We start from the raw sequence: 230686 nt of genomic DNA, 5'->3' as shown, positions 1-230686 counted from the left end.
GGCATACAGCCACACATCTCTTTTGATGCCTGCCAACCGCCAGAAATCCTGGCATTCTAAATAAGAGCCGATCGAAAAACGATAGACTTCGATGGCAATCACATTTTCTCTTCCCGGTTGTATATAAGAGGTGATATCGAATTCTGCCTGCATTTTCGAATCTTGAGAATAGCCGACCTTTTGTCCGTTCACCCAAACATAAAAGGCAGACTTGACAGCACCCAAATGCAACACCACCCGTTTCCCTTCCCAGGCAACGGGAATATGTACTACACGTCGGAACGCTCCTACAGGATTCCATTCCGTAGGAACCCGATACGGGTAGGGGTCTATATAATTGAACTCGTAAGGATGATTCATATATAGAGGTTTGTCGTATCCTTGTAAGGGCCAACTGCCCGGTACGTCAATATCGTCCCATTGCGATACATCGAATCCTGTCTGGTAAAAATCTACCAGGCGTTCGGCCGGTTTTTCGCAAAAATGAAACTTCCATTTGCCATTCAACAGTATATTATCCGGGGTATTTTCATAACCACCTTTCAGTGCTTCGGTTCTATCCGAATAGTACCAGAATGTTGCACGTCCGCTCTCTCTGTTTACTCCTGTCACGCGAGGATTTTCATACTCTTTCTGTTGTGCAGACAGGGCGGTACATACAATGGATAATGCGATGTATATTAAAATTCTAATGACTTTCATTCTTCTCTGTTTAAACGGTCTGACCCTAAAAAAGACTCCCTGATACATGAATATATAGTTCGCTACTTATGTATCAGGGAGTATTCATACCTATTGATAAAACTTTATACTATTTATTTACAATACTTCTTGCTACAATTTCTCCATTTACCGTTTGTATTTTTACAATGTACATACCCTGAGGCAATGCCATAGAACATTCATTCATGTTTCCTGCCTTTTCTGCAACAAGGGTTCCGGCTGCTGTATACACATCCACCTTGTTCAGGTTGTTTCCTTTGACATAGATGCTTCCGTCGGTGGAGTATACAGCTATGCCGCTCTTGTTATCCTTTAATTCATTGATACCGGTGCTGACCTCTTCGCGTGCATCAAATTCGTCATTTAAAATAATTTCGTCAATGTAGAATTTTCCAGCCGGATTATCCCAGTTATCTTCTCCATTAAAGCCAAACAGGAATTCGATTGCAGAGATTGTTTCACCTTTCAATTCAGAGATATCGAATACAAAGTCCTCCCAACTGGTAGCGTCATAAGGCATATATTCGGATCTGGCCTGATTACCCATATGGTCTTTTACAATTACTCGTACTGTCTGCCCGCCGGTATACATCATTATATGCAGGTTGGTATTCGGATATTCGGCTTTCACCAAGCCGTTGATAGGCAGTTGCAAAGCATGCCACCAAACCGCAGATGCCGGCTTATCATAACACAAAACCTTTTTTGTTAAATTTACAGCCTCAGAAGACGGATTATCGACTACCGTGCAAGAAGCATTCGGATCCATCGAACTCCATTCCATCAGATTTTTTGCAGTCATGTCCGGATCATCAAAATTCGCGATGTCTGTAATCTCAAGTATTTGTGCTCCATCCGGATAGGAAGAATCCATCAACTGAAAATCATCCAATAAATATTTGGTTTCCGGTACGGCGCCCGGACCGTTCCATTGTAATTCGGGTTGTATGACAATTTTGCTGATTCCCTTGCCTGCCTGGACATAAGAGGTAAGATCAAATACAAAATCTTCCCAGCAATTTGCTTTTGTATTATTGAATTGTGCTTGGAAATGTCCGTCCTGTGTGCCTTTTTCGTCATAAACATGCACTTCACTGGCATCTCCGATTCGGGTGCGATACATCTTAAAATGAAGATATACGTGCTTGTCGGAAGCCGGCATAAAGTATTCTCCTTCTGCCGGGGCGATGTGTAGTTTGTGCCACCAGTCATGCTGGTTGGTTGCTGTAAGGGCAAAGCATTTTTCCGATTTATTAATTCCGCTTTTCTGAGGGTTTTCTTCAACACCCATTGTTTCACTTCCGGTTCCTTCATAAGTAATGTTTTCCAATACTAAAGAACTGCCTTCGAAGTTTTCCCACATGGGGGTAGAAATTTGTGCATGAATACCTAATGCAAACAACGCTGTACATAAAGTAATAATTTTCCTTTTCATGATAAGTTATTTAAAGTTATACAATCTGTTTTGAAAACGGCTGCAAGGTAGCGAGGAATAGAAAAACGGAGATTCACACTTGTAACATTCACTCGCTACCTGGTAACAACCTACTTATTTTATGTATTTTATGCCCGTTACAGACATTGGAGCGAGGGTTATGACACTTTTTTTATCAGTGGAAATAATATTCTCACCATTTATTCCTTTTTCGGTATAAGTTACTGTATGCTTCTCGATTCTCGAATGGTCTGAATTGGAAGAAAGGGCCACTTTTATAGGTGTCTGGTGATTGTTTATGAGGACTGTGGAGTATTCTCCTTCAGCATTTATGATTGAAAGTACATTCAAATGCTCTGCTGCTTCTGCATAATCGGTCTGTACAACGCGGTTTTCGCCTTTTCCCAATCCGAGCGTTTTGGAAAGTAGAGTAAATACATATGCTTTGGGCAGTAGTTTTCCTTCTTTGCTTCGAACGTCCCAACTATAAAGCCCGTGTGCATCCGATGAAATTCCCTGTTCTGTTGTTCCGTTTTCGGCAAATGCCTGCAAATAATTCCAATGCATGGCTCCTGTCAGCCCGTCGCGCATCCAGTTGACGAGACAGTTGGCTACAAAGAGGTGTGATTTTGAGCCGGTATAGGTTATGGAATCTGCAGCGTTACTGATAGATGTGCTCCATTCGGTGAAATAAACCGGCAGGTTGGCGTATCCGAATTTCCCTAACAGATTTTTGACTCTTGTTACAGTTTCCTGTTCCGTAGGAATACCATAATCGCCATATACATGATGAGAATAAAAATTAAAGTTATCCTTGTTTATACGTTTATCCGCGAAGAAATCACGATTGGTGCTGCCACCGACTCCACCGTCGGAATGAGTGACAACAGAGGTTCCTCCCATCGGCATATCCGGCGTAATTTCCCGTACCACCTTTACACAGGTCATATAGATATCTGCCAATGCCGCACCGGCCGATGCATAAGGACTTTTATCAATGGTCATGAAATATCCCGGTTCGTTGTATACTTCTACCCAGTCTATATATTTGTGATAACGGCTATATACCTTACGCACAATATCGGCATAAACATCGAGGTCCATAGGAACCCCTTTACTGGTACCGTTGTATGCCAGCCATCCCGGACAATAGGCAATGATCATCATTACTTTCATGCCGCTTTTCTTAGCCCGGACTGCCAGTTCTAAATCCGAAAAATCCCATGTATCGGGGTTTTGTACATCGTTGACGTTATTGATGTAATCTTGATAGGTAATATTTGCCGGTAAGATTTTTTCAAGCCACATATCGCAACGGATACAATTGAAACCGGCATCCGTCAGCTGGGGTAATATTTTATGGGAATGAGGGAGCGACGGATTCTGGCATCCTCCGAAGAGCATATTTCCGCATGTATTATTCACTTGGCCAAAATCGACGGAGACTTTTAACGCATCATCGATCTCGTCGTCGGTAGTGAACAGCACTTCGCTCAATCCGAAGGCATTTCCACCCCAATTACCGTTGTTTATCGTTTTTGAAATAAGAAAACGGACATATTGTGCTTGTACACCGGATAAGTTTATCGGAGAATTTTTCCCATCATTCAAATTAGTTGCTTTCAGTTCGCTCGTACCCGAAGCCTGCGCCAACTGAAACGGATAAGATGCATCCATCGTATAACCGGGCTCTGCCGGAGCCGGTAACTCAGTCCAATTCGTTTTGTCTGTGGAATATTCAATGCGCATATTCTTCACTCCTTTATTCAGATTGTCCGGCTGATTGAAATTCCAGATATACAGATTCTGTAAATGATATGATTTTTTCAGGTCAAATGTCAGTTTCACATCTCCTAAAACTCCTGTTCTGCTACACCACATGGTAGAACCGTTTGAAGCATTGTCGTGAAAAGCGTTGGCCGAATTTTCCGATAACCCCGAATTGTTTACTAAATTCTCTGAGAGCATGATACCGTCCGAATTACTGGCAGATACTCCCACAAAAGGAATTGTGTTTGTGCTGCAAACCGTGTTTAACGGGAGCAGCCCCCAAACAATAAGTAATGCATAACCTATTTTATTCATACTATTCTGATTAAATTCTATTTATAAAATTGAATGGATACAGCTTTACAATACAATCTTCATTGTCTCGTTGTGCCCGTCTTTATTGACAACAATCAGGTAAACTCCCTTTGGGTATTCTTGTAAACTAATAGATTGTGAATAGTCTCCCGAAGTGTTCTGTTCGGTTAATAAATCGATACCCGAAAGGTTTTTGATACTGACATGCTCCCAATCTCCGGAGATCGATAAGTTTTTTGTATCGGGAGCATAGTATAGCTTCAGTTGTTTGGAAGATGTTATTTCTTCCACTGAACTCGGAAGATCGCCCGTAGTGAATGTCAGTGTTTCTCCTTCTATTTTAATGTCGGAGATTGCAATATCCGCCCGGTCGCCATTACTAATAAAAGGATAGGGATTGGAAGCCGCACTAAATATGTTTCTTCCGTTTATATCCGAGAATAATGCTTCATTCAGATCACCGGCCTGGTCGATTTCTCCGTCTTTCCGGAATACATAAAACTCTGGAACCGGCTCTGTGGAACCGTTTTTATCAGTATGTACCCGATAAATTAATAATCCGGACTCGGGTAAATGCCTTTCATAAGCGTTTTGGTTGTTACGGTATTCTAAAACAAAGAATTCTGTCGGATCATCTGTCAGAATCTTATAAGCATTCTTTTCCGGTTTATCGGCAGAATTCAAAGTGTAGGTAGCATGGCTTCTGATAGCCGGGATATCTTCTACCCATGTACCTCCGGAATATTTCCAACGGTTGTATACCAACGGAAGAGTCAGTTCCGGCCCGTCCATCACATCCCACATGCCGACAGGGCGGGGATATTCCGAACGGGAGCGATACAGATAAGGGAAGCCCAGTTCGTTCAGTAAGAAACGGCAATGAGTGGCCAGAGAGCTACGTTCATAAAGAATGGTATATTTCTTTATTTTCTTTCCTCCCAGTTCAATATCTCCGTTGGCATTTATAAAACGTTCGGACAGTTCTCCATTCTGAGGTGAATGTACTCCTTTGTCCGTGCCACGGCTTCCGCCTCGGAAAACCATTACGAAATCATCTATATATCCATCGGCGTCCCGGTCGTATAGATTGCCGTCTACCTGTGAAGTTATTTTTTCTGCAAGTTCTCTTATGATAAAACCGATTGAAACGTCTGCAAGTCCTGCACTGATATCTTTCCCTTTACATTCCGGAAAACTTTTTGACCAGTCACTGTCATAACAGTAAAAACAGTATTTCAATTCATAAGAGTGTTCCGAAGACGTTGGCTCGTTCATTGGGAAAATGGAAGAGTTTATTTTCAATTTCCCATTAGACAGGGCCTTGAAATAAGATTGTACCGACATTTCACCCGGACCGTTAAAGAACTCCTCATAATAACTCTGCGGTTCTTCGAAGTCCGGATCATTTTGGAAACGGGCGAGAACAACAATTCTATTTCTTTCGTCCGTTCGGCTATCGCCGGTATCGGCAGCTACCAGACTGGCAGTATGCCCAAGCAACAAATAACAAATAATAAATCTTATCACTTTCATAATCAATCCTTTCGTATGTTATAAAGGTTCATTACCCATCTCAAGTTCCAATCGTCCGCCATTCACCAATGCGCTAAACGGAATACGGAAATTCTTTAACAGCTTTCCATTTAACCGGGCACTACGGATATAGCGGTTTTCAGGTGAGTTATTCACTGCCTCTATCACAAACTCTTTACCCGGATAATAGCGGGAATCCAGAGCAATGGTAATTTTATTGAATAGAGGAGAGGTTATATCGAGTTCCGAATCAGCAGTTACGCCCCCATCCATTTCGAACAGGCCCATAGCCGACATGACAAACCAGCCGCCCATCTGACCTTCATCTTCATCTCCTTCCCAGCCTTTATAGGGAGAGTCGCCATAGAACCGGTCGAGTATCTCTCTTGTGTAATTCTGGCATAAAGAAGGTTTATCCAGATAGTTGAATATAAATGCAGAGTTCATATTCACTTCATTTCCCTGATTGATATAAAACTCGGCCGATTGCCCCATGGTACGGTCGAATACGTGTGCGGCAAAATTGTGTTTTCTCGACTTTTCAAATCCGTCGGACAATCGTTCCAATGCTTTTTCCTTTCCAATCAGTTTTATCAGTCCTTTGATATCATGAGGTACATACCAGGAGTATTGCCAGGAATTTCCTTCAATGAAACCGGCATTGGAGAATACATCGAACTGATCGTCCCAGTTCCCCAATGAGTCTCTGCGGCATACATACTTGTATTCGGGATGAAATACGTTTTTATAGTTCATGGAACGTTTTTCCAGAAAGGTGGCATCCTTTTTCTTACCGAGTGCTTTTGCCAATTGTGATACACAGAAGTCATCATAAGCATAATCCAGTGTCTTGGATACCACATTTATCTCGCTGGGCATATAGCCGTATCGAGCATAAGCATCCAGATCGATCTGACCGTAGGTTCCTCCGCAGGGATGTTCGCCACCGGGATTCGTTACCATTTTGTGAACGGCTTCGTAAATGGCATCCCCGTCTTTACGTATCTTTTTCTGATAGGCCGCTACCATCAGGGCAACTTCGTGGGAGCCTTCCATGATGCCGGAATACTCAATGCCGGCCGGTCCTTTACTTGTCCAACCGGTATGTCGATACATTTCTAACTGTGTTGTCACCCAATTGTCTATAATCTCCGGAGAGACGATAGACCATAAACCATTCAGGTTCCAATAAGAATTCCAGAAGGCATCTCCTCCGTACATGGCCTGTCCCGGTTTCAACTGCTGTATGTTTTCACAGGCATCCCGGTATTTGCCATCTATGTCATTCCAAGTTTGCTTGCCTGCATAGGCACGATACAGGTTGGTGTAGAATTTACGTTTGTCCTGCTCTTTTCCTCCTTCTACTTTGATCTTTCCCAACAGGCTGTTCCAGGTTTGACGTGCATTGTTTACACATGCTTCGAAATCCCATCCGAAAGGTCGGATCATTTCTTTCTCCAGATTCTGCCTGGCTCCTTCTATGCTGACTAATGACAGCCCCGTCTGTATCAGGATTTCTTCATTCTCTGCTGTCTTGTAAGTCACGTAAGCTCCCATTTCGTCCGAACCGGAAATTTTGTTTATATTCTCTGTTACTTCCGTGCCTTTCCAACCATTGAAAGAGTCGAATGGCTTGCTGAAACGGATAGAGAAATACAATGTCCAATCATTCCAACGGCTCCAAGCACCCGATACGCATTTGGCGTATCCTTCAATCCGGGTGTCGCTTACTTGTTCTATAGTTGCTTCTTTCACCGAGAATCCGTAATCCCATTCGGTAGGGAACAAAAGGTCCATCAGAATCCTGGAATCGGTACATTCCGGGAATATGTATTTCTGGAAGCTGCAACGGGTAGTGGCTGTCATGGCAGCCTTTACCCGATGGTCATACAACTCTACTTCGTAATATCCCGGAGACGCTTTTTCCGTCTCTTTTAATATACGTGAATGATAGCCGGCATTAGCCCCTTTGTAGGGAGCGTCCGGTCCCGGATTTTCGATGGTAAAATCTGCGGTTGCAGGCATCATCGACAGGCCGCCCATTGTCCAGGCATGAATGTGGCTGAATGCCGAAACACTGTTAATGGCATATTCGTATCCGCCCATCCAGCGATTACCTTGGTTATCCGGGCCGATTTGTACCATACCAAACGGCATTTGTGCATAGGGGCCGAGCATCCAGCGTGAATTGGAAGTTCCGATGAAACAATCTACATAATCTACCGGCTCTTTCCCGTTAGCATTCGTTTGAAATGCTGTGAACAAACAGCATAGAAAAACAGTCAATTTATACTTTACCTGCATAATTACTTCACTTTTATATAGAAATAAAAAATATTCTTGTTCTTAACCCCGTCATAGCAGGTCAAAGAGATCTTATGATAACGTTGTTTGATATTGAATTTTGTTCCGTCATGTTTGGTATATACTTCATCCCATTCATACAAGGCATTCAAGGGCACTGTTATCTTATATGTATAGTCGTATCCGGTTGTTCTTGAAACTTCGTCGACGGATATTTCGTCTTTCAAATTCCAGTCGGCATATTCCAGCCCCAGATAGGCAATGCCGCTTTCGTCTTTTATGAATGCTTTTATTTCCACATTTTCTCCCCGTGCCACTTCAAAGGTATCTCTGGCAATATCGGCCTGAGGAGAATAGTAGTCAACTCCTTCATTTAAATCCCGGTCGCAGGAACATATAAGCATGACTGTCAGTAGCATGCTTATGGCGGATGTTATTTTATGAAAACTCATGTTCATCGGTCTATTTAATTTGTTCTGATATTATATTCTTACCATCCCGGATTCTGATCCAGTTTGCTGTTCTTTTGAAGTTCCGACTGGGGAATCGGGTAATAGTTCATTTTCGGTTCAAACACCCGCTCTTCAACAACGAATGTCTCATACGAAGCTTTTTCATTTTCCATCGTAATTCTCATGCCGTGAATAGGTTGATTGAAATAGGTCTGTCCTTCTTCCCAACGGCGTACATCCCAAAAACGATGTTCTTCAAAAGCTAGTTCTACTCGTCTCTCATTCCTGATCCGTGCACGCATTTCTTCTTTGGATAAGTTCATGCGTATGTTCAGTTGGGGGATTTTGGCCCTCTTGCGTATCAGATTGACAGCATCGTATATGGACTGGTCCGGAGCATCCAGATATTCGTTCATCGCTTCGGCGTAGTTTAGCAGAATTTCCGCATATCGGAACAATATCCAGGGACGGCGGCGTTTCTGGTCTTTTGATAAGTCCAGATTCTGGTCGATGAACTTCCGCATATAGTATCCGGTTTTGGTTGCCGTAGGCGTCTTGTTCAGTCCGTCTTTTCCACCGACAAATGTTTCGATCGGAGTGCCGCTAAATTTTAATCCGTTGTAGGCAACTGAATATTCCATACGGGGATCGCGCCCTTTATACGGGTTCTCCGGATCATAACCGGAACGGGGATCATCGATCGGATATCCTTTCGTTGTTTCGTAAGCATCTACCAGTTCTTGAGTCGGGTTGGTATATCCTTTTCCGCCATAGCTAATCGGGTTATTGTATAATTCTACCTCATTAGAGTTGTCCGAACTCGTAGCAAAGAGAATCTCAATATTATAGGGAGTGGTAAAGACGGAGTAATAAGCACTTAGCAAACCGACTTGTGAAGGGTTCTTTACCTGTATATCCATTATCTCTTTGGCTGCGTCTGCCGCATCTTTCCAAAGTTGTTTATCTTCATCCGGATTGTTTAGTTTACTGGCTAAATAGAGTAATGCCCTCGATTTCAGTGCCAATGCAGACAGCTGGGTGGCGCGTCCATAGTCGGCAGATTCTTTTTTGAAATCATCTAAATAAGTGGTTGCATTTTCGCAATCCCGGACGATAAATTCTATAGCTTTTGCAAAGGTAGACTGCTTGATTGTTTTTGCCTCTTCTTCTGTCAGTACCTTATCGACCAGTTGAATGTTTGAGAAACGCTTGGCCAGCTCAAAATGATAAAAGGCTCTTAAAAACAGGGCTTCGCCCTTCATGCGTTTATAAGTGGCTTTGGTCTGTTCGTTTTTATCAATCAACCCTGCCTCTTTGATGGTTGTTTCCAGCTCCTGCAAAAACATATTCGTCTTGCGGATGCCGGCATACATCGTTTTCCAGATTTCTTCTTCCGGATTATAAAAAGGAGTGATGGCTCCATTGTTGTAGCTGTGTACCGCGGAGCCGGAATAAGAACAGATCGCTTCGTCTGAAGCACAGGCGAACATGGCGTGGTCCAGACGGTTGAAACCGTTAATCAGTTCCCGGTAGGTACTATTCAGGAATCCCTGGGCAAACCGTTCGTCAGTGAAGATGTCGTCTTTGTCCAGATTTGTATCTATATCCTTGTCCAGAATATCACATGACCCTAAAAACAAGGTTGATAAGATTAATAATTTAGATATGTATTTCATATGGCCCTAAATTTAAAATTTCATATTTATACCAATGTTGAAAGAACGCATCATAGGATACCCGGTAACGCCTGCATCTACTACTTCCGGGTCGAGGTTGTATTTACCTAATTTATCTATGCTAAGCAGATTTTGCCCATTGACATAAAGGCGGAGTTGCTTAATGTTCACTTTCCTCAAAACGGAAGAAGGTAACTGATACCCCAATTCCACATTGCTTAATCTCAGGAAGTTACCGTTTTTGATCCAAAATGAAGAAGAACGGTAGTTATTCAGATTGTTCTCTGTTGTCAGGCGTGGGAAGGTGGCATCCGATTCACGCACTCCTTTTTCCCAGGCTCCATAGGCCAGTGCTGTCACCTTATTATTATTTTGCAAAGCCCATACTGCCGCATTGTTCAGATAAACCGAACGGTTTGCTACTCCTGAAAGTACTGCAGAGAAATCAAATCCGGCATAATCTACTCCCAATGATAATCCCATGGTCACTTCCGGGACAGTCGGTTTCCCTATAGGTATTTCATCATAAGAGTTTATGTGATTATCCTCATCCGGATTCTGGTTCTTGTATTTTAAATCTCCGGGACGAATTTTATAGAAAGTGGAGATGGGGCTGTTTTTTATATCGTCTTCATTCATGTAAAAACCTAAGGCTTCCAATCCCCATAGCTGGGCTACGGATTTTCCGGTTCTCCTTTGATATTCCTTCAGACCTTCCACTTCATCCATTGCCAGAATCTTGTTTTTTGCCAATGAGACGTTTGCCTGAACAAAATAACCTACTTTGTTGATACGTTTTTGATGCATCAACGATACTTCCATACCCCGGTTGACTACCGTACCGATGTTCACATACGGGAATGGAGCACCGATGATCCAGGAGGAAGTATTCTGTTTCTCCGAAACGATATCCGAACGTTTATGCCAGAAGGCATCGACAGTGACTGATAAGCTCGAAAATAATTCCAGATCGATACCTACATTTAAATTCCGGGTCGTTTCCCATGTCAAATCGGGATTAGGCAAACGGCCCTCCCAAGCTCCGTCACTCCAGGCAAAGCCACTACCGAAGATGTAACCGCCACTGGACTGATCAAAGCCCGACCAATGAGACTGATAGGCATAACGGTCAAAACCGGTTTTACAGTTTCCGGCTTCTCCATAGGAGGCTCTCAGTTTCAAATAATTCACCGCTTTGGTATTGAAGAAGGATTCATTGGATATGATCCACGCTCCGGCGATGCTTGGGAAAAAGCCGAAACGGTGTCCCGGTGCATATTCATCACTGCCGTCATAAGCGAAACTGATTTCACCGACATATCTTTTGTCAAAACAGTAAGTCAGTTTGCCATCGACTCCTTGACGCGCATAAGCGGGATTGTCACCCTGTACAAATAATTGAGACTGATAATAGCGGGCATCGGCATAGACTTCGTGTTTTCCAAAAATACGGTCATAAGAGAAACCTGCATTAAAGGCCAGTTGATATTGATAATAATCGTATAATTTCTCTTGAGCCAATGACAATTGTTTGTCTTCTCCATACACAGAGTATGTGTTATCTCTCTGTAGTTCATAAGTTGCATAATTGCTCGTTTTACCGGTACCATATCCCGATACTCCGTCAAAAGCAACCATGGCACGTACTCCCAATCCTTTTGTCACGATATCCAGTTTTTGTTTTGCCTGTGCTTTCACTTGCAATACTTTGTTTCTGTCTTTCCGGTATCCGGTGTGGGAAATCATTCCATAAGGATTTTGCCTGTATTGCGAAGTACCTGCTATTTTCCCATCCTCGTAAGTGATCGGCATGGCATTGGGAGCAATTGTAGACAATACATTGAAGATATCCGAAGAAGTGCTGTTAGGCATATTCTTGTCTTCTATTCTTCCGGCCAGGTCCAATGATACATCCAGCGACTTTGTGACGGCAGCATCGATATTCGAACGGATATTATACCGGTTGTAATTTACATTCGTATTAAATCCGGAATTTATATCGGTATATTTATAAAGCCCGTCTTTACCTAAGAAACTGAATAATACAAAATATTTGACCTGCTCCGTACCTCCCCGGACAGACACCTTATATTGCTGTTGGGGAGTGCTGTTTTTCAAAAAAGAAGAATACCAGTCTACGTCGGGAAATAAATAGGGGTTCTGAGTCCCGTCATAAATTCCCGGGTTATATTTTTCGTCCGACGGTACCGGTAGTCCGTCGTTCTGTAATGCTTTGTTGTAAAGAGAGACATATTCACGGGAGGGCAAAAAATCCGGTAGCCGTGTAGGTTGTTGAAAGCCGTATTGAGCTGTCAGAGAAATCTCGGGTTTACCGATAATTCCTCTTTTGGTTGTTACAAATACGGTTCCGTTGGCTCCTCTCTGTCCGTATCGGGTATTGGCGGCACCATCTTTGAAAATGGAAATCGATTCTATCTCTTCAATATCCATCTGACTGATGTCCCGTTCTACGTCGTCTACTAAGAAGAGAGGTGAACGGAACTGTCCATATGTTCCGATACCGCGTATATAAATATCCGAGAGGCTGTTTCCCGGTTCGTCTCCCGTCTTGCGTAAGATCGTTAATCCGGAAGCTTTGCCGGTCAATGCATTCTCTAAATTGGAGGCCGATGCCTTATCCAGATCTGAATAACGGATTGTCGATACGGCCGATGTCTGCAAATACTTTTCGTTGCTTGTCTTATTTTTTATGGTATCCTGCACCGCTTTTTCACTCTTTTGCGAAAAAACCGGAAGGGAAAAACAAGCTATCGTAAGGGCCAGACATAAAAGTCTGAAAGATAAATGCCCGATAAAATATTTCATATTCTTACTTATTTTCAATTAATACTATTTACACATTCGAAAATGTATCATTAATAATTATTCCATCCGGGATTTTGCTGGTATAAGGGGTTTTTATCCATGTCACTCTTAGGAATAGGGTACAGATTCATTTTGTCCGTAAATATTCGGTCTTCGAAAACAACTTTGTTGTAGGTATAGCTATTGTCACTGTTTTTCGTGATTTCCATTTCGTACATCGGACCGTTGAAGTAAGTCTCCCCGTCTTTCCATCTGCGTACATCCCACCATCGGTGTTCTTCAAAGGCAAGTTCTATCGCCCGCTCATTCTTGATACGTTGCCGCATGGCGGTTTGAGACAGACCTTGGGGTAAAGCAGGCATGCCGCTTCTTTTACGGACAGCATTCACAGCATTGTACACTTCGGTAGAAGGAACAGGAAGGCTCTCATTCAACGCTTCTGCATAATTTAAATACATCTCGGCCAAGCGGAAGTAAATCCAGTTGTGATAAGCTTTATTGGATGATTTTTCATTCAAACTTTCCGGTAAATATTTGCGTACATAGTATCCGGTGCGGCATCTGTCTTTGGAAAGACGGTGTTTACCACCCATATACAGTTCTGCAGTGATTCCTTGCCATATACTTCCGTTGTAGATAACCGTTTTGTAAAAACGGGGATCTCTGTTCTTGTAGGGATCTTGTGCATCATAGCCCGAATCCTCGTCCGTGATCGGTTTACCGTTATTCATCTCGTATAAGTCTACAAAATTCTGTGTAGGAGCTACGGCACCTACTCCGCCGAATCCTTCGCCGGAAGGCGCCCAAACTTTTATCTCGCTGCTGGTGAAGCCAACAGGAACATTATTATACCAGAATATCACTTCTGAGTTCCCTTCATCGGGGCGCAGCAGGAATACTTTCTCATAGTCGGCTGCTCCGTTGCCACGATCGAACAGGCGATAGGCCGGGTTACCGTCTTCATCTTTCAAATTCAGTACATCTGCAGCCGCTTCATAAGCAAGCTTCCATTTTTCCGGATTCGTATTTTCTTTATCCCACAACGGGCTTGCTGCATATAAGAGTACCCGGGCTTTCAGTGCCATGGCAACTCCACGGGTAATGCGTCCCTGTTCGTTTTCATTTACCGTTACCGGTAATAGCCCGATAGCCTGTTTTAAGTCTTCCAAGATAGCGTTTACGCATTCCATGTAACTGTTTCGCGGTAAGCTGAGATTGTCATTCGGATACAAAAGTTTATCATTTAGAATGGGCATGCCGCCATATCGTTTGATGATTTCGTGGAAGAAGAAAGCACGCAGAAAAAGAGTTTCGCCTAATAATCTTTCTCTCATCTCTTGACTCGGGAAAGGAATGATGTCTTTCTTGGATAAGAAGACATTTGCTTTGCGGATACCTTCATAGTTGCGGGTCAACTGATTATCTACATCATCATACGAACCGACATTGAATGAATTACTGGTATTCCAACCGAAACGTGATTCTGCTTCATCCGTAGCACAGGCTATAGGAGCCGGATCAAAACTTCCGAGCACATTGAAGCCTTTCAGTAGATTGGTGTAAATATCGGCTTGAAATTTATAGGCGGTTTCGTAATTGGTGAATATCTTGTTTTCGTCCAGATTTAAATCCGGTGCCCGGTCCAAATAGTCATCACAGCCGTAAAAGAGAATGGCTAACAGGCAGGAGAATATTTTATATGTTCTCATAATATCCTAAAAATTAATATTTAAACCAAAGTTATATGCTTTCATTGGCGGCATGTTTGCCGCTCTGTTGTCTCTGTTGTCCGGATCAAGATAAGGTTCTTTGGCCCAGGTTGCCAAGTTCAGAGCCGAGAAATAAATGCGGATTGTCTTTATAAAGGCTTTTTCCGTTATTTTTTTAGGAAGGGTATAGCCGATATCGAGATTCTTTAGCCGTATGTAACTTCCATCGGACAAAGTATAATCGGCGCCGGCTTCATTATTTTGGTATTTTCCGTACATTTGGGTGTATTTGGCATTTGCATCTCCCATTTCCGGAGTCCAATAAGACCAATGTTTATCGTACACGTTGTCTCCGTTGGAAAAGGCCCACATCGCTTCCCAATTCTTGTCGAAAGAGACGTGAGTGGAACCTTGAAACAGTACGCCGACATCAAATCCTTTATAGGATAAGGACAAGTTGATACCGTATTGTATCTCGGGTACCAACGGATAACCGGTCCTTATAAAATCGGCACGGTCGATTACTCCGTCACCATTGATATCCTTGTATTTCAGATCTCCCGGATGTACTTCCGTATTTCCTTCCAGAGCTAATTGGGAAGGACTTCTTTCTATATCGTCATAGTCTTGAAAATAACCCAAGGTGATCAGTTTCAAAGGGGTGTCGATGGGATATCCTTCCGGGCGCTGATAAGGTAAAACACCGAGAGGAGTACCCATATCGATCACTTTGTTTCTTGCAAAACTCATGTTTCCTTTGATGGAATATGAGAAATCGGGGCCGATGAAGCGGCTGTGATTTACTTCTAATTCCACTCCCTGATTTTGTACAATACCGATATTGGCCGGAGAGAATACGGTTCCCACGTAAGACGGCATTGTTTGTACCTGTGTCAGGATATCCGATCTCCTTTCATGGAAATAATCAATATTGAAAGTCAGGGCATTGTTGAAAAGGCCGGCCTCCAAACCGATATTCAATTTTCTGGAAGTTTCCCAAGAGACATCTTTGTTGGCTACACGTCCCTGGCGTATACCTTGAACGCGGTTGTCGCCAATACCGAATATATAGGAGTTGTCTGTGTTGCTGGTATCAACATATTCGTATTGTTGAAGATAAATGAACCGTGCTTCTGTGCTGGTATTGGCTACCGGGTCGTATGCCCAGACGCGATCATTACCGACCCAGCCTAAAGAACCTCTGATTTTCAGACTATTCATAATCTTGCTGATATTGGATTTTTTATAGAAAGGTTCATTTGAAATAACCCAGCCTAATGCAAAAGAGGGGAATAATCCGTAACGTTTTCCTTTGGCGAAGTTTTCCGAACCGTTATAGCCGAAGTTGACTTCTGCCAGATAACGGGTGTCGTATCCATAAACAAACCGTCCTACCATACCCTGGCTTGCGTATGGCAAATCGACGTTGTATCCATGAGACAGACGGTTAAATAATATAAGAGCACTTACGTTGTGTTTTCTGAAATCATGTTCATAGGTCAGTCCGCCTTCCAGATAAATTTTCCGGAAATTGTCTACATATTGCCAGTCCCAACGCAATGGACGATTTTCTCCGTGCATGATATAGGTGTCTGTTGGGTAGAGATATTGGTAGGTAGCAACCTCTTTCCGATAAATCTTTCCATGCTTACTGTCATCATCGTATGCCACTTGTCCTCTTATGGCAAGCCCGGGAAGAAGCCAACTCAATTTATAGGTAAGGTTGAGCCCCGCTTCCAGTACGTTCCGGTTTTCTTTGAACTCTCCGGAATCACGAATCAAGGCATGTATATTGGAGTAATCTTTGTCACCGCCATAAGAGCCGTCCATGTTGAAAGCCGGATATTTACGACCGGAGTTGGCTATTGCAGCATGGTATATATCCCAACTGCTATACTGCATGGAAGTGGGATAATGGCGGTCTTCAATGCGGGCGCCTATGTTGATCGAAGCACTCAAATCTTTCGTAATGTCGAAATCCAGATTCGACCGGAAGTTATATCGGTTGAAGTTGGTGATATTGTCTCCTTTGAATGGAGAATTCTGATTAAAAAAACCGCCGGAAACGAAATAACGCATCGATTTGGTACCCCCCCGCACATTCACATTGTATTGCTGTTGTATGGAACCGGATTTCATAATCTCATCCATCCAATCCACGTCCGGGTGGGTATAAGGAGAAACTTTCGTCCGATACTTCATTAAATCTGTTGCACTGTATTCTGCTTGCTGACCGCCATTATTCAGCATTTCATTGCGCAGCAGAGCAGAACGATAGGCATCCAACGGCTTATACAACCGAATAGGAACGTTTACTGCCACTTGTGAAGTAATGGATACTTCCGGTTTACCGACAACTCCTCTCTTGGTCGTTACGATGATAACGCCGTTCGCTCCTTTCACACCATAAACGGCCGTTGCCGAAGCATCTTTTAATATATTGATGCTTTCGATCTCATTAGGATCAATTTGTGCAAAGCTCTCACGGATAATTCCGTCTACTACAATCAAAGGTTTCGTGTTTTCATTGGCGAACGTTGCTTTACCGCGGATGTAGATATCTGCTTCGTCGCGTCCGATTTCACCGGAACTTTGAACGATTGTTACACCTGAAGCTTTACCGGCTAAAGATTGGGTCAGGTTGGACGCCGGGACCGTAGTCAGCGTTTTGCTTTTTACAGTTGAAATGGAACCTACCATTGATTCCTTTTTCTGCGTACCAAAAGCAACTACGACAACTTCATCCAAGGCTACGGCAGCATCTGTTCCTAACTCTATTTTCATCTTCTTTCCGAATACGGGAGTTACGGTCTGAGCTTCGAAACCGATATAGCTGATACTCAGTTGTACATCTTTTGCAGGCACTTTTAAAGAAAAGTTGCCATCCAAATCGGTTACAACACCGATTGTAGTACCTTTTACCAGAACAGTGGCACCGATTAGAGGTTCCCCATTATTTTTATCTAATACTATTCCTTTCACTACCAGGTCTTGTGCCGACACAAAGCATGGGCAAAGGAATAATAGAAGCAATATAGTATATCCTTTCATAATATTATATTTTAATGAATTCGTCTAAACTGATAGGTGTAGGTATGCAGTTCTTTATTTTTCTTGTCTAATTCCATCGCCTCTTCAGGAGTAGCGGGTGTAGGATCTTGTTCCATCTGGGAAAACATAACTGTTTTCTTACGTTCTCCTAAGAATGTTTTTATACGAAGTTCCATTTCATTCCCTTCTAAGTGGGTTATGGTGAAACGAACCAGCACTTGAGTATATCGATAAGAATTGTCGGATGAGTTTTTACCGGCTATTTTATCCATAGACATATTCAACCAGTCTTTGTCGGTTACAAGCCATGTTCCGGCATGTTCCTTTTCAAGGCAGGGATCAAACATCCTGTAAACTCCGTTTGCTTCGAACAGAATGGAGAGGTTTTCTTCTTTATCGGTACTGCACACTTCTCCGTTGTCATAGGCGGCAACTTGTTTCCAATATCCCGACAGTCCGCTTGCCAAATCTTCATCTTTCGAGCAGGAAGAGAAAATGAATAGTAGAAATACTAAACCTAATAGATATTTATTCATGGTATTTGGTGTTTATTGATGTGATTCTTTTAATCTCAGCTTGCCATCTTCAATAATAGTTTCGACCGTTTTATACGTTTTTATATAGATGTCTAATTGCCCTGTTGCCGAATAAGTATAATATTTCAGGGTTAATCTGTTGGCTGTACGATCCTCCACGTAAAAGGTTACAGGCAATAAATCCGAAATATTCAGAATTCGGTTATTGCTTTCATAATTCCAGGCAGTTCTCAAATCTTTCGATTCACAAGGCAGGTAGAGGTAGCAAACATTTTTCTCTGTAAAATACAGTAATTCACCTTTTGCGCATTCATCCAGTTCCTGTTCTTCATCATTTGAGATTTGTGAAATCAGTTGCCATGATCCCGATAAATCGATATCGTTATCGGTCTCTTTATCGCAGGCAGTTCCTAAAAAGGAAATGAGTAATGCGCATAATAATGGGATTTTTTTCATTTTCATAATAATAAGATTTTTTACACGTCACAAAAATATTACAGAATATTATTTATATAGATTTTCCTGATAACAACTCTTCTATTCAGTGTAACATCTGCTGATGATCAGCTAATCTTTCTCTATTTTCTTGTCGCTTTTAATGCGAAAGAACAATATAGCAGATAAGTAATGCAGAGTCCGATGATCATTAGTGAACCGTTAAAACTACCTACCCATTGTGAGAAAGCGGCCATTAATGGCGGGACAACTGCTCCTCCCGATATTCCCATAATCATCAGTCCGGAAAGCTCATTTGCGCTGTCGGGATACAATTGCAATGCCTTTGAGAAAATGATACTGAATACGTTGGCGCAGAAGAAACCGACAATCGCTATGATAGCTAACAGCAACTGGCTCTCGGAAACAAAAAGCATAAAGATAAATACACATAAAGTGATAATCATACTGATCCGTAGAAACTTGATGGAAGAGAAGCGTGCCAGAATGAATGTTCCCATAAATGCACCTACGGTGCGAAAAACGAAATACAGGCTAATGCCATAACCGGCTTCGTTCAGCTCCATGCTGCAACGTTCCATTAAAAAACCGGGTATCATGACATTTAAGCCGACGTCTACTCCTACAATAAAGAGGATCCCCAAGAACAATAATAGAATCGTTTTATCTTTCAATAGGATGAGATAGGGTTTGAATGACCATAACGTATTTTTTGTAGTTTCTTTGGGTATCGGTGTGAACAATAGCCAGCAACCGACAAACAGTGTTATTAGTGCAAAAACAGGAAACATATAAATCCAGTTTCCCAGAAAACCGGCTGCCCAAACTGCAATAATCGGTCCGGCAAAAGAGGATATGGCCTTAATAAACTGACCGGCAGTCAAACTGCTGGCCAATTTGTTTTCATCCATAATATTCATCAGTAACGGATTTAATGAAACCTGTAGAATCGTATTCCCGATGCCGAGCAATGCAAAAGCAATCAGACAAGATACGTAGGAGTAATCCAATAAGGGGAGTATCATAGCCAGAACGGTAAAGCCTAAACTAATAAGCACTGTATTTTTTCTTCCTATCCGGTTCATGAAAGCACCGAACGGAACAGAAAATACAAAGAACCAGATAAAGACCATTGAAGGTAAGAAGTTCTTTTGGGTTTCGGATAAGGAAAAGTCGGATTGCATATAGTTGGATGCTATGCCGACAAGATCACAGAATCCCATAACAAAAAAGCTTGCCAAAACCGGCAATAATGCTATTACTTGAGCGCGTTTCATATAATACGCCTCCTTCCGATGCCTGCTGTAATTGTGTAATTTCCCATGTTTTCAGATTTGTTTTTTGCAAACATAGGGCTTTTGTAGCTATAAAAGATTAACTACTGTAACATACTATATATATACTGTAACATCCCTTTCTGGGTACTCTATGGCGCAATTCTAAGCCTCTGATTCCTTTGCCGGAGTTTCATGGCGTTCTCTGAATTCGGTAGGAGATACCCCGAATTTTTTCACAAAACAAATATAAAAATAAGAAGGAGAGGAAAAGCCTAAGTCGTAGGTAATCTCCGTAATTGTTTTGTTTGTATTCAGCAACTCCTTTTTTGCATTCTCCAACCGGACAGTTCTGATAAAGTCTCCGGAAGAGAGACCGACCAATGCTTTTAGTTTTCGGTGAAGATTCATGCGGCTCATTCCTACATAGTTTGCGATACTTTCTCCCTTGATATCCGGATCGGATATATTTTCATTGATATAATTAATAATCTTTTGTATCAGCATATCGTCACCGGACATTGCAGGCGCTGTTTCTGCGTCTGGTTTCTCACCGGACACAAGCGCTACTTTCTTCATGAATTTCTCTTTGACAACTTCTTGGTATCTGATCAGTTGCTCGATGCGGATTCGAAGATGACGGATATCAAACGGTTTCGGTATGTAAGAGTTGGCACCCACTTCCAGCCCGGCCAAGCGGTCTTCATGAGTTTCTTTTGCCGTCAGCAGGATTATCGGAATATGAGAAGTGTTTATATTCGACTTTATTTTTTCGCAAAGCTCTATACCGTCCATATTGGGCATGATGATATCACTGATAATTAAATCCGGAATAGAGTTTAAGGCACTCTTGAATCCTTCTATGCCGTCGGCAGCCGTATATACTTCGTATTCTTCGTGTAGTTCCATTGCAAGAAAGTCACGAATTTCGGATTCATCATCTACTACCAGAATCTTATATTTCTTAGTTGTTTCATTCTTTTCATCTGTCTTTTCCTCAATCACTTCTGTGTTTTCCTGTAAGGCTTCTTTGACAAATGTAACATAAGAATCGTCTTTCTCTTTAATATCGGCTATTTCTTCTTTGGAATAATTGGCCTTATCGAACGGGACGACAATGGTGAACCTGGAACCGACATTCAATTCACTCTCAACAGAAATATGGCCTTTATGTAATTCAACCAAAGACTTTACCAAGTACAATCCGATGCCTGAACCCGGATATACAATATTTTTGTCATTCAATTCAACTTGATAAAAACAATCAAATATTTTTTTCAAATCTTTTTTGTCGATACCGATACCTGTATCCGAGATCTCAATATGTAATAAGTCTCCTATATCAGTTTGCTCCACAAAGACATTCATTACGATCTCGTCATAATCCTTCACGTATTTAAAGGCGTTAGAGAGGATATTATACACAATTTTATCCATAAATTTGGGAGATACCCATCCAACCAACCGTTCCGCGCTTGTGTTAAAAACGAAATTTATGTTTTTGTCTTCTATTACTCCTTCAAAAGTATCTGCTATTTCCTTAAAGAAAGAAACTACATCCATTTCTTTCACCTTGAGTTTCAATTGGCCATAATCGATTTTCCGAATATCGATCACTTCGTTCACATTTTTGATCACACGCATTGTGTTCCTTTTGATAAGAGACAATAAATATCTCTTTTTGCTATCTGTTTCTCCAAGTAATAGTTTCTCCAACGGTGCCAGAATAAGGGTAAGCGGATTTTTCAATTCATGCGAAGCATTGGTGAAGAATTGTAATTTGGCCTGATACAGTTCTTTTTGCTTCTGCTTCTCCAGACGTTCATAGTTTATTTTATCACGGACTCTGATTTTCATCATAGCAATGTTCCAGCACATGTACAATATGATTAATAACAGGACAAAATAGATGATATAGGCCCACCACGTTTGCCAGAAAGGTGGTTTCACGAGGATATATAATGTACGTACATTGTCTTTGTCGAAATTTCCCGAAGGAGAAGAGGCCATCACCATAAAGCAATAGTTGCCGGGTTTCAAATTCCGGTAGGTGACGGAACGCATGGAGCCCACTTTGTTCCATTCTGTATCTACTCCTTTTAAGAAATAGGCATATTGAATGCGTTCCGGAGAAGAATAATTGATACCTAAATATTCGATTGTAAAGACCGATTCATCGTAATTCAGTTCTATTCTATCGGTAGAATTTATATTTTTGACTAAAGGAGATTTCGGGTTCTGTTCACTTCTGATTGTAACATGCTGATTAAATAACAGGAAATCGGTAAAGACAACAGAAGCCGGGGTTTTGTCTTTTGTGATAATGGAAGGATCGAAAATGTTCATACCTTCCGTACCGCCTAAAGCGATTACACCCGATCTCATGATTAGTCCCGAATTTTTCAGGAAACTGCCGGGTTGAACTCCGTCAGATGCACTATAGGAATCAAGTTCCTTGGTTTCTAAAGACATTTTTACGATATCTTTGTTGGTACCCATCCACAGATCATCGCCTACCAATATCAACTCTCGTACTATGGAACTGTTTAGACCGTTTGCTTGTCCGTATATGGTTAAAGAGTCGTTCTTTATTGTATACTCCCATAAGCCTTGCCCTTCTGTACCGATCCACATGTTTCCTTGTTTATCAAACAAGAATGAATTCACCAATACGTTTTTTAACCTGGAGCTAAACGGTTCCACATTTCCGGTTTTATAATCGTACTTGTACAAGCCGCCAAAAGTACCGATAATCAGGTAATCATTATGTTCTTGCAGTGCGGTGATGTGATTCCATTTGAGGGGTTCAATCACATGGAAAGAGTTCTGCTTCTTATTAAAGTAAGAGAGTCCGGCGCGTTGTCCCACCCAAATGTTTTTTCTGGAATCTTCATACAAACAGCTCAAATCGCTATGCATAAGTGAATGGGGATCATCTTTCTGATGGGTATAGTGAATGAACTGCTTGGTCCCATCTTTCATTCTATTCAGAACGCAATCATAGGTACCGATCCACAGATCATTGTCCGAATCAATCAATGAACATAAAGTTGCATCATCGCTTAAATTATATCCTTGGGTTTTAGACGTAATTTCTTTAAACGTATTATTCCGGATATCCCAATAGTTAATACCGCCGCCGTCGGTAGTAATCCAAAGATTGCCGTACTTGTCTTCGCTGAAAGAGGAAACATGTTTGTAAGACAAACTATTGGTCAAAAGGATATCGCTTGTGATATAATTAAATTTTTGTTTACGCTGATTTACAAAATTTATTCCTCCGCCATAAGTACCGATCCATAGATTGTCATTCTTATCGCTTAGTACCGATCGGATTGTCTTGTAGGATAGTCCGGTTTCCGTCTCCGATTCATAGTAGAATTTGGTGTCTGCTTTTTTTATTTCCTCATCACTCTCCTTTAGCTTAATGGAACATAGAAAATACTCTGTTCCAATCCATAACTGTCCTAACCGATTTTCCTCTATACAATTTACCTTCGCATTTTTCAGTTCATCCAATTCGATTAGTTCCGGCTCTTTTTTCCCTTTTACAAAGCGCATTAATCCTTTCCAGGTCCCTACCCAGGTGTCCCCATAAGAATCCCGAAAAATAGCTTCTATCTGGCTATCCGGGAAATTACGATTCTGTACACTATAATTGGTCACCGAACGTGTGTTTAAATGTACAATATCCAGTCCTCCAAAATGGGTACCTATATATAATAAACCCTCAGGTGATTCATACAGGCTCAGAACACGATCGTCGGATGCTTGATAATAAAGGCGGTTGAAGGATTCTGTCTCCGGGTCGAAAGAGTATACGCCATTTCCATAAGTTCCTATCCATAAACCTCCCTCTTTTCTTTTTATGATTGAATGAACGGAGTATAAATTGTTTTCGGACTGAAGTGCGTTGTTCTTTAAGATTTTATAGGTATCGGTTTCTACATCATACATCAATAGCCCGAAATTTGTACCGATATAGATACGGTTTTCATCACAATATATTTTAAGGGCCTGTTGGTTTGTAAAATCCAAGGAGTTTTCAAAAGCCCACCTGTAATTTTTAAAGGCAATACCGTCAAAGCGGCAGAAACCTTCATCCGTAGCACACCAAATATAGCCGTCCTTATCCTGTTTTATATCAAATACTTTACTACTGGATAATCCATCTTGTATACCAAATTTCTCAAAACGCTCATGAGCAAAGTAAGTTGGATTTGCATTCACAAACAATGAACTGCATAGGAGAAAGAAGTAAAATATAACCCGGTACATCATGTTCTTATTCAGTTTTTTAATAATAGTTTGTTAATCTGTGAGTTAACATATAAAAAGTAAGTCATGTACTGATAGCTTGCTGAATTTAAGGTTTCTATATTTTTAATTCATATGAAATAATACAGAACCTGACTTATCTTTTGAAATAATAAAAAAGCGTTTTGAATAAATTAAGGGCGAAGATAAGCAAATGGTATGAGAAATTTGTATTTTGGGGAGGACTTTTATATTCGAATGCTTCTTAGGAGGTGTTGGTTGTGATAGGAGAATGAAATGTTATTTGTAATCGGTGACCTGTTGCTTCGTCTTTGCAGCTTGCATGATGTGACCCTGTGTTTTGTTCCCGGTTATGAGATCAAGCACGTGCTCGGGCTTCAGCGTGGCAAATCCGATCCTCTCGACACCTGTCGTATCCGTGAATATGGCGAACGTTTTTATGACCGTTTACATCCCTGTTTCTATCATAGTGAGGAAATGTCGGAACTTCAGGAGCTGTATCGTACGCTTTCCTTGTGGAATCGCGTAAACGGCTGTCTACTTTCGACAAGGGCGATAATTGCAAGTCTTCCGTTTCCCAGACAGTTACCCGTTCGCGTAGTTCTATTCTTTCTCAGCTGGACGCTCAGATAGCAAATCTTGAACATGAAATTGAAGCGCTCATACAGTCTTTCCCTGAATTAAGCCGGAATTATCAGATTCTTATCTCTATTGTCGGTGTAGGGCCGGTGACGGGCTGTGAACTGATCATCAAGACGGAAAACTTCCGGAAGCTGGATACAGCCAGGAAATGCGCCTCTTACGCGGGCATTGCCCCTTATCCTAACGAATCGGGCACGAAGAAACATAAGCATAAGATATCCCCGATGGGAGACAAACAGTTGAAGACATTGCTTTTTCTGTGCGCGCGTTCGGCCAAGGATCATAATAAAGAGATGAGGTTGTATTTCCTGAAAAAATATGAAGTTGAGAAGAAACACTTTTTCGTGGTGATGAATAATATTGCCAATAAGCTATTACGTCTGATTTACAACCTGATATGAAAGCAACAATCTTATGACAGGGATTATATACAAAAAGACCCGAGATGTGTTGTGATTTCAGAAGTGAGTAAGTGCTGAAAAAAGAGATAAAGGAATCGTTTAAGAGATGAAAATTCACAACACTTAAACCATACTTCTAAAATGCTGTTTATCAATGAATTAATATGAGTGATTATTTACTCGTAGAGAATCGACTCATTCCTCTACGACAAACGCTTCGATTCTCTACGGGAAACGGAGGGTTTCTCACCGAGAAACAAGCCGGATTTTCATAAGACACGACAATTGGTATGAGTGCAAAAACAGAATCAATTACTAATTGTAATGAAAAAGAAAATGAAACAAGAAAATAAGATGCTTTTGCGATTAACTTTTATTGATGATGTATTTTGCGAAAAGATTTGGTTTTAATAGAGTATACGGCGAATAGGGAATTTATCGTAGGGAAATAAATATATAGTATATAATTTGTAACAAATGATGTGTGAAACTTAAGATTTTCTTTATTGTAATATGTTGTGAAAACTGAAGGATTTATTATTGGTGGTTATCAAATTGTTCATTTTACTACTGAAATGAAGAATGGCAAACGGTTATCGCTAAAGTGAATGGGAAATATTGAATGTATTAGGGGAAATAGTAGGAGAGATTGTATTAAGTTTATTATCAGAGTAGGTAGCTAATCTTGTGCAAAGATTGAAGCTACCTTGATTTTTTGTAATTATTAGTTTCTGATTGACGAACAAAATTCTTTGGGTAATACTCCAAATTGTTTTTGGAAGCATTTAGCAAAGTAAGACGAAGAGTTGAATCCTACAATGTAACATATTTCATTAATTTTATAATTTCCGGATTGTAGGAGTTGCGCTGCTGTTTTCAAACGTTCCAACTGGATATACTCATTAGGTGTGATTTGGGCGATACTTTTGATTTTCCGATGCAGGCTGGAACGACTCATATTCATTTCGCTAGCTAAAATATCTACATTGAACTCCGGTTCGGAGATGTTCTTTTTGATTGTTTCCGTCAACTTATCAAGGAACTTTTCATCTGCATTGCTCAATGCTATTGTTCTCGCTTCTACAAAAGGTGAGGAGGTGAATGCTTTACGTAGTTTTTCCAGGTTTGTCAACAGAGTCGCTATTTTGACTAAAAGATATTCTGTTGAAAAAGGTTTTTCAATATAAGCGTCTGCTCCAAGTTCGATTCCTTCGATTTTGGATTGCAGGGTAGCTCTTGCCGTGAGTAAGATAATAGGGATATGGCTATAATTGATGTTGTTTTTCAGCCTTTTACACAATTCAAAACCGTCTATTTCGGGCATCATAACATCACTAACGATTAAATTAACAGATTCTGTTTCGAGAATATCCAGTGCTTCTTTTCCGTTAGTGGCGGTTATGATTTTATAGGTATTCTGAAGCTGTTTACTTACGAAAGATAAAATTTCCGGATCGTCATCTATGACTAAGATCGTATTTTGATTTTCGGGTGTGGTTGCTAAATGCCTGTCCGGTATATTCGGAGAATCTTCAATGTAGTGCTTGCTTAGCTGGATTACGTTTTCCTGCGTAATAGGCAATTCTACACAAAAGCATATTTGATCCTCGTTTTTTAGGTATAACTTGCCTTTGTGTAATTCTGCTAACGAACGTGCCAAAGGGAGTCCGATCCCCGTTCCGGCTGTTCGTTGTCCGTTGTCCGTGTTTTTTATCTGAACAAAAGGCTTGAATATATCTTCTTCCATGTCTTTAGGAATCAAGGTACCGTCATTACTGACTGTAATCATAAACATATTAGGATTACTTTCCGGTTGAATATCTAATTGCGCGATAATATTAGACTGTGCATATTTGACGGCATTATTAAACAGATTGCTTAGAATTTTAGTAAGAGCTTCTTTATCCACCGGTGCATAGAAATCCTTTTCCGGAAGTTGTAGATTAAACTCCAGATAATTTTGTTTGGCGGTAGGTAAGAACCTGTTATATGTTTCTTTCAGAATCTCCGAAATATTGTAAGTCATGAAATTCAGGCTGAAACCTTTGGTCTCTGTTTTTCTAAAGTCTAACAATTGATTGGTTAGGTTTAATAGCCGAAGCGTATTCTGCTCCATAATATTGAGATTCTCCTTTACCTCTTTTTCATTTAAATCGTTTTTTTTGAGGATATTCTCCAAGGGACCTTTTATCAACGTTAATGGCGTACGTATTTCGTGAGCGATATTCGTAAAGAAATCAATTTTTGCATGATATAGTTCTTTCTCTTTTTCGGATTCAAGCCTTTCGAATTGAAGTTTTTGTTTATCTATCATCCGTTTTCGGAAACGATAAATTGAATAAATGATTAATCCGCTTGTCACTATAATATAGAGAATGTAAGCCCATGTTGATTTCCAGAATGGCGGATGTATTTGTACTCGGATGGATTTGGTCTCTCCGTTCCATTCTCCTTGGTAGTTGGATGATTTGACTGAAAATGTGTAACTTCCAGGCTTTAAATTTGTATAGGTCGCTACCGGATTATTAGAGTCGGTAGTGTACCACTCTTTATCGAATCCTTCGAGTTTGTACTGTAGTTGGTTGGTACCGGAGGTACTATAACCCAATGCTGCGAATTTAAATGCAAACGAGTTTTGATTATATTTTAAATCAAGTCGTTCGGTAAACGAAATGCTTGTTTTGAGAGGAGAGTCTTTGGCGTTAATATCAGCTTTTTTATTGAACAGATAGAATTCCGTCAGGACTACCGGTGGGTAGTATTTGTTTTCTGTGAACTGTCTGGAATTGAACGATATAAAGCCGTTTATACCACCCAAATAGATATCTCCATTTTGAGTCTTTATGCTGGAACAATAGTTAAACTGATTGTTTAATAAACCGTCCTGCGTAGTAAATATCTTGAATGTTTTATTGGGTAAATCAAAAAGAATGAGCCCCTTGTTGGAAGTTAACCAAAAAGTTTCGTTTTTGTCTTCAATAATTTGATAAATAACATCATTTGCCAATCCTTGTGAGATGTCATAATTAGTAAATATTTCTGATTCAGGATTGAATGAGCAAAAACCTCTTCCTTGCATGGTAAACCATAATCTTCCTTTGGAATCCTCCATAATACTGATTACTTTATTGTAAGGCAGGCAATTGCGAGCGGGTGTAGACTGTGCGGAGTAATTTTTCCATGTTTGATTTCTTGGATTATATTTAAAAACGCCCGAATTGTAGGTTGCGAACCATATGATTCCATTATGATCTTCCAATATGTCAAAAATGAAAATGCCGCCCATCTTTTCGATACGGGTGAAATCATCTTTGGCATGATTATACTTATTGAGTCCTGTAGGGGTCCCTATGTATAAATCTCCGGAGGATGTTTTACACATAGAATATATGTTGTTGTCATTCAACGAATTGGTACTATGCCCCATTGCATAATGTTTGATTTTATTTGAGTTTAGATCTAACGCATGCAATCCTTTGGAATAAGTTCCTATCCAAAGTGTATTATTATCCATACAAAGAGCGTGTATATTATGATAAAGTTCTTTGTTTTCAAATTTTCTAAATTGTTTAGTCGTTGGATTAAATTTGTTTAATCCTCCATCTTCAGTACCTATCCATAAATTCCCATTATTATCTTCGCAGAATTCACGGACAATTTTACCACTGAGACTGTTTTTATTACTGAGCGGATAGTATTTATCAAAATTAGTAAACTGTAAAGGATAATAGTCTATTCCTCCGAAATAGCTTCCGATCCAGATTCCTCCTTCATTGTCTTTGTATATGTCATAAATAGCATTATCGGACAAGGAGTAAACATCATCTCTATTATGTTCGATATGTTGTATTACTTTGTTTGCTGTATCATAAATATATATTCCACTTTCTGTTGCAATCCATAATTTACTGTCGGAGTATCTTAGAATATTTCTAACGAAAATATTTTGAAGGTGGTCAGGTGTGTTGGGAAGTATGTTTGTAACTGTTTTTGTAAGAACATTAATTCGTTTTAATCCTCCTTTGGAAGATCCTATATATAAATGATTATGATTGTCTGTCATTATTTTAAAAACATAGTCATCGGCAAATATATTTATATTGTTGCTGTCTGTAAATAGGTTGAATGTTTTGAAATTGTCGTTTGTGTAATACAGTCCTTCGCCTTTATATCCTACCCATATTGTATTTGTGTAGTCAATTTCAAGATAACTAACGTTATTAGGTTTTTTAATAGGATAATGTATTAGTTTATTGCCTTTGTTTTTAAAACAGAATATACCTTGCGATTCGACCACTATCCAAACATTTCCTTTACTATCTGAAGTTATTTTATAAACGGGTTGAGTGATTTTCGTTCCATCTTGACTGCTGGTACTAAAATAGCTGAAACATTCAGATTTTGGATTATAGATGTAAATACCGGCATCTGTACCTATCCATATTTCACCATTTTTCATTTCAAAAAGAGAATTGATAACATTGTTACCGAGTGATGTCGGATCATCATATTTATACTGGAATATTTTGAAAGAGTTTCCGTCGTATCGATTTAACCCATCTTTGGTGCCAAACCACATAAAACCTGTATGATCTTGCATAATACATAAGACAGAACTTTGAGATAACCCTTGTTCCAATCCTAAATGCTTGAAATAATATTTTTCTGTATTTCCGTAAAAATAAGAAATATCAAAGATGAAAAATAGTAGAAAGAACCGTAGATTATACATGGATGTTTATTGTTTAATATTGCTTTGGTAAGCAAAAATAGAGATAAGTTTTATATGTGCAATGCTTTGATAATATATTGTTTTCTTTTGACAGAATATTGCTGTATTTTACGTGTTACCCTCCCTACATTTGCAATATAAACAATCTGATTGGATGTTATGGGTAGTCATTTAAGTCGGGTGATTTTGTTTTAATTCCTCTATTTTGAGGCCCAAAGTGTCTTAAATCGATCTGCTGAAAAGAGAGTTGGCAATGTGTTTATGGATATAATATTGTAGAATGTTCAGAATATAGAATTTGATCGTTTTTCGATAAGAAATTTTTTATTGATTTATTTTTTTTGAGTAATAGTGTAAGAAATAGTATAATAATAACTTGAAGGAATTAGCAAAGAAACTTTTGTTTTTAGGAAGAAAATTATCCTAACGTTTTATTTTTTGCGCGTAACTTTGTAACAGATAATAAATCTATAAATAATTAAATCTTTTATTATGATAAATTATTCTATAATTAAAAAATGTCTATCGGTCCGACTATTCTGTCTGTTGCTTTTGATGTTTTCTGCAACAATCGTTTTTAGTCAGAAACGCACAATTAGTGGAAATGTTGTTGATGAAATCAAAGAACCTTTAATTGGGGTTACGGTTCAGGTTAAAGGAACAACGCAAGGAACGGTAACCGACCTTGATGGTAATTATTCCATTCTGGTGGATAATCCTAATGTTACATTAATCTTTTCTTATGTGGGGTATAAAAAGGAAATTATACCTCTAAAAAATCGTACTGTCGTTAATGTGACTATGCAAATGGACAGTGAAGTACTTGACGACGTGGTAGTGGTTGGTTATGGAACGCAAAAAAGATTATCTGTTACGGGTTCGGTCAGTAGCGTTAAAGCAACGGATTTGGCTCGGACATCAGCAACTACTACGGCAGCTGCACTTGCAGGCAAAGTACCTGGAATCACAAATCGACAAACAAGCGGTGAACCAGGAGTTGCTATGAGAATGGAGATTCGTAATTTAGGTACACCGTTGTATGTTATTGATGGTGTGATGAAAGATGAGGGGCAATTCAACAATTTGGATGTTAATGATATTGAAAGTATCTCTATCTTGAAAGACGGATCTGCAGCTATTTATGGAGTTAAGGCAGCTAATGGGGTTGTTTTGGTTACAACAAAAAGGGGAACGGTGAATGAGAAACCTACGGTTACCATTAATGGATACTATGGATTACAAAAATGGACTCGTTTTCCGGAATTATCAAATGCTTATCAGTATAAACGGGCTGTTGCTGAAGCTGATGTTATAAAGAATGGCGTGACTCCTAATTTGATATCCCGGGAGGATTTAGAAAAATATAGAACAGAGTATTATAATCCTGAAACAGGAGAAGATTACCGGAGTTTTGATTGGTATGATTTTGCCGTGAGAGACAACACTCCTCAAAAATATTTGAGTGTAAGTTCTCAGGGTGGGGGAGAAAAGACAAATTATTATTTGTCTATTAGCCGTATAGATCAGGATGCAGCATTTAAGGATTTTAATTTTAACAGAACAAATATTCAATTAAATTTAGATACTAAAATTGGTAAATATCTGAAAGTAAGTGCGTCAATGAATGGACGTATCGAGACACGGGAAAGCCCCGCAATTACTATGGATGAAAATAATTGTTATAAGAATGATTTCTGGTATCTGAGATGGGGAATTAGTCGTAATCTCCCGACAGAACGTCCTTACGCAAATGATAATCCTAACTACATAAATAAGATTATGAATGTGCAAAACAATCATGCATATGCTGATCGTGATATTGTAGGTTATGGAGATGATGTTTGGCGTGTATTTCAAGGAAACTGGGATATAGAATGGAATACTCCGATAAAAGGACTAAAAGCTCAATTCTTGTATTCATATTATATAGCTAATAATCAAGAAGAACGCTCTCGTAAATCTGTTCCTGTCTATACATATAATAGAAATATGGACAGCTATGAACAAGATGGTACATTGGCTGATGGTTCTGGTTGGTTAGAAAGATATTTACGTAAGAGACAACGTACGATTGAAGAAAACATGTATCGTTTTACCGTAAATTATGATAATAAGTTTGGAGAACATGCTGTTAGCGCTGTATTGGTTGGTGAAGCTACAGAGCGTTTTGATCGTAGTATGTTGATGGTAAATAATGCAATTGCTAGTAATGATCAAACATTGTTTTTTGACAAGGATGAAAATAATGTGATTCGGAATGAAGGATATTCGGTACGTCCTTCTGCGGGTTTTATAGGTAGGATTAACTATAATTATGCAGATCGTTATTTGCTGGAATTGTCTGGTCGATATGATGGGTCTTTTATTTTTCCCAGGAATAAGCGTTGGGGGTTCTTTCCTTCAGTTTCTGCTGGATGGCGTGTTTCTTCCGAACAGTTTTTTGCTAATTCAGTGTTGAGTAATTATATCAGTAATTTAAAATTCAGAGTTTCCTATGGTGAAATGGGAAATGATGATAATTATAGCAGTAATAAAGTTCTTGGTATTGGTGATTGGGATTATATGTATGGTTATAATATGAATGCCGGTACAGGTGTAATTGCTTCTGATCCTTTTATTTCTTCAAGTGGTAGTACTATTGGTTCTGTGTCTCAGCGCGGCATGCCTGTAACGAATCTTTCGTGGGTAAAATCTTCCATGCTGAATATCGGAGTTGATCTGGGCTTTCTTAATAATAGATTGACTCTGGAAGTGGATGGGTTTATGCGTAAAAGAAGCGGTTTGACTGATAGACGTGGTGATGTATATATTCCTTATGAAACCGGATATAGTGAAATGCCATTGGAAAATTTGAATACGGATAAGCATATAGGTATTGACGGTTTGATTAAATGGCAGGATAATGTAGGTAGAGAGTTTTATTATAGCGTCGGTTTTAACGCAACGCTTGCACGAAAGAAAAATGGAAATGTTTATGGCGAAAGGTTTGGGAATTCTTGGGAACAATATCGGAAATCAGGTCAGAATCGTTGGTCTTACGTAAATTGGGGATATGAAGTGATTGGTCGTTTTCAGACTCAGGAAGAAATTGATGCATATCCTGTAATTATGAATATAAGTAATGGGTCAGACCGTAATAAATTGGTTCTTCCGGGTGATCTGATTTATAAAGATCAAAATGGGGATGGAGTTATTAACGATTATGATAGTCGTCCCATCGGATATGCGGAAGGAGGTTTACCATATATGACGTATGGATTGAATTTAGCTTGTAGTTACAAAGGATTCGATATTGCGATTGACTTTGCTGGTGCCGCTTTACAGTCCTTCCAAAGAAATTGGGAAACTAAATGGCCTTTTCAGGCTGGTAATACTTTCAATTATATGGTGGAAGATCGTTGGCATCATGAAGATCCGTTGGATCCGAGCACTCCGTGGGTTTCAGGAAACTATCCTGCTTTACGCCCACAATCGGTAAATGCTTGGCATGTTTACTGTAATAATTCCACTTATTGGTTGACTAATGCTGCATATTTTAGAATGAAAAATCTGGAGATTGGATATACCATACCTCAGAAGATTACACAAAAAATTGCAATGCAAAAATTCAGGGTATTTTTTAACGGAACGAATTTATTTAGTATTGATAATACTTCAAAGTTTGGTTTAGATCCTGAAAACTCTGATACAAATGGGTTGGGGTATCCTATGGTAAGAGTTTTGACATTTGGTGCTACTATAACTTTTTAAAAACGATAAAATATGAAAAGAATGATTTTATATACTTTGTTAGTTTTCGTCGCGATAGGTTTTTCTGCTTGTGATGATTGGTTGGATAGAGAACCTAAAACTTTTATAGATGACGAAAAGGCATATTCCGGGAAAGAAAATATAACTGCTATCATTACTAATTTATATAATCGTTTGCCGGATACGGGTGCAATGTATCAGGGAACCGGTTACTTTACAGAACTTGATGAGGCCATGTCAGGTGTCGGGCAGAATGATTTGAAAGGATATGCAAATGGTTATTTGGAATATTATGACTATACGCTTATGCGTGATATAAATACTCATTTGTCTAAGCTGAAGAATGTTACAGTTTTGTCAGAGGATGAAAAGAGTTATTATATAGCCGAAGCGCGCTTTATACGAGCTTATGTTTATTTTGAGATGGTCAAACGTATGGGAGGGGTTCCATTAATTACTGATGTTATGGTTTATGATCCGAGTAAAGACATTACTACTTATGAGGTGCCTCGTAGCAAAGAATATGAGATTTATGATTTTATAGCTTCAGAATTAGATGAAATTTTGGATGACTTGAATTTACCTGCTATAATTCAATATAATAGAGCTTCTAAAGGTGCTGCTTTAGCGTTAAAATGTCGCGCGATGTTATATGCAGGGTCTTTAGCTAAATATAATTCTTTAATGGAAGAACCTGTTTCATTACCGGGACAAGAAGTTGGAATTCCTGTAAGTATGTCTGTGAAATATTATCAGGCCTCATTACAGGCGGCAAAAGATCTAATGGATATGGGAATTTATGGCCTGTATGATAAGGATGCTGATAAAAAGACGAATTTTTATAAATTATTCACAACATTGCCAAATGCAGGTAATAATGAATCGATTTTTATAAAAGAATATTTAGCACCTACAATTCTTCATTCATGGACTGCTTCAAATCTGCCTCGCAGTTTTACAGGAGGCGGAACATCGGGTACAGCAGTAAATCCTTCTTTAAATTTAGTAGATGCTTTTAAAAACTTGGATGGTACGGATGGAAAACTACAAGCATATGTTGATCCTGATCATGCGGATGAAACTTCCACAACCACTAATAAATTTGATAACAATCCGGAATCTTATTTATATTATGATAATATAGAAGATATTTTTCGGAACAAGGATAATCGTCTGTTTGCGACGGTTATGCTTCCTGGATCTACTTTTATGAATAAAGCTTTGGATATTCGTGCGGGAATAGCTTATTATAATGAAAAAAGCAAAAAACTGGTTTTTTATGAGCAGGGTAATAAATTGGATAATCCGAATGATTTGACAATTGACGGTGTTTTGATAACCGAAGCAAAGACTGGTTATGATGGACCTTCCGAGGCCGATTATATAACAAGAACCGGTTTTTATGTTCGTAAATATATGGATGAGAAAACTGAATCGGATGGTGGAAGCGCAGTTTCATTTATACGATATAGATATGGCGAAGTTTTGTTAAATGCCGCTGAAGCAGCATACGAATTAGGAGGTGCCGAAAACGAAAGTTTTGCATTGGATTGTATTAATCAACTTCGCGAACGAGCAGGTTTTACGAAATTATTGGAATCTCTGACGATTGATGATATACGTGCCGAACGGCAAGTTGAGTTGGCTTTTGAGGGACATCGGTTCTACGATTTGCGTCGTTGGAGAATTGCGGAAGATATTTGGAATGGAAATAATCAGTCAAAAACAGCCATGCTTTATGGTTTGTGGCCCTATAAGGTATATCGACCCGGACATGAAACTCATAATAAATGGATTTTTATAAGACGTTTGCCTGCCAAATTTCCAACTCCACGGAAATTTAATCGTGTGAACTATTATTCAGCTTTTAATGCTGATGTTTTAACTAAAAACTCAAAATTAGTAAAAAATCCTGGACATTAACTTTCATCTAAAAAAAGAAAAATATGAAAACGAAAATATCTATATCACTTTTAGTTCTAACAGTCATTTTGTTGTGTGCATCTTGTGAGTTTGATAATTATGATGAGCCTAATGTGATGTTTACCGGTCGTTTAGTTGATGGAGACCAAGTGTTGAATACAAAACGCGGAATAGTGTTTAAACTATTTCAATATAGAGAAGATGGATTTATTTCCGCGGGTAGCACATGGATTAGTGTATATATGGATCAAGAAGGGAACTTCTCGTCTTTATTATTCCCGGGACGTTATAAAATGGTGGTAAATACTAATAATGGTGATATCGAGGATGCTGACATATATTCGGCTTATACGTGGAAAGATTTTGCTCCTGTAAGTAAAGAAACAGGATTATTGGATACTATTTATGTCATGTTGGATAAGAACAGGACTATGGAGTTCCAGGTATCTCCTTATTATAGATTTGAAAATGCCAAAGCCTTTTTTCGTAATGATTCTATAATAACCAATTTTTCAATTAGAAAGTTAGTTGATGATGAAGCTTCAACCCTTGATCTTAGCATGCGTAATGTTTCACTTTTTGTAAGCCCTACTATGCATATCAACTGGAATACAGAATCGTTTGTAAATATGTCTAAAAAAGTAATAATAGCATATAAGGATTTAAAAACAGGAGAAGCGACAGATGCATTGGAGTTAGGTTATCCACTTTCTAAATATTATTCGAATGATTCTTATGTCAATAACTATCGTAATTATGCTTATCTGCGTTTAGGTATTTCTACCAATGCTTTTGGTGGTGTTTATAATTATTCTTCGATATTGAAAGTAGAAGGAATACCAGAAGATGTAATTAAAAAATACAAATGATATTGTTGTTTTACTTATTAATAATTTAATATTATGATTATGAAAAAAAGTGCATTACTTTTAACTTTAGCCTTATCGGCTTCATCATTGTTGGCTCAGCAACCTGTTAGTGGTGCTATCAGTGATATTTTGGAATTGCAGCCGGCTTTTAGTTTTGATTTAACTTTTGTAGGTGAATCTGGAGTAAGAGGATGTGTTGGAGATTTTAACAATGATGGGATAGACGATTTCATTGTAACGGGTTTGCATAATGTGGGTACTGATACGGAAAGGGTGATGAAAAGTTTCTTCCGCGTTTATTTAGGACAGCGGGAAGACATACCTTTGTTGGCCTATCAGGACGATGATTTTGGTTTGGGAGGAAACGGCTCTGTTGATTGCGAGAAATTTCCTGATGGTTCGTGGATGGTTGCTGTTCAAGGAGGTACCGATGGTAACTGGACTAATCCTTTTAAAGCTTATATTTATCAGCTGACAGCGGATGAAACTACGGCTACATTGAAAGATCTGGCTTATCTGGATCGTGGAACAGGAAGAGGAAGCATCCGTATATTGGATGTCAACAATGATGGGCGATTGGATGTTTTCCAGCATAGTTGGATTGCCAATGCTTCTTGGGATGCCTTTGCAATTATAAATGAAAATCTGGATGACACCAATGAGTTTTTCGAGATGGATGTAGATAAACATGGGATCAGACCGGCAACTAATACATTTGCAGTGAAAGGTGATATTGATGGGGATGGGAAAATTGATATTTTGTTACCTATTCAAGGAGTAGGACTCTTTGCTTATATAAATAATGGTAATGGAACATTTACTGAAATTTTGGTGACTCCGTTTGCTGTAGCCGATCGTGAGGATGGCATTAATATAAGGAAAGAAGAGGATGGAACTCAAGCAGATTTAATGGATGTGGACAATGATGGCAAGCCGGAAATTGTAATGGCGGGAACAGTTGATAATACAGGTGGTGATTGGAAATATATTGTGAAAATCTATAAATACAGCGATGGCGCTTTTACGGAAATTCCTGCAAAGAATAAAAATGGTGAAGCTATTGAATGGTTAGGTGGACAGCGTGGCGATTTTGCAATTGCTGACTTTGATGGTGACGGTAATCAAGATTTTATTTTAGGAGTTGAGAATCAAAATTCTGATAAGGCATGGGGTTGCCGTACTTATTATTTTAGTGGTAATGGCGATGGAGGCTTTAATGAAATAGAGTGTACTATGTCTGAAGATAATACGAGTGAAGGGATTGCACCGATGTGCAGAAGAGCTCAATTTGGGCAATTCTTGGTTGGTGATTTTAATGGTGATGGAAAACCTGATTTAATTCAGGCCGGAACAACTTATTATGCAAAATTAGGGGATGTTAGATTCTATGCAAATGTTTCGAAAGGTGGAGGAAGCTCAATTAAAAAAGAAAGTTTATCTTCTGTTTCTATCAGTGTACAAAACAAAAACCTTTATGTTAATGGTGCTTCTGGCACTATGATAACTGTATTTGATTTATCAGGTATAGTTTATAAAACCTTGAAGGTTGTTGACGATAGTACAATTATTCCATTGGGGTTGAGTACAGGAATTTATTTTGTAAAAGTAGTTGTGGAGAATAATACTGTAACTGAGAAAATAGCTATTAAATAGTTTGTGACAAAAAAGGTGGGTATCTCGATTGCAAAAAAGGTACCTGCCTTTTTTTAATCCATTCGTTGTACTTTAAAGTTTGTTGGACAGACCTAATTTGAGAATAAAATGAAAAGAATTAGCGGCATACTTATATTTGTGGTCGTTTGTGTTATGCAGATGGATGCACAAAACCCGGGTGATGGTCTTTTGTTTAGCCAGTTCCAACGAGGAACGATCAAGTATCGAAATAACACTCAGCAGGAGGCTATCCTGAATTATAATACAATAGAACAAGAATTTTTATTCCTGTCTAATGATAATACTATAATGGCGATAGGTGAACCGCAAAATGTAGATATGATTATTATTGGCCATCGTTCATTTGTGCCTGCTCAAAAAGATATGTTTTATGAGATGTTGAAAGCAGGAGATACAAATTTTTTTGTTCAATGGAAATCTAAGTTTATTTCTCAAGGTAAACGCAGTGCTTATGGTGGGTATTCGGGGGCTTCTGCTATCTCCAATGTCACTTTATCACAAGGGGGAAGCGTAGGGACAGGAAGTGTAGGGTTGCATGGACGCTTAATTTCCGATGAAAAATTTAAGGCTAATACCGATTGTATTTATTATGTGATAGTAGGAGATAGGTATCGCAGTTTTAATTCACTCAAAGGATTAGTGAAGATATTTAAGCAATATAAATATCAGATAAAAGAATTTTCGGGACAACATTCGATCGATTTCGATAATCCGGATGATGTAAGTAAGCTTTTAGGTTATATTTATAGTTTGTAATAAGTTAGTTATGCTTTTAATTGAATAATATGAGAAAAATTATATACATTTTTACATTGCTGTTTTGTAACATATCTTTTGCTCAGGATAAATACGATGCTATTTTTTATCAATTTCCTAATTCGGGAGTTTCTTTTGAAGGATTATATTCAAATCCGACCAATGGAACTGCGTGTATTGGTGATTTTAATGAAGACGGTTATCCTGATATGATTGTAATGGGACCCAACTATGATGATTTTGAGACTTCTTATGTCAACTTATTGCAAAACAATGGCGACGGGACTTTTAAAAGAATCGATTTGGGTATTAGTGCTATGAATAATGGGAGTATTGCCTATACCAAGGTAGCTCCTAAACAATTTATATTGGCTTTGCAAGGTGGAACTGCCAGTCCGGCTGCAACCAATAATGCAAAAGGTTATATAGCAGAATTGAAATATGTAGGAGATGCTGTCAGTTGCCGGAAAAAACAAGATTTAGATTACGGGTTGATTGATGGAGACCTGTTTTTTATTGATGTAGATGGAAATGGACATGTTGATCTGGTGCAACTTGGAGGGGTGAGAAAGGCTTACGTTTATCTGAATGATGGAGCAAACTTATATTCTTTGACAGCAGATGTTACAGGATTGGTTGGTACTTATAGAGGAAAGTCCCTTGTCAGTGATGTAAATAATGATGGGCATTTGGATATTGTTTCAATTTCTCAAAGTGGAGGACTGCAAGTAAGTCTTTATCAGAGTAACAACACATTTATTACTGATGCTATTTCTTCTACTTATAATTTTAAGATTTATCCTCGATTGGGGTTGGGTGATTTTAATGAGGATGGCAATATCGATATTGTGGCATTTGATTATGCTTCTTCAAAGAAAGAGCACTCTGTTGTGTTTTTCTATGGTAATGGAAAGGGACAATTTACACAGGCGGCAGAAAACTCTTTTATGGGAGTTGATGCAGCAGCTGTGGCTGTGGCAGATTTTGATGGCGATGGGCATTTGGATATTTTATATTCCGGAACCAATTATAAAACACTGAAAACGGATGAAGAAGAAGGTGCTTTTACGAAAAAGGCATACATGTTATTAGGAGATGGAAGAGGAAATTTTACGCAGCATGTAAAAGCGACACCTGCCGGTCAGAGTCCGGATATTTTTTGTTTGGCTCCTGTCGGAAATGGGAAATATTATGTTGCGGACTTTGATAAAGACAGTAAACCGGATATTTTTGCTTTAGGTGAGTTGGCGGAATTAAAAGGAGGTAAATTGATGCGTTACGCCGATTTGTTTTTATCTTCTTTGAAGTATGGTTTTGGAGAACCTGTAGGAAAAACTGCTATTAAGCAAGTCTGGGAAGGCTTTCCTTACAGGCAAGTAAGGTTGGGTGAAGGACGTTTAAAGCAGGCAATGGATAAGAATATTACATATTTGAAATCATTTGATGTCAATCGTCTGTTGGCTCAGACATTTAAGTATAATTTAGGTATTGATGACTATAAACTTTATGGTGGAGCTAATGATGCTACCTTTGCTCATTACCTGTCGGCCATTTCAATGGGGTATGCTGCTACCGGAGATGAAGATTTGTTACAACGGGTAAATCATATGGTCGATGTGATGATCCAAGCACAAGATGTAATGGGAGACGGTTTGTATTCAAATAATGATGCTCCTACATGGGGATTCTATAAGATGGCCAAAGAGAAGGTAATTACCCCTTATGGATGGGATGAAAACGGGCATCCTTGGGGGAATAATAATATCGGTTTTCCTTTTTATGCACATCATAAGGCGTTTGCCGCATTCCGGGACGCTTATATTTATGCAGGCAATGAAAATGCCAGAGTGGCTTTTGTGAAATTTTGTGAGTGGTTAGTTATGTGGATGCAAAATTTTACAGATGATAATCTTCAAAAGATGTTGGAGTCCGAGCACGGTGGAATGGTCGAAGTATTGTCTGATGCATATGCGTTAAGTGGTAAAATTAAGTTTCTGGATGCTGCCAGAAGGTTTACACGCGATAATTTTGCAGCAGCTATGAGTGGAAATAGAGATGATTTATCTGGCAGGCATTCTAATTTTCATGTGCCGATGGCGGTAGGTGCAGCCATTCACTATTTGTATAGCGGAGATGAACGAAGCGGGAAAACGGCTCATAACTTTTTTCATATTGTACATGATCATCATACGTTGTGTAATGGCGGTAATGGTAATAATGAACGTTTCGGAACGCCGGATTTGCTTACGTACCGCTTAGGACAGCGAGGTCCGGAGACTTGCAGTAGCTATAATATGTTGAAGTTGGCTAAAGATTTATTTTGTCAGGAAGGTGATACGGAGTATTTAGATTACTATGAGAATACGATGTGGAATCATATTTTGGCTATCCTTTCTCCACGGAGTGATGCAGGTGTTTGCTATCATGTCAATTTGAAACCGGGAACATTTAAGATGTATAGTGACCTGTATAGCAATCTTTGGTGTTGTGTGGGTACTGGTATGGAAAGCCATGCGAAATATGTAGATGCTATTTATTTTAAGGGTGATATAGGGATCTTGGTAAATTTATTTACGCCTTCGACTTTGAATTGGGAAGAAACCGGTTTAAAGTTAACAATGGAAACGGATTTTCCGGTTACGAATAATGTGAAACTGATTATTAATGAAAGCGGTTCATTTAATAAAGATATCTGTATCCGTTATCCGTCTTGGGTGGAAGAAGGTGGTATTGCAATTACTATTAACGGTGCGAAGCAGAAGATATCTGCAAAGCCGGGAGAAATCATAAAACTTTCTTCGTCTTGGGCTGCTGGAGATGAAATATTAATAACAATTCCCTGTAAACTTCGTTTGGTAGATTTGCCCGATGATATAAATGTTTCTGCCATTTTTTATGGACCGGTATTATTGGCAGCGAATATGGGAGAAGTCGGACAATCGGATATTGGTTTTTCCTGGCCTCAGGAAGAAATTAAAGATCCGGCTCCGGATGCATATTTCCCTTCATTAATGGGAAGCCGTAAAGCGTTGGAATCTTGGATTATAAAAAAAGAGGGTACATTGAATTTTACAACCACCGGATTAGGCAAGAACTATGAAATGCAACCATTTTACGATACCCATCATTGCCGTTATAATGTATATTGGAAAATTGGAGATGGCATAGATTTGCAAAAAGAACGTGAGCTGATTCCCGACAGAGTTTTGACCGGGGTACAGGAAAGTGAGAAAGCTCATAACGTTCTTTCCTCTGGCTCTAATACCGGTGCTGCTTCATTTAATTTTTGGGGACCGACTTACAATCGCTTTAGAGATGCATCTATGGTAGGATATGTTCAATATACATTAGAACTTTTACCGGAGGAATTGCCTGCCGATAAACAGTATTATCTACAGTTAACGTATTTTGGTGACGAACCTAACGGTTATGGCGATTTTTGGATCTCTATCGATGGTCAGAATTTGGCTTATCAAAGTAGTATTAGTCGTTTGGCACGTTTGGACTTTGCACAACGTTACTATGCAATACCTCGTATTATGACGGATGGCAAGCAGAAAATTAATGTAAGATTTAGTAAAGGCAGAGTCTCTTTATATGGAGTGAAGCTGACAACAACAGATAATTTAGTTGAAGCTAAAAAAAAGTTGGATGGAGAGATTACCTCCATTCATCAAAACATTCTGCCAGGTAATGCAAATACAAATATATTTGTTGTTGATAATTGTCTACATGTCATTAATCGTAGTGGTGCAAGGATTCAAATCTTTGGCGTGAATGGGGAGCTATTAATGAATAAGGTAGTTGAAAGTGACAATGAATCGATAAAGTTGTCATTATTGAGCGGAATATATATTGTAGAGTGTACTTCATCTGCAAAAATGGAGAATCGGAAAATCTTTCTTTACTAAGAATAGCTTTTGATTTGTTGACATCCATTCTTTCTATTGTAAATTGGTCAGTTTAAGTAGACGGTGAATTGTAGTCATGAGTTGTTTTCATGTAAAGTAACTATTCGTTTCAATTTGCTGGAACGAATAGTTACTCTCTAATGAAACTGTTGGTTTCTCTTATAGGAATGGAATGGTTCCAATCGGTTGAAACTATATGAGTATTATTTCTCCGGAAAGCTTGGATTCTTTTCATTTTTAGTAGAATATTATTCATGTTTGTACTGACTCTTCTTTTTTTTTGCAATATTATTACTTAAATATATTATTATGAGAAAAGAATTATTCTTTCGGTTCATGTTTATTGTTCCTTCATTTATGGTTATTCGGAAGAAATTAAGCTTTTTTGTTTTAGCATTTTTGTGTATGACTGTGCTTGTTGCACAACCCACATTAAAAATTGATTATTCTCGGCCTGGGCCGGAAATTCCTAAGAGCATGTATGGAATCTTTTTTGAAGAGATCAACCATTCCGGCGATGGTGCTTTGTATGCAGAACTTATCCGGAATCGAGGATTTGAAGAACATGTTTTTATTTCCGGTTGTGAATATAAGGCAGGGTTTGTTTATGCACCTCAATCTCCCAATTATATAACTAATAAACTATCTAATTGGAGACACCCCTGGGATATTGAAAAACTGAAGTACACAGCTTGGAAGCTGAATAAAAATGCAGGAGAGGCTTCTTATGCTGTGGTAGATGAAAACCGGCTTCATCCGGCAACACCGCATTCCATGAGAATTGATATAGAGAAAACAGGAAAGGAGGGTACGGTCGATTTAGTCAATGAAGGATATTGGGGCGTTCCCGTAGAAAAAGGTGAAAAATATGATTTACGTTTTTATGTTCGAAAGAGTGAAAAGTATAAAGGAGGAGTGACAGCCCGGATAGTATCGTCTGATGATAAGATTTTAGCAGAGAAAAAATTTCAGATAGAGAAAGAAGGGTGGCAAGAATTCACTTCTGTCCTGAAGACATCCGGTACGGATTCAAAAGCAAGTCTCCAATTGTGTTTTGATGCTCCGGGAACAGTGTGGGTGGATTATGTTTCTCTATTTCCCAAGAAGACTTTTAGAAACAGAGAAAACGGTCTTCGCCGGGATGTTGCCCAGAAGTTGGCTGATTTGAAACCGGCTTTCATCCGTTGGCCCGGGGGATGTATTGTGGAAGGAGCTACTATTGAGAACCGTGTGAAATGGAAAGAGACTTTGGGTGATCCGATGACTCGCCGAGGCGAATGGGACTTGTGGAATTATAGAACTACCATGGGATTTGGTTATCATGAGTTTTTGCAATTTTGTGAAGATATTGAAGCCGAGGCCATGTTCGTTGCGAATGTAGGATTGTCATGCCGGTTCAGGAATGGAGATTATGTGGATGAATCTCAATTACCCGTTTATATTCAGGATATATGCGATGCGATCGATTATGCGATAGGGGATGGCACGACAGAATGGGGGGCTAAAAGAATGAAAGCCGGTCATTCAAAGCCTTTCCCTCTAAAATATGTCGAATTGGGAAATGAGAATTGGGGAGTACGCTATACGGAGATCTATACGAAATTTTATAATGTGCTGAAGCCTAAATATCCTCAAATTGAATTTATTTCGTCGATTGGTTTCGGTGATGATGAAACCCGGTTGGGCGAAGTGGATATGATAGATCCTCATTGGTATGTAAAATCGGATTTCTTTTGGAAAAACACCCACCTGTTTGATAATAAGGAACGGGGAAAATATAAAGTGTATGTAGGTGAATATGCATGCAACCAAGAGGTAGGAAGTGGAAATATGGAAGCTGCGTTGAGCGAAGCGGCTTTTATGACGGGAATGGAAAGAAACTCCGATTTGGTGACTATGTCCTCTTATGCACCTTTGATTGAGAATTCAAATCGTAGGGACTGGTGTACGAATATGATTTGGGTAAATAACGAACAGGTCATTGGACGTTCGTCCTATTATGTGCAGCAGTTGTTTAGCCAGAACAGGCCGGATACAAATTTGAAAGTTTTATCCGTGGGTGAGCCTGTACAGGGAAAAGTGGAGGTCATTGCCGGATATGATTATCAAAAAGGTGAAACGGTGATAAAGGTAGTGAATGGAGAAAGTGAAAAACTGGATTTGATTTTTGAGTTGCTTGCTACTTCTATCAGAGCAAAAGGCCGGATTATTACTTTATCTGCAGCATCCGGAAAGGATGAAAATTCTTTTGAAATTCCTCTGTTAATATCGCCTCAGGAGATCTCGTATGATAAATTTGCCAGAGAATTTACATATAATTTCAAGCCCTATTCGCTAACTGTATTGAGAATAAAAACGAGTTTATAAAGTGGGTATAAAAAGTAGGAATTTATTTTAAGAATTCTCCGATAGGTCGGTACGGGCAATTTATAGAGAAGCGGAAAGAATTTCTTGTTACTTTTCTTTTACTTTGTATCTGAATGATAAAGCAAATCTAAATTATGAAGAATAGGCAATGTGTAGGTATCTTGGTAAGTTTTCTACTGTTTTTTACATCACAGATACAATCTCAATCGGTTCGTCTGGTTGTAACCAAAAAATTTCGCTCATTCGGATTGGATGAGGTTAGATTGAAAGACAGAGAGTTTAAGTTAAGACAAAATCACGATTTTGATTATATCCGGACGCTGGAACCGGATAGATATCTGTCTCCATTCCGAAGGAATGCGGGGATAGAAGTTGATAGTAAGGGCATTCCGGTCGATAACACAAAACATTATGATGGTTGGGAATTCTTGGGTAGCAGTACTTTCGGACACTATTTGTCGGCCATTTCCATGATGTACAAAGTGACGGGGGATACAACACTTTTGCACAAAATAAATTATATAATAGATGAGCTGAATTTTATTCAAAGAAATCCGTCGTATGAAAATGAGAATTTGCGGCATGGCGCCTTGGTTGCTTTTGACCGCGATCGTCATAAGCATGTGAGGGAACCTAATTTCTTGCGGACATATGATGAGCTCAGACAAGGCCAGGTGAATCTGACCTCTGCACCGGATAATCGGGGAGCTACTGTGGAAAATGTTTATTTTAAGACTTTTTATTGGCTGAGCGGAGGGTTGTCCTGGTATACAAATCATAAGATTTATGCAGGTATAAGGGATGCATATCTGTATACGGGCAATCCTAAAGCGAAGAAGGTGTTTCTGTCTTTTTGCGATTGGGCATGTTGGGTGACAGAAAAACTGACTGACCATGCTTTTGCCCGGATGCTTTATTCGGAGCACGGGGCTATGAATGAAATGCTGACAGATGCCTATGCTTTCAGTGGGGAGAGAAAATACTTGGATTGTGCTTTTCGTTTCAACGAACAGGAAACGATGGTGCCTTGTATAGACGGGGATATAAAGAAAATAGCAGAAACGATTTCGCATACACATGCCAATGCCCAGATTCCTCAGTTTTATGGACTTATAAAAGAATTTGAATACACAGGAGACAGCTTATTTAAAGTAGCTGCTGAGAACTTTTTTAAATATGTAACGAACTATCAATCTTTTGTCACAGGGGGAAATAGCGAATGGGAGCAATTTCGTGCTCCGGGTAATATCATGGCCCAGGTAACACGCCGTTCCGGTGAAACGTGTAATACATATAATATGCTGAAAATAGCAAAAGGTTTGTTTGAACTTACCGGAGATACGCTTTACCTGAATTATATGGAGCGTGCATTGTATAACCATATATTGCCATCTATACACACTTCCCAACCGGGAGCTTTCACCTATTTCCTCTCATTGGAGCCGGGATATTTTAAGACTTTTTCCCGGCCGTATGATTCACATTGGTGTTGTGTGGGCACCGGCATGGAGAACCATGCCAAATATGGTGAATTTATCTATTTTCATCATGAGAAGGAGGTCTACGTGAATTTATTTGTTGCTTCCGCTCTGTGTTGGGAGAAGGAAGGTTTTCAGATGGAGACAATAACAGATTTTCCCTATGAGTCTGATGTCCGGTTCAGGATTTTGCAGAACAAAGGGAGGATTGCTACTTTGAAGATCCGCATTCCTCGATGGGCAAAAGAAGTTGGAGTGAAGGTAAATGGTAAAATGATAAAATACAAGAACCGGGACGGATATTTGAAATTGGAGAAACTTTGGAAGATTGGAGATCTTGTAGAATTGACGCTTCCTATGTATCTTAGAAAAGAATATGTGCCGAATTGTTCCGATAAGTTTGCTTTCTTCTACGGGCCTGTTTTGTTAGCCGGAAGATTGGGAAATGAGGGCATGCCGGATCAGGTTTTTGCCCGGGGAGAGAATGATTTTACACGTACGGACCAGTACGATTACAAAGGAAATATTCCTTTCTTCCCAAAAGGTGTTTCTGCGGATGCATGTTTGGAAATTATGGATAAGAGTGAGTTACGGTTTATATCGGGAGAAGGCACGGAGTTCATTCCTTTTTATAAGATTTTAGAGGAACGCTATTCTGTATATTGGAAAGAAGAATAATTTTAAGATAATTATCGATGAAAAAAGTAATTAGTTTATTAGGGATGATACTCCTGTGCTGCGGGATATCATACGCGACAAAAGTATCTATAACGGACAACTGGAAATTTACCCCCTCGGATAGCGAGAATTTTGCTTCATCCGGCTTGGATGATTCAAAATGGCGGACGGTAAGTATACCACATACGTGGAATGATAAAGATATCATTGATGAGCAGCGGGGATATCGACGGGCAGCTTCATGGTATCGGAAGCATCTGAATATTCCTTTGGAAATGAAAGGCCGGAAAATTGTATTATTGTTTGAAGGTGTGGGAAGTAAGGCGGATGTTTATTTGAACGGAGAACATCTGAAGACTCATATGGGGGCATACACTGCATTTACTGTGGACATAACTGGGCATTGTAAATTTGGTGAAAAAAATATTCTTGCAGTAAGAGCTGACAACAGTAGCTCTTTGGGTGAGGTGTTACCACCGGTTTCGGGAGACTTCTCTATGTTGGGAGGAATTTATCGCCGGGTTTTTCTTCAAACATATCATCCGGTTCACTTTGATTTCGAGCCTTATGCGTCGACTCCTGTATTGGTGCAGACACCTGTTGTTTCAGAGGAAAGCGCACAAGTGAAACTTTCCTGTAGAATAAAGAACGATGCGGATAAGAATAGTAAGCTGTCATTGGTTTTTGCATTGCTGGATAAAGAGGGAAAAGTTGTATCCCGGAAGAAAATGAAAGTGAAAGTCGATGTTGGGCAAAGTCTGCCGGTGGATTTAGAAATGGCTTCTGTAAATAACCCGCATTTGTGGTCGCCGGATTCACCTTATCTGTATACGCTGAAAGCCACGATTGTGGATGATAAAGAGGGTACCCTACTTCAAGAAGTGGATTCTCCCTTGGGATTCCGTTGGTTCTCGGTAGATAAAACCGGCTTCTATTTGAATGGTGAATACCTGAAGCTTAGGGGGGCGGCCCGGCATCAGGACTATTGGGGGCTGGGTGCAGCTATTCCTTCTGAAATAAATTATCAGGATATGAAATTGTTGAAAGAGATGGGAGCTAATTTTATACGTATCAGTCATTATCCCCAAGACCCGGAAATATACAGGGCGTGTGATGAGTTGGGATTAGTCGCTTGGTCGGAAATATGCATTGTCAATGAAGTAAAGAAGAATGAAACCTTTGCCTTGAATTCTGCAGAAATGCTGAAAGAGATGATTTATCAGAATTATAATCACCCGTCTGTCGTTATGTGGGGAGCTATGAATGAGTTATGGGACTATCACGATGAGGCTATTCGCTTGGCGAAAGAATTGGAACGAATAAAAAAAGAGCTTGACCCTTATAGGCTATCGTGTGTCGCTTTCCATGCATTTACGTGGGAGAAACCCTACAAACAGAATTCAAAAGAGATGTTTAACATTTCTGATATAAATGCGGTAAATGTATATGAATCCTGGTATCATGGCAATTTCTCCACTATTGCTCCTATGTTCGATAAGTTCAGGAACTATTCTGAAAACAAACCGCGTTTTCTTTCGGAGTTCGGTGCCGGTAGCGATGAACGGGTACATACATATTCTCCACGGACTTTCGACTTTTCTCCGGAGTTCCAGTTGGCTTTTAATCGTGAGTATATCAATCAGATGGAATCCAGACCGGATTATGTAGGCTATTCAATATGGAATCTGATTGATTTTCAGGTGGATGGGAGAGGTGATAGTAAGCCGAACCTGAATCAAAAAGGAATGCTTACCAGCGACCGGAAGAAGAAAGAAATATACTATTATTATCAAGCCCGCTGGAGCAAAGAGCCGATGATACATATTTTCGGAGCCGATTGGACGGAACGGGTTATGGTTTGTGACGGAGAGGTGTCTCGTCTGCCTGTGACTGTTTTCTCGAATCAAAAAGAAGTCGAGCTTTTCCATAATGGGAAATCATTGGGGAGCCATCCAGTGGTGAATGGAGAAGCGGAGTTCGATGTCTTTTTTGTTGATGGAGACAACCGGTTGAAAGCCAGATGCGGGGAGTTAGAGGATATTTTGAATATCAGCATGGTCTTACTTCCTTCCAAATTGGCAGATAATAAGCGGTTGTCCGAAGGGCTCTATATTAATATGGGGCAGGATCATTGTTACTTTACAGATCCTCTGATCCGGAAAACCTGGTTACCCGACCAACCTTATCGTCCCAGAAGTTGGGGCTATGTAGATGGAAAACCTTTTAATTCCTGGCCGGGAAGTTCTCATGACGGTGTACGGAATGGCATCGGAACCGATATAAAAGGAACTGGTCTGGAACCGCTTTATCAGACTTTTCATATGGGAGCAACGGCCTATCGGTTAGATGTTCCGGATGGACATTATGAAGTGACATTTTGCTTTGCCGAGCCGTTTAATGATCGTGAAAGGAAAGATGGGAAACATACCGGGGTATCAGAGAATGGCGAACGGATTTTTGATGTGGAGGTGAATGGCGAAATGGTTGCCCAGAGATTGAATATGGCAGAAGAGTATGGAGTACAAACTGCTTTTACTAAAACGATCTTGATTACAGTATCCGGAGGAGAAGGGTTGGACATCCGATTCCATTCTTATGAAGGCCAGAGTGTGGTGAATGGCTTGAAAGTGTTGAAATTGCGCTGATTGTTTCCTTTATATCCCTTATAAATAGCTGCTTTGATTGTTTTGTAGCCTTTTATGACAGAATAATTTTCTGAAAAAACATGGAGGTGCCCTATTTTTGTATTCGTGAAATAGTTTAAAATACAATATAGTTTTATATGGCGCGAAGATTAAGAAAAATGAGCCGAATGATGGTTTTGGGAACCTTATTATGTTCCGTTATGATATCTTGTGAGAAGGAGAATACAGACTTCTCTGTAAAGGTAATGGAACGTCCGGTGACAACAGAAGTAAGTGTTAATTATACGGGTAACAGGGCACCGTTGAAACCTTTGAATTTCATTAAGCTTCCAGTGGGTGATATTCAGCCCAAAGGATGGCTGAAAAAATATTTATTATTACAAAAGGAAGGGTTGACCGGAAGATTAGGGGAGATCAGTGCCTGGTTGGAAAAGGAAAATAATGCCTGGCTGATGTCGGGGGGCAATCATGGATGGGAGGAAGTTCCGTATTGGTTGAAAGGATATGGAAATCTGGCCTATATATTAAAAGATTCCGCCATGATTGCCGAAACGAGAGTCTGGATTGAAGCCGCTATTGCCAGCCAGCGTGAAGATGGATACTTTGGGCCGGTAAACGAACGGAATGGCAGAAAGGAATTGTGGGCGAATATGGTTATGCTGTGGTGCATGCAGTCCTACTATGAATATTCTCAGGATTCAAGAGTGCTGGATTTGATGACTGCCTATTTTAAGTGGCAATTGACGGTTCCGGACAAGGACTTCTTAAAAGATTATTGGGAAAACAGCCGGGGAGGAGACAATCTGTATAGTGTCTATTGGCTTTATAATATTACGGGTGATAAGTATTTGCTTGATTTGGCAGAAAAGATACATCGTAACACCGCCGACTGGACAAATGAGGCGCATTTGCCGAATTGGCATAATGTGAATATTGCACAATGTTTTCGCGAACCGGCTACTTATTATATGCTTTCGGGAGACTCTGCAGATTTGCAGGCATCGTATAATGTGCATAATCTCGTTCGTCGTATTTATGGGCAGGTGCCCGGTGGAATGTTCGGAGCGGATGAGAATGCACGGCTTGCTTACATCGATCCGAGGCAGGGTACGGAGACTTGTGGCTTTGTAGAGCAGATGGCTTCCGATGAATTATTATTGCGTATGACGGGAGATCCGTTCTGGGCCGAACACTGTGAAGAAGTGGCTTTCAATTCTTATCCGGCGGCCGTTATGCCGGATTTCCGTTCGTTACGCTACATAACATGCCCGAATCATGTGGTAAGTGATTCAAAAGATCATAAGCCGGGTATTGACAACGGAGGTCCTTTCTTGGCAATGAATCCTTTTAGCAGCCGTTGCTGTCAGCATAATCATGCACAAGGCTGGCCTTATTATATTGAGAATCTTGTTTTAGCTTCGGCCGATAATGGATTGGCGGCTATTATTTACGGAGCATGTACTGCAACGGCGAAAGTCGGGACAAACAGTGTACTTGTTACATTGACTGAAGAGACGAATTATCCGTTTGAAGAAGAAATCAGATTTAAATTCGATATGAACGGGAAAGCGGAATTTCCTTTTTATCTGCGTATCCCTTCTTGGTGTCCGAATGCCCGTATAGCAATCAATGGCAATGAGGTCACGTCGGAGCTAATTGCAGGCCAGTATGTGCAAATCCACCGCGAATGGAAGAATGGAGACATCGTGACTTTGCAAATGCCCATGTCTTTGAATGTAAAGAGATGGCAAACCAATAAAAACAGTGCCAGTATTAATTACGGGCCTTTGACTTACTCTTTATTGATAAAGGAGAACTATCAAAAGGTAAACAGTGAAGAGAATGCTATTTGGGATTCCAAATGGCAGAAGGGCGCTGATGTGAACGCATGGCCTACTTATGAAATATATCCGGATAGTCCTTGGAATTATGCTTTGAAGTTGGATGACGCAGCTCCGGAAGAAAATCTGATTGTGGAAAAAAGGGAATGGCCTTCGGATGATTTTCCATTTACAATACAGAATGTCCCGTTTCTTATAAAGGCCAAAGGGCGGAAAGTTCCTTCCTGGAAAATAGATAAATACGGCTTGTGCGGCATGCTTCCGGAAGAGAATTGTAGTAAAAGCGATACTTTGGAGGATATCACCCTTATCCCGATGGGAGCGGCACGTCTACGTATTTCTTCGTTTCCCGTTGCTCAAGATTGAAATTTATAAATAAGATTGTTTATGAAAAAGAGATTATTATCAGCTATCCTTTTTTTGAGTTTTTGTTTAGTCGGCCTTTGGGCAAAGGAGGATATTCGTATTATTAATCCGGTTTTGCCCGGAGACCGACCCGATCCTTCTATTATAAAAATAGACGGTGTGTACTGGGCTGCGGCTACCTCTAATGAGTGGAGTCCTCTATTCCCTATTTTTAAATCGAAAGACATGCAGAATTGGGAATTGGTGAACTATGTTTTTCCCGGGGGAGCTCCTGAATGGGCATTGAACAATTTTTGGGCGCCGGAGTTGTCTTATGATGAAAAACAGAAGAAAGTGTACTTATACTATACGGCAAGAGTAAAGTCATCGAACAGGCTCGCATGTGCGGTAGCAGTTGCAGATAGTCCGATGGGAGAGTTTACGGATTTAGGACCTTTAGTAGCTCAGGAACCCGGTTCTATCGATGCATTCGAGATGAGGGATGAGAATGGAAAACTCTATCTTTTGTGGAAAGAAGACGGAAACAGTATGGGGCTGCCTACTCATATGTGGGCACAGCAGATGACGGAAGACCGTACTCGTCTGACCGGGGAAATGCATTCTCTCTTTTATAATGATACTCCTTGGGAAGAGGGTTTGGTCGAGGGAATCTGTGTCACTAAAAAGAATGGGTATTTTTATGCGCTTTATTCAGCGGCAAGTTGTTGTGATAAGCGATGTAATTATAAAACGGGAGTGGCCCGATCTAAAACACTGTTGGGCAAATGGGAGAAATATGAAAAGAATCCGATATTGGTTGATAATGCCGATTGGCGATGCCCGGGACACGGAACTTTAGTGGAGAAAGACGGAAAACAGTATTATCTTTATCATGCATACAACCGCACGGGATCTGTTTATGTGGGGCGCCAGGGTGTTTTAGAAGAACTCTTCTGGGGAGAGGATGGCTGGCCTTATTTTAAAAATGACGTTAAATACGACCGTCTGAATACATCGTTGGATTTTGAAGACAATTTTAAGGGAAAGACATTGAATGCCCTTTGGCAATGGAGAGTAACACAAACCATTCATTATACGACCGGCAAGAAAGGCTTGGAGTTGGGAGCTTCGACAGATAATCGCGATCTGGGAACTTTGTTGGTTCAACCTATCAAATCATTGAATTTTACATTGGAAGCAACGATCGACACTCGGAGGAGTACTTCGTATGCCGGTATCGGTATCATTGGAGGCGCGCATAACGGCTTCGGGGCTCCTTTGGCTGGGATCGGAGTATCTGTGAAAGGAGGAAGAGTGGAAGTCTGGAAAACGGTAGACGGCAACTCCGCAACGTTAGCTGAAAGCCCGATGGATATTTCGGAGATTGCCCGGATACGTATGATCGTACGCGATGGTTATAAACTTGATTTTGAATATTTGAACGACGGTGGATGGATTTCCTTGGCAAAAAGGGTGGATGCTTCTTCCTATGTGCCCTGGGGCATGGGATTTCGTATAGGATTGTGTGCAAAAGGGGAGGATGGTACTTATGCAAACTTCCGCAAAATAAGTTTGATTCATTGATTGGATAAAAGAGGATAAAAAATGAAATTCAATAGGTGGTTATTTATTATATTAAGTTTGAGCGTAAGCAAGATGTTTGCCTCAGAGTGTGAGCAGGTGAGTAAGGTGCCTTGTACTCATACTCCGGTATGGCAGTCTTTTTCGTTGTCGGATGTGAAACTGACGAGCGGTATCTTTAAGGGGGCGATGGATTTGCACAAAGGTTATCTTTTGTCTCTGGATGTAGATCGCTTGATTCCTCATGTAAGGAGGAATGTGGGGCTTACGGGGAAAAACGAGAATTACGGGGGATGGGAAACACATGGCGGTTGTACTTATGGGCATTATATGTCGGCATGTGCTATGATGTATGCTTCGACGGGTGAAAAAATATTCCGGGATCGGTTGGAATATATGATGGACGAGTTGAAAGAATGCCAGCAGCAGACACAGGACGGTTGGTTTATCAGTGGTGAAAGGGCGAAAGAAGGATATCGGAAGCTGCTGCATGGAGAGGTCTTTTTGAATCGGCCGGATGAGACAAAGCAACCTTGGAATTATAATCAGAATGGTAATTCCTGGTACTGTATTCATAAAGTGTTGGCTGGTTTAAGGGATGTATATCTGTATGCCGGCATACAGAAAGCTAAGGAGATATTGATGCCTTTGGCCGATTTCATTGCCGATATTGCTTTGAATAGCAATAAGGATTTATTTCAGAGTACATTGAGTGTGGAACAAGGAGGAATGAATGAGGTCTTTACGGATATTTATGCTTTTACAGGCGATTATAAGTATCTGGAAACTGCCTGTCGTTTCAATCACATCAATGTGATTTATCCGGTGGCCAATGGCGAAGATGTGTTATTCGGTAGGCATGCCAACGATCAGATTCCGAAGTTTATCGGTGTGGCCAAAGAGTATGCTTATGATACTAAAGAGATTTACCGGAAGGCGGCGGAAAACTTTTGGGACATGGTGGTAAATAACCATACGCTGGCGATTGGCGGAAACAGTTGTTATGAGCGTTTCGGAATGCCGGGAGAAGAGAGCAAACGGTTGGATTATAGTTCGGCAGAGACTTGTAATACCTACAATATGTTGAAATTGTCCCGCCTTTTATTCATGATGAACGGCGATTATAAATATCTGAATTATTACGAGCATGCTTTGTATAATCATATTTTGGCTTCTCAGGATCCGGATATGGCAGGATGTGTCACTTATTATACCTCTTTACTGCCGGGTTCGTTCAAGCAATACAGCACTCCGTACGATTCTTTTTGGTGCTGTGTTGGCACAGGTATGGAAAATCATGCCAAGTATGCCGAATCCATATACTTTAAAAATGGTAATTCTCTATTGATAAACCTGTATATTCCTTCGGAATTGAACTGGAAAGAACAAGGGTTCCGGTTGAGGTTAGATACCGATTTTCCGGAGTCGGATACAATTTCGGTGTGTGTGGTGGATAAAGGTCGGTTTTCCGGTTCTGTCATGTTGAGGTATCCCGAATGGGTAGAGGGAAATCCAGAAATGATGTTGAATGGCAGGCCGGTGAAACTTGAATACGGCAAGAAGGAATATATCCGTCTGCCGGATTCTATAAAGTCGGGCGATACGATAAAAATCGTTTTACCGCGGAAACTGTCTGTCAGATATGCAAAGGATGAACCCCATTTCGGTTCCATCATGTATGGGCCGATACTGTTGGCAGGAGAATTAGGAACAGTCGTTCCCGGTAGTGATCGCGTTTCCGATAATCGCGGGCTTCGTAAAGAACTTCCTGCACAGAACATACCGGCTTTGGTTGGTTCTTTGGCTGATTTGGACGAGTGGATTATTAAAGACTCTGCTTCTCCGTTGCATTTCACTGTGAAAAATGAAGGTAAACAGAAAGATGTCAGTCTGATTCCTTATTTCCGGATGCATCATCAATACCACACGGTTTATTGGAAAATATATTCTCCCGATGAATATGCGTATCGCAGAAAGGTACTGACCGATGTGGTGAAGATAGGTGATGAAGCGAGTGAGAAAGAGCATCAATTACAAGGCCGGAACGATTCTGTATATTGGCATGATTTCTTCTGGGCGCGGAATGCCCGTTACCGGATGGCGGGAGATGGCGGATGGTTTTCTTATTCTCTGGCGATCGACAAGAAAGAACGGAATCCGTATTATCTGATTTGCCGGTATTGGGGTGACGAACCAGATACCCATGTTTTCGATATCTATGTGGATGATAAATATCTGGAAACGGTTCATTTGAATCGTAAGTTATATTTGACCTATGTCGACGATGTCTATAAGATACCGGAAGCATGGACTCACAATAAGAGTCATGTGAATGTTTCCTTCAGAGCAAAAGAGGGAAAACGGGCTGGCGGCTTATATGAATTGAAAATAACAGCCGACCCCGATTACAGATAGATTGGCAGTGTATAAACTATAAAAACATATTCATTAATACTTATGAAAAAGATCTTTTTGGCGATATGGGCGATCGGTTCGCTATGCGCATGTGAAACAATAGAAGAGAAGGTAGATTATACGTATAAGGAAGTACCTTTTACCGATGTTCACTTTACCGACAATTTTTGGCTTCCCCGTATTGAAACGATACGGAATGTGACGGTTCCGTTTGCTTTTCGCAAGTGCGAGGAGACGCATCGCATCGATAATTTTGCAGTGGCTGCCGGTATAAAAGAAGGAAAATTCAACTCTCCTTATCCGTTTGATGATTCGGATGTTTATAAAATAATGGAGGGGGCATCTTATCTTTTAGCGGTGAAAGAAGATAACGGGCTGGATGCGTATATGGACAGTCTTATCTCTCTGATCGGGGCAGCCCAGGAACCGGACGGTTATTTGTATACGACCCGCACGATCGGGGGAAGCTCTATTCACCCTTGGGCCGGTAAGAAAAGGTGGGAAAATGAGCGAGACAACAGCCATGAGTTATATAATGTAGGACATATGTACGAGGCTGCTGTGGCCCATTATCAAGCCACGGGAAAGCGCGATTTCCTTGATATTGCCATTAAAAGTGCGGATCTGTTGTGCAATACTTTTGGGCCGGAAGAGGGAAAACTGACGGTTGCCCCAGGGCATCAGGAGGTTGAGATCGGATTGGTGAAGCTATACCGTGCTACCGGAGACCGGCGCTATCTGGATCTGTCTAAATTCTTTCTGGACGCAAGGGGTAAATATGACAAGTATGACCGTAACAGCAAGGATCAGTTCAGAAGCGGCGCTTACTGGCAGGATCATAAAGCGGTAATCGACCAGGATGAGGCAGTGGGGCATGCTGTTCGTGCTGCTTATATGTATTCCGCGATGACGGATGTGGCTGCATTGAGGAACGAACAAACCTATCGGGTTGCAGTTGATAATTTGTGGGACAATGTAACAGGTAAAAAGATGTATATAACTGGTGGTATAGGTTCCACCCGTCACGGAGAAGCTTTCGGGAAAAACTATGAATTGCCCAACAGTACAGCCTACTGCGAAACTTGTGCTTCCATTGCCAATTGTATGTGGAATCTGAGGATGTTCATGCTACACGGTGATGCCAAGTATATCGATGTGTTGGAGCGTTCTTTGTATAATGCCGTATTGAGTGGCATCAGCCTGGATGGTAAGGAGTTCTTTTATCCGAATGTACTTTCTTGTGATGAAAATGGGGCGGAACGCAGCGAGTGGTTCAATTGTTCCTGCTGTCCTTCCAATCTGTCCCGTTTCGTGCCTTCTATTCCCGGCTACGTTTATGCTACTTCGGATGCAGGAGTATACGTCAATCTGTATGGAGCTAATCAGGCTGGCATCACTTTGGGGAATGGAAAGCGCATCGATATGAGTCAGAAAACATCCTATCCTTGGGAAGGGAATATCGAGTTGACAGTTACGCCGGAAAGCAAACAGGAGTTCAGTATCATGCTTCGTATTCCGGGATGGGTTGACAACCGGCCTGTTCCGTCCGATTTGTACACCTATATGAATGCCGATGAGAAGAAAATCGTAATAAAGATTAATGGTGAAGTGCAGAATGCACCGATAGAAAAAGGGTATGCTGTGCTGGCAAGAAAATGGGAACCGGGTGATGTGATTCAATTGACTCTGCCGATGGAGGTTCACAAGAACAAGGCTAATGATAAAGTGGAAGCTGACATTAATCACCTCTCCGTAGAGCGTGGCCCGATTGTTTACTGTGCGGAATTTGCCGATAATAACGGTGCGGTTCTGAATTATGTACTTAAATCCGGTGATGAATTTGCAGTATCGCCTGCACCTGCCCTGTTCGATGGAGTGAATCTGTTGAAAGGACATGTAGACCGGGTAGTGGCAGATAAAAATTATGAAGTGATAAAATCAGTGAAAGATTCCCTGACTTTGATTCCGTATTATGCCCGTTCGCATAGAGGGAATGGTGAAATGACGGTGTGGTTTCCATCCGATGACAACATTCTGAAGAAGCAACTGGTTGAACGGGGCCGTATAACGGATAAAGTGATTATCGGAAAGAAGAGTTCGGAGGATGAACACCAGATGAAAGGAGTAAGTACAAATACAGGTGGCCCGAATACTTGGCGTGATGCTTCAAACGGTGGCTGGTTCTCTTATACAGTTGCAGTAAATCCGGACAAGCAGATGGAGTTAGTTTTGACCTACAGCAGTACGGACGGTGGAAACCGGGAATTTGAGATACTGGTGGACAATAAGAAGATTGCGGAACAGAAACTGCGTGCCGAAACGTTTAGTGCATGGATAGATAAGGTATATCCCATACCTTTTGAATTGACCAAAGGGAAAAAAACAGTGACGGTTAAAGTACAAGCTTTACCGGGCAAAATTGCCGGTGGTGTATTCGGATTAAGAACTCAAAAGCAAAAGGATTGATGCATATGAAGAGTTATGTAATAAGCATCTTGGTCTGTTTTTATTCTGCTTTTTCGCTGGCTCAGACAATGATGTTCGGCGATACGAGTAGATTGGGCCGTCCGTTTTCAAAAGATCCGCACGTCATTACTTTCAAGGGTAAGTATCTGATGTACTATTCCATTCCTCCGAAGGAGAACTCCACAGAAGTGGCGGGTTGGGGAATAGGGGTAGCCGAAAGCAGGAATCTGAATAAATGGGAGAGGGTTGGAGAAATAACTCCGGCCGCCCCTTACGAGGCAAAAGGATTATGCGCTCCTTGTGCTCTCGTGCGAGAGGATACTGTGCATCTCTTTTATCAGACGTACGGCAATGGTAAAAAAGATGCTGTCTGTCATGCCTGGTCGGTAGATGGGATAAACTTTGTCCGTAATGCGACGAATCCCGTTTATGTTCCTACGGCTACATGGAATTGTGGCCGTGCAATCGATGCCGAGGTTGTGTTCTGCCGGGACAAATACTACTTGTATTATGCAACCCGTACTCCCGATTATAGCACTCAGGTCATTGGTGTGGCTGTGGCCGGCAAAGGAACTTCATTCAACCGGGAAACGTGGAAGGACGCTTGTGACCGAGCCATACTCGTTCCTCAATACCCGTGGGAAGGTAAATGTGTGGAAGGACCTTCCGTTATACCGATGGGTGACTGGATGTTTATGTTCTATGCCGGAGCTTATAATAATGATCCCCAACAGATAGGGGTAGCTCGTAGCAAGGATGGTATCCATTGGGAGAAGATGAGCAACAAGCCTTTTCTTGCTAACGGAGATGCAGGTAGCTGGAATTATTGCGAATCGGGGCATCCCCATATTTTTAAATCACCCCAGGGGAAAACTTATCTGTTTTATCAGGGAAACGATGATTTTGGAAAAACATGGTTTTTATCGAATATCCGGATTTTTTGGAAAGGCGACAAGCCTTATTTGGAAAATTAAATAATATGTCAATGTGCCAATTAGTATTTAGCGGAATAGCACAGCTAATTGGTACATTGACATATTGTTGCATTGAAATAATTATTAATTATAACTTGAAAATAAGAGCTGTAGTATAAGCTATATAGCAAAGTATCATAATCCCTCCCTCAATTCGTGTGATCGTACGTTTGGCGAAGAATAACCCGAATAGCCAGAGCAGTATTCCTGAGCCGACGAGTACCCATAAATCGAAGTTGGTAATTCCGTTCAACCTTAACGGAGTGATAGAGGCACTACATCCAAGCACAAAGAAGATATTGAACAGGTTACTGCCGATCACGTTTCCAATCGCTATTTCCGGGTTCTTCTTCAATGCGGCTACGATCGAAGTGGCCAGTTCGGGCAGAGAAGTTCCCCCGGCCACTAAAGTAAGTCCGATAATCGATTCGCTTACACCCAGGCTGCGGGCAATATTGCTGGCTCCTTCCACAAACCATTGCCCGCCGAAAATCAGTCCGGCAAGGCCACCTATAATATAGAGAATGGAGCGGCACATAGGTAATTGGCGTATTTCTTCATCTTGCCCTTCACCGTTACTGCCCGATGCAATGGCGAACGTGTATCCCATAAAGATGGCGAAAAAACACAGTAACAACAATCCGTCGGTGATGCTGATGACATTTTCTGTGGCATGGTTCAGCAATATATCGTTGGCACAGATCAGCAATGCGATGGATGAAAGTATACAAAGGGGAATTTCTTTCCTTAATGTATTCCGGGTAATAACGATCGGGGCGAATAATGCGGTACAGCCTACTATCATTAATGTATTGAAGATATTGCTTCCCACTACATTTCCGATAGCGATATCTGCGCTTCCTTTCAGGGCGGAAGAGACGCTGACTGCGAGCTCCGGGGCGGATGTACCGAATGCGACAATGGTAAGTCCGATAACGATAGAAGGAATACGGAATCGTTTGGCAACGGATGCGGCACCGTCTGTCAGTCCGTTGGCACCTATCAGGATGAGGAGGAGGCCTCCGACAAGAAGTAATATATCCATATGGCTTTTAGATTTTTGCGCAAATATAATGATTCTACTTTGATGATATATCAAAAACATTGTGTATGTTTGGTGCATCTTTTTAAATTATGCTGTCCGTGAATGGAGGTAACTAAGTCGTGTTGTATGAAAAAGAACCGTTTGTTTTGTCTTTTTATCTTATTAGTATTGGTCGGTGGGGTATCGGCTCAGTTAGTAGAGAAAGTCCGTGAATTCCTTGCCGAAGAAGATACGATGAAGACTGTTCCTGTCATACGAACAGACTCGGATTCATTAAATATAGCCAAGATGCGCGAGGAGTTGGAAGCTGCACGGTTGAATGAAGCCAATATGCGGATGGAGATGGAACAAATGAAATTGCGGGCATATGCTGCCGATTCCGTAAAACTGGCTTTACAGAGGTTGCGTATCGATTCATTGCGTAAATTTACTCCGGGTGTTCCTGTAGTAGTGGAAGGAGACACGCTTTTCTATATATTTGCCAAACGTGGCGGTCATACTCCCCAACAGCGAGCGGAAATGAATGCTGCGGCTATCACCGAGTTAGGTAAACGATTCAATTTGCAGCCGGACTCTTTATATTTGGAAAGCAGTGATATCGTTACCGATCTGATGTATGGAAATAAAGTACTTGCCTCATTTACCGATCAAGATGGTTTGTGGGAAGGGCGTACACGCGACCAGCTCGCTGCCGATAAACGTCAGGTAGTAGTGCACAAACTGAAAGAGATGAAAGAAGAGCACGGGTTGTGGCAATTGGGCAAACGGATTCTCTATTTCATTTTGGTATTGGTCGGGCAATTTTTATTATTTAAGGGAACTACTTGGCTGTTCCGGAAACTGAAAGTGCGTATTCAGAAGCTTAAGGACACGAAATTGAAGCCTATTTCTATTCAGGATTATGAGTTGCTGGATACTCAGAAACAGGTAAATCTGCTTATATTCTTATCAAATCTGCTTCGCTATGTTTTCATGCTGTTGCAGTTGTTGCTTACCGTACCGTTATTATTCTCTATTTTCCCGCAGACAAAGAATCTTGCTTATCAGATATTCTCATATATATGGAATCCTGTAAAAACTATATTCAGCGGTGTAATAGAGTATATTCCGAACCTGTTTACGATCTTTGTCATATGGTATGCAGTGAAATACCTGGTGCGGTTTGTGCATTATCTGGCTACGGAAGTACAATCTGAAAGACTGAAATTGAACGGTTTTTATCCGGATTGGGCTATGCCTACTTATCATATTGTACGCTTTTTACTATATGCCTTTATGATTGCGATGATCTATCCCTATCTTCCGGGGTCTGATTCAGGTGTTTTTCAAGGTATTTCGGTTTTTGTCGGTTTGATTGTTTCTTTGGGATCGAGTACCGTTATCGGAAATATCATTGCAGGATTGGTTATTACTTATATGCGCCCGTTTAAATTGGGTGACCGTATCAAACTGAACGATACTACTGGAAATGTTATTGAAAAGACTCCTCTCGTGACACGTATAAAAACGCCGAAAAACGAACTGGTTACCATTCCGAATGCTTTTATCATGTCGTCACATACCGTGAACTACAGCGCATCGGCGCGTACATACGGATTGATCATCCATGTAGAAGTAAGTATCGGCTATGATGTTCCTTGGCGTAAAGTACATGCGCTGCTGTTGAAAGCAGCCAAAGCAACCTCGGGTGTGATGGCCGATCCGGAACCTTTTGTACTTGAAACAGAGCTACAGGATTGGTATCCGGTGTACCAGATTAATGCCTATATAAAAGAGGCCGATCAGTTGACGCAAATTTATTCTAACCTGTATCAAAGTATTCAGGATGTGTTTACAGAAGCGGATATCGAGATAATGTCTCCACATTATATGGCTGTGCGGGATGGGAATGAGACAACTATACCCAAAGCTGGTGTAAAACCGGAAGATACGAAAGAGGGCATCCCTTGCTGATGCGTTACAAAAGTAAGGGAACGGTATTTCGTGTCTTTTACGAAATGTTTACCGGAAAGTGACAAATGTGATACATTGGAGTTACGAATTAGAAGATACTTTGCTGCATCTTATCAGTACTTTCTGATCATTGGATAAGGTGGTGGCAAACAGATAGGTCTCGCCTCCATCAGACAATTTAGTACGTTTCCGGATTTCTGCTACTGTAGCCGGAAAATTCCGAACGGTAATATTTGCTTTCTTGATATCCCCGATACATTCTTTGATCTCTTTTTTGTTGAAGGAACATTGCCCCGTCACCTGAAAAACTCTTCCGGGAAATTCTTTTATCCATTCGTCGGAGGTATACAGATGGCTATTGGGGTGTAGCTTTCTCGTATGATACGAAGCGGCGATGCTGCGGAAAGCACCTGCTTTAAGAATGGATGCATTGGGCTCGTACAAGTATGTGCCTACTTTCTCTGTATAAGTGCATTCCGCTCTTGCTTCTTCTTCACGGGTGAAAACAAAGCTCTGTTTTTCTTTGGATGTGAGATTGATGCAATGGATCGGTATCTGATGTGTGGGAGGGGTATCTCCGATAATTAGCAAAAGCTCTTTGCAATCATTGTTTGCAGAAATAACATGTGCTTCCTGTGTATGTTTCATTGTTTTTAATGCCAGGCTGAGATCGAGCATCGGGGATAGTTTTATCATGATTCGGTTGGCCTTGGATAACAAAAGTTCTTCCAGTTTTGCTACGTCCGGTTCACAATCTGATATGGCAACAGTTTTTCCTCCGTGTTCGTTTCTTCGTGCCGGGTCGATGAAAATACAATCTTCCCGATTCATTTGCTGTAAGTGGGTTACGGCATCTTCATTGTATATTGTAATGTGATTCAGGCCCAGCAGGGGAAAGTTGTGCGAAGCGATTTCACAGAGTTCTTCCTGGCGTTCTACATACGATATATGTTTGAATTTAGTAGCCAGAAAAGCACAATCGATCCCCAAACCGCCTGTTAGATCGGTGAGCGTATTTCCATTTAACAAAGAGGCTTTGTAGAGTGCTGTTGTTTCGGAAGAGCATTGTTCCATTGAAAGATGACGAGGATATAAAATCCCTTCGATGGCTGCCCACGAAGGAATTTTATTGGCAGCTGCTTGTTTGCCCGCTATTTGCAGAATAGCGGCCGGCATGTCTACATCAGGATATTTCGGGGTTTGTAAAGCTAATGCATGTATATCCTCATGAGCGTGATCGCGGATAAAGTCAAGGGTTTGTCGGGAGAGTGTCATGGGTTGGAATGTTTTCTATTCGTTTATATCTTTGTTTGGCTTCTTCTCTGCTACAACGGTTGAAGTGCCACCATTCGCTGTTTAGTGCCCGGAATCCGGCATCTTTCATTACTTGCCGTAGTAAAAGGCGGTTCTGATAGGCCTCTTTACTGATTCTTCCGCTTTTTACCAGTTCTACCTCATGAGTGATATGTGCTTCGATACCTAAATGGTCGACTTCTGTGCCCATGGGGAGTGCCTCTCCATTTTCATTGACGATACTGACGTCTACTGCCAAACCGTAATTATGCAATCCGCCTCCACGGCCGGGATTGGATACATAAATGCTTTTTGATGTGCCTTTCACTATATTCCACATTTTTTGCTGAACGGACATAGGACGTGCTGCATCATATACGATCAGGGAGTATTCCGGATGTTTTTCTTTCAGAAGTCGTTGTGCACGGATGAGGGATGTCAGAGCATCGGGATGTAAGTAAGCCTCTTTCAGATCATCGTAGAGTAATTGACCGGTAAAGTTATCTGCGGTGGCATACATGAGTTTAACAATTATGCTGCTATCTGCGCTTTGCACGTCTTTTAATCCGAGTGAATCCAGATAAAGGGCGGTCCGGCTCTTGGCTATGGTGGGAGAGGGAATTTTCGTTGCAGTTATCGGGTCTTTAAGAAGGGGGACAATGCTTTCTTCCTGTACCGGTTTCTTTTCGGCACCGCAGGCTGCCATTAACGGGAAAAAGATTATGTATATCCACTTCACATTTCTCATGTTGCTAATAAATATCCATTTATTTCATTGATCCCTTTAATTTACTATTCTTAATCTTATGTTTTTATAGTCCGTACGTTGACACAATGTTCAATCAGTGAAACAATAGTGAAACGAATGTCTTAAGAGTGTATAAAAACAGCAAGAACGACGGATTTTATCAGAAAGGGATATAAAAAAGAAAAAGGCTGACTCCCAACGGGATACAGCCTTTTTCTTTTGTGGACCAGCCTGGGCTTGAACCAGGGACCTCCAGATTATGAGTCTGTTGCTCTAACCAACTGAGCTACAAGTCCGGGATTCAATTTCTTGAATGCGGTGACAAAAGTAGGCCTTTTCTTCGAAATATGCAAGTTTTTAGAATAAAAAACTTCTTATTCTTCTCAATACTTCAAAACTTATAGGTGCGCTTGGGATTCTTGGGAAACCAGCCTTTTTTAACCCGCTCTTCCTGTTCGAAGACCTCTTTGATAGTCCAGAAAGAAGAAAAAGCGAATACACCTAATAGCGAAGAGACAAGAATATTGTCTACACTTAGTGAAGCGGCTATACCACTTATCCCCAATACCAAAAAAATCCACCAGCATTTAGTACCCCAATAATATTCGGCTTTTACCACGATAGGGTGGAAAAGGCCGATTATCAAAAATGTGCAAATACCGATCAATAGTCCTGCCAGATGATATTCATTTAAGAATTCCATTGGCTTACTTTTCTACTCGGATGGGAATTTCTTTCTTGATGCTTTGTTCCAGTGAGATAAGTGTCTCAGTGGCTACAACGCCCGGTATCTCCTGCATTTTGTTGTTCAGCAGATCCATCAGGTGTTCATTGTCGCAAGCATATAGTTTTGTCAACATGGTATACGGACCGGTAGTAAAATGACATTCTACAATTTCGGGAATTTTCTGCAATTCGGCTACCACGGATTTGTACATAGATCCTTTTTCAAGCTTGATACCGACGTATGTGCAAGTTCTGTATCCAAGTGATTTGGGATTCACATGGTAACCTGAGCCGACAATAACTCCCAGATCGATAAGGCGTTGTACGCGTTGGTGGATAGCCGCACGTGAGACACCACATTCTGCTGCCACATCTTTGAAAGGTATACGGGCGTTCTGAGAGATAATCTCGAGAATCTGCCTGTCAAGGTTGTCTATCTTTTCCATAATTTATGAGTATAATTTCCAGTTGTTATCAAATAGTAAGCAAATATAGAGATTTATTTTAATTTCTCTATATAAAAGGGATAAAAAATAGGAAATAGCAAAAAAAGAGGCGCAAATTTCTTTGCACCTCTTTCTGTTTATTAAGGGATTTTGCTTACTTTTCGATACTGAGCAATTCTACTTCGAAAATCAAAGTTGAGAACGGTTTGATCTGTCCCTGGTCTCTTGAACCGTAAGCCAGTTCTTGCGGGATGTAAAGTTCCCATTTAGAACCTACAGGCATCATAGTCAAAGCTTCTGTCCAACCTTTGATTACTTGGTTGGCACGGAAAGTAGTCGGTTCTTTACGTTTGTAAGAGCTGTCGAATTCTGTTCCGTCGATCAAAGTACCTTTATAGTTTACTTTTACTTTGCAAGTGTCAGCAGGAATTGCACCTTTACCTTCAGTGATTACTTTGTATTGCAGTCCGCTCGGAGTTGTCTTTACACCTTCTTTTGTTTTGTTTTCTGCAAGGAATTTTTCACCGGCAGCTTTGTTGTCGGCATATTTTTCTTCCATTGCTTTTGCTTTGATGGCTTCCATTGCAGTCTGAGTATAGGTTTGTGCCTGTTCCATAGTCATCAAACCACCTTTTTCCAATGTACCGGCGATGAAACCAGCGAGGAAGTTTTCTTTGCTGATTGTTTTTACAGAATCGTTGCCGAACAGTTCGTGGTTGATACCTTTCATCATCTGGTTGCTGATCTGCTGACCGATCTGGAGACCTGCCATGTAAGCAGTTTCTTTTTTACCGCTTTTCTTGGCACCTTCGTTTACGCCTTTGATAAATTCAGCTAAATAAGCTGTGTCAACATCCATACGGCCTACCAAGTAACCTTTCAGACCTTGAGTCTGAGCCATACCGATTGAATAAGACAATGAATCGAGTTCTGTTTTCAGATTTGCTTTAGGAGCCTGGGCTGTACATGATGCAAGGCCGGCTACGGCAGCGATGGCTGCCAGCGTTGTAATTTTCTTCATTTCGCTTTAAAAAATTTATTTGTTTAATACTTCAAGTAATTCTACTTCGAATACCAATGTGCTATGCGGGGGAATCATTTCTCCGGCACCTTGTGCGCCATAGGCCAGGTCGGAAGGAATATATAGCTTCCATTTGGAACCTTCGGGCATCAATTGCAGGGCTTCTACCCATCCCGGGATTACCTGATTGACACCGAATACAGCCGGTTGGCCGCGTTTGATGGAACTGTCGAACAGGGTTCCGTCAATCAGTGTACCCTCGTAGTGGCATTTCACTTGGTCGGTAGCTTTGGCAAGTTTGCCTTTGCCTTCGGTGATAACTTCGTATTGCAGTCCGCTCGGAAGAGTGACAATGCCTGCTCTCTTTTTATTTTCTTCCAGGAATGCTTTGCCTTGTTCGATGCTGGCGGCGTTCATTTTCTGTTCCAGTTCTTCGAAATATTTGTTCACTATTTCGCGGGCTTCCTGGTGGCTGATAGCTGTCGGATTACCTTCCAATACATCTTTGATTGCCTGAGCAAAATCTTCTACCGCGATGCCTTTGGCACCCATACCTAACAAGTTTTGGCCAATTCCGAGGCCGATTGCATAACTAAATTTATCCATATATGTTTTTGTTGAAGATTGGAGGAAGAATGTTGAATCTTTCACTCTCAATCAATTGCAAATTTACAATTGGCAAAAATACGTGTTTTATTTGAATGAACGGGCTTTTTGGAATTAAAATTTCTTATTGTCTTATAAGTTATCTACTTTTATTGCGATAATGGGGAGAAATGAATCGATTATTGTTGCCGGGCCACTTAGATTATGCAGACACGGACTTTGATATTCGATTATTCTATTCTATTTTTGCTATTCATATATTAAATGAAGGAGGAGATTATGAAAAACTTGGTTGTTTTATCCGGTGCCGGAATGAGTGCGGAGAGCGGTATCAGTACTTTTCGTGATGCGGGTGGATTATGGGATAAGTATCCGGTGGAGCAGGTGGCCACTCCGGAGGGCTATGCGCGTGACCCGGAATTGGTGATTAATTTTTATAATGAACGCCGGAAACAGTTGCTGGATGTAAAGCCGAATCGCGGTCATGAATTGCTGGCCGGTCTGGAGAAATATTTTAATGTGACGGTGATTACCCAGAATGTGGATAATCTGCATGAACGTGCGGGTAGTACGCACATTGTACACCTGCACGGTGAATTGACAAAAGTTTGTTCCAGCCGTGATCCCAACAATCCTCATTATATAAAAGAACTTCAGCCGGAGGAATATGAAGTCCGGATGGGAGACCGTGCCGGTGACGGTTCGCAGTTTCGTCCGTTCATTGTATGGTTCGGCGAATCGGTACCGGAGATAGAGACGGCTATTGATTTCGTGGAGAAGGCCGACATATTCGTTATCATCGGCACATCGATGAATGTCTATCCGGCTGCCGGTCTGCTGAACTATGTGCCCCGTGGTGCTGAAGTTTACCTGATTGATCCGAAGCCGGTGGATACGCATACTTCCCGCCCGATACATGTGATTCGGAAGGGGGCTTCGGAGGGAGTAGCGGAATTGCAGAAGCTATTGGGCGTATGATTCTTTTGAATTGATTTCTGTCAAGAGCATCTTTATGTATTCTTAACAGGAAAGCGGCTTTTGAAGAAGATAATTCCTGTTGCGTCGGCACATGGTGGGAAGGGGATCGCGACAAGTAATGAAACTCATCGTCACGTGCCGTGTTATTCATCGTCACATGCCGTGTTATTTTCGGTAACTACCGTTGGGAAGATGGTTGACGACCGTGCTTAGACGCCCTTTTTACGTTATTTGAAAAAGAAAGGAGAGGGCTGCTGCTCTCTCCTTGTATCGGGTGGATTAACTGAATCTAATTCATGATTACTTTCGCAAAGATACGATAATAAAACCCGGAAGCCAAGTAAAGGCCGTTTTATTTCTTGATGATTGCACGAAATATAAACCAGATATGATGGAGAACGGTACTGGCTGTTCCATAGTGGTGCGCCATAATACGGAAGCGTTCGCGAAGCGATGCTTTGTGGTTCCGGGTGGTCATTCCCTCGTCCAGATAGTCGATAAGTATCAAGTGGGTATTATGCAAGGTCCGTGCTTTCTTCATTACACGGATACACCAGTCGAAATCGGCGGAAAAGCGGTACTGCAAGTCATAAGGTTCTACCACTGTATGTCGTGCAAGAAAAGCCTGATGACATACGAGCATTCCTTGTTTGAAACTCTTCCATGTCAGTTTTTCCGGAGCGGAAAGGCGGCGCATGTGCAGGAAGTGGCGGTCCTTATCTACAATCGCGGTTTCACCGTACAGCACGTCCGGCAGTTCGCTTCCGTTGATCGAGTGTACCATTTGTTGCAAAGTGTCATCTTCATGGAAACTGTCGCCTGCATTGAGGAAGCAGAGATAATCTCCCGTGGCGAGTGAAATCCCCTTGTTCATTGCATCATACAATCCTTTGTCGGGTTCGCTGATAATCTTATGGATTCGTTCCCGATACCGGTTTGCGATAGCCATTGTATGGTCTCTCGATGCACCGTCCACAAGGATATATTCCACGTGATGGTACGTTTGTGAGATGACACTTTGTATGGTATCCTCTAATACTTCCCCGGCATTGTAGGTTACGGTGATAACCGATATTTTGGGCGTATGGCGGTTGCTATGCATATCTCCCCGTGATTTTATTGTAAACCTCGATGTATCTTTTGGCTATATAGCTTTCCGAATAGCTGGAGACGGCTTTCCGGCAGGCCTGTTCTGACAGAACCGGGTATTCCGATTCTTCCAATGCCCAATAAATGCCATTGGCAAAGTCTGCAGACGATTTGTATTGTGCCACGTACCCATTGTGCAGATGATCTATCATTTCCGGTATCCCCCCTACATTAAAACCTACACACGGAATGCCGCACGCCATTGCTTCCATAATCGTATTCGGCAGGTTTTCTTCCAGAGAAGGGGTCACAAACAAGTCGACGGCATTGTATATATTCACTAAGTCGTGTTCATTGCTGACGTATTCGAGGGCATAAACAGGGAAAGGAAGCAGGTGGGACAGTTGTTGCGACTGGTTGCCAAATGCTACGACTCCTAATGATGCTTTCAGCTCCGGATGTTTCTCGGCGAGCAATTTGCACGATTCGATCAGGTAGTCTATCCCCTTGCGCTTGTCGGTGATCTTGACAGAACCGAACAGGATCAGTTTTCCTTCCTGTGGCAGTTTGCAATGTGCACGGGCTTCTTTCTTGTTGCGTGGTTTGAAGAGGTTGGTGTTGATCGGGTTGGGAATGCTTATGACGGTCTGGTTGCGTAACAAGGCGCTGCTTTTTGCCCTTTCTTCCAACCAATGGCTACAAGTGACAAATGTAATGGGAGCTTGTTGGTAAAGCGCCTTTTTTTTGTTGAATATCCGGGTGGACAGATCTTTCTTGCCGCCTCCGGTGTATAGAAACTGGCAGTGATGGCATTCTTGCTGATAGTGGGTGCATTCACGGGCGTGGTGGCAGATGCCGGTAGAAGGCCACATGTCGTGCATGGTCCATACCACCGGTTTGCCCGATTCCAATATCCGGTGTATGTCTTTCAGTGAGAGCATTCCCTGGTTGATCCAGTGTAAATGGATGATATCTGCCTGTGTAAACTCGGGCAGAGTGGTGATATCCGTTCCGGTATTGGCTATATCTACTGCAAAAAGATTGTTTTTTCGGAAATGGTTGGCTTTCCAGATGACGATACGTTCCCACATAAATTTCCATACTGTCAGCCAGTTGCGTTCAAGGCGAACGACGCTTATTTGATTGGTTTGTTTGTCACGTACCAGCATTTTCGCTTTAATCCCGTTATTCTTCAGGGATTCCATAAGCCGGCTGGCGGCCACGGCTGCCCCGCCGATACGTTCGGATGTATTAATGATCAATACTCTCATGTGCCTGAATGTTTTGGCAAAAGTAGCGGTTTTCTGTGAGAATTCGTATAAAGTCGTGGATTATTTGTACTTTTGCGGCACTATATTAAATAGGTTTTGACATGAAAAAAGTTCTGTTTTTGGGCTTGGGTTATATTGGCCTTCCTACGGCGGCAGTTGCTGCAACCCACGGTTATCAGGTGATTGGAGTAGACGTAAATCCGGTGGTGGTAGATACCATCAATCAAGGGCGGATACATATCGTGGAGCCCGATTTGGCCAAAGTAGTGAAGGAAGCGGTTTGCAACGGCGCCCTCCGGGCAACGACGAAACCCGAGCAGGCGGATGCTTTCTTTGTGGTAGTGCCTACCCCTTTCAAGCAGAACCACCGGGCGGATATCACGTATGTGGAGTCCGCGACGCGTTCGGTAATTCCTTTTCTTAAGGAGGGAGATTTGTTTGTCATCGAGTCTACCTCCCCGGTGTTTACTACCGAACGGATGGCGGAGGTCATCTATAAGGAACGTCCGGAACTGAAAGATAAACTGTACATAGCCTATTGTCCCGAACGGGTGTTGCCCGGAAACACGCTTTACGAGTTGGTGCACAACGACCGGGTGATCGGTGGTATCAATCCGGAATCTACCGGGAAAGCAATCGAATTTTATTCCGCTTTTGTGAAGGGAACACTCCACCGAACCAATGCCCGCACGGCCGAGATGTGCAAGCTGACCGAGAACTCTTCGCGCGACTCCCAGATTGCTTTTGCCAATGAACTTTCCATGATCTGCGACAAGGCGGGCGTAAATGTATGGGAGCTGATAGAACTGGCCAATAAGCATCCACGCGTCAATATCCTGCAACCGGGATGTGGAGTGGGCGGACACTGTATTGCGGTGGACCCTTGGTTCATCGTTTCCGATTATCCGGAACAGGCGCAGCTCATCAAGCGTGCCCGCGAAACAAACGATTACAAGGCGGACTGGTGTGCCAACAAGGTGATGGAGGCCTGCCAGGCCTTTGTGGAAAAGAACGACCGGGAACCGGTGGTGGCTTGCATGGGGTTAGCTTTCAAACCCAACATCGATGACCTGCGGGAATCCCCTGCCAAATATATCGCTTCCCGTATCATCTCCGAATCGAGAGCGGATGTGCTGATTGTGGAGCCGAATATTACTTCGCACCCCAGCTTCCACCTCACCGATTACCGGGAAGCATATGCGAAAGCTGATATTGTGGTGTGGCTTGTTCGCCACGCTCCTTTTGTGGAGATGCCGCGTGCAAAGGATAAATTGGAGTTGGACTTCTGCGGGGTAAGAAAGTAAAGATGAAGAAAATTCTATTAGTGTTCGGTACTCGCCCCGAAGCCATCAAGATGGCACCGTTGGTGAAAGAGTTTCAGAAGGATACAGAGCATTTCGAAACAAAAGTATGTGTAACGGCACAGCATCGGCAGATGCTCGACCAAGTGTTGGAAGTGTTTGGCATTACGCCCGATTATGACTTGAACATCATGGCTCCCAATCAGGACTTATACGACATTACCTCGAAAGTGCTGTTAGGGCTGCGGGACGTATTGAAGGATTTTGCGCCCGATGTGGTGCTGGTGCACGGCGATACTACCACCTCGATGGCGGCTTCATTGGCTGCCTTTTACCGGCAGATTGCAGTGGCGCATGTGGAAGCGGGGCTGCGCACATACGACATGCTGTCGCCCTGGCCCGAGGAGATGAACCGCCAGGTGACGGACCGCATCTGCACGTATTATTTTGCGCCTACCGGGCAATCCCGGCAGAATCTTCTGCGGGAGAACATAGAAGAGAAGAAAATCTTCGTTACCGGCAATACGGTGATAGACGCTTTGCTGATGGCGGTCGACATCATTGCTACGAAGACGGGGATGGAAGAACAGATACATAAGGAGATCCAAGAGAAAGGTTACACTGTGGGCGAACGTGATTATATCCTCGTTACCGGCCACCGCCGTGAGAATTTCGGCGAAGGGTTCCTGCACATCTGTAAGGCTATCAGGGAGTTGGCTTCGAAGTATCCCGATATAGATATCGTCTACCCTGTGCATCTGAACCCGAATGTGCAGAAACCGGTTTATGAGCTGCTGTCCGGACTGGATAACGTTTTTCTGATCTCTCCGTTGGACTACCTGCCTTTTATTTATGCCATGCAGCACTCCATCTTGTTGCTGACCGATAGCGGGGGTGTACAGGAAGAGGCGCCTTCGTTGGGCAAACCGGTGCTTGTGATGCGCAACACCACCGAACGGCCCGAAGCGGTGGAAGCTGGAACAGTGAAACTGGTGGGCACGGATGCCGAGACCATTGTGGGCAACGTAGTGGAATTGTTGCGTAACAAAGAACTTTACAAGCGTATGTCCGAGACGCACAATCCTTACGGTGATGGTCAGGCTTGCGAAAGAATCGTGAACGCTCTCAAGTAGCGTGCACTGACTGTTTCGATATTTATCTTTTCACGAATGATCCGTTCGGATTCTTTTCCCATCTTTTTGCATAGTGCAGGAGAAGAGAACAATTCGCTGATCTTTTCGGCCAGACTGTCTGCATCACCCTCTTTGAAAAAGAAGCCGTTCTTGCCATCGATCACCAGGTCACGTTCTGTGCCGTCACATACCGAGCAGAGCACCGGCATGCCGTAGGTCATGGCGTCGTTGATGGAAAGTCCGCCCATACCGGCCAGTACATATACGGTAGATTCGTTCATATAAGCACCCAGCTTTTCCGGGTCGTAGACTGCGCCGATGAACCGGATGGAATCTGTCAACCCCGATTCGGCTGCTTGTTGTTTCAGATGTTTTAGTTCCGGTCCGTCGCCGACAATCACCAACTCGGCATCGGGGAAAGAGTGGATCGTCCGGTGGAAAGCGTTGATCAGTAAATCCACCCGTTTCCATTTCACTAAGCGTCCGATGTGTAGAAGCCGCCTTTCGGAGGGCGGGAGCAACGGGGTGGAGTTTACTACGGTTTCTTTTTCTTTCAATAAGGCTTCCGTATCTGTGGAGTTGTACGTGACGTGTATCTGTTCTTTTTTTACTCCGTAAGAGGGGAGGATCTCGTAGGCCACTGTAGAGTAGTTCAATGTTCCTGCCGTCCGGGCGTAGCAGTATTTACGAATCCGGGCTGTGAACCATTGTTTCAGATAGAACCCTGGACCGGTGCTAAGCAGGCGCATATTCTCGTCGTACATCGGGTTGGCACGGAAGTATTCTTTTATTTTTCCATAGGGTGGGGTTTGGAAGGGGATCTCCCGGATTACCAGTTGGGTATTGCACTCTTTCATTACCCGCCGGAGCTTGGGCTGAAAGAATATTTGCAGGAAGTAGGGCCAGCCCATGACAAGTATGTCGGGCTTTTCTTTGCGTACGATGTCCGGCAATGCGGGATAAGCGCTTTTGCCGTAGAACATCTTTTTCTCCTCTGTCGTGAGGTGCTTATAGGTACCGCCTTCCACCATTTTTACTCCCTTGCCGATGGTGGCGTTTCCTTTTTGGGGAGTGACTACGGTGATTTCTACTCCTTTAGTGCACAGCTTGTTGAGCATGGCGCTGAGGTAATGCGGTATTCCTCCGAAGGTATAAAGTACTTTCATTATTGTAGATAATTAGCGTTTCTCAGTTTGCTTTGTTTCCGGAACTTTCTGACTTCGGCAGTTCGTTTCAGCAATCGTGTAGTTATGATGACGTATGTACCAGCCGTTTTTGCTTTTCCTTTGACAAGAGCTATTAAGGATTTTTTGACACATGCCAGTACGCTGTAGCCAAATGCTTTCTTAAAAGAATAATTAATATTGGCATATTCCGTCAGATGGTAGATTTGTTCGGAACGTAGGAAGACCTCATGGCTGATTGTCCTGTTTTCACGGTCGTGGCAACCGAATACTTTAGGGGAATAGCCGATGAGATAACCGTGATGTTTGATGCGATTAGCGTAGTCCACGTCTTCGCCGTAATGATAGAAAAGTGGAGAAAAACCACCTACGGTTCGCAACACATTGCACGGAATCATCCAGAAAGCGGCATTGACGAAAGGCAGAGGGATGAGTCCGGACTGTCCGTTTGTTTCTTGCCGGATTTTCAGTTCTTGCTTTTTCACCTCTTCCAGATTGCTGAGATTGGAGTAACCGGCAAAGCCTTGTTCCAACTTCTCTCCCGAACCGGTCAGATGTATGGGCGAGAGAATGCCGTAACGGGGATGGCTCCGACTTAGTTCACTCAGTTCTCCAAGTACTTTGGCATCGATCCAGGCGTCTTGGTTCAAGAGGAAAACAGCATCGTATCCTTCTTTTAGGGCGATTTTCATGCCGATGTTGTTGGCGCGTCCGAAACCGAGATTCTCTTTGCTCTTGATAAGGCGGACTTCGGGATAACGGCTCTCGATGAGTGAAACGGTACGGTCTTGCGAAGCATTGTCTATCACAACGACATCCGCTTGCTGCTCGGATTGGCGAAGGCTGTTCAGGCAACGGTCTATCCAGCGTTCAAAGTTATAGGATACGATGATGACTAATATTTTCATGAAATTTCCTGTTTTCGTTCTGTTTCAATGGTTTTAACGAGAGAGTCCGATGCACCGCTTACCACTTTCCGGCAAAACATCTTGCCGGATTGTTGCAGTGCGCTCCAGTCTTCCAAAGTCAGCACTTTGATGGATTTCCCATATATAATATAATGTAGGGGTGTCAGGGCAGAGAGTCCTGTATATCCTCCTTCAACGGATAATGCGCGGGCGGCAAAGGGAGAATTGAATACAAGCGTCTGTATGCACAATTCGCTGGGTACGAAACTTGTTTTGAAATAACGTACCAACTCTTTTTCGGTACAAAGTTTTTCATAAACATATTGTGCGCAAGGCAGGGTGATACCCCAATAATCCGAGCCGCAATATATGTCACTTTCCTTATTGCCTATCCGTACGATAGGGGCTTTTCGTATGGGAAGCCACTTCATCAGGTGGCGTGATGCCACAATAAATTTATTCTTTAGCCAAAGATTCTCCCATTTCAGGTCGCGGAAAAAGTGATAGTACACTATTTTGGCGATTTGCCGTTTGTCGGCGGAGCGGGTCAGGTTCATTCCCATGATAAATTCCGTATCCCGATGTTCTTCAAAATACCGGTGGATTTTTCTGTTCGGCCATAAAGGGTAGTCTTGACCGCTTAAGCATACGATACGCGTATACTCTATGCCACTGTGTAGTACGGCAGCTAACAGCTCCTTCTGATATTCCACTTGTTCCCAGCCTCCCCAGCTCACCCAATGGCTTTGTACAAAGGTGACCTTGCCTTCCGGCAACAGTTCTTTGAACGGACGGCTGTCTGCTTTCCGGTCAATATGTACGTAGAAATCAGCATCTTCATCCAATGCTTTAATGAGACGCGACAGATGCGGAGCATCTTTGTATGCTGAAATAATATAGGCGATCCGGTTCATTTCTTTTGTTTTTGAAAGATGGACTGATTGATGTCGTATAGATCCCGATGAGTACATAAGGCATATAGAGTGGCCAACAGCGCTGTATACAGCTTCTTTTGAAAAGGAAATATGCGCATGGCGATGAAGAATTCTCTTATAGCCAGCCTGTAGCGGTGCGCAAAGAAAGCGCCTACCATTCTTCCCTTGTGCCAGGAAGAAACGTAACGGCGTACTCCTTTTCTGTGGGCGGCAGTGCGGAGCAGTTCGTCGAACATCTGGTCGATCGGATTGTGCCACAGTATGGGACGTATCTTTTTCCCTTCGCTCGGATTGAGGTAGTAAATGGAAGTGGGATGCTTGGAGTAAGCAATGTCACAAGTAGCGTGCAGCCGTGCCAGTGTGATGATATCCTCTCCGGCAGGGATACCGGTGGGAAATCCGCCGAAGGCTTCTATGCTCTGTTTCCGTACGGCATATGAACTCATGTGTAGGGGTGGATTGACGCCCGATGCCATCTCAAAGTAATTGTCAAGAATCGTATCCGTCCCGTCGAAGGCGAACCGGTCGGGTAGTACAGGGAGAAACGGTTTCTTGCCGGGGCGGCAGAAATAATAAGAAGTTCCGAATACTCCGCATCGGGGATATTTCTTTATCAGGCCGGCAATAATTTCCAGGTGATTGTCCGTCCATTGGTCGTCTGCATCCAGAAAAGCTACATATTCATATCGTGACTCGGAAATACCCTTGTTGCGGGCAGCCGATACTCCGGCGTTGGCTTGGCTGATGAGGCGTACCAACGGATAGTTTTTTTGCATTACCAGAGCAGCCCCATTGTCTGTAGAGCCGTCATCGATCACTAATATTTCTGCCGGAAGTACGGTTTGTGCCAATACCGAGTGGATGGAACGCTCTATATAGGCCGCTCCGTTATATAGCGGTATCACGACACTGATAGCGGCATGTGCCGGTTTTCCACATTCTGTTTGGTTATTATTCCTTTCTTCCTGCTTCATATTATTTCTTTTTCCCGGGCAGTTTTTTGCCGATGAACTGAAGGCTTTCTTTGAAAATGGAGACACGGCTTCCCCACATCAGCAAGCAATAAAGTGCGGCACTGATTCCTATTTTGGCGGCAAACAAGAGATATAAGTTAGAAACTCCGCATGTCACATACCAGGTGATTGCCATTGTTGCCGATGCGATGATGGCAAACGGGAGTATGTCCTTCAGTGCCATCCAAAAGCTTAAGCGTATTTCTCTCCAGACAAAATACTGCCATACGGGTAACCAGAGAATATTGAGACAGACAAAACATTGTATCATCACGGCAATACCGTAAGGATAGCTCACAAGCATTGCAGTTAGTTGCAGCAGGCTCAATACGATGGTGTTCCACATGTAAATGTTGGATTTTCCCTTACTGATGACCAGATTGGAATACAGGGTGATGATGGGCATGAATGCCCCCCAGATACAGAGCATTTGCAGCATAGGGACACAAGGAAGCCATTTTTCCGTAATGGTGATAACGATAAATTCGCGGGCTATGAATGCCAGTCCCAACATGGCCGGAAAGGATAGGAATGCGGTAAAACGGAGCATTTTCCGCAGGACGCCCAACTGGCGTGCCGGGTCATTGGAGACTTCTGTCAGGACGGGTTGTGCTACGCTGCTTACCGTACCGCTGATGAAAGAGTATCCCATAGTGTTCCATTTGTTGGACTGGGTGTAGTAGCCCACTTCCTGTTCCGTGAAGAAACGGCCTAACAGGGTAGACAGAATGTTATTATTGGCTTGTGTAAAGATGTTGGTCACCAATATTTTGCTGCTGAAGCCGAACATCGATTTCAGTGGACGGAAGTTAATGTGAAAGGTCGGTCTCCACGGAGAGAAGTACCAGAATGAGAGATTCACGACAGTGATAAATGTCAGGGTTTGTGTGGCTATGCCCCAATAAGACATTCCGTTGTATGCCATGAGGACGCCTACCGTCCCCGACAACAGCAATGCGGGTATCTGTGCCATTGTCTTCTGTTTTACCATCAGGTTCCGGAACAGATAAGCGTTGTGGGCTGTTGCCGTACTGGATATTAGGAAACCGAGAAAAACATAACGTGCCAGCGGTGTGAGATCGGGGTTATTGTAAAAGTCGGCAATGAATGGGGCACAGAAAAAGAGAAGGATGTATATTCCGACTCCCGTGAGTGTGCTGAACCAGAATACGGCATTATAGTCTTCGTGGCTCACTTTCTGTTTATTGGCCAGTGCCACGGTAAACCCGCTTTCCTGCAACGTGCCGGCTATGGCGGAGAAAATAGCGAGCATGCCTATCATGCCATAGTCGGAAGCATCCAATAAACGGGCAAGGACTATTCCGAAGCCCAGATTCAACAACTGCTGTGCGCCGTTGCTGAACCCTCCCCAGAATAGTCCTTTCGCTGTTTTCTCTTTTAGTGATGATTCCCCCATGATAGTACGTCTGCTTTTTTGTTGGAATATCCGTTTGAGGCGCTTTACCGCTTACTTTACTTCGCTGCCGGGCTTCACTTCTTTCAATAGCGAAGTGACGGCCAGCGAGCCATCGTAATTTTCGGCAGAAAGAATCATGCCTTCACTTACCAGTCCGTTTTTGAACTGGCGCGGAGCCAGATTGGCGATGAACAACACCTGCTTACCTACCAATTCTTCCGGTTGATAATGCTGGGCGATACCGCTAACGATCGTACGGTTTTCTAAGCCGTCGGCGATCTTGAATTTCAGTAACTTCTTCATCTTGGGCACCATCTCGCATTCCAATACTGTACCTACGCGGATATCCAATTTTTCAAAATCATCGAATGAGATGACCGGCTTGATCGGGTTGGCTTTGTAATTGGAGGCCTCATTTGCTTTTTTGGTTGCGAGCAATTTGTCTACCTGTGCTTGGATGACATCGTCTTCTATCTTTTCGAACAGTAATTCGGGAGTTCCTAATTGATGTCCGGTAGGAAGCAAGTCTGTTTGTCCCAATTCTGCCCAATCGAAATTGTCCATGTTCAGCATCTTGCGAAGTTTGTCGCTGCTGAATGGCAGGAACGGTTCGAAAGCGATGGCAAGGTTGGCAACTAACTGTAAGGAGATATTCAGAATGGTAGCAACGCGTGTCATGTCGGTCTTTGCAAGTTTCCACGGTTCGGTATCTGCCAGATACTTGTTTCCGATGCGAGCCAGATTCATTGCTTCTTTCTGGGCATCACGGAACTTGAATACATCGAGCAACTTTTCTACTTCTGCTTTTACATCGGCAAATTCTTTCAGTGTTTCGCGGTCATAGTCCGTCAGCTCTCCCGCGGCAGGGACTACACTGTCAAAGTATTTTTTTGTAAGCTGCAGAGCCCGGTTTACGAAGTTGCCATACACGGCCACCAGCTCGTTGTTATTGCGTGCCTGGAAGTCTTTCCATGTGAAATCGTTATCTTTGGTTTCCGGTGCATTGGCGGTCAGTACATAGCGGAGCACGTCCTGCTTGCCGGGGAAGTCTTCCAGATATTCATGCAACCATACGGCCCAATTGCGCGAAGTGGAAATCTTATCGCCTTCAAGGTTGAGGAATTCGTTGCTCGGCACGTTGTCCGGCAGAATGTAACTGCCTTCGGCTTTCAGCATGGCCGGGAACACGATACAGTGGAATACGATGTTGTCCTTTCCGATAAAATGGATAAGACGCGTTTCAGGATCTTTCCACCAAGTTTCCCAAGTGTCGGGCAATAACTCTTTCGTGTTGGAGATATAGCCGATAGGAGCGTCGAACCATACATAGAGAACTTTCCCTTCGGCACCTTCTACCGGAACAGGAATCCCCCAGTCGAGGTCGCGGCTTACGGCACGTGGTTGCAGCCCCATGTCGAGCCAGCTTTTGCATTGTCCGTATACGTTAGGACGCCATTCCTTATGATCTTCCAGAATCCATTGGCGCAGCCATGTTTCATGCTTATCCAACGGGAGATACCAGTGGGTGGTTTCTTTCATCACCGGTTTGCTGCCACTGATGGCGCTCTTCGGATTGATAAGGTCTGTCGGTGAAAGGGAAGTTCCGCACTTTTCGCATTGGTCGCCGTAAGCTCCTTCCGAATGGCAGTGCGGGCATTCGCCTGTGATATAGCGGTCGGCAAGGAACTGGTGCGCTTCTTCATCGTAGTATTGTTCTGACGTTTTTTCGATAAATTCTCCTTTATCATACAACTTCCTGAAGAAGTCTGAGGCCAGTGCATGGTGCGTTTTTGAGGAAGTACGGCTGTATACGTCGAATGAGATGCCGAACTCTTCAAAAGATTTCTTTATGAGGAAATGATAACGGTCTACTACATCTTGTGGAGTGATACCTTCTTTCTTGGCACGGATTGTGATAGGCACACCGTGTTCATCCGAACCGCCGATAAAGAGTACGTCTTCTTTTTTCAATCTCAGATAACGGACATAGATATCTGCCGGCACGTATACACCTGCCAGATGTCCGATATGAACAGGCCCGTTGGCATATGGCAGAGCCGAGGTCACTGTGGTTCTTTTAAAGTTCTTTTCCATTGATATAGGGATTATTTTTATGATTCTCTTATCATTAATAGCCCACAAAGGTAGGGAAATTCTTTTTTATTTCTTGTTTTTGCTGATAATAGAAATGTATTTAATACGTTTTTACTCTTCCGGGATACGAAATTCTTTTTGTGATCGTGATCAGGGAGTCAAATCGATGAAATAATGCCAGAGGAAAATAGTATCATTGGATATGTTTCTTTTATGGCAGGATGCAAACTTTTCGACGGATCCAAGCAATGAGACTTTGGCTAATTGTTCATCTTCTGTCCAATCTATGGACTCGTTTATGCTGTTTTGCGATTGATAAATCACCCAACCATTTACTTTTGAAAACCACTCTTCAATGGTTCGGCTTTGCACATACGCAAACATTCCGCACTCTTTGAGATGCTTTGAATGTTCTCCTTTTTTGAAACGTTCTATTCCGCCTCGTTCTCCATAAACGTATTCTTGATTGTTGGATGTCTCAGAGAAACGTTTAGCCTCAAACTCCATTATCGGAATAACCTTTGAATTTCTGGTATTGATATATACACCGATATCCGTTTCTCTTGTAGAGCTTGCTTGTGGCGGGTTTTTACTGAATTCATATGGCAGATACCCTCCGTTTTCACAATTGCATAAGTTGAAATGGCGGACTAAAAGGTTGCTAATCCAATTTTCCCTGACAGAATCTTTATTTTGATTATAGTAGTGTGGAAAATCTGCTATGTGATTGTCAATGAATGATACAATTTGTTCTACTTCGTGTTTGGGAGGAACTGATAAATCATTCGGTTGTGGCAATTGATATGAAGGCAAACTATCTTTGAACATTTTAGTAACGGGCTTTTATATAGTCTGCAAACACTTCATCGGCATCACGTAAGGCAATAGACGGAAGCCAATAGCGTAATTGCTTCGGTTTTATTAATATAATAGTATTTTTACCATACACTTTCATTATTTTCTGAATATGTGTGTGTGGGCGTTTGATATTTTTTTGAGGAATGACATTTTGTATATACTGTTCTAAATTGAAAACTTGTTCTTCTGATACAGTAAGCAACTCTTTGCCGTACTCAAAATGTATGGCAATGTAGTTTTCGGTATTTAATATTTTATAAGGTTGGAATTTTCCGTTATCAATTTGATAAACACTATTGAGCGTTTTACAAAAAACAGATGCGAATTTGGTTATGTCTGCATTTAGAACCGCTATTTCTTCTGTTTTTCTTTTATCAGCAATTTCTTCTATGATGATCTTTTCTGCCTCAGAGAATATGATATCGTTTTTGTTATGCGAATACGGAATCCTCATAATATCATCTTTGTTGATTGAAGTGGCTTTTCCAATCATGGCTCTTCCACTCGTTGCCAGAATATAGCTTCTTAGTAAACTATTGTTTTCTTTTAAATAATCATATAATGCGGATAACTCTGATTTATCATCTTGAGGCGCATGAATACCGATTATGCCGAATGGAAAAGTCAGGTATTTTTCCGAATAAGCAATTGGAATTCCTTGGTTGCCTGTTATCACTCTTATCAGAATATGCGGCCCTTCATAAATTTTCTTTTTTGTTTTTCTGGGTCTTTCGAAACGTTGAATCAGACATTCGTGGATTTGTTTTTCATCAATGCCGTTTTCGGTTAACGCTTCTACGGGGATAGTCTCTTTTCCGGTTATAAAATCGGCTTTATTGGATTTGTCGCCAATGATATATCCGATACCCACACACCAACCCTCTTTTCTTTCTTTTTCTTTTAAAAATTCTTTTAGAGTGGGCAAAGTGGACAATCTTTCAATGAGAGATGTAATTCGGCCTCCTCCTAATAAATGTGCTTTCCATGTGTATGGCTTAAAAATAGCATCATTTTTAGACATGAAGTGGAAATCGTAATAATCAAACTCTAAAAAAAGTTTATTTGCATTTGAGAAGGTGCGATTGGCTATCAGATGTAAAACAGGTTCTGAGTCCGGTCTTGATTTCTGTAAAAACACAGCTGCTGTTGACACGTTCTTTTTACCCCATAGTTTATCTGCCAGTTTGGTGAAATCAATAACTTGCAATAAATTGTATGTAGAAAAGACGTCTTCCTTGAATTTTAAGTCTTTTTGATACAATAACGGTCCGGATGGTTGAATCATAGAAAGTATTCCTCCCGCTTTTAGAAGTTTCATAGATTGTACTAAGAAGTGCAGTGCAGGATTTTCGTCCGGTATATCTATTTCTGTTTTATAACCAAACTGTTTTTCTAACTTTTTAAAATATTCCTTTCTGGCAGGTTCTTTATCATTTACAAACGGCAAGTTGAAAGGTGGATTTCCAATCACCAATGAAAAGTCATTGGGTGGATTTTCCGTTACATATTTAAAGAAGTTCTTTGTGATGATATTATTGTTCAGATCAGGAAATTTCAACTCTCCCCATGTCGGAGAATCCAGATTTACTTCATCTAAGATTGCAAGGGCCAGGCTGAAAATAGACAAACGAATGGCATCTTGCTCAATATCTACTCCATGAATGCTCTTTAATAATAAGTCTTTTAATACCGGTAGCGACGGTTTCTCCAGTTTGCCTGTTTTTTGCCATTGTTCATACCGCCACCATTGAACGATGCGTTTGTAGGCTTTAACCAAGAATATTCCGGAGCCACAACTTACATCGATCAGTTTAAAATCTTTTTGAGGAGATTGCAGAGGCATGCATTCGTCCACTAAAGTGGAGACGATCATTTCGGGTGTGTAAACGATGTCCTTGCTATCGGTCAATAGCTCTTCATATACAGAACTGATTACTTCTACCGGCAGGTGTGAGAATGAATATAGCCGCCAGAAAACATATTGATTGTTTTCTATATTGGCATCTAAATAGTTTGCCAGGTATTTGATTTCTGTTTTTCTAATGGATGTTCTCTCCTTTACTTCTTTTTCCTTGTCCCATTGAAATATCTTCCCATTGAAATCAGAAGCTAATTTATCTAATAAGTCAAGAAGTTTGCCTTGACGGATAACATCACAAAATCCGTTGCATTGGAAATGTTTTTGAAAGTAAGTACTTGCAAAGTACCCGCTCTGTGAATCTTCGTCCCGTTCTTCCAGATATTTTATAAGAAGACATTGAACCAGCAATTTTAAGGCTACGTGCTTGTCCAAACCGGATTCTTTTTGAAAACTGGCATATACCTCTTTAAGGCCACGGATTAAATCTTTTGTCGCCGATTGTTCAAATTGAAAATGATTTTTGTTTATTTCCTCTTCCCAAAATAGGCCATTATCAAAGCTTTGCGCATTAAAATTTCTAATGGCTTCTCCTGTTTTTATGATTATCTCTTGTGCATAATTTATCCTGTTGTAATCGGGTTTTTCTCTTGCGTCGAAAAAGCTCACAGATGACTTCTCGATGATGATGTATACAGGTACCTGATAACCATTCCACATATTTCTGTGTATGCGGTTTTTTTCTTGAGAGCTTAACGGTTTTAGGGTATAGTCAAAGATATATAGCTGTGGCACGGCGGCTCTGCTATCTTGGAAATAGCGGAAATACACAGCATCTGCACCGAATTTATTTTTTGCGGTTTCTAAGGCGAAAAGAATGTCTGGTGCGGATATGGCTTTTGAAAGACTTTCATAGTTTTGAGTCAATAACACTCCACTGGTTCCTTTTTCAGAAATAAAGGAAAAGTTGAGTTCTTGAATTTTTCTTTCAAAGTGGGCTATTGGCATACAAATTCTAATGTCTAAACTCTATTTTTCGGTAAAGATACTATTTTTCGGTATTGTTTTAAAATCATCGGACTTAAAACATGATATTTTTGTTGTATTACCGTTCTTTAAGAACTTGTCAATGAGAAAATCGTATGTCTGATTTTAACATTGTTAATTCTGTTTTGCGGCATATTGTTTCTTCTGTTGCAAAACATTAATTCTTTGCCTGTAAAGATACGTATTCTTGTTGACAAAAAATTGTATTTAACACAGTATTAAATACGTATTCTTGCAGGCTAAGAATATAGATTCATTTACTTAGGAGATGAACAGTTAATGATTTGATATACAATGAACAATAGCATTTGCGACTACTTCCTTGTATCGGGCGGCCCTCATTGACTCGAAAAACGCTTCCTCCCTGTACTTGTCAAATTAACAACTTCAGTGCTACCCGGTCATCGTTTAATCATTACTGAAAAGAAACCCGTCATTGACAAATACATGCCGATGACGGGTTTCTTTTCAGTAATGGTTTCAGTAATGGTTGGTTTTCTGTTTGAGGCTCAATGATGATTTTATTGTTTCACAATCACTTTTTGTCCTTCAAGGAAGTAGACGCCCTCATCAAGGTCGGTCACCTGATTGATTCCTTCATTCACTTCTGCATTACGGAGCAACATGCCGTTTACACCATAAATTTCGATGGTACGTGTACAGTCCGATTCGATGTAAAGGATACCGTTTCGGCTGTATGCTTTCACGTTATCGATGGTTTCGCCCAGCGTTATGCGTATGTCGGTGGCACCACCGCCATTGTCACCGATACTGAACATGAGCGGCGCATTGAGCGACCCCGGTTTGTCTGTAACGTAAGCTTCGAACGGCTTTACGTCACGGCGATAACGTTCGAATACGCTACCGGTTGTCTCTTCCGTGTTGTATGGATCGATGTTCAGGGCATATACCTCCTGTGATTGTTCGACTGCTGTAAGCGTCGGGACAAAATTGAATTTCGGTCCTTCTACGATTGGCAGAACTTCGGGTGTGACAGGTATCCGGTAATCTTCGGCTATGAATTGCACCTCTCCGGTGATGTTATATTGCTCGTCATATTCCCGGTTGTTCGGCATGGCGATAATGTAAGGGGTATGTGCTTTTATCTGCTGACACGACTGGAATCCGTTTTCTCCCAGTTCGCGTAACCAGAAACGGCGTGTACTTGCTCCTTCTGCGCCGAACGGCAGGAGCTCGGTACTTTTTGACTCGAACCATATGCGGCTGACATCGAATGGCAGTGTGATTGACTCCCATCCCTTGGACACGTTGCCACGTCCGGTTTCCAGACTGAACGTCTTGCGAAATATGGCTTTCTTCGCTTCAAATGCTTTCCAGCAATGGAACGGATATTTATCTGCTATTTCAATGTTCTCGGCCACCCCGTCGCGAATCACATTATACCATTTTTGAGGAACCTCTGTCTGTGCGGTGACATACATCAGGCAGTTTTTGGCATAACTGTTGAAAGCATCGTTTTCGATACGTGTTTTACTGTTCCATGTGATGGACATCAGGTTGGGGTTGGCATTGAAAGCAAAGGGTTCAACGGTGACTACTCCACTGCCTACGCTTACCGTACGCAGATTTTCACAATTACTGAAAGCATTGAGCCGTATGGTTTTTACTTTGTCGGGGATGACGATGTCCTTTACCTGTGTGCTTTTATAGAACGCATTCTTTCCGATGGTTTCCAGATTGTTCCCGAAACTGATGCTCCTTAATGAGTTCTCTTTATTTTCGGCACTGAATGCATAGGCGCCGATTGTGCGCAGACTGTTCGGCAATGCCACCCTGTTGATATTCGTTGAGTTGACAAAAGCGTAGTCGGCGATAGAGTCCATGCCTTCGGCGAAGGTCACATCGGTCAGTGTACTGCAATTGGCAAAGGCATAGGCGCCTATGGTTTTGGCGGGTATATGGATGCTTGCCAGCTTCGGGCAGTTGGAGAAGGCCCGTGTGCCAATGGAGTCGGTGGAAGCAAGAGTGACTTGTTCCAGTGCCGGGCAGTTGTAGAATGCTTCTGTTGCAATGTTCTTTTCGCCGCCTTCTTTCATGATGACGGTGGTTAATTTCGGGCTGGCTTGGAAAGCCTGTTTGCCGATCGATACCGAGCCGGCTGCTATTTCCACGCTTTGCAGTTCTTTGCAGTTGTAGAATGCTTGTGACCCTACGGTTTTTACCGATGCCGGGATGCGGATGTTTTGCAGCTTAGTTCCATAGAAAGCTTTTTCGGCAATAGTAGTCAGATTTTCGGGTAGTGTGATGTTTGTGATATTGGTATATCCGAATGCTTGAACGCCGATGCGTTTTACGTTTTTGCCGATGGTGATTTGGGTCAGATCCGTCCGGTTGTTGAAGGCGTAATCTTTGATCTCTTCCATATTTAGGGCTAAGTCTGTCAAGGCCGTACCGTAAAAAGCATTTTCGTGTATATCGGTTACTTTCTCCGGGATGCTGAGTTGTTTCAAGGCTGTGCAATAGCCGAAGCTATAAGCGTCCAGGGTCGTGACATTAGCTCCGATGGTAACATCGGTCAACGCCTTGCAATAATAGAACGTATTGCTTGGCAGTTTGGTGACACCGGTTCCTATTCTGACACTTTGTAGGGCGGAGAAACTGTTGAATATTCCTTCGGGAAGTGCCTTTATCCCGTTACCGAGAGTGACGGAGGTTAATTTGCTATTTAATCCGTTGAATACTCCGGTGACATCTGTTACTTGATCCGGGATGTTGAGCGATGCAATCTCTGTACCGTTGAACACATCGTGTTCCAGTTTACGCAGTTTTGCCGGCAAAGTGATTGCTTTCAGGCAGCGGCATTTTTGGAATGCGTATGTTGCAATGCTGTCTACTGCTTCACCAAGCGTGATATTACTTAATGTATCACAACTTGCGAAGGCATAGCTTCCTATACTTTTCACTTTGGCCGGGATGGTGATGCTTTCCAGTTTTTTGTCTCCGGCATTATAAAAGGCATATTCACCGATTTCTGTTAATTCCGGATTTAATTCGATCACCCGCAATGAGTCACAACCGTCGAAAGCTTTACTACCCACTTTACGAATGGAGGCAGGGAATCCGATGGAATCCAACTTAATACATCCGGCAAAGGCTTCTGTAGGGATCTCGTTGATGCTTTTGCTTAGAGTGAATTCAGTCAATTGTTTGTTTCCTTTGAAAGCGGCTTCGCCAATGGTTGTCACCTGATCGGGCAGGGTGAATTTCTCTAAGCCGGTATTATAAAATGCATTGGCTCCAATGGTAGCTAACTCTTTGCCGAACTTCACTTCTTTCAGATATTTTTTGTCTTTGAATAGGTTATCGGGGATGGCAGTAACTAAATCTCCAAAGGTCACTTTTTGAATGCTGGCGAATTTTCCGGCTGTGGCAATAATGGTTTCATTTTCATTGTTGATAGTGATATCTTTTACACTGTCGCAGGAATTGAAAGCATCTTCCTCTATGGCAGTCAATTGAGGAGTTAGAGTAATTGTTCGTAGACTATCGCAATTATTAAAAACATAGTTAGGGATGATCGTTATGTTTTGAGGAAGTGTAAATGTACGAAGTCCGGAGTTGCTAAAGGCATAGTTCTCTATTTTATTAACACTTTCCGGAATGTAAATAGAAGCCAATTTACTACATCCGCTGAAAGCCGAATTTCCAATGGTTGTTAATGTTTCCGGCATGTTGATGGTTTGGAGTGATTTACAATTGGCGAAAGCAGAATTACCAATTGTTGTGACTTGGTTTCCTAAAACAACAGTTTCCAGGTTACTTTTATTGGAGAACCAATTACTTATATAGGTAAGTTTATCGTTGAGTTTTACATAACGAAGATTATTACATTCGTAAAAAGGGTCATAAGTAGATATTTCTTCAATTCCATCTCCTAAAATAAAACTTTCCAAGGCACTGCATCCATAAAAAACATATTGTCCTAAAGATGTGACTTTTGACGGAATAGTTATTGATTTCAAGGCTTTACAATCTCTGAATACTTGATTCCCTATACTTTCTAAACTGTCCGGTAACGTTATGCTTCGTAGGTTTTCACATCCTTGAAAAACTTGATCTTTAAGTATTCTTAAACTGTCGGGCATTTCAATCGTTCTTAAATTGTCGCATTCGTAGAATACTCCCCCCTCTATATTACGTAGTTTTTTAGGTAATACGATCTTCTCCAGTCCGGTACATCCATTAAAACAGAAACTTCCTATTGTTGTTATATTTTCCCCTAATATGACTTCTGTTAGATTTGTTTTACCTTGAAATATACTGCCGGTTAAATCTGTCAGGCCGTTTCCGATGACCACTTTCTTAAGGTTGCTACATCCTTCAAATGGTCCATAACCCGATATGCTCTTAACTCCGTTTCCGATGGTTATTTCTTCGAGAGCGTTACAACCACTGAACACGTATTGTCCAATAGATTCGACTTTGTCCGGAATTGTAATCGTGGTTAATGATTTACAGTTGTAGAATGCTCTATTTCCTATCTCTCCGGTTAAACTGTCTGCCAGTATTATGCTTTGCAAATTTTCGCATCCTTCAAAAGCCTGATCCTTAAGTGTTCTTAGGCTATCTGGCATTTCAATCGTTCTTAAATTGCTACATCCGAGGAATGCAGCCCCGTTGATGTTACGTAGTTTTTTAGGCAATGTAATCTTTTCTAATCCAGTGCATCCCATAAAACAACTGCTTCCTATTGTTGTTATATTTTCTCCTAATATGACTTCTGTTAGGTTCGTTTTGCCTTGGAATATACTGCCGGTTAAATCTGTCAGGCCGTTTCCGATGACCACTTTCTTAAGGTTGTTACATCCCTCAAATGGGCCATAACCCGATATGCTTTTTACTCCGTTTCCGATAATTATTTCTTCGAGAGCACTGCATTCATAGAATACATATTGTTCGATAGATTCAACTCTGTCCGGAATCGTTATGGCTTTTAATGACGCACAATCATTAAAAGCTCTTATGCCGATAGTTCGTAGAGTGGATGGGAGGACGATATTTTGTAAAGAACTACACTTGTAAAAAGCATTAGAATTTATGTCTGTCAATCCTTCGGGCAATACGATACTTTGTAGCCATTCACTCTCTTGGAGTGCCGCAGAATTGATTGTCAATGTTCCTTTTGGCAATATCAACGTTACCCATGTATTCTTTTGGAATTGCGTATTGATGCTGTTGTTTATAAATGAGGCATCCAATAAGTCCAGCGTCTTGACAGCTGTTAGGTTTTGCTTGATGAAAGCGATATCTGTATCATTAATAACGCCTGTCAGCTTAAGATTGTTGATTTTTGCATAATCGCTCGCTGATACTTGATTGCTGAGGTTCCCTGGACTTGTCACAGCGATGCTTGTTATATCGCTTGTACAATTGGCCCGCAAGGAAACCTCCCGTGTGCCTCCATTGGTTACTATGATAGCTTTGGCTTCAATCAGTCCTTCGGCTGTTACAGTGACGGTGAAAGGGATTGTGCGTGTCTCCAATGCTGGAATATTCTTTTCATAATCTCCTATGGAGAAAATGGTATTGTCGGTTGTCACTTTCGTTATGTTTAGTTGTTCACTACCGATATTGCGGACATTCAGGTTGACCGTTGTCGGTGCATTTTTTACTACATTTCCGAAGTAAAGTTGGGTCTCGCATACAGGGTAAGCAACGCCCGGCATTATGAATGATGTTGGCGACATATAGATATTTTTCACATAGCCGCGATCATCTCCGGTGGTAGCGGAACTACTGTTTTTGTAGCTCCATTTCAAAGTATGCACACCCGTTTTTAGATCATAACTATAAGGGGTATAGTTGGATATAATGCCGGATATATTAGTTACTTGCTTGTTGTCCACATAAAATATCAGTTGGTCGCCATTGACAGACCAGTCGAAAGAAACCGTAGCATCAAATGATAGGTTGAACGTTGTACTGAACCCTACTTCAGAGTTCGCTTCTTTATTACTGCTGGTCACAACCCCGTTTCCCGCAGTTGTCCACGGGGCAGTGGTAGATTCCTGTTCAAAGGTCAGTGGGAAAGAGCCTTCTTTCAGCGCATTGGTGGCAAAAGTGTCATCGTTTGCTTGTGTTCCGTTTATGGCAGCGTAGGTGCTCAGACCTGCCAGGCATATCATACATATATATAAGAATATCTTTTTCATATTACTTTTCTGTTTCGAGGGTTATTTATCCGGATTACCCATATCTCCATCACCCGGTACGGGGTCGATGGCGGTGGTGAATGAGGTGATATTAGAGAGAGTTGTGCCTTGTGAATTTGTGGCAAAAGCACGTACATAGTAAGTGGTACTTGATTTCAGGTCGCTCATGTTCAGAACCATCTGGTCTCCTGTGCCTTCGATGGCTTTTACTTGGTCGTTTTCGCCCGGTTCGTGGTTGGTGCTGCTCCAATAAAAACCTTTCCGTGTGATTTCCTGGTTTCCGTTACTGCTGATACGTGCAGTGACTTTAGCTGTGGTGATTGCCACGTCTGTCACGGAGATATTTCCGAAAGTCGGCTTATTGACGGCATCCGTGGTGAATTGTGCATGGCTATTGTAGGTCACTCCCGCTTCGTTGACGGCATATGCACGTACGTAATAGGTCTTTCCGGGCGTTAAGCCGGTGAGGGTGTGGTTGAGGGCGGTTACGTTGCCTTCAATGTCTTGGTGGGTGTTTTTATCCATATCCGGCTGACTCGTTTCGGTGCTCCAGCAGAAACCTTTCCGGCTGATGGTGCCGTTACCTGCCGAGTAGATCGTGGCGGTAAGTACTGCGCTGTTGATGGTGACGCCTGAGACATTTGTACTATACAGGCCGGGAGCGGTGATTTGAGTGGTGGTGAAACTTTCGCTGCTGCTATATCCCGTACCTACGCTGTTGGTTGCAAAAGCGCGTATGTAATAGAGGGTACCGTGATTCAGCCCGAGCAGTTGCTGCGTGAAGTCGTTGCCTTCAACACTGATCACTTTATCAGAGGTTGTCGGGTTGGGATTCGTTGTACTATAACAGAACCCTTTTCCTGTGACCGGAGAATTATTGTCATTGATAATACTGCTACGCACATAGGCCGAGGTGGTATTGATGGCCGAAATATACGGAATGTCCAACGTGGGTTCGGAAATAGTTACAGTGGTGAAGCTTCCGGCCTGAGAATATCCCGTTCCTGCTTCATTGGTGGCGTAAGCCGTCACGTAGTACGGAGTACCGGGGTTTAGTCCGGTAAATTCATGCAGAAATTCCGTGCCTGTCATCTGTATTTTTTCGCATCCTTGCATGTCCAATCGAGGATTCTGTACGGAGGTGCTCCAGCAGAATCCGCGTTCGGTCACGGTACCGTTGCCGTTGCTGAGCAGTGTGCAGTTGACGCTTGCGCCATCTGTTTTGGGTGTGGAGATGACGAGTGCATCCAGTCGGGGCACTGTGAGCTCCATGGTTTTAAATTCTTTGACGTTCGAGTATCCGGTTCCTTTTTCGTTGACGGCATAGGCTGTCACGTAATAGGTGGTTCCCGGTGTCAGTTCTTCTAACATGTACTTGAAGTCGTCGCCTTCTATTGCTTTATGTTCGCATCCTTCCGTGTCTGTTTGCGGATTGTGTACGGATGCACTCCAACAGAATCCCTGTTCGGTGATTGTACCGCCTCCGTTGCTGGCTATGGCGGCACTGAGGTCGGCTGTTTTGGTAGTAAACGTAGGGGTGGTGATCGTAACTTCCGGCAGTGTCACACTGGTGGTAGTGATGGTGACAGCATTGCCGTATCCGGTTCCTTTTCCGTTGGTTGCATAAGCCCGGATATGATAAACGGTGCCTTCTTTGAGTTTATTGATTTCTCCTGCGAATACATTACTTTCTGTTAAAGGCATTTCTGTCTGTCCGTCGCAAGCACCAAGCATGGGGGTGGAGTTTGTACTGCTCCAGCAGAATCCCCGGGAGGTTACGGCAGAAGTTCCGGCATCGGTCACTTCAGCGGTTACTACGGCATAATTACCGCGTACAGTTGGCTCGTCGTATGTGCGTACAGTTGGCTTTTCCGAATTCTCGGTGCGGATAACGGTTGTTTTGCCGTATCCTACGATGCCTTCGTTGTTCATGGCAAAAGCCCGTATGGTATAGTCGGTAGAGGCGCTCAAATTGCTGATGGTGACTACGAAATCGGTTTCGCCTTCGGGTACGGCCACATTGTTGTCTCCCAATTTAGGGTCGCCTTCGGTTCCTTTGACGTAGCAGACACCTCGCAGTTCGATGCTTTCTGCCCCGCTGGAGATGACCTCGCTTGCGACCGTAATACTTTGATTGTCTTTGGTTCGGAGGGTTATTGCATCCAGTTCGGGCGCATTGTTGGCAACTGTGGCAAACTGCAGAATTTCCGGACTGATGACAGTGGTGTTGCCGCAGGTGATGAAAAGGCAGTAAAAATAGTTCGTTCCCGGAATGAGTTCTTCCAATTGTACTTTTACTTCACCGGATGTTTGCTCTACAAGCACTTTGATTACATCTTTGTCACCCAATGCTTTACTTTCGAGCAGAGTCTTGTTGATGGAGTAGAGGAAGCCGCATTCGGTAATTTCCAGATCGTTTTCTCCGATATTCCCTTTCAGTATGGCGCTTTTGCGTTTAATGTCATCTTGCGATACTACTTGGATCTCCATTTTCGGGGCAATCCAAGTGGGTTCTGTATCTTTTTCACAACCTCCTGTCAGCCAGATAAAGCACAGGATGGCGATGGTTCGTATGAGTCGTTTCATATCGTTTGAAGTGATTTATGTTATTCTTAGAAAATAATACCTACACCGGCGGTGACCTGGTGCTGTTTGAAATTGATTGTGTTGAATCCTGCCGAAAGCAGGAACCCTTTCAGGCGCAGGATAGCCCCTATTTCTGCCGCTACTCCGGATGCGGAGTGATCGGTGTTTTTATACCAGTTGTCTTCCGTGTCGGCTTCGAGCCAGGCAAAAGTGCGGTTACCGTATCCTACGCCGGCATAGCCGTAAAGTGGTTTAGCCAGACGGCGCATATATCCGGCTGTAATGCAGAGGTAGGATTTCTCTGTTCTTCCCGGTTCGTAGATGATGGAGGCGCCTTCGGTGGTCTTTTGGTTATCGTCACATTCACCTACGGTTTTGATCGAGTTGAAGTCACTCCTGAAAGCGGCATAGAATCCGTTGGTGCGTGTAAAACCGATCATGCCGCCGAAGGAGGTTTGCCCGCCACCGCCAAATCCTGCCTGTACCATAATGAGCGTGTTCATCGGAACTTTCGGTTTGATGGTGGATATCATGTGGAAGGTAGGGCGTACGGTTTCTCCGGCGGTTACATTCAGCACGGTGTCTATCGGGAAGTATGTTTGTTTCTCGATACGCACTTTATATTCCTTGATCCCCATGCGGTCACTGCGGTAGGGAGTTTTTCCTACCCGTACGCTGTCGATGTATACGTCGGCATCCTGCTCGGGTAGTGAGAAGATTTCCATGTAACCGAATTTGGGTTTTAATGCAACGCTTTTGGTGACCGGAGTATTACCTAACTTGATGACACCGGCATCGGGCTGATACATCGGTGCTTCCACCCGATAGGTGTGTTCTCCTTTCGGCATGGTTGCGTTGAAAAGTCCGTTTTCCACAGGTACCGGTTCTTCGTTAATGTAAACATTGGCTGTGGCCGGCTCGGGGCGGACTACGAGAAATTGCATGTTACTTTCCGCCACGGGCTTGTTCTGGTCGTCGCTTGTGTTGAGTACCATCTCGTATACGGTTGCCTTTTCGATGATGTCCGGATAGAAATAGTTGCGCAGAATTCCCAGTTTGTCATGCAGGATTGAGATGCGTCGTGCACCACGGGGGACATAAACCCACACTTCTCCTGTCTTGTTTTCGCGGGCTGTAATGCCTAAGGCATCGGGCTCGAACATAAGGTCTTTTTCGTTGGTCACGATGCGTATCAACGCACATATTTCTCCGTTTTGATCCCGTTTCGGTGCTGTGATACGGGCGGTGATGTCGTTTTCCATCCGATTAAAGGAAGTTACCGTAATTTTACTCTGTTGGGCCGATAGAATACTCGGACATAAGAACAACAGAAAATAAAAAAGTAAAAACAGATGTTTGAAATTGTTTTGATTCATGTAATAATTGTTTGTTTGCGACAGTCTCCTTTCGCAATCATCCCTAATTTTTTAGAAGTATGGAGACTTTTATATTATTAATACTTCGCCTACAAATGTAGTTAATAAAACAGAAATAAGAAGCATTCATTCTTAAAAAAAATAGTTGCATGCCTTATTTCCTTTTACTTGTTTTTGTTTTGTAACGGTTTACAGTGACAAAATTTATATTAGTGCGCTGTTATTTATTTGTTTAATTTGTGTGACGATTGTGCTTTTGACGGATTTTAACAATATGATGATGCTCCGATGGAGCCTTAACTGTACTGTTGCATTGCACATGTCCCCTTGTACAATAGCTAAAAAGCCTTGGTGGCAAGCATTACGGAGCGGAAGAGCTTGCGATATTGCGGAAGGGCTTCGGTGATTGGCACTGCGAACGGAGAGATTTTTGAAAATGGGAGTCTATGTTCATAACCGGAAGATATGGATTATATGGGAGGAAATATATCTTCCTTATTTAATTCTTTACAGATTGTATAACTATTATTGTATGTTGACAGTAGTCAATTTATCTATTGGTAGTTGTCGGCTTATCTGTTGACTACTGTCAATCGATCAGTTGATGATTGCCGACGGGGAATTATATTTAAAACTTTCTTCCCCTCCCTTCTGCACTTAAATACCGATGAATAACGAAAAGCGGAAGGGGGAAAGGGGAAATGAATTTCCATGTTTTAAGTTGCTTATGTTTTTGGGAAATACTATATTTGTGCATTAATAACCGAATAATATACAATCGTATGATTACAACACAGTTGCTCCGTCCGGAGAGCATCGTCGTCGTGGGTGCATCGAATAATGTGCATAAACCGGGCGGTGCTATATTAAAGAATCTTATCAATGGTGGTTATCGTGGTGAACTTCGTGCCGTCAACCCGAAGGAGACGGAAGTGCAGGGGATTCCTTCTTTTGCCGATGCCAAAGACATACCCGATACCGATTTGGCGATTCTTGCCATTCCGGCGGCGTTGTGTCCGGATGTGGTAGAAGCGTTGGCGAGCGGAAAGCAAACGAAGGCATTTATCATTCTCTCTGCCGGTTTTGGCGAAGAGACGCACGAAGGTGCACTGCTCGAAGAACGGATTCTGGCAACGGTGAATACATACGGTGCTTCGCTGATCGGGCCGAACTGCATCGGGTTGATGAACACGTGGCATCACAGCGTATTCAGTCAGCCTATTCCGCAATTGAGCTTGCAGGGAGTAGATTTGATTTCCAGTTCCGGTGCAACGGCAGTCTTTATTTTGGAGAGTGCGGTGACAAAAGGATTGCAGTTCAATTCTGTCTGGTCAGTAGGCAATGCGAAGCAGATCGGTGTGGAAGATGTGTTGGAATATATGGATAATACATTTGATCCGGAAAAGGATTCACGGATTAAATTGCTTTATATCGAGAGTATCGGTGATCCCGACCGTTTGCTGTTTCATGCTTCGTCGTTGATCAAGAAAGGCTGTAAGATTGCTGCCATCAAAGCGGGAAGTTCCGAAAGCGGGAGCCGTGCGGCCTCTTCGCATACGGGGGCTATTGCCAGTTCCGACTCTGCTGTCGAGGCTCTGTTCCGTAAAGCAGGTATCGTGCGTTGTTTCTCCCGTGAAGAGTTGACCACGGTAGGCTGCGTTTTCACGTTACCGGAATTGCGGGGGAAGAATTTTGCTATTATTACGCACGCCGGCGGTCCCGGGGTGATGCTGACCGATGCTCTGAGCAAAGGCGGACTGAATGTTCCCCGGTTGGAAGGCCCGTTGGCAGATGAATTAAAATCCCGCCTTTATCCCGGTGCTGCCGTTGGCAATCCGATTGATATCTTAGCTACCGGTACTCCCGAGCATTTGCGGCTTTGCATCGATTATTGTGAAGAGAAGTTTGAGAATATAGATGCGATGATGGCTATTTTCGGTACTCCGGGCCTGGTTACTATGTTTGAAATGTATGATGTGCTACATGAAAAGATGCAGACTTGCCGTAAACCGATTTTTCCGATTCTTCCTTCTATCAATACGGCAGGAGCCGAGGTTGCCGCTTTTCTGGCAAAAGGGCATGTGAACTTTGCTGATGAGGTGACATTGGGTACGGCCTTGTCGAGGATAGTGAATGCCCCGCAACCGGCCACCAATGAAATAGAGCTTTTCGGTGTGGATGTACCTCGTATCAGGCGTATCATCGACTCTATCCCCGAAGATGGTTATATCGCCCCCCATTATGTGCAGGCATTGCTGCATTCCGCCGGTATTCCGCTTGTCGATGAGTTTGTTTCCGGCAATAAAGAAGAGGTGGTTGCTTTTGCACGCCGTTGTGGATTCCCGGTAGTGGCAAAGGTTGTCGGTCCGGTACACAAATCCGATGTGGGAGGAGTGGTACTGAACATAAAAGGCGAGCAGCATCTCGCTTTGGAGTTCGATCGGATGATGCAGATTCCCGAGGCACATGCCATTATGGTTCAACCCATGCTGAAAGGCACGGAACTCTTTATCGGTGCAAAATATGAAGAGAAATTCGGACACGTTGTGCTCTGTGGTTTAGGAGGTATTTTTGTTGAAGTTTTGAAGGATGTTTCTTCCGGCCTTGCCCCGTTGTCTTATGAAGAGGCTTATTCTATGATCCATTCCCTCCGTGCCTATAAGATTATTCAGGGAACCCGTGGACAGAAAGGGGTAAACGAAGATAAATTTGCCGAGATCATCGTCCGTCTTTCCACCCTGCTACGTTTTGCCACGGAGATCAAGGAGATGGATATCAATCCGCTATTGGCTACGGAGAAAGAGGTGATAGCGGTGGATGCGCGGATAAGAATCGAAAAAGAAAGATGAAGAGAGGGGAGAATTCTCCCTTCTTTTCACCCTCCCCAATTCTCCCTGTCCAGATTCCGATAGCTGATGGCTTCGGCCAGGTGAGCGGAGAGTATTTGTTCGCTACCTTCCAGATCGGCAATGGTGCGCGATACTTTTAATATGCGGTCGTAGGCGCGGGCGGAGAGGTTGAGCCGGTTCATGGCATTTTTTAGTAAAGTCAGGCCTTTGTTGTCGGGTTGGGCATATTGGGCAAGCAGTTTGCTCGTCATTTGTGCATTGCAATAAATGCCTGGTTGGTCGGCAAAACGGGTATCCTGTATTTGCCGGGCTTTGATAACCCGTTTACGAATTTCTGAGCTTGGTTCGGCAGGATGGTTGTTGGCCATCTCTTCAAAAGGAACCGGCACAATTTCTATTTGTATGTCGATACGATCCAGTAAAGGCCCTGATATTTTATTCAGATATTTCTGCACTTGCCCCGGAGAACAGACACAGGCTTTTGTGGGGTGATTATAATATCCGCAAGGACATGGATTCATAGAAGCGATCAGTGTGAAACTCGCCGGATAATCAATGCTGCATCTTACCCGGGATATAGAGATGCGGCGATCTTCCAACGGTTGACGCAATACTTCCAATACACTGCGTTGGAATTCCGGAAGTTCATCTAAAAAGAGTACGCCGTTATGGGCAAGGCTGATCTCACCCGGTTGTGGAAAATTTCCACCGCCAACCATAGCTGATTGCGAAATCGTATGATGGGGGTTACGAAACGGACGTTTTGTAATCAGTGAGGTGTCTCGGCTCAGTTTTCCGGCTACGGAATGTATTTTGGTGGTCTCCAGACTTTCACCGAGAGACAGAGGCGGCAGGATGGACGGCAAACGTTTGGCCATCATGGATTTCCCGCTTCCGGGTGCTCCGATCATAATAAGATTATGCCCGCCGGCCGCCGCCACTTCTAATGCTCTTTTTACATTTTCCTGCCCCTTGACATCTGCGAAGTCGTATTCAAACTCTTCCTGGCGGGTATAGAACTCTTCCCGTGTATTGACGATCGTGGGCTGTAACTCGCATTTCCCGTTGAAAAATTCGATGACCTCTTTGATATTCGTAACTCCGTATACGTTCAGGTTATTGACGACTGCCGCTTCACGGGCATTCTGCAGGGGAACGATCAGTCCGTCGAATTTCTCTTCCCGTGCTTTGATAGCTATGGGAAGTGCCCCTTTGATCGGTTGTATGCTACCGTCGAGACTTAGTTCTCCCATGAGTAAATAATGGGGCAGTTTCTCGGAAGAGATGGTTTCATTGGCGGCAAGGATGCCTATGGCAAGCGGGAGGTCGTAGGCCGAACCTTCTTTACGAATATCTGCCGGTGCCATGTTGATGACTATATTGCTGGTGGGCATTTTGTACCCGGTCACTTGCAGGGCGGAGATGATACGTTGATGGCTCTCTTTTACGGCAGAGTCGGGCAGACCTACCAGATAGAACATGCAACCTCTTGAGCTGTTTACTTCGATGGTGATAAGGGTTGCGTTTATACCTTGTACGGCCGCTCCGAATACTTTTATGAGCATGTTTTTCTTAGTAATTTAAGGGCAATTATTTCTTTTCGTTTTTCTTTAGCACTTCTTCCACTTTGTGGCTTAGGCTGTCTGCCGGGATATCTCTTGCAAGTATTCTTCCGCTTGGGGATACGAGTATGCTGACAGGCAGCTTCTGAACGGCATATTGTTTGGCTGTTTCCATGTCCCATCCGGTGAAGGTGCATACCTGTTCCCAGTTTAATGTGTCTTGTTTGATTTTGTTTTTCCAGGCTTTCTTGTCTATATCGAGTGAAATGCCGAGTATCCCGAAATCTTTGCTCTTTTTGTATTTGGCGTTTATCTTGCGCAGTTCGACATTTGTGGAGTCACAGTCTTCGCACCAGGATGCCCAGAAGTTGATAAGCAGATACTTATCTTTAAATTGCCCTGTGCGGGTTATTTTTTCTCCTTTTTCATTGGGGATACTGAAGAATGGCGCTGCTTTGTCTTTATTTACTTTTTCCAGTTGGCCGATATATTCTGTAAGTTGTCCGATACGAGGTTTGTCCTGTAAGATTCCGGCCATGATGTTGATAAGCTCTTTAATTTTATCGAAATCGGGGTTTTCTTTCTGAACAAAATATTTGTCGAGCAGATAGATACTGGCAAAAGAAAAGTTGTGTTGGCGGATAAATGTTTCGGCTTTTTCTTCAAGTGCTTTATCCGACGGGGTGTCAAGCTCTTGCAGGCTGGCTTGAAAAGCGGAAAACTCTTCGTTATAGATGTTACCGTTGATGTTCAGGCAGCTCAGATTATTTACGTTTCCTGCTATTTTTATTTTATTCTTTTTATCAAGGAAAATGGGGTATTCCGTATTTTTTTTAAATAATAATACGGCAGAAGTAATGGTATCTATTTTGAGGGAATGAGAGAACTTGTCTCCTTTTACGCAGATGGTATCTATTTGTTCGTAAAGTCCGTCCACCCCATACAGATAGATCGTGTCATTACCCAGTCCTTTAATTTCTCCGGTGATACTTGTTGTGTCAGCTTCCTTTTTGCAGCCTGTCATGCAGAGTATCAGAATGAGCAGAATATTAATCTTCTTCATTTTCCATTTCTTTTCTGCGAAAGTACGTGTTTTTACAGATAAAAAAAAGAATTGCCCGCCATTTGTCTGGCGGGCAACTCTCTTTTTTATTATTACGTATAAGATATTATCTTATTTGATAATGTTCATGAAGTCTGAATTTGTGAAATATTTAGCAAATTCAAGATCTGTTGCAGCTTTCTTTGCCAAAGAAGAATCTTTAGCAACAGCGTTCTTCAAGCTGCTTGTCAACATAGACTGATTGTTAGTTCTTGCACCCAGAACAGCCATCAGATAATCTGTATAAGCATCCGGCTTTTCAATGTTAGCCAAAGTGTTTTTAGCTTTGTTGTAGTCTTTAGCCAAGATCTGAGCAAGTGCGGCACTGTTAGTCTTAGCATCACCGAATGAGTTTACTGCTCTTTCATACTGACCTTGTGCGATATACAGGTTACCCAATGTTTCGCCTAATTCTTTAGCACCGGCAGCTTTGCCTAAGTATGCTTCAGCAGCATTCTTGTCGCCTTTAGCCAAAGCAACAAGACCGAGGTTCATGTTTACTTCAGGAGCAGCCTGGATGTTTGCAGCTTTCTTCAGGTAAGATTCTGCTTTGTCGATGTTACCGGCTTGATAAGCTAATTTACCAAGGTTGTTGAATGCACGGTAATCGTTCGGGAACAGCTCAGTAGCTTTTGTATAGATAACTTCTTTCTTACCGTTGTCGTTAGTCAGAGTTGCGGCATACAACAGTTCTTCCAGTGTCAGTTCTTTCGGATTAGAAGCAGCCAAAGAAGCGATTTCGTCGTCAGACTTACCGATGATTTCATAGTTCAAAGTCAAACGAGAACGACGCAGTTGCGGCAGGATTTCGTCAGCCAAAGTTTTGTAAACAGAAGAGATGTTTTTGATTTCCTGTTCTCTTTGTTCAGGATCCTGATACATAGACAATACGCGAAGGATCAGTTCTTTGTCCTGGATGTTTGATTTAGAAACCAATTCCTGGAAACCTTCCCAGTCCTGAGCAGTATATTTTGAATCGATAGGAGCGTCCACTTTTGCTTTCTTCAAGTCTTTGCTCAACATTTTAGTAGTGTTGCTTTCACGATTTTCAGCCAAACCTGTGTTCAGTTTCACACCACCGTCAGGAGATGCATAAGCAGATACCTCGATGTTGCTGATCTTCTTGTTGGCAGCTTCGTTTACTTCAGCTACTTCCTTATTGAATTCTTTAGCAGTCTTCAATTCGCTTGCACGGATGTTAGCCTGTTGGATAAGGAACATGATGTTCGCATTGTGCTTTTCTTTGATGATACGTTGGAAAGCGTCGTCACCGTTAGCAGGATTGGCACTTTGCAGTGTGTTTTCAACCAATTCGGATGTCGAGATCACACCATCAGCAATTTTAACGGCAGGAATAGTAACAGTTTTGTTACCGATCTTTGCGTTGAATTCAAGATACAATTCAGACTTAGCCATTTCAGGAACATAGTCGAATGAAGTCTTCATTGTGTAGTTTCCACCTACTTTGTAAGAAATAGTTTGGTCGTTACCTTCCACTTTTTCGCCTTGGAATACAGCTGGCTGACCTTTAGCTTCGCCGCCGTTCCATCTCAGAACCGGAGTTACTTCTACAACCGCTTTCTTGTTGAAATACTTTTCAGGGAATTTTCCATTGATGGTTACGGGAACCTTACCAGCTACTGCCTCCAGCACTTGCGGAGTCGTAGTGAAGTAATCAGATGATAATTCACCCATTTTCTTGTTACATGACGATAATGCAACAACCAATGCCATAAGTAAAGGCAAATACAGCTTCTTAATCATTTTAGGTATAATTTAAATGTTTGTAATTGAAATATTCGTCTATTCGTTCACACATCTTTTCCCATTAACCCGGAAAAAGTAACGCAAAGATATTAAATCTTAAGATATATATATAAACAAGGTATTGTTTTTATTATAATTTAATGAAATCAGCCTTTCTTTTCTTGTCGATATTTAATATTGCGCGGGTGATGCTCTATTATTTCACTCCGCAACATGTTCCGGTCGATGTGGGTATATATTTCGGTGGTGGCAATGGATTCGTGTCCGAGCATACACTGGATGGCACGGAGATTGGCCCCTCCTTCCAGCAGATGAGTGGCGAAAGAGTGGCGAAAAGTGTGCGGACTGATGTTCTTGGTGATACCTGCGGTCTGTGCCAATTCCTTGATGAGATGGAACACCATGATGCGTGATATGTTTTTACCCCATCGTGCCAGAAAAACATAATCTTCGTATTCTTTTTTTATTTTTCCACGGTTACGGTCTGTGAAATAGAGTTTAATTTCTTTAATGGCTCTTGGGGAGATGGGGACTAACCGTTGTTTGCTTCCTTTGCCTTCCACCTTTATGAAACCTTCGTCGAAATAGAGATCGGAGAGTTTCAGATTAGTCAGTTCCGATACACGCAGACCGCAACTGTACAGTGTTTCAAGGATCGCCCGGTTGCGTTGGCCTTCGTTTTTACTCAGATCGATGGCGGCGATGATGGAGTCGATCTCTTCTACGGTAAGTACTTCCGGTAACTTTAAACCGATTTTAGGCCCTTCGAGCAATTCGCTCGGGTCGGCTTCCAGATAATCTGCCATAATCAGGAAATGAAAAAAAGACTTGATGCCCGAGATGATCCGTGCTTGTGAACGCGGATGAATGCCGATGTCGTGCAGTCCGGCAGAGAAACGTTCCAAATCGTCCAGGCATACATCCGATATCTCTATATTTTCTGATTGTAGAAAATTAAGCAGTTTATCCAGATCGGTCATATAAGCATCCAACGTGTTTTTGGATAAAGACTTTTCCAGTTTCAGATATTGTTGGTACTTCCTGATTATCAGAGCCGCCGTATCCTTCTTTTCTGTTTTTTCGTTTACTTTCATTTCTTTTTTCTACCTTTGCCCCGCGAAGACAGGTTGCCCCTCGGCAAAATACAAATAAATTTGCTACTGCATTCGGTTTACGCTATCTTTGCATCTTGAAATAATGTTCTCGGGACAAAGGTATTAAAATTAGTAGGATTGTGTTATGAGGATACAAATTATTAATGGCCCCAATATTAATCTGCTGGGCAAACGTGAACCTTCCATATACGGAAGTGTTACATTTGAAGACTATCTGACCGGTCTTCGTGAAACGTATAAGGATATAGAGATTAACTATTTTCAATCTAACATTGAGGGAGAAATGATTGACTGCATCCAACAGACCGGATTTGAAGCGGATGGTATCATTCTGAATGCGGGAGCTTACACGCATACGTCTATTGCATTGCAGGATGCTATTCGTTCGGTGACGGCTCCGGTGATAGAGGTACATATCTCTAACGTGCACAGTCGCGAAGCGTTTCGTCACGTTTCCATGATTGCCTGTGCGTGCAGAGGGGTTATCTGTGGTTTCGGACTCGATTCGTACCGGCTGGCGCTTGAAGCTCTGAAAGGATGCGCCGGTGAATAATGCGCCGATGTGTTCATGAAAGGTATGTACTAATGTCATAATGGTAAAGAATATAATAAAATAAGTATAGATAAATATAATTAATGTGTGGCTATGCCGAACGGTAATCGGCTATGAATGCATTAACAAATTAAACAATTATTCAAGATGTTGCTGAAACAGACCAAAATCGTAGCTTCCATCTCAGACAGGCGCTGTGATGTAGACTTTATAAAACAGTTGTTCGATGCCGGAATGAACGTTGTTCGTATGAATACGGCTCATGCCAGCCGTGAGGGTTTCGAGGCATTGATTGCCAATGTGCGTGCCGTTTCAAATCGCATTGCTATCCTGATGGATACCAAAGGTCCGGAAGTGCGGACTACCGCGAATGCGGAACCGATTCCTTACCAGATCGGTGAAAGAGTGAAGATTGTCGGTAACCCCGATTTGGAAACGACTCGTGAGTGCATTGCCGTTTCATACCCCAATTTTGTGCGCGATCTCAATGTAGGTGGAACCATTCTTATCGATGACGGTGATCTGGAACTTCGGGTGATCGATAAAACGGATGACTATCTGATATGTGAAGTTCAGAATGAAGCAACTTTGGGTAGCCGTAAAAGTGTGAATGTGCCGGGTGTACGTATTAACTTGCCTTCGTTGACGGAAAAAGACCGTAACAATATATTATATGCCATTGAAAAGGATATTGATTTTATCGCCCATTCGTTTGTCCGTAACAGGCAGGATGTGCTCGATATCCGTGAAATACTTGATGCGCATAACAGTGATATTAAAATTATCGCCAAAATTGAAAATCAGGAGGGAGTGGATAATATTGACGAGATACTTGAAGTGGCCGATGGCGTTATGGTAGCGCGTGGTGACTTGGGTATCGAGGTGCCGCAGGAACGTATTCCGGGCATCCAGCGTACGCTTATCCGCAAATGTGTATTGGCTAAGAAACCGGTCATCGTGGCTACGCAGATGCTGCATACGATGATTAATAATCCGCGTCCGACTCGTGCGGAGGTTACTGATATCGCCAATGCCATCTATTATCGTACGGATGCCTTGATGCTGAGTGGTGAAACTGCTTATGGGAAATATCCGGTGGAAGCCGTGAAAACCATGACGAAAATTGCTGCACAGGCGGAAAAGGATAAGTTGGAAGAAAACGATATCCGCATTCCGTTGAATGAGAATAGCAATGACGTGACGGCTTTCTTGGCGAAGCAGGCTGTGAAAGCAACGGCGAAATTGAAAATGCGCGCCATCATTACCGATAGTTATAGTGGACGTACGGCCCGTAATCTGGCTGCTTTCCGTGGTAAATACCCTGTATTGGCTATTTGTTACAAAGAGAAAACGATGCGTCATCTGGCTCTTTCCTATGGTGTGGAAGCGATTTATATGCCGGAGTTGGCAAACGGACAGGAGTACTATTTCGCAGCTTTGCGCCGTTTGCTGAAAGAGGGACGTTTGCAGCCTGCCGATATGGTAGGTTACTTGAGTAGCGGTAAAGCCGGTACGCAGACTTCTTTCCTTGAGATCAACGTTGTGGAAGATGCGTTGAAGCATGCGGAGGAAACGGTACTGCCTAATAAAAACAGATATTTGTAATTTGAGATTGGACGATTTACGATTGAAAGAACTATTGTCTTGTGATAGCAGTGTAATTTCAATCGTAAATCGTAAATTGTCCAATCGTCAATCCTTCCACTTGTATAGTCTTGATTTCACTGATGTATGGAAACTATTGATGAATATATCTTGCGTCATATTGACGATGAAGGCGATTACTTGAAAGCATTGTATCGGGATACTCATGTCAAGTTGCTTCGTCCCCGTATGGCTTCCGGGCACTTGCAAGGGAGGATGCTGAAAATGTTTGTCGAGATGATCCGCCCCCGGCAGATACTTGAGATAGGAACTTATAGCGGATATTCAGCTCTTTGTCTTGCCGAAGGCTTGAGTGAGGGAGGAATGCTTCATACATTTGAGATTAATGACGAGCAGGAGGATTTTACCCGCCCTTGGCTGGAGAAGTCCGCTTATGCTGATAAGATAAAGTTTTATATCGGTGATGCTCTTGAATTGGTGCCGAAGTTGGGTATTACGTTCGATCTTGCTTTTGTAGACGGGGACAAGCGTAAGTATATCGAATATTATGAGATGACACTTGCCCATCTTTCTACGGGTGGTTATATCATTGCAGATAATACATTGTGGGACGGCCACGTATTGGAGGAACATCCGCACAATAATGATTATCAGACTATCGGTATTAAGGCGTTTAATGATCTGGTGGCTTGTGACCCTCGGGTGGAGAAAGTAATTCTTCCTTTGCGTGACGGACTGACGATTATCCGCAAGAAATAAAATAGATATTTTTATTTATGGTGTCATTGAAATATCCATATATATATATTGAGTCCATGATCCCATTTTCCCATATAGTAAACTTCTCTCATGCGAAATGGGACATTGCTGTTCAGCGCTATTATTGATTCATTATTCCTGAGTATTCTTTTAGAGAGGACAAATAATACCGGTTCGGTTTGCCGCAAAGATAGCTTTGTGTGTGTAATTCAATAATGAAAACTAAAAATAAGCTATAAATCATTATCCAAACGATATATTTCTGTAACTTTGTGTTCTATACAAGCAGGCTGGAATAGCCTTTGCAATAGAAAAATTACGTTGAACAAACTAACATGTATATTTATGGAAACAACCCGTCAAAATAAAATATCCCGTTTGTTGCAGAAAGAATTGAGTGAAATATTCTTGCTTCAGACAAAGGCGATGACCGGTGTATTGGTATCGGTAAGTGCGGTACGTATCAGTCCCGATATGAGCATTGCACGTGTGTATCTTAGCATTTTCCCATCCGATAAGGGGGAGGAGATGGTGAAGAATATTAATAACAATATGAAATCTATCCGGTACGAACTCGGTACGCGTGTCCGTCATCAGCTACGTATCATCCCCGAATTGAAATTCTTTGTGGATGATTCATTGGATTATATCGAGAAAATAGACTCACTGCTTCAGAAGTGAATCTCCCTTTCTACATAGCCCGGCGTTATCTTTTTTCGAAAAAGAAGCACAATGCCATTAATATCATTTCCGGCATATCAGTATGCGGGGTGGCACTTGCTACGTTAGCGTTAGTCTGTACGCTTTCTGTTTTTAACGGTTTTCAGGATATGGTGGCCAGTTTTTTTACGGCTTTTGATCCGGAGCTGAAAATTACAGTTCGTGAAGGGAAAGTATTTGACGCACAGGACGAACGTATACAAGCGATCCGGGCTTTACCGGAGATTGCCGTGTTTACTGAAACCTTGGAGGAAAATGCGATGGTACAGTATAAAGACCGGCAGACGATGGCTGTAATAAAAGGGGTGGAAGATAATTTTGAGGAACTTACGGCTATCGATAGTATTCTTTATGGCTCCGGTGAGTTTTTGCTCCATGATTCTATTGTGGATTATGGTGTGATGGGCATTGAACTGGTCTCGACTTTAGGTACCGGCATCCAGTTTGTTGATCCGTTGAAGATTTATAGTCCGAAGCGGAATGCGAAGGTGAACATGGCCAATCCTTCCGCTTCTTTTAATATGGATTATCTTTTTTCTCCCGGTGCTGTTTTTGTGGTCAATCAGCAGAAGTATGATAGTAACTATATCCTTACTTCTCTTGCGTTTGCACGACGGATGCTCGATTATACGACCGAGGTTTCTGCCATTGAATTGAAACTGAAACCAAATGCCGGCGTATCTTCCGTCAAATCAAAAATCGCTTCTGTGCTGGGTGATGATTTTGTGGTACAGGATCGTTATGAACAGCAAGCGGATGTGTTCCGTATCATGGAGATCGAAAAATTAATCTCCTACCTTTTCCTTACATTTATTCTGATGATCGCTTGCTTTAACGTAATCGGTTCACTTTCTATGTTGATCCTCGATAAAAAAGAAGATGTAGTGACTTTACGTAATTTGGGAGCGGACGATCGGCTAATTTCCCGAATATTTCTTTTTGAGGGGCGGTTGATCTCTCTTTTCGGTGCTGTATCCGGAATTGTATTGGGCTTGGCTCTTTGCCTGATACAGGAGAAATTCGGCCTTATCTCTTTAGGTGGGGGAGGCGGTACGTTCTTGGTGGATGCTTATCCGGTCAGTGTCCATTTCTGGGATGTGGTATTGATATTTGTAACGGTACTTACAGTCGGCTTTCTTTCGGTATGGTATCCGGTACGTTATTTGAGTAAACGATTACTTTCACATTGAAGAATATAATCAGTTTTGTCTAATTATATTGTCTGATTGGATACCTGTTTTTATTAAGATAATGATGGCTTTGGACTTGAAAATAGGATACAAAAATGACGGTTTGCAAGTATTTGTATATCAGTGTGTTATATGATGACTTTTTCCCTCTACGAGAAACAGGTCGAAACTCGTAGAGAAACAGAGTGAAACTCTACGGGAAATGAGGCGAAACTCTACGACGAACTGTTCGGATGTTTATAAGATGTGACAATCAGGTAGATGAGAAAGACGTTCCTTCTCTGTTTTTTTGTACAATTATTTTCTTAGGCTGATTTTCCTGTTTCTTTTGTTTACTCTCTTTATATAAACAGAACTGCCTGTCAATATTTACCGATTATTATCGGTAAATATTGACAGGCAGTTCTGGCCGGAGTTATAAAGACATTGCTTTATAGGCTATTTTATTGAACTGCTACTTTATAGCTCTTAACCTTGTTGTCTGCTGTACGGACAGATACGATATAGATACCGGATAAATGTACAGGGACTTCAATACTTTGTCCGGTCTCGCCGTTGGTGATCACCTGTCCGGTAGCAGTACTCACTGAATATGTGCAGTCTTCGGTCGGTATGATTGTAATGTTTGTACCGGTGGCATAAACTTTGGCTATATTTGCATGGTTTTCTTTCACACTCGTACCTCGTGTTATAACGCAGGAAGTCGTTTTGTAAGGTTCTCCATAATTTTCATAATCGGGATATGCTCTGGAAGAAATCACACAGTAAACAGCGTCGTCCGGTATAGTTATAAATTGGAATTTACACCCTTCTGTTATCGTATAATCCGTTCCGGATTCGAGTTGCTCGTTACTGCCTTGCAGATACCATTCGAAAGTAGGATAAACCCCATTGGCGAAATAAGAGCTTTGTAACCCTTTCTTTTTCACATACCAATCAGAAAAATCGATCGTTTCGTCGGTTGTATAGCTGCTTTCCAGTTCATATTTCATTACTTTTTCTTTCTGGTAGATATAGCTCATTTTGATTTTCTCGCCTTCCGGGAAGGTCGGCATGGTCAGATAATTGTAAGAGCAATCGATTTCCAGAACTTGGTTCGGGTTTTCCGGAACGGTTATTTCAGTCAGTTCGTTGTACGAACAGTCCAGATAAGCTAGGTTGACGCATGAACTTACATCCAATGTCTTTAGCCCGTTTTCTTTGCATGTCAGAGAGGTTAGTGTAGACGGGTCTGACGGCAGAACCACCTCTTTGATTCCACTACAATTCAAAACCTGCAGAGCGGTGTATTCTCTTAAGTTTATGTCGGTCAATCCGGTATACTCACAGCTCAATTCCGTTAGAGCGGTTTTTGCAGTCGGGAGAATCAGGCTTGTAAGCTTGGCATTGGCTTTACAGATCAGTTTGCTTAACTTACCGCATGCATTGATGTCCAATGTTTCTAATGAAGAATTATTGGTGATTTCCAATGAGTTTAGATTACCGTACTTGTTCAGGTCTATCGTTTTCAGGGATAATCTTTTTAGAGTAACGTTTTCCAATTTTTCCGTTTCATCCGGTAGGATAATAGTACCTGTTCCGTATGGGGCGTAATTCAAGCTTCTTAGTCCGGTCCACTCATGTATATCGAGATTTTTGATACTGCTGTTGTCAATCGTCAGATTTTCGATGGTCGTGACATCTTCGGGATATGTGAATGTAGTAATCTTGGAACTTTCTTTCACGATGAGCGTTTTTAAGGCTGTACATTTGCTTAGATTAACCTCTGTGAGATAGTCACAGTAAGCCAAAGACAGTTCTTTGATAGCAGAGGCTTCCCCGTAAATCTTGATAACTTTTGTTCCGGTGGGAGTACCTTGTATCGAAGTTCTGGTTGTATTTATGGTCTTATCGACCAAAGTGCCGTCTCCCCAATCTATTTGAATGGAGGTATTATCTTCGGCAGCTCCGATAGAAAAACCGATCAGGTTTTCCTTGGAGGTTGTCAGTGTAATAGCCGGATCAGGTGCTTTCTCTATGATGATATCGGTGGTACGATAAGGAGAGCCGTAGTCCTGATAAGCTGGATAGCCCTTGGAAGCAATCACGCAATAAATATCGTTTTCGGGAACTGCTTTAAATTTGAATTTGGCCGGTTCTACTACTGAATAATCCGTTCCTTCTACGAGCGGCTCACTGTTTCCATTCATGTACCAAGTGAAGGTAGGATAGACTCCTTCCGGAAAGTAGGAACCTTTGATTCCTTTTTTCAAGACATAGAGTTCTGACAGATCGATGGTATCGTTTGTGCTATATTTCTCACTTAACGTATATCGGGATACTTTTTCCCGTTGGTCCATATAAGATAATTCTATGTTTTCTCCTTCGGGGAGATTGGGCATAAACAGGTAGTTATAGGAGCAATCTATGCTTATGGTCTGACCCGGATTTTCAGGAACACGTATTTCGGTTAACTGGTTGTATGAGCAATCCAGATTGGTCAGGTTGGTACATGTGCTTACATCCAGTGTTGTTAATCCGTTCTCTTTGCAAGTCAAGGAAATTAAAGTCGACGGATCTTCTGGTAAAACGGTTTCTGCGATTCCGCTGCAGTTCAAAATCTGAAGATGAGTGTATTCTTTTAAATTAATGGCTGTCAATGCAGTATACTCGCAATCCAATTCTGTCAAAACATTTCTGACAGTGGGTAGGGTAAGGGCTTTAAGTTTGGTATTTCTTTTACAAATCAGTTTTGCCAATTTGCCGCATGCATTTACATCCAGTGCTTCCAGTGCGGATAGAGAGGTTACTTCGAGTGTAGTTAGGTTGACGTATTTATTCAGGTCTATGGCTTTCAGAGATAGTTTGCTTAAGACAAGGCTTTCCAGCTTTTCCGCTTCATCCGGTAATACAATGGCGCTGGTGCCATAAGGCATATATTTTAAATTCTTTAGTCCCGTCCAATCATGTACATCTATGTTTTTTATACTGCTGTTATCGATGGTCAGGTTTTCAATGGTGGTTACATCTTCAGGATATGTAAACGCGGTAATTCTGTAGCTGTCTTTGACGGACAGGGTTTGCAACGCTGTACACTTGCTTAGATCGACCTCTGTGAGATAGTCGCAATAAGCTAAAGATAATTCTTTGATTTTAGCGGCATCTGCGTAAATCCTGATGATTTTTGTTCCGGCAGGTGTACCTTGAACGGATGTTTTAGTCGTATTTATGGTTTTATCAACCAAAGTTCCGTTCCCCCAGTCTATTTGGATAGAGGTGTTGTCTTCGGTAGCTCCGATGGAGAATCCGATGGGGCTTTCTTTGGTGGTAGTCAAGGTGATAACCGGATCGATCGCTTTTTCTATTACAATATCAGTGGTACGGTATGGCGAACTGTAGTCTTGATAGGCAGGATATGCTTTAGAAGCAATCACACAATAGATTTCGTTTTCGGGAACTGTGCTGAATTTGAATTTGCCCGGTTCTATTGTCAGGTAATCCGTTCCTTCTACCAACGGTTCACTGCTTCCGCTCATGTACCAGGTGAAAGTGGGGTAAACCCCTTCTGAAAAATAAGAACCTTTGATTCCTTTCTTCAAGGCATAGAGTTCTGACAGGTCGATGATGTCGTTCGTACTATATTTTTCATTTAAAGTATACCGTGATACTTTTTCCCGTTGGTCCATGTAGTATAAGGTGATTTTTTCACCTTCCGGAAAATTCGGCATGATCATGTAATTGTAGGAACAATCTACGGATAAATTATTGACAGGGTTTTCAGGGATCTGTACGGAAGTCAAATAGTTGTATTGACAGTCCAGGTTAGTCAGTTTGGTGTATTTGCTGACGTCCAGAGTGGTCAATCCACATTGCATCAAAGTTAAATCGTCCAATGCATCACTGTTTTCCGGGAGTATCAGTGTTTCCAATGTTGCATTCGAATTGGAAAGATACAACGTTTTGAGTTTCGAACATTGGCTGGCATCAAAAGAGCTCAAGTTGATATAACGGCAATTTACTTTCGTCAATTGGTTTTCTGCAGAAGCAGGCAATGTAATTTCGGTTATATTCGGGCTGCTTGAGCATGATAATTCCGTCAAGGCCGTGCATTTGCTGAAATCCAGTGTCTTGAGAATCTGATTAGAGGATACTTCAAACTTTTTTATCAGAAGGGCATCTCCGTATACCGCTATTGAGTTTGATGTGGCAGAACCACTGATAGCTGTTCCGGTGGTCTTGACCGTTTGTTCTACCGGTCCTTCTCCAAAATCTATCTGAAAGGTCGTTTCTTCAGTGGCATACAGTTTGAAGCTTATCTTGCCGGGTGTACAAGTCATGCCGATGATCGGTTCGTTCTCACTCTTCTCAGCCCATGCCCCGATGACTATCAGTGACATAAGACAGGTGATTAGTAGTCGTTTTTTCATACTCTTTTGATATGTATTAGTGGTGAATAAAAATTGTCCGGTACGTTAAACGCGGGGTTTAACGCCCGGACAACTGTTTAGAATAAAGTAAAGAGAGAGTATCGTTTTTATTTTTTGATAATTTTCATAGAGGAATTCGTAGAATTACCTTCAACTTTTACCAGATAAATGCCTGCAGTCCAATCGGAAGCTGTAACATCAATGCTGGTTTCGTGGGTTGTTTTCTCAAAAACGACCTGTCCGTTTGCATTAAATACCCGGACGAGTTTGGCGGCATTGTCTTTGGTTGTAATAGTAAAGCCGGACTCGAATACCGCAGGGTAGACATTGACTTTATTATCTTTCACTTCGTTGACAGAAGTTCCTGTGGTCTTATGGAAAGTAATTTCCGGTGACAGGTAGAAAGAGAATCCTGTTTTGTCGAGTTCATTGAAAGGCCAAGGCAGATCCGGAACGCAATACCATCCTCCGTTAAGGTTTAATTCTGCAGCTCCGGCAGCATGAATCCGGACATAGGCAGAAGCTACTTTGTCTGCTCTGCGTACGTCATAAGCTAAAGCTAATTTGGTCGTAGCATCCGGCACGATAGACTCATCCAGTTCTATAGATAAATAGAAGCTTCCTTTTACTTTTATAGGTTTGTCAAATTTTATTTTTCTGACAACATTTTCATAGTCTACGGAAACCGAACCGAAAGCGCCACTCATGGTTGTGACATACTCGCCGAATACGTTGTCCGTATCCGGTGCTCCCCATTTGTCGGCGTATAGTCTGACTCTTACCGGTTTACCTTTATTGGTAGTAGCCGCCTTGTATAGATATAATCTGAAATGAACTCCGCTAATGCTTGCTTCGGCTTCTGAAGGCAGTTCGAACTTCTCTGCAAAGGTGGTATAGTATTTATTTATACCGCTTACATAGTCATTGGTACCGGGAACATCTTTTTCCGGTAAAGAGGCTTCGTCATACTTATTTGAACTGTTGCAAACAATGTCTGTAATTTCCTCTTTTCCGAGAACCGTGACATTGACGACATCTGAGAATGAATCCGTATATTTGGCATTTGTGGCATTTAATAACGGTCTGTAATCTCCGCTTTCCGAGTAAGTTACCTCAGGGTTTTCTTCATTCGTAGTTGCCGGATTACCGAATGTATCCCATTGATAATCGGTTGCATACTTTGACTGGTTAATAAATGTAATGGGTTGTCCCGGATATATGTATCGCATATCATCGTTCAAGTGATTGACCGAAGTCGACCATAGCCCGCCGTATGCGACATATTTAGCTTCAACCGGGAAAGGATTTTCGTTGTCGTAAACTTCGAAATCATCTATTCCTACTCCATTGGCAGCCGTAGCAGTGAGGCCGAAACCGAAGTAATAGACTCCATCGGTTTGAGGGGTAAAGTCGGCCTCTACCTTTTTCCATTCTTTGTATTTGATATTTTTCAAATCTTTCAATATAATACATTCAGCCTCTTTTGACTGTCCTTTACCAACCGTAAAGCGTACGCTCTCGCTTTTGTTGTCCGATTCGGAAAGCCCCGGAGCCAATAGTTGGAAACTGGCATGATATACTTTTCCGGCTTTCATCTGAAATCCGATGGAATAGGCCCAATTGTCTTCTGTGGCAGAAGAATAAGCACCTAAACAGTTTGGCTCGGAATATATTTCTTTCCAGCCATTGAATGTAGTGACGGCAAAAGCGTTTTTTTCGCCTGTACATACCCATCCTTCGGGAACTGTACGGATTTCATAACTGTCAAAGTTGTTGGAATAGGGCAGAGTACCCAACATAGTTGCCCGTGTCTGCGGTACCTGGAATTTTGTTGCTTCCGGTGTGCCTACTTTTTCTGTCTTGTTTCTTTCCGGCTTGATCTGCTGTGCATTCACTTGAAAGCAAGTCAAAGAAACGAATAAAAACATCTGGATGAAAATGTAATAATTCTTTTTCATATTCGTAATTTTTATGTGGTTATTTAATGTATCTGGTGGTCTTGAACCAAACGACGTCGGGGTTATCGTTTCTTCTGAAAGTTATTTCACTCGGACTTTTCAGATTGTCATAGGTCATGTTGTATGGTTCGTCATCGCTCATATAACCTAACATCATGTCGAAATACTCCATATAGAAATACCGGGCAAAGTCGTCTCCGCCTCCCGCGAAAATGATTTTCATCTGGTCGGCACCTTCAATGGGAATGAAATCCATATAGAAGTTAGCACTGTATAGCTTTTCATCGTTGATGGAATAACTGTATATTGTGAATACCTGATAAGAGCCCTGTAGGGAAATTTGTTGCAAAAGTTCCGATCCTTGGCCATTCTGATCCTTTTCCATGTTTTCGGTAATTGTACTCCACATCGTGGTCAATCGTGGGCCCATCTGGTTTTTGTCAAAGAACCAGTTGCCTTTCTTGGTTACGAAGGCCTCTCCCAAAGGCATTTGTACGATTTGTACACCGTTTGCTCCTTCATCCGTACAAGTCAGATAAGTGCCGTCTGCCGATGCAGTGAAATGTTGTATTGTTTTTCCCGCAATGGTTACGGGGGATTTGAATTTAATCCCATCCGGTGTATAAATAAAGGCTGTGCCCTCGGCGGAAGAATTGGTTTTTGCCGGTAGTTTGAACGTTTGATAGCGTCCTATCTCGTCAGATTCTTCCATGTCTATTACTTTGCCGTCTATATTCAGGCGCATGGTAAATCCGGGAAATGCCTGTATCATCTTGTTGAGTCGGTTGCTATAACTCTCCCAGGTCGTACCGGCCGGTAGGGGAATCATCTGCATTTTTACGCCGGTTTTCTTTCCTCTTAATTCGATCCCTTCTTTATTGATGGTAAGAATAACGAATTCATAATCACCCTCATAACCCAATCCGTCCGGGTCCGGGTCAGAAAACTGATGCAATATCCGATTGTATGTGTCAAAACTCAGGACGGGCCCCATATCGGCTTTCACCTGATACATGCTTGTGACCTGTTCGCCCGGCGACTCCAATATGGGCGATTCTGCAGTGACTTTTACTTCTCCCTCTTTGGAAAAAGTCATGTACAGTTGAAAACCTCCGTATTTACTGTCTTCCGGATAGTATTCAAAAATCCAACCGTTTTCCGCACCGGTCAGTATTTCATTACATTCTTGCAACATTGCGTTCATCCTGCGTGCGGAAGAACTGTCGAATATATCGTTTTCATCCGAGCATGAAGAGATGCACAATGTGAATAGGGCGATAAGGATATAAACTGATTTATTCATTGTCCGTCATTTTTTCATTTAAAATTGAATCAATATTTTCAGAGCGTCTGATGATGATCGTTCTTAATTCTTCTATGTCGATGCTCCATGAGGCCATGAGCCATTCTTTAGCCATATCAAACTTGGACTGTATCTTGGCTGCTCCCTCTGTGCCGGCATTTGCCAGCATATTTTCCCAAAAACCATCTGGCTTGACAAGATAGTTTGCTATCACCTCTACGAAATCCTCTTGTGGTTGCATACCTGCATAGGGAGTAACGAATCCCAGTTTCCATGCTTGCAGTTCCGTACGGTTTTGCCAGCCGGTAGAAGAGTAGTCGGCTGCGGATATTTGGTTATATTCCGTAGGATAACTTTTCTTTTGGTGAAGAATATGGGCAAACTCATGGTGCATGGTTTCGAAGTAATATTCATTCAGCATTTCCACGTCCGTAGGATCAATGGAATTCACTTTGTACAATACTACTTTGATACCTTCTTCCGCAGAACCTAAAATCTCCGTTGAAGAAGAGGGATTGATGGCCGACGAGCCGATAAGGAGAATCACCTTAGGAGCGTAGGTCCGCATGAAATCCTTGTTTACTCCGGTCTTGTCGAACATCTCGTCGTATGATTCGAGCCACAGATATTTGATGATCTTTGCCAGTTTCTTGGATTTCTCTACTTCTGCCGGAATATGATTGTACGACATATTGGCTTCTATGTCTTCCAGTCGGTATTTGAAGTCAATGTTGTATTCTTTCACATAATTCCGGAGTAGCCAATTGTCGAACTCTGTGCGTGCCGGAGGATTCGTATCAAAAATACTGTCTCCGAGTTTTTCTTCAGAACAGGAGGAGATCATTCCGCCGGTTAAAAAGATTGCTAATGCGTATAATAAAATCTTTTTCATATTTTTTTTCTGATTTCGTTATTATCTGGGGTTAGGTTGCATGCCGGCTCCGATTACATCTGCCGGTAGTTGTAATGCTCTTCGGGGGTCATCTTTGGTCAGTATGTCATTGGCCTGTCCGGCAATGTTGTGTTCTATCTCTATGCCGAACCGTTTGATATCAAACCATCTAAGGCCTTCGTGTACTGTTTCTATGCGTCGGAAATGAAGCAGACAATACATAAAGTTGAGTTGTTTGCCCGGTTCGATTTCAAACATCGGATGGAGCTCAGGGCGTACTGCCTGGTCTGCTGTTTCATAATAAGAATCGATCCGGTCTTCTGTTAGGGCTTTGACTCCCGGTAAAGTGTGCGAATCATACCAATAGCTCAGGTCTTTTGTCGCGTTGGAATAGTCTTTCATATGAATGTAAGCTTCTGCGCGGCAAAGGAGGGTCTCGTCTGTTGTAAAGACCGTATTCACGATATTCAGATAGCCTATTCCGGAAATGACATCCGTATATTCAATGAAACCATACAATTTGGGATAATAGGATACTTGATCGTTTCCGTATATTTTGAGTGCCTGATAGAGATAATCTGGGGCTACCCATGGTCCGAGGCTCCAGTAGGTGGTCTGCAGTTTAGCGGTGTTCATAGCATATCTGCTATATTGAGATCTCCAATGGTTGTAGTTCCACATGGATGTAGCGGGCATCAGTAAGAGATTGCATGCTAATTCAGATTTGACATAAGCGATACCGCAATCTTTTGCTGCGGCGATACTTTTGTACTGAACTTGATCACGGAGTACTTTTGCCGGATTCTCTCCAATTGCTTTGGTGGCATATTTTATGGCTTTTTCATAGTTGCCGTAATACAAATTGAACCGGGCGGCGAAAGCATATGCCGCTTTCTGATTGAAATGATATTTGATAACGGAGCTTTTGTACTTCGTGTCGTCGATAAGGGGCAATCCTTCTTCTATGTCACGGTTTATTTTTTCGTATACTTCGGCAACGGTTCCTCTTGCATATTGTCCGGATACTATCTTTTCCGGCTTTTCCACATAAGGTATTCCCAGATCGATACTACTTGTCTGGGAATTGTATGCTTTACAAAAAACATTGACTAAGATGAAGTGGGAATAAGCGCGGCAGACAAGGGCTTCTCCTCTGGAGGCAAGCTCGTCTTCGGTTCCTTCTTCAGAATTATTCAGGTATTCCAATGCATGATTGGCGGCAGCTATTGCTTTATAGTATTCGTTCCATATGTATTGTGGAGTATCTTGCTGGTTATCGGTGAAATCCTGCCATTTATAACTCTCTTCCACACTTTTATTGAAGGTCATATAGAGCGGTCCGTTATCTGCCACGTTGTCGGACATTAGTTCGGTTATCTGCATATACGTTCCACTGGGGTAGGCGGATACGAGCAGTTGTAACACTTTCTCACTGTTGTCGAGTTCGGTTCTGTTGTCCGGCATCTTATCCAGAAAGCCTTCACAGGAGGATGTGGCCAATAACATTGCTATGGCTGCCAGACCTATTGAGTATTTATTTTGATTTTTCATATTTATTGTCTTTTTTTATAATCCTAATCTTAAAGTTAGAGTAAACTGTTTGGGTACAGGAGAAGCCACCCCGCCAGAACGAAAGAATTCCGGGTCTTGTCCGTTTAATTTAGAATCCGAATAAACGAGGAAGAGGTTGGTTGCCTGCAGTTTCAGTTGCAGATTATTCAGCTTGAATTGCTTGATCCAGGCCGGGTTGAAATCGTATGATAAAGAGATCTCTTTCATCCGGATAAAATCGCCTTTTGCAACGCGGACATCCGAATAGTTATACGCATTATAGGCATATTTCAGATTGGGGATGTCTTGTACCTGGCGTTTGTGAGCTATTACCGGAATGTTGGTATGGGCTTCGTCTCCGGGCACCGTCCATCTGTTCTTAAATTCTTTGGGCATTGCATCCAGATCGGAGTACTCGCTTTTGAATACAGGGTCCAGGCGGACTACATTTCCGAAAGAGTAGGTCATGAAGACATTTAATCTGAAATTCTTGTATGAAAAGATATTTCCGAAACTTCCCGTAATGGTGGGATCGGTAGGACCTTCGTATTTCAGGAAACCTTTTTTCATCGATTCCTGGAAATTGATTTCTGTGATGGTTACCTCTCCGTTTTCATTGATAAAAGTAGGTAGCCCGTCTTCATTCAAACCTTGGAAAGGGATTGAAAACAGTGCACGTACGGGATACCCTTTTTCGGCAAATCCCATTCCGGAGATGAGGCTCATTACTCGTGCTTTAGAGTCCAGTTCGGTTATTTCATTCTTGGATTTTGAGAAGATAAAATCCGTAGTCCACTGAAAACTCTTTGTCCGTATGTTTTTGGTAGACAAGGTCAATTCGAATCCGCTTGATTTCATAGAAGCCACATTGGCGTATTTCATTCCTTGTCCGCCACTACCTTGTGTATTGATGACTCCGATCAGGTCATAATTATTACGGGTGTAATAGTCTGCACTAAGATTGATCCGATTGTCGATAAAGCCGAAATCAACACCGATATTGAATTCATGCTTTTTTTCATAAGTCAGTTCGCTGTTTTCCAAATCTTCTATTTGCAAGCCCGATTCTTTTACATCGGCGAAAGGGCGGTAAGGGGAGTAGTTGCGGTATACCACACGGGAGTTGGTAACAAAGGCGGGGCCTCTGTCGGCAGTCAGACTATAAGAAGCCTTTAGCGTAAAGTGCGACAAGGCCGGAGTCAGTTTCTCAAAAAACTCTTCTTCATGCATGTTCCATGCTAAGGCCGCGTTCCAGGTAGGCAGCCAGCGAGCCGACCGGGCTTTTCCCAATCTGTTGGAACCTTCATAGCGGAGCGTTCCGGTGGCTGTATATTTTCCCATATATGAGTAGGTTGCCATACCGAAGAAGGCAAGGTTCCGGGAATAGGTCAGGTCATTGTAGTAGTATTGGTTATTCTGTTCTATTCCTTGTTTGAATATCAGGTAATCGTAAAAAGGCACCCCTCCTTTTTCATATTGGTAGCCCCAGCCTCTTGACCAGTATTGGGTACGGTCGGCCGAGTTCGCTTCTGTTCCGGCAAACAGGTTCATAATATGTTTGTCCTTGAAGCTGGTGTTATAGCTCAGGCTGGCTCTGAAGTCATATCCGAACAACTTGTATTCGTTTTTATCGAAGATACCTCCTTCCGGTAATACGACTACGGGAAGTGAGTTCGGAAGATCCGGATTTTTGTATAGGAGCGGATTCTTATCGAGTATGGTTGCATCTCCTGCGGCACGATATGCCTCGGGTTGATTAGAGTTCTCTTTTATAAGATGATCTTGTGAGGTCATCTGATATTTTACTGCACCTACAACTTTAGCTTCCAAGCCTTTGATGATTTTCCAATTCAGTTCACCCTGGAATTTGAGATCTACCACATCCAGATCGATGTAGTTTTTGTCCAATTCATTCAGAATGTTGAAAGGGGCATAGTTTCTGGTATAATATACCAGTCCGTTTTCATCTTTCAGAGCTAATGTTCTTGATGTATTCAGCGCATAGCTGTATGGGTTGATGTCAAAGTCGCGCCTAACCTCTCCGCTCACTACATCTATCTCCTGGCTCAATGTTCCGGGAGCTTTTTGTTTTCTGTAAGAACCGTTGGAAAGCAGCGTCAACGTCAGATTGTCGGATAGGTTGAAGGAAGCATTGGCATTGGCTGTATATCTTTTGACCGAGCTTGCTTTGGTCCAGCCCGGATCATTATAGATACTGATCGAACCGTAGTACTTCGCTTTTTCCGTACCGGAACTGATACTGATCGAGTGATTCATGGTGATGTTGTTATTAAACAATTCGTCAAACCAGTTCGTGTTTCTCATTTCGGCCATCTGAAGGTATCCTGCACGTGCTTCGGGGGTATTTTCCAGTCCCCATGTCTGGGTCTTCGGATTATAATCGTTGATGAGCTGGTACATCTTTCCATAAACTCCGCTATTGGAGGCCCGGTAAGTATCAGAGAAGATCAGCCAGCCTTTTTCTGCCATTTCATTGTAAACACCCATCTGTTCCTGCGAATCCATTATGTTGAAATCGTTATAGTTAGGTTTCAGGCGGGATGTGAATTCACCGGTATAGTTGATCCGGCTGACACCGGCCTGCCCTCTCTTTGTGGTGATTACTACTACGCCCGCCATGGCTCTGGCACCGTATATGGAGGTAGCCGAACCGTCTTTCAGAATTTGAAAACTTTCGATATCGTCGGCACTCAATCCGGCTATTGCAGAACTGATCAAGGTGACGGCGTCGCCGGAAGACAGGTCATCGGCGTTGATTTCAACGGCATCTTCCATGACAACGCCATCGACCACCCATAGCGGTTTGGAACTGCCGTAGATAGAGGTGGCACCGCGTACACGAATCTTCGGGGCAGTGCCGAAAGTACCGGACACATTCTGTACGGATACTCCTGCGGAGCGTCCTTCCAGTGCGCGGCTTACATCGGGTATACCGTCCAGGCGGGCATCTTCTGCTTTTAGCCTGTCGGTTGCACCGGTAAACAGGCGTTTGTCTACTTTTGTCATACCCGTCACGACCACTTCGTCCAGAATCTGCGAATCGGAGTTAAGGACCACCTTTATCGTCCCCTCTTTGATCGGGAGTTCTTTGGTCTCCATTCCGATGTAGGAGACGATCAGGGTTTTTGCCTTTTCCGGAATGTTTATCTGGAAGTGGCCGTCGAGATCGGTGACTGTCCCGACTGTTTCATCCTCTTTAAACCGGATGCTCACCCCTGGCAGACTTTCCCCTTTATCATCTACCACAATACCCGACGCCTGTTTTACTTTCCCTTTCTCGGGAGCTTTACGGGGTTTGAATATCTGGATGTATTTGTCTTTTATTTCATAACTAAGAGATTGTCCTTTCAAAATGATCTCCAATGCTTCGTTGATCGATTTATCCTGGAAACGAACGGTTATTTTCCGTCCCAGGTCTACATCATTCACATTGAACCATAGGGAATAGGTGGTTTTTGCTTTTAGTTGTTCCAAAGCTTCTTTTACTGTTACGTCTTTCAGATCGAGAGAGAAGTTCTTCTCCTGAGCGGAAATGACCTGTGCACAGATTAAAAAACAGGTGATTAAAGCCATTTTCATAAGGGCTTTCCATTCTTTTACATACATCGGCGCTATTATTAAATTATGATTGATTATTTTCTTGATATAATTATTTCATCTCCATCGATCGTGTAATACAGATTGTTGTTGGCGGCCATGATATCCAGTATCTCTGTAATCGTTTCGTCGTTTCGGAAATCGCCATAGAAGCGTTCGGTGCTCAGTTGGCGGTCTTTTATTTCGATTTTCACATTGAATGCCCGTTCCAGATCACGTACAATCTGACTTAGCGGTTCTTCGTTGAAAAAGAGGGTGTTTCGTATCGTTACGCTTGGAACCCGTATGGATGCTGTGGGTTGCCCGGTGACATTGCTCGGGATAACATCCAATATTTCCTGTTTCGGATGTGTCCACATGGCATAACTTTTGGCATCTACGTTTTTCACGGTAACCCGGTTTTCCTTTTTGTTGATGACTGCCTGCTGGTTGGGGATAAGCAGCACGTTTCTTACATTGTTTTCGATATTTCCGACATTCAGGCTACCTTCTACCAAAGTAACCCGTGCACTTTCATCTTCCTTATAAGATTTAAAGTTGAATTTGGTACCAAGTACTTTAATCTTTACCTTTCCGGAAAGTACACTGAATGGGAGTTTCTTATTTTTGGTGACTTCAAAATAGGCTTCGCCGTCCAGAGAAACATTCCGGTTGGAATGACCGAAACTTTCCAGATAAGATAACCGGCTTCCGGAATTCAACCATACAGAGGTTCCATCGGGTAAAGTGACTTTAGATTTGGAGCCATAAGGGATTTCAATTGTTTGTGCCAGGCGAGAGTCTGATGAGCCGGAGCGGGCTATATAGTAGGAACCTGCACCCAGCCCGAATGCTATGGCAAAAACGGCTGCATACCGTATCCAGGAGCGGGGCACGGAATATCGCCTGCTTTCTTTCTGCTTTAGACCGGTCTTTCTGGCGAAGCCGGCATAGGCATCTCCGATTTGTGAGGAGAAGAATTTCTTGTTTTGAGAGATACGCAATCCTTTTATCAACAGATAATACTCTTTGTACACCTGCTTGTTTTCTGCGCTGTTTTCATACCATGCTTTCAAAACAGCCTCTTCCTCTTTGGATATCTGCTTGGAGAACTGCCTGTTGATAAGATTAAAAATATCGATGTCGTTGTCCATACTTGTCGCCTTTTATAAGTAGGACGTCCGGGAAATACAGTAGGGTAGTGAGAAAAGAACTTTTTTCGATAAAAGTTTTCTTTTTTATCGAAAAAAGTATCACGAAGCTTGTTTAATGCGGATTTTACTGATTAAAAAGATAGAAATATAAGGCTGTAATGGTGAGGAGGTAATCTTTCAGTTCCTCTCTGAATAGGCTGAGTGCTTTTTTGATGTGGTATTTCACTGTATTGACGGAGATGTTCAGCTCATTAGCTATTTCGGCATAGCTCTTGTTTCCATACCGGCTCAGCAGGAATACTTTTTTGCATTCTTCGGGCATTGATTGGATAATTTCTTCTATTTTCTTTTCCAGTTCCGATGAGACGATCTGCTCGAACATCTCTTGATCCGGGATGTAACAGCTCGACGAGCCGATTTCACTTTCAAGGCTGAATACTTCCGCTTCTCTGGACCGGCTTCGTAAGTAATCGATGCATTTATTGTGAACGGAGGTGAGCAGATAGGATTTTACAGAAGTTGAAATGATCAGTTGTTCTCTTTTTTCCCAAATAGACATCATTACATCTTCCACTATGTTCTGGCTGATATAGTAATCTTCTACATATTCATACGCAATGGCGCCCATCAAAGCATAATAATGATCAAAAATGAATTTATATGCATGATGGTCTCCTTCTCTGAGCTTCTTTATCAGTTGCGCATTGTACATGAAAAACGGTCTATTTGGGGTTGTTCATATTTCTAACAGGCTTAATCCTATTCCTTTCACGGTTTTGATATTTACAGACGGATCTTCCGCGAACAGCTTTCTTAGTTTGGTGACAAATACATCCAGGCTGCGTGAAGCGAAGTAATCGTCCTCCGTTCCCCAGAGTTTTTCAAGGATGGTTTCGCGTTTCACTACTTCGCCTTTCTTTTCGCAAAGCATTTGCAATAGTTTTGTCTCGCGGGCTGTCAGTGTTTTATTGGTACCCGATGCGTGTTTCAGGGTAGCATGCTCTGCATCCAGCGTATAGTTCTTTCCTATTTGATAGATACCTTCCGCCATGACCGGTGTTTTCGGGGCCGGTGTTGCGGCGGGTGCTTTCTGCTTCATTTTCATTAAAGCCTGTACGTGTGCATTCAGCTCTTCGGGGAGAAACGGCTTTTTTAGGTAGTTGTTGACTCCCAATTCGTAACCTTTCACCACATCCTTGGGTGAAACACGTCCTGAACTGAAAAGGATAGGGGTATCCGGATCGGTTTCACGAATGCGTTTTACCATCTCGTAACCATCCATAACCGGCATTTCGATGTCCGAAACGATTACGTCCGGTTGCCATTCCTGCCACACTTTCAGTCCTTCTTCTCCATTGGCGGCATCTTTTATTTCGTATCCGCCGATCATGTCTTCAAGTCCTCCCCGGATGATGTATCTCAGGTTGGCATCGTCTTCAACCAATAATAACTTTATCATGCTGTTTCTCCGTTATGTTGTGGAATGTTTATCGTAAATTTGCTGTATTCTCCTTCTATGCTTTCCAGCTTTACGCTGCCGTGGTGTGCTTCGACGACATGCAGGACATAGTTCAGCCCGAGTCCGAAACCGGAAGCACCTTCTTTACGGTTGCGTATCACGGCCGAAGCGCGTTCGAATTTCTCGAAAATCTTTCCTTGCTCTTTCAAGGGGATGCCCATACCGTTGTCTGTTACACTGATATGGGTATATCCGTCGGTGGAGGCAGAAGAGGATATTTTTATCTGCACACTCTCACCCGAATATTTGATGGCATTGTCTATCAGGTTGCTGAGGGCTTCTTTCAGGAATTCTTCGTCAGCGTATGCTTTTTCTTCTTGCAGGTCAAGAGCAAATTCCACTTGCTTTTCTGCCTTGGCGGTGAACTTCTCGATCAGGTCTTCGATGATCGGGCGCAGTTCCACTTCTGTTTTCTCAAGTAGCAGTTTCCCTTCTTCCAGTTTCGATAAGGTCAGTACTTTGTTGACCAATGCCAGCAGATGTTCCTCTTCGTCTTCCATGATGTCGAAGTACTTCTCTTTCCGTTCCGGCTTATCGTCGAGTTTTCCACTGCGCAGGATACGTGTGCCCATGAGGATGGAGCTAAGCGGCGTTTTCATGTCATGAATCATGGCATACGAGAAGTCTTCACGTATTTTGGCTATTTTGTTTTGTTTCGCAATCACTTTGATTTGTTGCACCAGGCAATAGATGACGATGAACAGAAGGAGTACGGTTCCTATAAGGAACATACGCATCTGCAGGATGATCATTTTATAAGGATTTTCAATGGTAGCCTGTATACCTTTGGAGAAATCTTCCCGGATAGGGTAGATTTGTGTCTGCATCTTGCTGTGGAGCCGGACGAGATTGTTGTCCTCTGCGAAATCTTCTACGTATTTGTAATGGGCAGAGTCTATTGCAATGGAGTCGATGCGGAAGCGAAGCTTTCCCAGATTGATTTTATCCAGTTCTTCCCGATAACATGAATCCAGCAATTGATAATCGAGCGGGATATTGTATTGGTGATGAATGCAATGCAAAGCGGTCACCAAAATCAATCTGTCGGCCAAATCATTCTTTGCACGTACTTTGGTAGAATCGAGCTGGAGTACGGTGCCATTGGGGATATTGTTTTTAAACCGATCGCTGGTCCGTGAGGACTCCTGTAACTGCGCTTCCAGGAAAGCATTGTTTATTTTGTCGTATAATTCATTCTCCAACAGATGGTAGGAGTTGGAAAACCACATTCCCTGTAATGCCATTACCGCAAGGATGGCAATGACAGTAATATAACGAAATAGCGGTTTATTCATACTTTTGTCTTTTAATTTGCTGGCAAATATAACAAATTTCTTCGTTAACGTAACGTTAACCTAACGATAACGTTGTAATAACATTCTTTTTGCAAGCCGCGCCTTACCTTTGTATCATCCGGAATCAGTGATAGGACTGTATGAAGAGTGAAATGTTCCGGTCGGTAGGATCAGAAAGAATGCGATGAGAGAAGACGATACGGAATATGAAAAATCTCCGGTGACTGTGAGCCGTGGCATGAGTGGGACGCAAATCACACTTTGCATGGTTTCATGCGCTTATTCGTTCATAATGTATGAATGGGTTCGCGCACTCTTTTTTCTGCTTTTCTCTAAAAAAGGGAAACGGTCGGTTTCTTTCAGGATGAGAGGACGTTGCCTGTCTGCCCGTTGTCTATGTTGTGAATATCTGCGTGTATGGCAATATGTGGTCGTTTCCTTGATGCCTGCTGTTCTTCTGGGCGTGATTCCTTTGTTTTATGCTTTGCTCTCCGGCAGATATCTGTTACTCCCGGTTGCTGTCCTGTTTCTATTGATGGGGGCGAATGATTATAAGACTGTCTGGCTGCTTCGATATTTTGAGGCGGGGCATTGGGTAAAAACGACCCTGCACCCCCGGGATGCTGATAACAGATGATAGCATGACGGGGATGCAGGGGGATGAATTATCTTCTCATAAACTTGATGGTAGTTGTTTTCGTTTTGGCGATATACAGGCCGGCATGCAAGTGTTGTACGCTAATATGACTTTCACTTGAAGTGAGCAGGGGCATACCTACACTGTTGTATATAGTCACGGTTTCCTGTTCCGGGTTATTGATGAATCCGTTGAAGTATCCGATTCGGGCGGTTGCTGCGCTGTTTTTTATGCCTACCGGTAATTTGGATGCATAATCGTAATATACGTTCGGGTTCAGCAGATAAGCTGCTGCGTTCTTTAATAGATTGACGGTATTTGTATTGAACAATGTATAGCTGTCTCCTTCGTTGCTTAATCCGATGAGCAGATATTTGGCAGAATTGTCGAGGTTCAGTTCGTGTATATGAACTTTGGCATCGTCTCCGTCAATGGTAGCTAAAGTATGGTTGGCTGTTTCCATTGGAACCGTCCAGCTTGTACCGGTAAAAGGTGCTGAGACATATTGGAATGCGTTGATTACCGTGCTGGGTTGGGCAAGCAATTCCAATTTATCACCGTCGAAAGCTACGTTGGTAAAGATCGGATGGTTTTGCAAAGTTACATCCACATTGCTGTGCATGCGGCCTATTTCCGTATTGTTCGGTGTGGACCAGTTCCATCTGTCTTTGCTATAAGTAAAGGCTTTCAGGTTCAGAATAGGCTTTATGCCTGCCAGATCCGAAGTAGCTACGCCGATCGGGTTATTACCGGCAACACTGGCATGTATCACAATCAGATCGTAATTCCGGTAATAGGCTTCCATGTCTGCCGGTTTAGTTGCCGAGGCATCGAGGAACTGTACGTCATAATCGGCAAAAGCGGATAGAAGCAGACCGTCGTAAGAGGCTGCGGCACCGGTAGCGGTCAGCATGCCTACTGCAATTTTATCTGAAACGATCGCATTTACCGTATATACTGCTTTGCTCCCGTCTTGTGCGGTAACTTCGATGGACAAGGGGCCGTTGGCAAAATTATGCGGATTGCCGCTTTCAAAGTCGGCACTTGCCAGGCTTGAGTTGAGCAGGAAAGTGACAGGCCATTCGCCTGGAATTGTTCCTTTGACGAACTGACAGGTGATTGTTTTGGCTTCATTGTCCACAATGGCTTTTTTTCCGTTGATTGTTGCACTTTTAATCGTATTATCCGGGCTCTTGCTGTTACCGTCATCGTTGGAAAGAAGTTCGGTTGTAGCCGCCAGATAAGCGATGCGCGGACTTCCGCCGCCGGTAAGCGTCATCGGATTCAGGCTGCCGCCGATCTGATAAAGATCTTCTCCGGCAGTAGAAATGGTTACTTTGCGGTAGATACGGAACGATTTGGTTCCGATGGAGGCGGGTATGACGACTCCCTCGCCACCGCTGCGAACCGGAGGCAGTTCGGCTTCTTCATATCCGATAATCGATTGGGCGTCAAAGCTCAGCCCGTCAGAGAACAGGATGATGATACCGCATCCGGAGTCGAGGTCTGCACTGGTTCCGTTCACTTTGACAGAAGCGATATTTTTTTCCGAGCTTTTTTCTGTCAGTGTTCCCTGAATATAGTAGTCATCGCTGGATATATACATGAACGTGTAATTGCCGGAGGTTTCATAGACTCCGTTTTTACTGGTTGTATTCATCATCTTGCTATTCGAAGCGGAGAAGATCATCTCGTCTATGCTGCCGGCATTGATGGTATATTTGCTGTCGGTAGTAATCAGTGTACCGGTCTGGGCATTTGAAGAAGAATTACCGTCAAAATCTCTTCCTAAGTCCACGCAGGTAGTGGTGAACGAATAGGTGCCGGTTTTGAAACTCCATACGCTGCCCGGTGTTGTACCTAAAGTGTTGGTTGCATCCACCCGCCAATAGTAAGTTTTGTTCATCTCCATCTCTCCTTCAAAAGTGAAAGAGGTGGTGGTGAGGTTATTGGCCACTTCTGTCAAGCTGGCTGCATCAGCGCCAAAGAAGAGACTGTAAGAGACATCTCCCGCCCATGGGCCGGTTTCGTTTTCCCATGAAAAATCGACTGAGGTATAAAAGCGGGATACCTCGTTTACGGCAGGAGAGGGAGTATGGCTCTGGTGGGGTATTTGAGGCTCTCCTTCCGTAGCGGTTTTTAGAATTTCCGAGGGAGTCGAAGCATCCAATCCGGCTTTTTGGGTGATGAGACGGAAATGATAAGTTTGGTCTACTAACAGGTTTGTGGCATTGTAGGAAGTGGCATCGGCTTGCAGGGTGGCACAAGTAGTGAACGTTGTTCCGCCGTCGATTGATTGTTCCAATACGATCTGGTCACTTTCCGTAGCATTGTTTTTCCAAGACAGGTTGATCGATGTTTTCGTACGGCCGGTCATTTTCAGATCCGAAGCGCAGCGTACGTAGGCTGCTGTGGGCTTGTCGATGCTGTTGAAGTAATTTTCAATGTTCGGATATCCGTTTGCTCCCAGTTGGAGTGCATCCGATGCGTCGTTTTTGTTCAGTCCGTTTGCATCCTCCCACCAATCGGGTATTCCGTCATTGTCTGTATCCGGTGCTTTGGGGCCTTTACTGATCACTCCGATGTAATTGTATATCTCGTTTTCTCTTTCGTGAACGATTAGCTTTCCTTTTTTTCCATAAGATAGTAATTCGTCGATCATAAACTGATCTACGGCTGTGCGTGCAGGCAAGGAAGCACCTACTGATGCCACTACCTTATCCAGCGCCTCTTGGGGAGACAGGATGCCTCCTGAAATTTCGGGATGTACTTTCGGGATACCGGTGAATGCGCTACGTTCGTTGACGAAGCCGGCATTGCCGTAATCAGAGTTGGTGGTGGCTCTTCCATCCAGAACTCCGTCTTTGTTCGTGTCTACGAAGTCATTGTTGTGATATAACTGGAATGTGGGCGTTGCCCGGGTAAAAGGACTGGAACTGTTGGGGCCGGCGATGAAATAGTTACCTTCCAGCCATGCCCATGAAGAGGCTTCCGTATCGCCTAAGATATAACCGTTGCCGCCTCCCCAGTTATAGACTACATTGTTGATAAACTGGTTCAATCCTTTTACTTTCGGATTACGGGTTTTGTTGTCGATGTACAGGCAACCGATGATAGAGACCCCGTTGTTGGTCTGGATCAGACCGCCGGCAGAGTGGGACATGATTCCTTGCCCCATAATCGAATTTTGGATCGTGATATCACCCGGCTCGGTTCCCTTGCCGTCCCAGTTGATGGAAAAGTTCTCATCCAATCCCCAGGCTACAGACAGATGGTCGAAGATCATATTCTGTCCGTTGGCTATGCCGGCGGCATCTTTCCCGGAAGAACCTTTGTCTTTGCCCATGTAGATGCGCAGATAGCGAACGATCAGGTTGCTGGCTCCCGAAAAGGAGACACCGTTTCCATGGATGATAATGCCATCGCCCGGTGCTGTCTGTCCTGCTATGTAGGAATTACCACTGAAGACGAGGCGTGATTTCAGTTTGATTTCACCGCATACGTCAAAAACGATGTAACGTCCGGGCTGGCTTATGGCATCGCGCAATGAGCCGGGGCCGGAATCGTCCAGATTGGTCACATGATATATTTGCGGATTGGCAACCGCACGTGCACCTGTGGCGTATCGTCCGAATCCTTCAGCTCCGGGAAAAGCCAATTGTTGGGCTTGCAGGGATACTGATACAACATTTATCAGTAGAAACAACGATAATAGAAGTAATTTGTTTTTCATTGTACTGTTAATCTAAATTGTTATAAAAAATGATTTAAGCAAAAGGTGCGGGCTATAAACTAACCGGTTATTGATTAGTAAATATGCCAACATGCAAATAAACGGCAAAAAAAAGAAATGGCAAATGTGAGAAATGATACTATTAGTATTGATTTTGACCATTTTGTGCACATTGAGTTATTTTTACCTCGATATAAAACAGAATATCACCTTGTTTTTATCCCCCTTCACCGCCTTCACCTTTTCCGGTCAATCGGCTTATTCATCGGTGTTTGGAGGTGAAGCCCCATTCTGTTTTTTTTATGTATTGTGCAAAAGCCCCTTACGAACGGTGCGTACAGATTGTATGAACAATGCCTGGCAGAGGTAAGCACCGTGCTTACGATTGCTGATGTGCCGTGTTATTTTCTTCGGTGGCGCTTCACCCCGTATGACCGATGAACAGGGAGATTGACCGGAAAAGGTGAAGACGGTGAAGGGGGTAAAAACTGGTTGAATGAGCGACTTATTGTAGTGTGACGTCGCGGTTCACTGCCGATTGCATGGTGCTTCACTGCCGGTTGCATCACAATAGATTGCCGGTTGCATATTACCAATAAGCGACTATGATTTTTCTTTTTTTTTGAACGATGTATTAACCCGGCATCAATTATCTCTGACCGGAAAAAATAAGGTGAACTCACTGAATTTATTTTCAATACTTTCCAAACTTACTTTACCGTTATGCGCCGTCATCACTCGCTGCACGTAGTTCAACCCCAACCCGAAGCCACCGGCATTGCTTCGTTTGCCGGCATCGGCCCGTTCAAACTTGTCGAATATTTTATTTTGTTCTTTGAAGGAGATTCCTAAACCGTTGTCGTGCACTTTTATTTTTGTGTAATTACTTTCTTCTTCACATACGATGTCTATTTTCACCGTTTCACCGGAATATTTGATGGCATTGTCTATCAAGTTACTAAGAATCTCGCGTAAGCAAAAGGCATCCGCATATACAGAATTACAGTGATGAAATGCTTTTGAAAATTCTACGGGCTTGTGGGTTTTTAGTCGGAACTTCTCTATAAGGTCGTCGATGAGAGGTTCCAGCACGACTGTTTCTTTGTGCAGTTGCAATTCGTCCTTTTCTATTTGAGTCAATAAGATGACGCGATTGGACAGTGTGAGCAGATGATTGCATTCATCGGAAATGGCTTGCAGGTATTTTTTCTTTTTTTCCGCTTGTTCTTCCAGTTTGCCTGTGTTTAATATATGTGCACCCATGAGGATGGTATTCAGTGGTGATTTCATGTCATGAATCATTGCATAGGTGAAATCTCTCTGAAATAGTGCGAGACGGCGTTGCATAAATATCATCTTTACCTGATAGAATACGCAACAGGCAATGAGCAGGAACATAAGCCCCAGTGAAAGAAGCAAGGGCCATAAGGGCATTAATATAAGTACTTGGGGTGAAGACAGCCTTCCTTGTATCACCTTGCTGCTGTCATTGTTCAGAGGGATGAAGCGGGTTGCCAGGTCTGAAATCCTCGCTGCATGGCCGGGGCAGGTACTTTCTTCTGTTTCTCGATCGGGGTAGGTTAATATGTCTATACAGGTGGGGCGGGTGATGCCCGCTTCGTATAGGCGTGCAGTGAATGCCGAATCCATATATTGCAAAGAGAAAGGGGCGGGAGTGGCACAGGAATTTATAGCTTCGAGCATCTTGAGCGCAGAGCGCAGTGTGTAGTTTGCATCTATCGAGTTATACTGATGAAAAACATACACCCTTGTTGCGGGCGATTGGGTTCGGGCTGCTTCCTCTTTTTGTCTTCGGGCAAAGGGTGTGAGGCCGGTTTCGGGATAGTTCAGTATCTCCTTTTTCTCGTCGCTTGCCATATACTGTGGGAACTGGTGATATCCCACTTCCTTGAAGAAAGCCTCTTCGAAATAGGTGTTTACCTCATGTTTTAGGGTCGTATATCCGGTGTGATACAGAAAGCCGAACCAGATAGCCAGTAATAAAAAAGTTCCTGTCAGGCTTATTATCGATAGTATTCTGGAAGAACGTTGTTTCTTTTCCTGACTCTTGCGGGCTGCTTCTTTGGCTGCCGTTAGAGTGTCTTCGGTCATACCGAGCAAAGTATTGCTTTCATTTTCTATTGCTTGCCATTGCTCCAATTCCATTTTCTTCTGAATGCCGGTAACCGGGGTAGCCATGTTTTCGGCCAATTTATAAAAAGATTTTTCTTGTGCTTTGATCGATTGTTGTTGGCGGATGATCCGTTTTATCTGAGAAATGATACTGTATATAACTACGATCATCAAGCCGAATGTCAATAGATAGAATAAGGAGATTTTTTCCAAGATGAGCGTATAAGGAGAAACGATAATGGCTTGTACGGCTATTTGATTGCTGCGGTCGATGAAGAACGGTTCGGATTTCAATACCCCTACTTTCCGGTCGAATGTAGGGTTGGTGCTGTCTAATATCCGATTGATGCCGTTATTTATTTTATTGATTACGACTTCGCTGTCTATATTGTCTATTTTCAGTTTCTTTCTCAATACGGTGGCTAATTCGTCGATAGGGAACTCCACTTTGTATTCTGTTTTTAATATTTGAGCCAGATCCTCGTTTGTTCGCAGATTCTGTTCATCTTGCGAAAGTTTGGAGTTTGGTGCGGTAGGTATGTAGGCGATGGTTGTACCATCGGGATAGGGAAGTTGGTTGGCCAGATTATCGTTGGTTTCGTAAAAGGCAATGGCAAAGTTTTTATTTACGGTAAGTTGCATGGCTTCCATGTTGCTCCGGTAGGCATAGAAGAGTCCTCCGATTTGCAGGATAAGAGTGATGATGAGGCCTATAATCGTAATGATCGTAACTTTTCGGATACGCATGGTCTATATTTTTGTTGCAAAGATAGCATTTTATTTATTTTCTGCTGGTCGGTGAAATAATCCTGCTTGTCGATTTTGCTTTTAAAGGTGTTATGTACATGCTATCTTTGATTATCAATAAATTAAATAGGATTATGAAAACAAATTTTAAAATCGCTTGGCTTATCGCTTTACTGGCGGGTATGCCTCTTTTATTATCAGCACAAGAAAAAGACCGTTCTTCGTTACCGCGTGAAGTTCTTTCGCCCGAGAAGGTAGCCAAACGCGAAACGGATGAGATGAAAAAACAATTGCAACTGACAGAGAAGCAGTATAAGAAAATCTATAAACTTAATCTGAAAGAACAGAAGAAACGGTTTAGTGCGATGCAGAATTCCGAACGGCCGAATCCTCCTATGGACAGACCTCACGGCATGGGCGGAGGACGTCCGCCGATGATGGGCGGAGAGCCACCTGCGATGGGCGGAGGACGTCCGGATAGAGGTGAAAACTCTCAAAGAGAAGATAAAGCTGAGGAAATGCAAGAGGCAGTGGCCGCCAAACAAAAAAAAATAAAGAAGATATTGACAACAGAGCAATATGAGAAATGGCAGGAGATAGGTACTAGGCAGAAAGACAGGCATCCTCAACGTTCGGTTATGAAGGAAGGAGATAATGGATAAAGAAATGAGAGCGTATCCGAAAATTCGGGCACGCTCTCATTCTTTTATTTAAGCAGGTCTTTATTTCTTCTTTTTATAGTATATCCATATGACTGCTATTACTCCAATAAGCAATAGTATCAGTGCGCCATAAGCAATTCCCTCTGTCACATGCAGGCTCTGCGGATCAAAACGCATCTCGATCGTGTGTGTGCCGGCCGGAACATTCATGGCACGCAAAATATAATTTGCACGGGCTATATCCGCCGGCTGGCCATCAATGGTTACCTGCCATCCCGGCTGGTAATAGATTTCGGAGAATACGACCACACCGTCTTTGGGAGAAGAAGCCTCATATATCAGGTGGTTAGGCTTGTAGCTGACAAGTTTGACGGTACTTGCCGAGTCGACCTTCAAGCCTTCGGTCACCCCTTTCAGGATATCTTTAAATTTGACATCGACGATGGCCGTATTTTTCAGGTCTACTTTACCTACGGCATCGATCTCTTCGTTAGCATTGTCAACGTATTGCACTTTGTCGACGAACCAGGCATTACCGTACGCGTATGGATTCAGAATGGGGGCTGTTTGTCCCTGCTGGTTGACAGGGAAAATGAAATACTTTGTATTCAGCATGTTCAATACCTGGAACTTGCCGGCATCTACACTGTCCATTTCTCCACCGGACGCTGCTACCTCCTTAAAGGCTGCTTGCATTTGGGGTTTGATGTGGTGGTCTATCATTTCCTGATAACGGCGCAATTTGGCGGCATGGTATCCGCCGACGCTTTTGTGCCAGTAAGCAGTGTTGTTTTCGTCAAATGTGGAGGTGGCAAAGTTTAGTACCCGGTAGTCCAAACTCTTGTCTTGCAGAATCAGTTCATCAGCTTTTGTCTTGTTAAATGTTTCTGTCCGAATGGAACGGGGTACAAACTGGTCATCATGGAGATAACGTTTGTTGACGGTCCACATATCCCCCAAACAAAGCAGCGCAATACCCGCGATGGTAAATGATTTGCGTAACTTGCCCGTTGCATAAAGCCAAAGCAACACACAGCCGATGGCTATGATGATAAAGCTGCGTAGGGCATCGGCACTGACAAGTGCTCCGCGCATGTCTGTAAGGCTGGCCAAAATGCCGGAAAGTTCGTTAGCAGGTATCATCTGCTGGTCGACGGCATTTTGAAGCATCTGAACCTCCCGGGCAGATACAAAACCGGAATTGAGACTACTGGGGGCTATGAACAGCAGTAAGGCAACGCCGGCAGTCAGTACGAAACTAATGCCGAATGCTTTTTTATCTTTCTTCCATATGCCGGGCTCTTCTAAAATGCGCTTTAAGGCAAAGATGGCCAACAGGGGTATTGTGAACTCTGCAATGACGAGAATAGACGATACTGCACGGAACTTGTTGTACATCGGGATATAATCGATGAAGAAGTCCGTCAACGGCATAAAGTTCTTACCCCATGACAGGAGGATGGAGAAGAGTGTTGCTCCGACCAATGCCCATTTCAGAGGCCCTTTTACGATAAAGCATCCTAAGACGAACAGGAATAATACGAATGCGCCTACATAGACGGGGCCTGCTGTCCAAGGTTGGTCACCGAAATATTGCGGGAACGAACTGTATAATCCGCCGTACATCGGGTTTGCTTTTTTCATGGCCGTATCGCTTTGGCTGAGGACAGCGCCGGAAGAACCACCTTTAAAGTTGGGAACAAGCAGCGTCCATGTTTCTCCGATACCATAACTCCAGTTTGTAATGTAATCGCGGTCTAATCCGCTACTGGTCTGTTTGGCTGCATCCCCGGTTTGAACCAGTTCGCTTTTACTGCGCATGGTTTCTTTACTGTATGTGTAAGTGTGGTAAAGATTGGTAATATTGGTTGCCACACCGACAAGGGCCGCCACTATTAATATGGCACTTGCCTTGAAGAACTTCGGTAGTGTTTTGTTGCGCCATGCGTCTTCAAAGTAAGCCCCTACAAAAAAGAGGATGACGAACAGGAAGTAATAAGACATCTGTACGTGGTTCGATGTAATCTGTAGGGCAATGAAGACGGCAGTGACAATACCACCTAATAACAGACGCCCTCGGTAGGCAAGGACAATACCGGCCAGAGTAGGCGGTATGTAAGCAAGAGTGATGAACTTCCAGAGGTGTCCGGCGGATATTAATATGAAAAAGTAGGAGGAGAATGCCCACATGATTCCTCCTAATCCGGCAAGCCAGGCCGGTATGCCGAATGCTCGCAGCAAGATGTAGAAACCGAGCATCAGAATAAATGTCAGGCTGACATAATTGGGTAGAAACAGCTGATACACTTTCTGTACCCACTGCAACGGTTTACTCGTGTCGTAAGAGGGGGCTATCTGATAGGTTGGCATACCGCCGAAGATGGAATTTGTCCAACGGGTACGTTCGCCTGTCTGTTCGTAGTACTCTTTGGCTTCTTGTCCGGCACCGGCACCGGCAGCAATGTCATGCTGGAACAAAATGCGGTTCTCTATGTCCGCCGGAAAAAAGTAGACGAAGGAAATCAGAATAAATGCCAGAATGGCAATGAGGTCGGGAAGAAATTTTTTCATTTACAATTTGACGATTTACGATTTACAATTGAAATTTGTATCATTTACGATTTGACGATTTACGGGTTCAGATGTTGATATCCAAAGGCTGTTATCAATCGTAAAATCGTAAATCGTCAAATTGAAAAATTAATAGCGATAGTGATCCGCTTTATATGGACCGTCTACCGATACGCCGATATATGCAGCCTGTTCGGGAGTCAGTTTTGTCAGTTTCACACCTATCTTCTCAAGATGCAGACGAGCTACTTCTTCATCAAGATGCTTAGGCAAACGGTATACATTGATATCGTATTTTTTGTTGAACAATTCGATTTGTGCCAATGTCTGGTTAGTGAAAGAATTGCTCATTACAAATGACGGATGCCCCGTTGCACATCCTAAATTTACCAGACGTCCGTCGGCCAGCAGGATGATGCTGTGACCGTCAGGGAAATAATATCGGTCTACCTGTGGTTTGATATTTACACATTTGATACCGGGGTAGTGTTTTAATGCATCCACTTGTATTTCGTTGTCGAAGTGTCCGATATTGCAGACGATAGCCTGGTCTTTCATCTGTTCCATATGGTCGATACGGATAATGTCGATATTACCGGTAGTCGTTACAAATATATTTCCCTCTTTGCACGCGTCTTCCATAGTTACTACTTCGAAGCCTTCCATAGCCGCTTGTAAAGCACAGATCGGATCTACTTCCGTTACCAAAACACGCGCTCCGTACGAACGCATGGAGTGTGAGCAGCCTTTTCCTACATCACCATAACCGCAAACTACTACCACTTTGCCGGCAATCATCACGTCTGTTGCGCGTTTGATACCGTCTGCCAATGATTCACGGCAACCATACAGATTGTCGAATTTCGATTTGGTTACCGAATCGTTTACGTTGAATGCCGGGAAAAGTAATTTTCCTTCTTCCTGCATTTGATACAGACGGTGTACACCGGTAGTCGTTTCTTCGGATACGCCACGTACTTCAGCGGCAACACGGTGCCAACGGCTATTATCTACTGCCAATACTTTTTTCAGAATGGCATTCAGTTCGATTTCGTCTTCGGCATGCACTTCTTTATCTAATACGGCAGCATTGTTTTCTGCTTCATATCCCACATGGATCATCATGGTGGCATCACCGCCATCGTCTACAATGACAGTAGGACCTTTACCACCGGAGAAGTTCAAAGCTTGAAGAGTACACCACCAATAGTCTTCCAGTGTTTCGCCTTTCCATGCATATACGGCAACGCCCGAAGCGGCAATGGCTGCTGCTGCATGATCTTGTGTCGAATATATATTGCAAGAACACCAGCGTACCTCTGCACCCAATGCAACGAGTGTTTCAATCAGTACGGCTGTCTGGATAGTCATGTGCAATGAACCCATAATACGGGCGCCTTTCAATGGTTTGGATTCTCCATACTTTTCGCGAAGAGCCATAAGGCCGGGCATTTCTTTTTCTGCCAGATCGATTTCCTTGCGTCCGAAGTCTGCAAGTTTAATATCTGCCACTTTGTAGGGCAGTGTAGAGAATAATTCTGTAGACATATTTTAATTTGTTTAAAAAATAAAAGTAGTTGCAAAGATAGAACTTTCTGATTAGTAGGACAAAAGCTATCGTTCTTTTTTAATCAATAATAACTTCGATGATGCCGTAGTTTTAATTGTAAATGTTATATATTTGCATGTTTATGGGCAATATATACAACAAAACGGATAAAAATCTAAAGAATCTTTATGGGACTATATGATCAGAAAACGAAAGATGAACTTCTTGAAATTGTAAAAGAATTGGAGAGAAAGGTGGAGGACCTTACCTCGGAGTTGTCTTCGTTGGAAACAGGAAGATTCCGGGATAAATATAGTACCCGTATTTTAGATGCATTGCCTGATATGCTTACTGTCTTTGATCATGATGCAAATATTATAGAACTTGCTTCTTCTCCGGAAACAAACCATGTGGAGGGTACTACTACAGAAAGTATTGTTGGTGCAAATGTAAAGGATATTGTACCTGAAAAAGCTTACGAGAGTGTTCGGGAAAACATGGATAAAGTGATAGAGACCGGTAAGGGATCGATAGCTAAACATTCGTTGATGCTCGATGGAGTTTGGCATCATTATGAGAATCGAATTTTTCCGCTTGATGATAAATATTTGCTTTGTATGTGCCGTGATGTCTCGGAAAAGGTGAAAGTCGAAGGGGTGAATGCCATTCAGCGAAACGAAATAATTCGTCTTAATTCTTTAATGCAGGCCATATTGAATAATGTGCCTGTATATTTATTTATAAAAGACACCGGTAATGATTTCCGCTATCTTTATTGGAACAAGGCTTTTGCGGACCGAACCGGCATTACAGCGGAATTTGCTGTAGGTAAAACGGATGTGGAAATTTTCCGTAGTGATGAGGAGGTCAGACGTTTCAGAAAGGGAGACTTAGCCGTGATGGAGGCCGAGAAGGTAGAGTATCTGGAAGAATATACTACGCTAACCGGTGATACGCGTACCGTGGCAATGATAAAAACACTTGTACCTTCCGGTAATAAGCAACCTTATATTGTCGGAGTAGGATGGGATATGACCGATATTAAAAAGACGGAAAAAGAACTGATCGATGCCAGAGTCAAGGCAGAGGAAGCCGATAAACTGAAATCTTCTTTTCTCGCCAATATGAGCCACGAGATACGGACACCTTTGAATGCAATTGTCGGTTTTTCGAAACTTATCATCGAATCCGGAGACAAAGAAGAACAATCCCAATATGCAGAGATTATAGAAAAGAATTCCGGTTTGCTGCTAAATCTTTTTAATGACATTCTCGATTTATCTGCTTTGGAAGCCGGATCGCTGAAATTTTCGATAGGATCGGTCAGAATGAGGGACATATGCGCCCGGTTGTATCATCAATATTGCGATTCCGTTCATCCCGGAGTAATCCTTGTGTTTGATGAGGTTGACCCGGACTTGTGTGTGCAGGGTGATTGGGACCGTATTTCTCAGATATGGCTGAATTTGCTTAGTAATGCTATCAAATTCACTTCCGAAGGAGAGATTCATTTCGGTTTTGAGAGAAAAGGGGGGATGATTCAAGGATATGTGTCCGATACGGGTATCGGGATTCCGGTAGAACGTGCTGCAACCATTTTTAGCCGTTTTGGGAAAGTCAACGATTTTGTTCAGGGAACCGGACTCGGACTGACTATTTGCCGGATGTTAGTTGAAAAAATGGGAGGACGTATCTGGGTGCGTTCAAAAGTAGGAGCAGGGACTATATTCTATTTTACGCTTCCGATGGTATGCAAAACCAAAGGATGATATAGATGGAGTTGTGGTCTTTAAAACTGTAAATTGATAGATGAACCGTAAGTAAAAAATGTAACGCATCTTTTTGCGTTATTTATGTAAAGTTGTATATTTGCGGTATGTTCATTTTGTGAACATACCGGTTTTTTGTAAATATAGCCCAAAACGCTGTCGAACTACCACTTGATGCAAATCGGCTATTTTGAGAACTTACTCTATGGGTGAGGTGTATATATACGTCTTTGGCGTAGAAACACTCCCATTGAGTAAGTAGGCTGTGGTAGGCCTTGACAGCGTTGGGCAGTGGTTCTACGTCTTTTTTCATATTTTGCGTAGCACTTGCTGATTGTGAATATTTTAATATTAACTATGGAGCTACCAGACTATGAAACCACTATTGCTTATTCTGCTATATTTTGTTTCTGTAGATGTGAACTATTCAGATTCTTATCAAAAAGATGCCTGGAAGTGTTTGGATAATTCTTATAAAACCTTATTGACTGATCCTAAGCAATCTGCTGCATATTCCATGCAGGCTTATGATATATTGAAACAGACAACGGATTCTGCATTGATTGTCTATACTTTGTCGATGTCGGGACATGCTTATATGCTTTATGGGAATTTTGATCTGAGTATGAATGTGTACTATAAAGCTTTATCCTATTGTCCGGAAAAAGATCTAAAAGCAAAGGCTAAGATAAATCTTAATTTGGGAACTTTGTATGGTTCATTGAAAGACTTTTCAAAAGCAATGGAGTTGATTGATAATGCCACTTCAACATATAAGGTTTTGAATGATTCGGCGGGAATAGCCAATGCTTATAATGCCCGTGGTTTGATTCATGTCTATATGAACGAAACGAACATAGCTGATAAATTTTTTAAAGACGCTTTACGCATAAACAAGGTTTTGGGAGATAAAAAAAATATGGCAGCCAATATAAACAACTTATGTCTTTATGAAGGTAATACGGAAGAAAAAATAATGTTGTTGGAAGAGGCCATTGGTATTAATAAACATTTGAATGCATTATGGTCGTTAGCCGAGAATTATAATAATATGGGGATGCAACTATTCTATGCAAAGAAATATGATGATGCTTTAGATGCTTTGAAGCAGGCGGAGGGGTATGCATCTGAGGTGAATGCTCATGAATTGATATGTGATAATTATGAATACCTTTCTAAAGTGCATTCGGCGCAAGGGCATTATAAAGAGGCTTATGTCAACTTACTGAATTTTGAAAAAAAGAAAGAGCAATTACTTCGAAAAAAAGAGCTCGTTGATATTGAAAGAAGTTTGATAAGGAATAAATTGCAAGAACAGAAGAAGGAGGCAGAGTTAGTTCACCAGCGATATCAACTGTCATTATTAAGACGAAATATATGTATTGCGATCGTAATCTTTTTAGGTATCAATGTGCTGACATTTTTGTTAGTCAAACAACTTAAGCGAAAGAAGGATTTACAGATTGCGAAAGCACAAAAGGAATTGGCAGATTTAAAATTACATCAGCAGACGGTGGAATTGGAGGTGCAATCGGAAAAGCTTGAGAGTACCCAGAGTGAACTGACTAATTTTGTTCTCTTTCTGAATAGTAGGAATGAACTGTTGGAGAAAATCAGAGAGATGATAAAAGCTGCCTATAAAATGAATGCTAATGAGATATTGACTCATTTAAAAAGGATAAATACATATATTCTTCAAGTAAAGAAGATGGAGGAAGAAAATGATTGCCTGACGCACGAGGTCGAAATGCAAAATACTGAATTTCTTAACCGGTTAGTACAGAAACATCCGGGATTGACTCCCGGTGAAAAAAGGTTAGCTACTTTTTTGCGGGTTAATTTATCTACCAAGGAAATTTCTTTATTAACGGGGATCTCTGTTAAAGCTATCAGTATGGCAAGATATCGCTTAAGAAAGTCATTGAACCTACATCCTCAAGAGGACATTTTTTGTTATCTGCGTAATATTTGAAAAAGTGATTTTGTAGAGTACTTTTCTGTTGTTAAATTATTGCTAATTAGTGTTTTAGTTCTTGCTTGTGTAGGGCGTAAATATGATTGTTTTATACTTTTGTAGGGTCTGTGTAGACCCTTTTTTTTAGGCTATATTTAGGTTTTGGGGTTTATTTGCTGCTGTGTTTGAAAAGCGCATTTATTAACTTTAAAATTTAATTGCTATGAAGCAAAGTTATTGTTGGGGAGGCATATTACTATATGCTATAATGCTATTCCTTTTATTTATTCCATCCTCTGCTTATGCACAAAACTACCAATTAAAAGGCTACGTACTGGATACTGCCAATGAGCCGTTGATCGGTGCCAATGTAATTGTGGCCGGGACAACTAACGGGGTAATTTCCGGTTTGGATGGTGGCTTTACCTTATCTGTTTCTCCTAACGATCGGATTGAAGTATCCTATATGGGATATATAAAGCAGATCATTCCTTTGAACGGGCGGAAAACAATTAAGGTGATTATGCAGGATGACAGTCAGTTGTTGGAAGAGACTGTGGTAATCGGTTATGGTACTTTGAAGAAAAGCGATATGACAGGGGCAATTTCTTCGGTAGATGTAGAATCCTTGGCAAGCCGTGCGACGACTAATCCGGCGGAGGCCTTACAAGGAAAAGTTGCGGGAGTTAGCATTTTGAAGTCGGGAGGAAATGCAGGAGCTTCTATCTCTGTTAAAATACGTGGTATCAAGACGATGGGCAGCAATGAACCTCTTTATATAATCGACGGTTTTCCCGGAGATATTACTACGGTTAATACACAGGATATCGAGGCGATGGAGATTTTGAAAGACGGTGCGGCGGCTGCCATATATGGTTCAGTTGCAGCCAATGGTGTGGTCATCGTAACTACTAAAAATGGGAAAAAAGGTGATGTCAAGGTTGATTTTAATACATTTTTCCAGTTTACGAGTGCGGCTAAGAAGTTTGAAATGCTGAATGCAGATGAATACTTAAATGTGCATAATATGATGTATGAGAATGCCGAAGCGAAGAAAATCGGTTATCTGACATTTACTGATAGCGATGGAAGACTGAAAAACCCAACAGGTTTTGATACGAACTGGCAGGATGAAATGCTTCGTGGCGGGTTGTCTCAAAACTATAATGTGAATGTCAGAGGTGGATCTGATATTGCCAAATATTCTGTCTCTTACAATCATTCGGATGAGAAAGGAATTTTAAGAGGGAATAAATATGTTCAGGATAATGCCCGGATGAAATTGAACGTGCAGAAATATATTTTTAATTTCGACGCTTCCTTATCTCTTAAAGTTACCCAAAGCCAGCAACCGCAATATTCTATAAAAGAGATGTATGCAATGGCTCCATTGGTACCTGTATACGATGAAGATCAACCCTCCGGTTATGGTCTGAATGAAATGAAAGTAGACGGTGTTCGTCTGGAACTGCCCAATAATCGCAATGTAATGGCCGATGACCACTTTAAGCATAAAAAATCGAATGGATACGATCTTATAGGAAATATCGGGTTAACGGTTGATTTTGCTCCGTGGCTTAAATTTAAGACCGCATATGCATACAGAGGGTACTACACGAATACAAAATACCATTCTGAAAAATTCACTGCCGATGTTCAAGGACAACAGTTATACCCATATAATTACGATTATAATTCTTATTGGTTCGAACAGACTTTTGACAATGTGCTGACTTTTGATAAAACCTTTGGTAAACATTCATTGAATGTAATGGCCGGTAGTTCACTGACTGCTGCAAGGAAAGATTGGAGCCAAATAAATGTTGAGGGTAAAAAGACAGTGTATGATGTAGTAAACGGCAAGTTGGATATCAAAGATGAAGCCGCCGGCTTTTTTGATCCTACTTCGCCTACCATTGATGCCGGTAATGGCGGCACATTCACAGGCAACGGTTCATTCTGGAACTATAACCGGGCGTCTTTCTTCGGGCGCGTCAACTACTCCTATGGAGGTAAGTATATGCTTCAGGCAACAGTTCGTGCCGATGGCTCTTCTAAGTTCGGTAAGAATAACCGTTGGGGTGTTTTCCCGTCTGTTGCCTTAGGTTGGCGTATCAGTGAGGAAGAGTTTTTCTCTAAAGATATTATGAGTAATTTGAAGTTGAGGGTCAGTTGGGGACGACTCGGAAATGAAAATGCGTTGGGCTATTATTATGCTCCTACCATGACTAATGACAACACTCAATGGATGAGCTACATACAAGGGGGAAATCCTTGGCCCGGAATGAGTAACCTATATTTGGTAAACGACGATTTGCGTTGGGAAACTACGGATACTAAAAATATCGGAGTAGACTTTGGTTTCTTTAACAATAAACTTTATGGATCGTTGAATTATTATTACAACACTACGGAAGACTTATTGATTGAAAAAGTGATGCCACCTTCTGCCGGTATTTATAATCCTACGGTAAATGTCGGTAAAATGAGAAATAAAGGGTTTGAACTTGAACTGAACTATGCTGACAATATTAATGGGTTCGAATATAATGTAGGATTTAATCTTTTTACGACCAAAAATGAAATGTTGAAAGCAGACCCTAACCAGATTCTGTATGGGTCGGGGTTGAAGGGGGCCGGCCATTTTGTAACTCAGACGTTGGAGGGGTATCCTGTTGCTGCTTTCTTTTTATACCAAACGGACGGTATTTTCCAGTCGGCAGAAGAAGTGGCGAATCACACTGCTGAAGTCGAACAGCCGGATGGCTCTGTAAAAACAGTACTTCTCCAACCGAATGCCAAACCGGGAGATATCCGTTTCAAAAATGTAAATGGTGACGGTGTCATCGATGAGAGCGACAAGGAATATTGTGGCTCGGGAATTCCTAAGTTGGAAGCTAATTTATCGTTTAGTGGTTCTTATAAAGGATTAGACCTGTCTTTTTTGTTAGGGAGTGCTTGGGGACATAAACTATATAATGCTAATCGTTTGTATTATGAGGCAATGGACTCTGGAACGAATATGTTTAAATCTACTTTAAATGCTTGGACGGAAAACAATTCGAATACCGCAATGCCCCGTGCGGTTTTGAAAGATCCGAATATGAATACCCGTGAATCGGATCGTTTCTTGGAGAAAGGTAACTTTATTCGTTTGCGGCAATTACAGTTGGGCTATACGTTGCCTAAAACTTGGACAAAGAAAGTCTATATTGACAAATGCCGGTTGTATGTTAGTGGTGAGAATCTCCTGACTTGGACTAATTATTCCGGCATCGATCCCGAATTCTCATCCGATATTTTGGACACGGGTGTGGATGTATTCATTTTTCCTTTTACTCGCTCGTATGTAGTCGGATTGCAGGTGACGTTTTAATTAATTTCTAAAAATAGCTTAATCATGAAAAAACATATTTATATAGCTTTTCTTTTCTGCATTGTCTCTTTGACGGGATGCGATAATTTCCTGACGGTGGAAAGCCCGGACTTTTCGACGGATAAGTTCTGGAGGGACTCTGTTGACGTGGAATCCGGACTGTCGGCTGCTTATGGGCAGTTGGATAACAGAGCCGGTAGTTATAATTTTGCTGAAATAAAATTTGTTGTAGAGACGTTTCGTGAAGATATAATGAATATTGGTGCTGATGTCAATAATTATCCTGAGTGGGGGCCGATGTATGATTTTACGTACAACAACGAAAGTTCACGGATCAAGGAGTATTGGATGAATTGTTACAATGGCATTAACTATACCAACAATGTGTTGTTTGGAATAAGAAAAGTACAGTCCGGTAATAATCCGATGAGTACCGCCAAATGCAATAGCGTACAAGGAGAGGCCTTGTTTCTGCGTGCTTATTATCATATGAAGTTATTATTGAACTGGGAAAAGATAGTCATTCGTAACGAGTATCTGACTACTGAGGTAGAAGTACATAAAGCCCTTTCCTCAAGGGAAGACGGTTGGGATTTTGTCTGTTCGGAATTGTCGGATGCAGCTAAGATCCTGCCACAAACCCGTCCGTCGCTTGAAGCCGGCCGCGTGACTAATGGCACTGCCTATGCCTATTTAGGATGGGCGTATTTGACGAGAGCTTATGAGGTTCCTGATAAAAAGGCGGAATATCTTGAAAAAGCGGCCGGGGCTCTCGATCAGGTAAAAGGATATAGTCTGGAGAAAGATTTTCTGAGTATGTTTAACGGGACAAATAAAAATTGCAAAGAATCTATTTTTGAGATTCAGTTTACCGGAAATACCTCAGATGGTGCTTTCCACCAACATGTATTGCATTATTGGGTCGCTGCTCCGGTGTTGAGAGGTTGGGATGAAATCCGTCCCAGCCAGATGATTTTGGATGAGTTCAGAAAAGAAGGCCGGGTAGCTACTACCGGCAATCTGGATTCACGGGCTTATGCAACCATGTTTTTTAATGATCCTTATTTTAATGATGGTGAAGGGCGTATTTATGGATTTGAGTATTCGGACTTATTTGATGAAAATGATGAAATTAACCGTTGCTTCCGGAAATATATGCCGGATGACATGCAGAAATTAAAACAGTCTTATACTTCGACAAATGTACCGTTGATGCGTTATGCCAATGTGTTGTTGATGCAGGCCGAAATTCATAATGAACAAGGACACCCGGAATTGGCTGCCCCCTTGATAAATGATATTCGAAAAGTACATGGAGATATGCCGGAGATTTCAGGTGATTCTTATGATTTTATAAAGGCACAGATTGAACACGAACGTTTGATGGAATTTGCATTGGAGAACTATCGCTTTTATGATCTTCGACGTTGGGGTAAATTGGATGAGGCTTTGCATGCGGCCGGACGGGTGAATTTCCATTCGGAAAAACATGCCTTTCTACCGATTCCGTTAATGGAGATTCAGAGTAATAACAATATCGATTAGAGTAACTTTTTATTAATTGTTGAATGGGATTCGGGGGGTCTGAGAAGACCTTCCTAACCCGCTTAATACCGTAACAGAATGAAGAAAAATGCACTTTTTTTATTGAATGTACTTCTTGGAATAGGGAGTATGGGTACCGTAGCAGGACAACAGGATGTGTGTGGTTTTGAACACCAACAAGCGGAGTATAGAAGAACACATCCCGATGCAAAGTTCGAGTCGGAGAATATTTCGAATTGGAAGCAAACGCGGGCAGCAGCCGATTATTATCAAGGACAATATGTAATTCCTGTTGTGTTTCATGTATTTGGTGAACCCACCAATGATACCCGTCTGAAGGTTACTTATAGTTTGATAGAGAAAGCTCTTAAACAAACGAGTGAAGATTTCCAGGGATTGACGGCAGATTATGATCAGACGGGAGCCAGTAGTCGCTTTGAAAATATCAAGAAACCGTTGAATATTGATTTCCGTTTGGCAAAAATCGATCCGGAAGGTAATCCTACGAAAGGTGTCATCTTCTATGACGAGGCTGAGAAAGGTTTTGGCAACGGTGGGGGATACGATGAAGCTATTCAGAAATATGCATGGGACAATAGTAAATATATGAATGTATACATCATGAAAGATCTTTATGCCGATGGTGATCTCTATAATTCGGGGGTGTCTTGGCTTCCGGATAATGGAATGATGTTGGACAATTTGGCACGGGTGGTTTATAATGGAAGTTATATAGGGAGCAATACGAGCGAGAACTTTCGTCGTGTCTTGACTCATGAGTTTGGCCATTTTATGGGGCTGCATCATACATTTGAGGGAGGATGTAATTATCCGAATGACGGAATAGAAGATACTCCGCCGGTAGCAACCTCCAAATGGCCTGCCGATAAGGTAAATTGTGAGGGCGATTATACCGATTGGGAGAATTTTATGAATTATACGGATGCTTACCGGCATTTCACAACAGGGCAGGTGGCGCGGATGGAGTATTATTTGAACGAATCTATGTCTCGTAGCCAGTTGTGGCAGGAAGATAATTTATTGGCCACAGGTGTGGAAGACGGACATCAACTCTCACCGTCGGTATTGGTGGTAAAAGGTCGGAATTTTACGGAGACAGATAATAACCAGGGAGAAGTAGGAGGTACTTTACAACTGGAAGCTGCCTATGGTTTAACTTTTGCCCGGATCGGCACTCTTGAGGAAGGTACGGATTATACGGTTACCAATTTACCGGAAGGCTTGAAGGTGGTAGTTACTCTTTCAAGTGATGTGACTGCCATTGTTAAATTGGAAGGAAAAGCAACCAGTCATCGGTTGGCTGATAGTCAAAAGGAGGTGGGTATAACTTTGGATCCATCAGTTTTGAAACTTGAAGGAGGAGCGGTTACCGTTCAGAAGATTAGTTTTGGGGTTCTGTTTAACGATCCTTACACTTCTTATTGCCTGTTTAATCCACGTTTTGCTCCTTATGCACATATCTCTAAAGTAAAATTTGCCCAAATAGAAAGGAATACGGAGTTTGACGGACAGCAGTATAAAGATTTTAGGACAGATTATGTGGCTGGTGTGGAAAAAGGAAAAACTTATCAGTTGGAAGTGACAGTACAGAACTGGAAGTCGGGAGAAGGTGACCCATATACTGTTCGTGCATGGTTTGATTGGAATGGTGACTATGTATTTCAACAAGATGAAATGATAGCTCCCCAAAAAATAGCCAGAATAGGTAAAGCAGGAACCGAACATGTGTTGAGTTTTGATATAGCGGTTCCTGATGATATGGTTGAGAATAAAGAAGTTGGATTCCGTGTTATGTTGCACTATACATTGGGAAATGATGGAGCAGATCCTTGTGGAGAGATAGATAGTGGTGATGTGGAAGATTACGGAATGATTATAGGCGAGGACAAAGCTCATGTATTGCCTCCGGATGGACCGGATGAACCGACGGAAGAGGTCTGCACTCCTGAATTCTCTTATCAGGCTTATGCACATATCCAGAAAGTTGAATTTGCCGGGATGTCTAACGAGACTTTCGGAGAACCCGGGAATACGGATATTATAGAGGATTTTAGAGAAAATGAAAAGCTGAACGTACATCTTGAGAAAGGGAAGGAATATGTGATGAAAGTAACTTATGCCAATTTAAATTCTCACCCGAAGGACAGTTATGTATTGCGTGCTTATATAGACTGGAATAATAACAGGATATTGGAAAAGTCGGAATCACAAAAGATAGCTATTCCCGCTATTGGAGCAGCAGGTAGTCCTACTACCGTTGAGTTTAAATGGAAAGCCCCTGAAGATGTCGTTGTAAAGCAAAATTTACATATGCGTGTATTTATCCATTATGGGGATGCAAACAGTATGGCTGGTGAGTTACCTTGTGGAACCGTTGAGAACGGTCAACTGGAAGAGTATTATGTAATTGTTTCTCCAGACCCGACCGGAATTACGGATAAGCACATGGATGAATGGAATGTATATCCAAACCCGACAGATGGTATTTTACATATAAGTGGCACAGATACGAATGTTTGCAGATATCGACTTTATAGTGTGGATGGTCGTTTGGTTCAGGAAGGGAGCGTATCGGATTCAGTAATCGATATTAGCGGACAGGTCAAAGGTATGTATATTCTGAAAATAGAGACTAAAGAATCTATTTTACAGAGAACTGTAATTTTAAGATAAATAAAACCGGCCGGTAGGCAGGTGTTGTCTACCGGCTTATTCTATTAAATTATTAATTTATTAAAACAAAATTGGATTATGAAAAAAAGTTTACTTTGTTGCTTTTTGCTGTTTAGTATGATAGCAGGGCAGATGATGGCTCAATCTCAGTTGTGCAGACCGGAATTAACTTGGGGTGCCTATGCCTGCATCTCGAAAGTCGAGATTAATGGAATGGTAAGTGAATCGTCTACTACTCCGGAAGGGTGGAATGGAGAAATAGGTTCTAATACGTATGATGAAACGGTTATGTATGCTGATTATACGCTGGATAAAGACAGAGTTGTAAAATTAGAACCCGGAAAAGAGTATGAATTGAAAATTACTGTATGTAACTTTTCATCCGGTGCGGGAGATGAATATTATGTAACTGCATTTTTTGACTGGAATGGGGATAGCCAGTTGACAGCAAGTGAAACCGCTTTTCAGAAATCAATAATGGTAGGAAAGCCCGGACAGACTTCTTTTAAGGTGGTTACAGGTAAGATTACGGTTCCTACAGATGCTGCAAAAACAGTTACTATGCGTGCATATCTGCACTATAAGACTCCGGATGTACCTTATACAGATCCTTGTTGTACTCAAGATGGTGGAGTATTACAGGATTATACTGTAGATCTTAGCGGTGCCTCTTCTATCCAAAACATTCAATCTGATTCGTTTGTGGTTTATCCTAATCCCACAGAGGGGGAACTTTCTGTTAATTTGGAGGATGCCAGTGAATATATGCTTTATAGTATTGATGGCAGACTTGTTCAGAAAGGTATTGTAGATAGAAATGTGATTGATGTAACTGGAAACGCTTCGGGGATGTATATTTTGAAGGTAAAATCCGGTGCTGAGATTAAGTGCGCTAATATAATTATCAAATAACATTTTAGAAACTGTGTAATAGAACCGGCTTGATAAAAATATTTATCGAGAGTACGAAACCGGTAATGAATATCGAGCCGGTTCTTATTTCTATATTATAATAATGCTGATATTTATGGGAATTTTTAGATTCAGAATAGTACGATTGCTGTTTTATATAGTTTGTTTTTCTATATCAATATCAGCTATGGGGCACAATGATATTTATAGTGTAGACTCTTACAAAAATATTCTGGACATCCGTTATACTCCTTATAGTAATGATTATTTTACGGGCGGCTTTTCTGATTCCGGTGCCTGGGTCTGTTTTACCTTACCGTCTGAGGATAACTGGGTGAATGGATTTTGCGGTCCTTTTGAATTGGATCATCGTTTATGGATTTCGGACGCTTTGTTGCAAGTCGGATTTACCCCTAATGTAAAAACAGAAATGTTTAAACCTGTGGAGGTGTCTTATGCGCCGGGGGAACTTTATATGTCTTCTTCTTCCGACATGGGGAACATACAGCAACGTTTATTTTTCGTTGATCGCTATACGGCACTATGGAGCTGCGAAGCGGCAATGCGGAATCTCTATGTTCTCAATGGCTCGTTGAGTGGTATAAAACAGGTTCAACTGACGGATCATGTCCTTTCTATGACCCTCTTCACCGGAGAATTGTGTACTGTCACATTCTCATCAGATTTTAAGCTATCTTATGAAAATTCAAAGTTTCAGGCTGTACTTCCCAAGGGGATGAAAGGCTATGCGGCAATTTCTTATTTCTATGAATCACAGCGACCGGAAGGATATACAGCTTTTTTACAGAATATGATAGAACGCCCTGATGCGTGTATTGCTAATCATAAAGATCGGTGGTTTCGGTATTTGAAATCCGTGCTACGTCCGGAAATGCCCATTGAATACCATCGGATTGCTGTAAAGGCAATGGTCACTTTGTTGTCCAATTGGCGGGCATCGAGAGGAGACCTGCTTCACGATGGAGTGATACCTTCTCATGCAATGAGTTATTTTATCGGTTTTTGGGGGTGGGATTCTTGGAAGCATGCAGTGGCACTGAGCTGGTTCGAACCGGAATTAGCAAAGAATCAGGTTCGTGCCATGTTTGATTATCAAACGCCGGAAGGGATGATTATTGATTGTATTTATATAGATAAGAATGAGAACAATGAGCGTAATAGTAAGCCTCCTTTAGCAGCTTGGGCAGTGAGTGAAATCTATAAATCGACGCAAGATGCCGATTTTGTGAAAGAGATATATCCTAAACTATTGCATTATCACCAATGGTGGTATAAATATAGAGATCACGACCGGAATGGGTATTGTGAATTCGGGGCGGTAGATGGTACACTCGAGGCAGCGGCTTGGGAAAGTGGAATGGACAATGCCATCCGATTTGATCGTTCTTCTATGGTAAGTAATGGTGTGGGAGCTTGGAGTTTAAACCAAGAGTCTGTTGACTTGAATGCTTATCTGGCTTATGAATACCGCTTATTGAAAGAATTGGCCATAATTGCCGGATATGAATTTGTGGAACCGGACCGGACGGCATCTGTTGCAGATTACTTCTTTGATGCTGAGAAAGGATTCTTCTATGACAGAAAATTGAAAGGTGGAGACTTTGTAAAGGTGGAGGGCTGTGAGGCATATATCCCGTTTTGGACACAAATAGCTACCCCGGAACAAGCTAAAGCGGTATTACCTTATTTCACTGATCCGTTGAAGTTCTCTACTTATATTCCTTTTCCTACAGTGACGGCGGATCATCCGCAGTTTTCTCCGAATGGTTATTGGCGGGGTCCTATTTGGTTAGATCAAGTCTATTTCGGTATACGAGGACTGAGAAACTATGGTTATGCACAATTGGCTGATGATTACACCAAGCGGGTTTTTGACCGATTGAATGGTTTACGTGGAGATGCTCCCATTCATGAAAACTATGAGACAAATACCGGAAAGAGATTAAAATCACCACATTTCAGTTGGTCGGCAGCTCATTTGCTGATGTTGTATCGTGAGGCTGGTGTGTTGGATGCTAAGTCAACCGATTTGTGTCTGTTCCAATCGGATTATCGGAATTATGCATACATTCAGGAAGTAGAGTTCGAAAATATACATCACAAAATGTCTTATTCAGAGACGGGGTGGACAGATTATTCATCGGAATATACGGCTGAAGTGGAAAACGGCAAGACTTACCAACTGAAGGCTACGGTTGTGAATTGGGATTCGGGTGATTCGGATACTTATAAATTGAGACTTTGGATTGATTGGAATAGGAATTACGAACTGGAAGAAACAGAGCTGATCGATACTAAATTGATTAGTCCGATAGGGGAACGAGGCAAAGAGCATATCTGTCGGTTTTCAGTCACTATTCCTGAAAGTTTGGTGAAAGGGGAAAAGCTGAAGTTCAGGTTGTTCCTCCATTTTGTGACCGATGAAGCGGATGGAACAGATCCTTGTGGCTGGGTGGATAGTGGGATAGCTTGTGATTACGGATTGGTGGCAACGCAGAGTAGTGGCTTTATAAGTAGTGAAGAAGGAGTTGGAACGGCAAAGGTTTATCCGAATCCGGTAGCTGATAATTTATATATTGAAAGTGCTACTTCTATTAGTCGGTGTTTTATTTATGATATGGAGGGTTGTGAACGGTTCGGGCATTCGGGTAATATCTCTAAGATTGATGTGACGCCTTTACCTCCGGGTAATTATATTCTCCGGATCGTGTATGACGAGAAAGCGAAAAGGCGGGATGATTTTTTTAAGGTAGTTGTTCAATAAACTTAGCTTGATACATATGTTTATATTCCTTATTATCGGACTTATGCTGTGCGGAGTACTGACCGGATATCTTTTCCGCAAAAGAAAACTTAACTTTATATATCGTGTAATTACTTTTTTGATCTGGATACTGCTGTTTCTTTTGGGTACAGAAGTAGGAGATAATAAAATGATCATTGAAGGTTTGCATTCGTTAGGGTTGGAAGCATTGGTTATTACTCTGGCTGCTGTCGGGGGTAGTGTATTGTGTGCTTGGTGGTTATGGATTTTTATTTCGACCGGAAAGCTGAAAGGAGGTGAAGAATGAGAGACAGTCTTATTATTGTACTGTTCTTTGCCGTAGGAATATTATTGAGTTGTTTTGACCTTTATCCATCCGGATTGGAGCAGTTTAATCTGAGCTTTTATGCATTGTGTTTTTTGATGTTCTGTGTGGGTATTAGCATTGGTAATAATCCTCATATACTATTGAGTTTCAGAAGACTTTCCCCGAAATTCTTTTTACTTCCTGTATGTACGATTTTAGGGACACTTGCCGGTTGCTATGTCAGTAGTTTCTTTTTTGAAAGGCATTCTTCTGTTGATTGTATGGCAGTGGGGGCCGGTTTCGGATATTATTCATTATCAAGTATCATTATCACGGAATATAAAAATGCGGAACTCGGTACGATTGCTTTGCTATCTAATATAATGAGAGAAATCATTGCTTTACTGGCCGCTCCTTTTTTAGTTCGTTTTTTTGGAAAACTTGCGCCTATTTCAGTAGGAGGTGCCACAACGATGGATACCACTTTGCCGATAATAACCCGCTGCTCGGGACAGGAATATGTTATTGTTTCTATTTTTCACGGCTGTACGTTGGATTTTTTAGTTCCTTTTTTAGTGACGTTACTATGTTCAATCTAAATTATAATAAATATGGGAAAACATATTTTGTGTCTTATTATTAATAGTTTGTTCTGTTCTACACTTCTATTGGCAGAACAACAAGTAGTTCCTTGGCAGGATCCTCAAGTTTGCGGTATAAACAGGGAACCGGCATGTGCTCATTTTATTCCTTTTTCTTCTGAGGAGAAAGCCCTGGCCAATGATTTACAGTCGAATGAACGACGAATGTCATTGGATGGAACCTGGAAATTCCTTTACTCGAGAAATGTGGATGAGTGCCCGAAGGATTTTTTTAATGAGAAATTTAATGTACGGAAATGGAAAAGTATCCAAGTTCCCGGGAGTTGGGAGTTACAAGGATTTGATGCTCCGATTTATACGGATGTGAAGTATCCTTTTCCGGCTGATCCTCCTTTCGTCCCGTCGGATTATAACCCGGTGGGAATTTATGTCCGTGAGTTTATCGTACCGGTATCTTTTCAAGAGATGGATGTCTTTTTAGATTTTGAAGGGGTTGAGTCGGCTTTTTACTGTTGGGTAAATGGTAAATTGGTTGGTTATGGTGAAGATAGCCGGTTACCATCTCATTTTGATGTAACTTCTTTTCTTCGACCGGGTAAAAACAAGATAGCAGTTCAGGTATTCCGTTATAGTGACGGTTCTTATCTGGAAGGGCAGGACTATTGGAAATATAGTGGTATCGAGAGAAGTGTATATCTGGTGGCACGTCCTACATGCCGTGTAAAGGACTTTAAGATATCGGCTCCATTGAATAAGGATTATAGAGATGGTGATTTTCAATTGGGGGTTACGATGAAATTATCTGATAATTCCATTGGGAACCGGCTTCAATTGAAATTAATGGATGGAAATGAGCTATTGTATGCCGATCAAAAGACGGTAACTTCTCCATCCGATACTCTTTTTAACTTTAAACATCTTGTTCCGAATGTGAAAGCGTGGAGTGCGGAGACACCTTATCTTTATACAATGCTGGTCAGTGTGACGGATAAAGAGGGGAAAATGTTGGAAACATTCCGGCATCGTGTCGGCTTTCGTACGATTGAAATGCGTAACGGGCAACTTTTAGTAAACAATGTTCCTATTCTCATTAAAGGGGTAAACAGGCAGGAACATGATCCTCTTCATGGTCGGACATTGACGTTAGAGACCATGCTGAAAGATGTGAAGATGATGAAGCAGTTTAATATTAATGCAGTTCGTTGCAGTCACTATCCCAATAGGCCGGAATGGTATGAACTGTGTGAAGAATATGGACTTTATATGATTGATGAAGCTAATATAGAATCACATGGAATGGAATATCATGAAGACGGAACTTTGGCTGATAATCCGGATTGGGAACATGCTTTTATGGAACGTATGAAACGTATGGTGATGCGTGACAGGAATTTTACGGCTATTATCACTTGGTCATTGGGTAATGAATCCGGCTACGGAAAACATTTTGAAACCTTATATCATTGGACGAAAGGTTTTGATCCCAGCCGTCCTGTGCAATATGAGGGTGCACGCCGGGAAGGGTTATCGGATATTTATTGCCCGATGTATCCTCGTATCTGGTGGTTAAGGGAGTTTGTGAATGAACGCAAAGCAAGGCCGCTGATCATGTGTGAGTATGCACACTCTATGGGAAACAGTACGGGAAATCTTCAGGATTACTGGGATTTAATTTATAAATATGACAATCTGCAGGGAGGTTTTATCTGGGATTGGGTGGATCAGACTTTTGCAGAAAAAGATCAGGAAGGTCATCCTATCTGGGCTTATGGAGGCGATATGGGATATGTGGGAGTACCTAATGATTCCAATTTTTGTGCCAATGGTTTGGTGGCAGCCGACCGTTCGCTTCATCCGCACATATGGGAGGTAAAAAAAGTTTATCAATATGTACATTGTGAGCCTGTTCCGTTTGCTGATAACAAACTGCTTGTTACCAACCGCCATGATTTTATAGATTTATCCGGTTATTATATGCGGTGGACAATTGAAGCGGACGGAGAAGAGGAACAAACCGGTGAAATTGATTTTCCGGTGATTCCTCCCCACTCTCATATGGAGATGACTGTTCCGTTTCGGAAAATCAAGCCGGATTCAAGAGAATATTTTTTGAAAGTAGAAACTTTGTTGAAAAATGACAAACCGCATGTTTCGAAAGATTTTATAGTTGCGATGGATCAGTGGCAGCTCCCTGTTGAGAGACAGGAAGGGGTGAAAATGGTAACTCATGAACCGATAGTGGTATCCCGGCAAGAGAATGGGTTGAAGATTGGTAATAAAGAATTTGATGTAGAATTTTCTGCAGTTTCGGGAGAAATGATTTCTTTAAAGTATAAGGGTGAGGAGATGCTTCTTGCAGGTTTACAGCCTAATTTTTGGCGTCCGTCGACTGATAATGATGTACCGAGCGGGCTTCTATCACGTTGTATCGGTTGGAAAGAACCGATGAAAAATAGTAAACTGCTTAAACTGGATATGCAGGTTGAACCGGATAGTTCATTGGTTATTGTCGTTGCCGATTATTATTTGCAGGAACAGGAATCTGCGATACAGATGACTTATCATATTTTGGGGAATGGTATAATAAAGGTCGAGATGGCCTTTACACCCGGAAATAAACCTCTGTCGGAGATGCCCCGGTTCGGAATGCGTATGATACTAACAAAGGAGTATGACCGTATGTCTTGGTTGGGCAGGGGGCCGCATGAGAATTATGCTGATCGGAAAATGTCTGCTGCGGTAGGGGTATATCAATCCGGTGTGTGGGAACAATACCATCCCTATGTTCGTGCGCAGGAAACTGCTAATAAATGTGATACACGTTGGTTTTCTCTTTGTAATACAGAAGGGGAGGGGCTGTTGTTTGTGGGAACAGAACCTTTGTCTGTAAGTGCATGGAATTTTATGCAGGATGATATAAACTATGTTCCTTTTGAGATAGAGCGCAGGCACGGAGGAAGTATTAAAAAGAGAGATTTGGTTTGGGTTAATATAGATTTGTTACAAATGGGTGTCGGTGGAGATAATAGCTGGGGGGCTCAAGTTCATCCGGAATATACGATTACACCTCTTCCCCGGAAGTATAGCTTTGTTATACAGCCGGTCGATACCTCAGAGAGCATAAGTAAACAGGCACGTCAAATATGGTTTTAACTAAAGAATAGAGATGATGAAAAAACTGATAATGAGAATTTGCGGATTAGTTGGGGCGGTTATGTTTTTTATAAACTGCTCGGAGCGGAAACCGGTGGCTTATAATTCTTTGGTGCATGAATATGGAAATATTCTCGACATAGCTTACACTCCCAATGATTCGGCTTTTGGTAAAGGATGGTTTTCTGATCAGGGTTCCTGGATGGGATTTACTCTACCAGAGAAAGAGCAATGGATAAATGGATTTTGTGGACCATTCGACTTGGAGAGCCGTCGCTGGATTTCCAAATCGCTCTTGACAGTGGGACTGACGGAATATCCGGATGCGGTCTTCCATGCAGACTCGGTGAATTATTTTCCGGGGGAATTATTTATGCGTTCATCAATGGAAAAAGGAGTGATCACTCAACGGTTGATTTTTATAGACCGGTCTAATGTATTGTTGGAGTGTGTTTTGGAGGATGAACAGTCTTTGTGCTTTTCGGGTCGGATAAGCGAACGGAGTACTTGCAATGTAGTTAATAATTCATGTGTCTTGTCTTTGTCTTCCGGTCAACAATGTATGCTTACTTTTCCCGACCGTACGAAAATTACTCTTTCGAATGATGGATATGAAGCACGAACAGCTCCAGAGCGTACAGTATATGTGATTATGTCTTTTTTGGATAATCCACAGATACGAAGTTTTGATTTTGGGGCGATTGGTGATATGGAAGCTCATCCTGCGGGATACATTGAAAAACATTATCAGCGCTGGAATGGATATTTGGGAAAGGTGTTACGTTCCGATATGCCCGAAGAATACAATCGGATCGCTGTCAAAGCGGTTGTCACATTAATTTCTAATTGGCGTAGCAGTCGGGCCGGGCTACTGCATGAAGGGGTTGTACCTTCCCATGCTGTGGGGTATTTTATGGGCTTCTGGGCGTGGGATTCTTGGAAGCATGCTGCTGCGCTTGCCGATTTTGCTCCGGAACTGGCGAAGAACCAGATACGGGCGATGTTTGATTATCAGTTGGACAATGGAATGATTATTGATTGTATTTATACGGATATCCGTGAAAATAATGCGAGAGATAGTAAACCGCCTTTGGCGGCATGGGCTGTGGATCGTGTTTTCGAAGAAACCGGGGATACTTCATTTGTAAAAGAGATGTATCCTCAGTTATTGAATTATTATCGTTGGTGGTATATCGACCGTGATCATAATTCAAATGGAATTTGTGAATTTGGATCAGTTGACGGTACTCTTGAAGCAGCTGCTTGGGAAAGTGGTATGGATAATGCTATCCGGTTTGATGATGCCCGGATGGTGAAGAATAGTGATACTGCCTGGAGTTTTGATCAGGAATCGGTTGATCTGAATGCTTTTCTGGCTTACGAATATAAGCTGTTGAAGAAACTGGCGAACGTATCGGGACAGGCATTTGATGAAAAAGATCGTACAGATTCCATACGGACTTATTTTTATGATGAAGATGCCGGATTCTTTTTTGACAGACGTATGGATGGAACTTTTGTAAAAGTGGCCGGTAGTGAAGCGTATATTCCTCTTTGGACCGGTATTGCTACGGAAGCGCAAACGAGTGGTGTCATGAGACAATTGGAGGACACAACGAAATTTTCAACATATATTCCTTTTCCTACCGTGGCTGCCGATAATCCGGATTTTATGCCTAAAGGGTATTGGAGAGGTCCGATTTGGTTGGACCAGACTTACTTTGCCATTTCCGGATTGAGAAAATACGGTTATGTGAAAGAGGCGGATAAATATACCCGGCAAGTCTTTGACCGGTTGAACGGCTTAAAAGGAAATGGGGCGATACATGAGAATTATGAAGCCCATACGGGTGAGCGATTGAAAGCGCCGCACTTCAGTTGGTCTGCTGCACATCTTTTGATGTTGTATGAAGAGTATGGGCAAAGGGAAAAAGAACGAATGTGAACTGTATCTATTAATATGAATAACAAATTTTTTTAAAATGAACAACAGAAAATGTCACTTGGCTGCATTAGTGTATTTGTTGGCAGCTATGGGAGGAACGGCACAAAATATACCCGGATATAGACCCGGAGCACCTTTGCCGTGTCGCGCTCACGAACAGATCAAAACTTTTTTTGAAGAAAATCCGCAGGCATTGGAACGGCATAAGGTTCCTTGCCGGACACGAGTAGTAGCGGAGCGTCCGGATCATTATGTAATTCCGGTGGTATTCCATATTTTTGGTGTGGATTTTAACGGGGCTACCATTAATGATGAGATTATAAAGGATGCTTTAAGGAAAACGAATGAAGATTTTCAAGGTGTAACGACGAATACCGGAGATGATAATCCGGATTTTAATATGAGGCAGGCCAATATGAATATTACTTTTAAATTGGCAGAAAAAGGACCTCAGGGAGAGGCAACGACCGGTATTTTGTACCATCGTCTCGAAAGTGGATTTGGTAATTATTATGCACCCCGTATGGCTTTGTATGCATGGGATAATCATAAATATATGAATGTGTATATAATGAATGATCTTTATGGGGACGGAGTGACTAATAATTCGGGTGTTTCCTGGTATCCGGATATCGAAATGACGGATGAGAATTTGGCACGTGTGGTATATAACGGTGCATATATCGGTACGAATACGGATGAGAATTTTCGGCGTGTACTGACTCATGAATTCGGACATTTTTTGAATCTTGCACATACCTTTGATGATAATAGCGGAGCATGGCCCGACGGATGTAACCTGAATAAAGCGGGAGAACCTAATCCGGGAGACTGGGTGGAAGATACTCCTAAGGCCGATCAACCGTTGATGGGGGCAACAGACCGGAACTGTGAGGGAGATTTGACGAATTGGACCAATTATATGAATTATTCTTATGTGCGTACTTCCATGTTTACTAAAGGACAGGTGGATAGGATGTTGGATGCTTTGGATCATCCGGCACGCATAGAGTTATGGCAGGAGGATACTTATAAGCAAGTCTTTTTTACAGACAATAAAACAAAACGCATTGCACTTTCTAATAGGGGAGATATTTTGGAGGCTCCGGCCAATGACGGATCTTTTGATGGAAGTTTTGACTTTACATTGATGAATGGTACGTTGGCTAATAAGGATTTTGTGTATAATACCGATTTTACAGTGGAAAGATTACCGGAAGGATTGACTGCAAAATTACAACGAGTGAATGATACGCGACTAACACTGTCTTTTGAGGGGAAGGCCATATCTAATGACCAAAATATAAATTTATATGTGATCTTCAAAAATGGTATGTTGTCCAGTGGTGAATTATATGATTGTAAATTACCCGTAACTTTGGAATGCCGGGCATCTTATGCCATTAAATATGTTGATTGTGAGGATATTCGTATATCTTCGGCTTATGGTTGGGAGTTTCTTCAGTTGGATTCCAGATATGAACATTCGGACTTTGGTTTGATGTGGAATAGTAATGCCGGAAATTATTATGGATATTTGTTTATCGAATCATATGGTAAGGAAATGATGGGAGCAAGAACCAACTTGACTGTAGTCGATTATGGTGAGGAGATCGGTGCTTCGTCTACGTGGTCAACGGGGATTGATCAATATCCTAATCTTGGAACTTTAGTTTCTAAAGGCTATGACGCTTGGAAAGGTAAAATAGCATTTGTGGGCATTCAGTTTGAAGGTACTCTTCCGGGCGAGACACTATATGGCTGGATGAGGGTATCGGTTGCCGATGACGGAAATTCCTTCACTCTCCTTGATTATGCTTTCAATGAGGCACCTGGAGAGACAATTATGGCGGGTCAAAAAGGGAAAACCCTGTCTAAAGCAGAGATGGTATACGGAGGAACATCGGTGACGGAAGACAGCGAACTGAATGATGGAACCATTACCCAGACCGTTAATCTTGTTATTATGGGAGACAATACATTCAAAAGGACCGGTGAGTTGGCGATGGGAACGGATTATCGGATGACTGTTCCTACGGGGTTGGTATCCAAATTAGAAGTTGTTTCCGCTAAAAAAGCAATTTTATCTTTTACTGGGAAGGCGGAACGTCATGATGCCAAGGATCTTGATATTTCAGAATTGACATTGGAGCCGATGATATTCACTCACTCGGATATATCTAATTTGTCTTTACAGTTGACTTTTAATTTCCTTGATTCTTATAAGATTATTGTTGAAGATTTGCAGATAGGTGCCGGCGCTGATTATGGAAGTTGGACCTATTTTACGGCTCCTATTGTGTCGGAAAATGCTTATGGGGCGTGGGAGTTTGCTGCGCGGCATTTAAAACTGGAAACCTATATGAAACCAATGGTCTGCCTGTCGAATACAAGGAATATTGCTCCTTTAGCTAAGGGGACTATAATAGGGGGCAATTCTAATTGGGTTATTCCCGGTACATATCCTGATCAATTGGATATTGCTACACGGGAGTATACTGATTGGTGTGGTAAGACGGCATATGCCGGTTTCTGTTTCGAATATTTGGGCAAAGATTTATATGGTTGGTTTGAAATCACAGTGGCGGAAGATGGATCTTATTTCACAATAGATAAATATGGATATAATGAAAATCCGGGTCAATCAATTCTTGCTGGAGAGGCGAAAGGTGACGGTGGTACCGGTTTGCAGAAAGATGTGGAACTTGATGGAATTCTTTTATCTCCCAATCCGGTTCATGAACAATTGAGCGTAATGGCTCCGGCAAATACACGGATTATGATTTATAATGCTTCAGGAATGATAGTATGGAATGGTACTATGGAAAATGATCAGACGATAATTCCGGTATCTTCATGGGACAAAGGTTTCTACTTCGTTCGTTTATCTAAGAATGGAATAAATGTAGTGGAGAAGATAATTGTCAGATAAGAGTAAGAAGGGTACATTAAAAAATCCGCTTCACAAATCATTATATTTTTTGTATTCAGATTTATAATGATTTATGAAGCGGATTTTTTGAATAAAACCGGTTTATATGATTTCGATGCCTTGTTCTTTGCAAAGCTGTAATCCCAAATCCTTCAGTTTGAATTTCTGTATTTTACCACTTCCTGTCATTGGAAATTCATCGATAAAGAATACATATTTAGGAATTTTATAACGGGATATTTTGTTTTTGCAGAATTCTCTTACATCGGATTCGTGCATTTTCACTCCTTCATGGAGAATGATGAAAGCACCTACGGCTTCACCATATTTCTTGGAGGGGATACCTGCAACCTGTACATCTTTTACTCCTTCGAGTTTGTAAAGGAATTCCTCTATTTCACGCGGATAAATATTTTCTCCTCCACGAATAATCATATCTTTAATGCGTCCTGTGATACGGTAATTCCCATCTTCATCTTTGATACCGAGATCACCTGAATGCAGGAAGTTGTTTTTATCGAGTACTTCCGCCGTAGCTTCCGGGTTCTTATAATATCCTTTCATGGTGTTGTATCCACGATTACACATTTCTCCTTGTACGCCTATGGGACATTCTTCTCCTGTTTCCGGATCGATAACTTTTACTTCCGTAAATTCGAAATCACGTCCTACAGTATTACAACGGACATCAAACGGGTCGTCAATACGGGAGGCTGTCATGCCCGGAGCGGTTTCGGTGAGCCCATATACGCTGGTCACTTTCATGTACATTTTCTCTTCTACCTGTTTCATCAGTTCGACGGGACAAAGCGAACCTGCCATAATTCCTGTGCGGAGACTGGACATATCGAACATGTCGAACATCGGATGATGCAGTTCGGCTATGAACATGGTAGGAACTCCGTAGAGTGCGGTACAGCGTTCTTTGTGAATGGATGCCAGTACTACAAGCGGATCGAAACGTTCTACCATCACTTGGGTACAACCATGGGTCAGGCAGTTCATGGTGGCTAATACTACACCAAAACAATGGAATAGAGGGACACAGCAACATAATTTATCGTCTGCCGTGAATTTCATGTGCTCACCGGTAAGAAATCCGTTATTGCTGATATTGTAGTGGGTGAGCATTACTCCTTTAGGAAAACCGGTGGTTCCCGATGTGTATTGCATATTTACCACATCGTGGCAATCTACCTGGTTCTTGAGTTGGGTTAACTCTTTATCTTCTACATTATTTCCCAACAGAAGAATTTCTGCGGTATTGTACATACCTCTGTATTTCTCTTGCCCAACGTAGATAACGTTTTTCATATATGGGAAGCGTTCGCTTTTCAAATGACCGCGTTCGCAAGTTTTAAGTTCCGGGAGCATGGTGTAGGTCATTTGTACGAAATCACTGTCTTTTTCACCGTTTACGATGCAGAGTGTATGCATGTCGGAATTTTGGCAAAGATATTCCAGTTCCGCCTGTTTGTAATTGGTATTTACCGTTACATAAACGGCACCTATCTTTGCACAGGCATATAAGAGGGTAAGCCAGTCGGGAACGTTTGCCGCCCAAATGCCAACGTGCGTCCCTCTTTCTACTCCGATGGCGATAAGTCCCTTTGCCATATCGTCTACACGGTGGTTGAACTGTTTCCATGTAAAGCGAAGGTTCCGGTCGGAGTATACTATATATTCTTTGTCAGGGGTTGTTTCTGCCCAATGCTCAAGCCATTGACCAAGAGTTCGATTGTATAATTGCATAATTAATGATTAAGAAAGGAAAGGGGGAAGAATGGAGATGGGAGAGGCAAACTGCGCTATCATGCTGCATAGTACTTCTCTATTCTCCCATCTCCATTTTCCCATCTTTAAATAGGTGTATAAATTACTGCCAGGATTTTTGCAGCCTGACCTTCGTAGGCATGTACGTGGTGAGGGACGATGGAATCATAATAAATGCTGTCTCCTTCTTCGAGCAGATAGGTGGCTTTGCCATAGCTGATTTCCATAATACCTTCCATTACAATAATGAATTCTTCTCCTTCATGAGAGGAAAGAACAAAATCATTGTCCGATGTCGGAGCTACATCGATGATGAATGGCTCCATATGGCGGTCCGCTTTCGATTTTGACAAAGAATGGTACTCCATATGCTTGCGCGAGTGAATGGCATTGTTGGAGAAACTGATTGTATCTTTTGCCTCTTCCTTGCGACATACCACAGGCCCTGTTTCGTCTTGATCGTCAAGAAATGTTCCGAGACGTACCCCCAATACGCGGGCTATTTTGATAAGCGGAGCCAAAGAGGGGAGATCGATATTTCCTTCAATACGTTCCACCTGTTCGATAGCCAAACCGGAGCGCTGGGCCAGTTCTTCTATGGTAATCGATTTGTCTTCGCGGAGTGCTTTGATTTTTTCTCCGACAATCTTGCTTGTATCCATATTGATAGTATTTAATCTTAATAAGGTTATAATTTAAAATCGTTAGGGTGCAAAAATAACAAATTCTTTATATCGCAGCAATTATAATAGTGAAAAATGTCAATTTTGCACAGAATAACAAAAGGCCGTTTCCTTTTGTAAGGGAACGGCCTTTTCAATTTTGTTCAGAACAAATAGATTACTTACGCAATCCAAGAGTTTTGATGATAGCACGATATCTTTCGATATCTTTTGCTTTCAAGTAGTCGAGCAAGCGACGACGCTTACCTACCAACATTGTCAAAGCTCTTTCTGTACTATAATCTTTTCTGTTGAGCTTCATGTGCTCAGTCAGGTGAGAAATACGGTATGAAAACAAAGCTATCTGCGCCTCAGCTGAGCCAGTATCAGAGTTAGACTTTCCGTACTTTTCAAAGATTTCTTGCTTTTTAGCAGCATCTAAATACATAATTCTTAGATTTTTTAAATATATAAAATTTTTCTTTTGAGCGTGCAAAGATAGCCATTATCTTTATATCTCACAACGTTTTGCAGGAAATATTTTGTTGTATAGTATATATTTTCTAATCCATTTTCGTACCTTTGTGCCCAAATAATAGGTATTATATGCAAAATATTAGAAACATTGCAATTATTGCCCATGTTGACCATGGGAAAACGACGTTAGTCGACAAGATGCTTTTGGCCGGAAATTTATTCCGTGACAATCAGACGAACGGTGAACTAATTCTGGATAACAATGACTTGGAACGCGAACGGGGGATTACGATTCTTTCTAAAAACGTTTCTATCACTTATAACGGAACTAAGATTAACATTATTGATACTCCGGGGCACAGTGACTTCGGTGGCGAAGTAGAACGTGTACTTAATATGGCTGACGGGTGCATCCTGTTAGTGGATGCTTTTGAAGGGCCGATGCCTCAGACGCGTTTTGTGTTGCAGAAAGCGTTGGAAATCGGTTTGAAACCCATCGTTGTGATAAATAAGGTGGATAAGCCGAACTGTCGTCCGGACGAAGTTCATGAGATGGTATTTGATCTCATGTTCAGCTTGGATGCGACGGAAGAACAGCTTGATTTTCCAACCATCTATGGTTCGGCTAAGAATGGTTGGATGAGTACTGACTGGCAAAAGCCTACAGAATCTATCACTCCGTTGCTGGATTGCATTGTCGAGAACATCCCGGCTCCTACACAATTGGACGGTACACCTCAGATGCTGATTACCTCACTCGATTATTCCTCATATACAGGTCGTATTGCAGTAGGCCGTGTGCATCGTGGTACTTTAAAAGAAGGCATGAATGTATCGTTGGCTAAACGGGACGGTAGTTTTGTAAAGACAAAAATCAAGGAGGTACATGTTTTTGAGGGACTGGGACGCGTGAAAACGACCGAGGTTTCTTCCGGTGACATCTGTGCTTTGGTGGGTATCGACGGTTTTGAGATTGGTGATACTATCTGTGACTATGAAAATCCGGAAGCATTGCCGCCTATCGCTATCGATGAGCCTACGATGAGTATGTTGTTTGCTATCAACGATTCTCCGTTTTTCGGAAAGGATGGTAAATTCGTGACTTCACGCCATATTCATGACCGCTTGATGAAAGAGTTGGATAAGAATCTGGCGCTTCGTGTTCGTAAGAGTGAAGAAGATGGTAAATGGGTGGTTTCCGGTCGTGGTGTGCTCCATCTGTCTGTGCTTATCGAGACGATGCGTCGTGAGGGATATGAGTTGCAGGTAGGTCAGCCGCAGGTTATCTATAAAGAGATCGACGGTGTGAAGTGCGAGCCTATCGAAGAATTGACAGTCAATGTGCCGGAAGAATATTCAAGTAAAATAATCGATATGGTGACTCGTCGTAAGGGCGAAATGACGATGATGGAAAGCAACGGTGAACGGGTAAATTTGGAGTTCGATATGCCGTCACGCGGTATTATCGGTTTGCGTACCAATGTGTTGACTGCTTCTGCCGGTGAAGCGATCATGGCTCACCGTTTCAAAGAATATCAACCGTACAAAGGAGAAATAGAACGTCGTACCAATGGTTCTATTATCGCTATGGAGAGCGGAACGGCATTTGCTTATGCTATTGATAAGTTGCAGGATCGCGGTAAGTTCTTTATTTTCCCGCAAGAAGAGGTATATGCCGGACAGGTAGTCGGAGAGCATTCTCATGATAATGATTTGGTGGTAAATGTCACTAAATCGAAGAAACTGACCAATATGCGTGCTTCCGGTTCGGATGAAAAAGTCCGTTTGATTCCTCCCGTACAGTTTTCTTTGGAAGAAGCCTTGGAATATATCAAGGAAGATGAATATGTAGAGGTAACTCCGAAAGCAATGCGTATGCGCAAAGTGATTCTGGACGAGACAGAGCGTAAGCGCGCGAACAAGAATTGATATTTTACAATATAGTAAGTAAAAGCCTGACAGAATACCATTTGTCAGGCTTTTCTTTTTTTAGAACGCTTTTTTAATATGACAATACTGTAACATTTTGATATTTTAAATATTGGACACTTGATGGATTTAAAATATTACATAACTTTGTAGAGTAATCTTTAAAAACATTATAATTATGAGGAAATTATTACTTTCATTATTTACAGTAGTTGCTGCTTTGAGTATGGCAAATGCAGGAGAAGTAACTTTTGATTTGACAAAACCTGACTTGTTTGGTTTTGCGGTGCCGGCTGCATCTTCGGGAACAGATCTTAATGATGGTACTTTGGAGGCAGGTAATGTCGTTATTACTTCGAAAAAGGTAGCTAAGAATGATACTCGTTTCTGGGCCCTTAACACAGGAGCGGTTGAGCTTCGTGGGTATAAAACTTCAACTTTGACGTTTTCTACTACTAATGGTGAGATTATTACTGAAATTAAGTTTGAAGGTACGGCTATTTCTGCTAAACACCTTACATTTGATAATGGATCTTACACAAGTCCTACATGGATCGGTTCGGAAGGTGTAGTTGTATTGACTTTTGCTGATACAGGTAAAATTAGTGCAATAACAGTTACAACAGCTTCTGCAACTGGTGTTCAAGAACCAAGATTTTCACTTGCTGAAGGTACTTATTATGTAGCTCAGGAGGTTGAATTGTCTTGCGGAACAGTGGATGCTACTATTCACTATACAACTGACAATAGTGATCCTACTACATCTTCTGCTACTTATAGTAGTCCTATCAAAATAGAAACTACCACGACAATTAAAGCTATTGCAGTGAAAGGTGGTGACAAGAGCGATATTGTTTCTGCCACATACACAATTGCTGAGCCTGTAGCGGTTGAAAATATAGCTGCTTTTAAGGAGACGTCTAAGGAAACAGTTGTTAAATTTGCCAATTCGGTAGATGTTATCTACCAGAATGGAGCGTACTTATTTATTCAGGATGCGACCGGAGCGTCTTTAATTTATGGAACGGTCGGGCAAAAATATGAGAATGGAAATACGATTCCTGCAGGATTCATGGGGACAGTTGCTGAATATAATGATCTTGCTCAGTTGTTACCAATGGCAGAGACGTTTGAACCTGCTGTACCGGGAACGGTTATTGAGCCGATTATGATTAAGGTTCAAGATATAACTGAGGAGTTGATGAATAAATTAGTTAAAATTTCGGATGTTGCAATTGTTCGCGATGGTACAACCCGGAACTATACAATTACCGATGTTAGTGGCAGTGTAAATGCTTATTCCCGTTTTACAGATGTTTCTATACCGGAAGATGATAAGAAATATGATATTACTGCGATTGTAAATAAGTATGGTGGGAAACCGCAATTGTTCCCAATTGAGGTGGTCGAATCCGAAGGTGGTGTAGGTTTTGCTGATGTTGAAAGTGCTTCTTCAATTGTTGCCGCCGGTGATAAAGCTATCAATATCGATGCTGCTGAAAATGCCCAAGTACTTGTGGTGAATGCAGTCGGACAGGTGGTTGTAAATAAGGCGATTACTGCCGGTGCCAATACTATTGATGTGCCTGCCGGTTTTTATGTTGTTAGAGTGAATAATGCTGTAACAAAAGTTATTATTAAGTAAATGACACATATGTGTAAAAGTAAACAGACTGTTTTTATTCAATTGGGAGACGATTCTGAAAAATTGAATAAATAAAAATATGTTTTCTGATAAAGAGCCTGGTATGCTGATTGCATCCGGGCTCTTTTTATTGTTGTTTTAAAATAGTTTCTCCAGGAATTCCACCTCTACAATGCGTAAACTATTTTTTCCTTTGGCTTTTTTATCAATTTCACCGGTTGTTCCGCCTGCCACCTCTACGATTTGCCCGAAAGCATCTTTGTCTGTTATGCTGCCCTTTAAACGGATTGTTATTTTATCTAAAAGATTCTTATGTTATAGGATATATATTTCTTATATGCACAACATCCGGATGTTGTTGGTTAAAACACCCGGATGTTGTTACCCGAAACATCCGGATGTTGTGAGGACTAAAATATATACTTTCGCCTATCTATAATATATCTGACATAAATAGAGAAGTATTACGTTTTATATACAGTGATTATATAATGAGGCATTGTCTGATTTTATCAGATTCCCCCTTGCCATGGCAGGTCGGTAACCGGGTCATCTTCTAATTCGCCTTCGTCGGCTATTTTGATACTTAAGCCGGCGTCCGTACCGAAGTTGTCTATGTCACTGATGGCAATCATCGACCTGTAGTTTCGTTTGAAAGAACGGTTGTATTTCATGATTTCTTTTCCTTGACTTTCGTCTCCTTTAAAAAGCTCGACCTTGAAAGATACATTTTCAGAGAGTATGTTATTCGTTATAACTTTTCCGGTTAGAGATTTAAAAGAGACGTAGGTGTATTCTGTCTCATTCTTTTTCGGTGTCAATATCCATTTCGGAGAATCGTCCAATTGAATTTCCAGTCTGTAGTTCTCGTGCAAACCGTTTGCTATGAATTTAACGGCAAAATAGCGACGGTACAATTCGAGTTCATTGCCTGTGGTTTTTGTTTCCAATGAATCGATGACCCCGTGATATCGCTTGATATAAGGGCGTGAGACACCATTTTGGTATTTTGTTCCTATTTTGCTGTTATCTGCATCGAAAAGGAAAAGTTGTGAACCATCCGGCTGGTCTGCCAGAAAGAATTGGTTCTTTATTTCTCCAAATACTTCTCCATTACGGTCGAGTGAGAAAGGACGTGCAAATTTGTTGTCTTTATGTTGTAGAGAATCTTTGGCATTCTCTATCATGGTGCAGGCGACACGGTATTTATATCCGTCCAGCAGATTTAGTTTTAGGTTACTCACGTCGTCAAATATTCCGTAAGCATAAGGCTTGCTTTGCAGCCGGCCTCCTGTATCTCTGATCCATTGTGATACGGTGATACCATAGACTTCCCTTATCTGATCCGATGCACGTGACATTGGCGTTTCGGTAGTATTACATTCACCTCCGATGCTGAGAGCTACTTCCGAATAAGTTTCGGGCTTGTTTGTGATCTGTGACAGATCCTTGTCTTTAATACACGAGCTTAACATTGCAATAGTCAGAATGGCAGCTACGGATATTTTTTTTGAGTAATTCATGGTAATATTATGTTTTGTTGATTGTTTTAAGAAATTTCCTGGTATTCCGAATCAGTGGGCGAACCGGTTATTTCACCTTCGCCCATATGGATGTTACCTTCTCCGGTTGCCTGGTCTATATTGACGAATTTGATGATGTTCCGTTTGTTCCGTTTTAAGGTGATACTGGGGGAATTCTGATAGATAAGACGCCACTCATGGGTGGTTGAAGAGTAGTATTGCACGGTAATGCCTACCGATTCGCTGGCATTGATCGCGCCTCCCCAGCGATCGGCAGTTTTATTCAGTGCCAACAGGTGTTCTTCCGATTGTATGATGTTTTTTCCTCCGGTACCTGTGATATAGAAAGCCCGATTGGTACCGGATAAAGTTACTTCTATTTTATCTCCTTGAGGGATATCTTTGGATTCGAACAACAGGTTACAGTATGCCCGGCGCAACTCTATATTTACAATAACATGGGATTCGGTTGTTCGGGTAAGGTCAACCGTATTACTTCCATAATAGCGGTGATTGGATGGATATGGAAGTACCACTCCTTCTTCTGTTTCCGTATTGCCGGAGTATGCTCCTTGATAAAACTGGGTGTTGGTATCGAATGGAGTCAAGGATACTGTCAATTTATTGGTGACAGGCGCATAGATATTACCGTCTTTTGCCAAGGCAAAAGGACGACCGTATTTAGTGATTCCGTTTTCTGAAATGGAATAGGGAAGTTCGCTTTCTTCTAAGAAAGAACAGTCAAAGCGGTACTTATATCCATCGATGAGGCTAATGTCTATTTGGCTGACGTCGTTGAATAAGCCGGAAACATAGGGCTGGTAGCTTGTCAAGCCCTTGCCCTGCCAATATACATTGATGGCGTATAAACCGCGTGAGGTAGAACTGCTGGCACGTACCATCGGTATTTCGCTTTGTTCGATAGAAGGCTCTATGGCAAGGGAAATCTGAGAAGTGGTTTCTTGAATTTCCGGATAGTCTGCGTTTTCATCGTTACTGCATGATGCAATGATGAAAATAGCAGGCAATAAGATTAAGGCAGTGAATCTTAATTTCATCTTAGTTTGAGAGTAAGCTACAAAAGTAGGAATTAATTTCTTACTTGGGCATTTATTATCAAGGAATTGTTGGTGTATTATAATATTCGTGCAAATGAAATCATGATTTGTGAAACGGAGATGTAGATAAAAAAGAACCGGGACATGGCTATAAAGCAATGCCCGATTTCTTTTTGTATTGTGTGATTGCCTGCTTTAAGCAATAACTTTAGTAGTTATAACTACTCTGTAGTATTCTGTATCTTTTACCCATTCACCATTTGCTGTTTCGATTGTGCCTGTACGTTTTGTCATACTGGTGATTGCAATCAGTCCTTTCTTTCCATCGGCTGTTTTAAAGAGATATACTTTATTAGCGCTTATTCCGATGTTTGAAAGTGTAGGATCTGTTAATGTGGAGATCGGTTCGGCATTTACTTTTGAAATATTGTTATATTCAGTAATGGTGAGAGTTGTCAATTCAAACTTAGTATCTTTCAATCCATCGAAAGTAGGAAGATTATATTGACTTCTTTGTGCAGGTGAAATCAAAGAAGGTATACCGTCTATCATTCCCATTGAGAAATCTATCTCTGGTACGTACTGTTCTCCGTTACTTCTTAGATATACTCTACCGTTTAGCCAGGTTGCATAATAGGAGCCGTAATAATCATCGGCCGTTTCGATATTCACAGTTTCCGAGAAGAGAACGGAAGGCGTTATTTTTACTAATAAGTTCCGTTCGATTACTGTTCCTTCCGTGTCGGTGACTGAGACACGGATACACTTATTATCCGTTAGACCTGTCATATGAAATTCCTCAGTGTATTCTGTTTGCGAATCGAAAGACTTGCCGGTACCTTCAATCAAACTGCCCTTTGCCCCGGTTTTAATATCTGCATTATAGATTTCAAAATAACTAATTCCATTAGTGGCCTGCACTCTTATTTTAGCAGTATAGTTGTCAGCCCCTTTTGCAGTAACGGCTATTCCGTCTTCTACTCCATCAAAGGAGATCTTAACCGGAGCATTGTAATTTACTTCGTATGCATCATCACAGGATGCAAATGAGGAAAGGCAAATAAGCGCCAGTAAAAAATTGATTACTTTTTTCATATCTGTAATTTTTTAGTTGTTGCAATATTATTATTCAATGTCTTTTTGTATTAATATCCCGGATTTTGGTATATTAACGGACAGTTATTGACTTCATTCATCGGTAGTGGAGAGAGATCCATGCGATCTACATAAAACCGTGTATCCATGACCCTACGGACAAAACGGCCGTTTTGTATTGTGATGCCTACTGCGGGACGAGTCATCACATTTTTTGCAATTCTCCAACGACGAATATCAAAGAAACGGTGTTCTTCAAAACATAATTCAACACGACGTTCTTTTCTGATTCGCTCGCGTAAAGTGGATTGGGTGAACTTTTCAGCTTCCAGGTCGGTAGTGATGCCTGCCCGTCGACGTATCTGATTCAAAGCATCCACAGCAGAAAATCTTGCGCTTGGAGTATCTTCTGTTTCGTTGATTGCTTCGGCATAGTTCAAAAGAACTTCCGCATAGCGCATCATAATGAAGTTCTGTTGTGACTTACCGTTTTTGCGATAGTCTATTCTGTTGTCCGACCATTTCAGCAGGAAGTACCCGCTTCCCATATTCTCCGGTTTGGTAATATCCAATGTTTGTTGCGAACCGTTAACCAAAGGCCATGTGTTACCGTGATACAATACTATTTGTTGAAGTCGCGGGTCTCTGTTTGCATACGGATTCTGTTCATCGTATCCGGATTCCGGATTAATGATTGGTTCTGTTCCGTTGTATCCGATAATCGGTTCTGTTCCGTCTGCCATGTCGAATGCATCGATCAGCCATTGCGTCGGACAGGTTGCAAGTTCTTTTCCTACGTTCCATGGATTCCAGGGTGGCATACATTTCATCATAAGATCGGTATCGCTTCCTAAATAGCTGAGTATTATTTCACTGTTCACGCGGGTGTTGAATAGGCGGGCATAATTTCTTTCACCACTGGGATCATAGTATAATTCGTAAAGCCCTTCATCGATCAGTGCTTTGGCGGCATCGGCCGCTTCTTTCCAAGTACGTCCCGAAGCTTTGTGCAATTCGCTGGCGGCATAGAGTAGAGTGCGTGCCTTGTAAGCCATAGCCATGCCACGGGTTGCTCTTCCATAGTCGGAAGCTTCGTAGGAGTCGGGTAATACACCCGGTTGGGATAATGCGTCAAATTCATCCACGATGAAATCGACTGTTGTCTTAAGGTCTGCCCGTTCGGTCGTTTCAAAAGCAAACGGATCTATCTCTTCGGTAGTAATAACCAACGGACCGAACCAACGGAATAGTTCGTGATAGAAATAAGCTCTCAGGAAGCGTGCCTGATTCTTGCTACTTGTCTTTTCTGAGTTTTCCAGTGGTGACGAGTCTATATTGGCAATAAACACATTGGCATTTTTAATTGCTTTGTAATAGAATGTCCAGGGATGGGTATTGGCTACCGGATTCGAAGAAGCACTGATAGCGCCGGTCAGGTATTGTTGTATGCCGGCTACAAATCCGCCCGGACGCGTACTGTTGCCTGCTCCGTCATCCGTTGCATTATCGAGCATGGCAACCGTGGCATTCATGTTCATCAACATGGAAAAACTATTGCTGTTGGCATCGGTAATCTGACGCATACGGCCGTATAAATCATATAGGACTTGTTTGGTTAGATTTACGTCCGAATAAACTTTCTCTTTAGTCTGAGCATCGATGTCGACTTCAAAGAGCCCGTCTACATCGCACGATATCAGTAAGAGGCTCAAAACTAAATATATTATACTATTTTTTTTCATATCCATGCTTTGTTAGAATGATACATTGATACCCATGTTATACTGTCTCTGTTGTGGATAAAAATATCCTGTATTACTGCTTGGAGCAACTTCTGGGTCTACTTTTTTCAATTTATCCCAAGTGATCAGATTAAAACCGCTGGCAAATATTTTCAGAGAACTGAAAGGTGTTTTCCTTAACATCTTCTTATCAAATGTATAAGAAATCATCACGTTTTTCAAGCGGAGGTATTTCCCGTCTTTTAGCCAGAAGTCTGACAGGTAATAGTTCTGGTGACTCTCTTTGGAACCTTGTAAGAAGCGGGGATAGGTAGCCGTTGCTGCCGTTTCCGGAGTCCATCGATTTATATGTTCTTCATAATAATTTCCGGTCATATTATCCCATCCGAGGTCTTGATAAAGATATACTGAGCTTCTTGCAGCTCCTTGAAACATTACGCTAACATCAAATCCTTTATAACTTGCTCCTAATTGTAATGAGTAGGTCATTTCCGGTACTGTGGAATATCCGATAGGAGCTTGGTCGTTTTCATCAACTATTCCGTCTCCGTTGATATCTTTATATTTAATATCTCCGGGTTTGAGATTGGTCAGTCCGAATTGCTGGGGAGAACTTGCTATTTCATCGTATGAAGAAAAAAATCCGTCATATTGATATCCGATGAATTGTTTGATCGGTAATCCTGCTTCATACATATAAGGATACGGTTTGGCTGCTTCACTCTTTTCAATGACTTTATTACGGTTGAAAGCATAAATACCTTTCAGATAATAGTTTACTTTCCCGATTGTACTGTTCCAACCCAATTCCATTTCAAACCCCTTGTTTTCTACGATACCGAAGTTATAAGGTGGTAATCCTACTGCACCGGCTGCCAGAACATAACGTTTAGGATTCGTGAGAATGTCTTCACGCCTTTCTTTGAAAAAATCTATGTTCATACTTAAGGACGAATCAAACCAAGCCGATTCGACCCCTATGTTATATTTGGTCGCAGTTTCCCAAGTTACCACATTGGGCATTTGAATTTCCGATAATCCCGCAGTGATAGCAGTTCCTGTTCCTTCTCCGAAAGCGTATCCTGAATTAACTCCACCCATTTTCTCTGTTCCGTATGCTCCGACGTAATAGTAATTAAAGGAACTTCCTAAATTATCATTCCCGACTTTACCTATTGAAGCACGGAGTTTCATAAAATTCAGAATTTTGTTTTCCGGGAAGAATGTTTCGCTGGTCGGAATCCATCCGATAGAACCTGAGGGGAAAAATGCATACCGATTTCCTTTAGAGAAACGGTTCGAACCATTGTATCCGCCATTTACTTCGATCAGATAACGACCTCCGAAGTCGTAGTTGATACGGCCTACCAGGTTTTGGTATATATGCGGTACATATACATATTCCGTTCCTCCTGATGGTCTTGAAATGGATTGGATACTTCCGGAGATCATTCCCGATAGATTATGTAATTCGGCCAGAGTTGTCTTATATCGGAGGGCTATTTCTCCATAGGTTTTATAAGTTGCGGCGATTTTATCGGATCCGACGTTTGGAGGAGAAATTCCTGCCAATCCTTGGGTATAAGAATCACTTTCCGGATTGTATTTATAGATATAAGGTCTCCATTGCATGCCACGCCAGTTACCCCAATCAGAGTCGAAAGAAAATCGTCCATCAATGCTCAGACCTTTTAATAACTTTCTCAGGTTGTATTTAAAGCGGATGGAGGATTCCATCGAACTGTTATAGTCTGTGCGATACCCAGTATAGGCCAGTGTTACTAAAGGATTTTGACGCCATAACCCATCGTTGGCAGCCATGCTTCCGTCAGGGTTTACAATCGGGTAACTTTGCGGTGAACAACGGTAGAACATGCCGAAAAGGCGCATATTCTCGGAATTGGAAGTCAGCCCATCGTAAGCCGCCGGACGGTTCTGTTTACGAAAGATATAAGATAGATCTACACTCAATGTAAAATCATCGTTTAGAGATATGTCAATGTTTGACCGGGCCGTGGTACGGGTAAAATAGTATTCGGCGTCATAATCCGGTTGTGTCAGTGCTTCGCCTACCGCAGGAGACAGTTCTATCAGCTTCTGAATAGTCGGGTGTTTTTTTATTTCGTTGACATCAGTTTGGAACATGCCGTCTTGTTGAAAATGAGAGAAAGAAACAAAATACTTTAATTTCTTTGTTCCGCCGGATATATTCACATTGTATTTTTGGGTAAAACCATTTTTGGTGAACATGTCTACATAGTGATTGTCCGGGTGTGTGAAAGGTGATAGCTGGGTTTTGTACAGATAGATATCGTATTCGGAAACACCGATTCTCTTGGTGTTAGCGACTTTAGAAGGGTCTAAGTCATCGTTCATGGTACCTTCCCTTTGAAATCGTCCTACAGTAGCAGCATCCAATACTTCAGGAATACGGTTGAATTCTGTTATACCTAATTCGGCTGAGAAATTGATTTGTGCTTTAGAGCGTTCCTGACCACGGCGAGTGGTTACCAGGATTACTCCGTTAGCGCCACGGACACCGTATACGGCTGTTGCCGAGGCATCTTTCAGGATAGAGATACTTTCGATATCGTCCTGATTGATTTGTGTAAAACTTCTTTCTACTCCATCTACCAGTACCAATGGTTCCGTTTCATTGAACGAAGCATTCCCACGAATAAACATTTTAGCCTCATCCCCACCGGGACGACCGCTTTCCTGTCGGGTAACTAATCCTGGGATGCGTCCTGTCAAGGCATTGGTAACACTGGATACGGGAACCGAGGTCAGTTCTTTATTTCCCACATTGCTGATAGCCCCTGTGATGGATGCTTTTTTTTGGGTGCCGTAACCAACTACAACTACTTCATCGAGGTTTACATTATCTTCCGTCAGAACAACATTCAAGAGGGAAGTGCCTTGCTTTTGAAGATTCAGTTCTGCCTTTTTGTAACCGATCATGCTTACTTGTATGATTTCCGGCACATTGGGCAGCAACGAGATGGTGAATATCCCGTCGATATTGGTAATTACGCCATTGGATGTTCCTTTTTGGATAACGGTTGCCCCGATAAGGGTTTCGCCGGAACTATCTGTGACTTTACCGTTTATAGTGCGTTGTGCAAATAGAGATAAATAGCTCAACAGGCACAAGCATATTAATAGTATTTTTTTCATATTAATGTTTTTATTTCAAATCATTCATACTGTTTTATTTTCCCTTACCATCCCGGATTCTGCTCTATATTGGGGCTGTTCCGTAGTTCCTGAAGTGGAATGGGGTGGTAGTACATATGCCGGGAGAAACTGCGTCTGCTATCTACGGTGAAGTATGAATAATGGTCTTCTCCTGCGATAGTTTGTATTTCGACCCCTGTTATGTTTTGATTCAGACTTTGTTCGGCATCCAGCCAACGGCGCAGATCGAAGTATCTGTGTTCTTCAAAGCTGAGTTCGATGCGTCTTTCCTGTTTGATCTTTTCCAGCATTTTTTCCGGAGTCGTTACTCCTTCAAGGAATTTGTCGGTTGTGGTGAAACCGGCACGACGTCTTACCATTTCGATGGCTCCTTTGGCGGTCAGCCCGAAACCTTCCGGATCCGTATCGATGCCGTATCCCAATGTCATTGCTTCTGAATACATCAGTAGGACATCTGCCAGACGAATGATGGGGTAATAATGAAAAGCTGTAGCCGGATTCTGCACTCCATTGAATTTCACGTTCAGGTCGAGGAACTTTTTCAGATAGTATCCTGTGGTAGTTGATCCTCTGACTACTGTATTCAACCCGTTATTATCACCCGGATCCCTTCGGGTGTAGATAGTGCCGTGAGTGCCGAATGTGGCGGCATTATATACTATTGTGCTGTACAGGCGGGGATCACGTCCGATGTATTGTTCTGCGCCGGTGGTTGTAGAGCGTACAAACTGGCTTCCGTCTGCCATTGTAAATGCATCTACGAATTCCTGTGATGGTACGGTTCCACCTCCTTTATTCTCCCCTTGCCGGGACAAGGCAGGAGGATATTGCCGTTCTTCCAGTCCATTTGCCTTTACACTGTTTCGTGTTACGATATATTCTGTATTATTATTGGGTTGTATAATAAATAATTTCTCGTAATCGGTGTTCAGTGTGTATTTATTCTGACCGTTGGTTTTCTTCAGATTAATAACATCTGCACAGGCTTTAGCAGCCGTTTGCCACTTCGTCGTAACATCTGTGCTGCCTACATATCCAAGTAATGGATTGGTATTGGTGGTTTGGTTGTATAGCGGACTGGCAGCATACACTAATGTTTTGGCTTTGATTGCAAGTGCTGCTCCTTTGGTCATGTTGCCATATCCTCCGGCAGCTCCACGCGGTTCTACATTCAGATCGGCGGCTGCAGCATCGCACAGGCCGATAATATGATTCACGCAATCGGCAAATGAACTGCGGCGTATATTGCGCATTTCTTCGCTTCCCAACTCGTATACCTTGTCGATGATCGGATAACCTCCGTAATGGCGGAGCAAGTCGAATTCGAACACTGCCCGGAGCGCATTTAGTTCGGCAATGAGTGTCTTTTTGGTCTGTTCGATTTCTTCAGGAGTTTTATTTTGCAAACGCAGTGTATACTTCCGGTAATTCTCTATTGCATACAAGGCTTGGTGAATCCCTTTATAAGAGTTCTTCCAGCATTCTTCTACAGGTGTGTTGGAGGTCGCAAATCCCTGTGCCAGCGTATGTATCTTAGAGTCGTAAACCACAGAAGTTCCATTGTCGGTGGCTGCTTCGAGAAAAGCATCGTCCACTCGGCTCATGCCACCTTTCAGGTAACTGTATGCCTGAGTCGTGGGACGTTCGTACAAGGCTTCCGATGAAAATATATCTTCAGCATCCGAGCGTTCGTAGGGAAGTTCGTCCATGTAGTTGCATCCGGTCATTCCCACCGCTACAAATAATAGAAATAGTATGTTGTTTCTTTTTTTCATATCGTGATCATTGTTTTATTTACAATCATTGTCATTCCGGTCAGAATTTAATGGATAACCCTAAATTGATATTCCGGGTCAGAGGTACGCTGTTACCGTTCTCGTCAGCTTCCGGATCGATTACTTCCATGTTGCTCCAGGTACACACATTGTATGCATTGGCAAATACTTGCAGGCCTTTGACGAAACTCTTGGCGAACATCTTTTCGGGAAATTTATATTCCAATTGAATGGTATTCAACCGGAGGTATCTGATGTTCTTAATCCAGATAGTGTTGTCCATTGTGTTATTGGTCCCTGTAGTATTGTCGAGCGATATGCGCGGATATTTTGCTGTCGGGTTTTCTGGTGTCCAGTAATCGGTTTGGTGTGCATAGATCGTTCCGTTATTGTAGAACGGATAAGCTACTCTACCGCCATTGATGTTGCGTGAGAATTTTCCCGCACCGGTAAATACGGCCGAAAGACTGAAACCTTTATAAGAGAAACCGATATTTGCACTGTAATAAAGTTTGGGTACATCGGCATATCCGATAGGCACCTGGTCTTCTGAGTTGATTACACCGTCGCCGTTGATATCTTTATAGCGGATGTCTCCCGGATGAACAGTTCCGAACGTGTGATAAGGTGCTGCGGCTATCTCTTCATAGGAGTTGAAAAAGCCTTCGGCTATATATCCTCTTTTGGTACCGATAGAGTAACCCGCATTACGCATCCACGGGTAGGGCTGTTCAGCCTGTCCGTCTTCTTCCAACAGGTTGTTGGCATAAGAGAAAGTTCCGCCTACTATATATCCCCAGTCACCGATTTTATCGTTCCATCTTGCGGTAAGTTCCACGCCTTGTGAATGTGTTTTTCCCAGATTCTCCGAGATTCCCACATCATATCCGTATAGGAAACTTAAGCGATTGTTGGTCATATAGATGTCTGTTCGTTTATCATGGAAATATTCGGCTGTGATGTTGAATCGGTTATTGAATAAACCGGCTTCAAGTCCGATGTTGCCTTGTTGAACTTTTTCCCAGGTTGCATTGGGATCAGCGATAATACCTTCCCGGTATCCGGGAGAACCCGCCATACTGTTTCCAAAGGGATAACTGCCCGGTACGTTTTCGAGCGACCCGATATAAGCATGTTCGGCAATACCCCGATAGTTTCCTGTTTTGCCGAAGGAACCTTTTAGCTTTAGATAAGGGATCCACTCTTTGATGCCTTCGAAGAAGGATTCATTGGATAGAGTCCAGCCGGCGGCAATGGTCGGGAAGAATCCGAAACGGTCGCCTTTTTTGAAAAGATAGGCACCGGAGTAGCTCATCAGAAGGTCGATTCCATATCTTTGGTCATAATTGTATCCCAACCATGCGTTGGCACTTTGAAAACGTTTCGGGATACTCACTTCATTGGAACTTTCGTATTGGTTATAGAAAGCAAGTGCGGAGAGCTTATGTTCACCGAAGTTTCTGACGTAGGATAGTTGGGCTTCGATGGTGGTGCGCCTGTATGAATCTTTGGTACCTATGGTATTCTGCATCTTGGTGTCCTCGCCTGTCTTCATCAGTACGTTGGGAGTGTTGCTTTCCGGATTCAACAGATAGGAGGCATATCCTTTGGAACGGTTGGTAACAGCCTGCGTATAGGAATCCATAGAGAACGTGACGGATGCCGAAAGTCCTTTGGTTATCATATTCAGATTTTGGGAAACTTTGGCCCGGAAAGATCCGTACGTGGAGTGGAAAGTACCATAACCGGCTCTGTTTAGGAGTGCCCATGGATTGATTCTTCCGTCACCGGCTACTATTTTTCCATTATAACTGCTTACTCTGTCACCCGATTGGTCTACATATTTTCCGTTGTCAACGTAATACTCCGGGAACAAGTTGGGCGGAGTGGATAATAGAGCCTGATATACGGCTGCCGAGTTGTTGCCTGGGCGGTTTTGCTTTTCGTCGAGTCCGTATAAGTCCAATGAAAGCAGGGTAGTCGATGTAACGTCGAATTCTACATTGGAACGTACGTTAAAGCGGTCTATTCCGTTGTTAGTGCTGTAATCGTATTCGTCGCCTGTTTTGTAGAAACCGTCCTGGGTAAGAAATCCGGCGTTGATGAAATACCGTACTTTTGCAGAACCACCGTATAGGTTGAGGTTGTATCGCTGCATCCACGAACATGGCTTCATCAGATTATCGAGCCAGTTTACATCCGGATAAAGTTCGTTGTTGGTACCATTGCGGTATCTGGATAAATAATAGTCCGTATAAAGAGGTTCACCTCCTTTGTTTAACATCGCTTTGTTGTAATGAGTGGCATAACCTAAAGCGTTCAGTCTGTCCAGTTGTTTTAACGGTTGCTGGTTTATGACCTGTGCGGTCAATTCTATCTGTGGCTTGCCAATCACACCTTTGCGTGTATTAACCAGTATGGCACCGTTTGAACCTCGCATTCCATACAAAGCTGTGGCAGCTGCGTCTTTCAGGACAATGACCTCTTCGATCTCGTATGGGGATAAAGAGCCAAACTCCCGCTCCTGCCCGTCTACCAGCACCAGTACCCCTTCTGAATTGGTTCCTGTACGCAATCCTCTTATCCAATAGTTCGGTGCTTCATTCAGTATCCCGCCGCTTTTCTGACGGGAATAAAAACCCGGAACGAGACCGGCCAATGCATTACCTAAATTAGAAATGGGTAAATTACGAATTTGATCGCCGCTAACCCGATAAGCTGATCCGTTGAACTCGTCCCAGTTGATTTTCTGGAAGGACAAATCCAGCTCTTTAGTTTTCTCCTTGTCCGTATCCATTGTCTCCTGAGAGAAAGTGAAATTTGAGAAAAGCAGCATGTGGCATGCAAACAGACACCATAACCGTTTTCTTGCCAAAGGACGAAAAGTTCGAAAGCGTTTCATGTTTTCGTGTTCTTTCATCATAAAATTAAGTATTAACATTTGATTAATTTATTTAGAAGCGTTTCTTCTTTGTCGTTGCGAAGGTATACGCTTTTTTTAAGTTTGTATCTTCATCATTGTTCTTAAGATGGCTATTTATGTTCATCGGAAGGCTTTTCGTAGGCATCCTATTGTTTTTTGCGGATATCCATTTCGGCACCTGTATCACCCTGTTCCGTCATCCACTTTTCCAATGCCGCTTGCATGGTGGCGATGCGTTTGGTATGTTTTCGTTCGGTGGCGATGTTATTCAGTTCCCAAGGGTCGTTCTTCAAATCGTAGAATTCGATGGCGGGACGTGTGGTATAATGATCGACCAGAAAGCGGGCCTGTTCATTTTGTCCGGCCTGTTGCAGCCAACTTTCCCACATCTCATCTTTATTTTTCTTTCCCATCATATGTTTAAGAAAGAAAGGCTGATCGTGCTTCAGATTCAGAATCAGTTTATAGCGTTTGTCCTGTATGCTTCTGACCGGATACGGATTCCCTTCCGGGACATTGTTGTGCATGCAGTAAGCCCATTTCCGGTGTTCTTTCTTCTTTCCCTGCAATACGGGCAGGAAGCTGCGGCCGTCGATCTGCCCGATTGTTCCGTTTCCGATGAAATCCATCAAGGTGGGTAATATATCTTCGTATTGCACAATGGCGTCGGTAGTACTCCGGGGCTTTATTGTTTTGGGATACCGGGCCAACATAGCACTGTGAGTTCCGTATTGCCAGCATGTCCATTTGCCGAAAGGGAACTTTGGACCTTGCTCACCCAGGAAAATAATCAGGGTATTGTCCAATTGCCCGGTACTTCCGAGTACCTCTAATACGGAACCTACTTCATTGTCTAAGGCGCGTATTTCTGCTAAGTACCGGCGGAATAGTTCGCGGGTTTCATCGTTGTCCACGCAGTTAGGGGGCAACACGATCTTTTCTTTATCGAATTCCTCCGGATTTCCCCATGTCCAGGGGGCATGAGGATGGATGCTGCACACAAAAAGGCAAAAAGGCTTGTTGTCTTTCGTTATAAATTTCCTGATTCCATCGATGGTATATTCGGCCGTGCGGGAGGTGCAGATAGTTTCGAAACCGGATATCTCTTCGAAGTCGAAGACAGAACGTGGATTAGTGTGTTGCTTGCCTGCGCGTCCTACCCTGTAACCAGTCTGTGAGAGATAATGTGTCACACTTTTTATGTCCGGGTAGGATGCTTTATGGTTTTGAAACGAACCGTGATGGGCCGGATAGAGACCGGTATACAATGATGCCCGAAGTGGTACACTCATGGCACAGGATGCGTAGTTATTTGTAAAACGCATCCCTTCAGTGGCTATTCTGTCTATATGGGGGGTGATTAAATTTTCTCCGCCGTAACAACTCAGTTCGTTGGAACCTAAGTCATCTGCCAGAATAACGACAATATTAGGTGAATCGGTGCCGGCTGGGGTTACTCCCCAACTTGTAAATAGTGGCAAGCCGGAAAAAAGGGTTAACAAATAAGATCTCATAACACACGATTTTTATTTTTATCTTTGGCAAATGTAAGAAAAGGTGGAGATGTGGATATGCACAGTCTTTCTTTTCAATAGCACTATTGTGCAATGAACTCTGGTTTTATTTAATATACCTTCATAATGGTGCCCGTTAGGAACTCTTTTTAATCTAAATTTTCGACCATGAACAATGCTTGTTGTCCTACGAACAATGCTGTCTCGTGGTATGTAAGCATATGCCTACTTTTGCTTTCGAATAAAACATAAATTTGAATAAAGATGAAACGAGTAAAATTCTTAGTGTTCACCATTATCAGTCTGATGCCATTAACGGCGTATAGTCAAAAGGGGATAACCTCTAACTATACGAACAATCATTATCCTTTATTAGAGAAACCTTACATCGAATTACCTATCGGTGCGATAAAACCTGTTGGTTGGTTGGAGCATCAACTCTCTACAATGGTCTCCGGTCTTACCGGTAATTTAGATAAAATCTACGGGCAGGTGATGGGGGAACGTAACGGATGGCTTGGGGGAGATGGAGATGTGTGGGAAAGAGGACCTTACTGGATTGACGGCCTGCTACCGTTGGCTTACATCTTGGATAATGACACTCTGAAACAAAAAGTGCAACCTTGGATTGAGTGGGCATTGGCTTCTCAGAAAGCGAATGGTTATTTCGGCCCGGATAAGGACAGGGGACCGGAACGGGGACTTCAGCGTAATAATGCACAAGATTGGTGGCCTAAAATGGTTGTATTGAAAATCATGCAACAATATTATTCTGCTACAGGAGACGAGCGGGTCATTACCTTTATGACTAATTATTTTAAATATCAATTGGAGCAATTACCCCAAAATCCGTTGGACAGATGGACGCATTGGGGAAAATTCCGTGGAGGTGATAATCTGATGGTGATTTATTGGCTTTATAATATTACCGGAGATAAGTTCTTGCTCGAGTTAGGCGATTTGGTACACCAACAAACATTGGACTGGACGAATGTTTTTCTCGAAGGAACTCAATTGATGACACAGCACAGCCTGCATACTGTAAACCTGGCTCAAGGCTTTAAAGAACCTGTTATCTATTATCAGCGTGATTATGACCGCAAGCGCATCGACGCCGTGAAGAAGGCATCGGAGGTGATACGCAATACCATTGGGTTTCCTACCGGTATTTGGGCAGGCGATGAGTTGATCCGCTTCGGCGATCCTACGCAAGGTTCTGAATTGTGTGCGGCTGTAGAGATGATGTTTTCTCTTGAAAAGATGTTGGAAATTACCGGAGACACGCAGTGGGCCGATCAACTGGAAAGAATAGCTTATAATGCGTTGCCTACGCAGGTGGATGACAACTGTTCTGTGCGGCAATATTATCAACAGGTGAATCAGATAAAAGTGTCTTATGAACCGAGGACGTTCGTTACTCCTCATTCGCATACGGGAAATCTTTTCGGAGTATTGGCGGGCTTTCCTTGCTGTACCTCCAATTTACATCAGGGATGGCCTAAGTTGGTACAGAATCTTTGGTTTGCCACCTATGATAACGGAATTGCGGCATTGGTATATGCACCCTCTAAAGTCACGGCGAAGGTGGCTGGGAATGTGACGGTGGATATAGAAGAGAACACCGGTTATCCGTTTGATGAGATCATTCGGTTTAAGATGAATTTCCCCGATAAAAAAGCTCGGACGGCCCGTTTTCCTTTCCATCTGCGTATTCCTGAGTGGTGTGAAAAGCCGGTGATCCGCGTCAATGGCGAAGTCGTTTCGTGTGTACCGGTTGCCAATATTGCCGTGTTGGAACGTACTTGGAAGAGTAACGATGAGGTTACTTTGGAACTGCCGATGTCGGTGACTGCCAGCTATTGGTATGATGGGGCTGCTGTTATAGAGCGTGGGGCACTTATCTACGCACTTAAACTGAATGAAAACTGGGAAGCAAAAAACATTGATGATGGTTCGGAACGTAACGGGGAGAAATATTATCAGGTCACTACCGATTCTCCTTGGAATTATTGCTTGTACAAAAGGAATCTCCGACCAGAGAATTTAAAGGAAAGGTTCGTGGTTGAAAAAACAGGACCGGTTTCGGCGAACCCTTGGAATCAGGAAAATGCACCGGTTATTATTAAGACTAAAGCACGCCGTTTACCGGAATGGACAGAGCACAATGGATCGGCGGGGCCTGTTAGTTACTTCTTCCAGCGTATGGAACCTATCAGGGAAAATGCAGAAGTGATAGAACTGATTCCATATGGATGTACCACACTGCGTATAGCCGAATTCCCTATCAGATGAGAATAACCTTCAACAGTAAGTATCATGAATATTAGGCATATTTTATATTTTGTTTTTTTGTTCTGTGCAATAAGTTGTAAGAGACCGGATGCTACGGTCATAAGTTATTGCAATCCGATTCCTATAAATCTGGGGGATCCTTATATTCTAATGGCTTCGGACGGGAAATATTATCTGTACGGTACTTCTGGTGAGAATGGTTTCAGGGCCTACTCTTCCGATAATCTGTCCGATTGGAAAGAAGAGGGAATAGTTTATCAGGGCAGATCGTCTACTTCGTGGGCAACAGACTGTTTCTGGGCGCCGGAGGTATATGAAAGAGATGGAAAATACTACTTATGGTATAGTGCGAACTGGAAATATAATCCGACCGGTGAAAAAGAAAATTTCCGGATAGGCGTAGCTGTTTCCGATAATCCTTTGGGGCCTTTTAAGGAGATGAACGATGGCCCTTTATTTGATCCGGGATATCCTGTGATTGATGCCAATGTGCTCTTTGATGATGAGAGCGGAAAGGTGTACCTTTATTATTCCCGTTGCTGTTACAAACATCCGGTGGAAAGTGAGATTGCTGACTATGCAAAGAAGAATGGATGGTTTGACGAGATTGAGGAGAGTTGGATTTACGGAGTTGAAGTAGCTCCCGACTTTTCGAAGGTGATAGGTGAACCGGTATTGCTTTTGCAACCGCCTTTCTCAATGGATGATTTACAGGCAGAATGGGAGAGCCGCTCGGTACTGAATAAGGAGGTGAACAGGCGCTGGACGGAAGGTTCGTTTATATTCAAGGAGGGGGAGACATATTACATGATGTATTCTGCTAATTATTTTGTGGGTAATGATTATGCAGTAGGGTATGCTACAGCTACTCATCCGTTGGGGCCTTTCCGTAAATCGGCAGATAACCCGGTATTACAGAAGAATGTGGAGAATGGGGGAGAAGTAACTGGAACCGGACATAATATGGTATTGTCACTTCCCGATGGTCAGAAACTTTGTGTTTATCACGGGCGAACCCGGAAAACAGGAAGAAAACGGGTCGTGTTTATAGATCGTATGGAGATAAAGGCAGATGAGACACTCGTTGTTTACGGCCCTACTATCGGAACTCAAGCGATCGAAGTTGTAAAGACGCTCTTTTAAACAGCGTTTCACTATTGTGAGACGAACGTCTCTCAATAGTGAGATGATCATTTCATAGATGTGAGACGTGCGTCTCTCAATAGTGAAACGAAAAATGTTCTTACTGGAAACCGGCTATGAGGACATTAAAATCGATTAATAATAAATTACTCTAATTTTATATTTATGGTACGAATGTTCATGATTATCTGTTCTTTATGTTTTTCTTACATCTCATTTGCCTGGTCTCCACAGGGCAACAAGATAAAGACCCGATGGGCAGAACAAGTAACAGTAGAAAATGTTTGGCAAATTTATCCACGCCCGCAATTGAAGCGAGTGAACTGGAAGAACCTCAATGGTTTGTGGAAATATCAAGTGACGGAAATGAATCGGAAAAAGAAAGATGTGCACTACGGTGATGAAATACTGGTTCCTTTTTCCATTGAATCGTCTTTGTCGGGAGTAGAGGGACAGTTTGGCCCTTCGGATAAGCTATGGTATCGTAAAGAGTTTACTATTGATCCGGACTGGAAGGGCAAGCAGATTCTTTTGCATTTCGGTGCTGTTGATTATGAATGCCAGGTATGGGTGAACAATATACTGGTCGGGAAGCATACAGGAGGAAACAATCCTTTCTCTTTTAACATTACTCGTTTCTTGAAAAAGGATGGTAAGCAGGTAGTTGAATTGAGTGTGACTGATCCTACGGATACGGAATCCATTACCCGGGGGAAACAGCAGCTCAACCAGCGGGGTATTTGGTATACTCCTGTTTCCGGTATCTGGCAGACTGTTTGGATAGAACCGGTGAATCCTGTTTATATTCGGCAGATGTGCCCCGAAACCAATATTGAGAATAGTACGGTGAAACTTCACTTTGACATTGCCGAATCTGTAGGAGACGAATCTCTGCTTGTGAAAGTATTTGATGGGGAAAAGAATATCCTGACCTCCGAACAGAAACTGGGTAAGGACATCGAGTTGCAGATTCCTGGCCTTGTATGGTGGTCGCCGGAAAACCCGAAACTTTACGATTTGGAAGTCTCTTTGTGCCGGAATGGGAGAACATTGGACAAGGTAACCAGCTATTTTGCAATGAGAGATGTTTCGATTGTCAGGGATGAAGCCGGATACAAAAGAATTTGTTTGAATGGAAAGCCTGTGTTCCAGTATGGCACATTGGATCAGGGCTGGTGGCCTGATGGCTTGTTGACACCTCCTTCACCCGAAGCTATGATCTGGGATATGGTTCAATTAAAAGAGATGGGATTCAACACCATACGCAAACATATTAAAGTGGAACCTGCTACTTACTATTATTATGCCGATTCGCTGGGAATAATGATTTGGCAGGATATGCCTTCGGGATTCGCTACGGCACGTAAAGAGACGGAACATCTTTCGCATACGGATGAAAAGGATTGGGATGCTCCTACGGAGGTCTCGGCTCAGTGGCTTAAAGAACTGGACGAGATGATCGATCATTTACGCTTTTTCCCCTGTATCACGAGCTGGGTTGTTTTTAATGAAGGGTGGGGACAACACAACACAGTCGAAGTAGTGGAGAATATGATGCAGAAAGACCGGACGAGAATTATTAATGGCGTGAGCGGATGGACCGACCGAAAGGTGGGACATGTGCACGATATTCATAATTATCCGTCTGCTTCGATGGTGTTGCCTGAGTTTACTGATGACCGGGTAGCCGTATTGGGAGAATTCGGCGGATTGGGGTTTCCGGTAGAAGGTTCGCTTTGGAATCCCGGTATGAATAACTGGGGTTATAAGAATATTGACGGAAGCATTGAACTGTTGGCCGATTATAGCCGGCTGATGTATGATCTTGAAACGCTCATTGCTCAAGGTTTAAGCGCCGCCATTTATACCCAAACGACGGATGTGGAGGGTGAAGTGAACGGGTTGATTACTTACGACCGTAAGAAAATAAAGATTCCGGCCAATACATTGCATATGTTACACTCCCGTTTGTATAGTATTCGTTCGACCCAACCCGTATTTCTGATACCGCATTCACAAAAGCAGAAACAGACCAAGCATGAAGTCAGCGTGAATGGTGAAGTGTATCATACCGAGTTTCCTTTTAAGATTAAAGATAAGGGGGTGATACGGTTGAAGGAGATATTTCATGTGGACAAACCTTTTGAACGTCTGTCTTTATGGTTATATGCGGATGGTCCGACCACCGTGTGGCTGAATGGTGTAAAAGTGCTGGATCAACCGATTAGATATACCCGTAACTATAATCAATATAATCTGAGTGATTATAGTTATTTATTGCACAATGGGGAAAATACGGTGGAGATTACTATAAATAAGCAGAATGGAGAAAGGAGTTTGCTTTTTGATTATGGGTTGACTGCATTTTAAGAGAAAGTATTTCAATTTCTGAAAATTATATATCATAATTAATAATATCATGAAAATTTATCTTTTGTTCATGTTGACGGTGTTTTGTGCTTCCTGTAGAAATGATGGGAAGCCTATACTTCCTTTGTTAGATGCTGATGATTTTTCCACGACGGTCGATGGAAAACCAGTTGCATTATATACGCTTGAATCCGGTAATGGGATATATGCACAAATAACGAACTATGGCGCACGTGTGGTGAGTTTGCTTACTCCCGATAGAAATAGTAATTATGAAGATATCACGTTAGGTTTCGAAAAGATAGATCATTATCTGGATAATAAAGGTGAACGGTTTCTGGGGCCGGTTGTGGGGCGTTATGCCAACCGTATAGCAAATGGCAAGTTTTCCTTGGATGGAACGGAATATAACTTAGTCCGAAACAATGATGGACAAAGTTTGCATGGAGGAAACAAGGGATTGGATAGAATTGTTTGGAATGTAGATAGGGTCACAGATAACGAAGTCGCTTTTTCATACATGTCTCCTGATGGAGAAGAAGGCTATCCCGGTACAGTTGTTTTTAAAGTTGTTTATATGCTGACTTCGGATAACGAACTGAAAATAACGTATAATGCCGTGACTGATAAACCAACTGTCGTGAACCTCTCTTGTCATGCTTTTTTTAATCTGAAAGGTGCGGGTAACGGGACGGTCGATGACCATATTCTAACCATAAATTCCAGTCGTATCACACCGGTTGATTCGTTCTTGATTCCTACTGGCGAAAGAGTGCCGGTAGAGGGAACTCCTTTTGATTTTAGGGTACCAACGGCCATAGGAGCGCGTCTTGATCAGGATAATGAGCAATTGAGATTTGGTAAGGGATATGATCATAATTGGATTATTGATAAGAAAATAGAGGGTGTGGAACAGATAGCTTCTGTCTATGAACCTACTTTGGGCCGTTATATGGAAGTATGGTCTGATCAACCGGGACTACAGTTTTATGGGGGTAACTTTTTCAATGGGAAGGTGAAAGACAAATATGGGAAACCGATGAGGTTTCGGGAGGCAATTGCATTGGAGACACAAAAGTTTCCGGATAGTCCCAATCATCCAGACTTTCCGACTACTCGCCTTAATCCGGGGGAAGTTTATGTTCATACGTGTATTTATAAATTTATGACGAAAAATGAATAACGAGGAACATCCTTTTTCAGAGCAGGCCGGTTGGAGAGAAAGTTGGATTCTGTTTACTCTGCTTCTTTTATTTTCCAGTTCCGGAGTAATACGGGCTGTAGAAGGTGACACCGTAAGAACCTTTAGTAATCCTGTTTTTAAGGGAGCCGATCCTTGGGTATATAAGACCGATAGTTGTTACTATTACTGTTTTGTATATAAAAAAGGACTTGCGGTTTCGAAGACAAAGGAACTACATAAAAAAGGGCAACTTGTAGAAGTTTGGAAGGCTCCGGCAGAAGGATGGAACAGGAGTTGTATTTGGGCTCCCGAACTGCATTATGTGTGTGGAAAGTGGTACATTTATTATGCGGCCGGTGAGTCTGGACCTCCTTATATACATCAGCGTACTGGTGTACTCGAGGCAGTAAGCTCGGATCCTCAAGGAGCTTATATCGACAAAGGGATGATTTATACGGGAGACAATGTAGATTGTTGGCCGGATACCGATGCGAACCGTTGGGCTATCGATATGACTGTTTTTGAATGGCAGAAAAAACTGTATGCCGTTTGGTCTGGATGGGAGAATAATGAATCGACCGATAAAACACGTCAGAACTTGTACATCGCTGAAATGGAAAATCCTTGGACTATATCGACCAATCGGACACTTTTATCCGAGCCGGATCAACCTTGGGAAACAGACGGAAGATTAGACTTGAACGAGGGACCACAGGTATTGATAAACGAAGACCGGTTGTTCATCATTTATTCTTGTGGACAATCGTGGCTACCTACGTATAAATTAGCTCAGTTGAAGTTAAAGAATCCTGACAACAATCTGTTGGATCGTGACAATTGGATAAAGTCGGGGCCTGTTTTTACGGGTAATGAGGAAGTTTATGGGGTGGGGCATGCTGGTTTTACGACTTCCCCCGATGGCACTGAGCATTGGATTGTATATCATACAAAAGTGGATCGAAAACCAGGATGGGAGCGGCATATTTGCTTGCAGCGTTTTATTTTTGATTTTGATGGCTCTCCGTATTTTGGGAAAGCACAACCAGTCACCGTTCGTCAACCTTTACCGTCTGTTAGTGGAATAAATAAAAGGAATAATTAGGTATATTATGAAAAAGAATTTATTTATCGGGGTGTCTCTGACGGTGGGTATTCCCACTACGACAATGGCACAACAGAAACAGCCGGAACACCCCAATCTGATATTTATTATTACCGATCAGTTGAGAAATGACGTATTTGGCTGCCGGGGAGATGAGATAGCCAAGACTCCCAATATCGATCGTTTTAAGGCGGAAAGTGTTGACTTTACAAATGCCGTGGCTGTTACTCCGGTGTCGGCAGCAGCACGGGCCTCTCTTTTTACTGGAAAGTATTCATCCAGCACGGGAATGGTCATTAATGAACTTCGTCTGAACCCTAATCAGCGCGCTATGGGACATGTTTTTACAGAAAATGGATACAATACTTCTTATATCGGGAAATGGCATTTATATGGTACTTGCTCGGATCATGAAAATGATGACTGTGCTTTTATTCCGAAAGGTCCCGACCGTTTGGGGTTTGATGATGAATGGAAAGCTTATAATTTTCATCATACGAATATGAACTCTTATTATTATGAAGATAGGAAAGAAAAAATCTATTACGGTGAAGGAAGTTATGAACCGGAGGAACAGTTCCGTTTAGCGATCCGTTCTTTAGAACGGTTGCAGAAAGAAAATAAGCCATTCGCCTTGTTTCTGTCAGTAGGTGTTCCTCATGATCCGTGGACAAAAGCAAATGTGCCCGAAAAATATTATAACCGTTACAAGGATGTTCCTTTTACGTTACCATCTAATTGGAACGATATTCCGGATAAATATATGGATCGGAATACAAATCCTCAGAGATGGGTGAATTATTGGAAAAAAAATATACCGGAAATGAAGCGGGTGTATTATTCTATGGTGTCCAGCATCGATGATTATTTGGGAGACTTAATGTTGAAAGTCACTGAGCTCGGGCTGGATGAGAATACGATTATTGTTTTTTTCTCTGATCATGGTGAAATGTTCGGAGAGAATGGACGTATCTTCAAGATGATTTTTTACGATAGCGCGGCGAAAGTTCCGTTTATGGTACGTTGGAATGGAAAAATCAAACCCGGTCGGGAGGTAGATACTTGTTTGAATACTCCTGATATTATGCCTACTTTATTAGGGATGATGAATCTGCCAGTTCCAGATTCTGTAGAAGGTATGAACTTGTCTCCATTGGTTTTAGGTGAAAAATGCAAAGAACCGGAGTTTGCTTTTATGCAAGGGATGGGACATACGTTTCAATGGAAAGACGGATATGAATGGAGAGCCGTACGGGATAAACGATATACGTATGCGACGTATCTGGTAGATAATTCCGAATTGTTGTTTGATAATATTAAAGACCCGAAACAAACGGTTAATCTGGTAAATGATCCGAAATTGTTTAAAGTCTTGGAAGAGAAGCGGAGACAGATGAAGAATAAAATGAGAGAATTAAATGATGAATTTAAACCTTGCTCTTGGTATCGTGGGCGTTGGGTCGATGAAGATAGGTGTATACAAGCATCAGCGAAAGGTAAATTTTGATTGTTGTGCATTTCAGGAGGACAGAGAAGAAGTTGCTAAAAAACTCCTTCTCTGTTTTTTTAGGTCCTAATTTGTCGGAGATTCTGCCAAAGAGTTGTTTTCATTTTTTTTTGGCGGATGCAGGTTAGCGATATACTCGTTGGGGGATATTCCGAAAACTCTTTTGAAATAACGTGAATAGTAGTTGGGCGAAGTGAAACCTGTAGCATAGGCAGCTTCAGAAACATTCTTTCCTGTTGCCAGGATTTTTAATGACTCTTTCAAGCGTATATTATTAATGAATTCAGTGGCAGAAAGCCCTACGATATTTTTAAGTTTCATATGCAATAAGGTACGTCCTATTCCTATTTCTTTTAACAGGTAATTTAATGAGAATTCATTATTGTCCAGATTTGCTATAATCAACTTTTCGATATTAGCAATCAGCTCTTTGTCTTTATCATCGGCTTTCATTTCATAGACCTCCATTTTGTTAGCAGCAAAGAGTTTTTTCTGGTTTTCTTTTGTTGCTATCAGATTAGAAATCTGTCTTTGGATAAGTACTGGGTGGAATGGTTTCTCTACATATATATCTGCTCCACTTTCATAGCCTTCCAATTGGGCCTCTTCACCTGTTTTAGCAGTTAGCAATATGAGCGGAATGTGACAAGTCTCAATTCTGGATTTTAATTTGTGAGCTAATTCAAAACCATTCATTTCGGGCATCATGACATCGCTGATAATGATATCCGGAAGTTCCTTTTTAGCAATTTGATATCCTTCTTTACCGTTCTGAGCCGTAATGACTGTATACATGTCCGAAAACATTTCTGCATAGGTCGATAGTAGTTCGGAGTTGTCCTCAACCACTAATAATTTATACTCTTTTCTGGAAAGTTTTTTTTCTGTCTCGACTTTTTCAGCGTTATTATCGTACTTGACGGGGAGGTATCTATATTCTTCTATAAAGGAAGCATCGGCATCCTTATCTGATATTTCATCTGTAGAAAAGGCACGGGCTGTAATATTTAATTTCACTATAAAATTGCTCCCTTTGTTAATTTCACTTTCTACTTTGATTTCTCCTTTATGTAGTAAAACCAGTTGGCGGGTAAGTGCCAGACCTATACCAAAACCGGCTTTCTTGCTTTTAACAAAATCATTGATCTGATAATAGTTCTCGAAGATTTTATCCTGCTGATCGGGAGCAATTCCTACACCTGTATCCGAAACGATGAAATTTAGGTAGGTGTAGTCTTTTTTATGTTCATAAAAAGCTCTAACTATGATTTCTCCTTTATCCGTATATTTGAAAGCATTGGAAAGCAAATTGTATATAATCTTCTCGACTTTTACAGGAGCGAACCACACATCTTCTTCTGAATTTTCTATTTTCAATATGTATTCTAATCCTTTTTCATCGGCGAGCATCTGGAAACCTTCGCAGATACTTCTTAGAAAATTTAATAAGTTACCTTTCTTTACGCGAATCTTCTCTTGTCTGGTTTCAACCTTGCTGAAGAGCATTAGTTCGTCTAATAGTATATTCATTCTCATTGCATTGTTGATAACTAATTTCATTTTGGGCCTTATTTCCGGGCTGAAAACGTTTTTCTCAAGAAAAGATTGTAGAGGAATGAGAATTAGGCTTAATGGTGTTCTCAATTCGTGGGAGATATTTGTAAAAAAGTTGAGTTTCAGTGTATTTACTTCTTCCATTTTTTTCTTTTCCATGCGTTCGGACAGTATAAGGCTTTTCTCATATTGTCTTTTCTTGATAAATAGGTAAAGCCCTGTTCCTAAAACTCCGGTCAAGATGAGGTAGGTTAGATATGCGAGGTCCGATCGCCAGAAAGGAGGGGCTACTATGATTTTGATACTCCTTGTCGGTTCTTTGTTGTCCCATTTATTATTAAAAACTGCTTTGACGGTGAGTGTATATTTTCCCTCTGATAAATTGGCATATGTCAGTTGGTTTTGGTTTCCTATATAATTCCATTCTCTGTCTGTATCCAGTTTATATGCAAAGAAAGTACTGTTCGGATGACTGACTGTAGGTACGGTAAATTCGAAAGAGAAGGATTTAGCTTGTTCGCTGTTTAGGTATATTTCATCTGCCTCTTCTATATTTTTATTTAATGGAGAACCGATTGTGTCTGGAGTTACTGATTTTCCATAGATTTTGAAATCTGTAAATTCTACTTGTGCTATGTTGTGATGCATCTGTAGATTTTCTGGATAGAAAGCAATCATACCATTGATTGTTCCGAAATATAAAAGACCGTCGTCTGCCCGATAAACTGAATTATAATTGAACTGTTTGTTGGGCAATCCTTCACTAATGGAATAGTTTACAAAAAACAGTTTGTTTATATCTAAGCAACTTAGCCCGTTGTTTGTACTGAGCCATAAATTGCCGGAACTACTTTCAGTAATGGCATATATAGTGTTTGAAGGAAGCCCGTCTTCGATAGTATAGGTTGTAAAGGATTCGTTTGTTTTATTAAATTTGCAGAGTCCTCCTTCCAATGTTCCAATCCAGATATTTTTTCTACTATCTTCAAAAATGTAATTTATGAAATTATCGGGGATACCACTTCTATCCTGTTGATAAGAATAACTTTGCAGGCTTTGCATGGATTTGTTGTAACGGAATATACCGTTGGTTCTTGTCGCAATCCAGATGTCTCCGTCTGAATCTTCCAATAGGTTATTAATACTTTTAGGACCAACTATATTTTTTTCGAATTGTCTGAATTGGTCTTTTCCCGGATTATAGATGAATAATCCGTTGGTAGTTCCAATCCAGATTTCTTCGTCTTTGTCTTGTAGCAGTGTGAATATGTTATTAGATAACAGATCTGGATATTCTGGATGAATGTAGTGAGAGAACTTTTGAGTTTTTAGGTTGTATTTGTTTAATCCACCCAGATAAGTTCCGATCCATAAATTATCTTTTTGGTCGAGAAGTAGAGAGTGAACGTTGTGATATGATAAACAGTTTCCTGTCTGTTGCGGTTTGAAATATTCGAAGCTTTTCTCTTTTTTGTTATAATAATTTAACCCTCCATCTTCGGTGGCTATCCATAAATTGCCTTTTTTATCACCGATAATTTGTCGTACTGCCTTTCCCGACAAGTATTTGTCGGAATATCCACAATCATAATAGGTAAATTGTAGGAAAGAATTTAAGAATATGTTTAAACCACCAAAATAAGTACCTACTAACATATTATTTTCCTTGTCTTTGAAAATGGTGTAGATTGCATTATCGTTCAGCGAGTATTTATCATTATAGTTTTGTTTGTAATTGATGAATTTATTTTCATCTGATAAATATATATATAGTCCGTTTTCCGAACCAATCCATATATTTCCTTCAGCATCTTCTGCAAAAGTGCGTACACAGATTTGTGGAAAACCTTCTATACGGATAAACTTATTGGTGGAACTGTCAAAATAACAAATTCCTTTATCTTCGGTTCCTATCCATATTCTGCCATGATGGTCGGTAAATAATGAGGTGACTTTATTGGAAATTAATGAATTTATATTATGGTCATTATGTTTGTAGCGGGTCAATTTTCCATTTTCTACATCTGCACAAATTAGTCCCCCATACATCCGTCCAAACCACATCTGTCCTTTTTGATCAGAGGTTATGGCGGTGATGAATGCAGTAATTGTTTCATCTTGATTCACATAGAATGGATCGAACTTACTTGTTTGTTCGTTATATATAAAAGCTCCGGAACCACCCATGTAAATTTTTCCTTTATCATCTTGATAAATAACACGGCTAAAATTGTTTAAAGAATCAACCGATACAAAATTGAAATTATCTTTATTTCTATTGTATAAGTTTACTCCTTTGTGTGTGATGACCCATAGTCTGTGGCGCTTATCTTCAAATACATGACGTATAATTCCACCTTTTTTTCTTTCACCTTTTGTAGGTTCCACTTCATAGACTGAGATGCTCCTCCCATCATATTTACATAATCCGTTTGCCGTAGCAATCCATATAAAACCCTTAAAGTCTTGGCAGAGTGAATAAATAGTATTGGTAGGGAGGCCGTTGTCATTGGTCAGATGAGTGAATCGAAGATTTCTGTCTACTTGGGCAACTATGTTGATGGTATATCCTATCAATAAAAATAGAGCTAATAAAACGGAATGTGCTTTCATATCATATAAACGTTTATGTAAAAGTAAAAAGAACTATGAATATCCTGTATAGATAAGGTGAAAAAAGGTGAGGCTATGTTTATGACCTCTGTTTTTCCAATACAAATGAAATAAAAAAAAGTGGATGTACATAGTAAAAGTATTCAATTAACTGATTTGTAAAATTCTGATAATCAATACAGTGAACATTCGTGCTTAAAAAGAGAACAATAATACAACTATAGTTATAATATCGAATAGAAAGAATAAACAAAAATAAAGTTTGCTTTGCTTGTTAAAAAGAGGATAAAAAATAGGAGAGAAATTCTTTGATTTCCCTCCTATTCATATGGTTGATTTCTAAATTATTTTAGAAACAAGATGTTGGTTTAGAGTTTTGGACCGGCAGCAACTAAAGCTTTACCAGCTTCGTTACCTTCGAACTTAGCAAAGTTCTTGATGAAACGAGCAGAAAGGTCTTTTGCTTTTTCTTCCCATTGGCAAGCACATTCATAAGTGTCGCGTGGGTCAAGGATTTTCGGATCAACTCCGGGAAGTTCTGTAGGAACAACAAAGTCGAAGAAAGGAATAATCTTAGTAGGAGCTTTGTCGATAGAACCGTCAAGGATAGCGTCGATGATACCACGAGTATCTTTGATAGAGATACGTTTGCCGGAACCATTCCAACCTGTGTTAACCAAGTAAGCCTTAGCACCGGATTTCTCCATTTTCTTAACCAACTCTTCTGCATATTTAGTTGGGTGCAGTGACAAGAAAGCAGCACCGAAACAAGCAGAGAATGTAGGAGTCGGCTCAGTAATACCGCGTTCTGTTCCAGCCAATTTAGCTGTAAAACCAGACAGGAAGTAATATTTAGTTTGCTCAGCGTTCAGGATAGATACCGGAGGCAATACACCGAATGCATCGGCGGACAAGAAGATAACTTGTTTTGCAGCCGGGCCTTTAGATACCGGTTTAACGATATTATCGATGTGATAGATAGGATAAGAAACACGAGTGTTTTCTGTAACGCTCTTATCAGCGAAATCAATTTTACCGTTAGCATCTACTGTAACGTTTTCAAGAAGAGCGTCACGTTTGATAGCTTTGTAGATATCCGGTTCGCTGTCTTTATCAAGGTTGATAACTTTAGCATAGCAACCGCCTTCGAAGTTGAATACACCTTCATCATCCCATCCGTGTTCGTCATCACCGATCAACAGACGTTTCGGGTCAGTAGACAAGGTTGTTTTACCTGTACCTGACAGACCGAAGAAGATAGCTGTGTTTTTGCCTTCTTTGTCGGTGTTGGCAGAACAGTGCATAGAAGCCATACCGTTCAATGGAAGCAGATAGTTCATGTAAGAGAACATACCTTTCTTCATTTCACCACCGTACCAAGTGTTCAAGATAACTTGAATCTTCTCAGTCAAGTTGAATACAACAGCAGTTTCTGAGTTCAAGCCCAATTCTTTGTAGTTCTCAACTTTTGCTTTAGAAGCGTTCATGATAACGAAATCAGGCTCACCGAAGTTAGCCAGTTCTTCAGCTGTAGGACGGATGAACATGTTTGTTACGAAATGAGCTTGCCAAGCAACTTCCATGATGAAACGCAGTTTCAGGCGAGAGTTAGGATTAGCACCGCAGAATGCATCAACAACATACAATTTCTTGTTAGAAAGTTCTTTAGTTGCCAATTCTTTAACGGCTTTCCAGCATTTTTCGTCTACAGGTTTGTTGTCGTTTTTATATTCGTCAGAAGTCCACCATACTGTATTTTCGCTGGTAGCATCTTTAACGAAGAATTTATCTTTAGGAGAACGACCGGTGTAAACACCTGTCATTACGTTTACAGCGCCCAGTTCAGTTACCTGACCTTTCTCAAAGCCTTCCAGACCCGGTTTTGTTTCTTCGGCGAACAAAACATCATAAGACGGGTTGTGCACAATCTCAGTAGCACCGGTAATACCGTACTTGCTTAAATCTAAATTTGCCATTTTCTTTTGAATTAATTAAAATTGGTATTTTGTTTATTATCTCATTCCAGGTATTTATGGAAAGGATGTTTTATAACATCCTCTTGTAAACCGGCTACAAAAGTAACACTTTCTTTCGAAACAAGTGTCGTATTAGAGAAATTTTTCCCTAATTGAATCTCTTTTATAGATTCCTAACAAAATCTGCAAACTGAATGTTGCAAATTGAAACTTTATCATTTACTTTGCATCATATAAATTCTGAATAAATAATAATGATATATAGAAATGAAAATAATCGACTTTAGTAAAACGAATTCAATTCTGAATCAATATGTGTCAGAAATAAGGAATGTAGAGGTGCAGAACGACCGTTTGCGTTTTCGCCGTAATATCGAACGGATAGGTGAGATCATGGCGTATGAAATGAGTAAATCGTTTGCTTATTCGACAAAAGATATCCGTACACCCTTGGGGATAGCGCCGGTTTGTACACCGGACAATCAATTGGTAATAAGTACCATTCTCCGTGCGGGATTGCCTTTTCATCAAGGCTTTTTGAGCTATTTCGACAATGCGGAAAATGCTTTTGTATCTGCTTATCGCAAATATAAAGATACATTGAAATTCGATATTCATATAGAATATATTGCTTCACCTCGTATCGATGGGAAAACATTGATTATTACCGATCCGATGCTTGCTACCGGAAGCAGTATGGAATTGAGTTATCAGGCCATGCTTACCAAAGGGCATCCGTCAGAAATTCATGTGGCGTCTATTATAGCCAGTCGCCAGGCTGTGGAGCATATTATGTCGATATTTCCGGAAGAAAAAACGACTATATGGTGTGCGGCCATTGACCCGGAGATCAATGAGCATTCGTATATTGTGCCGGGACTTGGAGATGCCGGTGACTTGGCTTATGGAGAAAAGGAATAGCCCGTTTATATGCTTTCTTTCATATGGGAAAGAATTTATCTTTGTTGCAGATGTCGGATGTTTTTTCAGAATCTTACTTTTATTGTATCTTTTCCGATGGTAACAATGTATATTCCTCTTTCCCTCAGTTGAAAAATTGTATAGTCTTTATCGTTTTTTACTGTTATTGCATCAATAAGTATGCCTTGTAGGTTGTATAAATGAAGTGTTTCTCCTTTAATAGCTCCGCTGATATATATTTCATTTTCTACCACAAACACTTTTATATGATTGCTAATCTCTGTATAAATATTGTTGGTAAGAGATTGGGTTTCATAAACACCCATGTCGACGGCTTTTCCTTGTATTCTGTCCTGGTGTTGTAAATCAAACAGTATGTCTAATGCTTCGTAGTCCGATCCTGTATCAATACAAGGTGATCCTGGTGCTAACATGTAGATTGCAGTATAAATTGTCTCTATCTCATCATGTGTGCTTCCTTTCCCTATAATACTGGATGGAGATAGAAATGAGGGATTTTTGCTTCTATTTAGATACATGTGATCTGTATCGTCTCCGTCCATGAATTTTTTGCTGTTACTTTCTACTGCACTGTGTGTAGAGATAATAGTTCCTCCTCCGTTTATATCTGTATTCTGGCCGTAGCTATTGTATTTCTTTCCATACATATTGTTGTATAGAATTGAATTTATCAATGTTAAATTGGATTTGTTGGTAGCTGTTCCTATGGCTCCTCCTGGCTTTACGGCACTATTGTTTGCAAATGTACAATTGCGAACAGTAGCGGTTGTTCCTGTTCCAATTTGTATAGCACCTCCGTTACCGTCTGATGTATTATTTATAAATAATGAATTTTCTATAATGCAATGTCCACTGTTACAATGGATAGCTGCGCCATTTCTCCCATTTCGTGTGGCATTGTTTCTAAAAATACAATTTCTCACGAAAGCGCCATTGCTTAGAATCATGGCTCCTCCATTTTCTTCTGGAGGATTGATTGCGTTTTGTATGATAACACCATCAATAATGCAGGGGATATAAGCATCTCTTCCTCCTGGACGATTGTTGCCGGTTGTACTACGGAATGGAGAAATACGATCTTTACATTCGATGACTACTCTGTTTTTATCCCAATTCCGGTCTGTTGACCGTGTTTCGTTTCCCTTGAAACCTCCGAAGATGAAAGTATTATCGAGGTTAATTGGAGCACTTAAGTTGTATGTGCCAGCTTTTAGCCATATTTCATGATTGGGGATGGAATGTGCCAATGTGATAGCCTGTTCTAAGTTGGATGCGTTCTCCCAAGTATTACCAGGGCCTGTACCTTGGGGAGAGACATATATAATTTGATTTACGGACTTATTTTCTCCTTTTTCGATTTCTTCTCTCCAAATTTTTAGTTTTCGGTTTAAAATTCTGGTTGTTTCTATATTTTTAGTTGATAGATTATTCTTTTCATATGGATCGGTCGATAGATCAAATAGTTCTTGCTCTATTACAGATAATTGGCACCCATTGTATGTATATCTTTCGATCAATTTATATTTTCCGGATATAATTGAAGCTTCTATGTTACGTGAATTATCCGATTCTTTTACGCAAGGAGGGTAATACCAGTGAAATTCACGTTCTTCAATCTCTTTATTATTAAAAAGAGGCAATATGGATACACCATCACAAATTTGTTCGGGCATATTGGTGTGAGTCAGTTCACAAAATGTAGGAAAGAAGTCCATGGAAATAATCCGCTGATCAATTATTTTAGGAGCAGAGTCGGTGCCATATCCATAGAAGATCATAGGTATACGATTGCCTCCTTCATACATACTTGTTTTTCCTCCCCTTAAAGGGGTATTAGTGGTTACTCCGGTCGCTCCGCCATTATCGCTTGTAAAGATCACTAAAGTATTATTTAAAAGGTCATTGTCGCGTAAACATTGGAGGATTTCGCCCACTCCTGTATCTATGTGTTTCAGCTGAGCGGCCAAATGTGGATTATTGGGTTTTCCTCGATAATCTGCTGGAAATTTTTTATAAGGATCGTTTTCCGGATTATTCTCCGAAGGCGCACTGATGCCGGATTTAGGCTTGACACGAAAATGATCTACGGTTTCGGGAGGCCCCATCAGTCCGTTATGTACAGCATAATGACTTAAATATAAAAAAAATGGTTTCTCTTTATTTCTTTTGATGAACTCTACTGCTTCGTAGTTCATACGGTCTATCAGAAATTCTTTTTCTTCTGGAAGAATTTTAACGACGGATTCATTGAAATGGTATGGATGGAAATAACTTCCGTTACCTATGTATCTGTTTTCTGAAATAATCATTTCTTGAAAGCCTCTTTCCGAAGGGAGTATTTGGCTCTTTGCTCCTGATAGTGAATATCCAGTTAAATGCCATTTCCCGATAATCCCAGTGTGGTAACCGTTGTCGTGTAATGTTTCGGCAATAGTTTTTATATCTGTTCGCATTGGGTCCGAGTTACCACGAAGATAGTCAACAACTCCTATTCGATACGGATATTGTCCGGTCATTAAGGCTGCCCGGGTGGGGGAACTCAGAGAAGCGGCTGTTTGAGCATGAGTGAAACGAACACCATCGGCTGCCATTTGGTCTAATACAGGTGTTTCATTGAATTTATTCCCATAACATCCTAATTCGGCGTACCCTAAATCATCTGCCATGATAAATATAATGTTAGGACGCTTTTCTTCCTTTGTTTGTGCTATTGATGAAATCAACAAAAGAGTACTTGTCAAAAGGGTTTGTTTTTTCATGGTTATTATTAATTAGATTATAAATGTAATGACTGATGCAAAGGTATTCGATCCCTACCTTAATTGATGAGCACTATCGTTTTTGAGTTTAAAATTTTTGTTCAATAGAGTTTGTCTGCTATTATTTTTTCTCTTTGAACGATACTACTTATACTTAAAACATTCGTGAGGGTATCTTTAAATCGGAAGGCTTACTTTTGCTTACAAATTATCAATGTGCGAAAATGATGATCTGATTTATGAGAAAGGTATTGTTATTCTTTATGTTGTTTTTAATGTGTGGACCACTGTTTGCACAAAATGAAATTACCTGGTTCGGAGATGTCATGGAGATACCTGGTCCGGCCAAATATGCCAGAATGGTTTTGATGAAACAAGGACCAAAAGCTGGACAAATTCTACTGACCTATCAGAAATTCACTTATGGGCGAAAGATTGTTAAGCGATATAGTTCTGATGATGGAGTGACATGGTCGCCGGAAAGTCTATTATTGCAAAAGACGGGAGACTGGACGTATGCTAATTGTAATATAATAGAGTTGACCGACGGGCGATTGTTGATGACTTATCAAAAGCGAAAAGAGGACGGTTATTATTTTACAGGAAGAGATCGCTATGTATGTGTTAAATATAGTGTAGATGGTGGTTCTACTTGGAGTAAGGAAGAAGAAGTTTTTCAGGGAGGTAATTGGGAACCGACTCCTATTCAAACACCTTTGGGTATTTATATTTTCTTTACTTTACAGGATATATATCCGACTTTTTTGTCGGAAGAGGAGTGTATTCAGGAAAATGAGATTGGAGGAAGGGCAGTGGCTTTTGTCGCTTCATTTGATAATGGAGCGACATGGACGAATTTCAGTAATGAACGCTATACGGCTAGGATGTTATTGAGAGATTATAACGAGGAGAGGGCCGGTAATAATTTTTGTGGGAGTGGCGGGGGAATGCCTACTCCGTTTTTGACGGAAGACAATCGTTTAGGGTTTATTGCGGAAAGTATAGAAAGAAAAGTATCTCCATGGATTGTCATTGCTCCGGCCGATGATTATACTTTTGAATCTTCTTATTTTGAAGGTAATTGGCAAACTGCTAATTATAATGGGTTGGGAGATAATAATGTATATCCATTGTCTACCACTGTTCGTTGGGCATTAACAAGGGAACATACCGGTGGTGCACCGTTTGCTTTGAAATTGTCAAATGGTAAAATAGCATTTAGTTATAATAGTGGAAAGAAAATATATTGCTGGGTAGCCGATAAAAATGCAAAAAATCCTGTTAAGCAGGCAATGCCATTTGGGGAACTTAATACTTTTTATTCATCTATGATTCATTTGAATGACAGTACGATTTTGATTGCGGCCCATGAAACGAGCCCAGGAGAAGAAATGAGGGCTTTATATCTTCGTAAAGGTAGAATAAAGGATTATGTTACTACTTCTGTTACTCGATTAAAATCTCCTTTTTATCAGGTTACTGTCTCTAACCGAAATATTCATATCCGAGGTCTCTCTGGAAATGAAACTGTACAAATATCTCAAGTAGCGGGTTGTGCTGTATTGGTTGTAAAAAAAGTGTTGTCGGAAGAGTATTCTTTTCGAACTCTTTGTCCGGGAGTATATATTGTCCGGATTATTAACGGTATTTCCGGAAAAACAGCCTATAAAATAATGGTAAATGACTAAGTTCTGATCACAATATAGGATGTCCGGTTTTTATGAACATTTGTGAACGTGTTATGGCTGAAAGTGACGGTCGTATTACAGATGTCTGCATACATTTATATTATAAATTGTTTGATATAAAATTATTAACTCTAAAAATTACTATTATGAAAAAAAGATTACTTTCTGCACTTTTATTTGTTAGTTTGAGTTTTTTTACGGTGAATGCACAAGATTATTGGTTAAATGAAGATTTTAGTTCTCAAGAATGGCAGGATGCCATACGTGCGTGGATTGATGAAACTGGTGTAGGTACATTTCCGGAAGCTACTCCTTCTAATATAGATATTCCTGACGGGACGGAAATCAATGGATTTACGTTGAATGGGGCATACATCAGACCCGGAGCGGCAGAATTGGAGCAAACTTGTTCGGATGGTGATACTCATCAGTATGGTTTGCGTTTACGGAATAAAGGAGATAGTTATATACAGTTACCGCAAATAGATAATGCTAAAAAAATCTCTATTCATGTAAGAAATGGGAATGGTAACAATGAAAATTGTATTTTGCTTGAAGAATATGATGCTTCTTCATTTACATGGAATTTGCTTGAAACGATTCCTGTTCAGCGCGCTAATGATTATACGAATCAGGACGAAATATTGGAAGTCAATCTGGATAAAACGACTCCGGTTACACTTCGGCTTTTCAGAGGGGGGAATTTCTTTACTGCTGTCTATAAGATAACCGTTGAGAAAAATGTAGGAGGCACGTTGGTTCAGTCTACATCTGTAAATGACATTAATATATATGTCGATCATGCAAGGCTATATGTTATGGGGGATATTGACGTAGCAAAGATTTTATTTTTTGATGTTTGTGGGAAGGTAATCTTTGAGTCTGTTTTGAATGGAAGTACAGTTGATTTACCATCGTCTGTTCAATCGGGTACATACATTGTTAAATTGGTATCACCAGAAATCTCTTTAACAAAAAAAGTTTGTATTCAATGAATTGAAAAAGTAATGGAGAGATAGTTCTTTTATCAATATTTCTCTATTTTTACATGAATAAATGGTTTAAATAAAATACTTATGAATAATAAACTGCTAATTAGTGGGGTTTTAGGCTTGGGCACTTGTATGATATATACGCCTATACACGCTGGAGAGGCTCAGGCACAGAGTAAACCTAATGTTTTGATAATCTATACGGATGACATGGGAGCAGGTGATGTTTCTTTTCTTAATAATGGATGGGTAAAAACACCGAATATTGACAAACTGGCTTCTGGGGGCTTAATTGTAACCAACTACTATTCTTCCTCACCGGTGAGTTCGCCTTCTCGTGTTGGGTTGACAACAGGACGGTTTCCTACTGAAATGGGGATAAATTGTTATCTGCAAACGCGCAAAGGTAATACAGCCTGTGAACAATTTGATTATTTGGACGCTTCGGTTCCTACGATGGCTAAAGTAATGAAAAGTGCGGGCTACACGACTGGACATTTTGGTAAATGGCATATGGGGGGAGGGCGTGATGTAATAGATGCCCCGCAGATAACCGAATATGGCTTTGATGAATATATTTCTACTTGGGAGAGTCCCAACCCAGATCCTGTTATTACGGATTCGGCGTGGATATGGAGTCGGACTGATCAAGTGAAGCGTTGGGATAGAACAGCCTATTTTGTAGATAAAACACTTGATTTTCTGAAAAGGCATAAAGGAGAACCGTGTTTTGTAAATTTATGGCCTGATGATATGCATACTCCTTGGGTACCAAGTCAGAAAACAATGGACTCGGAAAGGACATCTTGGACTACACCTCCTAATTTTAAAGAAGTATTGACTGAATATGATAAACAGATCGGGCGTTTGATGGAAGGGCTGACTAAACTGGGGTTGGAGAAAAATACAATTGTTATTTTTACCAGTGATAATGGTCCTGCTCCTAGCTTTCAGCAAATGCGTACTAATTCATTGCTTGGCGTGAAGTGTAGCCTTTATGAAGGTGGAATTCGAATGCCGTTTGCTATCCATTGGCCGGAAAAAATCAAGGCTGGTGGAATAAATGATTCTAGTATTGTTTGTGCAGTTGACCTTTTACCCTCTTTATGTGCGTTGACAGGTGCTAAATTACCATTAGATATGGAGCTGAGTGGAGAAGATATGAGTAGAGCCTTATTGGGTGAACCTCAAATACGTAAAAAAGATTTAATGTGGGACTTTGGTAGAAATAAAGCCTTCAATTATCCGCGTGGTAAAAATGCCAAACAGAAAAGTCCGCATTTGGCAATCAGGCGCGGTAGTATGAAACTTTTGGTGGATTCATGGGATGAGAATTTTGAGTTATATGATCTTGTAGCTGATCCGAAGGAAACTACAAATATTGCCGAACAGAACCCTGATCTTGTAAAGGAATTGCATATAGAACTGATGGAGTGGTGGGCAAAAAGAAAAATACCTGCTAAATGAAAAACTGTAGATTTATTTGAAGACTTGTATTTTTATTATGTATGTTTTCGGGTATATCTATAAGAAAATGTAAACGGAATAATTCTGATGTTTATATAACACAAACAAAAGGGATGACCGACAGCGACCATCCCTTTCGTTTGTATATGTATTTAATAGGATCATTTTACTTCCCAAGTGTCGTTAGTCATAAGCAATTCATTGAAATTGTGATATTTCTTTTTGCCTTTCACTTCTTCGATTTGCTCCATAACTGCATCGTTGTATGTAGGAGCTTCCACATCACGAATTACTCCTAAAGCTATTGGGAACTCCGGACCTTCCATTAACGCCAGTTTTAATTGAAGGGTATTGTCCATACAATGAGCATCGTGTATCAGAATGTCTTTTTCCGTAATCCCGTTTTCACCCAACTTCACTACTTTCAGTCCGAATCCTTGTTGCATCAATCCGTATTCTTTGTTCTCGCCGAATAACATTGGTTTTCCGTGTTCCAGATAGATGGCGTTTTTGGCGCGTCCTTCTTTGGTCGCGACACTTTCATGGGTACCGTCATTGAAGATAACGCAATTTTGCAGTACTTCTACTACAGATGCACCTTTGTGATTAGCGGCAGCTTTCAAAACTTCCACAGAGGCAGCACCGTCAACGGCTACACAGCGTGCAAAGAAGCGGCCGCGTGCACCGAAGCAGAGTTCGGCCGGATGGAAAGGATCTTCAACCGTTCCATAAGGAGAGGACTTGCTGACAAAACCACGTTCTGATGTGGGCGAATACTGTCCTTTAGTTAATCCGTAGATACGATTGTTTAACAAGATCATATTAAGATCGACGTTACGACGGATGGCGTGAATGAAATGGTTGCCACCGATAGCCAAACCATCGCCATCTCCGGATACTTGCCAAACGGTAAGATCGGGATTGGCCACTTTGGCACCTGTAGCTACCGCAGCAGCACGTCCGTGGATGGTATGAAAGCCATAGGTGTTTACGTAATAAGGCAAACGCGATGAGCAACCGATACCGGAGATAACGGCAATATTGTGTGGAGCCACTCCCAATTCGGCCATAGCTTTATGCAGGGAGTTCAGGAAAGCATGATCGCCACATCCCGGGCACCAGCGTGGTTGCCCCGATTTATAATCTTTAGCTGTATATACTGTTTCGCTCATTTCTTATTCCTCCAATAATTTAGTAAATGCATCTACAAGTTCTCTTGTAACGAAAGGCTGTCCTTTCACCTGATTAAACTGGTTGATATTCAGTCCGGGTACTTTCATACGCAGATATCCGGCAAACTGTCCCAGATTTTGTTCGGCTACGATAATTTTTTTGTATTTCTTCAGTACGTCTGCTGTATTTTTAGGCAGCGGGTTGATATACTGGAAATGAGCAAGTGCCACTTTTTGGCCATTTTTACGCATATGTTCTACAGCGGAGTAGAGGTGACCATATGTTCCACCCCATCCTACTACCAACAGCTCGGCATCGGCATCACCCTGTACTTCCAGTTCGGGAATGCAGTCTGCAATCTTATCCACTTTGGCTTGACGCAATAATGTCATCTTTTGGTGATTTTCCGGTTCGGTAGAGATAACGCCGGTTTCATTACTTTTTTCCAGACCGCCGATACGATGCATGAAGCCTTCTGTTCCGGGAACCGCCCAATAGCGTGAACCTGTTTTCTCGTTACGCTGGAACGGTGTCCAAGTACCTTCCATTTCGGGAGTGACATAGGGCGGGTTTATGGCCGGATATTCATCCAAGTTGGGTAATTTCCATGCAGCGGAACCATTAGCGATGAAAGCATCGGTCAGTAGTACTACCGGTGTCATGTGTTCCAATGCGATTTTTGCAGCCATATAAGCGGCATCAAAGCAGTTGGTTGGTGAAGTAGCGGCAATAACCGGCATTGGGCTTTCACCATTGCGTCCATAGAGCGCCTGTAGCAGGTCTGTTTGTTCTGATTTAGTAGGCATACCGGTTGATGGACCTCCACGTTGTACATTAACAACAACTAATGGGAGCTCTGCGATGACAGCAAGGTTCATGGCCTCACTTTTCAGACATACCCCCGGGCCGGAAGTCGTAGTGACTGCAAGGTCACCAGCAAAGGCAGCACCTACCGCAGAAGCGCATCCGGCAATCTCGTCTTCGCATTGTACGGTCTTTATGCCGAGTGATTTGTGCTTAGACAGTTCGTGAAGAATATCTGTAGCCGGGGTGATCGGATAAGAGCCCAGATAGAGTTCCAGACCGGCCTTTTCTGCTGCTGCAATCAAACCGTAGGAGGTAGCTTTATTACCGTTTATGTCTGTATAGAGTCCTTTTGCCTTGGGACTTTTACTTTCTATCTTATAAGTAGAGGTAGAAGCGTGGGTATTTGCACCATAATTATAGCCATCATTCAAAACTTTGATGTTAGCTGCTGCAATTTCCGGTTTCTTGGCAAACTTCTGGCGAAGCATATTTTCGGCAGCTTTAAGATTTCGATTGAACAGCCAGCAGACTAATCCTAAAGCGAACATGTTTTTACAACGTAGCATGGCTTTGTTGTCCAGACCGGAATCTTTTAGGCTTTCCTTACACATAGAAGATATGGGCACTTCAAGAACTTCTTGTTTGATACCTAATTCTTCGAATGCATTATTTGTCGTAAATTTCGCTTTTTCCAAGTCCTTTGCTCCAAAAGAATCAGAATCGGTAATGACCAGCCCTTGTGGTTTGCAGAATTTGATCTGCGTTTTTAGAGCTGCGGGATTCATTGCTACTAATACATTACAACGATCGCCTGGAGTAAATATTCTGTTTGCTCCGATATGTACTTGAAAGCCGGATACACCGGTCAAAGACCCTTGCGGGGCACGAATATCTGCCGGATAATCGGGGAATGTACAGATGTCATTCCCTACTGTTGCCGACACGTTCGAGAAGATGTTACCGGCCAGCTGCATACCGTCGCCGGAATCGCCGGAGAAGCGTACTACCACTTGCTCCAATTCTTTAACCATCATTTCGTCTGCCATAATTTTACTTACTATTTTAATTTTAGGATCGACTTGTTGTATTCTTGCATAAATATAACCCTTGTGTTGGTCACTTTTGTATATTCATTTATTATGCAGAAGGTTTCGCAAAGGTCGTAAAGTTAAACGACTTAGCAAAATCTTTTTTAGTTTATCTATAGCTGTCTATCAAAAGATTTGAAATATTGTTTGTATTGGATGTATATGTTAGTGTATTGGAAAGGTTTCAATTTGTTTGTGATTCATTTTGTGTCATATTGATATCGATGTTTGTGAGGTAAAATGACGAATTGTTGCAGTTTTTATGCAAAATACAATCTTTCTGATACTTTTTATTGTGTATTATCTTGCAATGATAAGAATAAATCCTCTCTTTTCTAACTCTATTTCCTGAAATTGTTAATGCCTGCTTCCTTATTGTCCGGATACTTTATAAATCTATGCATTCTGTCTTGTTAAATCGATAGAATACATTATCTTTGCAACTAAAATTAAAAGTAGGTCCTGTAGTTCAACGGATAGAATAGAAGTTTCCTAAACTTTAGATAGGGGTTCGATTCCCCTCGGGACTACTTATGAAAAGTCAATTATTGAGTTTCTATATAGTTTTTTTGAGTTTTACTTCCGCTTTTACTTTTCCCATTTTGTTAAGATTATATTTAGCTTTTATAGATTGTTGTTTGTGTTTTTTCTCATGAAAACAATGGGACATTTGCAAGAATGTGTTTATAAATAAGTCAACTTTGAGAAATGTTTCGGAGGAGGAATTCTGATTGAAACAAAAAGGAAGAGTTATCTGAAACTATAGCTTAACTATAAAAAAACAGATAACTCTTCGAATACAATCTTTTTTCCTTAAAGAAAAATGTTATAACTGTTTATTTCTTTATCAGTTTTTGACTGCGTACAATATTTCCTTTTTGCATCTTAACGACATATATAGCTGGAGTGATGTCGGATATATCTGTAGAAGAAGGATTATTGGGCACATATTTAACTAACTGTCCATCAGTTGTATATATCCATGCTTTTTCTACATTGTTGAAATAAATCGTACCTTCGGTAGTTGTTGGCCACATTGTAGAAATAACAGATTCACTGTCTTTCCAAACATTTTCAACACCATCCGGATTGTTATTCAGTCCTTCCGGTTCATCAGCTTCACCTTGATCATGCATATCCGGTGCCGGTTCGCGCGAAGGATTATTACCAATAATTTCTACTGGAATATCCAAAGTGAATCCTTTAGCTGTAAATCCGCAAGGGCCGGGGTGTGCAAACCATGCATCGGAGAACACAAGACGTAGACGACTTTCTCCTGGTTTTGCATCAGCAGGAATAGTAAATTTCTGCGTTACGCCTGTCGTTTGGAATTCAGGAGTTCCCTGTTTTACTGTGCCTAATTCAAAAATTGTTTCAGTGGCCGGTTCGTGGGACTTACTTCCATCTAAATCGATATAAGCTTTTCCTAAGCAGAATTTTAACCCATCATCTAAATCAGCTGCTTTGAAGAAAAGTTCTACTTCTTGTCCTTGATTTACTTTCAATGTTTGATCGCACATTGCATATTGAGTTCCGTCGGCTTGTGGAGCATCAGCAGTGTAATTAATATCTTCAACAGCACCGGTAGTTTTAAACTGTTCGATATAACGAACTTCAATGGCGATGTCAGCACCTTCTGCGTTATAATTTAATGTAGACTCGCAATAAGGATCATTATTGAATGCAGGTAATTCAGAAGCGTTGCCACGACCAATATGAATCCATTCTACGGGAGAATAGGTTTTTCCATCTACAGAAACCGAACGAATACCGATATACGGGTCATCTGTAGCAGTTTCAAACATAATATTACCTAAATAAGCAGACCATGTAGAGGTACGTCCTATTTCTGAAACTTTACCATTTTCACCATTCTTATACATTAGCTGGAAATGGTCAATATTCACTTCGTCATTGTAAATCAAACCATATTTAGCATTATCACTATTGTAACCTGTGGCATTTACTGCCCAATTCAGCTTCACAGAAAGAGATTGAGTTGTTTCTTCTTTCACTTCTACAATAATACTTTCCGCATCAATCGGTGCAGGAGTTTTCACTGCGCAATCGTCAGTCAAAGCAAGTTTACCAATCAGCATATTATAGTTTCCTTCATATGTTCCTTTCACGCGAAAACCGATGTATTCAATTATATCACCACTATTAATACCTGAAAGTGCAATTTCCTTCTCTTCCCATGTCGGTCCATTCAGATTACCTACAGGAAACTCCATCCATGTGTCATCATTAAATTTCTTTAGAATCACATAGAGGTTGGAAGCATTTGTACCATTTACACCAGATTTCAATGCAACATTTGCTTTTGCATTACCACCGGATACGTTCAATTTTGCACGGTAGAGAACAACATCTGACCCTTTTGCTGTCGGCTCACCTGAAAGACGGAGAGCAGAACCGCCGGTATAAGCATCTTCGTGTGTAAATTCGGCATCAACGGCAGTAGAACGAGTCTTTGTGTTGGCATCATAAATTAACCAGCGATATGTAGGAACTATATCCTGTTGTCCCATATTATACCAGCTACCAAATGTTTTCTTTCCTTTGTAGTTATAGCGTTCACCATTACCCAAAGAAAAATGTGTAGTGAAAGGCAAATCTCCTTGAATAGCAGTACGTTCAGGTACAAAATCAGCAAAGCCAGCAAAATTAACCATTTGATTTGGTTTATCATCATTGTTGGATATTTCAAAAATATTTCCACTGTTAGACAATGCAGGACGGTCAATTGGAGAACGTTTACCACCAGAAAAACCTTTTTCCAACAATTTCTGGTAATTACTTTGTAATTCCATGGTATTGTCGCCAATGGCAAACTGGAAGAAGCGACTAATCTTGTGCTCACCCCACAAACAAAGGCCAACTTGTTCAGCGCCATCGGCATGGAAGTTGGTCCATTGGCGATCCATACTGGCAATCCACACACCTTGATACAATCCCTCGCAGTCACCTTGGATAGCAATAGCGTTTTTCTGGGACATAGCTAAAGTTCTCGGAATATCATTAGCAGAATAATTCATCATAACCTCTGTTGTTCTACCATTTTCGTTGGCAAAATAATCAGCAGGATTAGTTAGATAAGATGGACCTCCATACAGCCCAATGTGAAAACTATCAAAATTCAATTCTGCTGCACGTTTATAAAGAGCTTGATGAAAGGCTATTACGGTTTCATTGTTGTAGCCGGTATCTTCCCAATTGTAGTTAATACCATCTAAACCAAAGAATTTTAATACGTTGATAAAAGCATCGACATATCGGAATGAACCATCTGGATTTTTTGTAGAAATCAAATTAATATATTCCGTAGCAGTCTGCCCACGACCACCGGTAGTATCAAAAAATTTAATTCCACTGAACATATCGGTACCATTCTTATGTGCAGCATCCGCCCAAGAACCTGGAGCTTGGAATGGAGAATGATTCCATGCCCCGTAAAGGTTTACATAGTTCCACATAGAAAAAGTATCATTATTGAATAAGGAACTAGGATATCCTCCGACTAAATCGCCTTGACCAGTTGGCATATTCATCCACAAACGACGTTTTGCATATACCTCAGGAACCACATTTTTAGAAGCATCTTCAATAATGTCACGTGGACGAACATGCGAACGGGAAAACTCCAGATCTAAGTTAAATCCAGCTTCTGTCCATTCTTCCGCAGAAGGATAATTTCGACCTTCATTCATTGCTTTGACAAACAACTCCAAGATGGTAGATTCCTTCCATGGGGTAAAGTCGAACACTTCTGTTGAAGCCGAAGGAGGATAATCTGTCTTATCCTGTGCCGGAGCTTGTCCTGAAAGCAGCAACATGGCAGCCATGCTAAACAAAGTAAATTTCTTCATAATACAGAAAATTAAATTATTAAATAAAAATGATTTCTTGAGAGGGGAAGGATCCCCCCCTCTCTCTTATAAATAGTTTGGATTATATCATTAAAAATTTGGCGTTCCTTCTACATCCCACCAAATACGAGTAGATTGGAGATCGGCTCCACCTAAAGCTTTAAGTCCTGTAGCTGCTACATCAGCAGCAACTGCTTGTGTGTCAGTGCCAGGGAAGCGCATTCTGCGCAACAGATCCCCTTCTTGTAGATTGGCGTCGGCGTCTTCCCAATTAAGTACCGGCAAGGTTTTCGGGTAACCTGTACGGCGCATTTCTGTCCATGCCTCAAAAGAGTAGGGAAATAGAGCGATATACTTTTGAGTGATAATTTTTTCCAGTTTTGTTTCATCACTATCACCTGCATTCCACTTTACACCAATGGTTATTGGACTCTGATAGTTGTTAGATGCATCAATTGGGTCAATATATTGATATGGAACAGCTTCTTCCACTTGCTTATAATCAGCTAACCCGGCATCATACTCAAAGGCTGTCATGCGCCATTCACAAGTTGCATTGTCAATACCGCGATTGTAGTAAAATTGTGCATCGCAACCTTCATCACCAACATTCCAACCACGTACTAACCCTTCTGCACGCAAGAAGTCTACTTCTGAAAGTTTAATAAAATAGAGTGGTGCTTCTGTGAAATATTGATAAATAGAAGAATATCCGCAATCTTTATTGCTGGCGGCAGATTGTCCTTCACCCATTTTCTTTCCGGCACGAAGACCTATAACACGAGTATTAGCTTCCAAATCGCCTAATTTTACTGAATTTTTATCAAATAAAAAATTACAATAAGGATGTTTTAATGAAAAAAGGATTGTCTCAAAAGAAGCGTTTAAGCGAGAGTCTCCCCATGAACGGGATATTTCGGCAAGTGGATGATTGGTGCCACTTTTATCTGTTGAAAACGATACTTCGTCTTCTAAAGAGTTAGCAACACCTTCCATAACGGCTTCTTCTGCCCATTTTTTGGCTAAGTCTTTATCTCTTTTTACCACATGCATAGCCATACGGAGTTTTAGAGAATTTCCCATTTTGCGCCAGGTCTCAAAATCTTTTGTATCAGTGATTTCATCTACATCTTTTAATAGTTTGTTCACTTTAGTTTTATACCATTCCGGGCGATTGGGATAATTCTTTAAACAGGCATTAATGCTGTCAAGATTGTCCACAATACCTTTGTAAATATCCTCACAGCTATCGTATGTATAAGGATGTTCCTGTTGATTGGCTTTAAATTGTGTATATGGAAATGAACCATAAAGGTCGACTTCTTCTTGAGAAGCATAATCAAAAAGTAATAAAGCTACTGCTTTCATCTCGGGAATGGAATCAATATCTGGATGATTTAAAATCGGAGATAGATAATTCTTTGTCAATGTATAATTACCATTCGGACCTGCGTTTACTGACTGCTCAAAGGCATAGGTAGAATTTAGGGTAATCATAGCAAATGGAAAGTCTGTATGAGGAACCACCATGTATCCGGCATAATTATCAACTGACATATTAAATTGGTATTGATAGGCATGTGCCCCAGGACGCGTCGCTTCCTTACCGCCACGCATAGAGTAAGTAGCTGAAAGAATATAACCTAACGGTGCTTCTTTAGCAAGGTTTGTTAAAGCAAGGTCAAGTCCCTCTTGAGAAATTTCTTTATGATAATCCAATATATCAGCCGCCCCATGATAAACCTCGTCAGAACCTTCTTCTGTGTTACCTGTTAACTCATCACCTGGCACATCAAAATCCATACAAGATTGCATACCTAACAGTGACATCACAATGCAAGCAATAAAAAAATTATTTTTTTTCATATTCATCTGTCTAATATTTAGAAGTTAGCTTTTAATGAAATACCGAATGAACGAGCAGATGGCATATTAAATACATCGAACGCTCCTAAACCATTCTGAGTAGAAAGAGCAAGGTCTGGATCAACCGGGGCATCTTTATAAAGGAAACAAAGGTTACGAGCTACAAGAGAGAGTGACAAATGTTTAGAAGCACCAAACAAATTTCTAAAGGTATATCCCAGTGATAATTCACCTAAACGGAAATTAGTAGCATTGTAAACATATTGCGTGCCATAAGTATTCCCACCTACTTGTCTATAATATTTTTCGATAGAAACCAATTGTCCATCGGACATGTACATGGCAGGTTCACCCGTAGCAGTATATAGGTTATTGGCTTCGGCTGCTAAACGTGCATCCGCAGTACGTTGAGAATTGCCTACAGCATCCAACATTCCTTCTGTCAAAGAGATTACTTTACCTCCAATACGTCCGTTGATCAAGAAATAAAGTGAAAAGTCTTTATAATTAATTGTATTACTCCATCCTAAATTAAACTTGGAGTTCATATTGCCTAAATAAACATAATTTTGCGTATCAAGTTGTGGCGCTCCATTTACTAATTTAATAGAGCCGTCTTCATTACGCTTAAAGTCTTGTGCGTACAAATCGCCATAAGAACCTCCCTCATCATACCGAACCATTACTTTGCCTCCGGCAATACTTTGTTCTAATTTGGCAGAAGTACCGTCTTCTTTAGTGTAAGTTTTTTCGATTTTATTATAATTATAGGAGAAATTCACGGAAGTACGCCACATCCAATCTTTAGCAAATGCTAAATTATAGCTAAGAGTCGTTTCGATACCTTGATTACGGATAACCCCTGCATTTACAGGCTTTTTTAATCCTCCAAGATCACTAATGGTTAAATAACTATTATGCATGGCACTGTTATAATAGGTCATATCCCAGTTTAGAGCACTCCCAAATAAAGAAATATCAAAACCGGCTTCGAAAGATTTTGTTTTTTCTGGTATTGGGTTATTGAAATAACTATAAGAAGAAGGTACGGCAGCACCTGTAAGTGGGTCTGTGTTACGAGCATTATAGAGAACGTTCGGGATAGAGTTACCCACTTCTGAATATGAAGCGCGAACTTTCAGATTGGTAATTACTTCAGGCAGGGTAACTATTTGATGTAATAGCGCATTGGCACCCACTGAAAAGTAACCATAATTAGTAGGGGTTCCACGATACGAGTACTGTTTGAAAGCGCGGTACCAGTCTCGACGATAACTACCCTCCAGATATACTTTTTCTTGCCACCCTATCTGACCAGTAAAAAGTAAACCCTTATCCCAGTTGGAAGAAAGTGTGTATGAACGTTCACTTACGTTGCCTTGTGAAACAGAAGGTTCGAAAAAGTTGATTAGTGTTGGCATAGTGTCGTGTTTCCAATTGGCTGTAGTAGCTTTGGCCCAAAGTTTTTGCGTTTCTCCTTTTAATGTATGTCCTGTCCAACCGGTAGTGGCTGAGATAGAGAAATCTTTAATTTGTTTGTCATAGCTTAGTAAAGCGTCTACATATACTTCATTTATCCAATTAAGGTCTTGTCCATACATACCATAATCTTCCATAGCTGATATATTCCATGTGGTAGCCATGCGCTCTGATGTTCCTTTCATTTTTGTACGGTCCAAACTCAAACGTCCCTGTATCTTCAAACCATCAATGATCTGATAATTGGCAGAGATATAACCATAAGCACGTTCTTCTTCACTTATAGAATTGCGAGTATTTACCATCCAATAAGGGTTGTTCATACCATTTTGCCAATATGCCCATTCCTGTTTGGGCCCGGTTAGCTCAACAGTACCAGTAGTCCATTTATTGTTTTTAGAATCGAAATAGCTTTGTTCGTTAGAAGTCCATTTACCATTTTCTATGTAGTAATTTTCCTTATAATAATTTAGATCCACATTTCTTGGCATACGATAAAGATCATAAAGTGGATTCATCACTGTTCCTCCTCCAGGACGATTCTTGGTTTTTGCCTGTACATAATTTAGTGATAAATCGACATTTAACTTTTTATTAAATAGTGAATAACTCTGACGAAAAGAGAGCGTGTTACGTTTGTAATTATTGTTGCGCATCATACCGTCAGAATATGAATTTGCGTATGAAAAATAAGTACGAACAGTCTCAGTACCTCCACTAACGGATATTGAGTTATTGAATGTGGCACCTGTACGGAAAAAGTCATTTACGTCATCATTGGAAGCTGTATTACGTAATTTAGCACCTGAATAATTAAGTTCGTCAGCCGTTAAATCTGATAATTTTTTCCCCCAGCTATCTACAGATAAAGTCTCGGCAGTAGGATCAACTGTAGCACCATATACATTTTGGATTTTGGGAGTGAGCAAAGGGCGATCAAATGTTGCACTTGAAGATACATTAATAGAAATACGACCTTCTTTGCCTTTTTTTGTGGTAATCATTAATACGCCATTGGCAGCAGCACTACCATATAATGCAGCAGCATTAGCACCTTTTAGGATATTCAAACTTTCAATATCATCAGGATTGACAAGCGATAACGGATCAGAACCTTCAGAGGTACTGGAATATGTCAGATTAGAGCCTCCATCAAAACCAGTTTGACCATTCACATTATTAGTCATTGGTACACCGTCTATTACAATCAACGGACTGTTGTTACCCAAAATAGATTTATTACCACGAAGCAAAATTTTAGAGGCACCACCAGCACCACCAGCACTTGGGGTAATGGTAACTCCGGAAGCTTTTCCGGAAAGTGCATTCACGAAATTGGCATCCTGCACTTTCATTAATTCATCTCCTTTCACTTGTTGAGTTGCATAAGTCAATGACTTCTCTTTGCGTTCTATACCCATGGCTGTAACAACTACCTCATTTAGCTGTTGTGCATCTTCTTTCATTATTATGTTAAATGAAGAAGCACCAGCTACTCGCAGTGATATTTTCTGATAACCAATGTAGCTGAATTCTAATACAGCTTCGTCATTAAGTATTTCTAAAGTGTAATTACCATCAATATCGGTAATTGTACCTGTAGTAGTACCTTGTACTAATACACTAACCCCGATAAGTGGTTCGCCATATTCATCAGACACGGTACCCTTAATTGTGCGTTGTTTTTGCTGCATGGTAGAATGTACGGTTGGGGTTTCTTTAGTAGAATAAACTACCAAATGATTATCACGTACGGAATAGGTCGTGTTAGTGTTTTTGAGCAAGTCTGTCATGACTTTAGACAACTTTTCACGGTTAGCATGTATCGTAACTTTACGGTTAGGATCCACATCTTTCGCGTTATAAACCATACTCAGTGAAGTCTGACGACTAATTTCATTCAAAACCTCGCTCAAAGGTGCATTCGCAAAATCCAAACTTATTACTATCTCGCTTTGTGCGGTAGCATTCGTTAAGAATGGAACAAAAAGGAATAGGGAAAACAACAGAATTTTAATTCTGTACTCTAAATTTTTCTTCATTTAGCATTCTTTATTACGTTAACAAATACTGATTACTTTACTACTTTAATTGTAGACGTGCATTGCATATCGCACGATATAAGTTTTTTCTATTATCTTCTTTTATTCATGTTCTTCATTATCCAATATAAAACAACATATATTAATTTTAATTCTTTTTTTGAGATTCTTTTCTTATATTACAATTCAGAGATAAAGGTTACTAAATAAATGGAGCGAAAAAATCACTTTTTGGTATTTTTTTATTTAAATATTCTGCTTTATTCGGGATTCATAGATAAGATTAGCTTATTTTTTAAATTTATTCTTTTATGGGTTTTGTTTTTATGTATCAATTTTGTACTTGATCTAAAATGTATCTTGTATTTATGTTCTAAATATATATTATAATAGATGTATATTTTGTTAGATTCTGTTTTTCTTATCTTTATATGCTGTATAGAATTCTTTTCGGTACGCTGTGTAAGGGGTACGGCATATTTTATTATGTTATTTGTGAGGGCAATATTTTATTATAGGGGATAATGCTCTATGTAGCGTCTGGGATATAGCTGGTTGTGCTTTTGTGCAAGTAAATTGTTATAGAGAGTTCTTTTTTGATAGTTTTTAGCAGGAAAGTAAGGATATCACGAAAGTTTATTCGGGCTATGTGAACTGAACCTATGTGGACGTGCATGAAATGGATTGCTTTCAGAGGGTACAGGAAGATTTACTTTATTGATATAATTTTAGAGATATTTTACATTTCTGCAATATATCTTTTTTTGAAAAGATAAGGTCGAAGGTACTCGTTTTGTTTTCCGGTCTTATCTTTTAATTTATACTGTTTTTTACCTTTAATATCTAATAAACAGATATGGCTCTATTAATAGTAGGATAAACGGTGAGCTACCATAAAAAAGAAGAGACTGTCTTAAAATGGAGTGAACCCTAAAAGTTAGATAAAAAACTTTTAGGGTTCACTCCAAAATAGAAATTGAAAGTTGAAAATCTTATAGATTGAAGCTTTAGAAGAAAAAAATTCCCTCTTTTAGTCTTGTATTGTGATGAATTAAGGCTAAAAGAGGGAGGTTTTTATATTGTGACTTACAAGTTATAAGTAAGGCTGTCTCAAAATGAAAAATGAGACAGCCTCTTTTTCTTTTATATGAATAGGTTATTCAGCTTCAATAGCAGTTGTTTCTGCTGTTTCTTTCTTCTTGCTTAGCATTGTGTAAGCAATCGGAGAAGCAATAAATAATGAAGACAATGTACCAATGATAACACCCAGAATCATTGCAAATGCAAAGCTGCGGATAGAATCACCACCGAGGATAAAGATACACAGCAATACGATCAATGTACTTAATGAGGTGTTGATTGTACGGGCCAAAGTTGTATTTAGTGAGTCGTTGAACAATTGACGTTTGTTACGTTTCGGATATAAACCAAAGAACTCGCGTACACGATCAAAGATTACCACTTTATCGTTGATGGAGTATCCGATAGCTGTTAGGATAGCACCGATAAACGTTTGGTCTATTTCCAATGAGAAAGGAACAAAACCCCATAATAATGAGTATGCACCGATGATCATGATCGTATCACTGGTAAGTGCTACTACGGAGCCAACACTGTAAGCAATATTACGGAAGCGAAGCAAAATGTATAAGCCGATAGCAATCAATGCTAAAACTACCGACCAGACGGCCGATGTCTTGATATCATCTGCAATACTTGGACCTACTTTCTGTGAACTGATGATACTGCCACCTGTGTGGTTGTCACGGTCAATGAAAGTAGCCAATGAAATGTTTTGAGTTAACAACGGCTTTAATGTTTCATATAAGTATGCTTCAATTTCAGAATCCACATTGTTACCTTCTTCTTCGATGCGGTAATTAGTACTGATACGAACGGTTTTTTTGTCTGTACCAATAGCGATAACACTTACATTTGCATCACCGAATTTACTTGCGATCAACTCACGTACTTGTTCGGGCTCGATAGCTTGTTCGAACTGTACCTTATAATTACGTCCACCTGTAAAATCGATACTTTGGCTCAAGCCACGAATAGCGAATGATGCTATACATACCAAAATAATAATACCTGTAATCATGAAGGAACGTTTGTTACCTTTCATGAAGTCGAAATGAGTATTTACCAACAGGTTTTTAGAAATTCCGGAAGTAAATGTCAAGTTCAGCAGTTTATCTTTATTCATGTAATGTTCGTAAACTAAACGAGTCATGAATACTGCTGTAAAGAACGAGCAGAGAATACCGATAATCAATGTAGTGGCAAAACCACGAATAGGACCAGTACCGAAATTAAACAGAATAATACCGGTAATAATAGATGTTAAGTTGGAGTCGAAGATTGCCGAGAAAGCATTGGAGTAACCATCAGCTAATGCTTTTTTCACTCCTTTGCCGCTACGTAATTCTTCTTTAGTACGTTCGTAGATAAGTACGTTCGCATCCACAGCCATACCGAGTGCTAATACCATACCGGCAATACCGGACATTGTCAGCGCAGCTTGGAAGGATGAAAGAATACCTAATGTGAAGAAGAAGTTGAGGATTAAAGCACCGTTGGCAATCATACCTGGGATGAAACCGTACATGGCGCACATGTAAATCATCAAAAGGATGAGTGCCACTACAAATGAGAAAATACCTGCATTGATAGATTCCTGACCCAATGACGGACCGACAATATCTTCTTGCACGATGTGTGCCGGTGCCGGCATTTTACCTGATTTCAATACGTTTGCCAAGTCTTTGGATTGTTCCGGACTGAAATTACCGGTAATGATTGAGTTACCGCCTGTGATTTCCGTACTTACGTTCGGAGCAGAATATACATAATTATCAAGTACGATTGCAATAGAGCGTCCGATATTTTGTTTGGTCAATTGTGCCCAACGGCGTGCACCGTCTGTGTTCATAGACATGCTTACAGATGGTTTACCATGCTGGTCGAAATCGTCTTTGGCATCTGTTACTACATCACCTTCCAACGGAGCTTTACCGTTGCGTTCGGTAGATTTGATAGCATACAACTCGAAAGTCTGTCCTTTTTTGTCGAAATCAGCAGGAGCAACTCCCCATTTTAGACGGAGGTCCTTAGGAAGTTCTGCTATTACTTCTCTCATCGCCAAATATTTGTTGATTTCAGCAGTGTCTTTGTAATTAGCATAACCGATAATGGGGCCTTGACCACTTGAATTTAACTGAAGAATGGCCATCAAAGGATGTTCTTTTTTGATTTGCTCCATATTTATAGAAGCTTCCTGTTGGTTACCTTTCAGTGCAGCTGCGATACTGTCGGCAGCACTGATGGCTTTTGCCGGTGTTGCTTCCGCTACTACTTCTTCTGTTGCTATTACTTCAGTAGAGTCGGTTGTTGTGCTTGCGGTTGTTACCAGAACATCACGCAGTTTACTGTCTACAGACTGCATTACCGGCAATAATTCTTTCGCTGTATAGGTTTCCCAGAATTCCAGATTGGCAGAACCTTGGAGGAGTTTTCTCACACGTTCCGGTTCTTTGATACCCGGAAGCTCTACCATGATACGCCCCATTCTGTCTTCAAGACTTTGGATATTCGGCTGAACTACACCGAAACGGTCGATACGTGTACGGAGTACATTATAAGAGTTTTCTACGGCAGCTTTTACTTCAGAACGCAATACTTTTTCTACTTCAGCATCAGATGACTTCTGGTTAACTTTGTCCTTCAACTGTTGCGTTGCAAAAAGTTCGGAAAGTTTAGCGTCCGGTGCTATTCTGTGGTATTCTTTAATGAAAAGAGTGATAACATCGTCCTGGCTGTTGGTAGCTTGTTTGGCAGCAGTTGCCAGTGCCTGATTGAAATTTTCATCGGGCTTGTTATCAGCCAATGCTTTAATAACATCGGGTATGGATACTTCAAGGATAACGTTCATACCGCCCTTGAGGTCCAAACCTAAACTAATTTCCATTTCACGACACTGTTTCAGCGTATAATTACCCAGCCATACTTTCTCGTTTGAAAGAGAGTCGAGGTAGTCTTGTTCTACTTTAGTATCGCCGTTCGCTATCTCTTTTGCCTTATTGGTATAATGGCGGGTAACGAAGGAGAAAGAGAGGTAGAACACGCATACCAGCGTGAGTAATACCGCAAAAACTTTTACAAATCCTTTGTTTTGCATTTTACTTTTAATTTATTATGATTACTTTTTTAATTAATTCTGTCGCTATAAGGCTGCAAATATAGTTTTTTTTTCACATCCAGTGGTAATTAGCAGCTAAATATTTGAGGTTAAAACCGCATTTTGCCCTTAAACTGATATTTCTTTCAAAGAAATAAAATTTATCCCCGAAGGAAAGTAGCAATCCTCCGAGGATAAATTAGTCGGCTTCGAGTTTATTCTTTTTTAGCCTTAGATCGCTTTTTTTATCTAATTCATGCCTCTGTTTCTCAGCATTGGTTCCAATTGCGGCTCTGTTCCACGAAAGTTTTTGTAGAGTGTCATCGGGTCTTCGCTGTCTCCTTTTTCAAGCACATTGGAGCGGAATAAATTGGCTGTTGCTTTATCAAAGATACCATGTTCTTTGAAAGCTTCAAAAGCATCATTATCCAGCACGTTTGCCCAAAGATAGCTGTAGTATCCTGCAGCATATCCACCGATGATGTGATTGAAATAGGTCGTACGGTAGCGTGGGGCTATTTCGGGGATGAGTCCTAATTTATCCATTGCTTCTTTTTCGTAAGAGATTACATCCAGATTCTTTACATCTGTCAGGTTGTGCAGATTCATGTCGAGGATGGCGGCGGCCAGTAATTCTGTTGTCATGAAGCCTTGATTGAAAGTCTTCTGTTTTAATATCTTATTGATGAGTGAATCGGGGATTACTTCTCCTGTCTGGTAATGTTTTGCATACATTTTCAACACTTCTGGTTCGGTGCCCCAATGTTCGTTTATTTGTGAAGGAAGTTCTACAAAATCACGAACGACGTTGGTGCCCGAAGTACCTTTGTAATTGCACTTGGTCAACAGTCCGTGAAGCCCGTGCCCGAATTCATGGAAAAGCGTTTCTACTTCGTCCATCGTTAGTAAGGATGGTGTATCGCCTATTGGTTTGGTAAAGCTGGCTACATTGCAAACCAACGGTCGGATATCTCCCTGCTGTTCACGATAATTGCTCATCCAGGCACCCCCACTTTTTCCAGGACGTGGAAAGTAATCTACATAGAAGATTCCTAAGTGGGAACCATCGGCGTCTTTTACTTCAAAAACTTCTACATCGGGATGATAAACCGGAATGTTTTGCAGTTTTGTCAATGTGATACCATACAGTTTATTGGCTACTGCAAAAGCGCCTTCGCGTACGTTTTCCAATTTGAAGTAGGGCTTGATCTCTTCTTCGTCCAGGTTGTATTTTTCTTTACGCAGCTTTTCCGTGTAGTACCACCAGTCCCAAGCTTCCAATTTTTCACCTTTACCTTCTTTATCCATCAATTTTTGCAGTTCAACAGCTTCTGCTTTGGCTTTGGGAAGTGAATGGTTCCATAAATTATTGAGGAATTCCATTACGGTGGTTGAATTTTTGGCCATTGTATTCTCCAAAACAAAGTTTGAGTAGCAGTCAAAACCTAATAAGTTTGCTTTCTCAAGGCGTAAACTGACAATTTGGGTGATTACTTTCTTGTTGTCGTTCTTGTCATCGTTATTACCACGGTGGGTGTATGCTTTGTATATCTTTTCACGGAGCGGGCGATTCTCAGAATACTGTAAGAAAGGCAGGCGGCTGGCATTGTGTAAGGTGAATAACCATTTTCCTTCTTGCCCGGCAGCTTTAGCTTCTTCCGCAGCACTTTGGCAGAACCATTCGGGCAATCCTGCAAGGTCTTCTTCTTTGTCGACAAAGAGTTGGAAGGCATTATTCTCATTTAATATATTATTACTGAATGTGATACCAAGAGTCGATAGCTCTTTGTTTATTTCACGCAGGCGTGCTTGTTTGTCAGCAGGCAGGTTTGCTCCCGAACGAACAAAATCTTTGTAGGTTTTATCCAACAGGCGTTCTTGTTCGGTGGTAAGGTGCAGGCTGTTTTTCTGCTGATATACGGCATCTACCTTTTTGAATAGTTCTTGATTGAGGGAAATGTTGTCGCTGTGTTCGGAAAGTACCGGCGCTATTTTTATGGAAAGTTCGGTTAGTGCGTCTGTTGTTTCTGCATCTGTCATATTGTAGAAAACGGCACTGACACGATCTAATATAGGAGAGCTGTTATCCAACGCTACGATTGTATTCTCAAACGTGGGCGTTTCGCTATTTTCAATGATTGCTTTAATGTTCCGGTTTTGCTCTTCTATCCCTTTCAGGAAAGCAGGTTCGTAATGTTCCAGCTTGATTTTATCAAAAGCCGGAACACCATACTCGGTTTGAAATTCGTTTAAAAACGGATTACTTTCTGTTTTCGTAGTGTAGGAGTACATCATACAACTTGCTGCTAAAATAATTATTGTTCTTTTTAATTTCATAAGTATTATAATTGGGTTATGATTATCATTTGTAGTGAATTACCGCTTGGCAACATAGCACCATATGGGGTAGTGGTCGGAGTCTTTAATAGAACGGTCTACCGTGCAGTTATAAGCTCTCAGGCTTTTACTGATTAGGATGTTGTCTATTCGAAAATAAAACTTATTCTGATTATAAGAAATTCCCAATCCCTGTCCTGATTCGGTGAAGGCATCATCTAACTTTTCGGCTATAACCCGGTGGGTATAGGAGATCGCAGTATCGTTAAAGTCCCCACATACAATAATATACGGATGCCGGGAAGCTGCAATTTCGGCTGCAATAACATCTGCTTGTTTGGCGCGGATGGCGGAAGCCTCTGCTAATTTACCGACCAAATGTTGAGTGCCACTTTTCACTTTATGGGCATTGGGATCTTTCAGCATTTCTTCATATACCGCTTTATCCGCTTTTGTTAACTTGTTAGATTCCAAATGGTTGTTGATAAGGGTAATTGTATCTTCATTGATTTTTAATTCATAAATGGCCGAGCCGTTGTAGCTACTGTCATATTGTAGTTTTCGTGCCGAAAGGATCGGAAATCGGGAGTAAACAGCTATCCGGTTATTGCCGTTCTCTTGACCTACACGTTGAATATGCCGATAAGGATATGCTTTCATACCCTCTTCTACTTCTTTGGCATTAAGATGTATTTTGGCAGTCGGAGAGATGTTGTGTTCCTGTAAGCAGATGATGTCGGCATCGCTCTTACGGAGATATTCGAGTACCGGATTTTTGCCGTTTTCCTTTTCCATGTTGCCAAAGGACATAATATTGTAGGATAGTATTTTAATGCTTCCCTCCGGAATATTTGCTGTATGAAGATTGATAGGAAGATAGGCCCGGATTTGCGGATAGCAGAAAGCAAAGCCAAGTATAGACAGAAGAGCGAACTTATAGCGTACGATTAACCAGAAAATAAGAAAACAGAAATTGATGGAGAGGAAAATAGGAAAAGTAAGTCCCATGCATGCTTCGACCGGGTGTATTACGGGAGAAATGTGTGGGCTATAGGCGGTCAGCAAGAGAATTCCGACAAAGAATGCATTGACTGCCAAGATCAGATAAGCGAAGACTTTTCCGATGTGTTTCATATCTTATTTTTTACTTGCATCGAAGAGGCTTTTCTTTTCTTCGGTAGTGAGGCTCTCGTATCCTGACTTTTTCAGCTTATCGAGAATGCGGTCCACCTCATCCGATTGCGCTTTTTTCCGGGCATTATAATCATAGTCTTGTTCGCGGCTGTAATTGCCATAATGCACTTTCATTTTGGGTTTACGCTTCCAGTTTTTTTTATAGAAAAGAGAACTCACTCCGTCTAATATTCTGTTTATCCAAACAGTGATATCTGTGCCTTTACTCAGACTGGCGGCAAACCAGAGACCTGCCAATGCACCACCTAAGTGGGCGATGTGTCCTCCGGCATTACCGGAAGTGATGAACAACAGATCTGTCAGGACCACTATTAAGGCCAAATATTTTAGGCGTATAGTACCAAAAAGAAAAAGGCGTACGGGATAGTTGGGCTCTCGATAGGCGGTTGCCACCACGATGGCAAGTACGGATGCGGATGCACCTACCATTGTCGATACTTCCACCATGGGACGGAAATAAGGAAACAAATTATAGGAAATCATGTACAATAATCCTCCGCATATACCTCCCAAAATATATAAACCGCGTAAATGCTTGCCGGAAAAGAAGTAAAGGAATAATTGACCAAACCAATATAGCCAAAGCATATTAAACAGAATATGCATAAAACCGGCATGCATGAACATATAAGTGAACAGTGACCACGGTTGCAGGATAAACCGGGTAAAGGAGGCCGGAAGTGCCAACAGTTCGAATATTCCGGCAGCGCTTCTATTGAATAGTTGCAATAGAATGTTTATCAATGCAGTTGCTACAAAAATCCCTACATTGATGTATATGAGTTGTATAAAGACATTTCCTCTGCGAAAAGCTTCTTTAAGATCAGTTATAATATGTCCCATGATCATTGTTTTTTTTCTTCCAATACATAATCAGAATAAAACCGAATATCATTCCTCCTAAATGGGCAAAATGAGCTACATTATCATTAGGATTATTGGCAAATCCGGAATATAGTTCGATTAAGGCATATCCGATGACAAAATATTTGGCCTTGATAGGAAATGGAAGCGGGAAAATGAACAATTGTTGATTAGGAAATAACATTCCGAAACCTAACAGGATCGCATATACGGCTCCTGAGGCTCCTACGGTATTCATCATATTCAGGTATTCGCTCATCGGTATTGTCCCGCTAAAAGTCTGGACCATGGAATATCCCGATAAGACAGTCTGGTATTCAACGAATTGTACGATCTCCTGGATAATTCCTGCACCGATACCACAAAGAATATAGTAGAATAAAAAACGTTTCGGCCCCCACACTTGTTCGAGAATGCGTCCGAACATCCACACGGCGAACATATTGAAGAAAAGGTGAGTGAATCCTCCGTGCATGAACATATAGGTTATCAACTGGGCGGGATTAAAGTCTTCGGCCATAAAAAAATGCAAACCTAAATAGTTTGCGAGATCTATACCATAACTTTGTGCAACGATTGTTCCTAAATAAAACAGTACATTGATAATTATCAGGTTTTTAGTAACTGTAGGCATCATATATTTGAATCTCTTTTATGCTAATTTACGAGTAATGGTTGCAAAAATACGAATAAATTCTGTTTTAAAGCAGAAAAATGAATCCCTATTAGCTCTTTTTCAGCAAATTGATGCGTTTTTTTGATGTTTTTATTTGATATATTGTTTTGTTAGTCTATATTTGTGAGGATTTTACGTCGTCTATCTTTTTGTGTAACACATATATTAATTAATCATTTACGAATTATGAATAAGGCTGATCTTATTAATGCTATCGCAGCTGAGTCTGGTTTGAGCAAAGCTGACTCAAAAAAAGCACTTGATGCTTTTGTGTCTTCAGTTACTGGCGCTTTAAAAGGTGGTGACAAGGTTTCTTTGGTTGGTTTCGGAACTTTCTCTGTTTCTGAGAGAGCTGAAAGAACCGGTATTAACCCTTCTACAAAACAAGCTATCACTATTCCGGCAAAGAAGGTTGCTAAGTTTAAAGCAGGTGCAGAACTCTCTGAGGCTGTTGAATAAACTATATAGTTGAAAGATTTTAAAAAAAGGGGGCGTGCTAACGCCTCCTTTTTTGTATCTTTGCGCGCAGAAAATAATTGTAAGCTATGAATATAGAGAATAAACTTGTAATGTCCGTAATAAGCGGACTGAAAGCTCTTTATGGTCAGGATGTTCCTGCCGTACAGGTGCAATTGCAGAAAACGAAAAAGGAATTTGAAGGACATCTTACCTTGGTTGTATTCCCTTTCCTGCGTATGTCGAAGAAGGGACCGGAACAAACTGCACAGGAGATCGGTGAGTACTTACAAGCTAATGAGCCGGCAATAGCTGCTTTTAATGTGATAAAAGGCTTTTTGAATTTGACAATAGCTTCTTCTGAGTGGATTGAATTGCTGAATATGATTCATGCTGACGAACGGTATGGTATAATGGCTGCCGATGCTGATTCTCCACTGGTGATGATTGAATATTCTTCACCTAATACGAATAAACCCCTACATCTGGGGCATGTACGCAATAATCTGCTTGGAAATGCATTAGCCAATATTATTATGGCGAATGGCAATAAGGTCGTAAAAACCAATATTGTAAACGATCGGGGTATCCATATCTGTAAGTCTATGTTGGCCTGGAAACTTTATGGTAATGGTGAGACTCCCGAATCATCCGGTAAAAAGGGAGATCACTTGGTTGGGGATTATTATGTCTCTTTCGATAAGCATTATAAAGCGGAAATAGCTTCGCTGATGGAGAAGGGCATGACGAAGGAAGAGGCGGAGGCAGCTTCTCCACTGATGAATGAAGCCCGTGAAATGTTGGTGAAATGGGAGGCGGGAGATCCTGAAGTACGTGCTTTGTGGGCTATGATGAATAATTGGGTGTATGCCGGATTTGACGAGACTTACCGTAAGATGGGAGTTGGTTTCGATAAGATATATTATGAGTCGGATACTTATCTCGAGGGAAAGGAAAAGGTAATGGAAGGATTGGAAAAAGGTTTCTTCTATAAGAAAGAAGACGGTTCGGTATGGGCTGATCTTACGGGAGAAGGGCTCGATCATAAGTTGCTGCTACGTGCTGACGGTACTTCTGTGTATATGACTCAAGACATCGGGACAGCCAAATTGCGTTTTGCCGACTATCCCATCGATAAGATGATTTATGTGGTGGGTAATGAGCAGAATTATCACTTTCAAGTGCTCTCTATCCTGCTTGATAAGTTAGGATTCGAATGGGGTAAAAGCTTGGTTCATTTCTCATATGGTATGGTCGAACTTCCGGAAGGTAAGATGAAATCACGGGAAGGAACAGTGGTGGATGCCGACGATCTGATGGAAGAGATGATTGCAACTGCTAAAGAAACCTCTCAGGAGCTTGGTAAACTGGATGGATTGACACAGGAAGAGGCAGATGATATTGCCCGCATTGTCGGTTTAGGTGCATTGAAATATTTTATCCTTAAAGTGGATGCCCGCAAGAACATGACATTCAATCCGAAAGAGTCCATCGATTTTAATGGAAATACCGGGCCGTTTATCCAATATACCTATGCACGTATACAATCTGTACTTCGTAAGGCGGCAGAGAACGGTATCGTTATTCCTGAGCAACTTCCTTTAGGAGTTGAATTGAGTGAAAAAGAAGAAGGATTAATCCAGATGGTAGCTGATTTTGCAGCAATTGTTAAACAGGCCGGGACAGATTACAGTCCGTCTGTTATTGCCAATTATACTTATGACTTGGTGAAGGAGTATAATCAATTCTACCATGATTTTAGCATCCTGCGCGAAGAGAATGAAGCGGTGAAGATATTCCGTATCGCATTATCTGCCAATGTGGCTAAGGTAGTACGTTTGGGAATGGGCTTACTGGGCATTGAAGTGCCGGCCAGGATGTAAGAGTTGATGTGAGCTAATATAGAACATACGGGAATTCTTCAAGTAAGATTGACTTGCTGAAGAGTTCCCGTATATTGTTTTTATTCCAGTTAGTGTTTTAAGTGAAGTTAGAAAGACTTTTTTGA

131 protein-coding genes and 2 tRNA genes (1 of these 133 running past the window's edge) are annotated in these 230686 nt (G+C 41.6%); 55 read left to right on the top strand and 78 right to left on the bottom strand.

The window, feature by feature from the left end; translation table 11 throughout:
• The 14 genes from RB604_RS03675 to RB604_RS03610 form a co-directional block, all read right to left on the bottom strand.
• Positions 1-702 carry the 5' end (the start) of a glycoside hydrolase family 2 TIM barrel-domain containing protein gene (locus RB604_RS03675; RefSeq protein ID WP_055293853.1) on the bottom strand. The gene continues 2469 nt to the left of window position 1, outside the view, so 702 of the gene's 3171 nt are visible here — the first part of the coding sequence; the start codon lies at positions 700-702; its stop codon lies off the left edge, out of view.
• A gap of 109 nt (positions 703-811) precedes the next feature.
• Complete coding sequence (locus RB604_RS03670; protein ID WP_007479657.1) at positions 812-2158, bottom strand: T9SS type A sorting domain-containing protein; 1347 nt, start codon at positions 2156-2158, stop codon at positions 812-814.
• A 114-nt stretch (positions 2159-2272) separates the two neighbouring features.
• Positions 2273-4243 carry a cellulase family glycosylhydrolase gene (locus tag RB604_RS03665; protein WP_055293850.1) on the bottom strand — a complete coding sequence of 657 codons (1971 nt, stop codon included), beginning with the start codon at positions 4241-4243 and terminating at the stop codon, positions 2273-2275.
• A 45-nt stretch (positions 4244-4288) separates the two neighbouring features.
• A complete protein-coding gene (locus RB604_RS03660; RefSeq protein ID WP_055293847.1) occupies positions 4289-5776 on the bottom strand; it encodes a T9SS type A sorting domain-containing protein in 1488 nt (495 codons plus the stop codon).
• Positions 5777-5794: 18 nt separating this feature from the next.
• Positions 5795-8080, bottom strand: coding sequence for a GH92 family glycosyl hydrolase (locus RB604_RS03655; protein WP_055293845.1), 2286 nt, complete (start codon positions 8078-8080; stop codon positions 5795-5797).
• Between the two features lie 2 nt (positions 8081-8082).
• Positions 8083-8532 carry a hypothetical protein gene (locus RB604_RS03650; protein ID WP_005928317.1) on the bottom strand — a complete coding sequence of 150 codons (450 nt, stop codon included), beginning with the start codon at positions 8530-8532 and terminating at the stop codon, positions 8083-8085.
• Positions 8533-8570: 38 nt separating this feature from the next.
• Entirely contained in the window at positions 8571-10208 is a 1638-nt protein-coding gene (locus tag RB604_RS03645) for a RagB/SusD family nutrient uptake outer membrane protein (RefSeq protein ID WP_055293843.1), read from the bottom strand.
• Between the two features lie 12 nt (positions 10209-10220).
• Positions 10221-13034 carry a SusC/RagA family TonB-linked outer membrane protein gene (locus RB604_RS03640; protein WP_005928323.1) on the bottom strand — a complete coding sequence of 938 codons (2814 nt, stop codon included), beginning with the start codon at positions 13032-13034 and terminating at the stop codon, positions 10221-10223.
• Between the two features lie 50 nt (positions 13035-13084).
• Positions 13085-14743, bottom strand: coding sequence for a RagB/SusD family nutrient uptake outer membrane protein (locus tag RB604_RS03635; protein WP_005928326.1), 1659 nt, complete (start codon positions 14741-14743; stop codon positions 13085-13087).
• A gap of 6 nt (positions 14744-14749) precedes the next feature.
• Positions 14750-17794 (bottom strand): SusC/RagA family TonB-linked outer membrane protein, encoded by a 3045-nt coding sequence (locus tag RB604_RS03630; RefSeq protein WP_005928330.1) that lies wholly within the window; start codon positions 17792-17794, stop codon positions 14750-14752.
• An 11-nt stretch (positions 17795-17805) separates the two neighbouring features.
• Complete coding sequence (locus tag RB604_RS03625) at positions 17806-18330, bottom strand: hypothetical protein (protein WP_005928333.1); 525 nt, start codon at positions 18328-18330, stop codon at positions 17806-17808.
• 12 nt (positions 18331-18342) lie between these two features.
• Positions 18343-18792 (bottom strand): hypothetical protein, encoded by a 450-nt coding sequence (locus RB604_RS03620; RefSeq protein ID WP_055293841.1) that lies wholly within the window; start codon positions 18790-18792, stop codon positions 18343-18345.
• Positions 18793-18908: 116 nt separating this feature from the next.
• The gene (locus tag RB604_RS03615; protein ID WP_021937294.1) at positions 18909-20063 is read right to left on the bottom strand and encodes an MFS transporter; all 1155 of its coding nucleotides are present in this window, start codon (positions 20061-20063) and stop codon (positions 18909-18911) included.
• 162 nt (positions 20064-20225) lie between these two features.
• Positions 20226-24290: a hybrid sensor histidine kinase/response regulator transcription factor gene (locus RB604_RS03610; RefSeq protein WP_242498839.1), complete on the bottom strand. Its 4065-nt coding sequence runs from the start codon at positions 24288-24290 to the stop codon at positions 20226-20228.
• 324 nt (positions 24291-24614) lie between these two features.
• On the opposite strand from RB604_RS03610, the gene RB604_RS03605 reads away from it, so the two are divergent.
• Complete coding sequence (locus RB604_RS03605) at positions 24615-24971, top strand: hypothetical protein (RefSeq protein WP_229103591.1); 357 nt, start codon at positions 24615-24617, stop codon at positions 24969-24971.
• Positions 24854-25381, top strand: a complete 528-nt coding sequence (locus RB604_RS03600; protein ID WP_055293838.1) for an IS110 family transposase — start codon at positions 24854-24856, stop codon at positions 25379-25381. Before RB604_RS03605 ends, RB604_RS03600 begins: the two co-directional genes overlap by 118 nt.
• A 724-nt stretch (positions 25382-26105) precedes the next feature.
• Here RB604_RS03600 and RB604_RS03595 read toward each other — a convergent pair.
• A complete protein-coding gene (locus RB604_RS03595) occupies positions 26106-30113 on the bottom strand; it encodes a hybrid sensor histidine kinase/response regulator transcription factor (protein ID WP_055293836.1) in 4008 nt (1335 codons plus the stop codon).
• Between the two features lie 492 nt (positions 30114-30605).
• Here RB604_RS03595 and RB604_RS03590 point away from each other — a divergent pair, with 492 nt between their 5' ends.
• The 14 genes from RB604_RS03590 (at position 30606) to RB604_RS03525 (ending at position 59786) form a co-directional block, all read left to right on the top strand.
• Positions 30606-33863, top strand: coding sequence for a SusC/RagA family TonB-linked outer membrane protein (locus RB604_RS03590; protein WP_070102080.1), 3258 nt, complete (start codon positions 30606-30608; stop codon positions 33861-33863).
• Positions 33864-33875: 12 nt separating this feature from the next.
• On the top strand, positions 33876-35786 hold the full coding sequence (locus RB604_RS03585) for a RagB/SusD family nutrient uptake outer membrane protein (RefSeq protein ID WP_007479670.1): 1911 nt from the start codon (positions 33876-33878) through the stop codon (positions 35784-35786).
• A 23-nt stretch (positions 35787-35809) separates the two neighbouring features.
• The gene (locus RB604_RS03580; RefSeq protein WP_007479671.1) at positions 35810-36655 is read left to right on the top strand and encodes a DUF3823 domain-containing protein; all 846 of its coding nucleotides are present in this window, start codon (positions 35810-35812) and stop codon (positions 36653-36655) included.
• A 33-nt stretch (positions 36656-36688) separates the two neighbouring features.
• Positions 36689-38308 carry a T9SS type A sorting domain-containing protein gene (locus tag RB604_RS03575; protein WP_055293832.1) on the top strand — a complete coding sequence of 540 codons (1620 nt, stop codon included), beginning with the start codon at positions 36689-36691 and terminating at the stop codon, positions 38306-38308.
• A 108-nt stretch (positions 38309-38416) separates the two neighbouring features.
• The gene (locus RB604_RS03570; protein WP_007479673.1) at positions 38417-39085 is read left to right on the top strand and encodes a hypothetical protein; all 669 of its coding nucleotides are present in this window, start codon (positions 38417-38419) and stop codon (positions 39083-39085) included.
• Positions 39086-39114: 29 nt separating this feature from the next.
• Entirely contained in the window at positions 39115-42996 is a 3882-nt protein-coding gene (locus tag RB604_RS03565; RefSeq protein WP_007479674.1) for a beta-L-arabinofuranosidase domain-containing protein, read from the top strand.
• Positions 42997-43473: 477 nt separating this feature from the next.
• Positions 43474-45363 (top strand): alpha-L-arabinofuranosidase family protein, encoded by a 1890-nt coding sequence (locus RB604_RS03560; RefSeq protein ID WP_224206603.1) that lies wholly within the window; start codon positions 43474-43476, stop codon positions 45361-45363.
• Positions 45364-45497: 134 nt separating this feature from the next.
• Positions 45498-47519 carry a beta-L-arabinofuranosidase domain-containing protein gene (locus RB604_RS03555; protein ID WP_007479676.1) on the top strand — a complete coding sequence of 674 codons (2022 nt, stop codon included), beginning with the start codon at positions 45498-45500 and terminating at the stop codon, positions 47517-47519.
• 17 nt (positions 47520-47536) lie between these two features.
• The gene (locus RB604_RS03550) at positions 47537-50164 is read left to right on the top strand and encodes a glycoside hydrolase family 2 TIM barrel-domain containing protein (protein ID WP_055293828.1); all 2628 of its coding nucleotides are present in this window, start codon (positions 47537-47539) and stop codon (positions 50162-50164) included.
• Between the two features lie 137 nt (positions 50165-50301).
• Complete coding sequence (locus tag RB604_RS03545) at positions 50302-52371, top strand: beta-L-arabinofuranosidase domain-containing protein (protein ID WP_044093672.1); 2070 nt, start codon at positions 50302-50304, stop codon at positions 52369-52371.
• A gap of 21 nt (positions 52372-52392) precedes the next feature.
• A complete protein-coding gene (locus tag RB604_RS03540) occupies positions 52393-53934 on the top strand; it encodes a family 43 glycosylhydrolase (RefSeq protein ID WP_007479679.1) in 1542 nt (513 codons plus the stop codon).
• A gap of 21 nt (positions 53935-53955) precedes the next feature.
• A complete protein-coding gene (locus tag RB604_RS03535) occupies positions 53956-56346 on the top strand; it encodes a beta-L-arabinofuranosidase domain-containing protein (RefSeq protein ID WP_055293826.1) in 2391 nt (796 codons plus the stop codon).
• A 42-nt stretch (positions 56347-56388) separates the two neighbouring features.
• On the top strand, positions 56389-58812 hold the full coding sequence (locus tag RB604_RS03530; RefSeq protein ID WP_007479681.1) for a glycoside hydrolase family 127 protein: 2424 nt from the start codon (positions 56389-56391) through the stop codon (positions 58810-58812).
• 5 nt (positions 58813-58817) lie between these two features.
• Positions 58818-59786: a family 43 glycosylhydrolase gene (locus tag RB604_RS03525; protein WP_007479682.1), complete on the top strand. Its 969-nt coding sequence runs from the start codon at positions 58818-58820 to the stop codon at positions 59784-59786.
• 88 nt (positions 59787-59874) lie between these two features.
• Here RB604_RS03525 and RB604_RS03520 read toward each other — a convergent pair whose 3' ends face one another.
• Positions 59875-60831 carry a calcium/sodium antiporter gene (locus RB604_RS03520; RefSeq protein WP_007479683.1) on the bottom strand — a complete coding sequence of 319 codons (957 nt, stop codon included), beginning with the start codon at positions 60829-60831 and terminating at the stop codon, positions 59875-59877.
• Between the two features lie 126 nt (positions 60832-60957).
• Here RB604_RS03520 and RB604_RS03515 point away from each other — a divergent pair, with 126 nt between their 5' ends.
• Positions 60958-62784: a mechanosensitive ion channel family protein gene (locus tag RB604_RS03515; protein WP_025818987.1), complete on the top strand. Its 1827-nt coding sequence runs from the start codon at positions 60958-60960 to the stop codon at positions 62782-62784.
• Between the two features lie 81 nt (positions 62785-62865).
• Here RB604_RS03515 and RB604_RS03510 read toward each other — a convergent pair whose 3' ends face one another.
• From RB604_RS03510 to bamJ (RB604_RS03480), 7 genes are all read right to left on the bottom strand, one after another.
• The gene (locus RB604_RS03510; protein ID WP_055293824.1) at positions 62866-64059 is read right to left on the bottom strand and encodes a THUMP-like domain-containing protein; all 1194 of its coding nucleotides are present in this window, start codon (positions 64057-64059) and stop codon (positions 62866-62868) included.
• Positions 64034-64783: a M15 family metallopeptidase gene (locus RB604_RS03505; protein WP_021937289.1), complete on the bottom strand. Its 750-nt coding sequence runs from the start codon at positions 64781-64783 to the stop codon at positions 64034-64036. The genes RB604_RS03510 and RB604_RS03505 overlap by 26 nt, the downstream gene beginning before the upstream one ends.
• A gap of 264 nt (positions 64784-65047) precedes the next feature.
• Positions 65048-65121 (bottom strand) — tRNA-Ile (locus tag RB604_RS03500).
• Positions 65122-65216: 95 nt separating this feature from the next.
• Entirely contained in the window at positions 65217-65528 is a 312-nt protein-coding gene (locus RB604_RS03495; RefSeq protein ID WP_055293822.1) for a DUF4491 family protein, read from the bottom strand.
• A 4-nt stretch (positions 65529-65532) separates the two neighbouring features.
• A complete protein-coding gene (locus RB604_RS03490; protein ID WP_005928359.1) occupies positions 65533-65997 on the bottom strand; it encodes an Lrp/AsnC family transcriptional regulator in 465 nt (154 codons plus the stop codon).
• A gap of 154 nt (positions 65998-66151) precedes the next feature.
• A complete protein-coding gene (bamJ, locus tag RB604_RS03485; RefSeq protein WP_055293820.1) occupies positions 66152-67018 on the bottom strand; it encodes a BamJ family beta-barrel-assembly machinery protein in 867 nt (288 codons plus the stop codon).
• Between the two features lie 15 nt (positions 67019-67033).
• Complete coding sequence (bamJ, locus tag RB604_RS03480; RefSeq protein WP_021937287.1) at positions 67034-67624, bottom strand: BamJ family beta-barrel-assembly machinery protein; 591 nt, start codon at positions 67622-67624, stop codon at positions 67034-67036.
• A 279-nt stretch (positions 67625-67903) separates the two neighbouring features.
• On the opposite strand from bamJ (RB604_RS03480), the gene RB604_RS03475 reads away from it, so the two are divergent.
• Entirely contained in the window at positions 67904-68602 is a 699-nt protein-coding gene (locus RB604_RS03475) for an SIR2 family NAD-dependent protein deacylase (protein ID WP_005928364.1), read from the top strand.
• Between the two features lie 352 nt (positions 68603-68954).
• Here RB604_RS03475 and RB604_RS03470 read toward each other — a convergent pair whose 3' ends face one another.
• Both RB604_RS03470 and RB604_RS03465 read right to left on the bottom strand, forming a co-directional pair.
• Positions 68955-69704, bottom strand: a complete 750-nt coding sequence (locus tag RB604_RS03470) for a glycosyltransferase family 2 protein (protein ID WP_005928366.1) — start codon at positions 69702-69704, stop codon at positions 68955-68957.
• Positions 69697-70962 carry a glycosyltransferase family 4 protein gene (locus tag RB604_RS03465; RefSeq protein ID WP_005928368.1) on the bottom strand — a complete coding sequence of 422 codons (1266 nt, stop codon included), beginning with the start codon at positions 70960-70962 and terminating at the stop codon, positions 69697-69699. The genes RB604_RS03470 and RB604_RS03465 overlap by 8 nt, the downstream gene beginning before the upstream one ends.
• A 101-nt stretch (positions 70963-71063) precedes the next feature.
• Between RB604_RS03465 and wecC the strand changes: the two genes are divergently transcribed.
• Together wecC and wecB are read left to right on the top strand one after the other, a co-directional pair.
• Positions 71064-72266 (top strand): UDP-N-acetyl-D-mannosamine dehydrogenase, encoded by a 1203-nt coding sequence (gene wecC, locus RB604_RS03460; RefSeq protein WP_007479697.1) that lies wholly within the window; start codon positions 71064-71066, stop codon positions 72264-72266.
• Between the two features lie 2 nt (positions 72267-72268).
• Complete coding sequence (gene wecB, locus RB604_RS03455) at positions 72269-73396, top strand: non-hydrolyzing UDP-N-acetylglucosamine 2-epimerase (protein WP_005928372.1); 1128 nt, start codon at positions 72269-72271, stop codon at positions 73394-73396.
• On the opposite strand, the gene RB604_RS03450 is transcribed toward wecB, so the two are convergent.
• The 11 genes from RB604_RS03450 to RB604_RS03400 all read right to left on the bottom strand — a co-directional run bounded on the left by RB604_RS03450 (position 73360) and on the right by RB604_RS03400 (position 94845).
• Positions 73360-74562, bottom strand: a complete 1203-nt coding sequence (locus RB604_RS03450) for a glycosyltransferase family 4 protein (RefSeq protein ID WP_007479700.1) — start codon at positions 74560-74562, stop codon at positions 73360-73362. The genes wecB and RB604_RS03450 overlap by 37 nt on opposite strands.
• Entirely contained in the window at positions 74562-75488 is a 927-nt protein-coding gene (locus RB604_RS03445; RefSeq protein WP_007479702.1) for a glycosyltransferase family 2 protein, read from the bottom strand. Before RB604_RS03445 ends, RB604_RS03450 begins: the two co-directional genes overlap by 1 nt.
• A complete protein-coding gene (locus RB604_RS03440) occupies positions 75485-76402 on the bottom strand; it encodes a beta-1,6-N-acetylglucosaminyltransferase (protein ID WP_021937283.1) in 918 nt (305 codons plus the stop codon). The genes RB604_RS03445 and RB604_RS03440 overlap by 4 nt, the downstream gene beginning before the upstream one ends.
• Positions 76399-77397: a glycosyltransferase family 2 protein gene (locus RB604_RS03435; RefSeq protein ID WP_007479704.1), complete on the bottom strand. Its 999-nt coding sequence runs from the start codon at positions 77395-77397 to the stop codon at positions 76399-76401. Before RB604_RS03435 ends, RB604_RS03440 begins: the two co-directional genes overlap by 4 nt.
• A 1-nt stretch (position 77398) precedes the next feature.
• Positions 77399-78853, bottom strand: a complete 1455-nt coding sequence (gene wzx / locus RB604_RS03430; RefSeq protein WP_005928382.1) for an O-glycosylation flippase — start codon at positions 78851-78853, stop codon at positions 77399-77401.
• Between the two features lie 51 nt (positions 78854-78904).
• Positions 78905-80947: a methionine--tRNA ligase gene (metG, locus tag RB604_RS03425; RefSeq protein ID WP_007479705.1), complete on the bottom strand. Its 2043-nt coding sequence runs from the start codon at positions 80945-80947 to the stop codon at positions 78905-78907.
• Positions 80948-81097: 150 nt separating this feature from the next.
• Complete coding sequence (locus tag RB604_RS03420; RefSeq protein ID WP_005928386.1) at positions 81098-81775, bottom strand: hypothetical protein; 678 nt, start codon at positions 81773-81775, stop codon at positions 81098-81100.
• Position 81776: 1 nt separating this feature from the next.
• The gene (locus tag RB604_RS03415) at positions 81777-84671 is read right to left on the bottom strand and encodes an HsdM family class I SAM-dependent methyltransferase (protein WP_007479706.1); all 2895 of its coding nucleotides are present in this window, start codon (positions 84669-84671) and stop codon (positions 81777-81779) included.
• Positions 84672-85231: 560 nt separating this feature from the next.
• On the bottom strand, positions 85232-90883 hold the full coding sequence (locus RB604_RS03410; RefSeq protein WP_195558442.1) for a leucine-rich repeat domain-containing protein: 5652 nt from the start codon (positions 90881-90883) through the stop codon (positions 85232-85234).
• A 21-nt stretch (positions 90884-90904) separates the two neighbouring features.
• Positions 90905-93469, bottom strand: coding sequence for a fibronectin type III domain-containing protein (locus RB604_RS03405; RefSeq protein ID WP_007479709.1), 2565 nt, complete (start codon positions 93467-93469; stop codon positions 90905-90907).
• Between the two features lie 26 nt (positions 93470-93495).
• Positions 93496-94845, bottom strand: coding sequence for a PEGA domain-containing protein (locus RB604_RS03400; RefSeq protein ID WP_007479710.1), 1350 nt, complete (start codon positions 94843-94845; stop codon positions 93496-93498).
• Between the two features lie 782 nt (positions 94846-95627).
• On the opposite strand from RB604_RS03400, the gene RB604_RS03395 reads away from it, so the two are divergent.
• Positions 95628-97694, top strand: coding sequence for an acetate--CoA ligase family protein (locus RB604_RS03395; RefSeq protein WP_007479711.1), 2067 nt, complete (start codon positions 95628-95630; stop codon positions 97692-97694).
• 26 nt (positions 97695-97720) lie between these two features.
• Here RB604_RS03395 and RB604_RS03390 read toward each other — a convergent pair whose 3' ends face one another.
• The 4 genes from RB604_RS03390 to xerD form a co-directional block, all read right to left on the bottom strand.
• Positions 97721-99259, bottom strand: a complete 1539-nt coding sequence (locus tag RB604_RS03390) for a YifB family Mg chelatase-like AAA ATPase (protein WP_005928404.1) — start codon at positions 99257-99259, stop codon at positions 97721-97723.
• Positions 99260-99284: 25 nt separating this feature from the next.
• Positions 99285-100319, bottom strand: coding sequence for a TlpA disulfide reductase family protein (locus RB604_RS03385; protein WP_007479712.1), 1035 nt, complete (start codon positions 100317-100319; stop codon positions 99285-99287).
• Positions 100320-100430: 111 nt separating this feature from the next.
• Complete coding sequence (locus RB604_RS03380; protein WP_005928409.1) at positions 100431-102122, bottom strand: tetratricopeptide repeat protein; 1692 nt, start codon at positions 102120-102122, stop codon at positions 100431-100433.
• A gap of 149 nt (positions 102123-102271) precedes the next feature.
• The gene (gene xerD / locus RB604_RS03375) at positions 102272-103219 is read right to left on the bottom strand and encodes a site-specific tyrosine recombinase XerD (protein WP_005928411.1); all 948 of its coding nucleotides are present in this window, start codon (positions 103217-103219) and stop codon (positions 102272-102274) included.
• 145 nt (positions 103220-103364) lie between these two features.
• Between xerD and aroQ the strand changes: the two genes are divergently transcribed.
• From aroQ to RB604_RS03350, 5 genes are all read left to right on the top strand, one after another.
• Complete coding sequence (aroQ, locus tag RB604_RS03370; protein ID WP_005928413.1) at positions 103365-103793, top strand: type II 3-dehydroquinate dehydratase; 429 nt, start codon at positions 103365-103367, stop codon at positions 103791-103793.
• Positions 103794-103940: 147 nt separating this feature from the next.
• On the top strand, positions 103941-105398 hold the full coding sequence (gene pyk / locus RB604_RS03365) for a pyruvate kinase (RefSeq protein WP_005928415.1): 1458 nt from the start codon (positions 103941-103943) through the stop codon (positions 105396-105398).
• A 126-nt stretch (positions 105399-105524) separates the two neighbouring features.
• Positions 105525-106157, top strand: coding sequence for an O-methyltransferase (locus RB604_RS03360; protein ID WP_007479713.1), 633 nt, complete (start codon positions 105525-105527; stop codon positions 106155-106157).
• A gap of 345 nt (positions 106158-106502) precedes the next feature.
• A complete protein-coding gene (rbfA, locus tag RB604_RS03355) occupies positions 106503-106838 on the top strand; it encodes a 30S ribosome-binding factor RbfA (RefSeq protein ID WP_005928421.1) in 336 nt (111 codons plus the stop codon).
• Positions 106835-108067: an FtsX-like permease family protein gene (locus tag RB604_RS03350; RefSeq protein WP_007479714.1), complete on the top strand. Its 1233-nt coding sequence runs from the start codon at positions 106835-106837 to the stop codon at positions 108065-108067. Before rbfA ends, RB604_RS03350 begins: the two co-directional genes overlap by 4 nt.
• Positions 108068-108510: 443 nt before the next feature.
• Here RB604_RS03350 and RB604_RS03345 read toward each other — a convergent pair whose 3' ends face one another.
• From RB604_RS03345 to RB604_RS03300, 10 genes are all read right to left on the bottom strand, one after another.
• On the bottom strand, positions 108511-112473 hold the full coding sequence (locus RB604_RS03345; RefSeq protein ID WP_229103589.1) for a leucine-rich repeat protein: 3963 nt from the start codon (positions 112471-112473) through the stop codon (positions 108511-108513).
• A 107-nt stretch (positions 112474-112580) separates the two neighbouring features.
• Complete coding sequence (locus RB604_RS03340) at positions 112581-114431, bottom strand: T9SS type A sorting domain-containing protein (protein ID WP_055293814.1); 1851 nt, start codon at positions 114429-114431, stop codon at positions 112581-112583.
• 19 nt (positions 114432-114450) lie between these two features.
• Positions 114451-115734, bottom strand: coding sequence for a DUF4302 domain-containing protein (locus RB604_RS03335; protein WP_007479717.1), 1284 nt, complete (start codon positions 115732-115734; stop codon positions 114451-114453).
• Entirely contained in the window at positions 115727-116626 is a 900-nt protein-coding gene (locus tag RB604_RS03330; RefSeq protein WP_055293812.1) for a zinc-binding metallopeptidase, read from the bottom strand. Before RB604_RS03330 ends, RB604_RS03335 begins: the two co-directional genes overlap by 8 nt.
• Positions 116627-116647: 21 nt before the next feature.
• A complete protein-coding gene (locus RB604_RS03325; protein ID WP_055293810.1) occupies positions 116648-118177 on the bottom strand; it encodes a RagB/SusD family nutrient uptake outer membrane protein in 1530 nt (509 codons plus the stop codon).
• 15 nt (positions 118178-118192) lie between these two features.
• Positions 118193-121804 (bottom strand): SusC/RagA family TonB-linked outer membrane protein, encoded by a 3612-nt coding sequence (locus tag RB604_RS03320; protein WP_055293807.1) that lies wholly within the window; start codon positions 121802-121804, stop codon positions 118193-118195.
• 26 nt (positions 121805-121830) lie between these two features.
• Entirely contained in the window at positions 121831-122928 is a 1098-nt protein-coding gene (locus RB604_RS03315) for a FecR family protein (protein ID WP_055293805.1), read from the bottom strand.
• 124 nt (positions 122929-123052) lie between these two features.
• Positions 123053-123640, bottom strand: a complete 588-nt coding sequence (locus tag RB604_RS03310) for an RNA polymerase sigma-70 factor (protein WP_005928449.1) — start codon at positions 123638-123640, stop codon at positions 123053-123055.
• 24 nt (positions 123641-123664) lie between these two features.
• The gene (locus tag RB604_RS03305; RefSeq protein WP_005928451.1) at positions 123665-124387 is read right to left on the bottom strand and encodes a response regulator transcription factor; all 723 of its coding nucleotides are present in this window, start codon (positions 124385-124387) and stop codon (positions 123665-123667) included.
• Complete coding sequence (locus RB604_RS03300; RefSeq protein ID WP_055293803.1) at positions 124384-125742, bottom strand: sensor histidine kinase; 1359 nt, start codon at positions 125740-125742, stop codon at positions 124384-124386. Before RB604_RS03300 ends, RB604_RS03305 begins: the two co-directional genes overlap by 4 nt.
• A 184-nt stretch (positions 125743-125926) precedes the next feature.
• Between RB604_RS03300 and RB604_RS03295 the strand changes: the two genes are divergently transcribed.
• A complete protein-coding gene (locus RB604_RS03295) occupies positions 125927-126379 on the top strand; it encodes a DUF3267 domain-containing protein (protein WP_007479724.1) in 453 nt (150 codons plus the stop codon).
• A gap of 28 nt (positions 126380-126407) precedes the next feature.
• Here the strand turns inward: RB604_RS03295 and RB604_RS03290 are convergent, their stop codons facing one another.
• Entirely contained in the window at positions 126408-130112 is a 3705-nt protein-coding gene (locus RB604_RS03290) for an SGBP N-terminal domain-containing protein (protein WP_055293801.1), read from the bottom strand.
• 645 nt (positions 130113-130757) lie between these two features.
• A complete protein-coding gene (locus RB604_RS03285; protein WP_005928463.1) occupies positions 130758-132992 on the bottom strand; it encodes a sensor histidine kinase in 2235 nt (744 codons plus the stop codon).
• A gap of 134 nt (positions 132993-133126) precedes the next feature.
• Here RB604_RS03285 and RB604_RS03280 point away from each other — a divergent pair, with 134 nt between their 5' ends.
• Positions 133127-133654 (top strand): DUF4890 domain-containing protein, encoded by a 528-nt coding sequence (locus RB604_RS03280; protein ID WP_005928466.1) that lies wholly within the window; start codon positions 133127-133129, stop codon positions 133652-133654.
• Between the two features lie 60 nt (positions 133655-133714).
• On the opposite strand, the gene RB604_RS03275 is transcribed toward RB604_RS03280, so the two are convergent.
• Positions 133715-136225 (bottom strand): YfhO family protein, encoded by a 2511-nt coding sequence (locus RB604_RS03275; RefSeq protein ID WP_055293799.1) that lies wholly within the window; start codon positions 136223-136225, stop codon positions 133715-133717.
• A 129-nt stretch (positions 136226-136354) separates the two neighbouring features.
• Positions 136355-137773: an adenosylhomocysteinase gene (gene ahcY, locus RB604_RS03270; RefSeq protein WP_055293797.1), complete on the bottom strand. Its 1419-nt coding sequence runs from the start codon at positions 137771-137773 to the stop codon at positions 136355-136357.
• A 189-nt stretch (positions 137774-137962) separates the two neighbouring features.
• On the opposite strand from ahcY, the gene RB604_RS03265 reads away from it, so the two are divergent.
• The 12 genes from RB604_RS03265 (at position 137963) to RB604_RS03210 (ending at position 161748) form a co-directional block, all read left to right on the top strand.
• On the top strand, positions 137963-139543 hold the full coding sequence (locus RB604_RS03265; RefSeq protein WP_055293795.1) for a sensor histidine kinase: 1581 nt from the start codon (positions 137963-137965) through the stop codon (positions 139541-139543).
• A 373-nt stretch (positions 139544-139916) separates the two neighbouring features.
• The gene (locus RB604_RS03260) at positions 139917-141515 is read left to right on the top strand and encodes a tetratricopeptide repeat protein (protein WP_005928479.1); all 1599 of its coding nucleotides are present in this window, start codon (positions 139917-139919) and stop codon (positions 141513-141515) included.
• A 205-nt stretch (positions 141516-141720) separates the two neighbouring features.
• Positions 141721-144873, top strand: a complete 3153-nt coding sequence (locus tag RB604_RS03255) for a SusC/RagA family TonB-linked outer membrane protein (RefSeq protein ID WP_055293793.1) — start codon at positions 141721-141723, stop codon at positions 144871-144873.
• 24 nt (positions 144874-144897) lie between these two features.
• Entirely contained in the window at positions 144898-146418 is a 1521-nt protein-coding gene (locus RB604_RS03250) for a RagB/SusD family nutrient uptake outer membrane protein (RefSeq protein ID WP_055293791.1), read from the top strand.
• 78 nt (positions 146419-146496) lie between these two features.
• Positions 146497-149112, top strand: a complete 2616-nt coding sequence (locus RB604_RS03245; protein ID WP_055293789.1) for a zinc-dependent metalloprotease — start codon at positions 146497-146499, stop codon at positions 149110-149112.
• A 78-nt stretch (positions 149113-149190) separates the two neighbouring features.
• Positions 149191-150024 carry a T9SS type A sorting domain-containing protein gene (locus RB604_RS03240; RefSeq protein WP_007479752.1) on the top strand — a complete coding sequence of 278 codons (834 nt, stop codon included), beginning with the start codon at positions 149191-149193 and terminating at the stop codon, positions 150022-150024.
• Between the two features lie 115 nt (positions 150025-150139).
• On the top strand, positions 150140-152809 hold the full coding sequence (locus RB604_RS03235) for an MGH1-like glycoside hydrolase domain-containing protein (RefSeq protein ID WP_055293787.1): 2670 nt from the start codon (positions 150140-150142) through the stop codon (positions 152807-152809).
• Positions 152810-152831: 22 nt separating this feature from the next.
• Positions 152832-153116 carry a LysO family transporter gene (locus RB604_RS03230; RefSeq protein ID WP_172680664.1) on the top strand — a complete coding sequence of 95 codons (285 nt, stop codon included), beginning with the start codon at positions 152832-152834 and terminating at the stop codon, positions 153114-153116.
• Entirely contained in the window at positions 153113-153715 is a 603-nt protein-coding gene (locus RB604_RS03225; protein WP_007479755.1) for a LysO family transporter, read from the top strand. Before RB604_RS03230 ends, RB604_RS03225 begins: the two co-directional genes overlap by 4 nt.
• Positions 153716-153727: 12 nt before the next feature.
• Positions 153728-156871, top strand: coding sequence for a beta-galactosidase, LacZ type (lacZ, locus tag RB604_RS03220; RefSeq protein WP_055293785.1), 3144 nt, complete (start codon positions 153728-153730; stop codon positions 156869-156871).
• Positions 156872-156887: 16 nt separating this feature from the next.
• Positions 156888-158816, top strand: coding sequence for an MGH1-like glycoside hydrolase domain-containing protein (locus tag RB604_RS03215; RefSeq protein WP_055294000.1), 1929 nt, complete (start codon positions 156888-156890; stop codon positions 158814-158816).
• A 37-nt stretch (positions 158817-158853) separates the two neighbouring features.
• Entirely contained in the window at positions 158854-161748 is a 2895-nt protein-coding gene (locus RB604_RS03210) for a zinc-dependent metalloprotease (RefSeq protein WP_055293783.1), read from the top strand.
• A gap of 102 nt (positions 161749-161850) precedes the next feature.
• On the opposite strand, the gene RB604_RS03205 is transcribed toward RB604_RS03210, so the two are convergent.
• The 3 genes from RB604_RS03205 to rpsO form a co-directional block, all read right to left on the bottom strand.
• On the bottom strand, positions 161851-163500 hold the full coding sequence (locus RB604_RS03205; RefSeq protein ID WP_007479759.1) for an AMP-binding protein: 1650 nt from the start codon (positions 163498-163500) through the stop codon (positions 161851-161853).
• A gap of 107 nt (positions 163501-163607) precedes the next feature.
• The gene (locus RB604_RS03200; protein WP_005928514.1) at positions 163608-164183 is read right to left on the bottom strand and encodes a helix-turn-helix domain-containing protein; all 576 of its coding nucleotides are present in this window, start codon (positions 164181-164183) and stop codon (positions 163608-163610) included.
• Between the two features lie 178 nt (positions 164184-164361).
• Complete coding sequence (rpsO, locus tag RB604_RS03195) at positions 164362-164631, bottom strand: 30S ribosomal protein S15 (RefSeq protein ID WP_005928517.1); 270 nt, start codon at positions 164629-164631, stop codon at positions 164362-164364.
• A gap of 158 nt (positions 164632-164789) precedes the next feature.
• On the opposite strand from rpsO, the gene typA reads away from it, so the two are divergent.
• Both typA and RB604_RS03185 read left to right on the top strand, forming a co-directional pair.
• Positions 164790-166589: a translational GTPase TypA gene (gene typA, locus RB604_RS03190; protein WP_005928520.1), complete on the top strand. Its 1800-nt coding sequence runs from the start codon at positions 164790-164792 to the stop codon at positions 166587-166589.
• Positions 166590-166767: 178 nt separating this feature from the next.
• Positions 166768-168234 (top strand): chitobiase/beta-hexosaminidase C-terminal domain-containing protein, encoded by a 1467-nt coding sequence (locus tag RB604_RS03185; RefSeq protein ID WP_055293781.1) that lies wholly within the window; start codon positions 166768-166770, stop codon positions 168232-168234.
• Positions 168235-168746: 512 nt separating this feature from the next.
• On the opposite strand, the gene RB604_RS03180 is transcribed toward RB604_RS03185, so the two are convergent.
• The 8 genes from RB604_RS03180 to RB604_RS03145 form a co-directional block, all read right to left on the bottom strand.
• Positions 168747-169757: a hypothetical protein gene (locus RB604_RS03180; protein WP_005928528.1), complete on the bottom strand. Its 1011-nt coding sequence runs from the start codon at positions 169755-169757 to the stop codon at positions 168747-168749.
• 26 nt (positions 169758-169783) lie between these two features.
• Positions 169784-170815, bottom strand: coding sequence for a hypothetical protein (locus RB604_RS03175; RefSeq protein ID WP_021935390.1), 1032 nt, complete (start codon positions 170813-170815; stop codon positions 169784-169786).
• 195 nt (positions 170816-171010) lie between these two features.
• Positions 171011-171910 (bottom strand): hypothetical protein, encoded by a 900-nt coding sequence (locus RB604_RS03170; RefSeq protein ID WP_005928534.1) that lies wholly within the window; start codon positions 171908-171910, stop codon positions 171011-171013.
• Positions 171911-171960: 50 nt separating this feature from the next.
• Entirely contained in the window at positions 171961-173652 is a 1692-nt protein-coding gene (locus tag RB604_RS03165; RefSeq protein ID WP_055293998.1) for a RagB/SusD family nutrient uptake outer membrane protein, read from the bottom strand.
• Between the two features lie 12 nt (positions 173653-173664).
• Positions 173665-176829 (bottom strand): SusC/RagA family TonB-linked outer membrane protein, encoded by a 3165-nt coding sequence (locus RB604_RS03160; RefSeq protein WP_005928538.1) that lies wholly within the window; start codon positions 176827-176829, stop codon positions 173665-173667.
• A gap of 44 nt (positions 176830-176873) precedes the next feature.
• Positions 176874-178625, bottom strand: coding sequence for a RagB/SusD family nutrient uptake outer membrane protein (locus tag RB604_RS03155; protein WP_055293777.1), 1752 nt, complete (start codon positions 178623-178625; stop codon positions 176874-176876).
• A 40-nt stretch (positions 178626-178665) separates the two neighbouring features.
• Positions 178666-181548 (bottom strand): SusC/RagA family TonB-linked outer membrane protein, encoded by a 2883-nt coding sequence (locus RB604_RS03150; protein WP_055293997.1) that lies wholly within the window; start codon positions 181546-181548, stop codon positions 178666-178668.
• 146 nt (positions 181549-181694) lie between these two features.
• The gene (locus RB604_RS03145) at positions 181695-183062 is read right to left on the bottom strand and encodes a sulfatase family protein (protein WP_055293775.1); all 1368 of its coding nucleotides are present in this window, start codon (positions 183060-183062) and stop codon (positions 181695-181697) included.
• A gap of 264 nt (positions 183063-183326) precedes the next feature.
• Here RB604_RS03145 and RB604_RS03140 point away from each other — a divergent pair, with 264 nt between their 5' ends.
• The 6 genes from RB604_RS03140 to RB604_RS03115 all read left to right on the top strand — a co-directional run bounded on the left by RB604_RS03140 (position 183327) and on the right by RB604_RS03115 (position 192659).
• Positions 183327-185354: a beta-L-arabinofuranosidase domain-containing protein gene (locus RB604_RS03140; protein ID WP_007479766.1), complete on the top strand. Its 2028-nt coding sequence runs from the start codon at positions 183327-183329 to the stop codon at positions 185352-185354.
• Positions 185355-185378: 24 nt separating this feature from the next.
• Positions 185379-186497, top strand: a complete 1119-nt coding sequence (locus tag RB604_RS03135; protein ID WP_005928545.1) for a glycoside hydrolase family 43 protein — start codon at positions 185379-185381, stop codon at positions 186495-186497.
• A 165-nt stretch (positions 186498-186662) separates the two neighbouring features.
• Positions 186663-188867 carry a glycoside hydrolase family 2 protein gene (locus RB604_RS03130; protein WP_007479768.1) on the top strand — a complete coding sequence of 735 codons (2205 nt, stop codon included), beginning with the start codon at positions 186663-186665 and terminating at the stop codon, positions 188865-188867.
• A 49-nt stretch (positions 188868-188916) separates the two neighbouring features.
• Positions 188917-190050, top strand: a complete 1134-nt coding sequence (locus RB604_RS03125; RefSeq protein WP_005928549.1) for an aldose epimerase family protein — start codon at positions 188917-188919, stop codon at positions 190048-190050.
• Positions 190043-191152 carry a glycoside hydrolase family 43 protein gene (locus RB604_RS03120; RefSeq protein ID WP_005928552.1) on the top strand — a complete coding sequence of 370 codons (1110 nt, stop codon included), beginning with the start codon at positions 190043-190045 and terminating at the stop codon, positions 191150-191152. The genes RB604_RS03125 and RB604_RS03120 overlap by 8 nt, the downstream gene beginning before the upstream one ends.
• 7 nt (positions 191153-191159) lie before the next feature.
• Positions 191160-192659 (top strand): sulfatase family protein, encoded by a 1500-nt coding sequence (locus RB604_RS03115; protein ID WP_005928555.1) that lies wholly within the window; start codon positions 191160-191162, stop codon positions 192657-192659.
• Between the two features lie 66 nt (positions 192660-192725).
• Here RB604_RS03115 and RB604_RS03110 read toward each other — a convergent pair whose 3' ends face one another.
• Both RB604_RS03110 and pckA read right to left on the bottom strand, forming a co-directional pair.
• On the bottom strand, positions 192726-196826 hold the full coding sequence (locus tag RB604_RS03110; RefSeq protein ID WP_007479769.1) for a hybrid sensor histidine kinase/response regulator transcription factor: 4101 nt from the start codon (positions 196824-196826) through the stop codon (positions 192726-192728).
• A 368-nt stretch (positions 196827-197194) separates the two neighbouring features.
• A complete protein-coding gene (pckA, locus tag RB604_RS03105; RefSeq protein ID WP_005928562.1) occupies positions 197195-198802 on the bottom strand; it encodes a phosphoenolpyruvate carboxykinase (ATP) in 1608 nt (535 codons plus the stop codon).
• 267 nt (positions 198803-199069) lie between these two features.
• On the opposite strand from pckA, the gene upp reads away from it, so the two are divergent.
• A complete protein-coding gene (gene upp / locus RB604_RS03100) occupies positions 199070-199723 on the top strand; it encodes a uracil phosphoribosyltransferase (RefSeq protein ID WP_005928565.1) in 654 nt (217 codons plus the stop codon).
• Positions 199724-199788: 65 nt separating this feature from the next.
• Here upp and RB604_RS03095 read toward each other — a convergent pair whose 3' ends face one another.
• Positions 199789-202503, bottom strand: coding sequence for a sulfatase-like hydrolase/transferase (locus RB604_RS03095; protein WP_005928568.1), 2715 nt, complete (start codon positions 202501-202503; stop codon positions 199789-199791).
• Between the two features lie 239 nt (positions 202504-202742).
• Here RB604_RS03095 and RB604_RS03090 point away from each other — a divergent pair, with 239 nt between their 5' ends.
• The 3 genes from RB604_RS03090 to RB604_RS03080 all read left to right on the top strand — a co-directional run bounded on the left by RB604_RS03090 (position 202743) and on the right by RB604_RS03080 (position 206650).
• Positions 202743-204191, top strand: a complete 1449-nt coding sequence (locus RB604_RS03090; protein WP_005928571.1) for a sialidase family protein — start codon at positions 202743-202745, stop codon at positions 204189-204191.
• 146 nt (positions 204192-204337) lie between these two features.
• Entirely contained in the window at positions 204338-205186 is an 849-nt protein-coding gene (locus tag RB604_RS03085) for a T9SS type A sorting domain-containing protein (protein ID WP_005928574.1), read from the top strand.
• Between the two features lie 81 nt (positions 205187-205267).
• Positions 205268-206650: a sulfatase family protein gene (locus RB604_RS03080; RefSeq protein WP_055293773.1), complete on the top strand. Its 1383-nt coding sequence runs from the start codon at positions 205268-205270 to the stop codon at positions 206648-206650.
• A gap of 161 nt (positions 206651-206811) precedes the next feature.
• Here RB604_RS03080 and RB604_RS03075 read toward each other — a convergent pair whose 3' ends face one another.
• Both RB604_RS03075 and RB604_RS03070 read right to left on the bottom strand, forming a co-directional pair.
• Positions 206812-207822, bottom strand: coding sequence for a 2-oxoacid:ferredoxin oxidoreductase subunit beta (locus tag RB604_RS03075; protein ID WP_005928580.1), 1011 nt, complete (start codon positions 207820-207822; stop codon positions 206812-206814).
• A 3-nt stretch (positions 207823-207825) separates the two neighbouring features.
• Entirely contained in the window at positions 207826-209676 is a 1851-nt protein-coding gene (locus RB604_RS03070; protein WP_007479772.1) for a 2-oxoacid:acceptor oxidoreductase subunit alpha, read from the bottom strand.
• A 500-nt stretch (positions 209677-210176) separates the two neighbouring features.
• On the opposite strand from RB604_RS03070, the gene RB604_RS03065 reads away from it, so the two are divergent.
• Positions 210177-210248, top strand: a tRNA-Arg gene (locus tag RB604_RS03065).
• A 306-nt stretch (positions 210249-210554) separates the two neighbouring features.
• Here RB604_RS03065 and RB604_RS03060 read toward each other — a convergent pair.
• From RB604_RS03060 to RB604_RS03025, 8 genes are all read right to left on the bottom strand, one after another.
• Positions 210555-213587, bottom strand: a complete 3033-nt coding sequence (locus RB604_RS03060; RefSeq protein ID WP_005928588.1) for an endo-beta-N-acetylglucosaminidase — start codon at positions 213585-213587, stop codon at positions 210555-210557.
• A gap of 90 nt (positions 213588-213677) precedes the next feature.
• Complete coding sequence (locus RB604_RS03055) at positions 213678-215459, bottom strand: SusD/RagB family nutrient-binding outer membrane lipoprotein (RefSeq protein ID WP_005928590.1); 1782 nt, start codon at positions 215457-215459, stop codon at positions 213678-213680.
• Positions 215460-215470: 11 nt separating this feature from the next.
• The gene (locus RB604_RS03050) at positions 215471-218974 is read right to left on the bottom strand and encodes a SusC/RagA family TonB-linked outer membrane protein (protein WP_007479776.1); all 3504 of its coding nucleotides are present in this window, start codon (positions 218972-218974) and stop codon (positions 215471-215473) included.
• 1156 nt (positions 218975-220130) lie between these two features.
• On the bottom strand, positions 220131-223151 hold the full coding sequence (gene secDF / locus RB604_RS03045) for a protein translocase subunit SecDF (RefSeq protein WP_021935818.1): 3021 nt from the start codon (positions 223149-223151) through the stop codon (positions 220131-220133).
• 249 nt (positions 223152-223400) lie between these two features.
• Positions 223401-225488, bottom strand: a complete 2088-nt coding sequence (locus RB604_RS03040) for a M3 family metallopeptidase (RefSeq protein WP_055293771.1) — start codon at positions 225486-225488, stop codon at positions 223401-223403.
• A gap of 39 nt (positions 225489-225527) precedes the next feature.
• On the bottom strand, positions 225528-226622 hold the full coding sequence (locus RB604_RS03035; protein WP_007479778.1) for an endonuclease/exonuclease/phosphatase family protein: 1095 nt from the start codon (positions 226620-226622) through the stop codon (positions 225528-225530).
• A 3-nt stretch (positions 226623-226625) separates the two neighbouring features.
• Complete coding sequence (locus RB604_RS03030; protein ID WP_005928608.1) at positions 226626-227525, bottom strand: rhomboid family protein; 900 nt, start codon at positions 227523-227525, stop codon at positions 226626-226628.
• Complete coding sequence (locus tag RB604_RS03025; RefSeq protein WP_025819228.1) at positions 227506-228180, bottom strand: rhomboid family intramembrane serine protease; 675 nt, start codon at positions 228178-228180, stop codon at positions 227506-227508. The genes RB604_RS03030 and RB604_RS03025 overlap by 20 nt, the downstream gene beginning before the upstream one ends.
• Positions 228181-228408: 228 nt before the next feature.
• Between RB604_RS03025 and RB604_RS03020 the strand changes: the two genes are divergently transcribed.
• A complete protein-coding gene (locus tag RB604_RS03020; protein ID WP_005928615.1) occupies positions 228409-228681 on the top strand; it encodes an HU family DNA-binding protein in 273 nt (90 codons plus the stop codon).
• 86 nt (positions 228682-228767) lie between these two features.
• Positions 228768-230561, top strand: a complete 1794-nt coding sequence (gene argS, locus RB604_RS03015; protein WP_007479780.1) for an arginine--tRNA ligase — start codon at positions 228768-228770, stop codon at positions 230559-230561.
• Positions 230562-230686 lie beyond the last annotated feature (125 nt).

Source organism: Bacteroides salyersiae (assembly GCF_031172035.1).
GTDB classification, from domain to species: Bacteria; Bacteroidota; Bacteroidia; order Bacteroidales; family Bacteroidaceae; genus Bacteroides; species Bacteroides salyersiae.
This window is presented reverse-complemented; position numbering and strand designations above follow the sequence as displayed.

Bases quoted from the DNA above. Each gene is read 5' to 3' on its own strand.
- RB604_RS03670 (WP_007479657.1), bottom strand. From the start codon at position 2,158: ATGAAAAGGAAAATTATTACTTTATGTACAGCGTTGTTTGCATTAGGT.
- RB604_RS03665 (WP_055293850.1), bottom strand. From the start codon at position 4,243: ATGAATAAAATAGGTTATGCATTACTTATTGTTTGGGGGCTGCTCCCG.
- RB604_RS03660 (WP_055293847.1), bottom strand. From the start codon at position 5,776: ATGAAAGTGATAAGATTTATTATTTGTTATTTGTTGCTTGGGCATACT.
- RB604_RS03655 (WP_055293845.1), bottom strand. From the start codon at position 8,080: ATGCAGGTAAAGTATAAATTGACTGTTTTTCTATGCTGTTTGTTCACA.
- RB604_RS03650 (WP_005928317.1), bottom strand. From the start codon at position 8,532: ATGAGTTTTCATAAAATAACATCCGCCATAAGCATGCTACTGACAGTC.
- RB604_RS03645 (WP_055293843.1), bottom strand. From the start codon at position 10,208: ATGAAATACATATCTAAATTATTAATCTTATCAACCTTGTTTTTAGGG.
- RB604_RS03640 (WP_005928323.1), bottom strand. From the start codon at position 13,034: ATGAAATATTTTATCGGGCATTTATCTTTCAGACTTTTATGTCTGGCC.
- RB604_RS03635 (WP_005928326.1), bottom strand. From the start codon at position 14,743: ATGAGAACATATAAAATATTCTCCTGCCTGTTAGCCATTCTCTTTTAC.
- RB604_RS03630 (WP_005928330.1), bottom strand. From the start codon at position 17,794: ATGAAAGGATATACTATATTGCTTCTATTATTCCTTTGCCCATGCTTT.
- RB604_RS03625 (WP_005928333.1), bottom strand. From the start codon at position 18,330: ATGAATAAATATCTATTAGGTTTAGTATTTCTACTATTCATTTTCTCT.
- RB604_RS03620 (WP_055293841.1), bottom strand. From the start codon at position 18,792: ATGAAAATGAAAAAAATCCCATTATTATGCGCATTACTCATTTCCTTT.
- RB604_RS03615 (WP_021937294.1), bottom strand. From the start codon at position 20,063: ATGAAACGCGCTCAAGTAATAGCATTATTGCCGGTTTTGGCAAGCTTT.
- RB604_RS03605 (WP_229103591.1), top strand. From the start codon at position 24,615: ATGTTATTTGTAATCGGTGACCTGTTGCTTCGTCTTTGCAGCTTGCAT.
- RB604_RS03595 (WP_055293836.1), bottom strand. From the start codon at position 30,113: ATGTATAATCTACGGTTCTTTCTACTATTTTTCATCTTTGATATTTCT.
- RB604_RS03590 (WP_070102080.1), top strand. From the start codon at position 30,606: ATGATAAATTATTCTATAATTAAAAAATGTCTATCGGTCCGACTATTC.
- RB604_RS03585 (WP_007479670.1), top strand. From the start codon at position 33,876: ATGAAAAGAATGATTTTATATACTTTGTTAGTTTTCGTCGCGATAGGT.
- RB604_RS03580 (WP_007479671.1), top strand. From the start codon at position 35,810: ATGAAAACGAAAATATCTATATCACTTTTAGTTCTAACAGTCATTTTG.
- RB604_RS03575 (WP_055293832.1), top strand. From the start codon at position 36,689: ATGATTATGAAAAAAAGTGCATTACTTTTAACTTTAGCCTTATCGGCT.
- RB604_RS03570 (WP_007479673.1), top strand. From the start codon at position 38,417: ATGAAAAGAATTAGCGGCATACTTATATTTGTGGTCGTTTGTGTTATG.
- RB604_RS03565 (WP_007479674.1), top strand. From the start codon at position 39,115: ATGAGAAAAATTATATACATTTTTACATTGCTGTTTTGTAACATATCT.
- RB604_RS03560 (WP_224206603.1), top strand. From the start codon at position 43,474: ATGTATGGAATCTTTTTTGAAGAGATCAACCATTCCGGCGATGGTGCT.
- RB604_RS03555 (WP_007479676.1), top strand. From the start codon at position 45,498: ATGAAGAATAGGCAATGTGTAGGTATCTTGGTAAGTTTTCTACTGTTT.
- RB604_RS03550 (WP_055293828.1), top strand. From the start codon at position 47,537: ATGAAAAAAGTAATTAGTTTATTAGGGATGATACTCCTGTGCTGCGGG.
- RB604_RS03545 (WP_044093672.1), top strand. From the start codon at position 50,302: ATGGCGCGAAGATTAAGAAAAATGAGCCGAATGATGGTTTTGGGAACC.
- RB604_RS03540 (WP_007479679.1), top strand. From the start codon at position 52,393: ATGAAAAAGAGATTATTATCAGCTATCCTTTTTTTGAGTTTTTGTTTA.
- RB604_RS03535 (WP_055293826.1), top strand. From the start codon at position 53,956: ATGAAATTCAATAGGTGGTTATTTATTATATTAAGTTTGAGCGTAAGC.
- RB604_RS03530 (WP_007479681.1), top strand. From the start codon at position 56,389: ATGAAAAAGATCTTTTTGGCGATATGGGCGATCGGTTCGCTATGCGCA.
- RB604_RS03525 (WP_007479682.1), top strand. From the start codon at position 58,818: ATGAAGAGTTATGTAATAAGCATCTTGGTCTGTTTTTATTCTGCTTTT.
- RB604_RS03520 (WP_007479683.1), bottom strand. From the start codon at position 60,831: ATGGATATATTACTTCTTGTCGGAGGCCTCCTCCTCATCCTGATAGGT.
- RB604_RS03515 (WP_025818987.1), top strand. From the start codon at position 60,958: ATGAAAAAGAACCGTTTGTTTTGTCTTTTTATCTTATTAGTATTGGTC.
- RB604_RS03510 (WP_055293824.1), bottom strand. From the start codon at position 64,059: ATGACACTCTCCCGACAAACCCTTGACTTTATCCGCGATCACGCTCAT.
- RB604_RS03505 (WP_021937289.1), bottom strand. From the start codon at position 64,783: ATGGCAGCCTGCGGTGCCGAAAAGAAACCGGTACAGGAAGAAAGCATT.
- RB604_RS03495 (WP_055293822.1), bottom strand. From the start codon at position 65,528: ATGGAATTCTTAAATGAATATCATCTGGCAGGACTATTGATCGGTATT.
- RB604_RS03490 (WP_005928359.1), bottom strand. From the start codon at position 65,997: ATGGAAAAGATAGACAACCTTGACAGGCAGATTCTCGAGATTATCTCT.
- bamJ (WP_055293820.1), bottom strand. From the start codon at position 67,018: ATGAAGAAAATTACAACGCTGGCAGCCATCGCTGCCGTAGCCGGCCTT.
- bamJ (WP_021937287.1), bottom strand. From the start codon at position 67,624: ATGGATAAATTTAGTTATGCAATCGGCCTCGGAATTGGCCAAAACTTG.
- RB604_RS03475 (WP_005928364.1), top strand. From the start codon at position 67,904: ATGAAAAACTTGGTTGTTTTATCCGGTGCCGGAATGAGTGCGGAGAGC.
- RB604_RS03470 (WP_005928366.1), bottom strand. From the start codon at position 69,704: ATGCATAGCAACCGCCATACGCCCAAAATATCGGTTATCACCGTAACC.
- RB604_RS03465 (WP_005928368.1), bottom strand. From the start codon at position 70,962: ATGAGAGTATTGATCATTAATACATCCGAACGTATCGGCGGGGCAGCC.
- wecC (WP_007479697.1), top strand. From the start codon at position 71,064: ATGAAAAAAGTTCTGTTTTTGGGCTTGGGTTATATTGGCCTTCCTACG.
- wecB (WP_005928372.1), top strand. From the start codon at position 72,269: ATGAAGAAAATTCTATTAGTGTTCGGTACTCGCCCCGAAGCCATCAAG.
- RB604_RS03450 (WP_007479700.1), bottom strand. From the start codon at position 74,562: ATGAAAGTACTTTATACCTTCGGAGGAATACCGCATTACCTCAGCGCC.
- RB604_RS03445 (WP_007479702.1), bottom strand. From the start codon at position 75,488: ATGAAAATATTAGTCATCATCGTATCCTATAACTTTGAACGCTGGATA.
- RB604_RS03440 (WP_021937283.1), bottom strand. From the start codon at position 76,402: ATGAACCGGATCGCCTATATTATTTCAGCATACAAAGATGCTCCGCAT.
- RB604_RS03435 (WP_007479704.1), bottom strand. From the start codon at position 77,397: ATGAAGCAGGAAGAAAGGAATAATAACCAAACAGAATGTGGAAAACCG.
- wzx (WP_005928382.1), bottom strand. From the start codon at position 78,853: ATGGGGGAATCATCACTAAAAGAGAAAACAGCGAAAGGACTATTCTGG.
- metG (WP_007479705.1), bottom strand. From the start codon at position 80,947: ATGGAAAAGAACTTTAAAAGAACCACAGTGACCTCGGCTCTGCCATAT.
- RB604_RS03420 (WP_005928386.1), bottom strand. From the start codon at position 81,775: ATGTTCAAAGATAGTTTGCCTTCATATCAATTGCCACAACCGAATGAT.
- RB604_RS03415 (WP_007479706.1), bottom strand. From the start codon at position 84,671: ATGCCAATAGCCCACTTTGAAAGAAAAATTCAAGAACTCAACTTTTCC.
- RB604_RS03410 (WP_195558442.1), bottom strand. From the start codon at position 90,883: ATGAAAAAGATATTCTTATATATATGTATGATATGCCTGGCAGGTCTG.
- RB604_RS03405 (WP_007479709.1), bottom strand. From the start codon at position 93,469: ATGAAACGACTCATACGAACCATCGCCATCCTGTGCTTTATCTGGCTG.
- RB604_RS03400 (WP_007479710.1), bottom strand. From the start codon at position 94,845: ATGAATCAAAACAATTTCAAACATCTGTTTTTACTTTTTTATTTTCTG.
- RB604_RS03395 (WP_007479711.1), top strand. From the start codon at position 95,628: ATGATTACAACACAGTTGCTCCGTCCGGAGAGCATCGTCGTCGTGGGT.
- RB604_RS03390 (WP_005928404.1), bottom strand. From the start codon at position 99,259: ATGCTCATAAAAGTATTCGGAGCGGCCGTACAAGGTATAAACGCAACC.
- RB604_RS03385 (WP_007479712.1), bottom strand. From the start codon at position 100,319: ATGAAGAAGATTAATATTCTGCTCATTCTGATACTCTGCATGACAGGC.
- RB604_RS03380 (WP_005928409.1), bottom strand. From the start codon at position 102,122: ATGATTAAGAAGCTGTATTTGCCTTTACTTATGGCATTGGTTGTTGCA.
- xerD (WP_005928411.1), bottom strand. From the start codon at position 103,219: ATGAAAGTAAACGAAAAAACAGAAAAGAAGGATACGGCGGCTCTGATA.
- aroQ (WP_005928413.1), top strand. From the start codon at position 103,365: ATGAGGATACAAATTATTAATGGCCCCAATATTAATCTGCTGGGCAAA.
- pyk (WP_005928415.1), top strand. From the start codon at position 103,941: ATGTTGCTGAAACAGACCAAAATCGTAGCTTCCATCTCAGACAGGCGC.
- RB604_RS03360 (WP_007479713.1), top strand. From the start codon at position 105,525: ATGGAAACTATTGATGAATATATCTTGCGTCATATTGACGATGAAGGC.
- rbfA (WP_005928421.1), top strand. From the start codon at position 106,503: ATGGAAACAACCCGTCAAAATAAAATATCCCGTTTGTTGCAGAAAGAA.
- RB604_RS03345 (WP_229103589.1), bottom strand. From the start codon at position 112,473: ATGAAAAAACGACTACTAATCACCTGTCTTATGTCACTGATAGTCATC.
- RB604_RS03340 (WP_055293814.1), bottom strand. From the start codon at position 114,431: ATGAAAAAGAATTATTACATTTTCATCCAGATGTTTTTATTCGTTTCT.
- RB604_RS03335 (WP_007479717.1), bottom strand. From the start codon at position 115,734: ATGAATAAATCAGTTTATATCCTTATCGCCCTATTCACATTGTGCATC.
- RB604_RS03330 (WP_055293812.1), bottom strand. From the start codon at position 116,626: ATGAAAAAGATTTTATTATACGCATTAGCAATCTTTTTAACCGGCGGA.
- RB604_RS03325 (WP_055293810.1), bottom strand. From the start codon at position 118,177: ATGAAAAATCAAAATAAATACTCAATAGGTCTGGCAGCCATAGCAATG.
- RB604_RS03320 (WP_055293807.1), bottom strand. From the start codon at position 121,804: ATGTATGTAAAAGAATGGAAAGCCCTTATGAAAATGGCTTTAATCACC.
- RB604_RS03315 (WP_055293805.1), bottom strand. From the start codon at position 122,928: ATGGACAACGACATCGATATTTTTAATCTTATCAACAGGCAGTTCTCC.
- RB604_RS03310 (WP_005928449.1), bottom strand. From the start codon at position 123,640: ATGTACAATGCGCAACTGATAAAGAAGCTCAGAGAAGGAGACCATCAT.
- RB604_RS03305 (WP_005928451.1), bottom strand. From the start codon at position 124,387: ATGATAAAGTTATTATTGGTTGAAGACGATGCCAACCTGAGATACATC.
- RB604_RS03300 (WP_055293803.1), bottom strand. From the start codon at position 125,742: ATGAATAAACCGCTATTTCGTTATATTACTGTCATTGCCATCCTTGCG.
- RB604_RS03295 (WP_007479724.1), top strand. From the start codon at position 125,927: ATGAGAGAAGACGATACGGAATATGAAAAATCTCCGGTGACTGTGAGC.
- RB604_RS03290 (WP_055293801.1), bottom strand. From the start codon at position 130,112: ATGAAAAACAAATTACTTCTATTATCGTTGTTTCTACTGATAAATGTT.
- RB604_RS03285 (WP_005928463.1), bottom strand. From the start codon at position 132,992: ATGCGTATCCGAAAAGTTACGATCATTACGATTATAGGCCTCATCATC.
- RB604_RS03280 (WP_005928466.1), top strand. From the start codon at position 133,127: ATGAAAACAAATTTTAAAATCGCTTGGCTTATCGCTTTACTGGCGGGT.
- RB604_RS03275 (WP_055293799.1), bottom strand. From the start codon at position 136,225: ATGAAAAAATTTCTTCCCGACCTCATTGCCATTCTGGCATTTATTCTG.
- ahcY (WP_055293797.1), bottom strand. From the start codon at position 137,773: ATGTCTACAGAATTATTCTCTACACTGCCCTACAAAGTGGCAGATATT.
- RB604_RS03265 (WP_055293795.1), top strand. From the start codon at position 137,963: ATGGGACTATATGATCAGAAAACGAAAGATGAACTTCTTGAAATTGTA.
- RB604_RS03260 (WP_005928479.1), top strand. From the start codon at position 139,917: ATGAAACCACTATTGCTTATTCTGCTATATTTTGTTTCTGTAGATGTG.
- RB604_RS03255 (WP_055293793.1), top strand. From the start codon at position 141,721: ATGAAGCAAAGTTATTGTTGGGGAGGCATATTACTATATGCTATAATG.
- RB604_RS03250 (WP_055293791.1), top strand. From the start codon at position 144,898: ATGAAAAAACATATTTATATAGCTTTTCTTTTCTGCATTGTCTCTTTG.
- RB604_RS03245 (WP_055293789.1), top strand. From the start codon at position 146,497: ATGAAGAAAAATGCACTTTTTTTATTGAATGTACTTCTTGGAATAGGG.
- RB604_RS03240 (WP_007479752.1), top strand. From the start codon at position 149,191: ATGAAAAAAAGTTTACTTTGTTGCTTTTTGCTGTTTAGTATGATAGCA.
- RB604_RS03235 (WP_055293787.1), top strand. From the start codon at position 150,140: ATGGGAATTTTTAGATTCAGAATAGTACGATTGCTGTTTTATATAGTT.
- RB604_RS03225 (WP_007479755.1), top strand. From the start codon at position 153,113: ATGAGAGACAGTCTTATTATTGTACTGTTCTTTGCCGTAGGAATATTA.
- lacZ (WP_055293785.1), top strand. From the start codon at position 153,728: ATGGGAAAACATATTTTGTGTCTTATTATTAATAGTTTGTTCTGTTCT.
- RB604_RS03215 (WP_055294000.1), top strand. From the start codon at position 156,888: ATGAAAAAACTGATAATGAGAATTTGCGGATTAGTTGGGGCGGTTATG.
- RB604_RS03210 (WP_055293783.1), top strand. From the start codon at position 158,854: ATGAACAACAGAAAATGTCACTTGGCTGCATTAGTGTATTTGTTGGCA.
- RB604_RS03205 (WP_007479759.1), bottom strand. From the start codon at position 163,500: ATGCAATTATACAATCGAACTCTTGGTCAATGGCTTGAGCATTGGGCA.
- RB604_RS03200 (WP_005928514.1), bottom strand. From the start codon at position 164,183: ATGGATACAAGCAAGATTGTCGGAGAAAAAATCAAAGCACTCCGCGAA.
- rpsO (WP_005928517.1), bottom strand. From the start codon at position 164,631: ATGTATTTAGATGCTGCTAAAAAGCAAGAAATCTTTGAAAAGTACGGA.
- typA (WP_005928520.1), top strand. From the start codon at position 164,790: ATGCAAAATATTAGAAACATTGCAATTATTGCCCATGTTGACCATGGG.
- RB604_RS03185 (WP_055293781.1), top strand. From the start codon at position 166,768: ATGAGGAAATTATTACTTTCATTATTTACAGTAGTTGCTGCTTTGAGT.
- RB604_RS03180 (WP_005928528.1), bottom strand. From the start codon at position 169,757: ATGAATTACTCAAAAAAAATATCCGTAGCTGCCATTCTGACTATTGCA.
- RB604_RS03175 (WP_021935390.1), bottom strand. From the start codon at position 170,815: ATGAAATTAAGATTCACTGCCTTAATCTTATTGCCTGCTATTTTCATC.
- RB604_RS03170 (WP_005928534.1), bottom strand. From the start codon at position 171,910: ATGAAAAAAGTAATCAATTTTTTACTGGCGCTTATTTGCCTTTCCTCA.
- RB604_RS03165 (WP_055293998.1), bottom strand. From the start codon at position 173,652: ATGAAAAAAAATAGTATAATATATTTAGTTTTGAGCCTCTTACTGATA.
- RB604_RS03160 (WP_005928538.1), bottom strand. From the start codon at position 176,829: ATGAAAAAAATACTATTAATATGCTTGTGCCTGTTGAGCTATTTATCT.
- RB604_RS03155 (WP_055293777.1), bottom strand. From the start codon at position 178,625: ATGAAAAAAAGAAACAACATACTATTTCTATTATTTGTAGCGGTGGGA.
- RB604_RS03150 (WP_055293997.1), bottom strand. From the start codon at position 181,548: ATGATGAAAGAACACGAAAACATGAAACGCTTTCGAACTTTTCGTCCT.
- RB604_RS03145 (WP_055293775.1), bottom strand. From the start codon at position 183,062: ATGAGATCTTATTTGTTAACCCTTTTTTCCGGCTTGCCACTATTTACA.
- RB604_RS03140 (WP_007479766.1), top strand. From the start codon at position 183,327: ATGAAACGAGTAAAATTCTTAGTGTTCACCATTATCAGTCTGATGCCA.
- RB604_RS03135 (WP_005928545.1), top strand. From the start codon at position 185,379: ATGAATATTAGGCATATTTTATATTTTGTTTTTTTGTTCTGTGCAATA.
- RB604_RS03130 (WP_007479768.1), top strand. From the start codon at position 186,663: ATGGTACGAATGTTCATGATTATCTGTTCTTTATGTTTTTCTTACATC.
- RB604_RS03125 (WP_005928549.1), top strand. From the start codon at position 188,917: ATGAAAATTTATCTTTTGTTCATGTTGACGGTGTTTTGTGCTTCCTGT.
- RB604_RS03120 (WP_005928552.1), top strand. From the start codon at position 190,043: ATGAATAACGAGGAACATCCTTTTTCAGAGCAGGCCGGTTGGAGAGAA.
- RB604_RS03115 (WP_005928555.1), top strand. From the start codon at position 191,160: ATGAAAAAGAATTTATTTATCGGGGTGTCTCTGACGGTGGGTATTCCC.
- RB604_RS03110 (WP_007479769.1), bottom strand. From the start codon at position 196,826: ATGAAAGCACATTCCGTTTTATTAGCTCTATTTTTATTGATAGGATAT.
- pckA (WP_005928562.1), bottom strand. From the start codon at position 198,802: ATGGCAAATTTAGATTTAAGCAAGTACGGTATTACCGGTGCTACTGAG.
- upp (WP_005928565.1), top strand. From the start codon at position 199,070: ATGAAAATAATCGACTTTAGTAAAACGAATTCAATTCTGAATCAATAT.
- RB604_RS03095 (WP_005928568.1), bottom strand. From the start codon at position 202,503: ATGAAAAAACAAACCCTTTTGACAAGTACTCTTTTGTTGATTTCATCA.
- RB604_RS03090 (WP_005928571.1), top strand. From the start codon at position 202,743: ATGAGAAAGGTATTGTTATTCTTTATGTTGTTTTTAATGTGTGGACCA.
- RB604_RS03085 (WP_005928574.1), top strand. From the start codon at position 204,338: ATGAAAAAAAGATTACTTTCTGCACTTTTATTTGTTAGTTTGAGTTTT.
- RB604_RS03080 (WP_055293773.1), top strand. From the start codon at position 205,268: ATGAATAATAAACTGCTAATTAGTGGGGTTTTAGGCTTGGGCACTTGT.
- RB604_RS03075 (WP_005928580.1), bottom strand. From the start codon at position 207,822: ATGAGCGAAACAGTATATACAGCTAAAGATTATAAATCGGGGCAACCA.
- RB604_RS03070 (WP_007479772.1), bottom strand. From the start codon at position 209,676: ATGGCAGACGAAATGATGGTTAAAGAATTGGAGCAAGTGGTAGTACGC.
- RB604_RS03060 (WP_005928588.1), bottom strand. From the start codon at position 213,587: ATGAAGAAATTTACTTTGTTTAGCATGGCTGCCATGTTGCTGCTTTCA.
- RB604_RS03055 (WP_005928590.1), bottom strand. From the start codon at position 215,459: ATGAATATGAAAAAAAATAATTTTTTTATTGCTTGCATTGTGATGTCA.
- RB604_RS03050 (WP_007479776.1), bottom strand. From the start codon at position 218,974: ATGAAGAAAAATTTAGAGTACAGAATTAAAATTCTGTTGTTTTCCCTA.
- secDF (WP_021935818.1), bottom strand. From the start codon at position 223,151: ATGCAAAACAAAGGATTTGTAAAAGTTTTTGCGGTATTACTCACGCTG.
- RB604_RS03040 (WP_055293771.1), bottom strand. From the start codon at position 225,488: ATGAAATTAAAAAGAACAATAATTATTTTAGCAGCAAGTTGTATGATG.
- RB604_RS03035 (WP_007479778.1), bottom strand. From the start codon at position 226,622: ATGAAACACATCGGAAAAGTCTTCGCTTATCTGATCTTGGCAGTCAAT.
- RB604_RS03030 (WP_005928608.1), bottom strand. From the start codon at position 227,525: ATGGGACATATTATAACTGATCTTAAAGAAGCTTTTCGCAGAGGAAAT.
- RB604_RS03025 (WP_025819228.1), bottom strand. From the start codon at position 228,180: ATGCCTACAGTTACTAAAAACCTGATAATTATCAATGTACTGTTTTAT.
- RB604_RS03020 (WP_005928615.1), top strand. From the start codon at position 228,409: ATGAATAAGGCTGATCTTATTAATGCTATCGCAGCTGAGTCTGGTTTG.
- argS (WP_007479780.1), top strand. From the start codon at position 228,768: ATGAATATAGAGAATAAACTTGTAATGTCCGTAATAAGCGGACTGAAA.